The 226,587-nt window shown below is 72.8% G+C and carries 210 protein-coding genes and 3 pseudogenes (1 of these 213 only partly in view); 90 read left to right on the forward strand and 123 right to left on the reverse strand.

The window, feature by feature from the left end; all coding sequences use genetic code 11:
* Positions 1-282: 282 nt before the first annotated feature.
* Positions 283-708 (reverse strand): annotated as a pseudogene (locus tag QSK26_RS41800) (DoxX family protein); the annotation flags it as partial.
* Between QSK26_RS41800 and QSK26_RS15530 the strand changes: the two are divergent.
* The 3 genes from QSK26_RS15530 (at position 689) to QSK26_RS15540 (ending at position 2,730) form a co-directional block, all read left to right on the forward strand.
* The gene (locus QSK26_RS15530) at positions 689-1,315 is read left to right on the forward strand and encodes an ArsR/SmtB family transcription factor (RefSeq protein ID WP_285775836.1); all 627 of its coding nucleotides are present in this window, start codon (positions 689-691) and stop codon (positions 1,313-1,315) included. The pseudogene QSK26_RS41800 and the gene QSK26_RS15530 sit on opposite strands and share 20 nt — an antisense overlap.
* 1 nt (position 1,316) lies before the next feature.
* Entirely contained in the window at positions 1,317-2,054 is a 738-nt protein-coding gene (locus tag QSK26_RS15535) for an SRPBCC family protein (protein ID WP_285775837.1), read from the forward strand.
* A gap of 64 nt (positions 2,055-2,118) precedes the next feature.
* Positions 2,119-2,730 carry a dihydrofolate reductase family protein gene (locus QSK26_RS15540; protein ID WP_285775838.1) on the forward strand — a complete coding sequence of 204 codons (612 nt, stop codon included), beginning with the start codon at positions 2,119-2,121 and terminating at the stop codon, positions 2,728-2,730.
* 311 nt (positions 2,731-3,041) lie between these two features.
* Here the strand turns inward: QSK26_RS15540 and QSK26_RS15545 are convergent, their stop codons facing one another.
* Positions 3,042-3,491: a MarR family winged helix-turn-helix transcriptional regulator gene (locus tag QSK26_RS15545; RefSeq protein WP_285775839.1), complete on the reverse strand. Its 450-nt coding sequence runs from the start codon at positions 3,489-3,491 to the stop codon at positions 3,042-3,044.
* A gap of 787 nt (positions 3,492-4,278) precedes the next feature.
* Between QSK26_RS15545 and QSK26_RS15550 the strand changes: the two genes are divergently transcribed.
* The 6 genes from QSK26_RS15550 to QSK26_RS15575 are packed head-to-tail and all read left to right on the forward strand — an operon-like array spanning position 4,279 to position 9,495.
* Positions 4,279-5,694, forward strand: coding sequence for an ATP-binding protein (locus tag QSK26_RS15550; RefSeq protein WP_285775840.1), 1,416 nt, complete (start codon positions 4,279-4,281; stop codon positions 5,692-5,694).
* A 2-nt stretch (positions 5,695-5,696) separates the two neighbouring features.
* Positions 5,697-6,140 carry a roadblock/LC7 domain-containing protein gene (locus QSK26_RS15555; protein ID WP_285775841.1) on the forward strand — a complete coding sequence of 148 codons (444 nt, stop codon included), beginning with the start codon at positions 5,697-5,699 and terminating at the stop codon, positions 6,138-6,140.
* A complete protein-coding gene (locus QSK26_RS15560; RefSeq protein ID WP_285775842.1) occupies positions 6,137-6,484 on the forward strand; it encodes a DUF742 domain-containing protein in 348 nt (115 codons plus the stop codon). Before QSK26_RS15555 ends, QSK26_RS15560 begins: the two co-directional genes overlap by 4 nt.
* Positions 6,474-7,040, forward strand: a complete 567-nt coding sequence (locus tag QSK26_RS15565; RefSeq protein ID WP_285775843.1) for a GTP-binding protein — start codon at positions 6,474-6,476, stop codon at positions 7,038-7,040. Before QSK26_RS15560 ends, QSK26_RS15565 begins: the two co-directional genes overlap by 11 nt.
* On the forward strand, positions 7,037-8,290 hold the full coding sequence (locus QSK26_RS15570; RefSeq protein WP_285775844.1) for a cytochrome P450 family protein: 1,254 nt from the start codon (positions 7,037-7,039) through the stop codon (positions 8,288-8,290). Before QSK26_RS15565 ends, QSK26_RS15570 begins: the two co-directional genes overlap by 4 nt.
* Entirely contained in the window at positions 8,263-9,495 is a 1,233-nt protein-coding gene (locus QSK26_RS15575) for a cytochrome P450 family protein (protein ID WP_285775845.1), read from the forward strand. Before QSK26_RS15570 ends, QSK26_RS15575 begins: the two co-directional genes overlap by 28 nt.
* A 133-nt stretch (positions 9,496-9,628) precedes the next feature.
* Here QSK26_RS15575 and QSK26_RS15580 read toward each other — a convergent pair whose 3' ends face one another.
* The 5 genes from QSK26_RS15580 to QSK26_RS15600 all read right to left on the reverse strand — a co-directional run bounded on the left by QSK26_RS15580 (position 9,629) and on the right by QSK26_RS15600 (position 14,049).
* A complete protein-coding gene (locus tag QSK26_RS15580; RefSeq protein ID WP_285775846.1) occupies positions 9,629-10,861 on the reverse strand; it encodes a Dyp-type peroxidase in 1,233 nt (410 codons plus the stop codon).
* Positions 10,858-11,343, reverse strand: coding sequence for a copper chaperone PCu(A)C (locus QSK26_RS15585; RefSeq protein ID WP_285775847.1), 486 nt, complete (start codon positions 11,341-11,343; stop codon positions 10,858-10,860). The genes QSK26_RS15580 and QSK26_RS15585 overlap by 4 nt, the downstream gene beginning before the upstream one ends.
* On the reverse strand, positions 11,340-12,050 hold the full coding sequence (locus QSK26_RS15590; protein WP_285775848.1) for an SCO family protein: 711 nt from the start codon (positions 12,048-12,050) through the stop codon (positions 11,340-11,342). Before QSK26_RS15590 ends, QSK26_RS15585 begins: the two co-directional genes overlap by 4 nt.
* A 234-nt stretch (positions 12,051-12,284) precedes the next feature.
* The gene (locus tag QSK26_RS15595) at positions 12,285-12,932 is read right to left on the reverse strand and encodes a hypothetical protein (RefSeq protein ID WP_285775849.1); all 648 of its coding nucleotides are present in this window, start codon (positions 12,930-12,932) and stop codon (positions 12,285-12,287) included.
* A 25-nt stretch (positions 12,933-12,957) separates the two neighbouring features.
* On the reverse strand, positions 12,958-14,049 hold the full coding sequence (locus QSK26_RS15600; protein WP_352244330.1) for a GlxA family transcriptional regulator: 1,092 nt from the start codon (positions 14,047-14,049) through the stop codon (positions 12,958-12,960).
* 139 nt (positions 14,050-14,188) lie between these two features.
* Here QSK26_RS15600 and QSK26_RS15605 point away from each other — a divergent pair, with 139 nt between their 5' ends.
* The gene (locus QSK26_RS15605) at positions 14,189-15,073 is read left to right on the forward strand and encodes an NAD(P)-dependent oxidoreductase (protein ID WP_285775850.1); all 885 of its coding nucleotides are present in this window, start codon (positions 14,189-14,191) and stop codon (positions 15,071-15,073) included.
* Positions 15,070-15,720: a maleylpyruvate isomerase N-terminal domain-containing protein gene (locus QSK26_RS15610; protein ID WP_285775851.1), complete on the forward strand. Its 651-nt coding sequence runs from the start codon at positions 15,070-15,072 to the stop codon at positions 15,718-15,720. The genes QSK26_RS15605 and QSK26_RS15610 overlap by 4 nt, the downstream gene beginning before the upstream one ends.
* A 100-nt stretch (positions 15,721-15,820) precedes the next feature.
* Here the strand turns inward: QSK26_RS15610 and QSK26_RS15615 are convergent, their stop codons facing one another.
* Together QSK26_RS15615 and QSK26_RS15620 are read right to left on the reverse strand one after the other, a co-directional pair.
* Positions 15,821-16,300 carry a pyridoxamine 5'-phosphate oxidase family protein gene (locus tag QSK26_RS15615; RefSeq protein WP_285775852.1) on the reverse strand — a complete coding sequence of 160 codons (480 nt, stop codon included), beginning with the start codon at positions 16,298-16,300 and terminating at the stop codon, positions 15,821-15,823.
* A 19-nt stretch (positions 16,301-16,319) separates the two neighbouring features.
* Positions 16,320-17,762 (reverse strand): MFS transporter, encoded by a 1,443-nt coding sequence (locus QSK26_RS15620; protein WP_285775853.1) that lies wholly within the window; start codon positions 17,760-17,762, stop codon positions 16,320-16,322.
* Positions 17,763-17,844: 82 nt separating this feature from the next.
* Here QSK26_RS15620 and QSK26_RS15625 point away from each other — a divergent pair, with 82 nt between their 5' ends.
* Positions 17,845-18,339 carry a winged helix-turn-helix transcriptional regulator gene (locus QSK26_RS15625; protein ID WP_285775854.1) on the forward strand — a complete coding sequence of 165 codons (495 nt, stop codon included), beginning with the start codon at positions 17,845-17,847 and terminating at the stop codon, positions 18,337-18,339.
* 61 nt (positions 18,340-18,400) lie between these two features.
* On the opposite strand, the gene QSK26_RS15630 is transcribed toward QSK26_RS15625, so the two are convergent.
* Complete coding sequence (locus QSK26_RS15630) at positions 18,401-18,913, reverse strand: GNAT family N-acetyltransferase (RefSeq protein WP_285775855.1); 513 nt, start codon at positions 18,911-18,913, stop codon at positions 18,401-18,403.
* Between the two features lie 48 nt (positions 18,914-18,961).
* Between QSK26_RS15630 and QSK26_RS15635 the strand changes: the two genes are divergently transcribed.
* A complete protein-coding gene (locus QSK26_RS15635) occupies positions 18,962-19,540 on the forward strand; it encodes a helix-turn-helix domain-containing protein (protein WP_285775856.1) in 579 nt (192 codons plus the stop codon).
* 11 nt (positions 19,541-19,551) lie between these two features.
* Here QSK26_RS15635 and QSK26_RS15640 read toward each other — a convergent pair whose 3' ends face one another.
* Together QSK26_RS15640 and QSK26_RS15645 are read right to left on the reverse strand one after the other, a co-directional pair.
* Positions 19,552-20,787: an MFS transporter gene (locus QSK26_RS15640; protein ID WP_285775857.1), complete on the reverse strand. Its 1,236-nt coding sequence runs from the start codon at positions 20,785-20,787 to the stop codon at positions 19,552-19,554.
* A gap of 7 nt (positions 20,788-20,794) precedes the next feature.
* Entirely contained in the window at positions 20,795-21,733 is a 939-nt protein-coding gene (locus QSK26_RS15645; protein WP_285775858.1) for a DMT family transporter, read from the reverse strand.
* Positions 21,734-21,839: 106 nt separating this feature from the next.
* Here QSK26_RS15645 and QSK26_RS15650 point away from each other — a divergent pair, with 106 nt between their 5' ends.
* Both QSK26_RS15650 and QSK26_RS15655 read left to right on the forward strand, forming a co-directional pair.
* Positions 21,840-22,715, forward strand: coding sequence for a LysR family transcriptional regulator (locus tag QSK26_RS15650; RefSeq protein ID WP_285775859.1), 876 nt, complete (start codon positions 21,840-21,842; stop codon positions 22,713-22,715).
* A 9-nt stretch (positions 22,716-22,724) separates the two neighbouring features.
* Positions 22,725-23,408, forward strand: coding sequence for a GlxA family transcriptional regulator (locus tag QSK26_RS15655; protein ID WP_285776167.1), 684 nt, complete (start codon positions 22,725-22,727; stop codon positions 23,406-23,408).
* 27 nt (positions 23,409-23,435) lie between these two features.
* Here QSK26_RS15655 and QSK26_RS15660 read toward each other — a convergent pair whose 3' ends face one another.
* Entirely contained in the window at positions 23,436-23,999 is a 564-nt protein-coding gene (locus QSK26_RS15660) for a dihydrofolate reductase family protein (RefSeq protein ID WP_285775860.1), read from the reverse strand.
* Between the two features lie 210 nt (positions 24,000-24,209).
* Here QSK26_RS15660 and QSK26_RS15665 point away from each other — a divergent pair, with 210 nt between their 5' ends.
* The 7 genes from QSK26_RS15665 to QSK26_RS15695 all read left to right on the forward strand — a co-directional run bounded on the left by QSK26_RS15665 (position 24,210) and on the right by QSK26_RS15695 (position 29,618).
* Complete coding sequence (locus QSK26_RS15665) at positions 24,210-25,424, forward strand: cytochrome P450 (RefSeq protein WP_285775861.1); 1,215 nt, start codon at positions 24,210-24,212, stop codon at positions 25,422-25,424.
* Complete coding sequence (locus QSK26_RS15670) at positions 25,418-26,086, forward strand: TetR/AcrR family transcriptional regulator (protein ID WP_285775862.1); 669 nt, start codon at positions 25,418-25,420, stop codon at positions 26,084-26,086. Before QSK26_RS15665 ends, QSK26_RS15670 begins: the two co-directional genes overlap by 7 nt.
* Entirely contained in the window at positions 26,083-26,283 is a 201-nt protein-coding gene (locus tag QSK26_RS15675; RefSeq protein WP_285775863.1) for a ferredoxin, read from the forward strand. The genes QSK26_RS15670 and QSK26_RS15675 overlap by 4 nt, the downstream gene beginning before the upstream one ends.
* Positions 26,280-27,464, forward strand: a complete 1,185-nt coding sequence (locus QSK26_RS15680) for an NAD(P)/FAD-dependent oxidoreductase (RefSeq protein WP_285775864.1) — start codon at positions 26,280-26,282, stop codon at positions 27,462-27,464. The genes QSK26_RS15675 and QSK26_RS15680 overlap by 4 nt, the downstream gene beginning before the upstream one ends.
* A gap of 26 nt (positions 27,465-27,490) precedes the next feature.
* On the forward strand, positions 27,491-28,702 hold the full coding sequence (locus QSK26_RS15685) for a cytochrome P450 (RefSeq protein ID WP_285775865.1): 1,212 nt from the start codon (positions 27,491-27,493) through the stop codon (positions 28,700-28,702).
* Between the two features lie 29 nt (positions 28,703-28,731).
* A complete protein-coding gene (locus QSK26_RS15690) occupies positions 28,732-28,926 on the forward strand; it encodes a ferredoxin (protein ID WP_285775866.1) in 195 nt (64 codons plus the stop codon).
* A 62-nt stretch (positions 28,927-28,988) separates the two neighbouring features.
* Positions 28,989-29,618, forward strand: coding sequence for a DUF899 domain-containing protein (locus tag QSK26_RS15695; protein WP_285775867.1), 630 nt, complete (start codon positions 28,989-28,991; stop codon positions 29,616-29,618).
* A 102-nt stretch (positions 29,619-29,720) separates the two neighbouring features.
* Here QSK26_RS15695 and QSK26_RS15700 read toward each other — a convergent pair whose 3' ends face one another.
* On the reverse strand, positions 29,721-30,332 hold the full coding sequence (locus QSK26_RS15700; protein WP_285775868.1) for a mismatch-specific DNA-glycosylase: 612 nt from the start codon (positions 30,330-30,332) through the stop codon (positions 29,721-29,723).
* Positions 30,333-30,592: 260 nt separating this feature from the next.
* A complete protein-coding gene (locus QSK26_RS15705) occupies positions 30,593-30,751 on the reverse strand; it encodes a hypothetical protein (RefSeq protein ID WP_285775869.1) in 159 nt (52 codons plus the stop codon).
* 235 nt (positions 30,752-30,986) lie between these two features.
* Here QSK26_RS15705 and QSK26_RS15710 point away from each other — a divergent pair, with 235 nt between their 5' ends.
* Entirely contained in the window at positions 30,987-31,826 is an 840-nt protein-coding gene (locus tag QSK26_RS15710; RefSeq protein ID WP_502888708.1) for an SAM-dependent methyltransferase, read from the forward strand.
* Between the two features lie 103 nt (positions 31,827-31,929).
* Here the strand turns inward: QSK26_RS15710 and QSK26_RS15715 are convergent, their stop codons facing one another.
* The 9 genes from QSK26_RS15715 to QSK26_RS15755 form a co-directional block, all read right to left on the reverse strand.
* Entirely contained in the window at positions 31,930-33,687 is a 1,758-nt protein-coding gene (locus tag QSK26_RS15715) for a hypothetical protein (protein WP_285775870.1), read from the reverse strand.
* Between the two features lie 198 nt (positions 33,688-33,885).
* On the reverse strand, positions 33,886-35,001 hold the full coding sequence (locus tag QSK26_RS15720; RefSeq protein ID WP_285775871.1) for a PP2C family protein-serine/threonine phosphatase: 1,116 nt from the start codon (positions 34,999-35,001) through the stop codon (positions 33,886-33,888).
* Between the two features lie 262 nt (positions 35,002-35,263).
* A complete protein-coding gene (locus QSK26_RS15725; RefSeq protein ID WP_285775872.1) occupies positions 35,264-36,052 on the reverse strand; it encodes a DUF4232 domain-containing protein in 789 nt (262 codons plus the stop codon).
* A gap of 88 nt (positions 36,053-36,140) precedes the next feature.
* The gene (locus QSK26_RS15730) at positions 36,141-36,944 is read right to left on the reverse strand and encodes a phytanoyl-CoA dioxygenase family protein (RefSeq protein ID WP_285775873.1); all 804 of its coding nucleotides are present in this window, start codon (positions 36,942-36,944) and stop codon (positions 36,141-36,143) included.
* A gap of 2 nt (positions 36,945-36,946) precedes the next feature.
* The gene (locus tag QSK26_RS15735) at positions 36,947-37,657 is read right to left on the reverse strand and encodes a hypothetical protein (protein WP_285775874.1); all 711 of its coding nucleotides are present in this window, start codon (positions 37,655-37,657) and stop codon (positions 36,947-36,949) included.
* On the reverse strand, positions 37,654-38,550 hold the full coding sequence (locus QSK26_RS15740) for an ATP-grasp domain-containing protein (protein ID WP_285775875.1): 897 nt from the start codon (positions 38,548-38,550) through the stop codon (positions 37,654-37,656). The genes QSK26_RS15735 and QSK26_RS15740 overlap by 4 nt, the downstream gene beginning before the upstream one ends.
* The gene (locus QSK26_RS15745; protein WP_285775876.1) at positions 38,547-39,386 is read right to left on the reverse strand and encodes a hypothetical protein; all 840 of its coding nucleotides are present in this window, start codon (positions 39,384-39,386) and stop codon (positions 38,547-38,549) included. Before QSK26_RS15745 ends, QSK26_RS15740 begins: the two co-directional genes overlap by 4 nt.
* Complete coding sequence (locus QSK26_RS15750; protein ID WP_285775877.1) at positions 39,376-39,978, reverse strand: hypothetical protein; 603 nt, start codon at positions 39,976-39,978, stop codon at positions 39,376-39,378. Before QSK26_RS15750 ends, QSK26_RS15745 begins: the two co-directional genes overlap by 11 nt.
* Complete coding sequence (locus QSK26_RS15755; protein ID WP_285775878.1) at positions 39,978-40,877, reverse strand: LLM class flavin-dependent oxidoreductase; 900 nt, start codon at positions 40,875-40,877, stop codon at positions 39,978-39,980. The genes QSK26_RS15750 and QSK26_RS15755 overlap by 1 nt, the downstream gene beginning before the upstream one ends.
* A 308-nt stretch (positions 40,878-41,185) precedes the next feature.
* On the opposite strand from QSK26_RS15755, the gene QSK26_RS15760 reads away from it, so the two are divergent.
* Complete coding sequence (locus tag QSK26_RS15760) at positions 41,186-41,503, forward strand: hypothetical protein (RefSeq protein ID WP_285775879.1); 318 nt, start codon at positions 41,186-41,188, stop codon at positions 41,501-41,503.
* Positions 41,503-42,561 carry a hypothetical protein gene (locus QSK26_RS15765; protein ID WP_285775880.1) on the forward strand — a complete coding sequence of 353 codons (1,059 nt, stop codon included), beginning with the start codon at positions 41,503-41,505 and terminating at the stop codon, positions 42,559-42,561. The genes QSK26_RS15760 and QSK26_RS15765 overlap by 1 nt, the downstream gene beginning before the upstream one ends.
* 185 nt (positions 42,562-42,746) lie before the next feature.
* Here QSK26_RS15765 and QSK26_RS15770 read toward each other — a convergent pair whose 3' ends face one another.
* Positions 42,747-43,196, reverse strand: a complete 450-nt coding sequence (locus QSK26_RS15770; RefSeq protein WP_285775881.1) for a hypothetical protein — start codon at positions 43,194-43,196, stop codon at positions 42,747-42,749.
* A 129-nt stretch (positions 43,197-43,325) separates the two neighbouring features.
* Positions 43,326-45,317: a hypothetical protein gene (locus tag QSK26_RS15775; RefSeq protein WP_285775882.1), complete on the reverse strand. Its 1,992-nt coding sequence runs from the start codon at positions 45,315-45,317 to the stop codon at positions 43,326-43,328.
* Between the two features lie 146 nt (positions 45,318-45,463).
* On the opposite strand from QSK26_RS15775, the gene QSK26_RS15780 reads away from it, so the two are divergent.
* Positions 45,464-45,940 (forward strand): VOC family protein, encoded by a 477-nt coding sequence (locus tag QSK26_RS15780; protein ID WP_285775883.1) that lies wholly within the window; start codon positions 45,464-45,466, stop codon positions 45,938-45,940.
* On the opposite strand, the gene QSK26_RS15785 is transcribed toward QSK26_RS15780, so the two are convergent.
* Positions 45,929-47,587 carry an ATP-binding cassette domain-containing protein gene (locus QSK26_RS15785; protein ID WP_285775884.1) on the reverse strand — a complete coding sequence of 553 codons (1,659 nt, stop codon included), beginning with the start codon at positions 47,585-47,587 and terminating at the stop codon, positions 45,929-45,931. The genes QSK26_RS15780 and QSK26_RS15785 overlap by 12 nt on opposite strands.
* A gap of 393 nt (positions 47,588-47,980) precedes the next feature.
* Between QSK26_RS15785 and sfnG the strand changes: the two genes are divergently transcribed.
* Complete coding sequence (gene sfnG / locus QSK26_RS15790) at positions 47,981-49,081, forward strand: dimethylsulfone monooxygenase SfnG (protein WP_285775885.1); 1,101 nt, start codon at positions 47,981-47,983, stop codon at positions 49,079-49,081.
* A 94-nt stretch (positions 49,082-49,175) separates the two neighbouring features.
* Positions 49,176-50,396, forward strand: coding sequence for an acyl-CoA dehydrogenase family protein (locus QSK26_RS15795; protein ID WP_285775886.1), 1,221 nt, complete (start codon positions 49,176-49,178; stop codon positions 50,394-50,396).
* A 788-nt stretch (positions 50,397-51,184) separates the two neighbouring features.
* On the opposite strand, the gene QSK26_RS15800 is transcribed toward QSK26_RS15795, so the two are convergent.
* Both QSK26_RS15800 and QSK26_RS15805 read right to left on the reverse strand, forming a co-directional pair.
* On the reverse strand, positions 51,185-52,357 hold the full coding sequence (locus QSK26_RS15800; RefSeq protein WP_285775887.1) for a damage-control phosphatase ARMT1 family protein: 1,173 nt from the start codon (positions 52,355-52,357) through the stop codon (positions 51,185-51,187).
* Positions 52,358-52,518: 161 nt separating this feature from the next.
* Positions 52,519-53,634, reverse strand: coding sequence for an NAD(P)/FAD-dependent oxidoreductase (locus QSK26_RS15805; RefSeq protein WP_285775888.1), 1,116 nt, complete (start codon positions 53,632-53,634; stop codon positions 52,519-52,521).
* Between the two features lie 276 nt (positions 53,635-53,910).
* On the opposite strand from QSK26_RS15805, the gene QSK26_RS15810 reads away from it, so the two are divergent.
* Together QSK26_RS15810 and QSK26_RS15815 are read left to right on the forward strand one after the other, a co-directional pair.
* Positions 53,911-54,903 (forward strand): AraC-like ligand-binding domain-containing protein, encoded by a 993-nt coding sequence (locus tag QSK26_RS15810; RefSeq protein WP_285775889.1) that lies wholly within the window; start codon positions 53,911-53,913, stop codon positions 54,901-54,903.
* A gap of 50 nt (positions 54,904-54,953) precedes the next feature.
* Positions 54,954-55,643: a TetR/AcrR family transcriptional regulator C-terminal domain-containing protein gene (locus QSK26_RS15815; RefSeq protein WP_285775890.1), complete on the forward strand. Its 690-nt coding sequence runs from the start codon at positions 54,954-54,956 to the stop codon at positions 55,641-55,643.
* 76 nt (positions 55,644-55,719) lie between these two features.
* Here the strand turns inward: QSK26_RS15815 and argG are convergent, their stop codons facing one another.
* From argG to QSK26_RS15835, 4 genes are all read right to left on the reverse strand, one after another.
* Positions 55,720-57,168 (reverse strand): argininosuccinate synthase, encoded by a 1,449-nt coding sequence (gene argG, locus QSK26_RS15820; protein ID WP_285775891.1) that lies wholly within the window; start codon positions 57,166-57,168, stop codon positions 55,720-55,722.
* A 78-nt stretch (positions 57,169-57,246) separates the two neighbouring features.
* Entirely contained in the window at positions 57,247-58,110 is an 864-nt protein-coding gene (locus tag QSK26_RS15825) for an alpha/beta fold hydrolase (protein WP_285775892.1), read from the reverse strand.
* A 250-nt stretch (positions 58,111-58,360) separates the two neighbouring features.
* Positions 58,361-58,921, reverse strand: a complete 561-nt coding sequence (locus tag QSK26_RS15830) for a snapalysin family zinc-dependent metalloprotease (RefSeq protein ID WP_285775893.1) — start codon at positions 58,919-58,921, stop codon at positions 58,361-58,363.
* Positions 58,922-59,110: 189 nt separating this feature from the next.
* The gene (locus QSK26_RS15835; protein WP_285775894.1) at positions 59,111-60,049 is read right to left on the reverse strand and encodes an NAD(P)-dependent oxidoreductase; all 939 of its coding nucleotides are present in this window, start codon (positions 60,047-60,049) and stop codon (positions 59,111-59,113) included.
* A 102-nt stretch (positions 60,050-60,151) separates the two neighbouring features.
* On the opposite strand from QSK26_RS15835, the gene QSK26_RS15840 reads away from it, so the two are divergent.
* Complete coding sequence (locus QSK26_RS15840) at positions 60,152-60,520, forward strand: MerR family transcriptional regulator (RefSeq protein WP_285775895.1); 369 nt, start codon at positions 60,152-60,154, stop codon at positions 60,518-60,520.
* A 37-nt stretch (positions 60,521-60,557) separates the two neighbouring features.
* Here QSK26_RS15840 and QSK26_RS15845 read toward each other — a convergent pair whose 3' ends face one another.
* Positions 60,558-60,929, reverse strand: a complete 372-nt coding sequence (locus tag QSK26_RS15845; protein ID WP_285775896.1) for an MmyB family transcriptional regulator — start codon at positions 60,927-60,929, stop codon at positions 60,558-60,560.
* On the opposite strand from QSK26_RS15845, the gene QSK26_RS15850 reads away from it, so the two are divergent.
* The gene (locus QSK26_RS15850) at positions 60,928-61,710 is read left to right on the forward strand and encodes an SDR family NAD(P)-dependent oxidoreductase (protein WP_285775897.1); all 783 of its coding nucleotides are present in this window, start codon (positions 60,928-60,930) and stop codon (positions 61,708-61,710) included. The genes QSK26_RS15845 and QSK26_RS15850 overlap by 2 nt on opposite strands.
* 122 nt (positions 61,711-61,832) lie before the next feature.
* Here QSK26_RS15850 and QSK26_RS15855 read toward each other — a convergent pair whose 3' ends face one another.
* Both QSK26_RS15855 and QSK26_RS15860 read right to left on the reverse strand, forming a co-directional pair.
* A complete protein-coding gene (locus QSK26_RS15855) occupies positions 61,833-62,366 on the reverse strand; it encodes a nuclear transport factor 2 family protein (RefSeq protein ID WP_285775898.1) in 534 nt (177 codons plus the stop codon).
* Position 62,367: 1 nt separating this feature from the next.
* Positions 62,368-63,402, reverse strand: coding sequence for an aldo/keto reductase (locus tag QSK26_RS15860; RefSeq protein WP_285775899.1), 1,035 nt, complete (start codon positions 63,400-63,402; stop codon positions 62,368-62,370).
* A 147-nt stretch (positions 63,403-63,549) separates the two neighbouring features.
* Here QSK26_RS15860 and QSK26_RS15865 point away from each other — a divergent pair, with 147 nt between their 5' ends.
* Positions 63,550-64,374 (forward strand): helix-turn-helix transcriptional regulator, encoded by an 825-nt coding sequence (locus QSK26_RS15865; protein ID WP_285775900.1) that lies wholly within the window; start codon positions 63,550-63,552, stop codon positions 64,372-64,374.
* Between the two features lie 37 nt (positions 64,375-64,411).
* Here QSK26_RS15865 and QSK26_RS15870 read toward each other — a convergent pair whose 3' ends face one another.
* The 4 genes from QSK26_RS15870 to QSK26_RS15885 are packed head-to-tail and all read right to left on the reverse strand — an operon-like array spanning position 64,412 to position 68,442.
* The gene (locus QSK26_RS15870) at positions 64,412-65,743 is read right to left on the reverse strand and encodes an LLM class flavin-dependent oxidoreductase (RefSeq protein ID WP_285775901.1); all 1,332 of its coding nucleotides are present in this window, start codon (positions 65,741-65,743) and stop codon (positions 64,412-64,414) included.
* On the reverse strand, positions 65,740-66,615 hold the full coding sequence (locus QSK26_RS15875) for an ABC transporter permease (protein ID WP_285775902.1): 876 nt from the start codon (positions 66,613-66,615) through the stop codon (positions 65,740-65,742). The genes QSK26_RS15870 and QSK26_RS15875 overlap by 4 nt, the downstream gene beginning before the upstream one ends.
* Positions 66,608-67,423, reverse strand: a complete 816-nt coding sequence (locus tag QSK26_RS15880; protein WP_285775903.1) for an ABC transporter ATP-binding protein — start codon at positions 67,421-67,423, stop codon at positions 66,608-66,610. The genes QSK26_RS15875 and QSK26_RS15880 overlap by 8 nt, the downstream gene beginning before the upstream one ends.
* Entirely contained in the window at positions 67,420-68,442 is a 1,023-nt protein-coding gene (locus tag QSK26_RS15885) for an ABC transporter substrate-binding protein (protein ID WP_285775904.1), read from the reverse strand. The genes QSK26_RS15880 and QSK26_RS15885 overlap by 4 nt, the downstream gene beginning before the upstream one ends.
* A gap of 353 nt (positions 68,443-68,795) precedes the next feature.
* Here QSK26_RS15885 and QSK26_RS15890 point away from each other — a divergent pair, with 353 nt between their 5' ends.
* Positions 68,796-69,878 (forward strand): DUF418 domain-containing protein, encoded by a 1,083-nt coding sequence (locus tag QSK26_RS15890; RefSeq protein WP_285775905.1) that lies wholly within the window; start codon positions 68,796-68,798, stop codon positions 69,876-69,878.
* Here QSK26_RS15890 and QSK26_RS15895 read toward each other — a convergent pair.
* Together QSK26_RS15895 and QSK26_RS15900 are read right to left on the reverse strand one after the other, a co-directional pair.
* The gene (locus QSK26_RS15895; RefSeq protein WP_285775906.1) at positions 69,862-70,314 is read right to left on the reverse strand and encodes a hypothetical protein; all 453 of its coding nucleotides are present in this window, start codon (positions 70,312-70,314) and stop codon (positions 69,862-69,864) included. The genes QSK26_RS15890 and QSK26_RS15895 overlap by 17 nt on opposite strands.
* A 302-nt stretch (positions 70,315-70,616) precedes the next feature.
* A complete protein-coding gene (locus tag QSK26_RS15900) occupies positions 70,617-71,156 on the reverse strand; it encodes an EF-hand domain-containing protein (protein ID WP_285775907.1) in 540 nt (179 codons plus the stop codon).
* Between the two features lie 171 nt (positions 71,157-71,327).
* Here QSK26_RS15900 and QSK26_RS15905 point away from each other — a divergent pair, with 171 nt between their 5' ends.
* Complete coding sequence (locus tag QSK26_RS15905) at positions 71,328-71,831, forward strand: hypothetical protein (RefSeq protein ID WP_285775908.1); 504 nt, start codon at positions 71,328-71,330, stop codon at positions 71,829-71,831.
* A gap of 20 nt (positions 71,832-71,851) precedes the next feature.
* Here the strand turns inward: QSK26_RS15905 and QSK26_RS15910 are convergent, their stop codons facing one another.
* A complete protein-coding gene (locus QSK26_RS15910; protein ID WP_285775909.1) occupies positions 71,852-72,691 on the reverse strand; it encodes an SDR family oxidoreductase in 840 nt (279 codons plus the stop codon).
* 65 nt (positions 72,692-72,756) lie between these two features.
* Positions 72,757-73,242 carry a DUF6194 family protein gene (locus tag QSK26_RS15915; RefSeq protein ID WP_285775910.1) on the reverse strand — a complete coding sequence of 162 codons (486 nt, stop codon included), beginning with the start codon at positions 73,240-73,242 and terminating at the stop codon, positions 72,757-72,759.
* Positions 73,243-73,505: 263 nt separating this feature from the next.
* Between QSK26_RS15915 and QSK26_RS15920 the strand changes: the two genes are divergently transcribed.
* Positions 73,506-74,036, forward strand: coding sequence for a helix-turn-helix domain-containing protein (locus QSK26_RS15920; protein ID WP_285775911.1), 531 nt, complete (start codon positions 73,506-73,508; stop codon positions 74,034-74,036).
* Positions 74,037-74,403: 367 nt separating this feature from the next.
* Here QSK26_RS15920 and QSK26_RS15925 read toward each other — a convergent pair whose 3' ends face one another.
* The 6 genes from QSK26_RS15925 to QSK26_RS15950 all read right to left on the reverse strand — a co-directional run bounded on the left by QSK26_RS15925 (position 74,404) and on the right by QSK26_RS15950 (position 78,810).
* Positions 74,404-75,003 (reverse strand): nuclear transport factor 2 family protein, encoded by a 600-nt coding sequence (locus QSK26_RS15925; protein ID WP_285775912.1) that lies wholly within the window; start codon positions 75,001-75,003, stop codon positions 74,404-74,406.
* 16 nt (positions 75,004-75,019) lie between these two features.
* A complete protein-coding gene (locus QSK26_RS15930) occupies positions 75,020-75,940 on the reverse strand; it encodes an SDR family NAD(P)-dependent oxidoreductase (protein WP_285775913.1) in 921 nt (306 codons plus the stop codon).
* Positions 75,941-76,032: 92 nt separating this feature from the next.
* Positions 76,033-76,521 (reverse strand): Clp protease N-terminal domain-containing protein, encoded by a 489-nt coding sequence (locus QSK26_RS15935; protein ID WP_285775914.1) that lies wholly within the window; start codon positions 76,519-76,521, stop codon positions 76,033-76,035.
* A 1-nt stretch (position 76,522) separates the two neighbouring features.
* Positions 76,523-76,750, reverse strand: coding sequence for a hypothetical protein (locus tag QSK26_RS15940; RefSeq protein ID WP_285775915.1), 228 nt, complete (start codon positions 76,748-76,750; stop codon positions 76,523-76,525).
* 49 nt (positions 76,751-76,799) lie between these two features.
* Positions 76,800-77,663: an NAD-dependent protein deacetylase gene (locus QSK26_RS15945; RefSeq protein ID WP_285776169.1), complete on the reverse strand. Its 864-nt coding sequence runs from the start codon at positions 77,661-77,663 to the stop codon at positions 76,800-76,802.
* 100 nt (positions 77,664-77,763) lie between these two features.
* Positions 77,764-78,810 carry a sigma-70 family RNA polymerase sigma factor gene (locus QSK26_RS15950; protein WP_285775916.1) on the reverse strand — a complete coding sequence of 349 codons (1,047 nt, stop codon included), beginning with the start codon at positions 78,808-78,810 and terminating at the stop codon, positions 77,764-77,766.
* A gap of 72 nt (positions 78,811-78,882) precedes the next feature.
* Here QSK26_RS15950 and QSK26_RS15955 point away from each other — a divergent pair, with 72 nt between their 5' ends.
* Both QSK26_RS15955 and QSK26_RS15960 read left to right on the forward strand, forming a co-directional pair.
* A complete protein-coding gene (locus QSK26_RS15955; RefSeq protein WP_285775917.1) occupies positions 78,883-79,242 on the forward strand; it encodes a VOC family protein in 360 nt (119 codons plus the stop codon).
* Between the two features lie 20 nt (positions 79,243-79,262).
* Positions 79,263-79,868 (forward strand): DinB family protein, encoded by a 606-nt coding sequence (locus tag QSK26_RS15960; RefSeq protein WP_285775918.1) that lies wholly within the window; start codon positions 79,263-79,265, stop codon positions 79,866-79,868.
* 272 nt (positions 79,869-80,140) lie between these two features.
* Here the strand turns inward: QSK26_RS15960 and QSK26_RS15965 are convergent, their stop codons facing one another.
* Positions 80,141-80,497 (reverse strand): YybH family protein, encoded by a 357-nt coding sequence (locus tag QSK26_RS15965; RefSeq protein WP_285775919.1) that lies wholly within the window; start codon positions 80,495-80,497, stop codon positions 80,141-80,143.
* 259 nt (positions 80,498-80,756) lie between these two features.
* On the opposite strand from QSK26_RS15965, the gene QSK26_RS15970 reads away from it, so the two are divergent.
* Positions 80,757-80,897 carry a hypothetical protein gene (locus QSK26_RS15970; RefSeq protein ID WP_285775920.1) on the forward strand — a complete coding sequence of 47 codons (141 nt, stop codon included), beginning with the start codon at positions 80,757-80,759 and terminating at the stop codon, positions 80,895-80,897.
* A gap of 181 nt (positions 80,898-81,078) precedes the next feature.
* On the forward strand, positions 81,079-83,724 hold the full coding sequence (locus QSK26_RS15975; protein ID WP_285775921.1) for a WD40 repeat domain-containing protein: 2,646 nt from the start codon (positions 81,079-81,081) through the stop codon (positions 83,722-83,724).
* A 3-nt stretch (positions 83,725-83,727) separates the two neighbouring features.
* On the opposite strand, the gene QSK26_RS15980 is transcribed toward QSK26_RS15975, so the two are convergent.
* From QSK26_RS15980 to QSK26_RS16005, 7 genes are all read right to left on the reverse strand, one after another.
* A complete protein-coding gene (locus QSK26_RS15980; RefSeq protein WP_285775922.1) occupies positions 83,728-87,552 on the reverse strand; it encodes a WXG100-like domain-containing protein in 3,825 nt (1,274 codons plus the stop codon).
* A gap of 59 nt (positions 87,553-87,611) precedes the next feature.
* Positions 87,612-87,926, reverse strand: a complete 315-nt coding sequence (locus QSK26_RS15985; RefSeq protein ID WP_285775923.1) for a hypothetical protein — start codon at positions 87,924-87,926, stop codon at positions 87,612-87,614.
* Positions 87,923-88,297, reverse strand: coding sequence for a YbaB/EbfC family nucleoid-associated protein (locus tag QSK26_RS15990; protein ID WP_285775924.1), 375 nt, complete (start codon positions 88,295-88,297; stop codon positions 87,923-87,925). The genes QSK26_RS15985 and QSK26_RS15990 overlap by 4 nt, the downstream gene beginning before the upstream one ends.
* A gap of 101 nt (positions 88,298-88,398) precedes the next feature.
* Positions 88,399-90,348 (reverse strand): vWA domain-containing protein, encoded by a 1,950-nt coding sequence (locus tag QSK26_RS15995; protein WP_285775925.1) that lies wholly within the window; start codon positions 90,346-90,348, stop codon positions 88,399-88,401.
* Positions 90,349-90,459: 111 nt separating this feature from the next.
* A complete protein-coding gene (locus QSK26_RS16000) occupies positions 90,460-90,810 on the reverse strand; it encodes a methyltransferase (protein WP_285775926.1) in 351 nt (116 codons plus the stop codon).
* An 82-nt stretch (positions 90,811-90,892) separates the two neighbouring features.
* Complete coding sequence (locus tag QSK26_RS42115) at positions 90,893-91,054, reverse strand: methyltransferase family protein (protein ID WP_502888709.1); 162 nt, start codon at positions 91,052-91,054, stop codon at positions 90,893-90,895.
* Positions 90,985-91,146 carry a hypothetical protein gene (locus QSK26_RS16005; RefSeq protein ID WP_285775927.1) on the reverse strand — a complete coding sequence of 54 codons (162 nt, stop codon included), beginning with the start codon at positions 91,144-91,146 and terminating at the stop codon, positions 90,985-90,987. The genes QSK26_RS42115 and QSK26_RS16005 overlap by 70 nt, the downstream gene beginning before the upstream one ends.
* 448 nt (positions 91,147-91,594) lie before the next feature.
* Between QSK26_RS16005 and QSK26_RS16010 the strand changes: the two genes are divergently transcribed.
* On the forward strand, positions 91,595-93,007 hold the full coding sequence (locus QSK26_RS16010; protein ID WP_285775928.1) for a sulfatase-like hydrolase/transferase: 1,413 nt from the start codon (positions 91,595-91,597) through the stop codon (positions 93,005-93,007).
* On the opposite strand, the gene QSK26_RS16015 is transcribed toward QSK26_RS16010, so the two are convergent.
* Entirely contained in the window at positions 92,995-93,348 is a 354-nt protein-coding gene (locus QSK26_RS16015; RefSeq protein ID WP_285775929.1) for a winged helix-turn-helix transcriptional regulator, read from the reverse strand. The two genes, QSK26_RS16010 and QSK26_RS16015, sit on opposite strands and share 13 nt — an antisense overlap.
* A gap of 95 nt (positions 93,349-93,443) precedes the next feature.
* On the opposite strand from QSK26_RS16015, the gene QSK26_RS16020 reads away from it, so the two are divergent.
* Positions 93,444-94,322, forward strand: coding sequence for an NAD(P)-dependent oxidoreductase (locus QSK26_RS16020; protein ID WP_285775930.1), 879 nt, complete (start codon positions 93,444-93,446; stop codon positions 94,320-94,322).
* Here the strand turns inward: QSK26_RS16020 and QSK26_RS16025 are convergent.
* Positions 94,319-95,302 carry a helix-turn-helix transcriptional regulator gene (locus tag QSK26_RS16025; RefSeq protein WP_285775931.1) on the reverse strand — a complete coding sequence of 328 codons (984 nt, stop codon included), beginning with the start codon at positions 95,300-95,302 and terminating at the stop codon, positions 94,319-94,321. The genes QSK26_RS16020 and QSK26_RS16025 overlap by 4 nt on opposite strands.
* A 220-nt stretch (positions 95,303-95,522) precedes the next feature.
* Complete coding sequence (locus QSK26_RS16030; RefSeq protein ID WP_285775932.1) at positions 95,523-95,822, reverse strand: hypothetical protein; 300 nt, start codon at positions 95,820-95,822, stop codon at positions 95,523-95,525.
* A gap of 229 nt (positions 95,823-96,051) precedes the next feature.
* Here QSK26_RS16030 and QSK26_RS16035 point away from each other — a divergent pair, with 229 nt between their 5' ends.
* On the forward strand, positions 96,052-96,888 hold the full coding sequence (locus QSK26_RS16035) for a YybH family protein (RefSeq protein ID WP_285775933.1): 837 nt from the start codon (positions 96,052-96,054) through the stop codon (positions 96,886-96,888).
* Between the two features lie 116 nt (positions 96,889-97,004).
* Here the strand turns inward: QSK26_RS16035 and QSK26_RS16040 are convergent, their stop codons facing one another.
* From QSK26_RS16040 to QSK26_RS16050, 3 genes are all read right to left on the reverse strand, one after another.
* The gene (locus QSK26_RS16040; RefSeq protein WP_285775934.1) at positions 97,005-97,397 is read right to left on the reverse strand and encodes an ACT domain-containing protein; all 393 of its coding nucleotides are present in this window, start codon (positions 97,395-97,397) and stop codon (positions 97,005-97,007) included.
* 187 nt (positions 97,398-97,584) lie between these two features.
* Positions 97,585-99,405: a glycoside hydrolase family 99 protein gene (locus tag QSK26_RS16045; RefSeq protein WP_285775935.1), complete on the reverse strand. Its 1,821-nt coding sequence runs from the start codon at positions 99,403-99,405 to the stop codon at positions 97,585-97,587.
* 136 nt (positions 99,406-99,541) lie between these two features.
* Positions 99,542-101,605, reverse strand: coding sequence for an ROK family transcriptional regulator (locus tag QSK26_RS16050; protein WP_285775936.1), 2,064 nt, complete (start codon positions 101,603-101,605; stop codon positions 99,542-99,544).
* Positions 101,606-101,825: 220 nt separating this feature from the next.
* On the opposite strand from QSK26_RS16050, the gene QSK26_RS16055 reads away from it, so the two are divergent.
* From QSK26_RS16055 to QSK26_RS16120, 14 genes are all read left to right on the forward strand, one after another.
* Positions 101,826-102,791 (forward strand): ABC transporter permease, encoded by a 966-nt coding sequence (locus QSK26_RS16055; RefSeq protein ID WP_285775937.1) that lies wholly within the window; start codon positions 101,826-101,828, stop codon positions 102,789-102,791.
* A complete protein-coding gene (locus tag QSK26_RS16060) occupies positions 102,788-103,723 on the forward strand; it encodes a carbohydrate ABC transporter permease (RefSeq protein ID WP_285775938.1) in 936 nt (311 codons plus the stop codon). Before QSK26_RS16055 ends, QSK26_RS16060 begins: the two co-directional genes overlap by 4 nt.
* Before the next feature lie 13 nt (positions 103,724-103,736).
* On the forward strand, positions 103,737-105,356 hold the full coding sequence (locus QSK26_RS16065; protein WP_285775939.1) for an extracellular solute-binding protein: 1,620 nt from the start codon (positions 103,737-103,739) through the stop codon (positions 105,354-105,356).
* Positions 105,353-107,308 carry a DUF2264 domain-containing protein gene (locus QSK26_RS16070; protein ID WP_285775940.1) on the forward strand — a complete coding sequence of 652 codons (1,956 nt, stop codon included), beginning with the start codon at positions 105,353-105,355 and terminating at the stop codon, positions 107,306-107,308. The genes QSK26_RS16065 and QSK26_RS16070 overlap by 4 nt, the downstream gene beginning before the upstream one ends.
* Positions 107,301-110,405, forward strand: a complete 3,105-nt coding sequence (locus QSK26_RS16075; RefSeq protein WP_285775941.1) for an alpha-mannosidase — start codon at positions 107,301-107,303, stop codon at positions 110,403-110,405. The genes QSK26_RS16070 and QSK26_RS16075 overlap by 8 nt, the downstream gene beginning before the upstream one ends.
* A 110-nt stretch (positions 110,406-110,515) precedes the next feature.
* Positions 110,516-113,548: a glycoside hydrolase family 2 TIM barrel-domain containing protein gene (locus tag QSK26_RS16080; RefSeq protein WP_285775942.1), complete on the forward strand. Its 3,033-nt coding sequence runs from the start codon at positions 110,516-110,518 to the stop codon at positions 113,546-113,548.
* A gap of 365 nt (positions 113,549-113,913) precedes the next feature.
* Entirely contained in the window at positions 113,914-115,182 is a 1,269-nt protein-coding gene (locus tag QSK26_RS16085; RefSeq protein WP_285775943.1) for an ROK family transcriptional regulator, read from the forward strand.
* Positions 115,183-115,595: 413 nt separating this feature from the next.
* Positions 115,596-116,873, forward strand: coding sequence for an extracellular solute-binding protein (locus QSK26_RS16090; RefSeq protein WP_285775944.1), 1,278 nt, complete (start codon positions 115,596-115,598; stop codon positions 116,871-116,873).
* 11 nt (positions 116,874-116,884) lie between these two features.
* The gene (locus QSK26_RS16095) at positions 116,885-117,829 is read left to right on the forward strand and encodes a carbohydrate ABC transporter permease (protein WP_285775945.1); all 945 of its coding nucleotides are present in this window, start codon (positions 116,885-116,887) and stop codon (positions 117,827-117,829) included.
* Positions 117,829-118,692 (forward strand): carbohydrate ABC transporter permease, encoded by an 864-nt coding sequence (locus QSK26_RS16100; protein ID WP_285775946.1) that lies wholly within the window; start codon positions 117,829-117,831, stop codon positions 118,690-118,692. The genes QSK26_RS16095 and QSK26_RS16100 overlap by 1 nt, the downstream gene beginning before the upstream one ends.
* Positions 118,693-118,774: 82 nt before the next feature.
* Positions 118,775-119,746, forward strand: coding sequence for an aldo/keto reductase (locus tag QSK26_RS16105; protein WP_285776170.1), 972 nt, complete (start codon positions 118,775-118,777; stop codon positions 119,744-119,746).
* Entirely contained in the window at positions 119,743-120,372 is a 630-nt protein-coding gene (locus QSK26_RS16110; protein ID WP_285775947.1) for a carbohydrate-binding protein, read from the forward strand. Before QSK26_RS16105 ends, QSK26_RS16110 begins: the two co-directional genes overlap by 4 nt.
* A 46-nt stretch (positions 120,373-120,418) precedes the next feature.
* Positions 120,419-121,021: a PadR family transcriptional regulator gene (locus QSK26_RS16115; RefSeq protein ID WP_285775948.1), complete on the forward strand. Its 603-nt coding sequence runs from the start codon at positions 120,419-120,421 to the stop codon at positions 121,019-121,021.
* Positions 121,018-121,995 carry an FAD-dependent monooxygenase gene (locus tag QSK26_RS16120; RefSeq protein ID WP_285775949.1) on the forward strand — a complete coding sequence of 326 codons (978 nt, stop codon included), beginning with the start codon at positions 121,018-121,020 and terminating at the stop codon, positions 121,993-121,995. Before QSK26_RS16115 ends, QSK26_RS16120 begins: the two co-directional genes overlap by 4 nt.
* Positions 121,996-122,124: 129 nt before the next feature.
* Here QSK26_RS16120 and QSK26_RS16125 read toward each other — a convergent pair whose 3' ends face one another.
* Positions 122,125-122,679 (reverse strand): YetF domain-containing protein, encoded by a 555-nt coding sequence (locus tag QSK26_RS16125; RefSeq protein ID WP_285775950.1) that lies wholly within the window; start codon positions 122,677-122,679, stop codon positions 122,125-122,127.
* A 204-nt stretch (positions 122,680-122,883) separates the two neighbouring features.
* On the opposite strand from QSK26_RS16125, the pseudogene QSK26_RS16130 reads away from it, so the two are divergent.
* Positions 122,884-123,750, forward strand: a pseudogene (locus QSK26_RS16130) (alpha/beta fold hydrolase).
* 10 nt (positions 123,751-123,760) lie between these two features.
* On the forward strand, positions 123,761-124,102 hold the full coding sequence (locus QSK26_RS16135; RefSeq protein WP_285775951.1) for a DUF488 domain-containing protein: 342 nt from the start codon (positions 123,761-123,763) through the stop codon (positions 124,100-124,102).
* 29 nt (positions 124,103-124,131) lie between these two features.
* On the opposite strand, the gene QSK26_RS16140 is transcribed toward QSK26_RS16135, so the two are convergent.
* The gene (locus tag QSK26_RS16140; protein ID WP_285775952.1) at positions 124,132-124,863 is read right to left on the reverse strand and encodes a DUF427 domain-containing protein; all 732 of its coding nucleotides are present in this window, start codon (positions 124,861-124,863) and stop codon (positions 124,132-124,134) included.
* A gap of 147 nt (positions 124,864-125,010) precedes the next feature.
* On the opposite strand from QSK26_RS16140, the gene nhaA reads away from it, so the two are divergent.
* On the forward strand, positions 125,011-126,813 hold the full coding sequence (gene nhaA / locus QSK26_RS16145) for a Na+/H+ antiporter NhaA (protein WP_285775953.1): 1,803 nt from the start codon (positions 125,011-125,013) through the stop codon (positions 126,811-126,813).
* On the opposite strand, the gene QSK26_RS16150 is transcribed toward nhaA, so the two are convergent.
* The 3 genes from QSK26_RS16150 to QSK26_RS16160 all read right to left on the reverse strand — a co-directional run bounded on the left by QSK26_RS16150 (position 126,790) and on the right by QSK26_RS16160 (position 128,819).
* The gene (locus tag QSK26_RS16150; RefSeq protein WP_285775954.1) at positions 126,790-127,362 is read right to left on the reverse strand and encodes a GNAT family N-acetyltransferase; all 573 of its coding nucleotides are present in this window, start codon (positions 127,360-127,362) and stop codon (positions 126,790-126,792) included. The genes nhaA and QSK26_RS16150 overlap by 24 nt on opposite strands.
* Before the next feature lie 103 nt (positions 127,363-127,465).
* Positions 127,466-127,843, reverse strand: coding sequence for an STAS domain-containing protein (locus QSK26_RS16155; RefSeq protein WP_285775955.1), 378 nt, complete (start codon positions 127,841-127,843; stop codon positions 127,466-127,468).
* A gap of 10 nt (positions 127,844-127,853) precedes the next feature.
* Positions 127,854-128,819, reverse strand: a complete 966-nt coding sequence (locus tag QSK26_RS16160; protein WP_285775956.1) for a DMT family transporter — start codon at positions 128,817-128,819, stop codon at positions 127,854-127,856.
* Positions 128,820-128,939: 120 nt separating this feature from the next.
* Here QSK26_RS16160 and QSK26_RS16165 point away from each other — a divergent pair, with 120 nt between their 5' ends.
* Both QSK26_RS16165 and QSK26_RS16170 read left to right on the forward strand, forming a co-directional pair.
* Positions 128,940-129,446, forward strand: coding sequence for an XdhC family protein (locus QSK26_RS16165; protein ID WP_285775957.1), 507 nt, complete (start codon positions 128,940-128,942; stop codon positions 129,444-129,446).
* A gap of 462 nt (positions 129,447-129,908) precedes the next feature.
* Positions 129,909-131,369: a LysM peptidoglycan-binding domain-containing protein gene (locus tag QSK26_RS16170; protein WP_285775958.1), complete on the forward strand. Its 1,461-nt coding sequence runs from the start codon at positions 129,909-129,911 to the stop codon at positions 131,367-131,369.
* Positions 131,370-131,437: 68 nt separating this feature from the next.
* On the opposite strand, the gene QSK26_RS16175 is transcribed toward QSK26_RS16170, so the two are convergent.
* From QSK26_RS16175 to QSK26_RS16185, 3 genes are all read right to left on the reverse strand, one after another.
* Positions 131,438-131,875, reverse strand: a complete 438-nt coding sequence (locus tag QSK26_RS16175; protein ID WP_285775959.1) for a YbaB/EbfC family nucleoid-associated protein — start codon at positions 131,873-131,875, stop codon at positions 131,438-131,440.
* Entirely contained in the window at positions 131,853-132,149 is a 297-nt protein-coding gene (locus QSK26_RS16180) for a hypothetical protein (RefSeq protein WP_285775960.1), read from the reverse strand. Before QSK26_RS16180 ends, QSK26_RS16175 begins: the two co-directional genes overlap by 23 nt.
* 140 nt (positions 132,150-132,289) lie before the next feature.
* A complete protein-coding gene (locus QSK26_RS16185) occupies positions 132,290-133,450 on the reverse strand; it encodes a hypothetical protein (RefSeq protein WP_285775961.1) in 1,161 nt (386 codons plus the stop codon).
* Positions 133,451-133,648: 198 nt separating this feature from the next.
* Between QSK26_RS16185 and QSK26_RS16190 the strand changes: the two genes are divergently transcribed.
* Positions 133,649-135,025, forward strand: coding sequence for a ricin-type beta-trefoil lectin domain protein (locus QSK26_RS16190; protein WP_285775962.1), 1,377 nt, complete (start codon positions 133,649-133,651; stop codon positions 135,023-135,025).
* 60 nt (positions 135,026-135,085) lie between these two features.
* On the opposite strand, the gene QSK26_RS16195 is transcribed toward QSK26_RS16190, so the two are convergent.
* Entirely contained in the window at positions 135,086-135,817 is a 732-nt protein-coding gene (locus QSK26_RS16195; RefSeq protein WP_285775963.1) for a DUF2786 domain-containing protein, read from the reverse strand.
* Positions 135,818-136,417: 600 nt separating this feature from the next.
* Here QSK26_RS16195 and QSK26_RS16200 point away from each other — a divergent pair.
* Positions 136,418-136,906: an NUDIX domain-containing protein gene (locus QSK26_RS16200; protein ID WP_502888714.1), complete on the forward strand. Its 489-nt coding sequence runs from the start codon at positions 136,418-136,420 to the stop codon at positions 136,904-136,906.
* Between the two features lie 293 nt (positions 136,907-137,199).
* On the opposite strand, the gene QSK26_RS16205 is transcribed toward QSK26_RS16200, so the two are convergent.
* On the reverse strand, positions 137,200-138,345 hold the full coding sequence (locus QSK26_RS16205) for an acyl-CoA dehydrogenase family protein (RefSeq protein WP_285775965.1): 1,146 nt from the start codon (positions 138,343-138,345) through the stop codon (positions 137,200-137,202).
* A gap of 79 nt (positions 138,346-138,424) precedes the next feature.
* The gene (locus tag QSK26_RS16210) at positions 138,425-139,534 is read right to left on the reverse strand and encodes a M24 family metallopeptidase (protein ID WP_285775966.1); all 1,110 of its coding nucleotides are present in this window, start codon (positions 139,532-139,534) and stop codon (positions 138,425-138,427) included.
* Between the two features lie 217 nt (positions 139,535-139,751).
* Here QSK26_RS16210 and QSK26_RS16215 point away from each other — a divergent pair, with 217 nt between their 5' ends.
* On the forward strand, positions 139,752-141,035 hold the full coding sequence (locus QSK26_RS16215) for a PP2C family protein-serine/threonine phosphatase (RefSeq protein WP_285775967.1): 1,284 nt from the start codon (positions 139,752-139,754) through the stop codon (positions 141,033-141,035).
* Positions 141,036-141,131: 96 nt separating this feature from the next.
* Positions 141,132-142,043, forward strand: coding sequence for a 5'-3' exonuclease (locus tag QSK26_RS16220; RefSeq protein ID WP_285775968.1), 912 nt, complete (start codon positions 141,132-141,134; stop codon positions 142,041-142,043).
* 10 nt (positions 142,044-142,053) lie between these two features.
* Here QSK26_RS16220 and QSK26_RS16225 read toward each other — a convergent pair whose 3' ends face one another.
* The 7 genes and pseudogenes from QSK26_RS16225 to QSK26_RS16255 all read right to left on the reverse strand — a co-directional run bounded on the left by QSK26_RS16225 (position 142,054) and on the right by QSK26_RS16255 (position 149,235).
* On the reverse strand, positions 142,054-144,786 hold the full coding sequence (locus QSK26_RS16225) for a DEAD/DEAH box helicase (RefSeq protein WP_285775969.1): 2,733 nt from the start codon (positions 144,784-144,786) through the stop codon (positions 142,054-142,056).
* Positions 144,787-145,071: 285 nt separating this feature from the next.
* Positions 145,072-145,767 (reverse strand): annotated as a pseudogene (locus QSK26_RS16230) (diacylglycerol kinase family protein); the annotation flags it as partial.
* Between the two features lie 16 nt (positions 145,768-145,783).
* Entirely contained in the window at positions 145,784-146,584 is an 801-nt protein-coding gene (gene tatC, locus QSK26_RS16235) for a twin-arginine translocase subunit TatC (protein ID WP_285775970.1), read from the reverse strand.
* 120 nt (positions 146,585-146,704) lie between these two features.
* Positions 146,705-147,043: a Sec-independent protein translocase subunit TatA gene (gene tatA, locus QSK26_RS16240; RefSeq protein WP_285775971.1), complete on the reverse strand. Its 339-nt coding sequence runs from the start codon at positions 147,041-147,043 to the stop codon at positions 146,705-146,707.
* A 66-nt stretch (positions 147,044-147,109) separates the two neighbouring features.
* Entirely contained in the window at positions 147,110-147,298 is a 189-nt protein-coding gene (locus QSK26_RS16245; RefSeq protein WP_285775972.1) for a hypothetical protein, read from the reverse strand.
* A gap of 9 nt (positions 147,299-147,307) precedes the next feature.
* Complete coding sequence (locus QSK26_RS16250) at positions 147,308-148,282, reverse strand: helix-turn-helix transcriptional regulator (RefSeq protein ID WP_285775973.1); 975 nt, start codon at positions 148,280-148,282, stop codon at positions 147,308-147,310.
* The gene (locus QSK26_RS16255; RefSeq protein ID WP_285775974.1) at positions 148,279-149,235 is read right to left on the reverse strand and encodes a helix-turn-helix transcriptional regulator; all 957 of its coding nucleotides are present in this window, start codon (positions 149,233-149,235) and stop codon (positions 148,279-148,281) included. The genes QSK26_RS16250 and QSK26_RS16255 overlap by 4 nt, the downstream gene beginning before the upstream one ends.
* A 133-nt stretch (positions 149,236-149,368) precedes the next feature.
* Here QSK26_RS16255 and QSK26_RS16260 point away from each other — a divergent pair, with 133 nt between their 5' ends.
* On the forward strand, positions 149,369-150,454 hold the full coding sequence (locus QSK26_RS16260; protein ID WP_285775975.1) for a DUF3866 family protein: 1,086 nt from the start codon (positions 149,369-149,371) through the stop codon (positions 150,452-150,454).
* Here the strand turns inward: QSK26_RS16260 and QSK26_RS16265 are convergent.
* Complete coding sequence (locus tag QSK26_RS16265; RefSeq protein ID WP_285775976.1) at positions 150,400-150,876, reverse strand: DUF3291 domain-containing protein; 477 nt, start codon at positions 150,874-150,876, stop codon at positions 150,400-150,402. The two genes, QSK26_RS16260 and QSK26_RS16265, sit on opposite strands and share 55 nt — an antisense overlap.
* A gap of 432 nt (positions 150,877-151,308) precedes the next feature.
* Here QSK26_RS16265 and QSK26_RS16270 point away from each other — a divergent pair, with 432 nt between their 5' ends.
* Entirely contained in the window at positions 151,309-151,998 is a 690-nt protein-coding gene (locus tag QSK26_RS16270; protein ID WP_285775977.1) for an MFS transporter, read from the forward strand.
* Here QSK26_RS16270 and QSK26_RS16275 read toward each other — a convergent pair.
* Entirely contained in the window at positions 151,982-152,200 is a 219-nt protein-coding gene (locus tag QSK26_RS16275; RefSeq protein WP_285775978.1) for a hypothetical protein, read from the reverse strand. The two genes, QSK26_RS16270 and QSK26_RS16275, sit on opposite strands and share 17 nt — an antisense overlap.
* Positions 152,201-152,313: 113 nt before the next feature.
* Here QSK26_RS16275 and QSK26_RS16280 point away from each other — a divergent pair, with 113 nt between their 5' ends.
* Entirely contained in the window at positions 152,314-152,793 is a 480-nt protein-coding gene (locus tag QSK26_RS16280) for a MarR family winged helix-turn-helix transcriptional regulator (RefSeq protein ID WP_285775979.1), read from the forward strand.
* A 99-nt stretch (positions 152,794-152,892) separates the two neighbouring features.
* On the opposite strand, the gene QSK26_RS16285 is transcribed toward QSK26_RS16280, so the two are convergent.
* Complete coding sequence (locus QSK26_RS16285) at positions 152,893-154,419, reverse strand: MFS transporter (RefSeq protein WP_285775980.1); 1,527 nt, start codon at positions 154,417-154,419, stop codon at positions 152,893-152,895.
* Positions 154,420-154,508: 89 nt separating this feature from the next.
* Between QSK26_RS16285 and QSK26_RS16290 the strand changes: the two genes are divergently transcribed.
* Positions 154,509-154,904, forward strand: a complete 396-nt coding sequence (locus QSK26_RS16290; RefSeq protein WP_285775981.1) for a winged helix-turn-helix transcriptional regulator — start codon at positions 154,509-154,511, stop codon at positions 154,902-154,904.
* Here the strand turns inward: QSK26_RS16290 and QSK26_RS16295 are convergent.
* A complete protein-coding gene (locus tag QSK26_RS16295; protein WP_285775982.1) occupies positions 154,901-156,706 on the reverse strand; it encodes an SGNH/GDSL hydrolase family protein in 1,806 nt (601 codons plus the stop codon). The genes QSK26_RS16290 and QSK26_RS16295 overlap by 4 nt on opposite strands.
* A 425-nt stretch (positions 156,707-157,131) precedes the next feature.
* Between QSK26_RS16295 and QSK26_RS16300 the strand changes: the two genes are divergently transcribed.
* Both QSK26_RS16300 and QSK26_RS16305 read left to right on the forward strand, forming a co-directional pair.
* The gene (locus QSK26_RS16300) at positions 157,132-157,734 is read left to right on the forward strand and encodes an RNA polymerase sigma factor (RefSeq protein ID WP_285775983.1); all 603 of its coding nucleotides are present in this window, start codon (positions 157,132-157,134) and stop codon (positions 157,732-157,734) included.
* Positions 157,724-158,809, forward strand: a complete 1,086-nt coding sequence (locus tag QSK26_RS16305; RefSeq protein ID WP_285775984.1) for a CU044_5270 family protein — start codon at positions 157,724-157,726, stop codon at positions 158,807-158,809. The genes QSK26_RS16300 and QSK26_RS16305 overlap by 11 nt, the downstream gene beginning before the upstream one ends.
* Positions 158,810-159,078: 269 nt before the next feature.
* On the opposite strand, the gene QSK26_RS16310 is transcribed toward QSK26_RS16305, so the two are convergent.
* Complete coding sequence (locus tag QSK26_RS16310; protein ID WP_285775985.1) at positions 159,079-159,531, reverse strand: GNAT family N-acetyltransferase; 453 nt, start codon at positions 159,529-159,531, stop codon at positions 159,079-159,081.
* A 246-nt stretch (positions 159,532-159,777) separates the two neighbouring features.
* Between QSK26_RS16310 and QSK26_RS16315 the strand changes: the two genes are divergently transcribed.
* On the forward strand, positions 159,778-159,975 hold the full coding sequence (locus QSK26_RS16315) for a hypothetical protein (RefSeq protein WP_285775986.1): 198 nt from the start codon (positions 159,778-159,780) through the stop codon (positions 159,973-159,975).
* A 52-nt stretch (positions 159,976-160,027) separates the two neighbouring features.
* Entirely contained in the window at positions 160,028-163,042 is a 3,015-nt protein-coding gene (locus QSK26_RS16320; RefSeq protein ID WP_285775987.1) for an AAA family ATPase, read from the forward strand.
* A 301-nt stretch (positions 163,043-163,343) separates the two neighbouring features.
* Here the strand turns inward: QSK26_RS16320 and QSK26_RS16325 are convergent, their stop codons facing one another.
* The 3 genes from QSK26_RS16325 to QSK26_RS16335 all read right to left on the reverse strand — a co-directional run bounded on the left by QSK26_RS16325 (position 163,344) and on the right by QSK26_RS16335 (position 167,108).
* Positions 163,344-164,396 (reverse strand): hypothetical protein, encoded by a 1,053-nt coding sequence (locus QSK26_RS16325; RefSeq protein ID WP_285775988.1) that lies wholly within the window; start codon positions 164,394-164,396, stop codon positions 163,344-163,346.
* Positions 164,397-164,559: 163 nt separating this feature from the next.
* Complete coding sequence (locus QSK26_RS16330) at positions 164,560-166,194, reverse strand: FAD-binding oxidoreductase (protein ID WP_285775989.1); 1,635 nt, start codon at positions 166,192-166,194, stop codon at positions 164,560-164,562.
* A 254-nt stretch (positions 166,195-166,448) separates the two neighbouring features.
* Positions 166,449-167,108: an SDR family oxidoreductase gene (locus QSK26_RS16335; protein WP_285775990.1), complete on the reverse strand. Its 660-nt coding sequence runs from the start codon at positions 167,106-167,108 to the stop codon at positions 166,449-166,451.
* Between the two features lie 139 nt (positions 167,109-167,247).
* Here QSK26_RS16335 and QSK26_RS16340 point away from each other — a divergent pair, with 139 nt between their 5' ends.
* On the forward strand, positions 167,248-167,664 hold the full coding sequence (locus QSK26_RS16340) for an SgcJ/EcaC family oxidoreductase (RefSeq protein WP_285775991.1): 417 nt from the start codon (positions 167,248-167,250) through the stop codon (positions 167,662-167,664).
* 325 nt (positions 167,665-167,989) lie between these two features.
* Here QSK26_RS16340 and QSK26_RS16345 read toward each other — a convergent pair whose 3' ends face one another.
* Positions 167,990-169,210 (reverse strand): beta-ketoacyl-[acyl-carrier-protein] synthase family protein, encoded by a 1,221-nt coding sequence (locus QSK26_RS16345; protein WP_285775992.1) that lies wholly within the window; start codon positions 169,208-169,210, stop codon positions 167,990-167,992.
* A 145-nt stretch (positions 169,211-169,355) separates the two neighbouring features.
* Entirely contained in the window at positions 169,356-169,997 is a 642-nt protein-coding gene (locus QSK26_RS16350; protein WP_285775993.1) for a helix-turn-helix transcriptional regulator, read from the reverse strand.
* A gap of 238 nt (positions 169,998-170,235) precedes the next feature.
* Here QSK26_RS16350 and QSK26_RS16355 point away from each other — a divergent pair, with 238 nt between their 5' ends.
* Positions 170,236-170,934: an NADPH-dependent FMN reductase gene (locus QSK26_RS16355; protein ID WP_285775994.1), complete on the forward strand. Its 699-nt coding sequence runs from the start codon at positions 170,236-170,238 to the stop codon at positions 170,932-170,934.
* A 3-nt stretch (positions 170,935-170,937) separates the two neighbouring features.
* Here the strand turns inward: QSK26_RS16355 and QSK26_RS16360 are convergent, their stop codons facing one another.
* From QSK26_RS16360 to QSK26_RS16405, 10 genes are all read right to left on the reverse strand, one after another.
* Entirely contained in the window at positions 170,938-172,653 is a 1,716-nt protein-coding gene (locus tag QSK26_RS16360) for a hydantoinase B/oxoprolinase family protein (RefSeq protein WP_285775995.1), read from the reverse strand.
* Positions 172,650-174,647 carry a hydantoinase/oxoprolinase family protein gene (locus QSK26_RS16365; protein WP_285775996.1) on the reverse strand — a complete coding sequence of 666 codons (1,998 nt, stop codon included), beginning with the start codon at positions 174,645-174,647 and terminating at the stop codon, positions 172,650-172,652. Before QSK26_RS16365 ends, QSK26_RS16360 begins: the two co-directional genes overlap by 4 nt.
* 94 nt (positions 174,648-174,741) lie before the next feature.
* A complete protein-coding gene (locus QSK26_RS16370; protein ID WP_285775997.1) occupies positions 174,742-176,259 on the reverse strand; it encodes a helix-turn-helix domain-containing protein in 1,518 nt (505 codons plus the stop codon).
* Complete coding sequence (locus tag QSK26_RS16375; protein ID WP_285775998.1) at positions 176,243-177,208, reverse strand: ABC transporter ATP-binding protein; 966 nt, start codon at positions 177,206-177,208, stop codon at positions 176,243-176,245. The genes QSK26_RS16370 and QSK26_RS16375 overlap by 17 nt, the downstream gene beginning before the upstream one ends.
* Positions 177,205-178,068, reverse strand: a complete 864-nt coding sequence (locus tag QSK26_RS16380) for an ABC transporter ATP-binding protein (RefSeq protein ID WP_285775999.1) — start codon at positions 178,066-178,068, stop codon at positions 177,205-177,207. Before QSK26_RS16380 ends, QSK26_RS16375 begins: the two co-directional genes overlap by 4 nt.
* Positions 178,065-178,937, reverse strand: coding sequence for an ABC transporter permease (locus tag QSK26_RS16385; RefSeq protein ID WP_285776000.1), 873 nt, complete (start codon positions 178,935-178,937; stop codon positions 178,065-178,067). The genes QSK26_RS16380 and QSK26_RS16385 overlap by 4 nt, the downstream gene beginning before the upstream one ends.
* A complete protein-coding gene (locus QSK26_RS16390; protein WP_285776001.1) occupies positions 178,934-179,950 on the reverse strand; it encodes an ABC transporter permease in 1,017 nt (338 codons plus the stop codon). Before QSK26_RS16390 ends, QSK26_RS16385 begins: the two co-directional genes overlap by 4 nt.
* Positions 179,951-179,954: 4 nt before the next feature.
* Complete coding sequence (locus QSK26_RS16395) at positions 179,955-181,577, reverse strand: ABC transporter substrate-binding protein (RefSeq protein ID WP_285776002.1); 1,623 nt, start codon at positions 181,575-181,577, stop codon at positions 179,955-179,957.
* 13 nt (positions 181,578-181,590) lie between these two features.
* Positions 181,591-183,111, reverse strand: a complete 1,521-nt coding sequence (locus QSK26_RS16400; protein ID WP_285776003.1) for a hydantoinase/oxoprolinase N-terminal domain-containing protein — start codon at positions 183,109-183,111, stop codon at positions 181,591-181,593.
* On the reverse strand, positions 183,108-184,181 hold the full coding sequence (locus tag QSK26_RS16405; RefSeq protein ID WP_285776004.1) for an S-methyl thiohydantoin desulfurase family protein: 1,074 nt from the start codon (positions 184,179-184,181) through the stop codon (positions 183,108-183,110). The genes QSK26_RS16400 and QSK26_RS16405 overlap by 4 nt, the downstream gene beginning before the upstream one ends.
* A 283-nt stretch (positions 184,182-184,464) precedes the next feature.
* Here QSK26_RS16405 and QSK26_RS16410 point away from each other — a divergent pair, with 283 nt between their 5' ends.
* On the forward strand, positions 184,465-184,965 hold the full coding sequence (locus QSK26_RS16410) for a nuclear transport factor 2 family protein (protein WP_285776005.1): 501 nt from the start codon (positions 184,465-184,467) through the stop codon (positions 184,963-184,965).
* A gap of 289 nt (positions 184,966-185,254) precedes the next feature.
* On the opposite strand, the gene QSK26_RS16415 is transcribed toward QSK26_RS16410, so the two are convergent.
* The 4 genes from QSK26_RS16415 to prcB form a co-directional block, all read right to left on the reverse strand.
* Positions 185,255-186,244 (reverse strand): FKBP-type peptidyl-prolyl cis-trans isomerase, encoded by a 990-nt coding sequence (locus QSK26_RS16415; protein WP_285776006.1) that lies wholly within the window; start codon positions 186,242-186,244, stop codon positions 185,255-185,257.
* Between the two features lie 97 nt (positions 186,245-186,341).
* Complete coding sequence (pafA, locus tag QSK26_RS16420; RefSeq protein ID WP_285776007.1) at positions 186,342-187,700, reverse strand: Pup--protein ligase; 1,359 nt, start codon at positions 187,698-187,700, stop codon at positions 186,342-186,344.
* 135 nt (positions 187,701-187,835) lie between these two features.
* Positions 187,836-188,627 (reverse strand): proteasome subunit alpha, encoded by a 792-nt coding sequence (gene prcA / locus QSK26_RS16425; RefSeq protein WP_285776171.1) that lies wholly within the window; start codon positions 188,625-188,627, stop codon positions 187,836-187,838.
* 42 nt (positions 188,628-188,669) lie between these two features.
* Positions 188,670-189,488, reverse strand: a complete 819-nt coding sequence (gene prcB, locus QSK26_RS16430) for a proteasome subunit beta (RefSeq protein ID WP_285776172.1) — start codon at positions 189,486-189,488, stop codon at positions 188,670-188,672.
* A 318-nt stretch (positions 189,489-189,806) separates the two neighbouring features.
* Here prcB and QSK26_RS16435 point away from each other — a divergent pair, with 318 nt between their 5' ends.
* The 5 genes from QSK26_RS16435 (at position 189,807) to QSK26_RS16455 (ending at position 194,909) form a co-directional block, all read left to right on the forward strand.
* Positions 189,807-190,328: a MarR family winged helix-turn-helix transcriptional regulator gene (locus QSK26_RS16435; RefSeq protein ID WP_285776008.1), complete on the forward strand. Its 522-nt coding sequence runs from the start codon at positions 189,807-189,809 to the stop codon at positions 190,326-190,328.
* A 362-nt stretch (positions 190,329-190,690) separates the two neighbouring features.
* Positions 190,691-190,885 carry a hypothetical protein gene (locus tag QSK26_RS16440; RefSeq protein WP_352244331.1) on the forward strand — a complete coding sequence of 65 codons (195 nt, stop codon included), beginning with the start codon at positions 190,691-190,693 and terminating at the stop codon, positions 190,883-190,885.
* Positions 190,886-191,272: 387 nt separating this feature from the next.
* Positions 191,273-191,824 (forward strand): CehA/McbA family metallohydrolase domain-containing protein, encoded by a 552-nt coding sequence (locus tag QSK26_RS16445; protein ID WP_285776009.1) that lies wholly within the window; start codon positions 191,273-191,275, stop codon positions 191,822-191,824.
* A complete protein-coding gene (locus QSK26_RS16450; protein ID WP_285776010.1) occupies positions 191,821-192,186 on the forward strand; it encodes a Gfo/Idh/MocA family oxidoreductase in 366 nt (121 codons plus the stop codon). Before QSK26_RS16445 ends, QSK26_RS16450 begins: the two co-directional genes overlap by 4 nt.
* Positions 192,183-194,909, forward strand: a complete 2,727-nt coding sequence (locus tag QSK26_RS16455) for a glycoside hydrolase family 38 N-terminal domain-containing protein (RefSeq protein ID WP_285776011.1) — start codon at positions 192,183-192,185, stop codon at positions 194,907-194,909. The genes QSK26_RS16450 and QSK26_RS16455 overlap by 4 nt, the downstream gene beginning before the upstream one ends.
* 247 nt (positions 194,910-195,156) lie before the next feature.
* Here QSK26_RS16455 and QSK26_RS16460 read toward each other — a convergent pair whose 3' ends face one another.
* The gene (locus tag QSK26_RS16460) at positions 195,157-195,366 is read right to left on the reverse strand and encodes a ubiquitin-like protein Pup (protein WP_285776012.1); all 210 of its coding nucleotides are present in this window, start codon (positions 195,364-195,366) and stop codon (positions 195,157-195,159) included.
* Positions 195,367-195,781: 415 nt separating this feature from the next.
* Here QSK26_RS16460 and QSK26_RS16465 point away from each other — a divergent pair, with 415 nt between their 5' ends.
* Positions 195,782-196,654 (forward strand): serine/threonine-protein kinase, encoded by an 873-nt coding sequence (locus QSK26_RS16465; protein ID WP_285776013.1) that lies wholly within the window; start codon positions 195,782-195,784, stop codon positions 196,652-196,654.
* Positions 196,655-196,706: 52 nt separating this feature from the next.
* On the opposite strand, the gene dop is transcribed toward QSK26_RS16465, so the two are convergent.
* The 4 genes from dop to QSK26_RS16485 form a co-directional block, all read right to left on the reverse strand.
* On the reverse strand, positions 196,707-198,224 hold the full coding sequence (gene dop / locus QSK26_RS16470; RefSeq protein WP_285776014.1) for a depupylase/deamidase Dop: 1,518 nt from the start codon (positions 198,222-198,224) through the stop codon (positions 196,707-196,709).
* A 145-nt stretch (positions 198,225-198,369) separates the two neighbouring features.
* Positions 198,370-199,506: an acyltransferase family protein gene (locus QSK26_RS16475; protein WP_285776015.1), complete on the reverse strand. Its 1,137-nt coding sequence runs from the start codon at positions 199,504-199,506 to the stop codon at positions 198,370-198,372.
* Positions 199,507-199,662: 156 nt separating this feature from the next.
* Entirely contained in the window at positions 199,663-201,426 is a 1,764-nt protein-coding gene (gene arc / locus QSK26_RS16480; RefSeq protein WP_285776016.1) for a proteasome ATPase, read from the reverse strand.
* 209 nt (positions 201,427-201,635) lie between these two features.
* Entirely contained in the window at positions 201,636-202,499 is an 864-nt protein-coding gene (locus tag QSK26_RS16485) for a tRNA (adenine-N1)-methyltransferase (protein WP_285776017.1), read from the reverse strand.
* A gap of 71 nt (positions 202,500-202,570) precedes the next feature.
* Here QSK26_RS16485 and QSK26_RS16490 point away from each other — a divergent pair, with 71 nt between their 5' ends.
* Entirely contained in the window at positions 202,571-203,668 is a 1,098-nt protein-coding gene (locus QSK26_RS16490; RefSeq protein WP_285776018.1) for a GNAT family N-acetyltransferase, read from the forward strand.
* Positions 203,669-203,739: 71 nt separating this feature from the next.
* Positions 203,740-207,066 carry a LuxR C-terminal-related transcriptional regulator gene (locus tag QSK26_RS16495; protein ID WP_285776019.1) on the forward strand — a complete coding sequence of 1,109 codons (3,327 nt, stop codon included), beginning with the start codon at positions 203,740-203,742 and terminating at the stop codon, positions 207,064-207,066.
* A 319-nt stretch (positions 207,067-207,385) separates the two neighbouring features.
* Here QSK26_RS16495 and QSK26_RS16500 read toward each other — a convergent pair whose 3' ends face one another.
* Both QSK26_RS16500 and QSK26_RS16505 read right to left on the reverse strand, forming a co-directional pair.
* Positions 207,386-208,606 carry an aminotransferase class III-fold pyridoxal phosphate-dependent enzyme gene (locus QSK26_RS16500; protein WP_285776020.1) on the reverse strand — a complete coding sequence of 407 codons (1,221 nt, stop codon included), beginning with the start codon at positions 208,604-208,606 and terminating at the stop codon, positions 207,386-207,388.
* Position 208,607: 1 nt separating this feature from the next.
* Positions 208,608-209,516 (reverse strand): carbohydrate kinase family protein, encoded by a 909-nt coding sequence (locus QSK26_RS16505; protein WP_285776021.1) that lies wholly within the window; start codon positions 209,514-209,516, stop codon positions 208,608-208,610.
* Between the two features lie 171 nt (positions 209,517-209,687).
* Between QSK26_RS16505 and QSK26_RS16510 the strand changes: the two genes are divergently transcribed.
* Complete coding sequence (locus QSK26_RS16510; RefSeq protein ID WP_285776022.1) at positions 209,688-210,284, forward strand: TetR/AcrR family transcriptional regulator; 597 nt, start codon at positions 209,688-209,690, stop codon at positions 210,282-210,284.
* A 123-nt stretch (positions 210,285-210,407) separates the two neighbouring features.
* On the opposite strand, the gene QSK26_RS16515 is transcribed toward QSK26_RS16510, so the two are convergent.
* Entirely contained in the window at positions 210,408-211,196 is a 789-nt protein-coding gene (locus QSK26_RS16515) for a serine/threonine-protein kinase (RefSeq protein ID WP_285776023.1), read from the reverse strand.
* Positions 211,197-211,311: 115 nt separating this feature from the next.
* Between QSK26_RS16515 and QSK26_RS16520 the strand changes: the two genes are divergently transcribed.
* Positions 211,312-213,354 carry a cation:proton antiporter gene (locus QSK26_RS16520; RefSeq protein WP_285776024.1) on the forward strand — a complete coding sequence of 681 codons (2,043 nt, stop codon included), beginning with the start codon at positions 211,312-211,314 and terminating at the stop codon, positions 213,352-213,354.
* A 63-nt stretch (positions 213,355-213,417) separates the two neighbouring features.
* Here the strand turns inward: QSK26_RS16520 and QSK26_RS16525 are convergent, their stop codons facing one another.
* The 4 genes from QSK26_RS16525 to QSK26_RS16540 all read right to left on the reverse strand — a co-directional run bounded on the left by QSK26_RS16525 (position 213,418) and on the right by QSK26_RS16540 (position 218,149).
* Positions 213,418-214,902 (reverse strand): FHA domain-containing protein, encoded by a 1,485-nt coding sequence (locus tag QSK26_RS16525; RefSeq protein WP_285776025.1) that lies wholly within the window; start codon positions 214,900-214,902, stop codon positions 213,418-213,420.
* On the reverse strand, positions 214,899-215,339 hold the full coding sequence (locus QSK26_RS16530) for a hypothetical protein (protein WP_285776026.1): 441 nt from the start codon (positions 215,337-215,339) through the stop codon (positions 214,899-214,901). Before QSK26_RS16530 ends, QSK26_RS16525 begins: the two co-directional genes overlap by 4 nt.
* A gap of 13 nt (positions 215,340-215,352) precedes the next feature.
* Positions 215,353-216,864: a hypothetical protein gene (locus QSK26_RS16535; RefSeq protein ID WP_285776027.1), complete on the reverse strand. Its 1,512-nt coding sequence runs from the start codon at positions 216,862-216,864 to the stop codon at positions 215,353-215,355.
* 190 nt (positions 216,865-217,054) lie between these two features.
* A complete protein-coding gene (locus tag QSK26_RS16540) occupies positions 217,055-218,149 on the reverse strand; it encodes a site-2 protease family protein (protein ID WP_285776173.1) in 1,095 nt (364 codons plus the stop codon).
* 229 nt (positions 218,150-218,378) lie between these two features.
* On the opposite strand from QSK26_RS16540, the gene QSK26_RS16545 reads away from it, so the two are divergent.
* The 3 genes from QSK26_RS16545 (at position 218,379) to QSK26_RS16555 (ending at position 221,278) form a co-directional block, all read left to right on the forward strand.
* Positions 218,379-219,245, forward strand: coding sequence for a RecB family exonuclease (locus tag QSK26_RS16545; protein ID WP_285776028.1), 867 nt, complete (start codon positions 218,379-218,381; stop codon positions 219,243-219,245).
* A gap of 83 nt (positions 219,246-219,328) precedes the next feature.
* Positions 219,329-220,555, forward strand: coding sequence for a sensor histidine kinase (locus tag QSK26_RS16550; protein WP_285776029.1), 1,227 nt, complete (start codon positions 219,329-219,331; stop codon positions 220,553-220,555).
* A 3-nt stretch (positions 220,556-220,558) separates the two neighbouring features.
* Positions 220,559-221,278: a response regulator gene (locus QSK26_RS16555; RefSeq protein WP_285776030.1), complete on the forward strand. Its 720-nt coding sequence runs from the start codon at positions 220,559-220,561 to the stop codon at positions 221,276-221,278.
* 63 nt (positions 221,279-221,341) lie between these two features.
* On the opposite strand, the gene QSK26_RS16560 is transcribed toward QSK26_RS16555, so the two are convergent.
* The 5 genes from QSK26_RS16560 to QSK26_RS16580 form a co-directional block, all read right to left on the reverse strand.
* On the reverse strand, positions 221,342-222,337 hold the full coding sequence (locus tag QSK26_RS16560; RefSeq protein WP_285776174.1) for an ABC transporter ATP-binding protein: 996 nt from the start codon (positions 222,335-222,337) through the stop codon (positions 221,342-221,344).
* A gap of 86 nt (positions 222,338-222,423) precedes the next feature.
* Positions 222,424-223,473 (reverse strand): ABC transporter ATP-binding protein, encoded by a 1,050-nt coding sequence (locus tag QSK26_RS16565; protein ID WP_285776031.1) that lies wholly within the window; start codon positions 223,471-223,473, stop codon positions 222,424-222,426.
* Positions 223,470-224,483 (reverse strand): ABC transporter permease, encoded by a 1,014-nt coding sequence (locus tag QSK26_RS16570; RefSeq protein ID WP_285776032.1) that lies wholly within the window; start codon positions 224,481-224,483, stop codon positions 223,470-223,472. The genes QSK26_RS16565 and QSK26_RS16570 overlap by 4 nt, the downstream gene beginning before the upstream one ends.
* 83 nt (positions 224,484-224,566) lie before the next feature.
* On the reverse strand, positions 224,567-226,315 hold the full coding sequence (locus QSK26_RS16575; RefSeq protein ID WP_285776033.1) for an ABC transporter substrate-binding protein: 1,749 nt from the start codon (positions 226,313-226,315) through the stop codon (positions 224,567-224,569).
* A gap of 72 nt (positions 226,316-226,387) precedes the next feature.
* Positions 226,388-226,587, reverse strand: partial view of an ABC transporter permease gene (locus tag QSK26_RS16580; protein ID WP_285776034.1) — the final stretch only. 796 nt of this gene lie beyond the right edge of the window; only the last 200 of its 996 coding nucleotides appear in the window; the start codon falls outside the window, past its right edge — the gene reads right to left on this strand; the stop codon is at positions 226,388-226,390.

The following is a 226,587-nucleotide window of genomic DNA, read 5'->3' on the forward strand; positions in this document are numbered from 1 at the left end:
CGGCAACCGCCTGGTCGGCATCCTCCACGGCTGCCTCAAAACACATACCCCCTACGACCAGGCAACCGCCTGGTCACACCGGCAACACGACCTCGCCGCTTGACATTCCGGCTCCAGGGATGTCTGACCCCGGGCGCGGCGGTCACGCCCCCAGGCGGCGGCCGCCCGCCGGGGATCGCGGCGTTCACACGGCGAGGGCGAGGGACGCGCCCGCCATCGCCAGAAGGCGCCGGGAAACACGATCTTGCCGAACACCCGGGTGCGGATGTGCACGACGACGGCGCCGACGAAGAACAGGACGAGCCCGGCCGCGGCGGCGACGCCCAGCACCCGGACCCCCGCGAGCCCGAGGAGGAGCCCGGCGGCTCCGGCCGCTTTGAGTGCGCCCAGTACGGGCAGCCACGACTGCGGGACCCCCACCTGCGCCGAGTTCGCGAGGACGAACCCGGCCCGCGCGAAGTCGGCGACGGCGGCCCAGGCGTTGGCCACGATCGTGAGCACGGTGACGACCACGTAAGCGATGAACATTCCTCCGCCTTTCTTCGGCCCGGCGAGCGGTGGGTGCCGGAGCCGCCGGGCGCCCGGGAAGGGCATCAGATACGACACCTCCGGCAGGCGTATCGTGACAGAGAGACCGACAAATTTTTTTGTCTTGACAAGGCAAGTTGTCGGTCTATAGGCTTCGGGCATGTTCGAAGTGGGAGTCATCGAGGAAGCCGGGGCGGCGGAGGTGGCGCTCGACCCGATCCGGGCGCGGCTGCTGGCGCTGCTGGCCGAGCCGCACTCGGCGACGAGCCTGGCGGCGGTCGTCGGCCTGCCCCGGCAGAAGGTCAACTACCACCTCAAGACCCTTGAGTCGCACGGCCTCGTCGAGCTGGTCGAGGAGCGGCGCAAGGGCAACGTCACCGAGCGGGTGCTGCGGGCGACCGCCGCCTCGTTCGTGATCTCACCGTCCGCGCTCGCCACGGTGCAGCCCGATCCGGCCAGGTCCCCCGACCGGATGTCCGCACGCTGGCTGCTCGCCGTCGCGGCACGGATGGTCAAGGAGGTCGGCCAGCTGATCAACGGCGCCGCGCGCGCCGGGAAGCCGGTCGCCACGTTCGCGATCGAGGGCACCGTGCGGTTCGCCTCCGCGGCCGACCGGGCGGCCTTCGCCCAGGAGCTGACCTCGGCGGTCACCACGCTGGTGAGCCGCTACCACGACGAGGCCGCCCCCGGAGGCCGCGACCACCGGGTCATCGTCGCCATCCACCCGAGCATCAAGCAGCCCGAAACCGCCGCAGGCGCGGAGCCCGAAAAGACTGAGGAGTCCTGAGATGTCGCACGAATTCGAGCTGGTCCACGACGTCGAGCTCGAGGCCACCCCCGAGCAGGTCTGGGCGGCCATCGCCACCGGTCCCGGCATCGACTCGTGGTTCATGGGCCGCAACGAGGTCGAACCCCGCGAGGGCGGCGCCGCCCGCATGACGATGCCCGGCTGGTCCGCCGAGTCCACGGTCACCGTCTGGGAGCCCGGTCACCGCTTCGCCTACCGCAGCACCACCGCGGAGGACGGCTCGTTCATGGCGTTCGAGTATCTCATCGAGGGCCGGGAGGGCGCCGCCACCTCGCTGCGGCTGGTGCACAGCGGCATCCTGACCGGCGACTGGGAGACCGAGTACGACGCGCTGAAGGAGGGCAACCCGCTCTACCTGCGGAACCTCGCCCTCTACCTCAAGCACTTCCCGGGCCGCACCGCCGTACCTGTCGCCGTCTTCGGCCCGCAGCAGCCCGACCAGGACACGGTCTGGGCCGCCGTCACCCGTGCCGCCGGGCTGTCCAAGGACGTCCGGGAGGGCGACGAGGCGCACTTCACCCTCGGCGACCGCCGGATCGACGGCGTGGTCGACACGGTGCGGGAGCCGGGCTTCCTGGGCGTGCGCACCGGCGACGCGCTGCTGCGGTTCGTCGGCCGTGACGGGGTCGTCCTGACCAGCCACCACATCTTCGCCGACGTCGACCGGGCCGCCGCCGAGGAGTCCTGGGGCGCGTGGCTCGCCGACGCCCTGTCCTGACATCCGGGCCGACGCGGTTCACCCACACGACGCGGCCGGACATCCGGCCGGAAGGACACCACGGATGAGAAAGCTGATCTTGAGCGCCTTCCTGAGCCTCGACGGGGTCATGCAGGCCCCCGGCGGCCCGGGAGAGGACGGCGACGGCGGCTTCGGCCACGGCGGCTGGTCGGTGAACTACTGGGACGAGAAGATGAACGAGGTCATGGCGGCGGCGACGAGCGTGCCGTTCGACCTCGTGCTGGGCCGCAGGACCTACGACATCTTCGCCGCGCACTGGCCGCACGCCCCGGAGGAGCAGGGCTCCAAGCCGCTCAACGACGCCACCAAGTACGTCGCGTCGCGGAGCCGTCCCACGCTGGAGTGGCGCAACTCGGTCCTGATCGAGGGAGACGCGGCCGACGGCGTCGCGGCGCTCAAGAAGGAGGACGGGCCGGAGCTCCAGGTGCACGGCAGTGCCAACCTGATCCAGACGCTGTTGCGCCACAACCTGATCGACGAGTACCGCCTGTGGGTGTTCCCGCTCGTCCTCGGATCGGGCAAGCGGCTGTTCGCGGAGGGCGCCGTCCCCGCCGGGCTGAAGCTGGTCGACAGCACCGTCTCCGGCACCGGCGTCGTGATCGGCACGTACGAGCCGGCGGGCGGGATCGTCACCGGATCGTTCGAGCTGGACTGACGGCCACCTCCTGAGAAGCGCTCCCCGTGCCCGCACCGACGGATCGGCAGGTCCGATCACCGCGGGCCGCGGAGCGCTTTTCTCTCGTCGCCGCCCCGGACCCGGTTCACCTGGCCGGCGCCGCGACGACCTGCAGCGTCGCTTCCCCGGCCTCCTCTAATCCATCCTGAACGCCGCCCCGCCCGGCTCCCCCTGCCCCTCCCGCCCCGCGGCGGGTGCCGCGGGGACCTCCGCGCGTGCGCGGCGCGGTGGCGCCGGGGGCGGCGTTCACCGTCCTCGCCGGTTGTCGCGCTCCGCGCCCGGACGGCGCGTCACGGCAGGCTCCGGCCGAGTTCCGCGAGGCGGGTCAGGGCGGGGAGGGCGTGGGCGATCGCCTGCCGCTGTTCGGTGGTCAGCCGGGCGATGAGCGGGAGGAGGTGGCGGGTCCGGTCGTCGTGCCGGGACCGGCCGACCCGCAGGCCGGCCTCGGTGATGTGGACGAGGACGGCACGCCCGTCGCTCGGGTCGGGGCGTCGCTCCACCAGGCCGTCGCGCTCCAGCCGGGTCACCAGCTGGGTGATGCCGGGCTGGCTGACCTGCTCGGTCCTGGCCAGGTCGGTCAGCCGCATCGGCCCGCCGCCGGCGGCGAGGGTGTCCAGCACCGACAGCGTCGTGAACGACAGCTTCTCCAGCATCGGAAGCCGGATGTAGAAGCGGTTGAAGCTCTCGATGGCCGTGGTGAAGGCGTCCACGTCCAGGTCGTCGTCCGGGATGGCGTCCACTGCGGAAACATACCGCATGTACTTAACCTGCTTATGCTGTCTGCCCGCTCAGGGCCTCCGCGCCGCCCCTCCCCGGCAGGGCCTCGTGGCATGCCGGAAAAGCCGGAGCGAGGACCTTCTCGGCCGTCGCGGCGTCGGCGGGATAATGCCCGGCGCCAGTTCCGCATTCGGGCCGAGTGAGGCCGCTCGGCGTCAATCCCGATTCCCGGCTGACGCCCATGACGTATTCGGCCCACATATTTAACGGCGGGGAAACATCGGCGGAAAAGTCGCCCCGGGTATTCCTTCGGACTGGGCTCCTGCGGCCGCCATCCGACAGCGCTCGCCAGAGACCCTACACCCTGCCACCACGGCGGGATCATCGGTAAGAACGCCTAGAGCCGCCTTGACACAGATCATCAACTCGCTGTCACTAATGTGAATAAACGCCACTTCGATGCCTCGATGTCCGAATGGTGAGCGTTCGTCCGAGGTTTATGAGGGGGCGGAACTGTTTGACTCAGGGCGCGCGATCCCCATATTTTGGGATCTTGATTGGCCACGCCCGTATTGCCCCGAGGAAGGCCGCGCCATATGGGTGCAGCGTGCCCGCGGAAACGCCGTCTCGACCAGGCTCACGAGTTCGTCCGTCAGGCCGTTTCGGTGCGCGGTCAGGCGCTCGCGCGGCAGGGCGGCGCGCCGATCCCGCCGGATCCGGCCGCCGGCGGGCGTACGGGCGGGGACGGCGGGGCCGCGGTCTCCGCTGATCCGTCCACCGCCGGCCCTCTCGACCCTCCGAGGACTACGCATGCAGTTCAGCGCAGAGAACACGGTGACGGCTCTCGCCGTCGCCATCGGCGTCATCGTGATCTGCGCGGGCATCTGGATCGCCGCCCTCCGGGCGCGGATCCGCGACCTGCGCAGGGACCTCGTCCAGGCCCGGCAACGGCATGACGCCGGGCAGCGCGAGCTCACCGACCTGAAGAACCGGTTCGAGCAGACGGAGAACCGGCTCGGGGAGGTGGCCGCCCAGGGGCTGCGCCTGCGCGAGCGACACGAAAAGGTCATGGCGGAGACGGAGCACCTGCGTTCCGTCCGGATCCCCGCGCTGCTCACCCGGCTGCGCCACCCGCACATCGTGGTGCCGGGCCCGGCGTCGGAGGACCTCGCGGGCTCCGCGCTGGGCCGGGCGCACCAGGAGATCCTGGAGGCTATCGCGCACGGCGTGCAGGAGGAGCGCGAACTGGTGGACGGCACCGCGCAGGGCATCGTCCGCGCGGCGATGTCCCGCGTCCAGGCGCTGGCGTTGCGCGCCCAGGACCTGCTGAACGACGTCCAGCAGCGCTACGGCGACGACGCCCGCCCCGAGCTGGTCCGCGCCCTGCTGGCCCTGGACAAGCACAACGAGCTGACCATCGGCCGGGTGCAGACCACCGCCATCGCCTGCGGCGCCCCGACCGGCCTGTCCCGCGACGACACCTACCTGGTGGACCTCACGATGGGCGCCATCGCCCGGGTGGAGAACTTCGAGCACCGCATCGACAGGCCGGTGAACAACCTGCGCCGCCGGGTCGGCGTGGCGGCCCGCGCGGCCGAACCGGTCCTGTTCATCGTCGCCAACCTGCTGGCCAACGCGGTCCACTTCACCAACGCCACCATGAAGATCGCCGTCACCCTGCACGAGTCCGACACCGGCGCCCTGATCATCATCGACGACGCCGGCGTCGGCCTGAACGAGGAGCAGTACGCCCGGGCGCACCACCTGCTGGAGGGAAAGCATCCGGTGCTGCTGTCGGACCTGGGCAACCCCCCGCGCACCGGGTGGGCGGCGATCGGCAGGCTGGTCGCGGAGCACGGCGTGGGCGTGTCGGTGCAGCCGAGCCCGTTCGGCGGCGTGCGCGCGGTGCTCAACGTCCCGGCGGCGCTGCTGGTGGAGATGCCGGAGGGCAGCCGCCCGTCCGCGGTGGCGCCCGAGCCGGTCAGGTCAAGGAGCCAGACGCCGCCGCGCGCCGAACCGGCCGCCGCGATCGACGGGCTGCCGCAGCGGGTCCGCCGCGCCCCGGCCCAGCGCACCGGCAGCCCGGTGGGAGGCGCCGCCTCGATCTCACCGGAGGAGGCCAGGACGGCGTGGACGGCCTACCAGGCCGGGGCCGAGGCCGGCCGGCGCGACGCCACCCTGACCCGGCCCCCCTCCCACCCGGTCACCGACCCAGAAGGGAACTGATCATGGACCCGCATCCCGCCGCCCAGGTGAGGGGTGTTCCGCTGCGACGGGACATGTCATGGATCCTGACCCCGTTGCTGAACCTGGCCGACGTCACCAGCGGGGTGGTGCTGACCCGTGACGGGCTGGTCCTGGGCAGCTCCAGCGGCGTGCCCCGGGAGGACGCGGAGGCCACCGCCGCGATGGCGTCGTCCGCGCTGGCGGCCGGCCGGGCGCTGCGCGAGCGCCTCACCCGCAGCGAGGTGGAGATCACCGAGACCGTCATCAACGCGGCCGACGGCTTCACCTACATCGCCCCGGCCGGCGACCGGGCCGCCATCGTGGTGGCCACCGGCCCGAAGGCGAACATCGGCGCGCTGGCCTACGAGGTGCAGCTCGTGGTGCAGCAGCTGATCAAGGCGCTCGACGAGGCCAGCTCGGCGCGGACGCCGGGCCGGCCCGCGTGACGCCGGCGCGCCGGCCGCGGCGGGTGGTCCCGCACTTCATGGCCGCGGCCGGCCTGGCGGCCGATCACGTCGGCGTCCAGCGGACCACCCTCGTCCACGTGGCCGCCGAGGTGGTCGCCGACGGCCTCGATCCGCCCGCCTCGCACCTGGTGAACCTGCTGGAGCGGGGACCTCTGGCGGCGTACGAGTGCGCCGCGCATCTGCACCTGCCGTACTGCGTGGTGCGGCTGCTGGTGGCGGACCTGGTGGCCGCGGGGACGTTGCTCACGCGTGATCCGCCCGCCGCCGAAATGCCGAGACGGGAGCTTTTGGAGTTGGTGCTCAGTGGGCTCCGTGCCCTATAGCGGGAGGCCGGGCATCGACGATGTGCCGGTCAAGATCGTCATCGCCGGTCCGTTCGGTGTGGGCAAGACGACCATGGTGGGCGCCCTGTCGGAGATCCCGCCGTTGAACACCGAGGAGGTGCTGACGGAGGCGGGCGCGCTGGTCGACGATCTCAGCGGCGTGTCGGAGAAGACCACGACCACCACGGCGATCGACTTCGGCCGCCTCACCCTGCCCGGCGTGGTGCTCTACCTGTTCGGCGCCCCGGGGCAGACCCGCTACCGCCTGCTGTGGCAGGACCTCGTCCGCGGGGCGCTGGGGGTGCTGGTGCTGGCCGACACGCGCCGCATCGCCGACAGCTACGACGTGATGGACCTGGTGGAGACCGCCGGCCTGCGGTACGCGGTGGCCGTCAACGACTTCCCCGACTCCCCCGACCACCCCGGCGACGTCCTGCGCAAGGTCCTCGACCTGGATCCGGCCACCCCGCTGGTGCGCGTCGACGCCCGTGACCCCGCCTCCGCCCGTGGCGCCCTGATCGCCCTGGTGGAGCACATCGAAGAGATGCTGCCATGACACACCCCGTATCCGAGATCGGCCGCCTGTACGGCCCGGAGTTCGCCGCCGACCCCCAGGCGACCTACACCGCCCTGCGCGCGCGGTTCGGCGCGGTCGCGCCGGTGGAGGTCGTCCCCGGGATCGGCGCGCACCTGGTCATCGGCTACCAGGCCGCCCTGGACGTGCTCACCAACGCCGACTCCGTGTGGTCCAAGGACTCCCGCCCGTGGGAGCGGCGCCTGCCGGACACGCCCGCGGCGGCGGGCGTGAAAGGCATGCTCGGCTTCCGGACGAATCCGCTGTTCACCGACGGCGCGGAGCACGCCAGGTACCGGCGGGTCATCTCCGACTGCTACCGGATGATTCAGCCGCACCGGCTGCGCAACCTGGTGATCGAGGTCGCCGACTCGCTCATCGGCTCCTTCGCGCCGACCGGCGCCGCCGACCTGGTGCGGGAGTTCGGCAAACCGATCCCGCTGCGGGTCTTCAACCAGATCCTCGGCCGCCCGGACGCCGACAGCGCCACCCTGGTGGCCGCGCTGGCCGACATGATGGAGTCGGACGGGGAGGCCGCCGCACGGGGCGGCGAGGCGTTCGGCCGGTACATGGTGGAGCTGGTCAGCGCCAAGTACGAGTGCCGCGGCGACGATCTGACGTCCTGGATCATCGACCACCCCGAGCGGCTGGACTTCGCCGAGGTCCTGGAGCACCTCGTGGTCACCGTGGGCGCCTCGTTCGAGCCGATGAGCAGCCTGATCTCCAACGCGGTCTCCCGGATGGTCAGCGACGACCGCTACTACAGCTCGCTGACCAACGGCGCGCTCACCGCGTACGACGCGTTGCAGGAGGTGCTGCGCGCCGAGCCGGCCATGGCCAACTACGGACCGTATTTCGTGGTGCGGCCCATCCTGTTCCACGGCACCTGGCTGCAGCCGGGGGAACTCGTGCTCGTCTCCTACGCCGCGGCCAACACCGCGCCCATCCCGCTGGCCGACGAGCTGCGCTCCGACGGCGGCGCCTACCTGGGCTTCGGCGCCGGAGCGCACCGCTGTCCCGCGTCCGACCCGGCGACGATCATCGCGGTGACCGCGATCGAGCGGCTCATCACCCACCTGAGCGACCTGGAACTGCAGGTGCCGCGTGAGGAGCTGACCTGGCGGCCGGGCCCGTTCCACCGCTCCCTGGCCCACCTGCCGGTGCGTTTCACCCCCATCCGCCCCCACCAGCCAGGAGCATCCTCATGGCCACCCCTCCCCCCGTCCCGATAGACCCGTTCGGATCCGACCTGGTCGCCGAGGCCGCCCGGCTGCGCGCGCTCGGCACCGCGGTGATGGTGGAGATGCCGGGCGGCATCCCCGCCTGGGCGATCACCCGCCATCAGGCGTTGCGCGCGCTGCTGCTCGACTCCGCGGTGAGCAAGGACCCGCGCCTGCACTGGCGGCTGTGGCCGCAGGCCGCCGGACGGCCCGAGTGGCAGTGGATCCTCGGCTGGATCGGGGTGCGGAACATGCTCAGCGCCTACGGCGCCGACCACCGCAGGCTCCGCAAGCTCATCGCGCCGACGTTCACCGCCCGGCGCACGAAGACGCTCCAGCCGATCATCGAGCGCATCACGCTGGAACTGCTCGACGACCTCTCCGCCCGGCCCGCCGGTGCGCCGGTGGACCTGCGGGCGGCCTACGCCCAGCCGTTGCCGATGCGGGTGATCTGCGAGCTGTTCGGCGTCCCCGACGAGATGCGGCCGGAGATCGCCCGGGTCATGGACGCCTTCATGGACACCACCTCCGCCCCCGAACAGGCGGCGGCGACCTTCTCCCAGATCACCGCCCTGCTGTCGGACATCATCGAGCACAAGCGGGCGCATCCGGCCGACGATCTGACCACCGACCTGATCAACATCCGCGACGAGGACGGCGCGGGCGACCGGCTGGACGGCGACGAACTGCGTGACACGCTGCTGCTGGTCATCGGCGCCGGGCACGAGACCACCGTCAACCTGATCGGCAACGCCGTACACGCCCTGCTCACCCACCCCGGCCAGCTCGAACAGGTCCTCGGCGGGAGCGTCTCCTGGGAGGCCGTCATCGAGGAGACGCTGCGCTGGGCGCCGTCCATCGCCAACCTCCCGCTCCGTTTCGCGGTCCGCGACCTGGAGGTCGACGGCGTCACCATCCCCGCCGGCGACGCCATCCTCACCACCTTCCTCGCCGCCGGCCACGACCCCGCCCAGCACGGCCCGGACGCCGGCCGGTTCGACGCGACCCGCGACCCCGGCGAGCACCTGGCCTTCGGGGTCGGCGTCCACCACTGTGTCGGCGCCCCGCTCGCCCGGCAGGAGGCGTTCACCGCCCTGCCCGCCCTCTTCGCCCGCTTCCCCGGCCTCCGTCTCGCCGAAGACCCCGCCGGCGTGCGGCAGGTGCCCTCCTTCATCGCGCTGGGCTGGCACCGGCTCCCCGTCCTGCTCACGCCCTGAGGCACAGGCGTCGCCGGTCCACCCGCGACCGTGACAGCTTCTCCCGCGCTCGCACATCGCCGAGATCACCGGCCGGCCCGTCATCCGCCGGGGCCTGCCACGCGGACGGCCCCGGCGGCTGTCGGAGGGAGGGTCACAGGCCGTCGAGCAGGCCCTGCCCGAGGTAACCGTGCGGACCCGCCCCGGGGGGTACCGCGAACAGCGCGCTCGACTCGTGGCTGAGGAAGCGGCTGAGCTCGTCGGCGAGTGCCAGTCGTTGCTGGATCCGGGTGAAACCGTCCCGCGGATCGCGCTGGAAGGCCATGAACAGCAGGCCCGCGTCCGGGGCGCCGTCCGCCCGGTACCCGTCGAAGTAGGAGTACCCCTTGCGCAGGATCGTGGCGCCGGAGTTGCTGGCGGGCGACGCCTGCCGTACGTGCGCCCCGGGGCCGATGGCGAGGCCGCCGTCCGGGTTCTGCCGGTCCAGGTCCAGCGGGGTGAACTCGGTGCCGCCGGACAGCGGCGCCCCGGTGTCCTTGCGGCGGCCGATGACCTGCTCCTGCCGCTCCCTTGGCAGGGTGTCCCAGGTGTCGAGCAGCATGCGGATGCGCCGGAAGACCAGGTAAGACCCGCCGCGCATCCACGCGGGGTCGCCGCCGGGACCGACGAGGACGTGCGCGTCGAAACCGGGATCACCCGGCCGCGGGTTGCCCGTCCCGTCGAGCTGGCCCATCAGGTTGCGCGAGGTGCTTCCGCGTTCGGCGGTCACGCCGTCGGCGGGGTTGAAGCCCGTCATCTGCCACCGTACCGACGCCGTGCCGCGCGCCGAGCGGGTCAGGGTGCGCAGCGCGTGGGCCACCACGATCGCGTCCCCCGCGGTGAACAGGACTCCGAGGTCGCCGTCGCCGCGTCCCTCGTCCAGGTCGTCGTGCGGGAAAGGGGGGATGGGCTGGAGTTCGCCGGGCACGGGCGCGCCCAGCCTGCGCAGCAGCGAGGCGCCGAACCCCACGGTGATCGTCAGGGAGGAGGCGCCGTACCCGGTGGCCATGGCGTCGTCGCCCGGCACCGGCTCGCCCGCGGTCAGCCGCCTCGCCTCCCCTGTCCACCTGCGCAGCAGCGTCGCCACCTGGGCGCGGTCCGCGCCGGGCCGCAGGTCGAAGGCGGCGAACCAGCCGTGCGCGGCGGGCGGCGCGAGGACCCCCGCCTGGTGCGGGCCGTCGAAGGGGACGCGCCGCCGTCCGATCTCCCTGGCGCGTTCCCCGCCGAGTGCCGAGGCGGCGGCGTCGCCGCCCACGGCCCCGGCGGCGGCGACCCCGGCGAGCGAGGTCATGGCCAGCACACCGCGCCGGGTGAACCCGCCGGGCCGCCGCCGCTCGGGGGCGCTCATGGCGTCGCCGCGCCGCCGGGACGGTACCCGATCGGCATGACGGGGGCGTCGACGGTGATCCGGCCCGCCCGCTCGAAGGTGAGGGTGAGCCGCACCCTGTCGCCCTGCCGGAGGCCGCGCACGGGTGATTCGATCATGACGTGGTATCCGCCGGGGCTGAAGACGAGCTTCCCGTGCGCGGGAACGGTCAGCGACGGCACCGCCTCCATGGTGTTCGCCGTGGTCCTGTGCATCATCGTCATGCCGGACACGTCGCTGCTCACCGCTTTGAGGGTGTCGGGACGGCCGCCGGTGTTGGTCACGGTGAAGTACGCGGCGGCGACGTCCGGCGAGGCGGGCTGGGGCACGTAAGCCTGCGACACCCTCGGCTCGGCGGTGTCCGCGCCGCCCGGCCGGAGCACGGCGGTGAGGGCGGCCACGGCGACGACGGCGATCAGGACGGCGGCGGCGAACGGCGCCCGCGACCGGGTCTTCGCGGTCACGACTCCCCCTCGGCGGTGCCGTTCAGGGTGACCCGGGCGAGGAGCCTGGGCAGGTCCGCGGCGTAGTCGCTGGGCGAGGTCCCCGAGGTGAAGATCAGCCGCGCCCGGTGGGTGTCGTCGAACGCGATGACCTGCGCCCCGTGCGTCACCTCGTAGTCGCCGCTCTTCGACGCCGGCTGCTCCAGGCCGATCCCCACGGTCCTGGCGGCGGCCCTGATCTTGGCGTAGTCCCCGGTCAGCCCGATGAACGACTTGTCGAAGGACGCCAGCCAGGACCGGATGACCTCGGGGGTGTCCCGGTCCGGATCCGTGGTGACGAAGACGACGGCGATCCTCTTCCGGTCGGCCGGGGTGAGCTGCCGCAGGGCGGCGGACAGGTCCGCCATGGTGGTCGGGCAGATGTCGGGGCAGTGGGTGTAGCCGAAGTACGTCAGCGTGAGCCTGCCGGCCGTGCCGGTACGCAGGCTGAACGGCTTGCCGGAGGTGTCGGTGAGGGTCACGTCCGGCTGGGGAAGCGGCTGGTCCAGCCATACGCCGTGGAAGTCGGAGGTGGGGCCGACGATGCGGACGGGGCTGGAGGCGGCCCCGGTCGTGGTCCCGGTGGCGCATCCCGTGAGCAGGCCGAGGAGCAGGAGCCCGGCCACGCTGCCGCGCCGGCCGGTGCTCCGGGGGCGGCGGACGCCCCTGGTGGAGAGAGAAAACGTCATGGTTGATCCCCTGAGGTGGGTGGGTTCGGAAAACGCCTGATCAACGCCATGGCCCGCGGGCGGGCAGGGTGCCGGACCGGGGCGCGCGCGCCGGTGTACGGCCGGCGTCGCGGCATACCTCGGGCCGCCTTGGACGCACGGGTGCGTGGCGGCGTGGCGGCGTGGCGGACAGCCGGCACGCACGGTTACCGCGGGCGGTCGCCGCGGGCGGTTGCCGTGCGGGGGCGGATGTGATCAGACGGAGGCGATACGGATCAGGGGAGACCGCGGCGGCCCGCGCCGTACCAGGGCGTGGCGGAGGACCTCGGCCGGCGGCACGCCCTCGTCCCCGGCGGTCCGGCGGGCCGGGGCCGGACCGGCGGGGGCCGGGCTCGCCTTGAGGAGCACCGGCATCCAGCCGAGACCGGCCAGGAGCCGGGCGAACGCGCCGAGGGCGCGCCACAACGCCTGCTCGCCCTTGGCGAGCCACAGCGCCACCATCGCTCCCGCCAGGGCATGCGCGGCGAACATCGCCGGGCCGGTCATGCCCGCGTGCGCGGCCATGTCCGGCGCCTGGTGCGCGGTCGTGGCGAGGTGTGCCCCGTGGTGCAAAACGGTGACGCCGGGCAGCGGATCCGCCGGGGTGGTCCAGGCGAACCAGACGTGCAGGTACAACTGGGCCGCCTCCATGGCGGCCAGGATCCACCCGGTGGACCACTCCCGGGCGGCCAGCCGGTAACCGGTGGCCGCCACCATGCAGAAGGCCGCCACGACCGACCACGCGGGGACGGCGCGCGGAGCCATGAGGTCATGGCCGGCCTGCGACAGCCCGACGCACACCAGGGCGAACGACCCGGCGCGCACAGCTCGGAACCATCCAGGCGGGTACATGTCCTCCACCATGCTCTACGTCATGTAGAGCGTGAGCCTACAGCACGGGCCGGTTCGCCCCGGGCGGGGATCCCATGCGCACCGGTCGGGACGGGGGCACATCGCCCTCCCCGACGACCCCGGCGGAGCGGACCTCAGCCGAACCTCTCCCGGGGAAGGCCCGCCGGTAGTCGCCGGGCGACACCCCGACCTGCCGGAGGAAGTGGTGACGGAGATTGTTCGCCGTGCCGAGCCCGCTCAGCTCACCGATCTTCTCCATCGACAGGTCCGTCGATTCGAGCAGGCTCTGGGCGCGGCCCAGGCGCTGGGTGAGGAGCCACTGCAACGGGGTCGTGCCGGTGGCCGCCTGGAGCCGCCGGTAGAAGGTGCGCGGGCTCATCGCCGCCCGCCTCGCCAGGTCCTCGACCGTGAGGGGCCGGTCCAGGTGGGCGCGGGCCCAGTCCAGGACCGGGGTGAGGCCGGCGTCGTCGCTGGCGGGCACGGACAGGTCGACGAACTGCGCCTGCCCGCCCGGCCGGTGGGCGGGCACCACCATGCGGCGGGCGAGCTGGTTGGCGACGTGCGCGCCCAGGTCGCGGCGCACCAGGTGCAGGCACAGGTCGAGCCCGGCGGTGACGCCCGCGCTGGTGAGCACGTCGCCGTCGTCCACGTACAGCACCGAGTCGTCGACCCGCACCTTCGGGTAACGCTCGGCCAGTTGCGCCGTGTGCATCCAGTGGGCGGTGGCCCGGCGGCCGTCGAGCAGGCCGGCCTCGGCGAGCGCGAACGCGCCGGTGCACAGGGACACCATCCGGGCGCCCGCGTCGTAGGCCCGGCGCAGGGCCGTGATCAGTCCGCGCGGCAGCGGCCTGCCCTCGTCCACGCAGGCGTCGGGCACCGAGGGGATGATGACCGTGTCCGCGCCCACGAGGTCGTCCAGCCCGTACCGGGTGCGCAGCGCCAGCCCCGCCGCCGTCGGGTCAGCCGGCTCCTCCGCGTCCAGATGGCACAGCCGCAGGTCGTACCAGGGGTCGGCCAGGTCGGGCTGCGGCTTGCCGAAGACGGTGCACGGGATGCTCACCTCGTAGAGGTCCCACGACGGAACCTGGATGTCGGCTGGCACGACCACGGCGACGGAACCGGCACTCATCCCTCAAGGGTATGGCAGGAATTTGGTGACCGCCGTCACCGGTGCCACTGTCCGGGGCCGTCGCGCGCTGAGAACGTGGTCCCTGCCTGATCGACCGCCGCAGGTGGCGGAACAAGGCATGGACGAAGGAGCCGGAAACATGAACGCGAACCTCCCTCCCGTGAGTGTCCTCGGGCTGGGGCGGATGGGCTCGGCGCTCGCCGCCGCGCTGCTGGACCGGGGACACCCGACCACGGTGTGGAACCGTACGGCGGACCGGGCCCGGCCGCTGGTGGACCGCGGCGCCCGCCAGGCCGCGACGCCGGAGGAGGCGCTGGCGGCCGGGTCGCTGGTCATCGCCTGCCTGTTCGACTTCGACGCGATGCACGCCGTGCTCGACCCGGTGACGGGTTCGCTGGAGGGCAAGGTCCTGGTCAACCTGACCTCCGGGTCGCCGGAACAGGCCCGTGAGACCACCGCGTGGGCCGAGTCGCACGGCGCCGCGTACCTCGACGGCGCCATCATGACCACGCCGCCGGGCGTCGGCAGCCCGGAGATGATGTTCTTCTACAGCGGTTCGTCCGACGTCTTCGAGGAGCACCGGGCGAGCCTGTCGGCCCTGGGCGACCCCATTCACCTGGGCACGGACCCGGGCCTGGCCTCCCTGTACGACGCCGCCCTGCTCGGCCTGATGTGGGCGACGATGACCGGCTGGCTGCACGGCACCGCGCTGGTCGGCGCGGAGAAGACCGAGGCGACGGCCTTCACCCCGGTCGCGGTCCGCTGGCTGAACGCCGTGGCCGGTTTCATCACCACGTACGCGGCCCAGGTGGACGCGGGCCGCTACCCGGGCGACGACGCCACCGTCGACGTGCAGATCGCGACGATCGACCACCTGATCCACGCGGCGGAGGCACGGGGGATCGACAACGCGCTGCCCGAGCTGCTGAAGGCCACCATGGAACGGGCCAAGGCGGCGGGCCACGGCTCCGACAGCTACGCGAGCGTGATCGAGGTCCTGCGGAACCCGGTGGACGGCAGATGACCACCACCGCGGCCACCACCCCGGCCACCACTCCGGCCACCACTCCGGCCACCACTCCGGCCACCGCCCCCGCGGCGTGGCCGGAGCTGGTGTCGGCCGCCTCCGGCGAGTGCCTGGCCGCGCTGCTCTCGGTGGCCGGGCAGGACTGGTCCCGCCGTGCCAGGAACCTCGACTGGACCTGCCGGGAGACCCTCGACCACCTGGCCCTCGGCCTGGTCGGCTACACGGGCCTGCTCGTGTCCCGGCCCCGCGACCGGTACGTCACCCTCTTCGCCTCCCTGGACCCCGGGGCATCCGTCGCGGCCTGTCTCGACGGGGTCCGGATCGCCACCTCCCTGCTGTCCGCCACCGTCCGGGACACCGAGGCGGACGCACGCGCCTGGCACCCCTGGGGCCACTCCGACGCCGCCGGTTTCGCCGCCATGGGGATCGTCGAACTGGCCGTGCACACCTTCGACATCACCCGCGCCCTGGGCCTTTCCTGGACCCCGCCCGGCCATCTCGCCGCCGCCGTCCTGGCCCGCCTGTTCCCCGGTGCTCCAGCCGGGCACGACCCGTTCGAAACCCTGCTGTGGTGCACGGGCCGTGTCCCGCTTCCCGGGTTGCCGCGGCTCGGCTCCTGGCAGTGGGACGGAACCGTGCGCTGACCCGCCGGCCGCGCGATCGGGGGGTGTGCCTCCCTACGGGTACGCCCGGGGCCTCGACGCCCCGGGCGTACCTCGTCACCGGCCCGTCCCGGCCGGGTCGTCAGCTTCCGGCCTGCCAGATCTTGCTCTCCAGGTCCAGGCCCCTGATCACCTGCACCCGCCACGGCGTCAGCCGCAGGACGTGCAGCTTGGGGTCCGCCGGGCTCTCCCAGAAGTTGCCCAGGTCATACCCGGCCCCGCGCGGGCTGCCGGCCCGGTAGAGGTCCCACACCCGGCGCTTCACCTCCAGGTCCTCCACCCACTCGGCCACCGTGTCGACGCTCACCGCGTTCTGCCGCGGGGTCCAGTAGGAGAAGGTGGTGTGCGGGTTCTTCGCCAGGTGCGCCGCCTTGACCGGGGTCTTGTACGTGGCGAGCCAGCCGAGCGGCTCCTCCCCCGCCATCTCCCAGATCGGGATCAGCACCCGGGCCCGGGGGCGTCCCTTGGCGTCCACGGTGGTCATGGTCGCGTAGACGATCTCGCCGATGTACGCCTCGAACTGCTTCCTGACGGCGGCGAACGACGTCACCTTGGTGGCCATGGCACTCTCCGATCGGTGTTCAGGCCGCGACGTTGCCGGTCGCGGGGGCGGGCGTGGAGTTCTGCGGGACGCCGGTGCGCGAGCGCAGGCCGAACGCGGTGATCACCGCGCCGGCGACGGCGGCGGCCACCGGGACGACGAGCGCGGCGCGCAGGGCGTCCAGCGCCGCCTCGGGGGTGCCGGCCTCCCCCAGCGCCGCGACGCTCACCGCGGTCACCGCCGACAGGCCGAGCGCGGTGCCGAACTGCATCGAGGTGTACAGCAGGCCGCCCGCCAGGCCGTGCTCCCCCTCGTCGACGCCCTCGGTCGCCGCCATGGTCAGCGGCCCGTACGCCAGGGAGAACGCGACGCCGAGCAGGATCATGGTCGGCAGCATGGCGGTGTAGGCCCAGTCCAGCCCCATCGGCAGGAACAGCACGTACGCCAGGGCCGCAGCCACGAGGCCGCCGAACAGCACCGGGACGTTGCCGAAGCGGTTCACCAGGCGGGGCGTCAGCGTGGGGGCGAGGATCGTGTCCACGCCGATCACCAGCATGGCCAGGCCGGTCTGCAGGGTGCTCCAGCCGCGTACCTCCTGCAGGTAGAGGGTGGCGAGGAACTGGAACCCGGCGAACGAGCCGAGGAACAGCAGCGCCCCCAGGTTGGCCCGCAGCAGCGAACCCGAGCGCAGGATGCCCAGCCGGACCAGCGGGCTGGCGGAGCGCCGCTCGATCATCACGAAGGCGGCCAGCAGCACCAGCCCCGCCGCGAAGACGCCGACGGTGACCGGGATGCCGTCGCCGGGGTGCTCCAGCCGGACCACGCCGTACACCAGGAGCAGCATCGCGCCGGTGATGCTGAACGCGCCGGCCAGGTCGTATCCGCCCGCCGGGCGGTCGCCCTCCTCCGGCTCCCTGATCAGCGGGATCGCCGCCAGCAGGATCACCGCGGACAGCACCACCGGGGCGAAGAACACCCAGCGCCAGCCGATCGAGGCGAGCAGGCCGCCGGCGACCAGGCCGAGGGAGAAGCCGCCCGCGGCCGTCCCGGCGTACACGCCGAGCGCCCTGGTGCGCTGCGGCCCCTCCGGGAAGTTGCCGGTGACCAGGGCCAGCCCGGCGGGCGCCATGAACGCGGCCGCGACGCCGGTGACGAACCGGGCGACCAGCAGCATCCACCCCTCGGTGGCGAAGCCGCCCAGTCCGGAGAAGAGCAGGAAGACGGTCAGCCAGAACAGGAACATCCGGCGGCGGCCCAGCAGGTCGGCCGCCCGGCCGCCGAGCAGCATGAATCCGCCGTAGCCGAGCACGTAGGCGCTGACCACCCCGCTGAGCATCTCGGTGGACAGCCCCAGGTCGGCCCGGATCGACGGCAGCGCCACGTTCAGCATCGCGACGTCGATGCCCTCCAGGAAGATGGCCCCGGCGAGCACGAACAGCACGCTCCAGGCCCGCGCGTCCATCCGGTCATTCGATGTGGACAAGGGTCCACTCCTCTCACAGTTCCTCAGGTGGTTGCCGGTTCCTTCTTGTAACCAGCAGCATCGTCAGGCACCATGGGGGATCATGGAAGACGGCACTTCAAAGTCCCTCGGTTACTGCGGGGATACCGGCGGCGACTACGACGTTCTCCAGTGGGACACCCGGGAGGACTGTGAGGTCAGGCAGATCCTGGACCGCGTGGCGGACAAGTGGTCACTGCTCGTCATCGCCCTGCTGGACAAGCGCAGCCTGCGTTTCACCGAGTTGCGCCGCATGATCGAGGGGGTGAGCCAGCGCATGCTCACCCGGACCCTGCGCCATCTTGAGCGCGACGGGCTGGTGAGCCGCACGGTGTACCCGACGGTGCCGCCCCGGGTGGACTACGCGCTGACCCCGTTGGGGGCGACCCTGCACGACACCATCCGCGCCCTGGTCACCTGGACCGAGGGGCACCAGAACGAGATCGCCGCCGCCCGCGCGGCCTACGACGCCCGGACGGCGGCCGAGCAGCAGGCGGCGGCGGAAGAGGCGGCCGGGCGCGCGGCGACCGCCCGGGAGGTCCTCGCGGGCAGGCGCTGATTCCGGCCCGGCCCACGACCGGACCTCGCGCTCACCGGTGGCCGCGGCGGCGACGTCGCCGTCAGCCGCTCAGGGAGCGCTGCATGAGCAGCGTGTCGATCCAGCGGCCGTGCTTGAACCCGACGCGGGTCAGCCGGCCCGCCTCGGTGAAGCCGAAGCGGCGGTGCAGGGCCGCCGAGCGGTCGTCGCCGGAGTCGGCGATGACCGCGACCATCCGCCGCATCCCGGCCTCGGCGGACGCGGTCACCAGGGCGCCGAGCAGCGCCGTGCCCAGCCGCCGGCCGACGTGGCCGGGCGCGACGTAGATCGTGTCCTCGACGGTGTACCGGTAGGCGGGCTTGGGGCGCCAGGGGCCCGCGTAGGCGTATCCGGCGACGTCGCCGGCCAGGTCGGCGACGAGGAAGGGCAGGCCGTGCCCGCCGAGGTCGGCCAGCCATCGCCGCCAGTCCGCGAGGGTCCGCGGCGTTTCGTCGAAGGTGGCCACGGTGTGCGTGACGTAGTGGGCGTTGATCTCGGCCACCGCCGCCAGGTCGCCGGGGACCGCCGGGCGGATCACGGGCTCGGAAGTCGTCACAACGGACACCGCTTTCTCTATAGCGAAATGTGATGCTATTATAGAGGAATGGTGGACCTCGTGGCGTTGGGCCGGCGGCTCCAAGAGTTCCGGCACGGCCGGGGCCTGACCCTCCAGCAGCTGGCCGAGGCGGCCGACGTCAGCGTGAGCATGCTGTCCTCGGTGGAGCGCGGCCAGAAGGCGCCCACGATCGTCGTGCTCTCCCGCATCGCCGACGGCCTCGGCGTGCCCCTCGCCGAGCTGGTCGCCCGGCCCGAGGACGGCCGCCTCATCGTGCGCCGCGCCGCGGACCAGGACGGCGTGGACGAGCCCGGCGGGTGGCACCGGACGATCCTCACCCCCGTCGTGCCGGGGGTGAACTTCGAGTGGATCCGCACCACGCTGCCCGCGGGCTGCGACGCCGGCCGGTTCCCCGCCTACGCCCCGGGCTCGCACGAATACGTCGTCGTCGCGTCCGGGACCCTCCGGCTGACCGCCGGGGACCGGGTCGCCGACCTGTGCGAGGGGGATTCCGCCTACTTCGCCGCCGACGTCGGGCACGCCTACGCCAATCCGGGCCGCGTGCCCTGCACCTACTACGTCGCCGCGCTCATCATGCGCCCGCGCGCCGCCCAGCCGCGCGGGTAGCCGCTCCGCGCTCAGCTCGCGGTCACGTCGAGTTCGCGTCTCGTGCGGAGCGGGGAGAGGAAGACCGGCAGGAAGGCCGTCGCGAGGACGCAGGCGCCCACCCACAGCGTGACCCGCACCCCGGCCAGCTCGCCGATCAGGCCGGCCACGGCCGACCCGACCGCGAGCGCACCGGTCAGCAGGGTGCGGAAGGTGGCGTTCATCCGGCCGAGGAGGGAGTCCGGCGTCATGCGCTGCCGCAGGCTGACCCCGAGCACGTTGTCCATGCCCGTCTTGAACATCGCCAGCAGGTAACCCGCCCCGGCCAGCCACAGTCCGGCGCCGCGGTCGATGAACGGCAGGAACAGCCCGGCGGGCGCCAGGCAGAGGCCGACGACCGCCAGCGCCCGGCCGTGGCCGAGCCGCTCGGCGACGGGACGCGCGCAGCGGGCGCCGAGGAGCAGCCCGACACCGCCCACCGCCCAGAACAGGCCCAGCGCCGCCGGCGGGAAGCCGAGTTCGCGGACGAAGAGCACCGGCAGCATGGTGTTGACGATCTGGGAGCCGAAGTTGTTCAGGGTGGCGGTGAACGCCAGGGCGCGCAGTTCCGCGGCGCCCAGCACGTGCCGCACCCCCTCCGCGATCTGCGTGCGCAGCCGGGCGGGCCGGGCGGCCGGGCGCGGCGGCGGGGTGGCGGGCAGCGCGGTGAGCCGCACGGCCGAGACCAGGTACGCGGCGGCCGTGCAGGCCGTGGCCACCGGCGCGGTGAGCAACTGGACGAGGCCGCCGCCCGCCCCCCGCCCGGCCACGTTGCCGACGGCGATGAGGCTCATCATGGCCGAGTTGGCCGCGACGAGACCGTCCCTGCCCACCAGTCCCGGCAGCACGCTCTGCGAGCCGACGTCGAAGAACACGGTGGCGCAGCCGGTCAGCGCGGCGACCACGTACAGCTGTTCCAGGGTGAGCACGTCCAGCCACCACGCCACGGGCAGCGAGGCGGACAGCACCGCGCGGGTCAGATCGGCGCCGATCAGCACGTGCCGGTGGGACATCCGGTCCATCCACGCCCCGGCGGGCAGGCCGATGACCAGGAAGGCGATCGTGCTCAGCGTGGCCAGCGCCCCGACCTGGCCGGGGCTCGCGTCCAGCGCGGAGACCGCGATCAGGGGAAGGGCGACGTAGCCGATGTTGGTGCCGGCCTGGCTGAGCGTGGACGCGGTGAACAGGACGCGGAAGCCCGCGGCCTGCCAGGGGGAACTGGGGTGCATGGTCCGTTCAATCGGTGAGGGAACCGGTGTGGCCGCGGTGGTCTCGCGGACGCGCGCGGGTGTCCGGCGGGGCCGGGTGGGACGGCGATCGGCGGCTCAGCCCGACTCCGAGGAGGACGACGGCCATCCCGGCGATGACGCGGAGGGTGAGGTCCTCGCCGAGCACGAGCGCGCCCAGCGTCACCGAGACGACCGGCAGCAGGTAGCCGACGACGGCGGCGCTGGTCGCGCCCTCGTCCGCGATGAGCCGGAAGTTGAGGTAGAAGGTGAGCCCGGTGCTGAAGACGCCCAGGACGACGACGGCGACCAGGGCGGTGAGGTCGGCTTGTACCGGTACGGCGCCGCCGGCGGCCAGGGCCGGCGTGCTCAGGGCGGTGGCCGCCAGAAGCTGGGCCGCCGAGAGCGCGACGGGGTCTCCCCTGCCGGCGAGCCGGCGTCCCATGTAGGCGAAGGCCACGGCATAGCTGGCCGCGCCGCCGAGCATGGCCAGGGCGCCCCAGCCCGGCGGCCCGCCCTCCTGCCAGGGGGCGAAGATCAGCAACGTGCCCGCGAATCCGAGCAGCAGCCCGGCCAGGCGTACCGGGCGCAGTCCGCGGTCGGTACCGACGGCGATGCCGATGAGCAGCGACCACAGCGGGGTCGTCGCGTTGAGCACCCCGGCCAGGCCGGAGCTCGTGGACCCGACGCCGACCGCGAAGAGCAGGAACGGCAGGGCGTTGCAGAAGAAGGCGGCCACGACGAGCCGTCCCCAGGTCGCCCGGTCACGTGGAAGGCCGCGACCGCCCAGCCGGGCCAGGACGAGGAGCGCCGCGGCGCCGAAGGCCGAACGGGCGACGGTGACCTGCGCCGGGCTCAGCCCGTGGTCCAGGGCGATCCTGATCCACAGGAACGCCGAACCCCAGAGCAGGGCGAGCACGGCGACGCGCGTCCATGTCCTGCCGATCATCGTTCACCTCCCGTCCCGATGAACGTTGCCGCAGCCGAAAGCGACAGGACAAGTGCAAAGTTGTGTAACAACCTTTAAGCTGCCCTACATGCTTGATGCGCGGCGTATGCAGGTTCTCCACGCGGTCGTCACCAGCGGGTCGGTGACCGCCGCGGCGGCGGCACTGGGTTACACCCCGTCCGCGATCAGCCAGCAGGTCGCGGCGCTGGAGAAGCAGGCCGGCATGGCCCTGCTCGAACGGGTGGGCCGCGGCGTGCAGCCGACGACCGCGGGCCGGCTGCTCGCCGGGCACGCGGCCGTCATCGGCCAGCAGGTGGCCGAGGCGGAGGCGGCGCTGGCCGACCTGCGGGAGGGCCGCACCGGGCGGCTGTCGATCCGCTACTTCGCCACCGCGGGCGCCACTCTGGTGGCGCCGGCGCTCGCCCGTTTCCACCGGGAACGGCCGGATGTGCAGATCGTCCTGAAGATGACCGATCCCGAAGACCCGCTGCCCGAGGTGCTGCAGGGACGGGCCGACCTGGCCATCGTGGTCCGGCCGCAGGACCAGGTGCACGAGGGCGTCCGGCTGGACCACCTGCTCGACGACCCCTACCGCGCCGTGCTGCCCGCCGGCCACCGGCTGGCCTCGGCCCCCGTGCTGCGGCTGACCGACCTGGCCGACGAGCCGTGGATCTGCAGCGAGCGGCCCGGCCCCTGCCTGGACGCCATGCTGGAGGGGTGCATCGCGGTGACGGGGTCCCGCCCGGAGTTCGTCGTGGAGAGCGAGGACTACACCACGGCCCAGGCGTTCGTCGCGGCCGGGCTCGGCGTGACGCTGGTCCCGGAGATGGGGCTGGCCCGCCCCCATCCCGCCGTCGTCGTCCGCGAGCTCGACGGCCCGGAGCCGGTCAGGGCCATCCACACGGCGGTCAGGGAGACCTCCCTGGGCCAGCCCGCCCTCGACGAGTTCCTCACCGCCCTCCGCGAGCTGGCCACGCCGTAGCGGCACGCGATCTGCGCGGGGGCGTTCACCCTGGCGTCGACCGGCCTGCTCAACGGCCGCCGCGCGACGACCCACTGGCGTTACGCCGACCGGCTCGCCCAGGCGTTCCCGGCCGTGCGGGTGGAGAAGGCCGCCCTCTTCGTGCGGGACGGGAGATTCGTCACCTCGGCCGGCGTGACGGCGGGCATCGACCTGTCGATCTCGCTCATCGAAGATGATCTCGGCGCGGAGTTCGCCCGGGACGTCGCCCGCGAACTCGTCGTGTTCATGGCCCGTCCCGGCGACCAGTCGCAGTTCAGCGTCCGGCTTGAGGCGATCCAGTCGGCGCACGGCACGGTCCGGGTGGTGATGGACGAGATCACCGCCGACCCCGCGGGGAACCACACCCTGACCTCGCTGGCCCAGGTCGCCGGGGTCAGCGTCCGGCACCTGTCGCGCGTCTTCGCCGCGGAGACCGGGCAGAGCCCCCTCCACTTCCTGGACAAGATCCGGCTGGAGGCGGCCGGCAACCTGCTGCTGTCGGGGAACGACACGCTCGCGACGATCGCGCAGCGCACCGGCCTCGGCTCCGCGGAGTCGCTCCGCCGGTTGTTCGTCCGCGAACTCGGCGTCAGCCCCGGCGCCTACCGCGACCGGTTCCGCACCACGAGACCCGGCGGCCTCGACGCGGACGAACTCATCGGCTCGCTCTGACCGGCGGGGTCCGGCCCCGCCAGGGGGTCAGGAGCGCTTCGGCGCGTAGTGCAGCGCCGTGATCCCGCACTCGAACGGCTGGGCGCTGACGAGACGCAGCCGCTGGTGTGCGCCGGTGTCGGCGAACACGGGCATGCCGGCGCCGATCGCGGTCGGGTTGACGAGCAGGTGGATCTCGTCGAGCAGTTCCCGGGCGATCAGCTCCGACACGAGCGTGCCGCCGCCGTAGGCGATCATGTCGCCGCCCGGCTGGGCCTTGAGCCGGTTCACGGTCTCGGTGAGATCGCCGCCGGCGACGACGGCGTTCTCCCAGGGCGACTCGGTGAGCGAGTTCGAGATCACGACCTTGGGCGTGTCGTTCATCATGGCGATGGTCTCCTTGCTCTCACCCTCGGGCCCGGACGCCCAGGCGGGGATGAACCCCTCGGCGAGCCTGCGCCCCAGCACGATGCAGTCGACCTGCTCGGTGAGCGCGTCGAGGTACGCGTTGATGTCGTCGGTCCACGGGAACGTCATCCAGTTCATCTCGCCGTTCGGGTCGGCCATGTAGCCGTCGACGGTGGTCTGGACCTGGAGCCTGAACTTGCGCACGGCGTGCTTCCCTTCGGGTTGGGCGGCGGTCCGTCCGGCCCGCCGTTCTGCTGTGCCCACAGCTTGGCGGAGCCCGTTTACGAATTGTTTACGGCTTCCCGACGGTGATCACGCTCACCCGGTTGGGCAAGTTTAAATCAATCGCTTGACTTAAGCTAACAAGACGGATTTACTGGCCGTACAGTGACAGTCGATTCGGAGGAGGCCGTGGTGAGCCGGAGTGACGGCGAGCAGGTGCTGAGCTATCCGATTCCGAGCGAGGCGGCGCTGGAGCCGCCCGCGGAGTGGGAGCGGTTGCGGCAGGGGTGCCCCGTGGCCAGGGTGCGGCTGCCCAGCGGTGACGAGGCGACGCTGCTGACCCGATACGAAGACGTCAGGCAGGTGTTGTCCGATCCCCGGTTCACCCGGCAGCTCACCGCCGACGACGCGGCCCGCCTCTCGGAGTCCGGCGGGGTGTTCAACGGCGGCCTGGGGAATTCGATCCCGCAGGGCGGCGAGGGGCACCAGCACTGGCGGCGCATGGTCGGCAAGTGGTTCACGGCCAAGCGCATGATCGCGCTGCGGCCCTCGATCGAGGCGATGGCCGAGCGGCTCGTCGACGAGATGGTCGCCCTGGGCCGACCGGCGGACCTCAAGGCGAGCCTCGGCTTCCCGCTGCCGGTGTACGTGATCTGCGATCTGCTCGGGGTCCCCGCCGCCGACCGGGACAGGTTCTCCTACTGGTCGGACACGCTGCTCAACCTGACCAGGTACGGCCAGGCGGAGATCGACGCGGCGCAGGCCGAGTTCGTGACGTACATGGCCGCCCACGTCGCCGCCAGGCGGGCGGAGCCGGGCGACGATCTGCTCAGCGAGCTGATCAGGAGCAGCGACGCCGAGGGCGGCGGGCTGCCCGACGGGGCGCTGGTGGCCACCGGCCAGGGTCTGCTGGTGGCCGGGCACGAGACCACGGCCAACATGATCGGCAAGATGGTCGGCATGCTGCTGGCCGACCGGCGGCGGTGGGAGCGGCTGCTCGCGGACCCGTCGCTGGTGCGCCCGGCGGTGGAGGAGGCGCTGCGGTTCGACGCCAACCCCGGCTTCGGCATGCCGCGTTACCTGGGCGAGGAGGTGGAGATCAGCGGCACGCTGCTGCCGCGCGGCACGACCGTGGTGTGCAGCATGGCGTCGGCCAACCGGGACGAGAGCGTCTTCGACACCGCCGGCGACATGGACCTCGGCCGCACCCCGAACCCGCACCTGGCCTTCGGCGCCGGAGCGCACTCGTGCATCGGGCAGTCGCTGGCCCGCACCGAGCTTCAGGTCGTCCTCGAGGTGCTGCTCCGCAAGCTCCCGACCCTGGAGCTCGCCGTGCCGGTGGGGGAGCTGCACCGCCTCGACGGGCTGATCGTCGGCGGGCTGCGCGAGCTTCCGGTGCGGTGGTGACCGTGGCCGTCCGGGCCGAGCGGGCCAGCGCGACACGAGAACAGATCCTGACGGCGGCCGAGCGGCTGTTCGCCGAGCACGGGGTGTTCGCGGTGTCCAACCGGCAGGTCAGCGAGGCCGCCGGGCAGGGCAACAACGCCGCGGTCGGCTACCACTTCGGCACCAAGGCGGACCTCATCCGGGCGATCCTGCGCAAGAACGCGGATCTGATCGAGCACAACCGCCGCCGCATGCTGGCCGAGACCGAAGGCTCCACCGAGATGCGGGACTGGGTGGCCTGCCTGGTGCGCCCGTCCACCGAGCACCTGGCCGCCCTGGGAAGCCCCACCTGGTACGCCCGGTTCTGCGCCCAGGTGGTGCCCGACCCGACCCTGCGCGACATCGTGATCGACGAGGCCCTCACCTCGCCCTCCCTCGTGCGGATCGTCGAGGAGCTGCACCGCTTCCTGCCCACGTTGCCGGACGCGGTGCGCGCCGAGCGCATCGACATGACCACCCACCTGCTCGTGCACGTCTGCGCCGAGCACGAGCGCGCCCTGGCCGACGGCAGGCCGACCCCCCGCTCCAGCTGGTACGGCGTCGCGACCGGGCTGATCGACGCGATCGTCGGGCTGTGGTCGGCGCCCGTCACCCCGGACCAGCGGGAAGGAGACACCCAGTGAAGATCATTGTGGACGAGGACAGGTGCTGCGGCGCCGGGCAGTGCGTGCTGCTCGCGCCGGAGGTCTTCGACCAGCGCGAGGACGACGGCATCGTCATCCTGCTGACGGCGGAGCCGGGCGAGCACCTGCGCGCATCGGTGCGTGAGGCCGCCGCCGTCTGCCCCGCGTCCGCCATCGAGCTGGACGAGAGCGGGTGAACGTGCCTGCGAGCGTCCTGGTGGTCGGCGCCTCCGCCGCCGGGCTGGCCACCGCCGAGGCGCTGCGCCGCCAGGGCTACCAGGGCGCGCTGCGCGTCCTGGGCGCCGAGCCGCACCTGCCCTACGACCGGCCGCCGCTGTCCAAGCAGGTCCTGGCCGGCGCCTGGGATCCCGGCCGGGCGCTGCTCCGGCCCCAGGCGGCACTGGCGGCGCTGGACGCCGAGTTCCTGCTCGGCGACGCGGCCACCGGCCTGGACGCCGGCACCCGCACCGTGCACACCGCGTCCGGGCGTGCGCTGCGCGCCGACGCCGTCGTCGTGGCCACCGGGCTGCGGGCACGCCCCCTCCCCGGGCAGGACGCGCTGTCCGGGGTGCACACGCTGCGCACCCTGGACGACGCGCTGGCGCTGCGCGCGGACCTGCTGGCGGCCTCGCGGTGCGTGGTCGTCGGCGAGGGGGTGCTCGGCGCCGAGATCGCCGCCACCGCGCGAGGCATGGGACTGGACGTCACCATGGCCGGGCCGCAACCGGCGCCGCTGGCCGGCCATCTCGGACCGGTGGTCGCGGGGCAACTGGCCGGGCTGCACGCCGAGCACGGGGTCCGCCTGCGGCTCGGCACCGCGGTCGGCGGGCTCGCCGGGCACGGCGGGCGGGTCACGGGCGTGCGCCTGGAGACCGGCGAGGTGCTGCCGGCCGACGTGGTCGTGGTCGCGATGGGAGCCGCCCCGGCGACCGGCTGGCTCACCGGCAGCGGCCTGCGGCTGGACGGCGGGCTGGTGTGCGACTCCCGCTGCCGCGCGGCCGAGGGCGTCTACGCGGCCGGCGACGTGGCCCGCTGGCATCACGACACGGCCGGGGGCCTGATCCGGCTGGAGAACCGGACCAACGCCATCGAACAGGCCGGTCTCGTCGCGGCCAACATCCTCGGCGCGGACCAGCCGTACCGGCCGATCCCCTACTTCTGGACCGACCAGTTCGACGCCAGGATCCACGTGTACGGGACGCCGTCCGCCGACGCGGAGGTGACCGTCGTGGAGGGCGACCCGGCCGGCCGCCGCTTCGTCGCGCTCTACCGCCGCGACGGCAGGACCACCGCCGTCCTCGGCTGGAACATGCCCAAACAAGCCCGTCTGCGCCGCGCGGAGATCGGCGATATCGCCGGTCTGGCTCCGGCGCGGTGACGGGCCGCTTCGAAAGGAGTGAAGCGATGACCGAAACGCTGAACCCGGCCGGCATCCCGGAGTTCCCCGGCGCCAGGGCGGCGGGCTGTCCCTTCGACCCGCCGCCGGCGCTGCGCGCCCTGCAGGGACCCGGCCCGCTCGCGAAGGTCAGGCTGTGGGACGGCAGCACGCCGTGGCTGGTCACCCGGCACGCCGAGCAGCGGGCCCTGCTGGCCGACCCGAGGGTCAGCGCCGACATCTCCCGCCCCGGCTACCCGGGCCAGACCCCGTACAGAGGCGGCGGCGGCCTGAGTTTCATCATGATGGACGACCCCGAGCACGCCCGGCTGCGCCGGATGGTGACGGCGCCGTTCGCCGTGAAGCGGGTGGAGGCGATGCGCCCGGCCGTGCAGAAGATCACGGACGATCTCATCGACGACCTGCTGGCCGGGCCCAGGCCCGTCGACCTGGTCGAGGCGTTCGCCCTGCCGGTGCCCTCGCTGGTGATCTGCGAGCTGCTCGGCGTGCCGTACGCCGACCACGGTTTCTTCCAGGACAACAGCAAGATCCTCATCAGGCGCAGTTCGACGCTGGAGGAGCGGACCGCGTCCGTCGGCCGGTTGAACGAGTACCTCGACGCGCTGGTGGCGCGCAAACTCGCCGAGCCGGGCGACGACCTGCTGTCCCGGCTGGCCTACCGGGTCAAGGCCGGCGAGCTGTCCCGGCGGGAAGCCGCCCAGATGGGCGTCCTGCTGCTCGTCGCCGGGCACGAGACCACCGCGAACATGATCGCCCTCGGTACCCTCGCCCTGCTCCAGCACCCGCACCAGCTCGCCCTGCTGCGCGACGGCGACGACCCGAAGCTGGTCGCCGGGGCGGTGGAGGAGTTGCTGCGCTACCTGAACATCACCCACAGCGGACGCCGCCGCGTCGCGCTGGAGGACATCGAGATCGCCGGCCAGGTCATCCGCGCCGGCGACGGGCTGATCATGCCCAACGACATCGCCAACCGCGACGCCACGGCCTTCCCCGACCCTGACGAGCTGGACATCCGGCGCGACGCCCGCCTCCACGTGGCCTTCGGCTTCGGAGTGCACCAGTGCCTCGGCCAGCCGCTCGCCCGGATGGAGCTCCAGGTCGTCTACAGCACGCTCTACCGGCGCATCCCCACGCTGCGCCTGGCGGCCGAACTCGACCAGATCCCGTTCAAGCACGACGGGCAGGTCTACGGGGTCTACGAGCTCCCCGTGACCTGGTGATCTCCCCTATCAGTCACCAAGAGGACCAGATGAAGATAACCATCGACCAGGACAGGTGCGTCGCCTCCGGTCAGTGCGTGACGGCCGCCATGGACGTCTTCGACCAGCGCGACGAGGACGGCGTCGTGGTGCTGCTCGACCCCAGCCCGCCCGCCGGGCTGGCCGCCGACGTCCGCCAGGCCGCGGCCGTGTGCCCGGCGCTGGCCATCCACGTCGAGGAGTGACGGTACCCCCCTCACGGTCGCCGATCCGGGGTTTTGTCGGACCCCGAAGGCACAATCGAACGATGGAGAAACCGGAGATCGTCTCGGCCGCGGAGTGGCAGCACGCCCGCGACGAGCTACTCAAAGCGGAGAAGGAAGCCACCCGCGCCCTGGACGCGCTCGCCGCGCGGCGGCGACGCCTCCCGATGGTCAGGTTCGCCGGCGGTTACGCGTTCGACACCCCGACCGGGCCCAGGACCCTGCTCGACCTGTTCGAGGGCCGTGACCAGCTGGTCGTCTACCAGTTCATGGACCTCGGGCCCGGCCGCTACTGCCCGGGTTGCACCAAGTTCACCGCCAACGTCCCGGCGACCGGCCTGGCCGGCCTGGCCAAGCAGGGGGTCACCTGGGTGACGGTGTCGAACATGCCGCTCGCCCAGATCGAGGCGTACAAGGCGGAGAAGGGGTGGACGCTGCCGTTCGTGTCGTCGCACGGCACGTCGTTCGCGGACGACTGCGGCGCCGGGCGCGGCTTCATGCTCAGCGCGTTCCTGCGCGACGGCGACGACGTCTACCGGACTTACAGCACCACCTCGCGCGGCGTGGACCGGCTCGTGTTCACCCACAGCATCCTCGACCTGACCGCGTACGGCAGGCAGGAGGAGTGGGAGGACTCCCCGCCCGGCTGGCCGCAACACCCCACCTACGGATAGGCAAGCCGCACGACCCCGCGGAGCCCCGGCGGCACCACCCCCGCCCAGGCTCCGCCCGCCTGCATCACACCCGCCCGGCCTTCGTCGGCGTGGCCTGCGGCGTCACACCCGCCCGAGTTCCGTCGGCGTGCCCGGCGGGGGCGCGTCGAAGACCGGGACTCCGGCGGCGACCGCGACCTCCCGGTAGGTGGCGGCGAGGGTGTCGAGGGTGGCGTGGGCGTTCAGGCCGCTGGGGTTGGGGACGACCCAGAGCCGGGCGCCGCCCAGGTCTTCGGGCTGCCGTCCGACGACGGCTCCCGGGCGGGCGAACGCGGTGCGGTAGGCGGTGATGCCCAGGATCGCCACCACCTCCGGGCCGATGAGCGGGATCCGCCCGGCCAGAGCGCGGCCTCCCGCGGCCAGTTCCTCGGCGCCGAGCTCGTCGGCCCGCGCGGTCGCCCGGGCGACCAGGTTGGTGATGCCGATCCCCTGCGCCTTCAGGTGCGCGACGTCGTCGGCCGCGAAGCCCGCCGACGCGTCGATCGGCCGGTCCACGATCCCGGCCCGGAACAGCGCAGGGTAGAAGCGGTTGCCCCGCCGGCCGAAGTGGGCCTGCGCGGCGACCGTCCAGAGCCCGGGGTTGATGCCGACGAAGAGCAGCCGAACCCCCGGCCCCAGCAGATCGGGCAACGTGCCCCCGCGAAACGCCTCCAACTCGGCACGGGTGAACCGCACACCCACGCTCCCTTCCCCAGAACTCCGGACAAGCCCAGCATCCCACCGTCTCACCACCCCCGGCCCTGCGTCCGCCACCGTCTCACCATCCCAGGCCGTGCGCCCGCCACCGTCTCACCACCCCAGACCATGCGCCCGCCACATGCGAGGTCACCGTCAACTTCGACGCCGCGTGCCGACGCCGCGTGCCGACGTGCCCGCGCGCAGGCCGCCGAACTTGGCCGCGCCCCGCCGAGGCCGCGCCGCCGACCGCCACCGCGTCACAGACCGCCAACGAGCGTGGCCGCGCCACCTACCGTCGCCGCGCTGGCGAGCGTGGCCGCGACGGCGACCCGCATGGGCTTGATCCAGCACTCCTGCTCGGCCCAGTGGGCCTCGTGGTCGCGGACGGGCAGCCGCCTGGACATCCACCAGCTCACGTGCGCGTCGTGGCGGGACAGGCCCTGCGGTGACCGTCTCCGACGGAAAGCGCGGGCGAGGGCGCCGGAACAGGTCCGGGGCGCAGTCGTCGTGCCGCAGAACGTGGCGATCGTCTCCCACGCAATCACTTCCGGACCCCTGCCCCGGGGACCACGGCCACCCGAGCGGCCGAAGATCACCCTTTGGCCGGAACAGGCGTACCCTCCCAGCAGAGCCGACTTGAGAGGAGCCTTCGTGGCCGACGACCTATCCCCCTCGACTCCGGTGTCCGGGCCCGGCGGCGCGGGGCGCGCGGTAGTGGACATCGATTCGACCGTGCCGCACTCGGCCCGGATCTGGAACTGGCTGCTGGGCGGCAAGGACAACTACCCGGTGGACCGGGAGGCGGGCGGCAGGGTCCTCCAGGTGTTCCCCGGCATGGTGGACATCGCCCGGCACTCCCGGCACATGCTCACCCGTGCCGTACGTTTCCTGGCCCAGGACGCCGGCATCCGCCAGTTCCTCGACATCGGCACCGGCCTGCCCACGGTGAACAACACGCACGAGGTCGCCCAGGGGATGGCGCCCACGTCGCGGATCGTCTACGTGGACAACGACCCCCTGGTGCTGGTGCACGCCGAGGCGCTGCTCACCAGCACTCCCGAGGGCGCCACCGACTACATCCAGGCGGACGTGCGCGACCCCGCCCTCATCCTGCGGGAGGCCGCGAAGACGCTGGACTTCTCCCGTCCCACCGCGCTCATGCTGATGGGCATCCTGGGCCTGGTCGGCGACTACGACGAGACTCGGTCGATCGTCCGGCGGCTGACCGCGGCGCTGCCCTCCGGCAGTTACCTGGCCCTCTACGACGGCACCGACACCGACCCGGCGTACGTCACGGCCATGCACGGTCACGCGAAGAGCGGCGCGGTCCCCTACATCCCCCGCAGCCCGCAGGCCATCGCGGGCTACTTCGAGGGCCTGGAACTGCTGGACCCCGGCGTCGTGCCCGTCACGAGATGGCGGCCGGACCCCAACCCGTGGGGCGCCCCCGCCGACGTCGCCTGCTGGGGAGGCGTCGCCCGCAAGCCCTGAGCGTCGGAGCTTGCGGACGGGGGGCGCACCGGCGGCCCGTGGACGGCTCGGACGGCTCGGGCGGCTCGCGGACGGTTTCCGGCAGGCGGGTGCGTGCAGGTGGTCACGGCCGGACCGGGCGCCTGCGGGTGACCGGCCGGGACGCGGCCGGATGCGTGGGACGCAGGCCGGGGAGCGGAGCCGACAGCACCTGCCCGTTGCGGATGAACAGGCGCCGCCAGTCGGAGGGGTCGAGGGGCAGCAGCGAGTGACGCCTGCGCCGGGTGGCGTCGACGGCGTGCGCCCGCGCGGCGGTGTCGATGCCGCTCGCCGCGGTGATCTCCCGGATGCGCCGCGCGCCGAAGTTGATCGGGACCGCCTGGCTGAACTCCTGGCTGCTGACGCGCAGCCAGGCGGCGGTGTCCTCCTTGATGGCCTCGGCCAGCTCGCGGATCGCCTCGGCGGGGGTGGTTCCCGACTCGCGCGCCCGCCAGTAGCCGAGCACCCGGGCGCTGTGCCCGATCATGCCCGTCATGGCGCCGCCGCTGGTCAGGAAGTGCCCGTTGCCGAAGGAGTCACCGGCGACGACGCCGTTGGCCGCGACGAGCGCGTCGTCGCCCACCCGCTCGACCAGGCTGAACAGCTTGGGCCCGTAGAGCATCTGGACCTTCTCCAGGCTCTCCTTGGGCAGTTCGAGCACGTCCGCGCACTGTTCGAGGTAGAAGTCGTACACCAGGTGCTGGTAGGCGGCGAAGAACTCGGCGGACTCCGGGTCGGTGCCCTCGGGCACGAGTCCCGCCTCGATCGGGTCGAGGCTCTTGAAGTCGGGGATCTGGACCAGCACCCAGCCCACCTCGGGGTCGTTCTCGTGCCCGACGGCGATCTGCCGGACCCAGTACTCCTTCCCGTCCTCGTCGAACTCCGAGGAGATGCGCCGCCGCAGCCGCCCGTCGACCAGCACTTCGAGCAGGCCCGCCAGGTAGTCCGCCTGGGCCACCACCGGCCCGCGGCCGTCCCCGTGGTCGATCGCCACGTCCCGCTGCTCGAATCCGAGCCGCTTCGCGTCGCCGCTGTCGAACCCCTGGGCGATCATGAAGAGCTCGGGCACGCCGATGTCGATGACCTCGCTGCCAGGAGCCCGTACCCGGACGAACCGCCCCTTGAAGTCCAGTTCCTGGAGCGCCTCGATGCGGATCCGCCTGCGGCCGTCGGGAAGGTGGACGAACCCGTCCCCCTCCGTCGTGACCACCCGGTGCCGGGTGAAGAGCCGGACCCGCGGCTCGCGCCCGCTCTCCAGGTCCATCCGCTCGATCCGCTCCAGGTACCGCCGCAGGAGCAGCAGCACGGAGGACGCCTCGGCCTGGAACGTGGACGGGCCGTCGAGCACCTCGGCCATGTCGGAACGGATCTCCCCGGCGTCCGGGTGGTCCGGCGGGCGGGGCGGGTCGAGCACCGTGATGACGCGCTCGGGCAGGCCGTTCCGCCACCGGTCGTCGATGAACTCGACGTGCTGGATGGTCCCGACGATGTGCTGGTCCCGGTCGTACCCGTCGATGATGGTGTCCGCGATGACGTCACCGGAGACCGTGCCGACGCCGTAGAAGCAGTCCGCCAGGCGTAAGGGGCTCCCGTCGTCGCGCGCGGGCACCCCCTCCGGCCCGTACCGCTCCCACATCATCCGGTCGATCAGGCCCAGTTGGTGGTACAGGTCGACCCGGATGTTCCAGTGCACCCCGAGGAACGGGTCGCCGCGCATCTCCACGCCGACCGCCCGGTGACCGGTCGCCACCGTCCACAGCATGGACATCATGTTCGTCCCGCCGAGCCCGAGGGCCAGGAAATCGGGGTCGGCGACGCCTTTCAGGTGCTCTTGTGCCTTCACGATTTTCTCCCGAATGGTATTCCGCCTGCCGTTCCCTGCCAAAAAGGGTGATCCGGGCCTGGCGGAGTCATGTGCGTATGCCGGCATTACTCACCGGAAAACCTGAACAGGTCTGGAACTCGCTACACACATGATTGAAAGCGTGCCGGCTTGAATCAGGCTTTCAGCCCGCTTTCCGCTTGTATCCCCCGGCGCCGGTCAGGTCCGCCAGATCAGGACCAGGGCGCTGTCGTCGTCGGTGTGCGCCAGCTTCTTCACCATGGCCGGGGCCTCCTCGAAGGTGCCCTGCTTCAGCAGCATCTCGGCCGCCGTGCCCAGCAGGCGGTCCATGCCGAGGTCGGGGTCGGAGCGCCCGAGCAGGCCGTCGGTCACCAGCATCAGCGCGTCGCCCTTGCCCAGGGCGCCCTGCGCGCTGGTCCACTGCGCGTCCCTGGTGACGCCCAGCGCGATGCCGCTGGTCTCGATCGGCACCCAGGACATGCTCCCGGCCCGGTACACCGCGGGCGGCGGATGACCGGCGCTGGTGATGACGTAGTTGCCGGTGTCCAGGTCCAGGTCCAGCAGGACGGCCGTGACAAGCCGCTCGTCCCCGTCGCGCACCAGGACGCTGTTGCACGTGGCCAGGAACTCGCCGGTGGGCAGCTCGCCGAGCAGCCCGCCGATCGTGCCGGCCAGCATGAGCGCCTCCGACGCGGCCTCGTCCCCCTTGCCTGACACGTCGACCAGGGCGACCTTCAGCCTGGTCCCGTCGAGCACCGAGGCCACGAAGTCACCGCCGAAGGACGCCCCGCCGGCCGGGCGGCTGGCCGCGATGCGATGCCAGCCGCGCGGCAGCGAAGGCAACTGGGACAGCTTCCGCAGCCGGGCCCGCAGCTCGATCAGGGCGTGCGTGCCGCGCAGGCCGTGTATGCCGACGCCGCTGCGCGTCTGGGACAGCCTGACGGCCAGGAAAGCGACGATCGCCGCGACGAGAAGCTGAACCGGGTGCACCGACTCGGCCAGGGAGCACAACGCGGAGACCGCCGAGGCGGTGATGACGACGCTCAGCGCGGCGGGCCGCAGATAGAGACCGCCGGCGAGCAGCACCGGGGCGAGCAGGATCGGCGGCGCCCAGAACCCGCCCAGCGTGAGGTTGAGCGGCCCGATGGCGATGGCGGCCAGCACGAGCAGGGTGAGCCTGAGCCGGTGCCGGGCCACCCCGGGCGAACGCAGGGTGATCATGCCGGATCGAGGAGCCTGCCCCTCGCCCGTCGCCGAAGAGAACGCCTGGTCGCCGGGGGACCAGACACTGCGCATGGTTTCCAGTGCGGACATCAGTCGCCTAGCGGGTCGGTCGGCAGAGGTGTCCGAGTGTAACCGCGCTCACCTGCTCCGACTCGCAGAAGCCCCCGGAGCCACGCGGGGATCATCGGATCCGGCGGCCGGTTCGAGGGGGACACGGCCGCGCCCGCCTCGGGCGCCACGTACCCCGCCCGGTTGCGATGCCGCGCGTGCCGCGGCCGGGCGGCCACGGCACCTCCTCTCCCGGCCCGATCCGGGTGGTCCGGGAACGGCGGACCGTGCTGCGGGCGGAGCCTCAGGGGCCTTCGCCGGGCTGGAAGGGGGTGAGGCGGATGCGGGAGGAGCGGACGGCGGGGACCTGGCCGCCCGTCCAGGGGGTCGTGAGCTGGGTGGTCTCGTCGGGGGGCGTGACGAGGAGCGTCTCGGGGGTGACGGCTCGGGCTTCGGAGATGTCCGGGTTGGTGAAGCTCAGGCCCGCCCAGGCGGTGTCGCCCGGTTCGAGGGTCACGGTACGCGGCCGGCCGGGTACGCGTTCCGGATCGGGGGTCAGCGACCGGCCCGCGGCGTCGACGAAGCCGGTGCCCGGGTAGCCGTAGACGGTGCAGGTACGGCTGGAGGTGTTGGTCAGGACGATCGGGTAGTTCCGCTGGCCTGCTCCCGGATCGTTCGGGCCGATCGACAACGCCAGCTCGGGGGTGTGGCAGCGGCGGCCGGCCGGGGTCACCGTGGCGGTCGGGGCCGGCCGCGCGCCGGACCCCTTGGAGCCCGTGTAGCCGCTGGACCGGGTGGACCCGCCCTCCTGCGCACCGCCCGCGATGCTCCCGTCGGAAGCGGGATCCGGCGCGGAGGCGGGATCCGATGTGGCAGCGGGATCCGATGCGGGAGCGGTGGCCGGGGGCGACGTGGTCGCGGGGGCGCCGGAGCAGGCCGTCAGCAGCGTGAGGAGGGCGGCGCCGTACGCGAGCAGCGCCAGGCCGCCTCGCGCGGGGGCCGCCGGGCGGGCGGCGCCGTGGCGGAGTGGCACGCGTCCGCCCTGCGCGGCGGCGCGCCCTTCTCGGGCGGGGGTGACCCGTCGGTCCGCCATGTCTCCGCCACCTTCCGGTCGAGGCGATGTCGACGACTGACTGTAGGGCCTGCCGGGGGTCCTCCGCCCGGGCGGGTGGGCGGCGCGTTCAGAAGCGGCAGCGCATCGGATGCCGGAAGGACGGGGGCGGGCCGTCGAGCGCCGCCCGGATCGAGCGTTCCAGCACCGACGCCGAACCGTCCGTCCGGTCCAGGCGCAGCGGTTCCAGCAGGCCCGCCTCGGTGTTGCTGATGAACCGGGGCGGGCCCGTGTGCTTGAACCCCCGGGTGTGGAACAGGAAGGGATGGGCCAGCACGACGTCCCCGGCGGAACCGGTCAGCTCGGTGAAGTTCCCGATCGGCTCGGACAGCACCGCGTCGAACAGTTCCAGATGCGTCATGCCCTCCGGGTGGCGGGCGAGCACCCGGGCGGTACGCCGGTGGGAGCCCTCGGCGACCGTCGTCCCGCCCCCGTTGGGTGCGACGTCGGAGAACAGGCCGATGAGCAGCAGGCCCTGCCGGGGCGAGTCGACCGTGTGCCGGAACCAGTTGCCGTCGACGTGCCACCCCTCGGCGGGCACCGCCCCGTGCGGCCGGTCCGCGCCGAAGGAGAAGTTCACCGGCCAGAAGCCCCACGTCCGCTCGCCCCGCCAGCGTCCCGGCCCGACCAGCTCGGTGATCGCCGCGACGAGCCGGTCGGTGAAGCAGCCGGTCACCTCGGGCACCGCCAGCCGCTCCTCGATGTCGTACGCCGGCGGCCAGGTGGCCGGGTCGTCGCGCCGGATGCCCGCCTTCTCCGCCATCCGCCGCCACACGGCCTCGCGGGCGGCCCGCGCGGCGGCGGCGTCGAAGGCGCCTTCCAGCACGCAGTATCCGCGCCCGATGAAGCTTTCCACCTCATCGGCGCCGAGCACGCTCACCAGTACAGGAGCCAGCGGTCGTCGCACCAGACGCCGTGACCCTGCAGGGTGAGACGTTCGTCGCCGGGCTCGACCCGGCTGCTCGGGGCGACCTGGTGCAGGATGTGCCCGGAGTGCAGGAACAGGTGCCCCGGCGTGTACGGCACGTAGTGCAGGGGGTGGAAGCGTTGCAGGTCGGCCGCGCCCTCGATCCAGCCGCGCGACATGGCCCGCTGGAAGTCCTCGTAGGTGGCGTTCCACAGGTTGAGGCCGCCGCCCGCGGCGGGGAGGCGCAGCGGAAGGGTGAAGGACAGCAGCCGGTCGGTGTCGGTGCCGGGCGGCCAGTCGAACGCCTGGTACTGGAGGTCGAAGTGCACCGGCGCCCTGGGTTTGACGAAGATCGCGGCGTCGAGCCAGATGTGGAAGCCCGGCAGCGCGAGATGCCCCGGGTACTCGACCGGCGCCCCCAGGTGTTTCTCCAGCGTGCCGCCGACGAGCGCGTACAGCCCGGCGAACCGTTCCCGCAGCAGTTCCCTGGCGGCGATCCCGCGGTCCCGGTACAGGTCGGTCTCCGGATGCTCGGCCACGTCGAGGTAGCTGGGGGTGCCCAGGGTGAAGAAGGAGGCGGGCTCGGGGCCGCGGGGGATCCAGTGCTCGCGCAGGCCGTACACCTGGTCGCGGATCTCGGCGATGCCTTCGGCGTCCAGCACGGGCAGTTGCTCGATCACGCCGCCTCCCCGGTGAGCAGGCCGAGCAGCGCGGCGCTCACCGCGCCGTCCAGCCTGCGGTCGTACCAGTCGTATCCCGGCATCGGGTTGACCTCCAGGCACCAGTGCCGCCGGTCGGCGTCCACCTTCAGGTCCCAGCCGGCGAAGGCCAGGCCGAGCCGGCGGGTGCGGTCCACCAGCCGGTCGGCGAGCTCCGCGGGCAGGTCGCACGGCTCGTACCGGGCCTGGCCGGCCGGGGCGGTGCGGTAGTCCACCGCCGCGGAGACGATCTCCTCGGCGTACACGTCCGGCCCGCAGACGTGCGCCCGGATGTCGCTGCCCCGCACGTAGCGCTGGAGGTGCACCGGGCCCTGCGCGGGGACGAAGTCGTCGAAGTCCGCCGGGCCGACGAGCCTGCTGTCGGCCCGGACGCCGGACAGCGCCTTGACGATGGTGGGGCCCGCCGCGGCGAAGGCGCGCAGCCGGTCCCGGTCGGAGCTGGTCACGCTCTCGGGCACGTCGAAGCCGAGGCTGTGCAGGTTCATCTCGTGCAGCGGCTTGGAGCCGTTGTCGGATCCGGCGCCGGGCCGGTTCACCACGGTGCCGGGCACGTGGTCCAGCCACGCGGACAGGGCGACGACGAGGCTCTGCCAGCGCAGGGCGTGCCCGGGGTCGGGCTCCAGCGACGACAGGTCGATGAGGCGGCAGTAGTAGGCGGCATCGGCGTCGAGGTCGTAGCGCTGGCCGGCGGTCGCGAGCCAGCTCTGGCCGTCGTCGGGCACGGCCAGCCGCCAGTCGCCGCCGGACAGCACGTCGTGCAGGTCGATCAGGGTGACCGGGACGGATCGCCTGGCCGCCTCGGCGGTGAAGTGCGCGATGGTGCCGTCGGAGGCGAGCCCGAGCGCGTAGATCATGGGAACAGTACCTCCAGCAGCCGGGGACCGAAGCCGAGCCAGACCATGCGGAGCTGCTCCAGGCCGGGAAACGGTTCGACGTTCACCAGCCGGGCCCGGCCGGCGTCCTCGGTCACCCGCCACACGATCGCCGCGAGGTCCAGGTCCAGCGCCGCCGCGACGGCCACGCTGCGTTCTTCGAGGCCGAGATGGCCGAGGTCGGCGGTGGTGCACCGCCAGGCCCGCCCGCTCAGCACGACGACCATCTCGAAGGCGGGGTCGGCGTCGGACCAGCGCGCCCGGTACGGGCCGGCCCCGGCGGGACGTTCCGGCCACGGCGAGGTGCGCAGCGTGCCGAGGTCCTCCACCCAGAGCCGCTCGCCCTCGGGCGTGCCCGGCACGGGATACTTCGAAGTGAAGACCTCCACCCCGCCCTGCTCCTCGTCCGCGCGCAGTTCGGTGAGCGCGGCCGACGGCGACGTGCGCCCGCCCGCCGGGTAGGCCGACGGGCGGTTGACCACCGGTGAGGTCATCAGGGCGGCGGCGGCCCACAGCTGGGCCAGGCACTCGTTGTACTGGAACTCCGCGTCGAAGCTGATCCGCGGGCTGGGCGGCGAGGGCAGCCGGAGGAGGAGCGGCCGGTCCGGTTCGACCTCGGCGACGCCGTCGCGCACCGAGACGGTGAAGAGCTGGGCCGCGTCGAAGACGTCCACGACCAGCGCGGTCCGCCCGTGCTCCCCGACGTACCCGGCCACCTCCGCCGCGACCTCGTCGGCGGGGTCGGCGACGATGAGCAGGTCGGCGGCGCCCGCCTCGGCGACCGGGCCGGGGGCGGAGACGCCCGGTTCAGATGACAAGGCCGCGCTCCCGCAGGAACCGGCTCGCCCGGGAGGCGCGCAGGACGTTCAGGATGTCGCCGGCCTCTTCCGGCGCGAGCCCCATGGACTCCGGCGCGAGCCGCATGGACTCCGGCGTGGGCCGCGTGGACTCCGGTGTGGGCCACATCGGCTCCGGCGTGGCCGGGCGGTCGGCGCCGGGGATGGCGCGCAGCGGTACGGCGGGCCAGTCGGAGCTGTCCTTGCCGTCTTTCCAGTCCTTGCTGTCCTTACTATCCTTGCTGTCCTTGTAATCCTTCAGGTCTTTGGAGTCCTTATAGTCTTTTGAGTCCTTGTAGTCTTTGTAATCCTTGAGGTCTTTGTTGTCCTTACTGTCTTTATTGTCCTTACTGTCCTTGCTGTCCTTGTAATCTTTGCTGTCCTTGCTGTCCTTGCTGTCTTTGAAGTCCTTGAACTTGCCGTCCGCGGACGGCTTCTCGTCCGACGGCGCGACCGCGGGCTCCTCAAGCCGCCGGGCGCCGAGAGGGAGCCGCCACAGGGCCCGGGTCACGTCCCGCCGCTCGCCCGCCGTGAGGAAGGGCATCACCCGGGACTCGTCGATCCTCCATGCCATCAGACGCCTCTCTCCCTGATCGGTTCGTACTCGGCGCGGTAGAGGCTCAGCGCCTCGGCCAGGTCCCGCTGGGCCTGCGCGTGGTGCGGGTTGAGATTGCAGACGAGGTGGCCGACGCCGAGCGCCAGGTAGCCGGCGAAGCCTTTCGCGATCTCCGCCGGGGATCCGGACAGCGCGGGGCCGGGAGGCCGCGTGCCGGGAGCGCCGGGGACGACGTTGACGCCGAGGGTGACGCCCAGTGAGGCGGGGTCGCGGCCGGCCTCGGCGCACGCCCGCGCGACCCGGTCCAGGGTGTCGCCCAGGCTGGACGGCTCGCCGTACCAGCAGCCGTTCCACAGGTCGGCGTGCTCTGCGGCGAGCCGGAGCATCCTGCGCCGGAAGCCGCCCACCAGGATGGGCGGGCCGCCGGCGCGCACGCCGCGGGGCCGCAGTTCGCCGCCGCGGACGGTGTGGTGCTCGCCCTCGAAGTCGAGCGTGCCCTCGCGCAACAGGGTGGAGATCACCCGCAGGGCCTCCTCGAAACGCGAGACCCGCCGGTCGAAGGGGATGCCGAAGGCGTCGAACTCCGGCCGGTGCCAGCCCGCGCCGAGGCCGAGGATCAGCCGTCCGTTGCTGACGGCGTCGAGTGTCACCGCCATCTTCGCCAGCACCGCGGGATTGCGGAACGCCGTGCACAGGACCAGCGTCCCCAGCTCCGCCCGCGAGGTGGCCTCGGCCAGCGCGGAGAGCGTCGTCCAGGACTCCCAGATGCCCTCGGACGGCTGCCCGGGCTCCCGGAACAGCAGATGGTCGAAGACCCAGAGCGAATCGAAGCCCGCCGCCTCGGCCTGCAGCGCCAAGGCCCTGATCTCGTCGTAGCCGGGTTGCCTGCGCGGATATTCCGCGAGCGGAAGCGTCACACCGATCTTCAAGTTACCTCGCAGCCACGAGCAACCCGAAACCGATCTACCACACGTTTAGCCATCACACGGTAACAAGACGCAAGCATGATCGCCATGCTCAGGTGACGGGACAATGCGGGTGATGCGTCCGGGAAATCTTCGGCCCGGCCGAAACCCTGGGATGCGGTTGCGAGTCAAACGATAGCTCGCTATCTTCCGGTTAAATGATCATTTAACCCGTATGAACGATCCAGGGGCGGTACGCGTAGTTCGAGAGGTCCTGGCCGATCACCTCGGAACACCGCGCCGGACAGGGAGCCGACACCATGCCGGATGTCGAACTGTGGCATGACAGCGCGGGGCGCGAGAACGCCGGGCGCGCCTACCAGAGCCTGGCGGACGAGCACGTGACCCACACCTCCGCGATCCGCGACCAGATGAGCGGCGACCTGCCGATCCCCCACGAGGACGCCGGCCGCCCCTACGCCGAGCTGCTGACCCGGCTGTTGGAACGGTCCGAGGACGTCGGGCGGCAGCTCGGCTTCAGCGGCGCCGGCCAGGTGCTGATGGCCCGCGGCAACGAGCAGGCCGAGCAGGCCGTCACGTACGCCGTCGGCCGCGTCCCGGCGGGGACGGAGGGCTGATGGACGACCAGTCTTCCGCCTCCGGCCTGGCGCTGGTCGGCGCCAGGCCGATGCCGGGGCTCTCCCCCTCCCTGGACCGGCACGTCACCACGCTGGACGGCAGCGCCGGATACTACAAACGGCTCATCCAGGACGGCGGGCGCCTGCTGCACGGCGACGCCGAACGCGGGCCGGCCGCCGACGCCGCCCGCGCGTACACCGCCGCCGAGCCCGTCGAGCAGGCGGGCGCGATGGCCTCGGTGACTTCGATCGCCGGTGCCGTCGTGGGCGCGTTCAAGGACTTCTACAACTGGGTCAAGAGCAACTGGGAGGCGCTCGGCATCGGGGCGCTCGCCGGGCAGGCGTTCCTCCTGACGCCCGCCGGTCGCCCGTACCTGCTCCGCATCCGCGGCATGCTGGCCCGCATCAAGGGCTACCTCGACGCCGGCTCCCGGAGTTTCGGGAAGCTCTTCCAGAGCCTCTCCGACAAGCTCGCCGCGGACAGTCCCGCCAGGGCCGCCGTGACCCGGGACTTCGGCGAGGCCGTGCGCCTGGCCGACGCGGGCAGAAAGGCCCTGCCCGTGAGGGAGAGACTCCTCGCCTCCGTCGAAGGCGACATCCGGGTTTACGGAAAGGTCGCCGACAACGCGGCGCGGGAAACCGGGTTCGACGATTTCTACCGCAGGTTCGGCCTGCGCGACCACCCGCTGCTGACCGACACGCAGAGGGCCCACATGGAGAGACATGCGAGGGCCCTCGACGAGCTGCGGCCACTGAGGGACGTGGACGGCGACCTCTACCGCGCCGACCAGCTCGCCCGGTACGCGCAGAAGACCGCGACCGAGAATCGCCTGAGATCTGGCTACATCGACGACTTCCGGAGCGGACTCGACAGTCCCGGTACGAAACAGACCGAACTCGACGAGCGGCTGATCGACGCCCGGCGAAGACTGAACGGGAATCCGACCTACTACGAGTTCCCGGACGGAACCTGGGCCATGATCAGCCATCCCGGCGACGCGCGGAGGTTCGGGCGGTTGCCCACCGCGCCGGAGGGTAGCGTCAACCCCTATCGCTAGCCCCTCCAGCCCGGTTCGCCGGTGCGGTCTCGCCCCAGTTCAGACCGCGTTCCAGGCGATGGCCGGCGTGGTGGGTCGCGGGCGCCCACGGCGGGAGACCGGTCCGGTACCTTGCGCGGCGGGCCGGCCACCAACGCCCGCCCCCGGCCGTACCCCGAGGGCCGCGCAGGAGTCCGGCGGCCCGCCTAGCGGCGGGTGAACTCCATGATCCAGTTGCTCACCCAGGTGGTGCCGCCGTCCACGGAGAACGCCTGCTCCCAGCGGACGGAGCCGGCCGTGATGTCGGACCAGACGAAGCGGGCCCGGATGTCCTTGCCGTCGTGCGTGTCGTCCCCGTGGAACTCGCCCCTGCCGTCGTGGAAGCGGCCGACGACCGGCGGGTACAGCAGGCCGGTGCGGGTGCTGGACCAGTACAGCGACCACTCCTCGCGCTCGACGTCGAACAGCCGCAGGGTGAGCCCGGAGAAGCCCTTCGTGGGGAAGTCGATCTCGTCGAAGCTCGCTCCGCCGCCGAAGTGCCGGGTGGCCCGGCTGACCCCGGGGAACTCCTTGCAGGCGCTGGTCTCGTCGAGGAAGTCGGTGCGCCAGCGGTTGGCGACGTCCCAGGTGCCGGCGAGAAAGTCGAAGTCGTTCATGAGCGTCTCCTGTGGTGGGTGCCGGCACGAGTCGCGCACCGGGACATTCCAGAACCATAGGGATGTTCCACTGACATCCTCTGTCAGTGGAACCGCCGCCGGTCGCACATCCTGTCCAGAGCGTGCGGGCTATGGACGGGATCTGCCCACGGTCGCCCGGAGGGTGGCTCTGATCTCCAGGTCGTCGTGGATGGCGGCCCAGCCGCCGTCCCAGCTGTGGCGGCGGTCGTCCTCGAGCACCTCCTCCATCGTGACGAGGTGTCCGGGCAGGAGGTCCTCGATCCCGGCCAGGTGGCGGACGCAGGTGCGCACGACGGGCCTCGCCGTGCCGTCCAGCAGATCCCGCACCGGACGTATCAGGACGTGCGTCCCTTCCGCGGCGTCGCCGGTGATCCGGACGAGGGCGTGCGCCGCCTCCACGGCCGTCCACGGGTCGAGCGCGCCCGCCAGCAGCCGGAGGACCGGCACATGCCGGGACGCGTGCGCGCCGAGATCCGCCAGGCGGCGGCTGACCGCGTGCTCCTCGCCGAGGCGGGGGCCGAAGGCCCGCAGCGCGGGTTCGGGATCGCCGGTCACCCGCCACCAGGCCCACGGGACCGCGACGGCCGCCCTGCGCCGGGCCCATGGGGCGAGACCCGCTCCCGGGTCCTCCAGCAGGTCACGCAACGCCGGTCCGGCGGACGCCGCGGCCGGGCCGATCGCCCCCAGCGTCTCGGCCGCCTGATGCCGCAACTCCCCGCCGAGCAGTCCGGCGACCCGGGAGGCCGCCGGAGCCGCGGCGGGCCCCCAGGCTTCGAGGGTGCGCAGCAGCGCGCCGCCCAGGTCCGGCCGCACGCCGGGGTGCAGGCGCGGCAGGATCACAGGGAGCAGTTCCCCGGCCCACGCCGAGCACGGCGCGAGGATGCCGGCAAGCGACGGGAGCCAGGTCGGATACGTGTGCTTGCCGCCGTGCGCCGACACCAGGGGCGTGCCTGCCCGCTCCCCGCCTATCCATCCGGCGAGCCCCGGCAGAGCCCGCCCGTCCCCGGACCACGCGAGCCCCCACACGGCCACGTCGGCGGCCACCGGCGCCGCCCGCACCTCGGCCCGGTCGTCCAGCCGCCCGGCGAACAGATCGGCGTCCCGCCCGTCGGCCGGGATCCCCGCGGGCTCGCCGTGGAGGGTGTGGGCGGCGAGGAGGTGGAGGGCGTAGACGCGGGTCTCCGGGTCGGGGTCGGCGGTGGCCTCGCGCAGGGCGGGGAGGAGGCGGCGGGGGCGCCGTGAGACGGAGAGCAGGTCGGCGGCGGCGCGTACGGCGCCCTGACGATGGCCCGGGACCGGATGCGCGAGCAGCGTGAGGCAGACCTCCTCCCTGGCGTCCACGTCGTCGCCCAGCCGGTCGATCGCCCACCAGACCGTCCCCCTCGGGGTGCCCGAGGCGTGTTCGCTGCCGGACCAGGCCGTCACGTCCCCGGAAAGGGCCGTGACGACCGGTTCGAGCGCGACGGGACGGCCGGGCAGGGCCTCCGCCAGGGCCAGGGTGGCCGCGAGCCGCACCTGCTCGTCCGGATCGCGGGTGAGGTCGCGCAGCCAGGCGAGGGTCTCCGGGAGCACCGCGGCGGTCAGGGAGCCGGCCAGCGAGCCCGCCACGAGCACCAGGTCCAGCCGGGTGACCCGGTCCTGTGCCGCCCACCCGCCGCGCAGCGCGCCGACGACCTCGTCTGCCTGGGCGACCGCCTCCGCCAGCGTCAGGGCCGCCGCGCGGCGCACCCGGGGGTCGTCGTCGTCCAGCAGCGCCAGCAGCCGGGGCACGGCCGCCGTCCACGCCTCCGTCCAGCCGTGGGCGACCCCGCGCGGACCGACCTCGCGAGCCGTCAGCGCCAGCCTGCCGACGATCTCCAGGACCTCGCACCGGCAGCCGGCCAGGGGCGACTCCGCGGCCTCCAGCAGGTACGGCATCGCGGCCACCGCGGCCGAGCACACGAACCCGCCCTGGTGGTAGAGCTCGTTCAGCAACTCGTCGGCCGCGTCGAACGCCTCCTCCTCCACCAGCAGGGCGCGGAACAGGGACGGCATGTCGGCCTTGCCGGAATGGGCGTAGCCGAGCCCGGCCCACGGCACATGATCGAGACCTTCGAACATGCCGGGAAGGCTATCCGAGGCCGGTCGCCGCCGGTGGCACGCCTCCCGCGCCCGGCCGCCGTCTCCGCGGCGCGCCCGGGAACGACCGGGCCCCTTCTGCGGTTGTCCTCGACGACAGTTCGAGCCACGAGGACAGGAGTCTTCCCATGACCGCCACCCAGGGCAGCAGCCCGTCGCCCGTCCGCCAGCTCCGCCTGGTCGTCGAGGCCGAGGACTACGAGGCGGCGCTCTCGTTCTACCGCGACGTGCTCGGGCTCCCCGAACAGGCGGCGTTCTCCAACGACGGGGACGCCCGGGTGGTGATCCTGGACGCGGGCCGTGCCACCCTGGAGATCGCGAACCCGGCGCAGAAGGAGTTCATCGACGAGGTGGAGGTGGGCCGGCAGGTCGCGCCGAAGATCCGGATCGCGTTCGAGGTGGACGACGCCAGGGCCACCACGGACCGGCTGGTCTCCGCCGGCGCCGAGGAGGTCGCGCCGCCCACCCTGACGCCGTGGCAGTCCCTGAACGCGCGGCTCGACGCGCCCGCCGGGCTGCACATCACCGTGTTCCAGGAGACCCTCAGCCTGGAGGAGCGCCGGTCGATCGACGGCTTCGGAACCGAGTCGTCCTCATCCTCCTGACGCCTCCAGCAGGTCGCGGACCTCGTCCGCGGTGGTCTCCCTGAGCTCCTCCCCGAGGAGCAGCCAGCGGGTGATGCCGGCCGATTCGAGGAACGGCAGGTCGTGACCGGCGATCAGGAGCGCGCCCCGGTAGGAGTCGAGCGCGCCGATCAGTTGCCGGACGCCGGCCAGGTCGAGGTTGTTGGTCGGCTCGTCCAGCATCAGCAGTTGCGGAGCCGGTGCGGCGAGCATCGTCGCGGCGAGGGCGGCCCGGAAGCGTTCCCCGCCCGACAGGGTGCCCGCCGGCTGCGCGGCGCGCGCCCCCCGGAACAGGAACCGCGCGAGCTGGGCCCGGATGTGGTTGTCGGTGACCCCGGGGGCCGTCCTGGCGACGTTCTCGGCGACGCTCAGCTCGTCGTCCAGCACGTCCAGCCGCTGCGGCAGGAACCGCAGCGGCACGAACGTCCGCGCCTCACCGGACAGCGGCGCGAGCTCTCCGGTGAGGGTCCGCAGCAGCGTGGTCTTTCCTGCCCCGTTGCGCCCGACCAGCGCGATGCGTTCGGGGCCGTGCACGGTCAGGTCGCCCTCGCGCAGCCTGCCGTACCGGGGGCGCAGCTCGCGCAGGGTGAGGACGGTGCGGCCCGCGGGCACGGCGGTGTGCGGCAGGCTGATCCGGATCTCGGCGTCGTCGCGGATCGCGTCCGCGGCCTCCTCGCGCCGCTCGCGCGCCTCGTGGAGCCGGTCCTCCTGGAGTCCGCGGAGTTTGCCCGCCGACTCCTGCGCGGCCCGCTTGCGCGCACCGGCGAGGATCTTCGGGATTCCTCCCTGGGCCTCCAGCTTCCTGCCCTGCCGTTCGCGGCGGGCCAGCTTGATCTGGGTCTCCTCCAGTTCGCGCCGCTGGCGGCGCACGTCCGCGTCGGCGGCCCGCAGCATGCGCTCGGCCGCTTCCTGCTGGGTGGCGACGGCCTCCTCGTAGGCGGACCAGCCGCCGCCGTACCAACTGACGGTTCCCGACCGCAGCTCGGCGATGCGGTCCACCCGTTCCAGCAGGTCGCGGTCGTGGCTGACCACGACCAGCACACCGGAACGCCACGCGTCGACGGCTTCGTAGAGCCGGCGGCGCGCGAACAGGTCGAGGTTGTTGGTCGGCTCGTCGAGCAGCAGGACGTCGGGACGCTCCAGCAGCAGCGCGGCCAGGCGCAGCAGGACGGTCTCGCCGCCGGACAGCTGTCCCACGGTCCGGTCCAGCCCGACGCCGCCGAGCCCGAGCGAGCCCAGGGTGGCGAGGGCCCGCTCTTCGACGTCCCAGTCGTCGCCGACCGTCTCGAAGTGCTCCTCGCGCACGTCCCCGGCCTCGATGGCGCTCAGCGCGGCGCGCCGTCCGGCGATGCCGAGGGCCTGGTCGACGCGCAGTTCCGTGTCCAGGGTGATGTTCTGCGGCAGGTAGGCGAGGCTGCCGCCGACGGTCACCGATCCCCCGGAGGGCCGCAGCCGTCCGGCCAGCAGCCGCAGGAGGGTGGATTTGCCGGTGCCGTTGGCGCCGACGAGGCCGCTACGGCCCCGGCCGACGCTGAGGGAGAGCCCGTCGAAGACGACCGTGCCGTCCGGCCAGTGGAAGGACACGCCGGAGCAGGTCAGGGAGGCGCCGGGGGTGCTGGGGTTGGTCATGGTGATTCTCGCAGTCGCATACGTGGCGGATAACGGGCTTCGTATGCGAGCACCACGCGGCGAGAGAAGGTGCGGCCCTTCGAGGGGTGACGCACTGAGGTCGCATCCACGCGGGGTCACGGGCGGCGGAAGGCCGGCTACGGCGTGACGGGCGTACGGCGGATGCCGTACCGCGTGGTGGTCGCGGACCTCAGACGTACAACGTCCACCTCTATCGGAGACGACAGGACGTTGAGACTGTACCCCAACCGCGCGCGTCGACGCCCGGCATTTCCCCTAAAAACCAGTAGGGAATATTGACAACTGTGAGGGAGCGTGTTTGCCTGATGACGTGCGCGCACCGTGCGGGCCGCGCGCCGGGTCGAGACCTGACCGAACCCCTGGAGTGACGCCATGTCCGAACATCGGCCACCCGACGCCCTGAAATTCGCCTACTGGGTGCCCAACGTCAGCGGCGGGCTCGTCGTCAGCACCATCGAGCAGCGAACCGACTGGAGCTACGACTACAACCGCAGGCTGGCCGTCCTCGCGGAGCACAACGGGTTCGACTACGCGCTGAGCCAGGTGCGCTACATGGCGAGCTACGGCGCCGACAAACAGCACGAGTCGACCAGCTTCAGCCTCGCGCTGCTGCTCGCCACGGAGAGGCTGAAGGTCATCGCGGCCGTCCACCCCGGCCTGTGGCATCCGGGCGTGCTGGCCAAGCTCGGCGCGACCGCCGACCACCTGTCGGCCGGCCGGTTCGCGGTGAACGTGGTCAGCGGCTGGTTCAAGGGAGAGTTCACCGCCCTCGGCGAACCGTGGCTGGAACACGACGAGCGTTACCGGCGCTCGGAGGAGTTCATCCGGGCGCTCAAGGAGATCTGGACCACCGACGGCGCCGAACTCGCGGGCGACTTCTACCGGATCCGCGACTTCACACTCAAGCCGAAGCCGGTCCAGAGCCCGCACCCGGAGATCTTCCAGGGCGGGAACTCCACCGCCGCGCGGCAGATGGCCGGACGGGTGTCGGACTGGTACTTCATGAACGGCAACTCCTTCGACGGCGTCCGCGAGCAGGTCGCCGAGGTGTCCGCCGTCGCCGCGGCGCACCGGCGCAGGGTCCGGTTCGGCCTGAACGGCTTCGTCGTCGCCCGCGACACCGAGGCCGAGGCGCACGACGTGCTACGGGAGATCATCGACAAGGCGGACCGGGAGGCCGTCGAAGGCTTCGGCGCCGCAGTCAGGCAGGCCGGGCAGTCCGCCGCCGACCGCAAGGGCATGTGGCAGGACTCCGACTTCTCCGACCTCGTTCAGTACAACGACGGGTTCCGCACCGGCCTCGTCGGCACCCCCGAGCAGGTCGCCCGGCGCATCGTCGAGTACCGCAGGCACGGCGTGGACCTGATGCTGCTCGGATTCCTGCACTACCTGGAGGACGTGGAGTACTTCGGCACCCGCGTGCTGCCCATCGTCCGCGAGCTGGAGGCCGGCCTGCTCACGGCCGCCCACTGACCGCCGGACCCGTACCGGACCCTACCGGGCGCGAGCACCGGACCCACACCGGGCGCGAGCACCGGGCGCGAGGTTTTCGACAGGAGGAAAAACCGTGACGACCACCGAGATCCAGCACGACTGGGCCGACAGGAAGAGCCCGGGTAACTCCGCCGAGTGGATCGAGCGAGCCGCGGAGGCGGCGGCCGTCCTCGCGATCGACGCCGCGAAACGCGACCGCGAGGCGCGGACCCCGCACACCGAGGTGCGGTTGCTGAAGGACGCGGGCCTGGTGACCCTGCTCGGCCCCGCCGAGCACGGCGGCGGCGGGCAGAACTGGCCGACCGCCTACCGGGTGGTCCGCGAGATCGCCAAGGCGGACGGCTCCATCGGCCAGCTCCTCGGCTACCACTACCTGTGGAACTGGGCCGCCCGTCTCGTCGGCACCCGGGAACAGTGGGAACGCGTCGAGGCCCAGGCGGCGCGCGAGGGCTGGTTCTTCGGCGGGGCCGTCAACCCGCGCGACGACGACATCGTGGTCCGCGACGAGGGCGACACGCTCACCTTCGACGGCCACAAGTCCTTCTCCACCGGCAGCAAGGTCTCCGACGTCACCGTCCTGGAAGGCGTGCTGGAGGGCACGGAGAAACACGTCTTCGCGATCGTCCCCTCCGGCTCCCCCGGGCTGACCTTCAACTCCGACTGGGACAACATCGGCCAGCGGCTCACCGAGAGCGGCAGCGTCACGCTCTCCGGGGTGCGGGCCCCGTGGTCGGACGCGCTCGGGTACGTGGGCAGGGAGTTCCAGCCCAGGGTGTACACGACGCTCAACGTGCCGGTCATCCAGCTCGTGTTCGTCAACTTCTACCTGGGGATCGCGCGCGGCGCGCTGGAGACCGCCCTGGCGTACACCCGCGACCGCTCCCGCCCGTGGCTGCACGGAGGCCACGAGCGGGCGGTCGACGAGCCCTACGTCATCGACACCTACGGCGACCTCAACGCCAAGCTGTGGGCGGCCGAGGCGCTCGCCGACCGGATCGCCGAAGAGGGCCTGTGGTTCCACGAGAACCCCGGCGAGGTCACCGAGCGGGCGCGGGGCGAGCACGAGGTACGGGTGGCCGCCGCCAAGGTACGGGCGACGGACGTGGCGCTGGAGGTGACCAGCCGCATCTTCGAGGTGACCGGCGCCAGGGCGACCACGTCGAAGGAGGGGCTCGACCGCTTCTGGCGCAACATCCGCACGCACACCCTGCACGACCCGGTCGCCTACAAGCGCCGCGAGGTCGGCGTCTACCTGCTCCGCGACGAGCTCCCCCAGCCCACCTGGTACTCATAGCGAGCGGCCACGGCGGCGCGCCGTCTCCCGTCACCCGGCCGCGGCTCCGTGTGGGACTTGAACTTGACGTAAACGGCAACTTCTAACGTCGACGTGGTCGTACCCGCGCGGGCATCCCCCGCGCGGTGTCCCGTCTGCCGAGGAGCCGCCATGACCGCCGCCGTGCCCGCGACCCACCGGGAAGTGCGCCTGACCGCCCGCCTGCGCTGAGCCTTCACCCCCGGCCATCTCCGGGTCGTGCGGGTCCCGGTCCCCGAGCCGGGCCCCGGCCAGGTGCTCGTGCGCAACACGCTCATGAGCGTCACCGCCGTGATGCGCACCCTGATGGAGAACGACGCCGGGCTGCCCATGCCACCTCTCGCAGGGCCGACCGCCTGGTTCGGGATCGTGCGGGGAGCCGAGGTACGGCCCGGCGACACGGTGTTCGTCACCGGGGCGGCGGGCGGGGTCGGCACCATGGCCGGGCAGATCGCCCGGCCCCGCGGGGCCACCCGGGTGATCGGCAGCACCGGTTCCGCGCGACGTCCAGGCCCTCGTCCCCGTCCTGGACCTGACGTTCCCGCCGGACGGCGCCGGTGCCGGGCCTCTGCCGGAGGAGCTGGACGGCTGCCCGGTCGCCCAGGTCACCGTCCGGCGGCTGGCCGACCTCGACGCGCGCATCGAACGGCTGACCGCGCTGCGCGACCGGCTCGGCGCGGCGCTCGCCGGCCAGTTCGGCGGCCTGTTCCCCGAGCCCGCCTCCGCGCCCGGCCGGGCGGGGAGGCGGGCTCGGCCCACCGGGGCGGCGCTCACGGGCGGAACTGGAGGAGCCCGTGGCCGCCGTCCACCCGCCAGGACGAGGATGCGGCGTCGAGAGCGGCAAGCGTCGCCGGGGCGATCCCCACGACGACGTCGGACTTGAGGGTGCGCAACGCCGCGACGGTGCCGGGGAAGTAGGCGGTCGCCGCGGCGAAGGGCGTGCCGGGCGGCCAGGCCCGGTCGCCGACGAGCCGCCGGTAGTTGAGGTCGCCCTTCATGACGGTGACCGACGCGGCGCGGAACCGGGCGGCGAGGTCGTCCGGCAGCCGCCGGTAGGACCAGGGCGAGCAGGAGAAGTCGTGGGCCTCCGGGGTGAACGCGCCCGTGTCCGCCGCCCGGCCGAGCCGCCGGGCGACCTCCCGGGCCTCGCCGCCGGCTCCGGCCAGCCGGTCCAGGCAGGCGTCGAGGTCGTGCGCGGTCGCGTCGGACACGTAGTAGGGGTGCGGCTTGAGGTGCAGGGTCACCGACGCGGCGAGGTCGTGCGCGAGGAGGTGGTCGATGAGGACCAGGTCGGCGACCAGCTCGCGCCCGGCGTTGTCGGCGACCACGACGACGTCGGCAGCCGGCCCGAACGCGGCCCACAGCGGGTCGCCGTCGTCGGCCACCAGCCGCTCCTCCAGGCTCGCCGCGTGCCCGAGCCGGAAGCTGAGGTCGGCCCGGTTGCCCCACAGCGCCGCGAGCAGCTTGGCCCGGCCGCTCTCGGCGGCGGGCAGCCGCCGCAGCTCCTCCAGCGCGGCCAGGTCGCGGGCCATCTCCCCGCTCGTCAGCTCGGCGGCCTTGAGGTGCCCGAACGGGTCCGCGCCGGCGGCCGGACCGGACTCGAAGAAGCCGACGGCGTCGAGGATCCGCCGGTAGAAGTAGGACTCCGACCACAGGAACGGGGCGTCCATCCACGGTTTGCCGAAGTGGGCGGCCCCCCAGGACGCCCAGAGGTCCCGGTCGTGCGCGTGCGGGCCGAGCGGCTCCATCACCCCGGAGAAGATCTCCGTCAGCAGGCCGTCCAGCGCCGCGCTCCCGGGACCTGCGGGGTGGGCGTCCTTGAGCCGTTCGATCAGCCTGGGCGTCCGCTCGTGCCAGACCTGCCAGGCGAAGCCGTCCGGGTCGCCGTTCAGCAGTTCCGGCGGCAGGTTGTTCTCCGGCACGGACACTTCGCTCCTCCTCATCGGCGGGCATGGGACTCCGCCACCGTACCGCCGTCCCGCACGCCGGGCCCCGCGCGGGCCACCGTCCCGCGCGTGCCCGGCCCCGCGCGGGCCGCCGTACCCGCCGGCCCGTGCGCCCGGCCCCGCGGCGCGGGCGGCGCGCTCGCCGGACCGGCAGCCGGTCAGCGGACGCCGGTGCCCGGGGTGCCGGCCGCCTCCAGGATCAGCTTCGCGTCGTCGACCGGCGGGTGAATGAGGCCCAGGATCCGGTCCTTGACCTCCTTCGCCTCCACCCCGGTCAGCCGGATCCGGCGGTCCCAGCCGGTGGTGGTGACGGCGCCGGCCGCGCCGAGGTCGAGGCAGGTGACGTACGGATCGGGGGCGAAGTCCGTCAGCGGCAGGCCGAGCAGGTCGGCGGCGGCGTTGTGCCCGGCCACCTTTCCCATCGGGATGGCGTGCTGGCAGCACTGGAGGACGCGACGGCCGGCGTCGGCCTCGGCCGCGGCGACGTCTCCGGCGGCGAAGACGTTCCCGCTCACGCGCAGCCGCCGGTCCACCTCCAGGCGGCCGAGTTCGTCCCGGGCGGCCGGGATCTGGGCCGTGAGCGCGCTGGCCCGCACCCCGGCCGTCCACACGACCACGTCGGCCGGCACCCTGCCGCCGTCGGTGAGCACCGCCTCCCGGTCGTCCACCGCGCTCAGGCCGACGCCGAGCCGCACCTTCACCCCCAGCTCGGCGAGCGCCGACTCGATCGCGGGCCGCGGCTCGGGCCCCAGCTCCGGGCCGACGACACCGGCGCGTTCCACCAGGACCACGTCACCACGGCCGGCCAGCTCGGTGGCCACCTCCAGGCCGGTGAACCCCGCGCCGACGACCACGGCGGTGAACCTGCCGAGCCCCGCCAGCCGGGCCGCCAGCCGGGCCGTCCCCTCCGCGGTGTCGACGTCGAAAAGGCGCTCGGCGCCGGGCAGCCCGGGCCGGACCAGGCGGCTGCCCGAGGCGAGCACGAGCCGGTCGTAACCGACCGCGCGCCCGCCGGCGACGACCCGGCTCCGCTCCGGGTCGATCTCGGTGACCTTCGCCCGCAGATGCTCGACCCCGACCGGCGCGAGGACCCGCCTCAACGGCACCCGGGACGCCTGCGGGTCCAGCCGGTGCAACCTGGGCCGCAGCACGAGATCCTCGTCCGGCGTGACGACGGTGATCCGGAGCGCGGCCCCGTCACCGCGCACCCGCGCCGCCGCGGCGGCACTCCACACGCCCGCGAATCCCCCGCCGACGATCACAATATGAGACATCGTGGCCTTCCCCTCTCGCTTGCCGCAACAAGGACGGGACAGGTGACTCCGATGTGACACAGAAGGGGCGCTTGTTCGCTGAAAGCAATAGGGATAGGCCGTGCGACCGCAGGTCTCCTATCGTGTACCCGTACAGCTGTTCGACGATCGGCGGCGGCTTTCGCAGGCTTTTCCTATGGTCGCGGGCCGTGACGCGGTCCCGCCGCGGGGGCGTGACCGGGCAGGCGAATTCCTTTTCCTTGGGGAGCGGATATGGGGTCAACCGCAGTTGTACGAGTGGACGAAGTGGCGCCCGCCGACCGGTTCGACTACTGGTGGGAGGCCGTGTCGCAGTCGGTGATCTCGGTCGACGCGGCCAGCGAGCGCGCCGACGACTTCTGGGGCGAAATGCGGATGATGAATTTCGGCGTGGTGCAGCTCGGCCGGGTGCGCTGCAATTCGTTCGAAGCGCGGCGCACCCCGCGCCGGATCCGCCAGTCCGATCCCGGCTATTACCAGATGACCGTCACCCTCAGCGGCGCGTCCGGCATACGGCAGATGGACCGGGAGGCCACGATGCGCCCAGGGGAATTCGTGTTGTACGACACTTCCCGGACCTTCAACGCCTGGACGACCGCGGATTTCTCCCCGGAGACCGCCGACAACCCCGTCGAGGGGCGCGGCGGGCTGGTGCTCGGTTTCTCCCGTGACGTCCTGCCGATCGGCGAGGCCGAGATCCGGCGGCTCCTGGCGGTCCGGCTCTCCGGGCGGGAGGACGTCGGCGCCCTGCTCGTCAACGTGCTGCACCGGCTGACCAAGGAGGGCGAGCGTTACGCGCCGGAGGACGCGGTGCGGGTCTCCCACATCCTGCTCGACCTGCTCGCCGCCACGCTGACCAAGGCGCTCGGCGAGAAGTCCACCGCGTCGCTGAGCGACCCCCGGCAGGTGCTGCTCATGCAGGTGATGGCGTTCATCGAGCGGCACCTCGACGACGGCGGGCTGAGCCCGGCGACGATCGCGGCGGCGCACAGCATCTCGGTCCGGCATCTGCACCGGCTCTTCGAGTCGCAGGACGTCGGCGTCGCCGGCTGGATCCGGCGGCGCAGGCTGGAGAGGTGCCGCGCCGAGCTGGCCGACCCGTCGAGGCGCCGGGTCACGGTGCGCGCCATCGCCCGGCGCTGGGGCTTCCACAACGAGGCCCACTTCAGCCGGACCTTCAGCGCCGCGTTCGGTCTCTCCCCCACGGCCTACCGGCGGCAGGCCGGCCAGGCGGGGCACCCGGAGCGATGACACCCGTCCCGCCTCGTCGAAGTTCGTGCGGTCGCCGGTAGGTTGATGCCATGCCGCGCGACACGCTGACCCGGGAACAGATCGTCCGGGCGGCCATCGAGGTGCTGGACGCCGAGGGCGTGGCCGGGCTGAACATGCGGCGGCTCGGCGCCCAGCTCGGTGCGGCGGCCACCGCGATGTACTACCACGTGAAGAGCAAGGACGAACTCGTGGTGCTCGCCGCCGACCACGTCTGGGGCGAGATCGAGCTGCCGGACCCGGACGAGGTCGGGTGGCGGGAGGCCACGGCGGCGCTGGCCCACGGCGCGCACGCGATGATCAGCCGGCACTACTGGCTGCTGCCGGCCATGAGCACGCACCTCGTCTACGGTTCCGGCAAGGCCCGCTACGACGACCACTGCCTGGCCGTCTACGAAGCCGCCGGTTTCACCGGCCCGGAGGCCGACCAGGCCGCCGCGACGGTCCTGATGTTCGTGATCGGCGCCGCGCAGGGCGAGGCCGCCGAGTCGGCCTGGCGGGCTCAGCTGCGCCGCACCGGGGCCGACGAGGAGCAGCGGCTGCGGGACACGCTGGCGCGCATCACCGAGATCGCACGGCGGTTTCCCCGGCTGCGCGCGCGCACCACGCCCTCGGTGGACGCCGCCCCCGCCCTGCCGGACGAGGACAGCTTCGAGTTCGGCCTGCGCACCATCGTCGACGGCCTCGCGGCCCGGCTCTCCACCCACCGGCCGCGCCTTTAGAGCCGCGACCGGCACCTGACCGGCGGATCGGCAGCTCGGCCCAGAGGGCCGATGCCGGTGTCGGTGCCGGTGCCGGTCAGTCGGTGCCGGCCTCCATCGCGGCGTGATCGAGCAGCTCGTCGTCCTCCGGGACCTCGCCGCGGGAGGCGATCGCCTCGGCGCCGCCCTCGGGCATGGCACCGATCAGCCCGGTCGAGGCCGCCTGCGCGGCACCGATCAGCGTCGGGTGCGGGCTGCCGACCATGCCGAGCCGGGCATACTGCTCAAGCTTGGAGCGGGAGTCGGCGATGTCGAGGTTGCGCATGGTCAGCTGGCCGATGCGGTCCACCGGGCCGAAGGCGGAGTCCTCGGTGCGCTCCATGGAGAGCTTGTCCGGGTGGTAGCTGAACGCCGGTCCGGACGTGTCCAGGATGGAGTAGTCCTCGCCGCGCCGCAGCCGCAGGGTCACCTCACCGGTGACCGCGGTGCCGACCCAGCGCTGGAGCGACTCGCGCAGCATCAGCGCCTGCGGGTCCAGCCAGCGGCCTTCGTAGAGCAGCCTGCCCAGCCGCCGGCCCTCGTTGTGGTAGCTGGCGAGGGTGTCCTCGTTGTGGATCGCGTTGACCAGCCGCTCGTAGGCCGCGTGCAGCAGCGCCATACCGGGCGCCTCGTAGATGCCGCGGCTCTTGGCCTCGATCACGCGATTCTCGATCTGGTCGGACATGCCCATGCCGTGCCGGCCGCCGACCGCGTTGGCCTCCAGCACGAGATCGACGGCGGAGGCGAACTCCTTGCCGTTGATCGTCACCGGGCGGCCCTGTTCGAAGCCGATCGTGACGTCTTCGGCGGCTATCTCGACGGCGGGGTCCCAGAACCGCACGCCCATGATCGGATCGACGATCTCGATGCCCTCGTCGAGGTGCTCCAGCGCCTTGGCCTCGTGGGTCGCGCCCCAGATGTTGGCGTCGGTGGAGTATGCCTTCTCGGTGCTGTCCCGGTAGGGCAGGTCACGGGCGAGCAGCCACTCGGACATCTCCTTGCGCCCGCCGAGCTCGCTGACGAAGTCGGCGTCCAGCCACGGCTTGTAGATCCGCAGGGAGGGGTTGGCGAGCAGGCCGTAGCGGTAGAACCGCTCGATGTCGTTGCCCTTGAAGGTGGAGCCGTCGCCCCAGATCTGCACGTCGTCGTCGAGCATCGCGCGCACCAGCAGGGTGCCGGTGACGGCCCGCCCGAGCGGGGTGGTGTTGAAGTAGGTGCGGCCACCGGAGCGGATGTGGAAGGCACCGCAGGCCAGGGCCGCAAGCCCTTCTTCCACGAGGGCCGCCCGGCAGTCGACCAGCCGGCCGACCTCCGCGCCGTACGCCGTGGCACGGCCGGGCACCGAGGCGATGTCGGGCTCGTCGTACTGGCCGATATCAGCGGTATAGGTGCACGGCACTGCACCCTTCTCGCGCATCCACGCGACCGCTACGGAGGTGTCGAGGCCGCCGGAGAAGGCGATCCCGACTCGTTCGCCGACAGGCAGGGAGGTGAGGACCTTGGACACGAGTAGAAGTATATACACACCACTGCATGACCATGCAAAGTTGGCCGCGCGGACGCGTGCCCGGCCGCCGCGGAACGGTCAGGACGGGCTCAGAAGGGCGCGCACCTCCCGCACGATGACCCCGGGCGCCTCCACCGGCACCATGTGCCCGCTCCCCTCGGCCCACACATGCCTGCCCTGGGGATGCGACCGGGCCAGCCGCTGGTGACTGGCGGCGATCTGGGCCTGCATGCCGCCGGAGCGCTTCTTGCCGGCGGCCGCGGAGATGAGCGTGACGGGGACGTCGGGCAGCGGCCTGCCCTCGCTCACCTGCCGCAGCGCGCGGAAGCCCGCCGCCAGGTGCCGCGCCTCGGCCCGGTGGGCGCGCAGGGCCGCCGTGGTGAACTCCTCGCCGCGTGACTCCGCGACCATGTCGGGCGGGAACCGCCGGTACAGGCGGCGTCCGGCCAGGGCTCCCATGATGCCGAGCCCGGCCAGGGGGACGGTGAGGAGGTGGGTCACGGCGCCGAGCGCGGCGAGCGCCCTACCGGAGTAGAAGTCACAGTCCTCGGCGGCCTGGTCCACGAGGACCAGGCCGACCACGAGCTCGGGACGGCGGTAGGCGAGCAGGCGGCAGATCGGCCCGCCGAGACTGTGCCCGACCAGGACGAAGGGCCCGCCGCCGACGGAGCCGAGCAGGTCTTCCAGGTCGTCGGCGATCCGCTCCAGCGTCCGGGGGGCGGCGTCCGGTTCGCTGCGGCCGAATCCCGCGCGGTCATAGGAGAGCGTCCCGGCGCTCCGCGCCACCTCCCCCTGCACCAGGCCCCAGATCGTCCGGGAACCGCTCCCCCCGGCCTCGAACACGACCGGCGGGCCGCCGTCGCCCGCCGTGACGTAATGCAGCCTGCGGCCGTCGCGGGTGGTGGCGTATCCCGGTCTTCCGAAAGCGCTGGCCTCGATCATGATCAGGACTCCCTGGCTGCCGGGTGTGATCACCCTAGCCGCCGCGAGACGAGGGAAGCGGCGGAGAGGGCCAGGGGCTCCTCTCCGCCGCTGATGGGCCCGGGGCTACGGACCCGGGGCTACGGGGCCGGAGTCAGGTCGGCTGCACGGTCACGGGCCCGGGGCTACGGGGCCGGAGTCAGGTCGGGCGCACGGTCACGGCCGGGGCTACGGGGCCGGGGTCAGGTCGGCCGCGCGGTCACGGCCGGGGCTACGGGGCCGGGGTCAGGTCGGCCGCGCGGTCGACGTGCAGTTCGTTGAACTCGACGAGCGGGGTCGCGCCGGCGAAGTTGCTGTCCACCTCGGCTCGCTCGGCCGCGCTCGGGGTGGCGTTGGCGCAGCTCACCGGGGCGCTGGAGCCGGACATCAGGTCGGAGCAGCGGCCGGTGCGCCGGTCGGGCAGGCCGAGGATGTGGCCGATCTCGTGGGTGGCGATGCGCAGGTGGTTGTACCCCTGGGCGGTCGCCTCCCTGCCGATCCAGATGGTGCCCCGGCCCAGGCTGGTGGGCAGCGCCCGGGGCCAGCCGTTGTCGGCGTACACCACGAAGTCGGCGGGGGTGCCCGCCACCAGCCTGACGTTGGAGACGTTGGAGTTCCACAGCCGCGCCGCCTGGTCGACGACGCCGCGGAACTCGGCGGCTCGGCTGGCGTCGTACCTGAGCACCCGGGCCGCGGCGGCGCCCTCCTGCGCGGACGCGGCGGGGGCGGGCGACAGGGTGACGAGGAAGGTGAATCCTAAGAGGACGGCGACGGTGCGGAGGATTCTGGACACGTTGATCGGGTCTCCTCGGGCGGCGGGGTGGTCGGCTTGCGCGAGGGTCACGGTTCACTGTCGCGGTGGCGCCGGTGGCCGTGGAGTCCTCAAGGTGGGTCGCCGTCAACGTACGCTCGGAGCGTCCCGTACGGGATGCGTCAGTTGTCCCCTATCACGGTGTTATGGCAGCCGCAGGACGGGGACGGTTCAGGCGGCGCCGGACCGGGCGGGCGGCTGTCCCGCGGCGGCGCCGCGGCTGAGGAACTCGGCGAGGCGGACCGGGGCGTCCCCTCCGTGGCCGGCCGCCACCGCGGCGTCGACGACCTCCTTGGCGGCCCTGGTGACGGCCGAGGGGACCTCGGTCTCGTCGAGTGCGTGGACGATGTGCTCCAGGCTCGCGGCGACCGAGGTCAACGCCGCTGATCCCTCCCCGGAGAAGCTGCCGCCGTCGATCTCGGCCGCGAGCGCGGGGAGGAGGTCGGCCATCAGTTGCGCCATCTGCTGGGCGTGGGGAGCCAGCGCGGTGGCCGGCACCTCCTGGCGTGCCGCGAGCGCGAAGGAGTGCATCAATCCGGTGATCGAGGTCCAGAACAGGTTGAGCAGGGCGACGTCGAAGGTCGCCGCCCTCCCAGGGTCGGCGCCGAGGTGGACGGCCGCGCCGCCCAATGCCGCCAGGGTCGGCCGGTGGCGGTCGAGGAGGGCGGCCGGTCCGCTGTAGAGGATGCGGGTCGTCTCGGTGCCGATGACCGCCGCCGGGGTCATGATCGCGCCGTCGAGGTAGGCCATGCCGAGGCCGTCCACCCGGAGCGCGAGCTCCCGGGTGCGCCGCGGCGCCTCGGAGGTCAGGTTCACCAGGGTGGTGGCCGGAAGTCTCCGGTGGTCCGATTCGGCGAGGGCGCGGTCGAGGACGGCTTCGACGGCGTCGGCGTCGACGACGCACACGACGGTCAGCTCGCTCGCCTGGAGCGCGGCCTGCGGGCCGTCGGCCCACGTGGCGCCCCGGGTGAGAAGGTCGCCGGCCTTGTCCGCGGTGCGATTCCATACCGTGGTGGGGTGACCGGCGGCCAGGAAGGCGCCGGCGATCGCGCGCCCCATCGGTCCCAGGCCGATCACCGTCACCGGCGGTGAGGTGGTCGTGTGGCCCATCTCGGTGTTCTCCCGTCCTCCAGGAGGCGTGATCGCCTCACGTGTGCCGTTAGGCTAGAGCTTCACGTTGACGTGAAGGTCAAGCGCGGAAGGCGGCCAGGCTTGAGAATCGGTGCGCTCGCGGAACGCGTCGGGGTGAGCACGCGCGCATTGCGCTACTACGAGGAGAAGGGTCTGCTGATCCCCGGGCGGACACCCGCCGGATACCGCGTCTACACCGACGAGCACGCCGCGACGGTCCGCCGGATCCGGATCCTTCTCGCGGCGGGTCTGAACACCGACCTGGTCAGGGAGATCCTGCCGTGCATGGTGGACGACGGGGAGTTCCTCGCGCCCGGCTGCGTCGACCTCGTCGCCGAGTTCGAACGGGAACGCCGGCGCATCGACGACCGGATCGCCGAGCTCCACGACGTCCGCTCCGCGCTGACGGGCATCATCGAAGCCGGCCTCGCCACCTCGGCGGGCCGTTGACCCCAGGCCCGGGTCCACGCCGCGGGCGGCGGCCTGGTCAGGGATGGGGCGCGGCGTTCCAACCGGCCAGGATCGGCAGGACGCGTGCGGTGGGTGAGCCGGGCTCGGTCGTGTAGACGACGAGCCGCTGCTCCGGCTCGTGCGGCGCGCGGACGATCTCGATGTCGAAGGACATGGGGCCGGAGGCGGGATGCTGGACGCGCTTGGCCACCGACGCGTAGTCGCGGACGGCGTGGTCGTCCCACCACCGGGCGACGTCGCCGTCGCTCGCGCGCAACTCGTCCACGAGCGCCGCGAGCCGGTTGTCGTACGGGCGGCGGGCGATCTCCCGGCGCATCGTGGCGACGGTGGCCGAGGCGAAGTCCGCCCAGTTCACGATCCGCTCGCGGGCGACCGGGTCCTGGAACATGAAGCGGACGAACGACGTCCCCGGCTCCCGGCTGGCCGGCCGCACCGCCGTGGTCACCGGCTCGACCAGCGGGATCGGCGCGGCGATCGCCCGCGTACTGGCCGGCGAGGGCGCACACGTCGTCGTCAGCGGCCGGCAGGCAACCCGCGGCGAGCGGGTCGTCGAGGAGATCGGGCGGGCCGGCGGGCGCGCCGACTTCGTCCCGGCGGACCTCGCAGGCAGCTGCGAGCAGCTGCGCGCCTTCGCCGCACAGGCCACCGACGTGCTCGGCGGACGCGTCGACATCCTGGTCAACAACGCGGGCATCTACCCGGCGACGCCGACCGAGGACCTGCCGGACGCGGACCTCGACGCCATGCTCGCGGTCAACGTCCGCGCCCCCCACGTCCTGGTCGCCGCGATGGCGCCGGCCATGGCCGAGCGGGGCAGCGGCGTCATCGTCACCATCGGCTCCTGGATGGCCCGGGTCGGCAGCCCCTTCGCGGCGATGTACACCGCGACCAAGGCGGCTGACGAGCAGCTCACCCGCAGCTGGGCCGCGGAGTGCGGGCCACGGGGCGTGCGGGTCAACACCGTGGCGCCCGGAGCGACCCTCACGCCGGGCAACGAGGCGGCCCGCGCGCAACTCGACGCGATGACCGCCACCACCCCGGCGGGCGTCGTCGTCCGGCCGGACGACATCGCCAAGGGCGTCCTGTACGTCGCCGGCGACGACGCGGCCATGGTCCACGGCATCACGCTCTACGTGGACGGCGGCATCTCCGCCACCCGCCCGGCCTGACCCCCCTACGGTGCCGGAGGGCCGGTGTCCGCTCGTCCGAGGTGAGCATCCCGGTCAGGAGGCCGACGGCGGTCGCGGCGGAGCAGGCCGCGAACCGCCCCCGGCACCCCTCGGAGCAGGCGTCAGCCGGTGCCGAACGCCTTCAGGAAGGCGGCCGTGTCGAAGTACTCCGTGAAGTCGGCGATCCGGTCACCGTCCATGTGGAAGATCGCCACACCCCGGTTGCGGTAGGTGCCGCCCGCGACCAGCTCGATGTCGAGCGTCCAGGTGGCCATCACCCGGCGGGGGTCGAGCATCGGCTCGGCCCTCCAGGTGAACCTGGTCTCGCCGAACAGCCGGAAGAAGTCGCCGATGCCCGACACGATCGCGTCGCGTCCCACCGTCGCGCCGGGTACGCCCTGTGGCGTGACGGGCACGCGATAGACGGCGTCCCTGGTCCACAGGGTCGCGAACCGGTCGATGTCCTTGGCCTGCAGGGCCCGGTAGAACGCGTCCACCGTCCGGAGGCTGCGAGCGCGCTGGGCGGCGGCGGGCGCGGGCGTCTCGGCCGCCTGGGCGGAGACGGCGTGCGGCCGGGCCGCCGCGGGCGCGGGTGCGGCGACGCCCAGGGCCGCCACCACGGCTAACGAGACGGCCATGGCCGAGGAGACACGCATGTCAGGTCCTTTCCCGAACGCCCGAGGAGGCGGAGGTGTCGATGTTGCGCAGGTAGGCCGCGTCGCCCTGCGCGCCCGCTGCCACGCCGGGCGGGACCAGCCCGGCGAGCCGCTCGAACACCTGCCGGTCCAGGGACAGGTCGGCGGCGGCGGCGTTGGCGCGGGCGTTCGCGGCCCGGCCGGTGCCGGGGATCGGGACGACCTCCTGGTGGATCAGCCAGGCCAGGGCGAGCTGGGCCGTCGTCACCCCGCACTCGGCGGCCAGGCGGCCCACCTCGTCTGACAGCGACAGGTTGCGGCCGAGGTTGTCCCCCTGGAAGCGCGGGTTGCCCCTGCGCCAGTCCCGCTCGGCGAGGTCGGCCGTGCCGCGGAGCGCGCCGCCGAGCAGGCCGCGGCCGAGCGGGCTGTAGGCGACGAAACCGATGCCCAGCTCGGCGCAGACGGGCAGGATCGCCTCCTCCGGCTCCCGCTGGAACAGCGAGTACTCGGTCTGCACGGCGGTGATGGGATGCACCGCGTGCCCGCGGCGGATCGTCTCCGCGGACACCTCCGACAGCCCGACATACCGGATCTTCCCCTCGCGGACCAGTTCGGCGAGCGCCCCGACGGTGTCCTCGATCGGGGTCTCCGGATCCAGCCTGTGCAGGTAGTAGAGATCGACATGGTCGGTCGCCAGGCGGCTCAGGCTGGCCTCCAGCGCGCCCCTGATGTAGGCGGGCCTGCCCATGCCGGTCAGCAGGACGCCGTCCGCGCCGTGGTTCCCGCCGAACTTCGTGGCCAGCACGATCTCGTCGCGCCGGTGGCGGAGCCGGCGGCCGATCAGCCGCTCGCTGTGGCCGTCCCCGTAGATGTCGGCCGTGTCGACGAAGGTGATGCCCGCGTCGACGGCCGCGTCCAGGGTGGCGGCCGCCTCGCGCTCGTCCACGTCGGCGTAGATGCCGGGCGCGAGCGTCATGGCGCCGAACCCGACCGTGGAGACCTGTGGCCCTTGATATCCGAGCCTTCGAAAACGCACGTGACCCCTCTTTCCGATCATCCGGTCGCCTCGATCGTGCCCGCCCGGCCGCGGAGGCACCAGGATCCGCCGATGACCAGCAGGCCCGGGGCGCGCATCGGCGAAGCTAGGAAGGAGAGGGCTAGGACGCGCGGTACGGCATGCCGTACGGTCGGGCAGACTGGCGGCATGGCCGCTCGTGACCTTGCGCACTTCCTGCGCACCCGCCGTGCCCGGATCGAGCCCGCGGACGCGGGCCTGCCCGCCTCCGGGCGACGCCGCGCGCCCGGCCTGCGCCGGGCGGAGGTGGCCCTGCTCGCCGGGATCAGCCCGGACTACTACATGCGCCTGGAACAGGGGCGTGACATCCGGCCGTCGTCGTCGGTCCTCGACGCGCTGGCCCGCGCCCTGCGGTTCGACGACGACGAGCGGGACCACCTGTACCGGCTGGCCCGCGCCGAGCCCGCCCCGCCGATCCACGCGGAGCCGCCGCCGATCGGCGCGAGCGTCCGCCGGCTCCTCGACGTCATCGACCCGGTGCCCGCCTACGTCCTCAACGGCCGGCTCGACGTGCTGGCCTGGAACGCGATGGCCGCCGCGCTGGTGATCGACTTCGGCGAGCTGCCGCCGGCCCGCCGCAACCTGGCCTGGTTCGCGTTCTGCGATCCGCGCGCGCGGACCTTCTACGTCGACTGGGGCACCATCGCCCGGCACGCCATCGCCCAGCTCCGCACCGCCACCGGCATGGTCCCCGACGACCCGGCGACGAGGACGCTGATCGGCGAGCTGGCCGAGCGCAGTGAGGAGTTCCGCGCCTGGTGGACCCGGCACGACGTGAAGGGGCCGAGCATCGGGCGCAAGGAGTTCGACCATCCGGTGGTCGGGCGGCTCGGCCTCGACTACGTCTGCGCGCTGCTGCCGGGCACGCTCGACCACCAGATCGTCACCTACACCGCCCCGCCGGGCAGCCCCGCCCAGGCCGCCCTCGACCGCCTCGCCGCGGCCCGCGGGTGACCGGGGGCCGGGCGGCGCGGCGGCCGGGCGCCATGGGTCACCCGGCCGCGTGGGCGGGGGCGGGGGCGTAACCGGAGCGGGGGCGGGCCAGGCCGAAGTTCTCGCGCAGCGTCCTGCCTTCGTAGCCGGTCCTGAACAGGCCCCTGATCTGCAGCTCCGGCACCACGTGGTCGACGAAGTCCTCCAGCCCGCCGGGGAGCAGCGGCGGCATGATGTTGAACCCGTCGGCCGCCCCGAGGGTGAACCACTCCTGGATCTGGTCGGCGATCTGCTCCGGGGTGCCCGCCACCACCAGGTGCCCCCGGCCGCCGGCCAGCCTGCCCAGCAGCCGGCGCACGGTGAGGTTCTCCCGCCGGGCGAGGTCGAGGACGAGCTTGCGGCGGCTCTGGTGCCCCTCGGTGGAGTCGGGCACCTCGGGCAGCGGCTCGTCCAGCGGATGGCCGGACAGGTCGAAGCCGAGGATCGTGGAGAGCTGGCCCAGGCCGTACGCCGGGATGGTCAGGTCTTCCAGTTCCTTCTCCAGGGCCAGCGCCTCGCGTTCGGTGGAGCCGATGATCGGGGAGATGCCGGGCAGGACGAGCAGTTCGTCCGGGGTTCTGCCGTGCCTGCCGAGGCGGGACTTGAGGTCGGCGTAGAACTCCTGGCCCTCGGCCAGCGTCTGCTGGGCGGTGAAGACGGCCTCGGCGTACCGCGCCGCGAACTCCTTGCCGTCCTCCGACGAGCCCGCCTGGACGAGCAGCGGACGGCCCTGCGGGGAGCGAGAGGTGTTCAGCGGGCCGCGCACCCGGAAGTGCGGCCCGGCGTGCTCGATGCGGTGGATCTTGGTGGTGTCGGCGTAGACGCCGCCGGCGCGGTCGCCGACGATGGCGTCGTCCTCCCAGCTGTCCCACAGTTTGCTGACGACTTCGAGGAACTCGTCGGCGCGGGCGTAGCGGTCGGCGTGCGCGGGGCGTTCGATGCCGAAGTTGTGCGCCTCTGCCTCGCCCGCGGAGGTGACGATGTTCCATCCGGCGCGCCCGCCGCTGATGTGGTCCAGCGAGGCGAACAGCCGGGCCAGGTGGAAGGGCTGGTGGTAGGTGGTGGAGGCGGTGGCGATCAGGCCGACGTGCTCGGTGACCGCGGCCAGCGCGGACAGCAGGGTGAGCGGTTCGAGGCCGCCGAGCGCGTTGTGCCGGACGCTGCCCCACAGGGCCAGGCCGTCGGCGAGGAAGACGGAGTCCAGTTTCCCCCGCTCGGCCACCTGCGCGAGGTGCTGGTAGTGCCGCACGTCGCTGAGGCGGGCCGGCTCGGTCCGCGGGTGCCGCCAGGCCGCCTCGTGGTGGCCCACCCCTCTGAGGAAGGCGTTGAGGCGCAGCTTTCTTTCCGTCATGTCGTCCTCCAGGTAGAGAAGTGCCGCTCCAGCCGGAGGAGGAGCAGGTTGAAGAGCAGGCCGAGCACGGAGATGGTGAGGATCCCGGCGTACATGTCGGGGATCCGGAAGTTGAACTGCGCGTAGTTGATCAGGTAGCCCAGCCCGGCCTTGGCGCCGACCATCTCCGCGGCGACCAGGACGAGGATGGAGTACGCCCCGGCGAGCCGGATGCCGGTGAAGACGGTGGGCACCGCGGCGGGCAGGATGACCTTCTGGAACAACCGCAGCGGGGTCAGCCCCATCGACCTGGCCGACTTGACGAGCAGCGGGTCCACGCCCCGGACGCCGGCGATCGTGTTCAGCAGGATGGGCCAGGCGCAGGCGTAGAGGATGATGGCGATCTTGGACGTCTCCCCCAGGCCGAGGATCAGCACGAACACCGGGAGCAGCGCGAGCGCGGCGGTGTTGCGGAAGAGTTCGAGCACCGGGCCGAGGAAGTCCGCGACCGGCCGGTACCAGCCGATCAGCAGGCCGAGCGGGATGGCTCCGGCGATGGCCAGGCCGAACCCGGCGAGCGAGCGGAGCAGCGACGCCTGCACGTGGTCGAGCAGTTCACCGCCGGCCACCAGGCCGCCCCAGGCCACCACCACCTCGCTGAACGGTGTCAGGAAGACCGGGTCCACCACGCCGATCCTGGGCAGGACCTCCCAGACGGCCAGCAGCAACACGATCGCGGCCGATTTGCGGGCGACGCCGGACACCGCCCGCACCGCCGCCGGCACGGCCCGCCGCACGCGGACTCCGGGCCCCTTGTCCGGGCGCTCGCGCACCGGGTACGCGCCCGGCCGCTCCGGTACGGCGACCGTGCCGCCGCGTGACCGGTCAGCCATGGGATCCCACCACCTTCCGCTCGTCGGCCTGCGCGGCGGCGACCTCGTCGCGGAGCAGGGTCCAGATGTGGTGCCGGTACTCCCCGAACCGGGGCCCGGCGCGCAGGTCGCCCTCGCGGGACGCGAAGTCCACGGTCACGATCTCCTTCACCCGGCCGGGCCGGGAGGTCATCACGGCGACCCGCCGGCCGAGGTAGACCGCCTCGTCGATGCCGTGCGTGATGAAGACGATCGTCTTGTTCGTCTGCTCCCAGATGCGCAGCAGTTCCTCCTGGAGCGACTCGCGGGTCTGCGCGTCCAGCGCGGCGAACGGCTCGTCCATGAGCAGCACGTCCGGGTCGAAGGCCAGGCTGCGCGCGATCGCGACCCGCTGCCGCATCCCGCCGGACAACTCGTGCGGGTAACGGCCGCCGAAGCCGTTCAGCCCGACCAGGTCCAGGTACCGCCGGGCCGCTTCGGCGCGTTCCCGGCGTGGCACGCCCTTGGCCTCCAGCCCGAACTCGATGTTGGCCAGCGCCGTGCGCCATGGGAAGAGGGCGTACTGCTGGAAGACGATCCCGCGGTCCAGGCCGGGGCCGGTGATCGGGGCGCCGTCGAGCAGGATCTCGCCGGCGGTGGCCGTGGTCAGGCCCGCGATCAGGTCGAGCAGCGTCGACTTGCCGCACCCGCTCGGCCCGACCAGGGTGAGGAACTCCCCCTCGCGCACGTCCAGGTCGACGCCGTGGATCGCGGTGAACGGCTCCCCCTCGCCGCGCACGTCGAAGACCTTGCTCACGCCGCGAAGGGCGATCTTGGGTTGCCCGCTCACGAGGCGCCTCCCGGGGTGGCGTACGGGTTGAACTCGTTGGTGTAGAGGTCGGTGGCCTTGACCTTGCCGGGCGGGATCTCGCCCTCGCGCTCCAGCCAGTCGATCCAGGTCTGGAACTCCTGCGGGTCGATCACGCCGCCCTCGCCCACGACGCCGCTGCTCTTCCAGAAGCCGACCGCCGAGGAGTCCTCGCTGCGCCCGCGCTTGGCGATGATCGCCTTGTACCTGGCGACCACCTCTTCTCGGGTGTGGGTCTGCGTCCAGTGCACGGCCTTCGCGAAGGCCGTCACGAACGTGCGGGTCGTGCCCGGGTTCTCGGCGACGAACCGGTCGGTCATCACGACGGAGCCCGCGGTGAACGGGCCGAACAGGTCGATGTCCTTGAAGAGCGGGCGGATGCCGCCGCGTTCCAGCGCCTTGTCCCGCAGGATGCCGCTGAGCGCCGCGACGTCGATCTGGCCCTGCCTGAGCGCCTGTTCGGTGTTGACCGGCGGTACGACGACGAGTTCCACCTGCTTGATCTCCTCGGGAGTCAGGCCGCCGCGCTTGAGGTACTCCTTGAGGACCGCCTCCAGGTGGGCGCCGAGGGTGTTGACGCCGATCTTCTTGCCGATCAGGTCGCGTGGCCCCCTGATCGGGGCGTCCTGTGCGACGTAGTAGCCGATGTAGCTCCCTTCGTCGCTGCCGTAGTAGCCGATCATCGACGTGATGGGCGCGCCGGCGGCGACCAGTTTGACGATGGCGCCGTTGAAGGCGCCGCCGAAGTCGGTCTGACCGGTGGCGGCGGCCTGGATGTCCTGCGGGCCGCTGATGGTGTTGCCGATCCACCTGAGCTTGATCGGTCCCAGGTAGCCGAGGTCCTCGGCGAGTTCGGGGAAGGTGACGGCGCCGACGCTGCCCTGGTAGCGCAGTTCCAGGACTTCGGGGCCGCCGGGGGCGGCCCCTTCGGCCGATCCGCAGGCCGTCGCGGTGGCGGCGGCCAGCGCCACGGCCACCAGCAGACGTGCTGACTTGATCACGAGAAACGGTCCTCCAGCGGGAGGGCATGCGCGATCGCATGCGGGGGGGTCATGGCAGAGGCGGTGCGGACATCACCGGCCGCACCGAAAGCGCGCGGAACCGAGCCGCGCGGAGTTCACCGGTTCGCGATCAGCGACACTGGGCGCTCGCCACGTGACCGAATTCAACGTGCACCCGCCGCACCAGATACCAGCCTCGGCTCATGACCTGAACGTACGACTCCACCGGGGTAATGTCAATATTACCTACCTGTTTTACATGAAACTCCGCCCGGCCGAAAGTACGGGGCGAACGGCGGGAACCCCGCTTTCGGCCAATGCCGGCGCACGGAGCCGGTCCCCAGAATGAGCCCATGTCACCTGAAACCGGCGCGGAAAGCCGGAAAGACGATCTGGTGTCCCGCCCGGAGGACGCCTGGACGGCCTCCTCCCGCCGGCCGCGCATCGTGGCGCTCGACGTGGTGCGCGGGTTCGCCCTGTGCGGGATCCTGCTGGTCAACGTCCAGCCGATAGCCAACGCCGGCGCCGTCGTCCTGGCGCCGGAGGGCTCGGCGGGCGGAGGGCTGGGACTCTTCACCACGCAGCGCTTCTTCCCGATCTTCTCCCTGCTGTTCGGCGTCGGGTTCTCGCTGCTGCTGGAGTCGGCCGCGGACCGCGCCGATCGCCCGCGGGTGATCCTGCTGCGCCGGCTCCTGGTGCTGCTGGCAGCCGGCCTGGCGCACCACGTGCTGCTGTGGCAGGGCGACATCCTGACCGCCTACGCCGTCGTCGGCCTGCTGGTGCTGCTGCCCTCGACCTGGCTGCCGCGGTGGGCCGTGGCCGGTCTCGCCGCCGTGGCCGTGGCGGCGTCGCTGATCACCGGGGGCGGCCAGCTGACCCTGATCCCGGGGCTGTTCCTGCTGGGCTCGGCGCTGACCAGGTACGGGGTGATCGACCGGATCGGGCGGTCCGCCAGGGGGCCGGCCGTACTGGGCCTGGTCCTCGCCGCGGGCGCGGCGCCCGCCCTGTGGTGGCAGGCCGGGCTCCGGCTCGGGGACCGGGAGTTCCCTCTCGCGCTGGCCACAGCGGGGCTGCTCGTCGCGGGGGTGTACGTGTGCGCCCTGCTGCTCCTGCTCAGGACACCGGTACGGCGGGCGCTCCAGGCGGTCTTCGCGCCGCTCGGCCGGATGGCGCTGACGAACTACCTGACCGCGACGGTCCTCGTGCTGCTGGTCGCGCCCCTGCCCGGCGGGCCGCCACACGCCTGGTCGCCGGCGACGGTGTTCTCGATCGCCGGCGCCGTCCTGGCCCTTCAGTGGGCGTGGTCGGCCCTGTGGCTGCGCCGGTTCCGGCAGGGGCCGCTCGAATGGCTCTGGCGCTGGGCCACCTGGGCGCGCCGCCCGCCCCTGCGCCGTCCCCGGGCTCCCCTGCCGTCCGGGTTCACCACCACTGCCTGAGCACGGCGGAGAGAAGGCCAGCGTTGTCCGTGCGGGCGGGGTCGTTCACCAGGAACTCGACGGCGACCGGGCCGTTCTCGTAGATCCGCAGGCATCCGCTGTAGGAGCCCGCGACGTACCAGCGGTTCGGCGTCATGATGCCGCCGAGCGTCCGGCCGTCGGGCACGCTGCCGTTGGTCTCCAGCCGCACCTGCCCCTGCCGGACGCGCATCAGCAGGGCGTACTGCCGCAGTCCGGGCGCGGGCCAGCCGCCCGCCGCGGGCGCGTTCACCGGATCGCCGTCCGGCCCCTTCGACACTCCCGGTTGCACCTGCACCGTCCCCGTGGTCCGGAAGCTGAGCAGGTCGTCGTGCAGGTATCCCGCCGGGCTCGAGTACGGCAGGAGCCCGGTGGACGGCACGACGAAGGAATCCTGGTACGAGGTGAGTTCGTACACGCATCTGTCCAGCGGGTTCACCGCATGAGCCGGTGAGGCCGGCACGACGGCCGGCGACAAGGCGGTGGCCAGGGTCAACGCCGCGGCGGTCATCGACCGGCGGCGGCCACGTAAGGGCGCAACCATACGCTCATATACCTCACAGCGGAACCGGGAAGTCAATGCGCCGTGTCTCGGCTCTCTGGGCGGCCGGGGACATGGAGACGCCCCGCCTTCCCTGGCCGGGAGACGGGGCGTCCGGCCCTCGGACGCCGCCGGCGGCGTCCGAGGGGACGTGTCACAGGTGGAGCCGGGCGGGACCGTCAGACGAGCCCGAAGATCGTGCCCCCCGGCGCGTTCGCGTCGCCGGCGAGGAGGAACTCCCGCGCCGCCCGGACGTACTCCTGGCGGCTGACCATGCCGTCGCCGTCGGTGTCCATCGCGCTGAACTTCTCCATGGCGTCCGGCATGGCGCTGCCCGAAAGCTTCACGTACTTGGCGAACTCCTCCTTGCCGATCTCGTTGGCGCCGTCCGCGTCCATGAGATCGAAGATCGCGTGGACGAGGCCCTCGATCATGGTGAACCGGGAGGGGTCCGTGGTGGCCTGCCGGTACGCGGCGACGAACGCCTTCTTGTCCAGGCGCTGGCTGCCGTTGGCCGATCGGGTCAGCTCCTGCCAGTGCGTCAGGTACGCCGCCTTGAGCGCCTGCGCCCTGCGGTCGCTGCCGGTGAGCTTGTAGCCCGCCGTGTACCGGTCGATGATGCGCTGGTAGTCGGCGTATTCGACGTAGTTGTCGTGGTTCGTGTCCACGGCGTCGAAGAGCTTGCCGAAGATGAGATCGGCCGGGTTGGTCGTAGCCATGTGGTGGTCCTTCCGGAAGCATCTAACGTGACAAACCGGTGCATACCCCCTTATGTCACTTAAAAGAGTCATATCGTCACAATGAGTATTCGAGATCCTTTTGTGCTGCCGGATGGTCGAGCGGCGGCGACCGGGGTGGGGAGCGGCGCCCTTCGGGTGGAGAATGGCGCCATGCCACGGCCCGAGGTTCACGAGGTGTCCCCGCGGCTGCTGCGGCGGACGAGCGCGTTGTCGGTGTGCATCACGGCGCTGCTGTGCATGTGGCTCTTCGGGAACCTCTACGAGGCGATCGTCTGGAACCCGCAGCTGATCGCCGACCCTCGCCCGGGGAGCCTCGTCGGCGAGTTCGCCGCCGGCAGTCCCGTCTACTACTACCTGCCCTGGACTCCGGTGAGCCTGGTCCTGGCGGTCGTGCTGCGCGCGCGGTTCGGCCGCGACGCGCCGCCGCGGGTGCGCCGCGCCTGGAACGCCGCCCTCGGATGCCTCGCCCTGGGGGTGTTCACGAAGGTGGCGCTGATCACGCGGGTGAATCCCACGTTCCGTGACGCCGCGGTGCCCGCGGAGGTGGTCCGCGGGCAGGCGGTGCTGTGGGCGTTCGGCAACGGGCTGGTCATCGCGGTCGTGACGGTCGCCGTCGTCCTGCTCACCGCGTGGCGTCGTCCCTCTGGACCGTGAGATCGCCTTTACAGTGTAGATCAGCCGGCTGCGAAGGCGGCGCCGTTCTCCGCGGCCCACTCCTGGAAGGACCTGCCCGGGGAGCCGGTGAGCCGCCGCACCGTGTCGCGCACCTTCAGCAGCTCGTCGTTGACGTCCCCGCCCATCAGGTCGAGCACCGCGCGGGCGGTCTCGTCCCCCAGGAAGGCCGCCATCTCCCGGTGCGCCTCCCGCGGGTCGACCTCGACCAGGGACACCGCCCGCCCCGCGGCCGCCGCGATGGCCTCGACCTGCCGCCGGGGGGTGATCCGTTCCGGTCCGGTCAGCGCGTACGTCCGCCCGTGGTGGCCCGGTTCGGTCAGGGCGACCTTGGCCACCGCCGCGATGTCCGCGGGATGGACGGCGGGCAGGCCGACATCCGGGTAGGGCACCCGGACCGCCCCGTGGTCGCGGATCTCCTGAGCCCACCACAGCGCGTTGGAGGCGAACTGCGTGGGCCGCAGGATCGTCCAGGCCATGCCGCTGTCCTGAAGCGACCGCTCGGCGGCCAGGTTCTCGCCGGCGGCCGCCAGGTGCGGATGGGTCTGGACCGTGATGGACGACACGAGCACCACGTGCTCCACGCCCGCCTTCCCGGCGGCCGCGAGGACGTCGGCCTCCGCGCCCATGCCGTGCAGCAGGAACAGCGAACGCACTCCGTCCAGCGCGGCCCCCAGCGAGTCCGGCCGGGCGAGGTCGCCCTCGACGGCCTCGACGCCCGCGGGGAACGAGGCGCGCGCCGCGTCACGGGTCAGCCCCCGCAGCGGCGCGCACCCGGCCGCGTGCAGTTGTCCCAGCAGGGCGCTGCCGATGTTCCCGGTCGCGCCGGTCACGAGGATCATGGGTCGTACTTCTCCTGCCGTCAGTGGTGATCGTGCGCCCACCACGGTAGGACCTCAACAAGACTTCAGGTCAACGGCCGCTCCTGGGGACGGTGGCGCCGGGCGGCGTGCGTGTGCGCCTGGCCGAGCAGGGCGTGCACCTGGGGGCCGGTGACCTCGCCCGGGTTCAGGACGCAGATCCACGACTGGGTGGCGTACAACGGGTGCGGGAGGATCCGGTCCAGGACCGTGTAGTCGATGCCGGGCCGGTGGTCCTCGTGCGCCGCGGGCGGGAAGCCGACCAGTTCCTGGAACCTGGCACGCCCGACGGCGATGTTCAGCCGGAAGACGCCGGGCCGGTTCAGGTCGGAGGCGGAGTCGAATCCCTCGTAGTCCTTGGTGACGATCGTGGCGTACGGCAACTGGCCCTGGGGCACGCCGTCGCCGCCGGGGTTGTAGAAGAAGAACGAGTCTCCCCACGCCATCTCCGGGGAGCCGTCGCCCTCGGCCGCCGTGGTGGCGACCGTCCCCGGCAGGCCGGACACGTACTCGATGATCTCGTCCTCGGTCATGACAGGATGAACCCCTTTCGATATCGGGCACTGGCTCTGCCTTCAATTTTCTCATTCAACTTCCTTTTGGCACTTTCGCCGGAAAGCGGCGTACAAGTCCCTGGACACGGGCGCCCAACCCTCAAATCGGGGATGAACGACCGCCCGCCACGTCCCCCGCCCGGGGGCAGCTCACTCCGGCGGCCACGATCCGCCGGCCCGGGAGCGATCTTCCGTCGTGGAACACTGGGATCCTGTCCACGCCGCCTGTGCAGGGAGGACCCATGGAAGTGGCCGAGCAGGTGGGCCGCCGGATACGGGAGATCCGCACCGAGCGCGGCCTGTCGCTGTCCGAGCTGGCCCGGCGCTCGCGGATCGGCAAGGGCACGCTGTCGGAGCTGGAAACCGGCCGGCGCAACCCCACCCTGGAGACCCTCTACGCGCTCACCACCGCGCTCGGCACCCCTCTCAGCGCGGTGCTCCCGCCCGCGGTGGCACGGGCCGGGATCTCGGGCGACGCCGTGCACGCCGTCCTCGTCGAACGGTACGAGGACGCCGCCGCCGTCACCGAGGTCTTCCGGATCCTCATCCGCGCCGGGACGCTCCAGGAGTCGCCCGCCCATCCGCCCGGCGCCGAGGAGCACATCATCGTCCTGGGCGGCACCGCGCGCGTCGGCGAGGTCACGTCCCCGCTCGTGGTCGGCCCGGGCGGGCACGGCCGCTGGGCGGCCGACGTCCCGCACCTGTACGACGCCCCGGACGGCGACGTCGAAGCCGTCGTGACCGTGCGCTACCCGACCCCGCCCCCACCCTGACCGCCCGCCGCCCCATCGCCCGCGACGTCGAGCAGCGCCCGGGCCAGGATGGGTTCGGTCGTGCGGTGCGTGGCGACATGGGCGTAAAACACCGCGACCGTGTCGATCTCGACGGCCGGGACGGGGGTGGCGCCGTTCGCGAGGACGCCGGCCGCCGGTTGATCTCCCGGCTGGACAGATTGAGGAAGGAGATCGGCTGACGGCGGTAGGGCCGTCGGCCGCGATCGGTGCCGGGCACCGGGGCGCCAGGGCTGGGCTGTCGCTGCTGAGCTGTCCGAACATCTCGCTCCCCTTCCGGGGTGAAACCGGCGAACCGCCGCGGCCTGCCGGACCCGACGTTGACGGGCCCGGCGTTGACGGGCCCGGTTCAGCCGACGTAGCGGCCGACGCAGTCGGTGAACGCGGAGGTGGGCTCGGAGGCGGACACGGCGCAGTCGTAGGTGAAGTGTTCCCTGCCCCCGGTCCCGGTGGCGAAGTCGTACTCCGCGATCACCCTGCCCCGTTCCCCCGGTGTGAGGGTGAGCAGCGTGTACCGGCCGCCGGCGTCGATCACCTCGGGGACCAGGAACCTGTCCATGATCTCCTCGCGGCCGTCGTAGATCCGGCCGACGCTGTCGAAGCGGGCGTCCGGCGCGAAGGTCGCGCCCACCTCGGCGGCGGCGCCGCGGTTGATCGCGTCGACAAAGCGGCCGACCAGGTCCCGGTGGGCCGCGGGAACCGCCGCCGCGGCCGGACTCGCGCCGTCCGACGGCGCCCCGGCCCCGGACGGCGGCGCGACACCCGACGACGGCGCCGCGTCCGATGGTGGCGCATCCGATGGTGGCGCGGAACCCGACGACGGCGCGGCCTCCGAGGGCGGCGCGGCGGCGGGCGGTGCTTCCGCCGCGCAGGCGGAGAGCAGCGGCGTGGCGAGCAGGAGCGTGGAGAGCAGAGCGGCGGGCAGGGCCGCGGTGGCGGGGGATCGCATGGCGTCCAGTCCTCCTTCAGCCGGTGAGGTAGCCACCGGACGCGTCGATGTCGGTGCCGACCACGGCGCTCGCGTCGTCGGAGGCGAGCCACATGACCACGCGCGCCATCTCCTCCGGCCGCACGATCCGCTTGATCGGGTAGTCCTGGGCGATCTCCTCGTAGGTCGTGCCGAAGGCCCTGGCCGCCCGCTGGAGCATCGGGGTGTCGACGGCGCCGGGGGCGAGCGCGTTGACCCGGATGTTCTTGTCCGCGTACTCCAGGGCGGCGACCTTGGTCAGCGAGGCGACCCCGTGCTTGCTGGCGTTGTAGGGCGCGATCGTCGCGAAGCCGACCTCCGCGGAGATGGACGCGGTGTTGACGATGACCCCGCCGCCCTGCCGGAGCATGTGCGGGATCTCGTACTTCATCGCGGCGAAGACGCCGGCGGTGTTGATCCGCCAGACCCTCTCAAGGTCCTCCAGCGTCTGCTCGTGCAGCGGCGCGGCCCGCGGGCTCTCCACGCCGGCGTTGTTGAAGGCGACGTCGAGCCGCCCGTACCGCCGGACGCACTCGGCGACGAAGGCACGCACCTCCGGCTCCCTCGACACGTCGGCCCGCATGTACGCGGCCTCGCCGCCGAACGCCCGGATCGCCTGCTCGTGACGCCGGCCGAGCTCCTCCCGCCGCCCGCAGAAGAACACCCGGGCGCCCTCCCTGGCCATCTCGTACGCGGTGGCCTGGCCGATGCCGGACGTGGCCCCGGTGATCAGGACGACCTTCCCGGCGAACCGGCCGCGGGGATCGGCCCGGTCTGGGCTCCGGTCAGGACTCCGGTCGGGACTCCGGTCAGGGCTCGTGGCGGCGGCCGGCGCGGCGCCGAGCGCCCCGGCGGCCAGCGTCACCGCGCCGGCGGTCCCGCCCGCGAGAATCCTGCGCCTGGACGGCTCCTGGGTCATTCCTGCTCCTTGTGGAATCCGGTTGCCCGCACAGCCGCCATTGTGCGGACACCCGGATCACCGGGTCCAAGACCTCTCGCCATAACCAGGGGTTATGAGGCTCGGTCCTCGCCGGTGAGCGCGGCCCGGACACGCGTGGTCAGGCCGTCCCGGTCGACGCCCGCCAGGGCGAGCGCGCGCGGCACGGTGCCGGCCTGGGCCTGGAGGATGCCGAGCAGCAGGTGCGCCGGGCGCAGGTCCTTCTTCCTGGCGGCGGTCGCGAAGCCGCGTTCGAGCGCGAGCCTGGCCGAGGCTCCGAGCTGGCCCGGCCGGTCGGGCCCCCTGCTCGGCCGGGGCAGGCCGAAGGCGGCCGAGGACACCCCGGCCGCGGCCAGGCTGTGCTCGAACTCGCGGTCCAGCGCCGCACGGATCGACCGGCGGTCCAGCCCGGCCGAGGTGAGCACCTGGCGGGCGCCGCCCTCCGGGTGCGCGGCGATGGCCAGCAGGAGATGGTGCGCCTCGATCGCCGCCGACCCGTCCGCCAGGGCCTCGTCCGCACCCCGCTCGATGATCGCCTGGATCATTCTGTCGACCGCGCTCACGTCAGCGTCTCCTCAGCTCGACCCCGGCGGCGATGAGCCGCTTGGCGTGCTTCTTGTGCACCGCTTGGCGGGTGACCCCGAGCGCCTCGGCGACCTGCGGCCAGCTCCACCCCGTCCGCATCGCCTGCTCGACGGCGGCGTCCTCGATCTGGTCGGCCAGGCGTCTCAGCGCCGCCACGGCCGCCAGCGCGTCGGCGGGATCCGGCGGGACGGGGTTCTCCACGGACATACTAGCAACCTTAGTTGACTATGAATGATCGATCAACGCGGGCCGCCCGTCAGCGCGCCCGGCCGAGGTCGGCGAGCAGGGCGGTGAGGGTCACGCCGAGCGCGGCGTCCAGGGTCACCACGGCGTGGTCGTCGCCCCTGGTCGGGCCCCGGTTGACGATCACCACGGGGACGGCGGACTTCGTGGCGTGCCGTACGAAGCGGAAGCCGGACATGACGGTCAGCGAGGAGCCGAGGACGAGGAGGGTGCGGGCGCGCTCGGTCAGGTCGAAGCAGTCCTGGACGCGGGGGCGCGGCACGTTCTCCCCGAAGAAGATCACGTCGGGCTTGAGCAGGCCGCCGCAGTCGAGGCAGTCCACGATCCGGAAGGACTCGACCTGGTCGTCCGGCAGGACCGCGTCGCCGTCCGGGTTGATCCGGGTGACCTGGGCGTGCCAGCCGGGGTTGGCCGCGCGCAGGCGCCGGTCGAGCTCCTCGCGCGAGGTGCGGCGCGCGCAGCCGAGGCACATGACCCGGTCGAGGCTGCCGTGCAGCTCGATCACCTCGCGGGCACCGGCGGCCTGGTGCAGGCCGTCGACGTTCTGGGTGATGATGCCGTCGATCAGGCCGCGGTCCTGGAGCTCGGCGACCGCGCGGTGGCCGGCGTTCGGCGCCGCGCGGGCGACGTGCCGCCAGCCCAGGTGGCTGCGCGCCCAGTAACGCCTGCGGGCCGCGGCGCCGCCGACGAACGCCTGGTAGGTCATCGGCTCGGCCCGCCGCGCACGCCCGGTCTCGCCACGGTAGTCGGGAATGCCGGACTCCGTCGACAGGCCGGCCCCGCTGAGCACCACCACGCCGCCGTCCGCGACCAGCTCGCTGAGCCGCCTGAACGCCCGGCCGGGCGACGCTCCCGAAGTCTCGTCTTCCTCCACCACCTGAGTCACATCACCCATGGTGCCCGACGCCCGCCGATGCCTCGGCCGGCACCCCTCACAGGCGAACCCCGGTGAGACCGGACGAGACCGGGTGCGACCGTCAGGGCAGTGAGGCGGGCAGTCCGAAGGTCGTGAAGTGGTCGCCGCCGATGAACGAGGTCAGCCCGGCGATGTGCTCCCCGCGCAGGGTCAGCACGTTGATCGACCAGCCGAGGTGCGCGCCGGCGTCGTCGTTCCACAGGTAGCAGGCGACGGCGGGCTGGCCGTTCGCGCCGGTGGGCAGGTGCCGCCACGAGCCGCACGTGGTGAGCGGCACCCGCACGGCGAAGTCGGTCACCGCCTCGATGCCGCGGTACCAGTGCGGCATCGGCGGCATCGACCAGGTGACGTCCTCGGTGAGCAGGGCGACCAGGGCGTCGGCGTCACCGCGTTCCAGCGCGGCGGAGTAATACGCGACGATCTCCCGCAGCCGCGCGTCGTCGATGTCGCGCAACGTCCGCTGCTGGGTGGGCGAGGGAATCTTCTCGGCGACGATCCTGCGGGCGCGGGCCAGCGCGGAGTTCACCGACGTGGTCGAGGTGTTCATCGTCTCGGCGATCTCGGCCGCGGAGAAGCCGAGGACCTCGAAGAGCAGCAACGCCGCCCGCTGGTTGCCCGGCAGGTGCTGCAGGGCGGCGACGAAGGCGAGCTCGACGGCCTCGCGCTGTTCGTAGCGGGCGTCCGGCGTGGCCGGGCCGGACCCGAGGCCCGCGTCGGGATAGGGGCCGAGCCAGGCGACGTCGGTCAGCGGGGTGTCGCCGACCACGGCGCGGTCGCTGGCCGGGCCGAGGTCCATCGGGAGGGCCCGCCGGCCGCGGTTGTGCACGATGTCCAGGCAGGTGCGGGTGGCCACCGTGTACAGCCACGAACGCAGCGTGCTGCGGCCCTCGAAGCGCCCGAGTCCCCGCCATGCCCGCAGCAGGGCGTCCTGCAGGGCGTCGTCGGCGTCATGCGTGGAGCCGAGCATGCGGTAGCAGTGCGCGTGCAGCTCCCGGCGCAGCGGCTCCACGAGGCGGGTGAACGCGCCGCCGTCCCCGTCGCGCGCCCGGGCCAGATCGGCGCTCTCGGTCGCCGTGTCCACGGCCGACGCGGAAAAAACTTCGCTCACGAACGACGATTCTGCCCCACGTCGCAAGTCCTCCCTCCGACCGGACCCGACCACTTCCACCAGGAGGACCCCATGACAACCGGACCCCGCCACGCGCCCGCGTGGTTCGACATCTCCTCTCCCGACGCCGCCCGGGCCCGCCGCTTCTACCAGGAGATGTTCGGCTGGCCGGTGAACGTCCTCGACGAGTCCTACGCGCTGGTGGGCGCGCAGGACGGACCTCCGACCGGCGGCATCGGCCAGGCCGATGCGACCGCCCCCTACACCGGGATCGTCGTCTACTTCCGGGTGGAGGACGTCGACTCGGCGCTCGCCCGGGCGGAGGAACTCGGCGGCGGCCGGACGCTGGATCCGCAGACCCTGCCCGGGCTGGGGCGGATGGCGGTGTTCACCGACCCCGACGGCAACGCGGTCGGCCTGCTGGGCCCGTGACAGCCGGAAGGCGGGACACGATGATCGAGGCGGATCTCAAAGCCGATCTGCACCGCTACCTGCGAGACGCCCGCACCGCCCTGCTGTGGAAGCTGGACGGGCTGCCGGAACGCGACATCCGCCGGCCGCTGACGCCGACCGGCACCAACCTGCTCGGCCTGGTCAAGCACCTGACCGGCGTCGAGCTGCTGTACCTGGGTCACGTGTACGGCAGGCACTTCGAGGAACACGTCCCCTGGTTCCGTCCCGACCTGGCACCGGACGCCTTCGCCCCGAACACGGACATGTGGGCCACCGCCGAGGAGTCCCGCGAGCACGTCGTCGGCCTGTACCGGCGGGCGTGGGAGCACGCGGACGCCACCGTGCAGGCGCTGGGGCTGGACGCCGTGTGCCACGTGCCGTGGTGGCCCGCGGAGTACGGCCGGGCCACGCTGCACCGGATCCTGGTCCACATGATCGCCGAGACCGGCCGGCACGCCGGGCACGCCGACATCGTCCGGGAACTGATCGACGGGGCCGCCGGGATGCACGCCGGCGACGACCCCGCGGCCGTCGCCGGCCAGGCGTGGTGGGCGGACTACCGGAGCGAGCTCGAACGCGTCGCCCAGAGCTTCGGCCCACGCTGACCGCCGCCCCTGACATGTCCCTGCCTCGGGAGATGTCAGGGGCGGCGGCCGGGGCCTGCCCGGGGCCGCGCGAGGGCGCGTCGGCAGGCGGCGGGCGGCGGGCGGCGGGCGATCCTCGACGCCGTCTTCACCGCCTTGCCCGCCGGGGCTACTCGCCGGCGTGCGTGCGGGAGATCGTCGTGGCGGCCGGCGACGGTGTCCAGCCACCTCGATGACGAGGAGAACCCGTTCCGGCACCGAGCCCCTCGGCCCGCCTTGACGGAGGGCCGGGGCTAGCGCTGCTGGTGTTCGTAGTAGGCGTTGACGCGGGCGGCGTGGCCGTGCGTGTCGAGTTCGACGACGTCGAGGACCCGGTTGCCGTTCTCCCGCCGGTAGAGCAGGGCGTAGCCGCCGGGGCGGGTCAGCAGCGCCTCCTCGGTGAAGGTCAGGTCCGGCGCGAGTTCCAGCCCGAGCTCGAAGTGCCTGCGCAGCTCGGCCTTGCCGTGCAACCGGCCGTCGGCGCGACCCCACCGGCGTACCACGGTGGAGGAGACGAAATCGACGTTCTCCGCGTAACAGGCCATGATCGCGTCAAGGTCACGCGCCTGCCACGCGGCCAGCCAGGCGTCGGCATGAGCTCGGAAGTCCATGGCCGTAGTATTCCGCCCCCCGCCGGAGGCGCCGCATGCCAGGCCGCCGCACGGGCGGGGCGACCGGAGTGCTCGTGCCATGGGAGATCCTTTGGGCGACTTCAGCGTGAAGCCCATGGCCCCGGCGACCCGCCGCCGAGCGGAGGACGGCATGGCAGGGCAGCCCAGGGGTTCAACTTCTGGATCGACCCGCCCGCCGCCCGCAGGGTGCTCAGGTCCGCCCTCGTCCATCTGGTCCCCCTGGGACGCGACCAGGGACGTGCCGATCACCCGCGCGTTCGCCGACCGGCTGCGCGACGACCGGCGTACCCCCGCCGCCGGGGCGGCGTCGCCGCCTACGGTCGCGCCCTGGGGCGTACCGTGCCCCCGGCGGCTGACCGTGCTCGGGCCCGACGGCTGACCGTGCTCAGGCTTGGCGGCTAAGCGGGCCCCGGGTCGGCGGCTGAGCGGGCCCCGGGTCGGCGGCTGAGCGGGCTCGGGGTCGGCGGCTGATCGTGCCCGGGGCCGGGCTGACCGTGCTCGGGCCCGGCGGCTGAGCGGGCGGCCATCCGTGCGGGATCGGGCGGAGTAAGGTGCCTCGGGTGCCCCTTCGCTATCGTCTCGGGAGTGAGCTCACGCCGCCGGTGCTGCTCACGGTGTGGCCGGAGGGCCGCGCCCGGCTGGACCGGATGGGCGGCGGCGGGGTCGAGACCTGGTCCGCCGAGCTGGATCCCGTGGTGTGGCCGCGGCTGGTGGACGGGCTGAGGGCGGCCGGGTTCCCCGATATCGGGCCGCCGCGCGTCCCCGCCGGTTCGACGCTGCGCGAACTCGAGGTCGCCGACGCGGAGCCGTCCGGGACGATGGCGATGGCCTGGGACGACGCCGGCGCGCTCGGGCTGGGGCCGGTCTTCCGGATCCTGGACGCCCTCGTGGTGCAGGTGGGGTCCGGCGCGGAGCGTTCGGCGCCGGACGGGCTGCCGCGACTCGCACACCGGACGGAGAGGATCACACCGGACACGGCGCCCGGCCGGCCGGGCGCCGCCGCCTTCGGCGCCGGCCTGCTCCTCGCCGTCGCACACCCCGACCACACGCTGAGCCTGCACACCCCGGGACCCATCGCAGGGGTGCCGCATTCGCCGCGCGGGGGGCGCGGGGTGCCGCTGGCGGAGGCGGGCGGGGCGGTCAGGGTCGTGGCGGTGGGCCGGGTCGCGGGGGCCGACCTGGTGGCCGCAGGCGGTGACGATCACGTGATCAGGGTGTGGGACGCGGGCACGCGGCAGCGACTGCACGGGCGGCTCGGGCACGGCGGGCCGGTCTGGGGGCTGGCGGGCGACGGGGATCTCGTCTATTCAGCCGGTCACGGGGGCGTACTGGCCTGGCCGGTGGACCCCGCGACCAGACAGCCGAGGAACGACCGGGCTCCCCAAGACAACCAGGCTTCCCGAGACGATCGCGCCCCCCAAAACGACCAGAGTTCCGGAAATGACCGCGATCTCCGAAACGGCCAGGGTCCCGAGGACGACCACGACCACCGGAACGACCACGACCACCGGAACGACCACGACCACCGGAGCGACCAGGATCACTGGGACGACCACGACCACCAGGACAACCAGAGTCCCCAAAACGACCGCGATCACCGGAACGACCACGACCACCGGAGCGATCAGGGTCATCGGGACGGTCCGGCTCCCCCATACGCCCGGGCTCGCCGGGTCGGCCGCCTGCCGTTCCCGACGGCGGCCAACGCGGTGGCGCACTTCTCGCAGGGCGGGCGGGCCCTGGTCGTCACCGGCGGAGACGACGGCGTGGTGCGGGTGCACGACGCGGCCGGGGGTTACCTGGTGCACGCCTTCGACGGCGACTCGGGCTGGGTGAACGCCGTCGCCGCCGGGCACGGGATGATCGCCGCCGCGGGGCGCGACCAGGTGGTCCGGATCTGGGACGCGGACTCCGGCCGTGAACTGTGGACCCTGACCGGACACGAGGCGAGTGTGACCGGGCTGGCGTTCTTCGGCCCTGCCGGGACGCCGACGCTGGCTTCGTGCTCGTTCGACGGCACCATCCGGACCTGGGAGGCGTTCACCGGGGAGCCGGTGGCGTCGTGGCCCGCGGGCGACGACTGGCCCGCCGCCCTGGCGACGGGAACCGCCGGGGGAAAGCCGCTGATCGTCGTCGCCGGCGACACGGTACGCATCTGGGACGCACACGGCTCCGAACCACACACCCACGCCGGAGCCCCGTCCACCCCACCCGCCCCCGCCCCGGCCACCACCACGCCGAACGCACCGGGACCGGGCTCCACCACAACACCCACCACCGGGCGCGCGCCGGGACCAGGCGCCACCACAACGCCCACCGCCCACCCAACCACCGCCGGACCGGGCGGCGGCGAGTCGCGGGCTGTCGGGACGGTGGCTGTAGGGGTGGGTGTGGGTGGGGGCGACGGGATGGTGGCGGTGGGGTTTCGGGATGGGGGGGTTCGGGTGTTTCGGGTGGCGGATGGAGGGGTGGAGGGGGAGGCGGTGTGGCCGGATGGGGCGGTCACCTCGCTGGCCTTCGTGGCGGACGGCACGGGGGCCCGGCGTCTGGTGTGCGGCACGGATGGCGGTGCCGTACGGGTTCACCGGCTGCCCGACCTGGGCGTGCTCGCCGTACTCACCCCGCACACCGGGCAGGTGCTCGCGCTGGCCTTCGACGGGGACGTGCTCGTGTCCGGGAGCGCCGACCGGTCGGTGCGCACGTGGGACGCGCGGTCCGGCGCGCCGCGGCGGCGGCTGCTCGGGCACGACGGCGGCGTGACCGCGGTCGCGACCGGCGGCGGCCGGATCGTCTCCGGCGGGTATGACCGGATGGTCCGCACCTGGGACGCCGCGACCTGCCGCCCCCTGCTGACCCTGCGCGGGCACGCGCGACCGGTGTACGCGCTGGCCTGCGGGACGCTCGGCGACCGGCAGGTGATCGCCTCCGGGAGCCACGACGGCCTGGTCCTGGTCTGGGACGCGGAGACCGGCGCGCGGGTCGCGGTGCTGCGCGGCAACCCGGGCGCGGTCCGTTCGCTTCGCTTCGACGGCGACGTGCTGGCCGTCGGCTGCGAGGACGGCGCGGTACGCCGGTGGCTGCTGCCCGGCGGCGTCCTGGTCGGCGAGGCGAAGCTGCCCGGCGTCCCGCTGGCGCTGACCGGCGGATCCGGCGGCCTCTACGCGGGCGGCTTCGACGGCGTCACCCGGGTGGATCCCCTCATGTGAAGGTCAGGGAGGTGTGGAGGTCTCCTGGCCGTGGTTGGCGGAGGAGGACCCGGCTGACTCGCGGGCCGTGGCCTCCTTTTCGATCGCGGAGACGACGTCCCAGAAGACCAGCGGGTCGTTATTGGCGATGTGGTCCTTAATGACATCGGCGAGACGCGCGTCCGCGGCGGCGTAGTCCACCATGCCGCGTCCTTCGGCCATGCGGCTCGACTGTTCGGCGGCGTCGGAGAAGAGGTGCGCGGCCTGGAGCAGCGCCTTCGCTCCCTGCGGCTGGTTCGTGAGGTCCGCCGCCAGCCGGTCGAGCGGCATGAATCCGGTGTCGCCCGGTTGCCTGCGGCCGGTCTCGGTGACCCATTCCGCCATTCTGGCCAGCCCTTCGACGACACGCGGCTCCACCGCCTGGACTCCCAGCTCATCCTGGAGCCGGGAGATGACGAAGCCGGGAGCCGGCAGGTCGCCGCCCGGCGCGGCGCCCAGCATCTCCGCGAGGTCGTGCAGCCGGGCGAGGTCGTTGCCCAGCAGCATGTTCCGCTGGGGCCCGTAGAAGTGCTCGGCCGTGTCGGTGAGCGCGCGGCCGTAGTGCATGTAGTCGCTGTTCAGCATGGACTCGCGGACCCGGTCCCCGAAGATCGCTTCAGCCCGGTCGATGATCTGGACGACGTCCAGGCTCCCGGCGTCGAAGTCCCGCATCAGCGACCTGAGAGGGCCGGGCGCGATCAACCGTCCGGTCACCAGATCCAGCCTCCCCCGGTGGGCGGCGCCGCCGGGTGCCGTCGGAGGCGCGGACCCCGGGGTGAACTCCGGCAGTTCCGGCAGGAACCGGCTGATGTTATCCAGGTTGCCGTCGGTGAACCCGACGATGTCGTACACGACGTTCCCAAGGTGATCCATGACCATGTCGCCACTGGACCACCGCTGCTCTAAGGGGCCGGACATGATGGACCGCTCGCTGCGGACTCCGGACGCGGTCATCGTCTGGTGGTCCGCCAGGTTGTAGACGCGGTACTCGTCCGGCAGGCCCAGCAGGTGGCCGATCTCGTGGGCGGCGACGATGGAAGGGTCCACGTGGACGACGGCGGCGGGATCGAACTTCAGGTACCAGTGGCCGGAGTCCGCCTGCCCCAAGCCGTCCGACATCAGCACGTACGCGCTTCGCGGCGCATGGGGTGGGGCTTCCTCGAAGCTGAGGCGCACGTGGAACTGGGACCCGTCGGCGAGCCGGTGCTGGAAGTTGTAGTGCAGGTCGACCCCGTCCATGGCGTCGGACATCATCTTGGTCAGATGCTGGGGCCACACCCCCTCGTCGGCCCGGTACCGCACGGTCACCGCGAACTCGGTCACCTTGTGCCGCACGCCGTCGGCGCCCTCGACGAGCATCTGCCGCCTCTCCACGTACACGCGGCCGGTGCGGTCGGGATCGCCGTTCGCCCGCGTGGGGCTCTCGCTTCGCTGTGCCTCCCACTGGGCGGGTCGCAACGCCGTGTCGGGATGGATCGTGTTCGCCAGGTCGCCGCGCAGCAGGGCGAGTTCCGCCGGGGTGTGCACGGGCAGCAGCGGCTCGCGGGTGGCCGGGTCGAGGTCGACGCTGCGCGGCGCGGGTATGTCGGCGGCGTCCGGGCGGGCGCCCTGGGGCGGCGGGTCGACGGTGCTGTCGACGGCGGTGCGGCGGTCGGCGACGGGCGGCACGATGGCGTCGCCGGGCAGGTCGAAGATCGAGACCTTCCCCTTGGCGTGCTTCTCGATGTGGTCGAGCATGGTCATGGCGTTGTCGAACCAGTCGCCCCGCCCGGCGACGCGCATCTCGCGTTCGAACGCGGAGATCCTGGAGCGGACCAGGTCCACGTCGCCCCTGGTGAGCGGGTTGTCGACGAACCTGTCGCCGTCGAAGAAGCTGCGCACGAACGGGTTGTTCTGGTCTGGCAGGAGTGCGCGGAACGCCATGTCGCTGTCGAAGGTCCTGACCACGCCTTCGTCGCCGATCCTGATGTGGGACGGTTTGCCGTCGTGGTCGAGGGTGAGGGCGTAGCCGAGGCCGGCGAGCACTCCGCTCGCCGTCCGCTCGTGGCGTCCGGCATACCAGGGGTGCTGGCCGTCCCATGGAAGGCGCGGCTCCCGGCCGTCGATCAGGCGGACGTACACGCCGCGCTCGCCGTGCGGCACCACGGGCGGGACATCGGCGCCCGCGGCACGTTTGAGCTTCGCCCCGAAGTACTCCGCGTCCCGGGCCTCCGTGTTGACCAGATCCTTGTACACGGCGTCCGTGCCGTCCTTGAACCCGATCAACTGGACCTTCGGGTGGGCCTCCGGCACGGCCCTGTGGTCGGACGGGAGCGTGATCCGGTGCGTGATCCCGCTGTCCACGCTGGCGGAGAGCAGGCGCGTCTCGTGGAGGCCGGGGGGCATCTGGTAGGCCGTGCGCGGGTCCGGCACGAAGGTCCGTACGTCGTTGTGCCGGCCGGGAACGGCGTCCGGGGTGCCGTTGATGTGCGCGTCGATGCGGTTGCCCTGCCGGGACGCGTCGGCAGGCACCGGGTCCCGGCCGGTGGACGGGTCGAGGGTCTGCCGGCCGCCGGCCGGATCGGCGTCGGCGAGGCGGGGGTTCACGTGCTGGACGCCGGATGGCGTGGTCCCGGCGGTGTCGCGTGGTGTGACGCGGTCCCCGCGCGGGTCACGCGTGGTGCCGAGGTCGACGTGCCCGCGGACGCCGGACGGGTTCTCCGGGTCGGACCGGGTGAAGGGCGCGCGCCCGTCACCGGCGTGCGGATCGCGGCCGGGCGGGACGTTCGCGTCCGGGGCTACGCCGTGCACGTCCGCGGCCGGGGCGACGCGGGCGAGGCTCGCGGCGGAGTCGCCGCCGGGGACACCGGGGACATTGGCGGGGCCGCCTGGATCGCCGCCGGGGGCTTCGGGGGCGCGGCCGGGGCCGTGCGGAGGTGTCGCTCCGCCGGTGTGCGGGCCGGTCAGGTGAGGGGTGACCAGGTGCTGGCCGTCGGCGCCGAACATCGCGGCGGTGCCGCCCTTGAGGATCAGGTCCCAGTCCAGCGGGCGGCCGTCGATCGTCAGGCTGAGCGCGGTGGTGGCCGCGCCGGCGACGCCGTACTGCAGCATCTGGCCGGGGGCGGTGCCGGTCAGGAAGGCCAGCACCTTCTCGCCGAAGGCGGCCTCGGTACGGGCGACGCCGGCGCGTAGCGCGGGCGTCGCCAGCCGGCCCAGGCCGCCGGCCAGCAGCCCGGTCAGCAGCCCGTTGATCGCGCCGTCGCGTAAGCCGATCCTCACCTGCTCCCAGTCGTAGGCGTCGCGCCGCCCGCCGCCGCCCGGTGCGATCTGCGAGCGCTGGGTGAGGTACTCCAGGCCGCCGCCGACCCCGGCGAACACCGCCATCAGGATCAGCGTGTTGATCATAATGCGCTCTGCGCTCAGCCGTGCGACCTGCAGGAAGTTCCGGAGCAGCCACGGCGCGTGCAAGATCACCAGCGGGAGCGTGGTCAGCAGGAAGAGGACGGTGATGGTGATCAGGCGTTCGGCGTGCTGGATCGTCACCCCGATGCCGTTGAGGCTGATCGCGGCGTCGATCAGCCGCCTGACCAGCTCCGCCCGGCGCCCGCCGAGCGTCTGCTGGACGTGCTGGACGAATGCCTCCTGGGCCGCGCCGTTCCAGCGCTCACCGACCAGCCCGGCCGTGCCGGGATCCGCCGCGACGGTACCGGCCACGACCTGGTGCGCGGCGGTCACGCACGCGTCGGCCATCCGGAAGCAGCCCTGCGGGTCCCCCTTCGGCCAGGCCGTCCCGGTGACCCAGTCGATGTACGGCCGGAGCGCCTCCGGCACGACGCATCCGTCGAACGCCACCGGCGGCCGTCACCGCCGGGGGAGAGGATCAGTTCCGATCACTCTCCCACCTGGTTGTACCGCTCCGCCGTCTCGTAGTTGATCGCGTTCATGCCCAGGCCGGCGCCCGTGCCGTCGAGTTCGCCGAGATAGGCGTCGAACGCGTCGAAGATCCCTTGCTCGATGCCGGGCAGGCGCCTGGACAGCTCGGCGCCGTACTGGTCGTCGCCGAGTGCGGCCCGGTCGCGGTCGAGGGCCGCGCGAAGCGCGTCCCGCACCGCCGCCGCCCCGTCCCTGGCCTCCCGCATGACGGAACTCTCCCTGCGCAGGTCCGCCCACCCGGCGGTGTAACCCTGCTCGCCCGTCTCGCTCACAGCGCCCTCGGCCGGGGTAGGAAGGCGTCGATGTCCATGTCGTCGCCGAGGATCTTCTCGTACGGCACGCCGTCGGGCAGCAGGGGCGCCATCAGGTCGCGCGTCCGGTCCGCCACGCACGCGGCGGCCCGGTCGATCTGCTCCATGATCGTTTGAGCCAGCTCGGACGGCGCCAGCCTGCGGTAGACCCGGGGGTTCAGCTCGATGCTCAGCACCTTCCCCCGCGGCCCGACCTTCACGGTGACCATCTCGTCGGCCGACCGCGCGGTGGCCTCCAGTTCCCCGAGCCGGCCGTACGCCTCCCTGACCCGGCGCGCCTGCTCCTCGTACTCCTGGGAGAGCTCGTCGAACGTCGCACGGAACTCGTCCACCCGGTATCACTCCTCAGTGCTGTGCGAGCACAATCCTAAGGCACTCAGGTGACGGGAGAGGAGGAGGTGACGGACGGTCGCCTCCGTGGTGAGCATCCGGATCAGCGGCGGCGGCGCCGTACGAGCAGCACCGTGAGCAGGACGGCGACGGCCAGCGCCGTGGGGACGCCCGCCCAGACGGCGGGGCCCGCCCCGGAGACGAGGGACAGCGGGCCGGCGGCGGCGTCGGCCGGCGGGGGCGGGGGCGCCGGCTCACGGGAGGCCGGGCCGCCTGAGGCGGGTTCGCGCCCGGACGGCGGGGCGGACGCGCCGGGCGACGCGGGCGGGGAAGCGCCCGGCGACGCCGGTGGGGAGGCCGGGGCGGAGCCCAGGATGTCCGCGGGGACCGCGGCGTAGCGGGGGCCGGGTTCCGGGTCGCCCGCCACCGACACCTCAAGGCGCATCTCGGCCGAGCCGGCGTCCTCGCGGTCGCGTTCCTGCCCGTTGCCGACGGCTATGTAGTACCACCCGGGCAGCCGGTACGGGTCGCGCACGAAGGATCGGCGGTTGTCGTAGTGGACGGGGTAGGTGATGATCGCGTCGCTGCCCCGGGGCAGCTTGACCGGGCTCTCCCCGTAGACCTCGTGGTCCCAGCGGAGTTCGTCGCGCAACGGGTTGTAGGTCGTGGCGCGGACGATGGTCGCCGCGCGTCCCGGGCTGTCGGGGAACCGGACCCGGTAGGCGAGCCCCTGCCCCCACCCCACCCACACCCGATAGAACACGATCTCGCCGTACTGGACGGTGTCGGTGTAGACGCCGGAGCCGTCGAGGGTCGCCGCGGCGCCGAAGGAGCCGCCGCCGAGGACGCGCCGCGGCTGACCGGCGGGCTCGGTGAAGGTCACCGGCGGGGTGGACGGGGCGGGGGGCGCCGGACTGGGCCGGTCGAGCAGCGGCGGCTCCAGGCCGAACAGCAACTCCAGCGGCCCCTCCTCGACCGCGGTCGTGCCGAGCCGTTCCACCCTCAGCACCTGCCTGCCCGGCCGCTCGCACACCGGGGCGCCCGCCGGGTCCCGCCGGACCGGCCAGGACATCACCGCCGAGCCGACGAACCCCGCCGCGTGCTTGACCTCCTGGCTCCAGACGCACTCCGTCCCCTCCGCGGCGTAGCGGGTGATGCGCAGGAGTTCGCTCCTGCGCAACGGCAGGATCAACGACGCGGTCGCGTACGCCGTGTAGCCGGCCGGGACCTCCACGCTGTAGTACTTCGCCTGGCCGGGGCCCAGGCGATCGAGGTGGGCGCCGGGCCGGAGCGGAGTGGCGGTCGCCGGGTCCGCGCCGCCCTCGACCGGGGTGCCCGCCGGGTCGTAGTCGCGCAGCGCCCGCGCGCCGGCCTGGCCCAGCGCGGCGCTCAGGTCCGCCGCGTCCGGGGCGTCGGTGTAGGTGCCGCCGGTGGCCCGGGCGACGCAGGTGAGCTGCCGCCGGGTGGCGGCGTCCACGTCGAAGCCGACCGTGTGCACACGCAGGTCCACCCCCTGCCCGGCGAGCTCTTCGGCCACCTCGCACGGCTCCGGCGGCGCGCAGGTGTCCTCCCCGTCCGACACCAGCACGATCGAGCGCGGCCCCTCCGCCGGGAGCGCCGCCGCCGCGACCCGCAACGCCTGGCCGATCGGCGTGTAGCCGGACGGCCGGATGTCCCGCACCGCCCTGCCGATCGCCCGCGGGTCGGTCCCGACCGGCCGGACCACCCGGACGTCCTCGCATCCCCGCGCCTTCTCGGCGGGGGCGCTGCCGGTGCCCGTGCCGTACACGGTCAGGCCGAGCCTGGCGCCTTCCGGCGCGCGTGACACCAGGGCGTCCACCGCGTCTTTGGCCGCGGCCATCTTGCTTCGCCCACCCGCCTCCGCCCGCATCGACCCGGACGCGTCCAGCACAATCATCACCGGCACCGGCACCGGCACCGGCACCGGCTCAGGCGCGGCGACCGCCACGGCTGCCGCGGGCGCGGCCCATCCCGCCGTCACGGACACGGAGACCGCCACCAAGGCCCGCAGAACGGTCGGACTGGGTTTCATCCATCGCTCCTGACGACCATAGGGAGCCCACATGATCCTCAGCCCGGTCCCGGAGCCGCAAAGTCCCTTCTGGTCTGGCGGCATACCCGTGAGGTATCTCCGCCGGTCAGGTCATGCGGCGACCGCCTCCACGACGGACAGCGTGGACGGGGTGGGCACGATGGCGGTCACCCGCAGGCCGGCCGCGGCGAGCAGCCGGCGGAAGTCGTCCTCGCCGCGTTCCCGGCCGTTCAGCGAGGCCATCATCAGCACGTCGAGCGTCTTGCCCGGGTGCGGCGCGTTGCCCGGCGGGATGACCGAGTCGATCGCGAGCACGCGTCCCCCGGCGGGCATGGCGGCGCGGCAGTTGCCGAGGATGCGCAGGCAGTCCTCGTCGCTCCAGTCGTGCAGGATCCGCTTGGCAGGTAGACATCTCCGCCGGGCGGCACCGCGGTGAAGAAGTCCCCGTGCTCGGCCCGCCACCGTCCGGCCGGCTCGGCGGCGGGCGGGCGGTGGTCGCGCAGGGAGGCCGGCCCGGTGGAGCGCAGCGCCTCGGCGTCGGGGGTCATCCGGAAGGCGCCCGAGTCCTCCTCGTGGAACACGCCCGGGTGGCGAGCGGGCGCAGGACCCGTCGCAGGTGGGCCGCGTTCACGCCGGTCAGGGCGGCGAGTTCCTCGGCGGTGCGCGGGCCTTCCGCGAGGTGGTCCGCCACGCCGAGGCGGGCCACAGCGCCGCGGAGTGGATGTAGGCCAGCGCGTGCTCGGTGAGCCGCACCGCGAGCGACTCGCCGTCGTGCCGGGGGCCGTGCGGGGTTTCCATGGAACCGTCACCTTCCGCCTGGTCTGGGGACGCGGGGCACGGCCGGTCACCGGGGTGGCCGGCCGTACGGCGGCCGCCATCCGCCGTCCCGCCGGAGGACGCTCGCACGTGATCCCACTCAAGCGCACGGGCGGCCGGGGGTCCAGGGACGATCAGTTCCCCGCGGACGCCTCCGCGATCCGGTCGCACAGGGCCGTCATCACCTGCCGGCCCTCGTCGAGCACCCACCGCACGCCCGCCGGCGACCAGCCCTCGCGACCAGCCCTCGCGTCCGGCGAGGACGACCGCGTCGGGCGACCACGTGCCCAGGGGCGGCTTGTGACCGGACCGGAAGCGACTGAGCGGGTCTCCCGGGCCGTGGCGGGCTTCACGGCCGGAGAAGAGGCCATTGCCATGATCCTTACTATTTCCTACTATTCCTACGGGTTTAGCATGTCTAGGAGGGCGTATGGACGGCGAGGGTCAGGGCATCAGCAGGCGCAGGATCGCCGCGACCGTGGGCACGGTGGCCGCCGCGGCGGCGGCGGGCGCGGTGCTGCCGGCCCGCGCGGCGGGCGCGGAGGCCGCCGAGCGGGAGTTCCGGGCCGACACCGGCGCGGGCCGCCCGGCCCGGCCCAACGTGCTGGTCATCCTGGGCGACGACCTGGGCTGGGGCGACCTGAGCAGCTACGGCTCCCCCGGGATCCGCACCCCCCACCTGGACCGGCTGGCCGCCCAGGGGCTCCGTTTCACCAACGGCTACTCGGCGGCGGCGGTCTGCTCCCCCACCAGGTTCGCCCTCTACACCGGAAGGTATCCGGGACGGCTGCGCGGCGGCCTGGAGGAGCCGATCAGCCGGCCCGACGAGCAGGTCGGCATCCCGCCCGGCCATCCCACGCTCGCCTCCCTGCTCAAGGCCGGCGGCTACGCGACGGCGATGTTCGGCAAGTGGCACTGCGGCTTCCTGCCGTGGTACAGCCCCCTCAAGTCGGGCTGGGACGTCTTCTTCGGGAACCTGTCCGGAGCCGTCGACTACTACTCCAAGATCTCCGCCAACGGCGTCGACCTCTACGAGGGCGAGGTGCCGGTCGAGTCCCTGGGCTACTACACCGACACGCTCGCCGACCGGGCCACCGAGTACGTCCGGCGCGACCACGGCAGGCCGTGGCTGCTCAACCTCAACTTCACCACACCGCACTGGCCCTGGGAGGCGCCCGGCGACCGGAAGGTCAGCGCCGAGATCACCGCGCGGATGCGGGCGGGTGAGACGGGCGCGCTCAGCCACCGGGACGGCGGCTCGCTGGAGACCTACCGGAAGATGGTGGAGAGCCTCGACGCGGCGGTCGGGCGGGTGCTGGCCGCGCTGCGCGCCTCCGGCCGGGAGCGCGACACGATCGTGCTGTTCAGCAGCGACAACGGCGGCGAGCGGTGGTCCTACCAGTGGCCGCTGAGCGGCGCGAAGGGCGGGCTCAACGAGGGCGGCATCCGGGTGCCGAACATCCTGCGCTGGCCGGCCGCGATCCGCCCCGGCCAGGTCAGCCACGTGCCGGTCGTCACCCACGACTGGACCGCGACCATCCTGGAGGCCGCCGGAGTGAGGCCGCCCGCCGGCCACCCGCTCGACGGCCACAGCCTCCTCCCCTACCTGCTCACGGGGGCACGTCCGCCGAAGCGGGACCTGTTCTGGCGGACCAGGGCGGCGCGGGCGCTGCGCCGCGGCGACTGGAAGTACCTGCGCACAGCCGCCGGCGAAGCGCTCTACGACCTGGCCGGCGACCAGCGGGAGCAGGCCGACCTCGCGCGGCGTGAGCCGGAACTGCTGGCCACGCTGCGCGCCCGGTGGGAGGAGATCGACGGGACGCTGCTGCCCTATCCCGCCTGACGGGCGTGCGCCACGCCGCCGAGGATGTGCTCCGTGCCCCACGCGCCGAGCGGGGCCAGCGCCTGGTTGAGCGAGTAACCGCGGGAGGTCAGCGAGTATTCGACCCGGGGCGGCACCTCGTCGAACACCTCGCGGTGCACGAGGCCGTCCGCCTCCAGCTCGCGCAGGTGCGAGGCGAGGACCTTCTCCGTCACGCCGGGCACCAGCCTGCGCAACTCGCCGAAGCGGCACGCGCGCTCGTTGAGCGCCCAGAGGATCAGGACCTTCCACTTGCCGCCGATGAGGTCCATCGCCGCGTCGATCCCGCACACGAACGCGCCCGGCCGCCCCACGGTCGCCATGACCACCCCTCCCGCCCGCTCACTCACCCCGGGGTAACCACCCACTCCAAAGTGCGTACTTGATCACCTCGGGGCCTGTGACCAGCATAATAGGCATGACCGACAACACTTCCGGTACGTCTCTCACCCTGCTCGGACTCGGCGCCATGGGCACCGCGCTCGCCCGTACGTGGCTCGCCGCCGGGCATTCGCTCACCGTGTGGAACCGCACTCCCGGCCGGGCCGGGCCGCTGGCCGCGGAGGGGGCGGAGGTCGCCGCGACGGCCGCCGAGGCGGTGGCCGCGAGCCCTCTCGTGGTCGTCTGCCTGCTCGACGACGCCTCGGTCGGCGAGGCCCTGACCGGGGCCGACCTCGCGGGCAAGGACCTGGTGAACCTCACCACCGGCACGCCCGCCCAGGCCCGCGCCCGCGCCCGGTGGGCCGCCGAGCGGGGCGCCCGCTTCCTGGACGGCGGGATCATGGCCGTCCCGCCGATGATCGGCGTCCCGGAGTCCGGCGGCTACGTCTTCTACAGCGGATCCCGCGCCCTCTTCGACGCGCACGGCGACACGCTGGCCGTACCGGCCGGCACCAGGTACGTCGGCGAGGACGCCGGCTTCGCCGCCCTGTACGACGTGGCGCTGCTGAGCGCGATGACCGGGATGTTCGCCGGCGTCTCGCACGCCTTCGCCCTGATCCGCAAGGAGGACATCGAGCCGACCGCGTTCGCCCCGCTGCTCGTCGGCTGGCTCAACGCCATGGCCGGCTACGCGTACGGCATCGCCGGCCACCTGGAGAGCGGCGACTACACCACGGGCGTGGCCTCCAACCTGGCCATGATGACGGAGGGCAACACGACGCTGCTGCGCACGGCGCAGGAGCAGGGGGTCAGCGCCGAGCTGCTGACCCCGTTCATGAAGCTGATGGAGCGCCGTGTCGCCGACGGGCACGGCGACGAGGACACCACCGGCGTGGTGGACCTGCTCACCCGCTAGGAATCCCGGTCCCGGTCGTAGTACCGGGACATCGCGGCCAGCGTCTCGGCCATCCGGGCGCGGAGCCCGGCCGGGGCGAGGACCTCGGCGTCCGGCCCCAGCCGCAGCAGGTCGCGGACCGCCTGCTCGGGGGACTCCACCGGCACGGTCACCCGGGTCCAGCCGTCCGGGTCCCGCTCCGCCGTCTCCCGCGCCGCGCGCGCGACCGCCGGTTCGGCCAGGTCGGGCAGCCGGCGCAGGCCGCCGGGTGACAGGCGCAGCACGGCCCGGTCCCGGTGCCTGCGGGTGTCGAAGTCGTCGAGGTAGGCCCGCCAGTAGCCGGTCAGGTCGAAGCCCTCGGCCCGGTCGAAGGTCTCCTCCAGGGGTTCCAGTTCGCGGATCCGCGACACCCGGTAGGTGCGGAACCCCTCCGCCCGGCGTGCCACGAGGTACCACCTCCCGGCCTTCAGCACCACGCCGTGCGGTTCGACCGTCCGGGTCACTTCGTGCGGGGCCTCCCACCGGCGGTAGCTCAGGCGGAGGCGGCGCTGGTGCCACACCGCGTCGGCGACCGCCGGAAGGTGCGGCGTGGGGTCGGGGTCGTGGTACCAGGAGGGGGTGTCGAGATGGAACCGCTCCCGCAGCCGCCCGGCGCGCTCGCGCAGCTCGGCGGGGAGCGCGGCCATCAGCTTCAGCTGCGCCTCGGCGACCGCCTCGCCCAGCCCGAGATCGTCGGCGGCGCCGGGCAGCCCGGTGAGGAAGAGCGACTCGGCCTCGGCCGTGGTCAACCCGGTCAGCCGGGTGCGGTAACCCTCGACCAGGCGGTATCCGCCCTCGTGCCCGGCCTCGCCGTACACCGGGACGCCCGCCGCGCTGAGCGACTGGACGTCGCGGTAGATGGTCCGCTCGGAGACCTCCAGCCGGGCGGCCAGCTCCTGTGCGGTCATCCGCTCCCGGGTCTGCAACAGGAGCAGGATCGACACCAGACGGCTCGCGCGCATACCGAGAAGTCTGCCGCCCTCCGCCGGGGACCCGAACCGGCGGAGGGCCCTCCGGCGTCTTCGCCATGGTCACGATTTCGCTTTCTGACGTGACCGGGGCCGGCGGAGGTGAACCTTCTCCCGCGCTCAGACGTCTTGTGATCAAGAAGTCGCCCCGCCCTCGCTTCCCCCGAGGGCGGGGCGTGTCTTCGTCACGTTTTTCCGGGAAGCGCTTTTCCCGTCATCTCTGGACGTACAGATCCCAGTAAAACGCCGGGGCGAGGATCGGATGCGGCGCCGCCCGGCACACGTAGGCGACCCACCGGCCCTCGGACCTGCCCTGCTCGCCCCGCGCGGAACAGGCCGGCGAGCCGACGACCCGGCTTTCGAAGACATACCCCGCCGGCACGGGCAGCGGGGGCACGGTGCCCGGCGGGTAAGGGTCGGCCAGCGCCGGAGCGGCCCCCAGGAGGGCGGAGGCCCCGGCGAACGCGACCACGGCCAGAAGCCTGCGTACGGCTGACAAAATATCTTCTCCCATCGCGAAATTCGATTTCCTCATCCCCATCAAAGAATGCAAGGGGAAATGCGAATGGGGCAACGTTTTCCGGCGGCCGGAGAATGCCATTCAGGGCCGGTTGCGGCCAGGCGCCCGTGAAGCGGGACGGAGGGCACGCGACACGCGGGAGAGTCCTGCGCGGACCGGCGATGAGTTCCGTGGGCGCCGCGGGTTGTCATCGGGACAGCGCACGGAACACACAGGAGGCGACATGTCCGACGACCGGGAACAGATCCGGGACCTGATCGAGCGATGGGCCGCGGCGGTGCGGCGCGCGGACCTGGACGGTGTCCTCGCCGACCGCTCGGCGGACATCGTGATGTTCGACGTCCCGCCGCCGGCTGACGGGGTCCGCGGGATCGACGCCTACCGGGACGCCTGGCCGCCCTTCCTCGCATGGCAGGCGGGCGGGGCGGTGTTCGAGATCGTGTCGCTGGACGTCACCGCCGGCGAGGATGCGGCGTTCGCGCACGCCCTGCTGCGCTGCGGCACGCCGGACGATCTCGCCCGCGATCCCGGCGCCCGGCTGCGGCTCACCTTCGGCCTGCGCAGACAGGACGGCCGCTGGTTCGTCACGCACGAGCACCACTCCTTCCCGATCACCTCCGGGCCACGGGACACCGCCGCCGAGGAGGGCGCGGTCCGCGCCGTGCACGAGGTGTGGTCGGACCGCACCGCCGCGAAGGACCTCGAAGGGCTGCTGCGCGACATCGCGCCCGACGTGGTCTCCTACGAACACGAGACGCCCCTCGCCTACGTCGGCCGGGACGAGGTGCGCGAGGTCTGCCGGCGCGGCCTCGAATCGACCGGCGGCGCCGTCCACCTGGACGTCCCCGACCTGTCGGTCCGCGTCGGCGGGGACATCGCGGTCGCCTGGGGGATCAACCACGTCCGGGCCGAGGGACCGGACGGCGAGACGGTCGAAACCCGGTCGCGCGGCACCCGGGTGTTCCAGAAGCGGGACGGCGCCTGGCTGATGATCCACCAGCACCTGTCGTTCCCCCTGGACCCCATGACCGGGAAGGCGGCCACCGACCTGCGTCCGTAGAGGCGTACGCGGAAGGACGTGCGATCCGCCGGCGGCCCGGCGGCGGTTCCGCGGTCCGGCGGCGGCTCAGCGGTCCGGTGGCGGCTCAGCGGTGCGGCGGCGGTTCCGCGGTGCGGTCAGTGGCGGCGTGCGTTCCAGGCGGCTGAGACGGCGGCGCCGGCCTCGTGGTCGTCCACGACGAGGACGAGGCGGTTGGCGTGGTCGCTGTACATGACCTCGATGCCGACGCCGGCGTCCGCCATCATGCGGGCGATCATGCCGAGCTGGCCGGGCGTCTCCTGGTCGAGCCGCTGGATCAGCGGGACCCGGCACTCGCCCACGGCGATCCCGGCCGCCTCCAGCGCGGCCCGGGCGGCGGCGCCGTCCGCGAAGAGGAAGTGCGCGACGGCTTCGCCCCGCACGGCGAACACGCCGCCGCCCTCGATGCTCACGCCGGCCGCGCCGAGCGCCTCGCCCGTCGCGGCCAGCGCGCCGGGCCGGTGGTCGAGGTGGATGGTGAGGTCGTCCATGGCAGGGTTCTCCCGGTTCGGCGATGACGGTCACGGCCGCCGGCGGACGCCACGGTGACGCGGAACCGCGGCCCCTGGCATGCCCTCCGGCCGGACCAACGTAGAAGCCGGACGCTTGCGCCCGCGCCGAAGCATCCCGCCGGGAGAACGCCCGGGGTACGGCGGCGCCGCACCCCGGGCGGGGCGGTCAGGAGTTGGTGATGGTGAGGTCGTCGAGGTAGGCGGTGAAGGGTCCGGACGTGCCGGTGCGGTCGTAGCCGACGAGGATCCTGTCGATCCGCTTGCCGTTCAGCGCGGGGCCGAAATCGCTCTGGATCCGCGTCCAGGCGCCCACCTGGCCCTTGGCCGCGCCGGGATGCATGTCCACGCCGGTGGTCGTGGTGGCGGCGCTGTCGCGCAGGGTGGAGCCGTCGGTCATCACGAAGTCCACCGACACGTTGCGCCCACCGGCGTCCTTGGGCAGGAAGGAGTACGACAGCTTCGTCGCCGCGGTCACCGGGATGTCGACGTCGAACGCCTGGAAGTAGGCGTGGGAGTGGGCCGTCGTGGCCGCGGCGCCCCGGATGCGCAAGGCCGTGCTGCCGAGCTGGTTGTCCTCGCCGGTGGCGGCGGCGAGGGACGGCGTGCCGGTGCCGCCGGGGCCGGTGACGTTGGACGTGCCGCCGGGGCCGGGGGTGTCGGTCCAGGTGAGCTGGGCGTCGGTGTCCTTCTCCACGCTGGTGCGGAAGAACACCGGGCCGCTCGCGAGCGGGATGGGCACCTGGGCGACGAGCGGGTCCTGACCGGTGATCATACGGGTGGCCCGGCCGGCGAGCCGCAGGTAGAAGTCGGAGGAGACGTACTTGCCGTCGGTGCCGGTGGTCTGGAAATACTGATTCGTGGGGATCTGCGAGGAGTCCTCGGCGGCCGGCGCGATGGCGGTGGCCTCGTCGTACTCGTCGAACATCGCGATGAACGCCTGCGGGACCCCGGCCCTGCGCACGTTGGCCGCCTGCTGCCAGAGGAAGTCGCCGTTGCGGCGCGGGATCTCGTTACGCGGCCCGCCCTTCCAGTTGGACCAGGCGAAACCCGGATAGATCACCGGCTGGTACGCCTGGCCGGTGGCGTTGAGCGCGTCTCGGTCGGCGGCGAGTTGGGCGGCGTTGTCCCCGCTGCTGCCGACCATCCACGGCGAGAGCATGTCGAACGCCCGGTAGACCGGAGCGAAGCCGGGCTTGGCGTCCGCGTCCGTCCGCCAGCCGCGCGGCACGCCGCCGATGACGTACAACCCCTGGCTCTTGAACCAGCGCACCACCCGCTCGGCCTGCGCGGCGGTGCCGGGCCGGTTGGTGAAGCCGAAGCCCCAGATCTCGACGACGGGCTTGCCGCCCTCCCTGGCGTAGGCGGGGGACTCGGTCAGGCGGAGCTGCCCGGTGATGACGTTCGTCCAGTCGGTCTGCAGCACCTGTTCCACGTTGGCGTCGGTCAGGCCGCTGACGTCGTACTCGATGTAGAAGCCGCGGCCGTACTTCTCGGCCGCGTCCCTGGCCTTGGTGGTGACGGAGTTGCGGACGAGCGCGCGGGGCGCGGCCGGGTCGGAGATGTCGCTGCCGAACCGCTGGATCGCGGCCCCGTCGATGCCGTAGTCGCTCATCCAGCGGAAGTGCTGGTCGACGACGGCGGCCGGATAGGACGAGAAGAGCGTGGCGGGCTGGCCGTTGCCGAGGGCGGCGTACCCGGTCGGGTATCTCGCGGAGGCGGGGTACCTGCTCATGTCGGGGTACAGCTCGAAGGTCTGGTTGCCGGGCGACGGCTGTGACCCGGCCCAGTGCCGCCAGTTGTTGATCGGCGACCCGTCACCGGGGGCGTTGAACCAGCCCTGGTATCCGGCGTAGACCTTGTTCTTCACGGTGGGGGCGGCGGCGGCCTGCGCGCCGAGGGCCGGGGCGGCCGACGACCAGCCCAGGGCCGTGGTCAGGAGGGAGAAGACGAGAGTCAGTCCCAGGAGGGGTTTGCGGCGTTGGTCCACGATTCGCCTTCGGGTGGGGGGTGAGGGTAAGGCGCCGGGCCACCTGCTCGGGGCGCGGCGGGTTACGGATATGTAAATCCAATGGATTGACTATGTCAATGCTCGGCGGATCTCCGGGAAGGGGCGGACCCCTCGGTCACACGTAGCCGGGAGCGCGCCGGGCCATCCGCGTCCGGGCGCCCAGGCTGGGCGTGAACGCCTCGTGGAACACGCTGGACGCGGCGCCCACCGCGGCCGCGGCCTGGTTGAGCCGGGACTGCGCGACGTGCACCTCGCGCACGTGCCTGGCCAGCGGGAACCGGTTGACCGCGGCGGCGATCTCCCTGCGGTAGATGCCGGCCACCGAGGGCAGCACGGCCGGTCCGCCGATGATCAGCAGCTCGACGTCGAGGAGGTCGACGAGCCCGACGGCGCCGAGGGCCAGCACCCTGGCGACCTCCTCGAACACCCCGATCGCCCGCCGGTCGCCGCGCGCCGCCGCCGCGCACACCCACTCGTAGCCGCCGTCGCCCTGCGGGACCATCATCCCGGCGGCCCTGGCCCGGTCCACGACCGCCGACATGGGGGCGCACTCGGGCACCCGGGCGGGCCCGCCCTCCTCGGTGAACCGCCCCGCCTCGATCGCGCAGAGCTTGCCCACCTCGCCCGCGTTGCCCGTGGTGCCGCGGTAGACGTCGCCGTTGAGGAACGCCCCGCTGCCCGCGCCGGCCCCGAGGTAGAGGTAGACGAAGTCGCCCGCGCGGTCGGCCGCGCCCAGCCAGCGCTCGCCGATCGCCGCCGCCGTGGAGTCCTTCTCCACGATCACCGGGGTGTCCAGCCGCTCGGCCAGCTCGGCCTTGAGCGCCACGTGCTTCCAGCTCCGGAACAGCGGCGGGTCGAGGAGCAGCCCGGCACGGGTGTCCAGCGGGCCCGGCACGGCCACGCCGACGCCGAGCAACGCCTCGGAGTCGGCGGCCCGCGCGGATTCGAGCGCCAGGCGGGCCATCTGCTCGACGCACCACCGCGGGTCGGGCCGCTCGCCCAGCGGGAGCTGCCGCTGGTCCAGCAGGTCGCCGCACAGGTCGACGGCCACCACTGTGATCATCTCGGGGTCGAGGTGGATGCCGATGGCGGACGCGGCGTCGGGGCGCAGCCGCAGCGGCGCCCGCGGCTTGCCCGCGCCGGCGGGCTGGCGGGCGTCCTCGGCCAGCAGGCCCGAGGTCAGCAGGTTGCGGGTGATCCGCGACACCGCCTGGGGGGTCAGCCCGGTCTGCTCGGCGATCTCCACCCGGCTGAGCGTCACGGCCTGCCGGATGCTCTCGATCACCAGCTTCTCGTTGTAGGAGCCGAGCGCGAGCTGGTTGAAGGCACGCGGGCTCGGGTGCGCCTGGGCCTGCTGCTCGGCGGGCTCCCGCCGCCGCCAGGCGAAGGCGCCGCGCGGCGCGTCCGCGTACACCCGCGCGGCCTCGGTGAACGCGCGCAGCACCGGCCTGACCCGGCCGGGGAACTGGTCGAGCTCGGCCAGGACGATCGCGCACGCGGTGCCGGTCCAGCTCATCGACCGGCCCGCGCGGTGCCAGGAGCGGGCCGGGCCGCCGCCTGGGGTGCCGGAACCGCCGCCCCAGGCGATGACGTGCAGGTCGCTGTCCGGGTGGTGCTCGGCGACGGAGGCGACCAGGGCGGCGGGGCCGTCCTGGTCCGCCGCCTTCCGCGCGGCCCCTCGCGTGGCCCCTCGCGTGGCCCCTCGCGTGGCCCCTCGCGTGGCCTCCGCCGTGCCCGCGGCCAGGGCGTCGCGCACGCGGCCGAGCTGGGCGGCGAGGGCCGTGTGGATGGAACGCCGCTCCTCGTTGTCGGCGGCGCGGCCCCGCTGCCCCCGCGGGCGGGCGCTCTCGCCGAGGACCACCAGGGCCGTGTCGCCGTCGGCCCAGACGCCGAGCAGCTCGCCGCGCGAGGAGGGGTAGGGCGGGTCGGCCGGCACCATCGTCAGGCCGCCGTCGCCGTGGCCGATCTCCCAGCGGCGCCACACCCCGGCGACGGCCTTGGCGGAGACGCCGAGCTGGTCGGCGAGGTCGCGGGCCGACCAGGTGCGGGCGGGGGCCGGCGGGCCCGCCAGGGTCGCGGCCACGACGCCGGCCTCGTCGAGCTGGGCAGGGTCGAGCGGGGCAGGGTCGGTCGGCACCTGCCTGCTCCCTCCGTCCACGTCGGGCATGCGGTCGTCCACCACCCCAAAAGTACTACGCCACCGGCGTCGCGGCCTCCCGGCGGCGGAGCGGGCGGACGGCATCCGTCCCGTTTTAGGGCCTTGACGTAAATCAATCCAATGGATTTACATGTTCGTCACATCGCCCGAGTGCACCGGGTCACCCGTCCCGCCCCTTCCCTCCGCCTCGCACCACGCGATCCGGGAACGGGAACCGGCTCACCGTCCCGAAGGGCACGCCATGTCCCTCCTCACCCGCCAGAAGCCCCGGCGCCGCTCCGGCGCCTCCGCCGTGGACCCTCCGCGCGGCGGCGCCCGCCGTGACCGGGCGCTGTTCTGGTTCACGGTGCCCGGCCTCGCCGTCGTGCTGCTGTTCCACTACGTCCCGCTGCTCGGGCATGTCATCGCCTTCCAGGACTACCAGCCGTTCATCGGCATCTGGCACAGCCCCTGGGTCGGCTTCGCCAACTTCTCCGTCCTGTTCAACGGCGAAGAGAAGCTCGTGATCGCCCTGGTCAACACCCTGCAACTGCTGCTGATCCAGGTGGTGTTCGTCTTCCCCGCGCCGATCCTGCTGGCGCTGGCGCTCAACAGCCTGCTCGGCGAGCGGCTCAAGCGGGTCGTGCAGAACGTCCTGTACCTGCCGCACTTCCTGTCCTGGGTGGTCGTCGTCGCGATCTTCCAGCAGATGCTGAGCGACGGCGGCCTGGTCAACGTGTTCCTCCGGGCGCAGGAACTCGGCACGTTCAACATCATCGGCAACCCTGAGCTGTTCAAGGCCCTGCTCACCTCCCAGGTGATCTGGAAGGACACCGGCTGGGGGACCATCCTGTTCCTCGCCGCGCTGTCCCGCGTGGACACGAACCTGTACGAGGCGGCGGCGGCCGACGGCGCGGGCCGCTGGCGGCAGACCTGGCACGTCACCCTGCCCGCGCTGCGCGGCCTGGTGATCCTGCTGCTCATCCTGCGCCTGGGCGACGCGCTCAGCGTCGGCTTCGAGCAGATCATCCTGCAACAGCAGAGCGGCGTCGGGATCCAGGCCGGCGAGGTGCTGGACACCTACGTGTACAACAACGGCCTCGTGGCCGGTCAGTGGGGCGAGTCGGCGGCGATCGGCCTGGTCAAGGGCATCGTCGGCGTGGCCCTCGTGCTGGGTGCCAACCGGGTCGCCCACCTCTTCGGCGAGGAAGGGATCTACCGCAGATGAGCGCCGCGCAGACCTACCGCAGCACCGCCGCGCGGTCCCGGGCGCGGGCGGCCGTGCCGGGGCGCACCCCCGCCTCGCCGCCGTGGCGGGCCGCCAAGGGCGTCCTGCTGCTGATCTGCTGCCTGCTGGTGATCGTGCCGTTCCTCTCGATCGTCGCGACGTCGCTGGCGGACAACGAGCAGGTCACCGAGGCCGGCGGCTTCGTGCTGTGGCCGGAGCGCCCGTCGTTCGCCGCCTACTCGGCCGTCCTCGCCGGCGGGGTGGTCACCCGGGCCCTCGCGGTGAGCGTCGGCGTCACCGTGGCCGGCACCGCGCTGGCCCTGCTGTCCAGCATCACCCTGGCGTACGGGCTGAGCAGGCCGGGCACCTTCGGGCACCGGCCGGTGCTGATGATCCTGCTGTTCTCGCTGCTCTTCACCCCCGGGGTGATCCCGAGCTACCTGCTCATCAAGCAACTGGGCCTGATCAACAGCTACTGGTCGCTGATCCTGCCCACGATGGTCAACGCCTTCAACGTCATCGTGCTGCGCGCGTTCTTCATGGGCCTGCCCAGGGAGCTGCTCGACGCGGCCAGGATCGACGGGGCGAACGCGCTGCAGATCCTGCGCCGCATCGTGGTCCCGCTGTCCAGGGCGGCCATCGCCGTGGTCGGCCTGTTCTACGCCGTGTCGTTCTGGAACGCCTTCTTCAACGCGATGCTCTACATGAACGAGTCGGAGAGCTGGCCCATGCAACTGGTGCTGCGCACCTACGTCGTGAACAACGCGGCCATCGGCGCCGGCGAGGTCTCCGTGGCGGGCGCCGCGCTGCCGCCCTCGTACGCGCTCCAGGCGGCGATCCTCGTGCTGTCCATCGTGCCCATCGTCGTCGTCTACCCCTTCCTGCAACGCCATCTGAGGAAGGGCGTGATGATCGGTGCCGTCAAGGGCTGAGGAGATGTCCGGGATGAACAACCACGTCACACGCAGGACGGTGCTGCGCGGTTCGCTCGGCGCCGTCGCGGGGCTGGCCCTCGCGGGATGCGGCGGCGGCGTCCCCGCCGTACCGCTCGCCGACAACTCGAAGGTGCGGATGCCGGACCACGTCCCCTACGCGGGGGTGCGGCCCGCCTTCCCGGGCACCGAGGAGGGCGTGCTCAACGGCTACCTGCACTACCCGGGCGACCCGGTCGTCGCGTTCCCCGGCGGGCCGCCCGCCAAGGGGGAGCCGATCTCGGTGATGACGCTGATCTACAACCCGGTGCCGCCGCCGGCGAGCCGCAACGGCTACTGGCAGGCGCTCAACCGCAGCCTGGGCACGGAGCTGCGGCTGGAGATCGTGCCGATCGCGGACTATCCCACCAAGGTCCCGGTCGTCATCGCGGGCGGCGACCTGCCCGACGCCATGTGCATCAGGCCCGAGATCTCCCAGCGTCCCGCCCTGCTGCACGCGCTGTTCCAGGACCTGTCCGAGCACCTGTCCGGCCCGGCGATCCGGGAGTACCCCTATCTGGCCAACATCCCGCCGCAGTGCTGGCGCTCGACCGTCTACAACGGCGGGATCTACGGCCTGCCGATGCCCCGGGCGAACGTCGGATCCGTGATGTTCTACCGGGCCGACCGGATGCGGGAGAGGTCGCTCGACCCGCGCCCGGCGGACTTCGCCGAGTTCAGGCGGCTGTGCGCCGACCTCGCCGACCCCCGGCGCAGCCGTTACGCCCTGGGCGACCCGCTGACCACGGTCTACTTCCTGATGGAGATGCTCGGCGGGCCCAACTTCTGGCGGGAGGACGGCGGGCGTTTCACGTACTGGCTGGAGACCGAGGAGATCAGGCAGGCGCTCGACGCGGCGCGGCAGCTCGCCAGGGCCGGGCTGTTCCACCCGGACGCGTTCACGGTGCTGAACAAGTTCAAGGACTGGTTCGGCAGCGGGCAGATCGCCCTGCACTACGACGGCAACTCCGGCTGGAACGACTTCTACCGGCTCTACGCGCAGAACACCCCGGGCTTCGCGATCGACGGCATGCTCGCCCCCGGGTTCGACGGCGGGCCGGGCACCCACTGGTCGGGGGTGTCCAGCTTCGCGTTCCTGTCGCTCAAGAAGGCGCCGCGCGAGCGCATCCGGCAGATCCTGCGCGCCTGCGACGCCCTGGCCGCGCCGTTCGGCACCGACGCCTACAAGCTGCGCAAGTACGGCGTGCAGGGCGTGGACCACACGCTCCAGGGTTCCGACCCGCTGCTCACGCCCACCGGCAAGGTGCAGACCACCGTGCCGACGATCTTCGTCACCGACGCCCCGCAGTCCCTGTACTTCCCGGAGAACCCCGCCGTCGTCCCCCTCCAGCACGCCTTCCAGAAACGCGCCCTGGACGTGCTGGTGACCAATCCCGCCGAGGGGATGTACTCCGAGACCGACGTCACGACCGGCCCGACGCTGCTGCTGCGGATGAACGACGAGCTGAAGGGCGTCGTGCAGGGCCGCGTGCCGCTCTCGTCGTGGGACGCCACGGTCCGGACGTGGCGGCGCGAGGGCGGCGACCGGATGCGGGCCGAGTACGAGCGGTACTGGGAGAGCAGCCGCTCATGACGCCGCCGCGCACGAGGGAGGACTGGGAACGGCTCGCCGACCGGCTGCTGGCGGCGGTCCGCCCGCACGCCTCGCCCGGCCGCGCCCTGATCCACCTGCCGGGCCCGGCGAGCGTGAACGGCCGCTGGAGCGACGGCCTGGAGGGCTTCGCCCGCACGTTCCTGCTCGCGGCGTTCCGGCTGGCGGGCGCGGGCGGCGAGGACCCGCACGACCTGGCCGGATGGTACGCGGGCGGCCTCGCGGCGGGCGTCGACCCGGCCGCCGCGGACCGCTGGCCGGCGTTCTCCGAGTGCAACCAGGCCAAGGTGGAGGCGGCGTCCATCGCGCTGGCGCTGCACGAGACCAGGCCGTGGATCTGGGACCGGCTGCCCGGACGCACCCGGGACCGGCTGCTGCGCTGGCTCGGCGGCATGGTCGGCGACGCGATGCCCGGCAACAACTGGATCTGGTTCCAGGCCGTCACCGAGGCGTTCGCGCGCACGGCGGGCGGCGCCTGGAGCGCGGCCGACCTGGCCGGGGCCGTGGACCTCACCGACGAGTGGTACGCCGGCGGCGGCTGGTATTCCGACGGGCTGTCCGGCGGCCGGCACCGCAACTTCGACCACTACAACGGCTGGGCCATGCACCTCTACCCGCTCTGGTTCTGCCGCATCCTCGGCGACCTGGCCCCGGCCGGCCTGCTGGACCGGTACCGGGAACGGCTGCGGCGCTTCCTCGGCGACTTCCGTCATCTCGTCGGCGGCAACGGGTCCCCGCTCATCCAGGGCAGGTCGCTGACCTACCGCTTCGCCGCCCTGGCACCGGTGTGGACCGGCGCGCTGTTCGACGCCACCCCGCTGCCGCCCGGTGAGACCCGCCGGCTGGCGAACCTCATGCTCGGCCACTTCACCGGCAACGGCTCGATCGGCGCGGACGGGCTGCTCACGCTCGGCTGGCACCGGCCCTTCCGCCCGGTGTTGCAGGTGTACTCCGGGCCGGCGTCGCCGTACTGGGCGAGCAAGGGGTTCGCCGGGCTGCTGCTGCCCGCCGGGCATCCGGTGTGGACCGCCGCCGAGAGCCCGCTGGCGGTCGAGTCGGCCGACTTCGCCCGCACGCTGGAGGCGCCCGGCTGGCTGGTGTCCGGGACCCGCGCGGACGGCGTCGTGCGGGTCGTCAACCACGGCGGCGACCACGCCGACCCGGCCCGGCCGCACTCCGACGACCCGCTGTACGCGCGCCTCGGCTACTCGACGCACGTGGCGCCGGAGACGCCGCCCGATCCGCGCGGCGGCCCGGTGGACTCCTGCGTCACGCTGGTGGACGCCGGCGGCCGGGCCTGTCACCGGCGGCCCCTGGAGCGGATCGCGGTGGCGGCCCGGACCGGCGTCTCGCGCTGGCGCGCGCACTGGCCGGACGACGAGCGGTGGGACTGCTTCGGCGGTCCTCGCACCCGCTACCGGCTCGGCCCGTGGCTCACCGTCGCGTCCGTGCTGCGCGGCGCGCTGGAGGTCCGCGTCGTCCGCGTCGATCCCGCAGCCGCCTGCGACGACGCCCATCCCGGCCCGTGGCGGCTGCGCCTGGGCGGCTGGGCCCTGCCCTGCGACTCCCCGGGGGACGCGTCCCGCGCGGCGGGCGACGTCGCCGTCGTCCAGGGTGGCGGCCTGTACAGCGCCGTCGCGGGGCTGTCCGGGTTCGGCCGCGCGGAGCGCCGTCTGCGCCGCGACGGCAACGCGCTGGGCGAGCTCTCCGCCACGCCCACGCTCTCCACCCGCGACGAGGTGGAGTTCGGGCGCCCGTACGCCGCCGCCGTGCACCTCGCGGGGGCTCCGCCGGCCACCGACCGGCTGCCGGGCGTCCGGTTCCGCGCCGCGGGCGCCGGCGCCGTCGAGGCCGAGGTCCGCTGGCCCGGCGGCGAGAACGACACCGTCCTGCTTCCCGCACCCGACGAGAGGGACTCACCGCACGATGCATGACGACCGCCGGCTCACCGAGAACCGCATCCCCAAGTTCGTGGACGAGCGCCTGCGGCCCGCCCTGTACGGCCCGCCGATCCCGCTGGAGCTGTCCGCCTGGCGCGTCCCCGACGAGCCCGTCCCGGTGGCCGAGGCGCTGACCGCCGAGTACACGCCGTTCCAGGTGGGCGAGGGGTGGGGGGCGCCGTGGGCGACCACCTGGCTGCGCGCCCGCGGCCACGTCCCGGCGGGCTGGGCGGGCCGGCGCGTGGAGGCGGTCTTCGACCTGGACTTCGACCTGACCGCAGGACCGGGCGGGCAGGCCGAGGGCCTGGTGCACGACGCCGAGGGGCGGCCCGTCCAGGGCCTGCACCCCTACAACAGGTCGGTGCTGGTCGCCGCGGAGGCGGCCGGCGGCGAGCGGGTGGACCTGCTGGTCGAGCTGGCCGCCAACCCGCCCATCGTCGGCAGCCGCGGCATCGGCACGCACTACGGGGCGAAGGACACCGCCGGATCCGCCGACCTCTACCGGCTCAGGGCGGCCCACCTCGCCGTGCGCGAGGAGGACGTGTGGCACCTGCTGCTCGACGTGGAGGTGCTGGACGAGCTGATGCGGGAGCTGCCGACCGGTTCGCCGCGCCGCCACGAGATCCTGCGCGCGCTGGAACGCGCCATGGACGCCGTCACCCCCTGGGACGTGGCCGCGACCGCCCCGGCCGGCCGTGCGGCGCTCGCCGGCGTGCTGGCCAGGCCCGCGAACGCGTCCGCGCACACGATCACGGCGGTCGGCCACGCGCACATCGACTCGGCGTGGCTGTGGCCGCTGCGCGAGACCGTCCGCAAGTGCGCCAGGACCTTCACCAACGTCACCACGCTCGCCGGGGAGTACCCCGAGCTGGTCTTCGCGTGCTCGTCGGCGCAGCAGTACGCGTGGATGAAGGAGCACCGGCCGGAGATCTTCGACCGGATCAGGAAGGCCGTCGGCGAGGGCACGTTCGTCCCGGTCGGCGGCATGTGGGTGGAGGCCGACGGCAACCTGCCCGGCGGCGAGGCGCTGGCCCGCCAGCTCGTGTACGGCAGGCGGTTCTTCGCGGCGGAGTTCGGCGTCGAGCAGGACGGGGTGTGGCTGCCCGACTCCTTCGGCTACACGGCCGCCTACCCCCAGCTCGCCCGGCTGGCCGGGGCCCGGTGGTTCCTCACCCAGAAGCTCTCCTGGAACGCGACGAACCGGTTGCCGCACCACACCTTCGACTGGGAGGGCATCGACGGCACCCGGATCCTCACCCACTTCCCGCCGGTCGACACCTACAACGCGGAGCTGACCGGGCGCGAGCTCGCGCACGCCGAGCGCAACTTCGCCGACAAGGGGGCGGCCACCCGCTCGCTGGCGCCGTTCGGCCACGGCGACGGCGGCGGCGGCCCGACCCGGGAGATGCTGGAGAAGGCCCGCAGGCTGCGTGACCTCGAAGGGTCCCCGAAGGTGGAGATCGCCCGCCCGGCGGAGTTCTTCGAGGCGGCCCGCGCGGAGTACCCCCGGCGGCCGGTGTGGCGCGGCGAGCTGTACCTGGAGACGCATCGCGGCACCTACACCAGCCAGGCCCGCACCAAGCGCGGCAACCGGCGGGCCGAGCGGCTGCTGCGGGAGGCCGAGCTGTGGGCCGCGACGGCCGCCGTGCACACCGGCGCCCGCTACCCCTACGAGGAGCTGGAGGAGCTGTGGCGGCAGGTGCTGCTGCACCAGTTCCACGACATCCTGCCCGGCACCTCCATCGCCTGGGTGCACCGGCAGGCCGAGGAGACCTACCGGCGGATCCACGGCGAGCTGGAACGGATCGTCGAGGGCGCCCTGTCGGCCCTGATAACCGGGGAGGACGGGCACGCGGTGTTCAACGCGGGCCCGGCGGCACGGCGGGAGGTCGCGGTCCTGCCACCCGGCGTCCCGGCGCCCGCGGGCGCGCAGCCGCTGTCCGGCGGAGGGCACGCGGTCGCCGTGTCCGCCCCCGCGCTCGGCGCCGGCGCGCCCGCCGGCGAGGCGCCCGCGCCGGTGGCCGTCGCCGTAGAGGGCGACGGGTTCGTCCTGGACAACGGGCTGCTGCGGGTCAGGATCGACGGCGACGGGCTCGTCCAGTCGGTGTTCGACCTGGCGGCCGGCCGGGAGACGCTCGCCCCCGGCCAGGCGGGCAACCTGCTGCAACTGCACCACGACGACCCCACCCTGTGGAGCGCGTGGGACCTCGACCACCACTACCGCAACACGGTGCGCGACCTGACCGGCGCCGTCTCGGTGACGGTCGCGGAACGCGGGCCGCTGCTGTGCTCGGTGCGCGTCGTGCGGGCCGCCGGCGAGTCGCGGATCACCCAGGACCTCGAACTCGCGGCGGGCTCTCGCCGGCTGATGGTCCGCAGCGACGTCGACTGGCAGGAACGCGACACGGTGCTCAAGGCCGCCTGGCCGCTGGACGTGCACGCCGAGCACGAGAGCGCGGAGATCCAGTTCGGGCACGTGCGCCGGCCCACGCACGAGAACACGAGCTGGGACGCCGCCCGGTTCGAGGTGTGGCACCACCGCTGGGTGCACGTCGGCGAGCACGGCTTCGGCGCGGCCGTGCTGAACGACTCCACCTACGGCCACGACGTGCGCCGGCACACCCGCGAGGACGGCGGCACGACCACCACCCTGCGGCTGAGCCTGCTGCGGTCGCCGCACAGCCCCGACCCGCAGGCCGACCGGGGCCGGCACACGTTCGTGTACGCGCTGGAGGCGGGCGCCGACGTCGGGGCGGCCATCGCCGGCGGCTACGCGGTCAACCTGCCGCCGCGTGTCCTGCCCGGCCGGGCCGGCTTCGAGCCGCTGGTCGCCGTGGACAACCCGGCCGTGGTGGTGGAGGCCGTCAAGCTCGCCGACGACCGCTCGGGCGACGTGGTGGTGCGGCTGTACGAGTCACGCGGGGGCGCCGCGTCCACGACGCTCACCTGCGCCGCCGAGCCGGCCGGCGCCTGGGTGGCCGACCTGCTGGAACGGCCGGAGACGGAACTCGACGTGTCCGCCGGCGGCATCCGGCTGTCCCTGCGCGCCTTCCAGATCCTCACCCTGCGCCTGCGCCTGCGCCGTCGCTGACCCGCCACCTCCATCGCCCCGCCCCCGGCCGGACCGCCGGGGGCGTCCGCTCCGGCGCGAGCCGCCCCGATCCCCGCCACCCCAGCCGACACACCAAGGACGGCCCGCCCATGCCCGCGCCCTTCCCCGCACTCCCCCGGCACCTCGACCCGGCTCCTCCGCACAACGCGCTCCCCCGGCACCTCGACCCGGCTCCGTCGCACGGCGCGCTGCCGCCGCGGGCCGCGTTCGCCGACGACGCGCCCCGGCTGAGCCTCAACGGCGGCTGGCGCTTCCGGCTGGTACCCGGCCCCGCGTACGCCGGCGACGGGTTCTGGACCGCGGACTTCGACGACTCGGCGTGGGACGAGCTGCCGGTGCCCGCGCACTGGCAGTTGCACGGGTACGGCAGGCCCGCCTACACCAACATCCGCTACCCGTTCCCGGTGGACCCGCCGTACGTGCCGGACGAGAATCCGACGGGCTGCTACCGGCGCGCCTTCCGCCTGCCGGCGGGGTGGCCCGGCGGCCCGGCCGTGCTGCGCTTCGAGGGCGTGGACTCGTTCTTCACGGTGTGGCTCAACGGCGTCGAGCTCGGGTCGGCGGGCGGCAGCCGGCTGCCGTCGGAGTTCGCGGCCGGCCGGCTGCTGCGGGACGGGTACAACGTTGTCGCCGTCCGCGTCCACCAGTGGTCGGCCGGGTCATATCTGGAGGACCAGGACACCTGGTGGCTGTCGGGGATCTTCCGTGACGTGCTGCTGCTGTCCCGGCCGCCCGGTTCGGTCTCCGACCTGTTCGTGCACGCGGCCTACGACCACGGGTCGGGAGGCGGCACGCTGCGCGTCGACGTCGACGGGGCCGCCCGGGACGCGCGGGTGCGGCTGCCCGAGCTCGGCCTCGACGTGCCGGCGGGACGGACCGTCCCGCTCCCCCGGGTCGAGCCGTGGAGCGCCGAACGGCCCCGCCTCTACACCGGGACGGTGACCGCGGGCGGCGTCACCGTCCCGCTCCGCGCCGGCTTCCGCACCGTCGCGATCGACGGCCACGTGTTCACCGTGAACGGCAGGCCGGTGAAGCTGCACGGCGTCAACCGGCACGAGTTCCACCCCGGCCGGGGCCGCGCCCTGACCGGGCAGGACATGCTGGACGACGTCGTGCTGATGAAACGGCACAACGTCAACGCCGTCCGCACCAGCCACTACCCGCCGCACCCGCGGTTCCTGGAACTCTGCGACGAGTACGGGCTGTACGTCATCGACGAGTGCGACCTGGAGACGCACGGCTTCATCCTGTCGCCCGGCTGGCGCGGCAACCCGAGTGGCGACCCGCGCTGGGAGGCCGCCTACCTCGACCGCGCCCGCCGGATGGTGGAACGGGACAAGAACCATCCGAGCGTCATCCTCTGGTCCCTGGGCAACGAGGCGGGCAAAGGGCCCAACCTGCACGCGATGCGTACCTGGATCGCCGGGCGGGACCCCTCCCGGCCGGTGCACTACGCGGGCGACCCGGAGTGCAGCGACGTCTACTCCCAGACCTACCGGGAGCACGCGGGCGTGGAACGCGTCGGCCGTGGCGAGGAGCATCCCGGCAAGCCGTACCTGATGTGCGAGTACGCGCACGCGATGGGCAACGGGCCGGGCGGGCTCGCCGACTACCAGCGGCTGTTCGAGACGTACGACCGGTTGATGGGCGGCCTGGTGTGGGAGTGGATCGACCAGGGGCTGCGCACCAGGGACCCGGTGACCGGCCGGGAGTACCACGGGTACGGCGGGGACTTCGGGGAGGAGGTGCACGACGGCAACTTCGTCGCCGACGGGCTGCTGCTGCCGGACCGCACGCCGACGCCGGGGCTGGTCGAGTTCAAGAAGGTCGTCCAGCCGTTGCGGATCACCGTCGGAGCGGGCGGCGTCACCGTGCGCAGCCTGCTGCGTTTCGCCGACACCTCCGCCCTGCGCTTCGAGTACGAGGTGACCGGGCCCTCGGGCGGCGTCGCCTCCGGCCCGCTGGACGTCCCGGTGCTCGCGCCGGGAGCGCGCGTGACGTGCCCGCTCCCCCGTCTCGCCCTCCCAGACGGCGAGACGTGGCTGACCGTCCGGGCCGTCCTCGCCCGGGACACCGCCTGGGCGCCCGCCGGCCACGAGGTCGCCTGGGAACAGTCCCGGCTCGGCGACCTCCCCGCCGCCCCCGCGGGCGGAGCCCCTGTCGCCCCCGCGGGCGGAGACCCGGCCGCCGCCGCGGGCGGGGCTCCGCGTCCCGGTGTCAGGGTGGCTTCCGGCACGGACGCGTCCGCGCGGTCCGCCGAGCGCCCGGGGGTGTCCGCGGGTGAGGGGGGTCTCGTGCTGGGGGCCGGGGTGTTCGACGCCGTCACCGGGCGGCTCACGACGCTCGGCGGGCGGCGGGTGGACGGGCCGCTGCTGGACGTGTTTCGGGCGATGACCGACAACGACCGGGAGCCGGGCGCGGAGTTCCGCGGCTCGGAGGCGGGGCGCACCTGGCGGCGGCGCGGGCTGCACCGGATGCGGCACCGCGTCGACACGGTGTCCGCCGAGGGCCCGTCGCTCGTCGTGCACGCCAGGCTCGCGCCGGCGGGCGAGCCGTTCGGGCTGCGCGCCGCCTACCACTGGAGCGCCGTCCCCGGCGGCCTGGCGCTGCGCCTGGCGGTGACCCCGGACGGCCCGTGGCCGGCCGACACACCGCTGCCCCGCCTGGGGGTACGGCTGGCCGTGCCCGCCACGTGGGATCACACCGAGTGGTTCGGCCTCGGTCCCGGCGAGTCCTATCCCGACTCCCGCCAGGCCGTACGCGTCGGCCGATGGGCCCACACGGTGGACGATCTCCAGTTTCCCTACACGTTCCCGCAGGAGAACGGCCACCGCAGCGAGGTCCGCTGGGCGGAGCTCACCGGACCGGGCGGGACCGGCATCCGCTTCGACGGCCTGCCGCACTTCGGGTTCACCGCGCGGCGCTGGACCAGCGAGGACCTCGACGCCGCGCGGCACCCGCACGACCTCGTCCCCCGCGACCGGGTGTACGTCAACCTCGACCTCGCCCAGCACGGCATCGGCTCGGCCTCCTGCGGCCCGGACACCCTGCCCGCGCACCGCCTGACCGCGGCCCCGGCCGAGTTCACCGTGATCCTTCGCCCGCTCGGCACCCGGGTGTGACGGCACTCCCGCCGGACGGCGGATCTCAGACCGCGCCGGAAGGAGGAGTGCGCCTGCCCCGGCCGAGTTCGGCGGACAAACTCGACGGCGAGATGCCGGTCCGCCTCGCCCGCGACGGCGGCTGACCGGGGGCGAGGCGGTGTGCGCGATCGGGGGCCGACCCGGGGCCGCTTCTCTCATATGCCGGACATGTAATACTCTCATCCGGCGAAGCCCCTGGCCGGGGCGTGCTTCCACCGGCCACTGATCAGCGTCTCCCCGTCCCCCGCGGGAGGCACCACCCGTGGTGGGCCGTTTGGTACCTTGATCGCGTGCGCCCACGCACTCACAGCCCTGCAGGCAGGCCGGAGCGAGGAGGGAGAACGGTGTCGAGGCGCACGAGCACCCCGTCGGCGGCTCAGATCCGCTGGATGAACGCCGCCGCGGTCTACGAGGCCATGCGCGCGCGCGAGTCCAGCACCGCCAGGGACCTCATGTCGCTGACCGGCCTCTCCCGCCCGACCGTGCACACCACGTGCGACTGGCTCATCGCCCAGGGCCTCGTGGTGGAGGTGGACAGCGATCCGGTGCAGGACGCGCAGCCCGGCCGTCCCGCCCGCCGCTACCGGACCAACCCCCGCGCCGGGTTCGTGGTCGCGCTCGACATCCGGGAGGGCCGGGTCACGGCCGCCGTCGCCGACCTGACCGGCGGGGTCTGCGGCGAGCTGTCCCGCGAGATCGCCGCGGACCCGACTCTCCGGTCCCAGGTCACCGTGCACGGGCCGGCCATCGCGCACGACGTCGTCGCGCTCGCCGGGATCGACCCCACCGCGGTGTGGCAGGCGTGCGTGAGCATCCCCGCCCCCGTGCAGTCCCGCGCGTACGCCCCCTCGACCGCCGCGCAGTACCGGGCGGGCACCCGGGACGTGATCGCCGAGCTGGACGAGACGTTGCCGTGGCCGGTGGTCGCCGAGAACGACGCCAACCTGGCGATGATCGGGGAGCAGTGGCAGGGCGCCGCCCGCGACCACGACAACGTGGTGCTCCTCGACGTGTGCGAGAACGGCTTCGGGGCCGGGCTCATCGTCAACGGCCGCCTGGTGCGGGGCAGCAGCGGCCTCGCCGGTGAGATGACCTCCGTCGGGCTGCTGTCCGAGATGGGCCCGGTGGGCGGCGTGACCAGCAAGGCGGCCCAGCTCGGCGCCGAGGCGGTGCGCGACGCCGGCACCGGTCCCGCCGGGTCCCTCGCCGGCCTCGCGGGCGGCGATCCCGGGCGGGTGACGGCGGGCATGGTGTTCGCCGCGCTGGAGGCCGGTGATCCGGCCGCCGAGCGGGTCGCCGGCCAGGTGGGCGCGATCGTGGCGCGTCCGATCGCGATGCTGGCCACGCTGCTGGACCCCGAGCTGGTCGTGGTGTGCGGGCTTCCCGCGGACATCGCCGACCCGCTCATGGCCAGGATCGAGGACCAGACCCTGGAGCTGTACCGCCGGCTCGCCGCGCCGCCCCCGCGGCTGGCGCTCTCCGCGCTCGGCGGCCGGGCGACCGTGCTCGGCGGGATCCGCCGCGCGCTGAACGAGGTCGAGGGCCGGCTGTTCGGCTCTCCGCACAGCGACCGCTGGCCGGCCGCCGCCCTGCGCACCGCCGACGCCCGCTAGCCAGGCACCCCTTCCGGCCGATCCACCCGGCCACCCGCCGCTCCCTACCCGGCCACCCGCCGCTCCGTGCCCGGCCGCCCGCCGTCTACTCCGCCCTGCCCGGCAGCGCGCCGCCGTACGGTGACGTGCTGTTTTCGGCTGTCCGCCCGGAGGTGTACCGGTGCGCCGAATTGATGGTTGACGCCCGATCTTCGCGTGGCTAAGGTATCGAAAAACCTTTAATAAATACCCCTTCGTAACGTCGCGGTAATGCCGCGACCATCACCGAGCAATCGACACCGGGACCCACGGGCAGACGGGGATGCTCCGCGGCACCCAGGACGTCACCTATGAGACGCCCGTTCGTCGGCGCTCCTCCAACCCCCCTCGGCGCGCTCGCGCCGGGGACGATCGCCATGATCACAAGGACTCCCGTGAGAAACACCAACCTCAAGATCGCCGTAGCCCTGTTGTCCCTGGTGTCGCTGGCCGCCTGCGGCCGGGACGGCGGCGCCGGAGCGGAACCGGCCACCGGCGCGCAGGGCCAGAACGCCACGGCGCCCGCCAACGCCAAGCTCGTCGTGTGGGCCATGGGCTCGGACGGCGACAACCTGCCCAAGCTGCTCAAGAAGTTCGAGGCCGAGAACCCCGGCTACAGCGTCGACGTGACCTCGATCCCGTGGCAGGACGCGGCCAGCAAGCTGCGCACCGCCGACGCGGGCGGCGTCACCCCCGACATCGCCCAGGTCGGCACCACCCTGATGGGCGGCATCACCGACGCCTTCCAGCCGGTGCCGGGCGACACCGACACCAGCGTGTACTTCCAGGGCCCGCTCAAGTCGGCCCAGGCGGGCGGCCAGACGGTCGGCGTCCCGTGGGTCGTCGACACGCGGGTGCTGTTCTACCGCACCGACCTGGCCAGGAAGGCGGGCTTCGACGGCCCGCCGAAGACCTGGGACGAGCTGAAGGCGATGGCCAAGGGGATGCAGGCCCAGGGCGGCGCCAAGTGGGGCATCCGGATGGCGACCACGCCCGACCAGGACGTGCAGAACTCCTTCGCCTTCCCCTGGTCCAACGGCGCCCAGATCATCAGCCAGGACGGCTCCAAGTGGACCTTCGACACCCCGGAGACGGTCGACGCGTACCGGTACTACCAGAGCTTCTACAAGGAGAAGATCGCCGACCCGAACCCGGCGACCGGCGCGGGCGCGGCGGAGTCGGCCTTCGTGAACGGCCAGCTCGGCATCCTGGTGGCCGGCGCCGGCGAGTCCGAGCTTCTCGACCAGGCCGGCGGCCCGGGGTTCAAGGACAAGTACGCGCTCGCGACGTTCCCCAGGCAGAAGTCGGGCACGTCCTTCGCGGGCGGCTCCGACCTGGTCGTCTTCAAGCAGAGCAAGAACAGCGCCGCCGCGTGGAAGCTCGTCCGGTGGCTGTCCCAGCCCGACGTCCAGGTGGAGTGGTACCAGATCGACGGCGCGCTGCCGGCCGTGCAGAGCGCGTGGCAGAACCCGGCCCTCGCCGACGACAAGCGGCTGTCGGTCTTCGGTGAGCAGCTCAAGGACACCAACGCGCCGCCGCCGAACGCCACCTGGCTCCAGGTCTCCGACGTCTTCGGCCAGCAGGTCGAGCAGATGGTGAAGAACGGCAAGGACCCGGCCCAGGCCATGAAGGACGCCCAGACCGCGGCCGACGGCATCGGCACCGGTAGCTGAGGATGGCCGTCATGTCGGGACGGCGCACCGCCCGCCCCGCCGGAGACGGCGGGCGGGCGGCCGCCTCGGGCGCGCGGCGGAGCCTGCGGCGCCGGCAGAGCGTGATCGCGTGGACGTTCGCGCTGCCGTTCGTCGTGCTCTTCGCCTGGTTCACGCTGATCCCGCTGCTCTCGTCGTTCGCGATGTCGTTCACCGACTTCCGCAGCGCGGACGTGCAGAGCCCGTTCGCGGTGGACTTCGTCGGGCTCGACCAGTACGTGAAGCTGTTCCAGAGCACGCAGTTCCTGCGGTCGCTGCGCACCACGGGCTACTTCGTGGTCGTCGGGATCCCCCTGACGATGGGCATCGCGCTCATCCTGGCCGTGGCGCTCAACAGCGGGATCACCCGGTTCCGGGTGGCGTTCCGCACCGGTTTCTACACGCCCGTCGTGACGAGCATCGTCGCGGTGGCCGTGGTGTGGCGGTTCATCCTCCAGCAGGACGGGCCGCTCAACGCGATCCTCGGCGGGCTCGGCATCAGCGCCCCCGACTGGCTCAACAGCACGACCTGGGCGATGCCCGCGATGATCGGACTGGGCGCCTGGCGGAACATGGGAACGCTCATGGTCATCTTCCTGGCCGGGTTGCAGACGATCCCGGCCGAGCTCACCGAGGCGGCGCTCACCGACGGCGCCGGGCCGGTCAGGCGGTTCACCCGGATCACGCTGCCCCTGATGCGGCCGACGCTGCTGTTCGGAGCCGTGCTGCTCTCGGTGTGGTACCTGCAGTTCTTCGAGGAGCCGTACGTCATGACCCAGGGCGGCCCGCTCGACGCGACGCTGTCGGTCAGCTATTTCGCGTTCAAACAGTTCGGATTCGGCAACTACGCCTACGCGTCGGCCGCCAGCTATGTCCTGTTCGTGGCGATCGCGCTGCTGAGCATGGTGATGTTCAGGGGCCTGAGGGCGAGGACCTGATGGAGACGACGACGACCGGCCGCGGCCGGAGCCTGTGGGACCACGTGGTGGCACGGCGGCGGCTGCTGATCTACCTCGCCCTGCTCGTCGCGGTGGTGGTCACCCTGCTGCCGTTCATGTGGATGCTGCTCGGGTCGTTCAAGACCCAGGGCGAGATCCTGCGCGACCCCGCGGGGTTCCTCCCCCAGCACCCGACCACGGAGAACTACGGGACGTGGTTCACCAGGCTGCACCTCGGCCGGTTCTTCCTCAACAGCCTCGTCGTCGCGGTGGTCACCGTCGTCGGCAACCTGCTGTTCTGCTCGATGGTCGGCTACGCGCTGGCGAAGTTCGACTTCGCGGGCAAGCGGCTGGTGTTCGCGCTGGTGATGATCACTTTGATGGTGCCGGGCGTCGTGACGTTCGTCCCGCTGTTCGTGCTCGTCGCCAAGCTCGGCCTCACCAACACCTACGCGGCGCTCATCCTGCCCTTCCTCACCTCGCCCCTGGGCGTCTTCATGATGCGGCAGTTCATCGGGGGCATCCCCGACGCGCTGCTGGAGGCGGCCCGCATCGACGGGGCGGGTGAGCTGCGCATCTGGGCGCGGATCGTCATGCCGCTGTGCGGGCCGCCGCTGGCCACCCTCGGCATCCTCACCTTCCTCGGTTCGTGGAACAACTTCCTGTGGCCGCTCGTCGCGGCGCAGACCGAGGACATGTACACCCTGCCGGTCGCGTTGTCCCTCTACTCGACCGGCCAGATCGCGACGCAGTACGGCCTGCTGCTGGCCGGTTCCGTGCTCGTCATCGCGCCCATCGTGCTCGTGTTCGTCTTCCTCCAGCGGTACTTCACCCAGGGCATCGCGACCGTGGGCGTCAGGTAGTCCCCCGCCCCACGCGAAGAAAGGTCACATCCCCGTGCAGTCAAGCAGCACCTTCGTCCCCGACGGCAGCCGATACGACGACATGAGGTATCGGAGGCTCGGGACGTCCGGCTTGCTTCTCCCCGAGATCTCCCTCGGCCTGTGGCAGAACTTCGGCGACGACGGCCCGGTGGACCGGCATCGGGCGATCATCACCCACGCGTTCGACCGCGGCGTCACGCACTTCGACCTCGCCAACAACTACGGCGTCCCCGCCGGTTCCGCCGAGTCGAACTTCGGCGCGGTACTCCGCGGCGACCTGCGGCACCACCGCGACGAGCTGATCATCTCGTCCAAGGCCGGCTACCGCATGTGGCCGGGGCCGTACGGCGAATGGGGGTCCCGCAAGTACCTGACGGCGAGCCTGGACCAGTCGCTGAAGCGGCTCGGCGTGGACTACGTGGACATCTTCTACTCCCACCGCCCGGACCCGGACACCCCGCTGGAGGAGACGGTCGGCGCGCTCGCCGACATCGTGGCCCGCGGCAAGGCGCTGTACGTCGGCGTCTCCAACTACGACGCGCGGCGGACCGAGGAGGCGATCAAGCTCCTGCGGGATCTGCGGGTGCCGCTCGCCGTCCACCAGCCGCGTTACTCGATGCTGGACCGCGGGCCGGAGGAGGGCCTGCTCGACGTGCTGGGCGCCAACGGCGTGGGCTGCGTGGGCTTCTCGCCGCTGGCCCAGGGGCTGCTCACCAGCCGGTACCTCGACGGCACGCCGAGCGGTTCCCGGATGGCACGCGGGGAGACCCTCAAGCCAGGCGTCATGAACGACACGCTGCTCGAAACCCTGCGCGGGCTCGACGCCGTGGCCCGCGAGCGGGGTCAGACGCTCGCGCAGACGGCGCTGTCCTGGGCGCTCCGCGACCGCCGGGTCACGTCGCTGATCGTCGGCGCGAGCAGCGTCGAGCAGTTCGACGACAGCCTCGCCGCGCTGCGCGGGCCGTCCTTCACCGCCGAGGAACTCGCCCGGGTCGACGGCCTGCTGTCGCGGGTCGCCGGGATGAACCTGTGACGGCGGGCGCCGCCTTCCCGGACGCCTACCGCGGCCGGCCGTTCCACGACGGCGTCCGGGCCACCGGCGTGCAGCGCGTCCCGGGCCGGTTGATGTGCGCCTTCTACGACACCGGCGGCGAGGGCGTCGCCTACCACGACGCCGCGGACCGCAACCAGGGCAGCGGCGGGCTCAACCCGCTGGACGGCGGCTATCTCAACGGGTTCCGCGCGGACGAGGCGGTCGGCGTCAGCTACACGAAGGGCGACGGCATCGACGACCACCCGTACAACGACCACCTCCCCGAGCCCGGCCTGCTCTATGTCGGGTGGACCTCGCCGGGCAACTGGCTGCGCTACACCGTCGAGGTGACCGGGCCCGGGCCGTTCGCCGCCACCCTGCTCTACACCGCGGCCCACGACGGCGCCGTGGCGCTGACCGTGGACGACGCCCCCGTGGAGGAGGTCGTCGAGGTCCCCTGTACGGCGGGCGGCGACGACGTCGAGTGGCGGCGGTACCACCACTGGGCGCTGCTGCCGCCGTTCCGCGTCCCGGCGCTGACCCCGGGAAGGCACGTGCTCACCCTGCACACCGTGCGCACCGGCCAGATGAACTACGCCTGGCTGGACTTCCACCCCACCGGCTGAGCTATATTCGGATCCGAGTAATCGGATCCGAATATACGAGGTGGCGATGTCGGGCAGACGCAAGGTCTCCAATCCGCTCGCGCTGGCCGTGATGGGGCTGCTGCAGGAGAAGCCGATGCATCCCTACGAGATGGCCTCGACGCTGCGTGAGCGCGAGATGGAGAGCGTGTTCAAACTCAGCACCGGGACGCTGTACGACACGGTGGAGTCGCTCGCCCGGCACGGCTGGATCGAGCCGCATTCCACGGTGCGCGAGGGCAACCGCCCGCAGCGGACCGTCTACGCGCACACCGGGCACGGCCGGCAGGAGTTCGTCGGCTGGCTCGACGAGATCATCCGCACTCCGGACCCGGAGTTCCCGAGGTTCCTCTCCGCCGTCACCTACCTCGGGGCGCTGGGACCGGAGCGGGCCGAGGAGGCGCTGGCCGAGCGCACCCGGCGGCTCCAGGAGCAGATCGACCGGACCGCCTCCGCGCTGGAGCAGGTGACCCGGGCGCACGGGCTGCCCAGGCTCTTCATGATCGAGATGGAGTACGCCCTGCACATGGCCAGGGCCGAGCTCGCCTGGGCGCACGCCACCGCGCAGGAGATCCGCACCGGCACCCTCGCCTGGCCGGTCCCCGCCGACGACGAGGAGGCCCGGTCGTGACGACCCTCGACACCGACGTCCTCATCACGGGAGCCGGTCCCGCCGGGCTCACCCTGGCCGGCGAGCTGCGCCTCGCGGGAATCCGGACAACCGTCGTCGAACGCCACCCGGCCCGGCCGGGCCACAACCGGGGGTTCACCCTCAACGCCCGCAGCCTGGACCTCCTCGCCCGGCGCGGCCCGGCCGGCCCCGTGCGCAAACTGGCCGGGATCGCCTTCCCCGGCACCGCCGCCACGGCCTATCAGCTGCTCGGCGACGTGGTGCTCGCCGATCCCGGGGCGCTGTCCGTCGGCGTGAACACCGGCCCCGGCGGCTCGGTGCTGGTGATCCGGCGTCCCGGCTACGTGCGCGTGGTCACCGAGGACCCGGCCCCGCCCGCGGACCGGGACGTCCCGGTCACCCTCGGCGAGTTGCAGGCGGCGGTGGACGCGGCGGTGGGCCGCCACGTCGAGCTGAGAGATCCGCTGTGGCTGAGCCGCTTCGGCGACGCCGCGCGGCAGGCCGCCCGGTACCGTGCGGGACGCGTCCTGCTGGCCGGCGACGCCGCGCACGTCCATCCCCCGGCCGGGGCGATCGGGGTCAGCGCCGCCGTGGACGACGCGGTCAACCTGGGCTGGAAGCTGGCCGCCGCCGTACGCGGGACCGCCCCCGCCGGCCTCCTCGACAGCTACCACGCCGAACGGCACGCGGCGGGCGCCGCCCTGCTGGCCAACACCATGGCCCAGGCGCTGCTCAGCGGGACCGGCCCCGAGCTCGACCCGTTGAAGGACCTGCTGGCCCGCCTGGCCGCCCGCCCGGACGCGAACCGCGCGCTCGCCGAGACCCTCACCTTCCTGGACACCGCCTACGACATGCACGCGGCCGAACCTGGCGTGCACCCGTGGCTCGGCCGCCTCGTCCCCGACCTGCGGCTGAACACCCGGGACGGCGCCGCCCGGCTGTCCGGCCTGCAGACCATGAATCGCAGGCCGTGACGCGGACCGCCGCCCGACCGGCCGTTGCGTGGCCGGGCGGACGGTGCCGACCGGCCCGCCACCAGCCCTCCGACCACGACCGCTGCCGGCCGGCCCGCCACCAGCCCTCCGACCACGGCCGGTGGCGGGTCAGGGGGGTGGTTCGGCCTGGGGCCGGGGGAGGACGGAGATCACGCCTCTGGACTCGAAGATCGCGAGGTGGATGCCCGCCGGGCCGTGGTGGCCGTGCCGGCGGAGCACTGCGGCGAGGTCGGCCTCGGTGAGGCCGCAGTACCGCAGGTTGCGCAGGTCCACCCGGCCGTCGCGGATCAGGACCCGCAGCGGCGGGTCGACCAGCCGGCCGAGGAACGGCGTGAACCGCAGCCGGGTGATCGCGGCGTGCGCGGCGAGCAGGGACAGCAGCGCCGCGGAGCCGGTCAGCCAGGAGGCGTCGGTCGCGGTGGCGGTCCGCCCGACGATGGCGCCGACCGCGACGGCGGCGACCCAGTCGAACGGGGCGAACTCCCCCATCGTCCGGCGCTCGGCCAGCCGGAACGCGACCGCGGCGGTGAGGAACAGCGCGACCGCCTTGACCGCGGCGTGCGCGGCCCGGTGCCAGTCGCCGATCAGGGCGGCGCCGAACCCGTCCAGCACCCCGGCCGCCGTCAACGGACCCCGGCCGCACCGGGCGCCCGCCGCCCGCACGCGCCCGCTCCCGGGCCGCCCACCTGCTGTGACACCTTCACATGACCTAGTGTGGTAATCGGGGCGCGTCACGGCGACGGTCCGGCCGCCGGCCGTACCCGGTGTTTTCCAGAGCTTGGGCCATGACCGCCGAACGGATCGCGCGGCCCGGCCTTCGCACGGCGTCCCGGCAAGCGTCCCGACGACCGCTCAGGGGGTCCGGACATGGTTCCCGTACATCACCGCACCGCGATCGTGGACGGCCTGACCGTCTTCTACCGGGAGGCCGGTCACGACGGCGCCCCGGTGCTCCTGCTGCTGCACGGCTTCCCCGCCAGTTCGCACATGTTCCGCCACCTCGTGCCCGCGCTGGCCGACCGGTACCACGTGTTCGCGCCGGACCTCGTCGGCTTCGGCATGAGCGCGATGCCCACCGTGGACGAGTTCGGCTACTCCTTCGACTCCCTGACCGACGTCACCGGCGGCCTCCTCGAACGGCTCGGCGTAGGCGAGTTCGCCATGTAAGTGCACGACTACGGTGCGCCGATCGGCTGGCGGCTGGCCCTGCGGACACCGGGACGGGTCACCGCGATCGTCAGCCAGAACGGCAACGGCTACAGCGAGGGATTCGTCTCCTCCTTCTGGGAGGGGCTGTTCGCCTACGCCGCGATGCCCGGCCCGGACACGGAGCCCGCCGTGCGGGCGGCGCTGACCGAGGACGGCGTCCGCTGGCAGTATCTCCACGGGGCGGCGGACCCGACCCTGGTCAGCCCGGACACCTGGCTGCACGACCTGGCCCTGCTGAACCGGCCGGGCAACGACGAGATCCAGCTGAAACTCTTCCGCGACTACCCGTCGAACGTGGACCTGTATCCCAAGGTCCAGGAGTACTTCCGCGCCTCGCAGGTGCCGCTGCTCGCGGTCTGGGGGGCCGGCGACGGGATCTTCGGCCCGGACGGCGCCCGCGCGTTCCGCCGCGACCTGCGCGAGGCCGAGGTCCACCTGCTCCCGGCGGGGCACTTCGCGCTGGAGACCCATCTCGACGCCGTCACCGGGTACGTCCGCGGCTTCCTGGGCCGGGTCCTGGAGTGAGGATGACGCCATGCCCTGTCATGTCAAGCGGATCTACGACGACGCGGAGCCCGGCGACGGATACCGGGTCCTCGTCGACCGGCTCTGGCCCCGGGGGGTGTCCAAGGACCGGGCCCAGCTGGACCTGTGGCTGAAGGAGGTCGCGCCCAGCCCGGAGCTGCGCACCTGGTTCGGCCACCGCGCCGACCGCTTCGCCGAGTTCACCGAGCGGTACACCGCCGAGCTCGACGCCAACCCGGCGACCGGCACCCTCCGGGAGATCGTCAGGACGCATCCCACGGTGACGCTGCTCCACGCCGCCCGGACCCCGGAGGTCAACCACGCCGTCGTGCTGGCCCGTCTCCTGAGCTAGCGGATCAGGAGAACAGCTGAGCTAGCGGATCAGGAGAACAGCGACTTCGGCCGCTCCTGGAGGACCTCGTCCACGTAGACGTCGACCTTCTCGTTGTAGAAGGAGATCAGGCCGGCGACCTTGCGGCTCTCGTCCAGCGGCGTCGGGTAGGACCAGGCGAGATCGGCCTGCCCGTTGACGCTCCAGTACTCCGCCGTGCCCTTGTACGGGCAGTGCGTCACGGTGCCGGTGTGCTCCAGGAGGTCGAGGCGGACGTCGGTCTTCGGCAGGTAATAGCGCGTGGGCAGGCCGGTCTCGAAGAGGATGCGGGCGCCGCGGGAGTCGGCCACCGTCACCCCGCCGACCTCCACCCGGATCCGCCGGGAGCTCGCGAGGATGTCCACCCGGGTGTAGGGGTCGCGGGCGTGCACGAAGACCTCTTCGTCCTCCTCGAACCACGCCTCCAGCGCGTCCCAGGTGAAGCGGACCCTGCCGCGCAGCTCCTCGATCGGGGAGTCGGGGTAGACCAGGGCGGCGTCCTGCCGGTCGCCCAGCGCGTACACCTGGCCGTCGCCCCGGCTGGGCGAGTGCTCGATCTCGCCGGTGGGCTTCAGCAGCCCCGGCTCGACGTCTTCCAGCGGGAAGTAGTACGTGGGGTAGTAGGGCTTCTCCCACACCAGCAGGGCCCGGGTTGTGTCGGCGACCGGACGCCCGCCGAAGTAGGCGCGAACTCTCTTGGCCGTGGGCTCAAGCCGCACCCGGCCGCGTTTTGTCGGCTCCATGGGCTGTGCAACCCCGCGCCCACCCCCCTTGTTCCCCTATATCTGGGCAAAGGTCACCCACCCCAGGTAACGGACATAACATCCGAAACCCGTCGCAATCTGCCATAACCTGGGACCTGCGCCGACCGACCGGGGGGAATCGTTGTCATGCGCGCGTTCTTCAGGACGGAGGTGGGCGGCACCAGCGTGCTGCTCGCCGCCACCATGCTCGGCCTGCTGTGGGCCAACTCGCCGTGGGCCGGCACCTACGAGACCTTCTGGCACACCGCCCTGGGCATCTCCTTCGGCGGCGAGTCCTTCACCCTCGACCTGCGGCACTGGGTGAACGACGGCCTGATGACGGTGTTCTTCTTCGTCATCGGCCTGGAGTTCTCCCGCGAGGTGACCGTCGGCCGGCTCCGCGACCGGCGGCTGATCGCCGTGCCCGCGGTCGCCGCGTTCGGCGGCATGCTGGTACCCGCCGGGATCTACCTGGCGCTCAACGCGGGCGGCCCGGGCGCGGGCGGCTGGGGCGTGCCGATCGCCACCGACACCGCCTTCGTGCTCGGCGTGCTCGCCGTCGTCGGCGCGCGCTGCCCCGAGCCGCTGCGCGCCTTCCTGCTCACGCTGGCGATCGTCGACGACGTGCTGGCCATCCTGGTCATCGCGATCTTCTACACCGACGCCCTGTCCGTGACCGCGCTGCTGTGGGCGCTCGTCCTCCTGGCGTCGATCCTCACCCTGCGCCGGCTGCGCTTCTGGCGCCCGCCCGCCTACGTCGCGCTCGGCTTCGCGCTGTGGGTGGCGACGCTGAAGAGCGGCGTGCATCCCACGCTGGTGGGCATCGCGCTCGGCGCGCTGGTGCTGGTCTACGCGCCGCAGGAGCACAAGGTCATGCTCGCCGGCGAAGCCGTACAGGAGTTCGCCAGCGCCCCGGACGCCCGGCTGGCCGTCCAGGCGGCCCGGACCGTACGGCGGGCGGTGTCGGTCAACGAGCGCCTCCAGCTCCTGCTGCACCCGTGGAGCAGCTACGTCATCGTGCCGATCTTCGCGCTCGCCAACGCCGGGGTGCGGCTGGACGCCGAGGCCCTGCGGCACGCCGCCGCCTCCCCCGTCACCTGGGGGATCGCGCTCGGCCTCGTGCTGGGCAAGCTCGCCGGCATCACCCTCGGCACCTGGCTCCCGCTACGGCTCGACTGGGGCGTCCTGCCCGGCAACCTGGTCTGGGGGCAGTTGCTCGGCGGCGCGGCGGTCTCCGGGATCGGGTTCACGGTCGCGCTGTTCATCGTGGACCTCGCCTTCGCCGATCCGGTCGTCCGCGGCGACGCCAAGATCGGGATCATCGCCGGGTCGCTGGTCGCCGCGCTGCTGGGCTGGCTGATCTTCCGGCTGGCCTGGGACCAGGGAGGCGTCTGCGCGCCGCCGGAGGCCGGACCGGAGGAGGATCTGCCCGAGACGCTCGCCGTGCCGGTGCACGAGGGGGACCACGTCCGGGGTCCCGCGGACGCGGCGGTGACGCTGGTGGAGTACGGCGACTTCGAGTGCCCCTACTGCGGGCGGCTGCACCGCGTCCTGGAACGGCTCCGCGAACGGCACCCCGGCCTGCGGGTCGTGTTCCGGCACCTCCCCATGCGCGAACTGCACCCGCACGCCGCGGCAGCCGCCCTGGTCGCGGAGGACGCCGCCGACCACGGCAGGTTCTGGGAGATGCATGACACGCTCTTCGCCCACCAGCGCCACCTGACCGACCTGGAACTCGCGGAATACGCCCACGGGCTGGGCTTCGAGCCCTGGCAGCGGATCAGGGAACACCAGGACCGCATCGCCGCCGACCAGGACTCCGCCCGCCGCAGCGGCGCCCGCGGCACCCCGACGATCTTCCTCAACGGCACGAGGTACCACGGCCGCCACGACCTGGAGTCCCTCTCCCGGGCGATCGCCGCCCTGTCAGCCGGACACCGGACGCCGTGACCCGGACGCCGTGACCGGCGCCGAGGTCGTGCGCGGATACGGCCGCGGTCGTCGCACCATGTGGACGTCGATCGGGTCCTGGGCCTCCACGGTGAACCCGTGGCGCTCGTACAGCCGCCGGGCGGCGCTGCCCTGCAGGACGATCAGGCGGACGAGCACGCCGTCGGCGTCGATCCGTTCCAGCAGTACCCGCAGGACGGCCGATCCGAGCCCCCTGCCCTGCAGGCCAGGAACGAGATAGAAGTGCTCCAGCCAGCGTCCGTCCTCGGTCGGGCGCACGGTGACGGAGCCCGCGAAGGCGCCGCCGGCCACGATGACCAACGTGTGCAGCGCGGAGAAGGAGTCCCGCAGCCGCTGGCGGACCCGATGCTCGTCGAACCGTCCCAGCCGTTCCAGGTCCGGCCGCATCACCGTCGCCCGCAGCTCGGCGATCGCCTCGACGTCGGCCGGCTCCGCGGCGCGCAGCGCCCATTCCACGGGACGGCCCGGCTCGTTCCCCGGCGCCGCCTGGCGCGGCCGTGTCCCGTCTGCCCCTGCACTCGTCTCCATGGCCGGATTATCCTAATAGCCCGCTTCGACCACATGAGTCACCGGCCGGGCGTGCCACAGCCCCCCCTGACTCACCGCCGCCGCGTTCGCCGGATCGGTCGGGTCAATGCCAGCGGGTGAAGCGCAGGAAACGGGCGATGTCGGGCAGGCGCCTGCCGTCCGCGCGGTCGGGCCGGATGGTGAAGGCGCGGGCCAGCTTGGTGATTTCCAGGACGCGCCGCAGGACACCGTGCACATGGGTGAGCTCCATGGTGCCGTCGGCGCGGACGACCTTCTGCTGAGCCTTGACGAGGGTGTCCAGCCCGTGGGAGTCGCAGAACGTCAGTCCCCCGGCGTCCACCACCAGACGCCGGCGACCGCTCGCCAGCACCTCGTCGACCGCCGACAGCAGGGAGGAGGTCGATGTCATGTCCAGCTCACCGTTCAGGGCCAGGACGCTGTAATCGTCATGGTGGGTCGTGCGCACGGACAGAGTGGTCATGGGATACCGGCTATGCAGGAGTGTCGGCTCTTTCCCTCACCCTACGCCGCCGTCCGGGCCGCGTCCGGGCACCCCGTCGGCGCCGCGCCCCAGAGCCGTGCAGGCCGATGACGATTCCCGCGACGACCAGCGCCGCGCCCGCCAGGTCCGGGCCGGACGGCGTGCCGACGCCCAGCACCACGCCGGTCGTGATCGCGCCCACCGGGATCAGCCCGGCGAACAGCCCGGCCACGTCCGCGCCGAGCCTGGGCAGCGCGCTGTACCACAGGAAGAACGCGATCGTGGTGACCACCACCGACAGGTATCCCAGTCCCAGGGCCTCGGGAAGCGTCGGCGCCCGGAGCATGCCCGTGCCCTCGGCGAACCCGCCGATCACCAGCAGCAGCGGCACGGCCAGCGCGGTCGTGTAGGCCGACACCCGGACCGCGCCCAGTCTGGGCAGCAGCGGGACGGCCAGCAGCGAGAAGGACATCTCGCAGGCCAGCGCGCCCAGCGACCACAGCAGCGCGGGCAGGTCGCCGCTGCCCAGGCCGGTCGCGACCGCGGCGCCGGCGGCCACCACCGCCGCGCCCGCGACGACGCGCGGCGCGGGCCGGCGCCCGCCCAGCAGCGCCAGAGCCAGCGGCACCGTGGCGAGCACCGTGCCGACCAGCGCCGGCCCCGCGTGCCGGGTCGCCTCGATCACGCACACGTTGAACAGCACCAGCCCGGTCAGCGAGAGCGCGGTCAGCAGCAGCGTCTCGCGCCGGGTGGGCCGCACGAACGGCAGGCGCAGCAGCCGCGCGGCGGCCAGCAGCAACGCGGCGGCCACGGCGTAGCGGACCGCCTGGCCGCCGTAGATCGGGTAGTCGGCGATCAGTCCTGACACGGCGGCCAGGGTGCCCACCAGGAACATCGCCCCGGCGGCCCGCGCCACCGCGTCATCCCGGACCGGGCCGGCGGCGGAGGCGTCCGGCGTGGGAGTTCGTCCTGTCACACCGGTGAATCTAGGAACCGATTGGTCCGGCGTCCAAGGCCATTCGGCCGGGGAGATTGTGGACCAATCGCTGTAGCCTTTACAAAGTAGATCGGGATACCGTGTCGTAGGGTGGGTCTCGTGACCCACGTACACGATCCGGCATGCGAGGTGGCGCTCGGCCACGACGCGGCGGCCGGCAGCGAGACGCGGACCCTCGTCGCGGTGTTCTCCTCGCCGGTCGCCGAGCTGCTGCTGAGGTTCGGCGCCGAGCTCGGCTACCGCACGCTGCTGCTGGAGCCGGATCCGGCCCGCGCGCCCGCCGGGGCGCTGGCCGCCGCCGGGCCGGAGCTGGACGGCACGGCCGACGTGGTGGTCACCGACCACCATCGCGCCGAGGTGGGGCCGATCCTGCGCGACGTCCTCGCCCGGCCGGTCCGCTGGGTGGGCATCATGGGCAGCCCACGGCACGAGGGCCCGCACGTCACGGCGCTCGCCGAGCTGGGCGTGCCCGCCGGGGAGATCGCCCGGGTGCACCGCCCGATCGGCCTCAACATCGGCTCCCGCACCCCGGCCGAGATCGCCCTGGCCACCCTCGCCGGTCTCGTCGCCGACCGTAACGGCCGGCCGGGCGGCTTCCACTTCTGATCGGCGGCGGCGACCGTACGCGAGCGTCTCACCACCCGCTGCGGTCGCACACTTTCCGGCCGCCTCAGAAGTGAAAAGTTCCGCGACTACCCATAAAGGACATCGAACCCACCTACCCCACAACACCCCAGGTCAACACATGTCCTCCTAGCCTCGTGAACACCCGAGCTCCTCACAGGGCCTCACCTGCCCGAAAGCTGGGGCTGGCAGAGGATCGTTCGGCATGCTTAGATGCCCCTAGCGCCACATGATCGACGCTGGAGTTAACGCCGTCGAACGTTCGCGTTAAATCGCTCATCTCGGGCGGGGGGGACATGGATATCGCATCGGCTACGGTGTGTGACCGCGTCCGGCCCGCCCGCCCCGCCCGTCCGCACGGTCTCCGCGCGGGGGCGCGGGTGAGTGATTCGTCTGACTCAGACCCGGCGGGCCTCCGCCGGCCGGCGCCATGGGGGAGCGTCCGTGGTTGACTCGCTGTCGGATCTCGTCACCACTCTGATCAACGCGATCAAGGCACTCGGCAGCGACCGGGACGAGCGGCAACTGAACAAGATGGCCGCGGCGTGCACGAAGCTCGCCGCGGACCTCGGCGCCGTGGGCAAGCAGATCGACCCGGTGATCCTCGCAGGTCATGGCACCTGGACCGGCGCGGCGGCGACGCGCTACCAGCAGATGGCCACCACCTACTTCAGCCAGTCGGAACGCGCCGACGTGGTCAAGAACCTCGGCCACGTGACCGAGGTCCTCGGCATGGCCAAGCAGGCGAGCCACGAGACCAAGCGGGCGCTGGTCGAACTGCTCAAGTCCATCGGCGAGGCGATCGCGGCCAGCGCGGTCATCTCGGTGGCCTTCGGAGCGATGGGCAAGTACGCCGCCTGGGCCGCCCGCGAGCAGATGGCCGCGAAGGCCGGCACCTACGCCGTGTCCATCATGACGCGGCTGGTGTGGAACCTGCAGAAGCTCGCGAAGCCCATACAGCTGATCGCCAGGTTCCTGGGCAAGGGCAGGACGTCCACGACCCTGGCCTCCCGGCCGGCGCTGGCCCTCAAGCGGAACAACCTTCGCGACCTGCTGGTCAACATGGGCAACGGCCGGCTCGTCAAAGGAATGACGCTGGCAGGGTCGGAGGGCATGTCGTTCGGCGCGACGAGCCTCGCGGCCATGAAGAACTTCTGGAAAGTCTTCGGCATGTCCTACACGGGCAACTACGTGACCACCGGCCTCGGCCGGATGATGAACGGCCAGTCGTTCATCACGCCGTTCGGCCTCGGTTACGCCCAGATGAACAAGGCCTCCTGGGTCGCGGGCGCCCTGCCGTTCAGCTCCACGGTCTGGACCGGTCTGGCGGCCAGGCACCCCGTGCGGATGAACTTCATGGCCGGTTTCACAGCCGGCTCGATCCCCTCGATCATGAACGACCGACTGGAGGGCAAGCCCTGGAGCGAGGTCGCCCAGAACTACGCCAAGTTCGGCCTGGTGTCCGGCGTTTTCAATGCCTCCATGGGCGGGTTGTTCGGCAAGGTCGGCATCAGGGACCCCAAGATGGTCATGGGACTCGGCTCGTTCTTCGGCCTCATCCCCGGCACCGCGCTGCGCGGTCTCCCCGAGCCGATCGGCACCCCGCTCGCCCCGGTCCCCGAGCCGCTGCGGATCAACGAGGATGCCAGAACGCTCCGCAATGCCGGCTCGATCCCCGACGACGCCCTCGCGCCCAAGCGCGCCGAGCCGCCGGCCCAGCCGGCGCCGACCCAGCCGGCGCCGGTCCAGCGTCGGGCGGGCGAGAACTCGCTGTGGGACATCGCGGAGCAGGTGTACGGCGACGGCACCCGCTGGCGGGACATCTACGAGGCCAACCGCCAGCTCATCGGACCGGATCCGACGAAGATCCAGCCCGACATGACCTTCACGATCCCCCGGAAGTAGACCACGCGCCCCCGTCACGTGACGACCCCGCGGCCGGAGGTCCGGCCACGGGGTCGTCGTACGCTCTCCTACCGTTCGCCCATGTCCCTGAGGATCAGGTCGAGGCGGGCCTCCTGCTCGTCCATGGCGCGATTGAAACGGTGGGCGATCTCGCCGAGTTGCTCGACGATCTCCTCGGGCGTGCGCGGCGACTGCCCGGCGGCCTCGCGCATCACCTGCTCGCGCCGCAGCGCGCTGTCGTCCTGGGCGCGCCGTACGGCCAGCGTGATCTCTTCGCCGAGGTCTCTGCTGCCCAGTTCCATGGCGCCGGGGGCGACCACGACCTCGAGGATCCGCCCCTCGGCGTCGCTGCGCGCCCGGATCCTGCCGTTCGCGCTCTCCCCCTCGCCGTTGATCCCCTCGAACTCGCTGCGCATGACCTCCAGGCGGAGCCGTGCCTGCTCCGCCTGCTCCACGACCCGATCCAGGTCACCCAGCCGGAAGTCACCGGAACCGGCGGCGAACATGATTCTCCTCCACCACGGACTCGCCGGGGTTGTCGGCCGCATCATAGTTGATCTTGCTCTGTCCCAGGGTCAGCCCCGCGTTGGCCACGTTCGTCCGCAGGTTGCTCACCCATGCGCTGGTGGAGGCGTAGAACTCCTGGTACTGCTTCGCCAGTTCGTCCGACCCCTGCGGCACCAGCCCGAAGCACGACGGCGTGGGCCCGGCGTCCATCATGAACGCCTCCAGCGGGGCAGCCAGCAGATCGCTCGACTCCGCGGCCGTCTTCGCTCCCACGCTCAACTCGCCAGAGGCATATTCGTAACCGATCTCACCAGCCACAACAACCCCCTTGTTAACACCCGTTTACGCCGATCATACGAAATATTCGCACCTATGTCATCGATGGTCCGCGGGCACAAACCGGGACGATGTTCCTATTCGGGGCGCTCGTGCCTGATGACCTCGACGAGCCTGCGTCTGCGCGGATCGACCAGCAGCCGGACCGAGTCGCCGGTCGTGACCCGCCGGTGGAAGTCCTCCCCCACCTGGTAGGACACGGCCGCCTCGACGCCGTCCTCGTCCACCGCGGCGTAGTACTCGGTGACCGTTCTGTGCTCACCCGCGTGCCGGTCGTGCGTCCACAGCGACACGACCCGCCCGGCCACCTCGGCACGGCGGGGCAGGACGCGGTTGCGGCGCAGGCCGCGCACCGTTTCCGCGGCGCCGAGGAGGCCGGCCAGCAGGAACAGCGCCCCGATCACCCTGGCCCCCCAGTGGTCGAGCCACTGGACCCCGGCGCCCACTCCCAGGGCGACGACCGCGCCCAGCCCGGCGGCCCAGGGCGAGTCGGGCGACGGCGTCCTGTCGACCTCGACCCGGCGCCACCGCCCGTTCCGCGCCGACCACGTCTCCGCCTCACGCGCCCGGCCGAGCTCCGCCGCCGCCTCCGCCGTGCGCCGGTCCCCCACCGGCTCCACCGCGTCCGACGCGGCGAGGGCGCGCCCGGCCGGGGTGATCCGGTACCGGGGGATCCCCCTGCCGATCCCCCACGAGGCGGCCAGCAACGCCACGAACCCGCCCACTTCGAAGATCCCCCAGTCCACCAGGCCGAGCGACAGGGACCCGGGCACGAGCAACGTCACGGCCAGCAGCACGGGCACGGCTCTCGTACGCCATCGCGGCCCGGCGAGGCCGAGTTCCCCGGCGCTTCGCCGGACGAGCCCGGTGAACTCGCGCCGCAGGTCCGCGGCCCCCGGCACGACCGCCCCGAGCGGCGCGTCACCGGCGCCGGCCATCCTCGCCGCCACCTGGCGCAGCACGTACCGCTCGTGCTCCCACAGGCTCTCCGCCGGCGGCTCCCCCGGCAGGGCCACCCGGGCCCGGTCCACGTCGAGCCATCCGCGCCCGCCCAGGTCGAGCACGGTCGCGACGTACTGCGCGCGGGCCGGCCGCCCCCTGACCAGCCCGAGCACCGCCGCGGGCACCGGAACCCCGGACACCCGCACCGGCGGGACCCACCGCCCGCTCACCGCGAACGCCACCCGACAGGCGGCGAACCACACGCCCCAGGCTCCTGCCACCCAGACCAGATCCACCCTGTGGTGATAACACGCCCGCCCGGCCCCTGCCCACCCTCACCGCCTCGGATCCGGCCTTGACTCCGGGTGTTACCGATAGTTGAATGTCTCTAATTTAAAGGAAACCTTCCTAATAGATCCTTCGGTCGAGGAGGTGTTCACCCCGTCCCACCTCGTACGACACGCATCACCCCCTCGCAGAAAGCGACACCCCCCATGAAGCGTGAAGTCTCCCGGCGTTCCCGGCTCTGGACGGCCCTGGGCGCCCTTGTGATGGCGGTGCCGTTCGCCGTGATGGGCGGCTCCCCCGCCCACGCGGCCACCGGTCAGATCACCGGCTACGGCGGCAAGTGCGTCGACGTCGCCGCCGCGAACAGCGCCAACGGCACCCAGGTGCAGCTCTACACCTGCAACGGCTCCTCCGCCCAGCAGTGGACGACCGGCGCCGACGGCACCATCCGCGCGCTCGGCAAGTGCCTCGACGTGGCCGCGGCGAGCAACGCCAACGGCACGAAGGTGCAGATCTACGACTGCAACGGCAGCGCCGCGCAGACCTGGACCGCCGCCCCCGACGGCACCCTGCGCGCCCTCGGCAAGTGCCTGGACGCCACCGGCCCGAGTTCCGCGGACGGCACCCCGCTCCAGCTGTGGGACTGCTTCGCGGGCGCCAACCAGCGGTGGACCCTGCCGACCGGCGGAGGCGGCAACCCGCCCGCCCCCGGGAAGATGGCCGGCGCGCCGTACCTCTACATGGGCTGGGGCAGCCCGCCCAGCGCCACCTCGGTGATGAGCGCCACCGGTGTGCGGTCGTTCACCATGGCGTTCATCCTGTCCGGCGGCGGCTGCACGCCGAGGTGGGACGGCTCCAGGCCGCTGACCGGCGGCACCGACGCGCAGACGATCTCCGCGATCAAGGCGGCGGGCGGCAGCGTCCAGGTGTCCTTCGGCGGCTGGTCGGGCAACAAGCTCGGCCCCAACTGCGCCACCCCGGCCGCCTACGCCGCGGCGGTCCAGCAGGTCATCAACGCGGTCGGCCCGGCGGTGGTCGACTTCGACATCGAGAACAGCGACGAGTTCACCAACTACACGGTCCAGGACCGCATCCTCAACGGTTTGAAGATCGTCAAGCAGAACAACCCCGGCGTCAAGGTGGTCGTCACCTTCGGCACCGGGATCAACGGTCCCGACGCCGCGGGCATCCGGCTCATCAACCGGTCGCGTGAACTCGCCGTCCCGATCGACAACTACACGATCATGCCGTTCAACTTCGGCGGCTCCAACATCTACCAGAACACCGTCAGCGCCGCCGAGGGCCTGAAGAACGCCCTGAAGTCCGCCTTCGGGTGGAACGACGCCACGGCCTACGCCCATATGGGCATCTCCGGCATGAACGGCCTGTCCGACCAGCGCGAGACGACCACCACCGCGGCCTGGACCCAGATCCGCGACTGGGCCAGGGCCAGGGGCCTCACCCGCCTCGCCTTCTGGTCCGTCAACCGTGACCGCCCCTGCCCCGGCGGCACCCTCCAGGACACCTGCAGCGGCGTCCCCCAGAACAACTGGGACTTCACCCGCATCACCGCGGGCTTCTGACCGCAAGCGGCCTGCCCCGGCGCGGTCTTCCGCGGCCGGGGCAGGCAGGTGCGCCGGTGGTCAGCGGCCCAGTGGGCGGTGCGGGCCGGGGCCGAGGCCCGTCCCGCCGAGGTCCGCCCGGCGTCCCGCGGCGGCGCCGTCCTGGTAACCGGTCCCGCTCGACCGTGGCCTGGACATCCGCACCTTGGGGTACTCCCGGCGGAACGCCTCCGTGACCAGTCCCTCCCGGCGCGCCAGGACCAGCTCCGTGCCCCTCTCGCCCGAAGGCGTGACCTTCGCCTCGGCTTCCGCGTGCCGCTCGGCGGTCTGCACGCGCTCGGCCGCCGCGCTGACGAACCCGAGCAGCCACGACCTGCGCCAGGCGCGAGGGGACGTCGTTCCAGGTGGCACGACGGCGCGGGCGAGACCGGTGGCCATCTGCAGCAGCAGGGAGGTGTAGAGCAGTTCGGCGCGTTCCAGGTCGGCGGCGAAGCCGAAGAGATGCACGCCCCGCTCGTTGTTCTTCTTGCCCACGAGGACGCACTTGCAGCGCAGGGCTTCGGCTGTGAGGTAGACGAGCCCGGCCTTCTCGTCCGCCCACGGGCCCGGGACGTAGACCAGGCGTGTTCCCGGCCCGGCGCCGGGCTGGGCGTCGCCGAGCATGGCCTGTTCGATGCCGTACCTGGCCATGAGCGAGGTCGCCGCGGCGAGAAAGGTGTCGCGCTCGTGCTCGTTGTCGGTGCCCTCAGCCTTGGCGAGCAGCTTGCGCACCCGGCCGAGGACTCTCCCGCCGTGGTCGTCCGAGGTGGTCATAGTGCCTCAGAGGATAGAGGCGCCCGGTGCCCGGTGGGCGGAAGCCACCTCCAGGTCCGCGCGGGAGAAGCGCACGGTTCGCCGCGGAAACGCGATCAGCTCATCCGCACTCAGCCTCTGCCCGGCCAAGCAATTAACGATATTGCCGGGCGATTTCCGCAAATCCAGCGTTACGGCCGAGGATTTGATCAATCTTGCAGTTTTCTTCCGCCCTCAGAACAGCCGCTCAGCAGGGACGCGACGCCCCAGGTGGTCACTCATGATCGGCGGTGTCTGCACGCCGAGGTGCCGCGCGGCCGGTATGCGCTGGGGGGAGCTCTTCGGTCGCGCGGCAGGGTTTCCCTCGCCATCCGCGGGCCTAGTCCGCAGTTGCTTAAATGTAACCAGTAACACCTCGGACGACATCGGCGAATATGCCTATCATGCGGATGCATTCGCCTTCGCCCCGCCGTACGGAATGGCGGCGACGAATCCCGCGGGCGATGATCGGCATTACCGGCCGTCCGGCGAGGGCGCGAGGACGGCGGGAGGCCGGCCGGAGCGCGGATCGGCGATGAGCACAGAAGAAGCAGGGACGGACAGGAGGGGGCGTTGGGCGAGGTGCTCGCCGTGGACGAGTCGGGCGACGCGCTGGTGGCGTTCCACCCGGTCGCGGAGGAGACGCGGTTCGAGGACGCCCCGCTGCCGCTCGCGCTGGTGGCGTTGTGGCACGGCGATCGGCTGCTCCTCGTCCTCAACCGCTACCGCGCGTGCTGGGAGCTGCCGGGGGGCATGATCGACCCCGGTGAGACCCCTCGCCAGGCGGCTGTCCGGGAGCTCCGTGAGGAGACCGGGCACACGGTGGGGCACCTCGCGTTCGCGGGGTACGCGCGGTTCGCGCTGGGAGCCGAGCGGCGGGCGGAGTACGCGGCCCTCTACACCGCCGAGGCCACGCCGCAGGACGGCTTCACGCCGGACCACGAGATCGGCGCCATCTGCTGGTGGGACGGCGTGCGACCGCTCGGCGACCGCGTCCAGGTCCTGGACGTCTTCCTGGGCCGGTTGGCCCGAAGGGCAGGGCCGGGCCCCGGGCGGCGACTCGAACTGTGAAGTGAGCGGCCCCGGGGCCAAGATGTCGATCACACGATATCGCGAGGAGATCGACATGCCGGACGTCATCGTGATGGGAGCCGGGTTCACCGGCCTGACCACGGCCCTGCTGCCGGCCCGGCGAACGGCGACCTGTTGCGCGCCATGGCCGACCTCGGCGGCATGCTGGCCGGCCCCAGGGAGGGCTTCGCCAGGCCGGGCCTGCCGGAGAGGCTCACCGCGATCAGCGGCGGCCTCCCCCGCTTCCCCGCCCCCGGCCCGGACCGCGCCGGACTCCGGTCGGCGGGTGACCGTCACTCCTTGGTGATCGCCCGGCCGATGACGAGCCGCTGGATCTGGTTCGTCCCCTCGACGATCTGCAGCACCTTGGCCTCGCGCATGTACCGCTCGGCCGGGAAGTCCTCCACGTAGCCGTACCCGCCGAGGACCTGCACGGCGTCGGTGGTGACCTTCATGCACACGTCGGTGGCGAACAGCTTGGCCATCGCCGCCTTCGTCGCGTACGGCCGGCCGGCGTCGCGCAGCCGGGCGGCCTCCAGGTAGAGGGCCCGCGCGGCGGCGACCTGGGTCGCCATGTCGGCCAGCATGAAGGACAGCCCCTGGAAGTCGGCGATCCGGGAACCGAACTGGCGGCGCTCTCTCGCGTACCCGACGGCGGTGTCGAGCGCGGCCTGGGCGACGCCGACCGCGCACGCGGCGATGCCGAGCCGGCCGCCGTCCAGTGAGGCCATGGCGATGCGGAAGCCCTCCCCCTCGGCGCCGATCAGCGCGTCGTGCGGGAGCCGTACGCCGTCGAGGCGGACCTGGGCGGTCGGCGAGGAGCGCATGCCCATCTTGCGCTCGGCGGCGCCGAAGGACAGGCCGTCGAGGCCGGCGGGCACGTGCAGGCAGGAGATGCCCCGCGGGCCGTCCTCTCCGGTCCTGGCCATCAGGGTGTAGAAGTCGGCCACGCCGCCGTGGGTGATCCACGCCTTCACGCCGTCCACGGCGTAGCCGTCGCCGTCGCGGACGGCGCGGGTGCGCAGCGCCGCGGCGTCCGAGCCGGACTGCGGCTCCGACAGGCAGTAGGCGCCGAGCAGCTCCCCGCCGAGCATCGCCGGCAGCAGCGACTCACGCTGCGCGGCCGTGCCGAACGCGGCGACCGGGAAGCAGGACAGCGTGTGCACCGACAGCCCGAGCCCGACCGCCAGCCAGCTCGCCGCGAGCTCCTCCACGACGTGCAGGTAGACCTCGTAGAGCTGACCGGCTCCGCCGTGCTCCTCCGGGTAGGGCAGGCCGAGCAGCCCGGCGGCGCCGAGCGTGCGGAAGACCTCACGCGGGAACTCCCCCGCCGCCTCCTGAGCCGCCGCCCTCGGCGCGACCTCCTTCCCGGCCAGTTCCCTGACGAGGTCCAGCAGGTCGTGCGCCTCCTGCGTGGGCAGGGCACGCTCAACGGTCATCTCCGCACACTCCAGATCGCAGCAGCCTTCACCCGCATTCTTACAGCCCGTGCCGCGCCCCTGATCGCGAGGTCGGCGGTCAGACGACGACGAGCTCGCGGGGCCGGTGGTTGACCCGCTCGCCGCCGGTCTCCGTGCAGATCACGATGTCCTCGATGCGCGCGCCGTGCGCGCCCGCGAGGTAGATGCCGGGCTCGACGGAGAAGGCGAAGCCGGGGGCCAGCGGCTCGGCGTTGCCCGCGACGATGTAGGGGTCCTCGTGCGTCTCCAGGCCGATGCCGTGGCCGGTGCGGTGGAAGAAGCGCTCGCCGTGACCGGCCTCCGCGATCACCTCGCGGGCGGCGGCGTCGATCGACTCGCAGGTCGCGCCCGGCCGTACGGCGGCGCACGCGGCCTCCTGGGCCCGCCGGAGCACGTCGTAGTAGGCGGCGAACTCGGCCGGCGGCTCGCCCACGGAGTAGACGCGGGTGGAGTCGGAACAGTAACCGCTGGGCATGCGGCCGCCGATGTCGACGACGACCGGCTCGCCGGCCTGGATGACACGGTCGGACAGCTCGTGGTGCGGGCTCGCGCCGTTGGGCCCCGAGCCGACGATGACGAAGTCGACGGTCTCGTGACCGGCCGCGATGATGGCGTCGGCGATGTCCCTGCCCACCTCGCGCTCGGTGCGCCCGGCCCGCAGGAACCCGGGGACCTGCGCGTGCACCGCGTCGATCGCCGCGCCGGCCTCGCGCAGCGCCGCCGCCTCGGCGGGACTCTTGCGCATGCGCAGGTCACGCAGCACCGACCCGGCGAGCACCTGCTCGGTCCCGGGCAGCGCGTCGCGGAAGCGCAGCGAGGTCATCGCCCACATCCGGTCGGCCAGGCCCACCTTGGCCACCGGCCCGAGACGCCTGGCCACCTGCGCGTAGGGGTCGTCGGTCTCCTGCCACGGCACGAATTCCACGCCCAGCCGCGAGGCGGGCGAGTGCTCGGCGGCGGCCAGCTCCAGCCGGGGGACCATGAGGAAGGCGTCGCCCTCGGCGGGCACCACCAGGCAGGTCAGCCGCTCCAGCACGTGCGCCTCGTAGCCGGTGACGTAACGCAGGTCGGGCCCTGGGGTGAGGAGCAGGGCGCCGATGCCGGCGCGGGCGGTGGCCTCGCGCACGGCGGCCAGGCGGGTCACGGGGTACAGGTCGTCAGAACTCACCGGACCAATCTACGGCCCCGCCGCCGATCATCGCTCCCCCCGGGCGCGCGACCGCTCCCGTGGCACGGCAGGATCTACGACGCGAGCCCGAAAATCCGCGAAAACCTTTCGCAGCCGAGGCGGGGTATCGCTACACTCCGTTCAAAGCTAATCACGTTTTGTTGGGCAAATACCCCAATCCATCCGATAACCGAGAGCGAGTCCTATGGTCGGCGTCGTGGGAGGCTACCAGCCGTCCCTCCCCCCACTGAACGACCGCACCGCCGTCCCCCCGCCCCCCATGACCGCGGCGGAGATGGTGCAGCGCCTGACCCAGGGCCCCGACCGGCGACATCCCGCCGGCCGGGCCTCCGAGCTGCTCGCCCACGCGCAGCGGCTCGGCAACATGGGCTGGGCGGAGTGGGACCTGCGCACCGGCGACGCCTTCTGGTCCGACCACCTCTACGTCATCTTCGGCCGTTCCCTCCCCCAGGGCCCGATCCGGCTCACCGACCTGCCGGCCTACGTCGAGCCCGCCGACCTGCCGATCCTGGAGCGGCTGCTGTGGGACGTGCACGAGGGGCGGGACCCGGTGCACGCCGAGTTCCGGATCCGGCGCGCCGGGGAGGGCGCCGGAGCGCCGGTGAGCGAGGTCCGGTACCTGCTGGCGGTGCTGGAGCCGGTGCCGGGCGAGAGCGGGCCCGCCGCCGTGCACGGCCTGATCCAGGACATCACCGACCGGCGCGCGGCCGAGCAGATCGCGTCGGAGTCCCGGCGGCAGCTGCTGGAGGTGCGCGAGCAGGCCGCGGTGGACCGGCACGTGACGCTCGCCCTGCGCGACGCGATCCTGCCCGCCCCCGGCGCGTCGATCGAGCTGCCGCGCACCCGGGTCGCCGTGCGTTACGTGCCCGCCGAGAAGGCCGCGAGCCTGGGCGGCGACTGGTACGAGGCGGCGCCGCTGCCCGACGGGCGGGTGCTCCTCGCGATCGGCGACGTCGCCGGCCACGGCCTGCCCGCGGTCGCCCAGATGGCCCAGCTCCGGCACGCGCTGCTCGGCCTGTCCATGACCGGCCTGTCCGCCGACCGCCTGCTCGCCTGGCTCAACGACCTGGCGCGGCACCGCCTCGACGACACCACCGCCACCGCCGTGGTGGGCCACCTCGACCCGGCCACCGGCGAGTTCACCTGGGCCCAGGCCGGCCACCTGTCGCCGATCCTCATCAGGGACGGGGTCGCCGGGCAGCTGCCCGCTCCCGAGGGCGTGGTGCTCGGCGCCGGTGAGTGGCCGTACGAGCTGGCCCGGGTCACGCTGCGCGAGGACGACGTGCTGCTGCTGTTCACCGACGGGCTGGTCGAGCGGCGCCGGCGGGACCTCGGCGAGGGGCTGGCGCTGACCCTGGCGGCCACCGGCGGCCTGCGCGCCGACGACGTCGAGCGCGGCCTCGACCGCCTCCTGGAGTCGGTGGGCGGCCCCAACCCCGAAGACGACGCCTGCCTCCTCGCCGTCACCCTGCGCCACTGACCCCAGGCCACTGACCCCAGGCCACCGACCCCAGGCCACCGGCCCCGGGCTCGGCGGGTGCCGCACGGCACCGCGCGGATCTGCGAGGATGGCGGAATGCCAGGGCTGATGCTTCTCGACACCCCTTCGCTCTACTTCCGCGCCTACTACGGCGTGCCTGAGTCGATCACGGCGCCCGACGGCATGCCGGTCAACGCCGTCCGCGGCCTGATCGACATGATCGCCACGCTGGTCCGCGCCCACTCCCCCGGCGAGCTCGTCGCCTGTATGGACGCCGACTGGCGGCCCGCCTTCCGGGTCGCGGCGCTGCCGTCCTACAAGGCGCACCGGGTGGCCACCGGCGACGAGGAGGAGGTGCCCGACACCCTCGCGCCGCAGGTGCCGGTCATCGAGCAGGTGCTCGACGCGCTGGGCATCGCCCGGATCGGCGTGCCCGGCTACGAGGCCGACGACGTCATCGGCACCTGTACGGCACGCGCCGCCGGCAGGGTGGACATCGTCACCGGCGACCGCGACCTCTTCCAGCTCGTCGACGACAGCCGCCCGGTCCGCGTCCTTTACACAGTAAGGGGGATCCGGAACCTGCAGATCTTCGACGAGGCCGCGATCACCGCGAAGTACGGCATCCCGGGCCGCGCCTACGCCGACTACGCCACGCTGCGCGGCGACCCGAGCGACGGGCTGCCCGGCGTGGCCGGGATCGGCGACAAGACGGCCGCCGCGCTGGTCACCAGGTTCGGCTCGCTGGAGGCGATCCTCGCCGCGCTGGCGTCGGGCGACGCCGCGGGGTTCCCGGCGAGCGCCCGCACCAAGCTGTCGGCCGCCCTGGACTACCTGGCGGTCGCGCCCACGGTGGTCCGGGTCGCCCCCGACGCGCCGGTGCCCGGCATCGACCTCGCCCTGCCCGGCAAGCCGCGCGACCCGGAGGCCCTGGTCGCGCTCGCCGACCGCTACGGCCTGGACGGCCCGCTCAACCGCCTGCTGGACGTGCTCGCCGCGGGCCGCTGACCGGCGGCGGTCAGGTGACCGAGGTGTAGGCGACGACGCCGCGGCGGATCGCGTCCATCGCCTTGGCGGCGTTGCCCTTGACGGGGCTGCCGGGCGGGGCCGCGTCGCCGATCTGGCCGAGCAGGTCGAGCAGCTGCTTGGCCCACCGGACGAAGTCGCCCGCGGCCAGCTCCGCGCCGTTGACCCCGTCGTTCAGCACCGCGTCCAGGCTGTGGCCCTTGGTCCAGCGGAAGGCCGCCCAGGCGAAGCCGAAGTCGGGCTCCCGGACGAAGGACAGGCCGTGCTCCTCCTCGACGGCCTCCAGATCACCCCACACCCGCACCATCGCGGTGAGCGTCTGGGCGGCGGCGCCGGCCGGGATCTTCGGGCGGCGGGCCTCGTCGGCCTGCCGTGACTCGAAGACCAGCGCGGAGACGCAGGCGGCGAGCTCCGCGGGGTCCAGGGCGTCCCACAGCCCGGCCCGCAGGCATTCGGCGGTGAGCAGGTCGAGCTCGGTGTACAGCTTGGACAGCCGCCTGCCCTGCGCGGTGACGGTCTCCCCGTCGAGATAGCCGAGCTGGTCGAGCACGCCGCACACCTTGTCGAAGGTGCGGGCGATCACGTGCGAGCGGGAGTCCACCCGGCGGCGCAGGCCCTCGGTCTCGCGCAGCAGCTTGTAGTAGCGCTCGGCCCACCGGGCGTGGTCCTCGCGCTCGTCGCAGCCGTGGCAGGGGTGCCTGCGCAGCTGCCGTCGCAGCTCGTTGATCTCCTCGTCCTCCACCGCGTGGTCGCGGACCCGCGGCGGCTTGCCGAGGTCGCGGTCGCCCATCTTGGCGTGCAGCGTGGACACCAGGTTGGCCCGCTCCTTGGGCGAGCGGGAGTTGAAGTGCTTCGGCAGGCGAAGCCGTTCCACCGGCTCCACCGGCACCGGGAAGTCCGCCGCGGACAGCCGCTTGACCTGCTTGCCGATGGTGAGCACCAGCGGCGCGGGCCCGTCGCCGCCCTTGACGTTGAGCCCGGGGTCGAGCACGATCGCGATCCCCGCCCTGCGCCCGCCCGGGATCCGGATCACGTCGCCCGGCTTGAGCGCCTCCAGAGACCGCAGGGCCTGCGCCCGGCGTGCCGCGCCGCGCTGCCGGGCCAGGTCGGACTCCCGGTCCGACAGCCGCCTGCGCAGGGCGGCGTACTCGGGGAAGTCGCCCAGGTGGCAGGTCATCGCGTCCTTGTAGCCGTCCAGGGCCTCTTCGGCGCGGCGCACCTGGCGGGCGATGCCGACGACCGCCCGGTCGGCCTGGAACTGCGCGAAGGACGCCTCCAGCAGGGTCCTGGCGCGCCCCCTGCCCACCTGCCCGACCAGGTTGACCGCCATGTTGTACGACGGCCGGAAGCTGGAGCGCAGCGGGTAGGTGCGGGTGCTGGCCAGCCCGGCCACCGAGGCCGGGTCCATGCCGGGCTGCCAGATGACCACCGCGTGGCCTTCGACGTCGATGCCGCGCCGCCCGGCCCGGCCGGTGAGCTGGGTGTACTCGCCGGGGGTGAGGTCGGCGTGGGTCTCGCCGTTCCACTTGTCGAGCTTCTCGATCACCACCGACCTGGCCGGCATGTTGATGCCCAGGGCGAGCGTCTCGGTGGCGAACACCGCCTTGACCAGGCCCTGGGTGAACAGCTCCTCGACGACCTCCTTGAAGGTCGGCAGCATGCCCGCGTGGTGGGCGGCCAGGCCGCGCTCCAGGCAGTCGCGCCACTCCAGGTAGCCGAGCACGGCGAGGTCGTCGTCGGGCAGGTGGGCGGTGCGCTCGTCGACGATCTGGCGGATCTCGTGCCGTTCGCGCTCGGTGGTGAGCCGGATGCCCGCGTACAGGCACTGCATCACGGCGGCGTCGCAGCCCGCCCGGGAGAAGATGAAGGTGATCGCGGGGAGCAGTCCGGCGGTGTCGAGCCGCTCGATCACGACGGCGCGGTTGGGCGGGCGGAAGCCGCGCGGGCGGCTGTAACCGCGCCTGCCGCGGGTGGCCGACAGCCGGCCCTCGTCGCGAGCGATGCGCAGCAGGTTGGGGTTGACCCGCGGCCGGTCGCCGTCGTCGTCGGTGACGAAGAGGTCGTAGAGCCGGTTGCCGACCATCATGTGCTGCCACAGCGGCACCGGCCGGACCTCGTCGACGATGACGGTGGTGTCGCCGCGGACGTCGCCCAGCCACTCGCCGAACTCCTCGGCGTTGCTGACCGTGGCGGACAGCGCCACGAGCCGCACCGACTCGGGGAGGTGGATGATGACCTCCTCCCAGACCGCGCCGCGGAACCGGTCGGCGAGGTAGTGCACCTCGTCCATCACCACGAAGCCCAGCCCGGCGAGGGTGCCGGACCCGGCGTACAGCATGTTGCGCAGCACCTCGGTGGTCATCACCACGATCGGCGCCTCGCCGTTGACGCTGTTGTCGCCGGTGAGCAGGCCGACGTTCTTGGCGCCGTAGCGTTTGACCAGGTCGTTGTACTTCTGGTTGGACAACGCCTTGATGGGCGTGGTGTAGAAGCACTTCTGGCCCTGCTCCAGGGCCAGGTGCACGGCGAACTCCCCGACCACGGTCTTGCCCGACCCGGTCGGCGCGGCCACCAGCACGCCGTCGCCGGCCTCCAGGGCGCGGCAGGCGTCGATCTGGAACTCGTCGAGGGAGAAGTCGTAGAGCTCCCGGAACGACCTGATCGCGGGCCCGTCGTCGGTGAGGTTCTGACGGAAGGCCGCATAGCGTTCCGCTGGCGTCGTCATGATGTTCAGCCTACCGATATCGGGATTCCGGTCTGTCCGCCGTTCGCGTACGAGTTCCCGGGCGGAGTGTATGTTCCCCCGATCGGGGCTCAGGGCACCAGCACGCGCAGGGCGCCCGGCCGTACGGCGCAGCCGAGCGGGAGGGCGGCCATCCGCTCGCCGTCGGCGTAGGCGACCACGCCGGGGGCGGCGATCGTGACAGCCGTGGCGCGGCGGACGGCGACCGACGGGTGGGTCACGTGCGTGCCCCCGGTAGACGCGCGGGAAGGCGCGCAGGAACGCGCCGGTGGGCATGGCGCCGAGGACCGTGACGTCCAGCAGGCCGTCGCTCGGGTCGGCGCCGGGGCAGATCCGCATCCCGGCGCCGTAGCTGCCGGTGTTGGCGACGGCGACGAGCGTCGCCTCCCGCTCGATCACCTCCCGGCCGCCGGGCGCGTCGAGCGTGATCGTGAAGGGGATCGGCCGGAACGCGCGCAGTTCGCCGGCCACCGCCACCGCGTAGCGGGCCGTGCCGCGCGGCCAGGTGCGGTTGTTGGCCCGCTCGTTCACCCGGGAGTCGAAGCCGCAGGCGAGCACCCCGGCGAACCACTCCCCTCCGTCGACCTGCCCGGCGTCGAAGGCGCGGGCCCGGCCCGCCAGCACGATGTCGGCGGCGGCGCGCGGGTCGCCCGCCGGGATGCCGAAGGCGCGGGCGATGTCGTTGCCGGTGCCGCCCGGGATGAGGCCGAGCGGCACGCCGGTGCCCGCGACGGCCTGCACGGCGAGGTGGACGAGCCCGTCGCCGCCGAAGGCGACCAGGGCGCGCGGCCGATCGGCCACCGCCTCGCGGGCGCGGGCCAGCGCCTCGGCCGCCGAGCGGGCGGCGAGGACGGCCACCCGCCCGCCGGCCTGTGCCAGCCGGAGCAGGGCGGGGGCGAGCAGGCGAAGCGAGCGGCCCGAGCGGGCCGCCGGGTTCACGAGTACGGCCAGCTCACCGGGCACACCCGGAACCTCCCGCCTAACTGCGCGGCGCGTCGGAATCGGTCGCGCCGAGGTCGAGCGGGGACGCCTCCTCGTCGCTCAGCGAGGAGTAGTCCTCCCCGGCAGGCAGCCGCTTCTCCCGCAGGTACATGAACAGCTCGGCCAAGGCGAAGAGGATCACCATCGGGGCGGCCAGCATGACCATGGTGAACGGGTCGGTGCCCGGGGTGGCCACGCCGGCGAAGACGAACATCACGAAGATGACCATGCGCCGGTGCTTCTTCACCGTCGCGTGCTTGAGCACGCCGATGACGTTGAGGAAGACCATGAGGAGCGGCAGTTCGAAGGAGATGCCGAACACCAGCAGCATGATCAGCACGTAGTTCACGAATTCGGTGATCGTGATGATGAGCACCGAGTCGGGCGGGGCGAATCCCAGCAGGATGGTCAGGCCGGTGTCCATCACGATGTAGGACAGCGCGGCGCCGGCCAGGAACAGCGGGATCGCCAGGGCCAGGAACGTCATGCTGTAGCGCCGCTCGTTCCGGTACAGACCGGGGGTGACGAACGACCAGAGCTGGTAGAGCCACACCGGCGACGAGACCACGATGCCGAACAGTGCCGCGATCTTGAGGTTGATCAGGAAAGCGTCGAAGACGCCCTGCACCGCCAGGGAGCACTGGCCCGGCCGCAGCATGTGATCCTGCGGCAGGCCGCAGTAGGGCCTGGTGATGAAGGTGTAGATCTGATCGAAGAAGAGGAACCCGATGATCGTGCCCGCGACCAGCGCGAGCAGCGACTTGACCAGGCGGTTGCGCAGCTCACGGAGATGCTCCATGAGCGGCATGCGACCCTCTGTGTCAGAAGTTGCCGACCCGTCGGCGGCCGACTTGGGCCGTTTGAGCAGCGCCATTCGGTAGTCCTGGTCTCAGCGGGGCGGATGGGGTGGGGGGCGGGGTCAGTTGAGCTTGTCCCGCTGGACGCCCGGCTGCGCCGTGGCCGCCTGAGCGCGCAGGCGGGCGGCCTGCTCCTCGAGCTGCCTGGCCTGCTCCTCGGCCGTGATCGGCTGGACCGGCGGGATGGCGGCGGGGGCGGCCTGTGCCGCCGGCTGCGGGGTGGCCGCGTACTGCGCAGAGGCGGCGCCGTCGTCGTCCTCGCGCAGCTTGGCGGTCTCCGACTTGAAGATGCGCATGGAGCGGCCGATCGACCGAGCCGCGTCGGGCAGCTTCTTCGCGCCGAACAAGAGCACCAGGATCACCGCGATGATGATCAGCTCCGTGGGTCCCAGGTTAGGCATGACACTTCCTTAAACCGAGCGACGTGCAATCTCTTCGTTCGATCGTACGCTGCCAGGAGTGCGGTCTCACCCCTGACGTCCCACTCTGACCCCGTTCTTTTGTTCGGAATTCTGGTATTCGGCGGCCAGGCGAGCTCTGGTCTTCGCGAGTTCACCGGCCAGACCTCGCGCGGCCACCAAAACCCTGACCGAAAAGACCGCGATCACGACCAGCCCGGCGGCGGCCAGGGCGACCGCGGCGAGGATCCAGCTCATATGTGCACCCTAGCCAACATCTGCGCCATTCTCGTAGCGTGCCAGCGCCGCACACGCGCGTTCTTTGACCGCGTCGGCGAGCGAGGCGGGGGCCACGACCCTGCCGGTGTCGCCCAGCCGCAGCGCCAGCCGTACCAGCCAGCCCTGGTCCCTGGCCCTGAGCGTGACCCGCAGCCGGCCGTCGCCGAGCTCGGTGACCTCTTCGCACGGGTAGTACTCGGCGACCCAGCGCCCGGCCGGGGTGACCTCCAGCTCCACCAGCTCGTCGGTGGCCGAGGGGCGGAAGACGCCCCGGGCGACGTCGAGCGGTTCGGCCTCGGCGGGCGGGTCGGCCGCCTCGGGCAGGATCCGCACCTCCAGCATGCGGTCGAGCCGGAAGAGCCGCACCGCGTCGGCGCGGTAGCACCAGCCCTCCAGGTAGGAGCGGCCGTCGGCGACCACCAGGCGCATCGGGTCGACCTCGCGCGGGGTGACCTCGTCGCGGCCGGGCACGTAATAGCTCAGCGACAGCCGCCGCCCGGCGCGCAGCCCCTCGTTGACCGCCGCCAGGGCGTCGGGGGCCGCGTCCATCTCCACCGCGACCAGGCTGCTGACCGCCGCCGCGCCCTCGCCCGCCGCGCGCTCCAGCTTGGCGATCACCCTGGCCAGCGCGTCGTGGTCGCCGACCTCGGCGAACTGCGGGAACTCCAGCAGCATGCGCAGCGCGACCAGCAGCGCGCTCGCCTCGTCCACGGCCAGCCGCAGCGGCCTGGCGATGGTGTCGGCGTTGTCGATGAGGATCTCGCCGCCGTCCCAGGAGACGTCGATGAGGTCGCCCGGCGTGTGACCGGGCAGGCCGCACATCCACACGAGTTGCAGGTCGTCGATGAGCTGCTTCTCGGTCAGCCCGAAGACCTTGGCGACCTCGGGCACCTGGGCGCCGGGATGGGACATCAGGTAGGGCACCAGCGCCAGCAGCCGCGGCAGCCGATCGGTCGAGCTCATGCCAGCGCTCCCTTGAGGCGGCGGATCACGGCGTCACGGGCGTCCGGCGGCCCGCTCACCTCGACGTCGTCGCCGAGGCTGGCGATCCAGCCGGCCAGCCGCTCGGGATCGCTGAAGGAGACGTCCACCTCGTCCCACCCGTCTGCTCCCCCGCCGGGCCGTACGGCCTGGGCGAGCTGGCGCAGCCCCTGGCAGGTGCCCGGCCGCACCCTCAGCAGCGCCACCCGCTCGGGCAACGCGAGGTCGTCCCGCCAGCCCACCATCTCGCGCAGGTCGATCCCGGGCGGGACCTTGACCTCGCCGGGGCGGCCGATCGGCGTCACCGGCCCGGTGATCCTGCTCAGCCGGAACACCCGGTGCTCGCCGCGCCCGCGGTCGTGCCCCACCACATACCACCGGCCGCGCCGGCTGACCACGCCCCACGGCTCGAGGGTGCGGGTCGCGGCGGTGCCGCTGCCGGCCGTGCGGTAGTCGAAGCGGACCGCGCGGCGGTCGCGCACCGCCTCCCACAGCGCGGGGAAGGCCGGGTCGCGGGTGTCGACCCGCAGCTCCAGCGAGCCGACCGCGCTCTCGTCGGTCTCCACGCCGCCGGCGCGCAGCTTGAGCAGCGCGCCGCCGGCGGCCTCGGCCAGGCTGGCCCGCTGCCACACCTGGGCGGCGAGACCGAGCACGGCCGCCTCGTCGGGCTCCAGCGTGATCTCGGGCAGCTCGTAGGCCTGGCGGACGATCCGGTAGCCGGGATCCTCCTCCCAGGGGTCCTTGTGGACCTCGATGGGGATGCCGATCTCGCGCAGCTCGTTCTTGTCGCGCTCGAACATGCGCTGGAAGGCCTCGTCGCCCTCCCGGTCGTAGCCGGGCACCGCGTGACGGATCTGCTCGGCCGACAGCGGCCGCCGCGTGGCCAGCAGGCAGATGACGAGATTGAGCAGCCGCTCGGTCTTGCGCCGTGACATCGGGCCTCCCTCCCCTGTGACCGTACCGCTCCCCGAAGGCATCAGTGTGCCGCATCCGCGGCCTGTTGATCGGCGGAACGCCTTCCCCGGTGAACCGCCCCGGGGAAGGGTTCGCGTCCATTAGCCTTCCGGCGTGATCAGATGGCGTAAGGGCGAGGTGGAGCGGGTCCGGCGCGCGTGGGCCGGCGCGGTCGAGCTGGAGGCCCGGCTGGAGGACGGATCGCAGGTGCGGGCGCTGGCCTATCCGGAGCTGGTGGGCAGTCCCGAGCCCGGTGACGCCGTGCTGCTCAACACGACCGCGCTGGCGATGGGGCTGGGCACCGGCGGCTACGCGATGGTGGTCGCGGTGCCGGACCGGCTGCCCGCCGACCCGCAGGGCCCCGGCCATCTGGTCAAGGCGCGCTACACGCCGTTGCAGGCGACCGTGCAGGGCGCCGACGAGCAGGACTCGCCGCACCACGAGCTGCTGCGCGAGGCCGACTCGGTGGACGGCATGCCGGTCGTGGTGGCCGACCTGCACTCGGCGCTGCCGGCCGTGCTGTGCGGCCTGTTCGAGGAGTACGGCTCGCGCCCGCCGGACGCGCCGCGGGTGGCCTACGTGATGCTGGACGGCGGGGCGCTGCCCGCCTGGTTCTCCATGTCCGCCGCCCGGCTGCGGGAGATCGGCTGGCTGTGCGGGACGGTGACGGCCGGGCAGGCGTTCGGCGGGGACGTGGAGACCGTGACGACGCACACCGCGCTGCTCGCCGCCCGGCACGTGCTCGGAGCGGATGTCGCGGTCGTCGCGCAGGGCCCGGGCAACCTGGGCACCGGCACCCGGTGGGGGTTCTCCGGGGTGTCGGCGGGCGAGGCGGTGAACGCGGCGGCGGTGCTGGGCGGCCGTCCGGTGGCGGCGCTGCGGGTCAGCGAGGGCGACAGGCGCGCGCGGCACATCGGGGTCTCCCACCACTCGCTGACCGCCTACGGCCGGGTGGCGCTCGCCCGTGCCCGGGTGGCGGTCCCCGAGCTTCCGGGCGAGTTCGGGGAGCGGGTGGCCGCCCAGGCGCGCGAGCTCGGTGACCGGCACGACCTGGTCGGCGTGCCGGTCACCGGTCTGCGAGAGGCGCTGGAGGCGTCGCCGGTGCGGCTGTCCACGATGGGCCGGCCGCTCGAGGACGACCTCGCCTACTTCCTCGCCTCCGCCGCGGCGGGCAGGCTGGCCGCCTCGCTGCTGTCGTAGAAGTCACGGAACGTGAAGGCCGCCGGGCCGGGCCCGGAGGCCTTCAGCCGTTCCAGCCGCTCCATGCCCTCGGCCAGCGTCGGCGTGCTCCCCTCCGGAATCCACCACAGCACCGTGTACGGCTCCGCGATCCGGTGGAACCACTCCTTGCGCCGTTGCAGCACGGGCAGGTGCGGGCTGCGGTAGACGAAGTTCCACAACGTGTCGCGGTCTTCCCACACCGACATGTTGATCAGCAGGTGGTCGCCGAACTCGTGGGCCGTGACGGCGTCGGGCTCGGGGCCGCCCTTCATCCGCCAGACGAATCCCGGCGCGACGTCGGCGATGGCGTTGATCGGTTCGAGCAGGTCGATGAAGTCCTTCAGCTGCTCAGACTCCGTGGGGGCGCGCAGGTGGGCGATGTTGAGCTGGGCTAGGTGCATGCGGATCAGCAGACCACGCCGCCCTCTTCTATGTCAACATCTATTGTTTTTAGAGGCGTGTCCGCCGGGGCGGTGTGACGTTGTCCACACGCGGAGTGCGTTGCGGGCGGAACGGGCGCGGGCATGGTGACCTGCGATGGAGGGGCCGTTCAGACGGCCGGGCCGGCTTCCCGCCGGGCCCGTGGGGTGCGCCGGAGTCCGGGCGCGCCGGCTCCACGAGATCGCCGGACGTGGACCAGTCCGGCCTTGACCGGCGGCGCGTGACCGAGGGCGCGCGCCCGCACGTTTCCCGCTTCACCGCGGATGGAGATCCGACGATGAGAACAGACATCCGTTCCACGCCGAACGTCCGCCGGCTCGCCGGCCGGGCGGCTCCCCGAGGATCACGCCGGCCGGGCGACCGCCGCACCGGCCACTGACGGGCCGACCGCGATGCTGGCCCTCGTCGTACGGGCCGCGTCACGTGCCCGCCGCGCGGCACCCGCCCGTACACCCGTCCTTGCGCGGGGGCGGGGCGCGCCGCGGCCGGGGCGGGGGCCGTGGCGGCATCCGGGGGCCTGGCTGGTCGCCTGTTACCTGGGGTTGCAGTCGCTGAGCTACTACTCCGCCATCACCTGGCTGCCCACCGTCCTGACCGACTCGGGCATGCGGGAGGACGCGGCCGGCTGGATGCTGTCCTTCTTCGAACTGCTGGGGATCGCCGGGTCGTTGCTCGTCACGGTACTGGCGGAGCGGGGGGTGCCCCTGGGCGCGCTGGCGGCGGCGGGCGCGGTCCTGTCGGCGCTCGGTTTCGCGGGCCTGCTCACCGTCCCGGCCGCGGAGCCCTACCCGTGGATGGCGCTGCTCGGGGTCGGGCAGGGCGCGGCGATCAGCCTGGCCACGATCTTCGTCGTGCTGCACTCCGCCGGTGCCGGGCACGCGGGCCGGCTGTCCGGCATGGCGCACTGCGCCGGCTACACCCTCGCCGCGACCGGCCCGCTCGCGTTCGGCGCCGTCCACCAGGTGACCGGCGGGTGGGCCGTGCCGCTGCTCCTCATGGCGGCCCTGGCGCTCCCGCAGGCCGCCGTCGGGGCCGGCGCCGCCGGGAGACGCCACAGGGAAGCCGTCACTGAAGATCCATGATCATGAGGACGACGAGCCCGACGAGGTGGAGCAACACGACGAACCCGATGAGGAAGACGAAGACGAACTTCGCGGGGCCGTGCTCGAAGTGCTTCCCCTCGTCCAGCGGCGGCAGTTTCGCCTGTCGTTCGGCGATCCGCTCCTCCAGGGTCTTTCTCTTCCGGCGGGGCATGACGGTCTCCGGCATCGTCTGATCACCCATCTTCTCGCCCCGCGTCGCGGGGGCCCGGGACGCGTGTCCGTCAAACGATTAGTACACTAATCATTAGTACACTACTTGTTATAGCATGAGTCCCGCCGTTACGGAGGTGTCCCGTGAGTGACCTTGACGACATCGGCGACCCGCTCGCCCTGGAGAGCCAGGTGTGCTTCGCCCTGGCGGTCGCCTCCCGCAGCGTGATCGCGCTCTACCGGCCGCTGCTGGAGCCGATGGGGCTCACCCATCCTCAGTACCTGGTGATGCTCGCGCTGTGGCAGCGCGCCCCGTTGTCGGTCAAGGAGCTCGGCAGGCTGCTCCAGCTCGAACCCGCCACGCTGTCCCCCCTCCTCAAGCGCCTCGAAGCCGGCGGATACGTGCATCGTCCGCGTGCCGACCAGGACGCCCGCTCCCTCGCCGTCACCCTGACCCCGGCCGGGCGGGCGCTGCGCGGCCAGGCCGAGAAGATCCCGGCGGCGATCGTCGGGCGGCTGGGGATGGAGCTGTCCGAGCTGCGGCACGTCCACGAGGTGCTCACCCGGATGATCGCCCACGCCAACGACGCCCACCGGACCCTCCGGGACCGGGCGGCCCTGTAGGGCGTCCTCAACGCACAACGGGATCCCTGCCGCTCCGCGCGCGGAAGGTCCGCCTCCGAGGCGGGCGGCGGACCGGCTGCCGTCCGCCGGGAGCGCCGGTCAGGTCTCCCCGCGCGGCGCGCCGCGGAGCGCGATCGCCGACAGCGCCGCCGTCACCGCGAGGACCGCCGCGGCGATGCCCATGACCACGGTGAACCCCTCGTCGAAGGCGGTCCTCGCGGCCCGGAGCAGGGCGGCGGCGGTCGTCTGGTCCAGCCGGGCCGCGACCGCGGTGGCCGCGCCGAGCGACTCGCGCGCGACGACGCCCTCGTCCGGACGGAGCCCCGGTACGGCGGGCAGCGCGGTCCGGTAGGCGGCGGCGAGGACGGTGCCGAGGACGGCGACGCCCAGCCCGGCGCCCAGCTCGAACGACGTCTCCTGGATCGCCGCGGCCTCCCCGGCCCGTTCCGGCCGTGCCGCCGCCATGATGATGTCCGCGCCGAGGGTCATCACCACCCCGGCTCCCGCGCCCGCCGAGATCAGCACCGCGATCGGCGCGCCCGTGCCCCACAGGGCCGCCGCGGCGAGCGCGGCGGCGAAGACGGCCAGCGACGCGCTCACCGCCGTCCGGTGCCCGGCCCGGCGGGCCAGCCAGGGCGCCGCCGCCGCCCCGGCCGCGTTGGCCGCGGCGAGCGGCGCGAGCACCAGCCCGGCCTCCACCGGCGAGTACCCGGCGACCAGCTGGAACCGCTGGGTGAGGAAGAACAGCAGCGCCGTGTAGCAGCCGAAGCAGCACAGCACGGCGACGGCGGCGGCGCGGAAGCGGCGGTCGGCGAACAGCGACAGGTCGAGCAGCGGGTGGGCGGCCCGCCGCTGCCGGACGACGAACACCGCCAGCAGAACGACCGCCGCCGCGCCCAGGGCGGCCGGCACGGCGACCCCCTCGCCGCCCAGGCCCTTCAGCGCGTAGACGCCCAGCGCCAGACCGGCCGCGGACAGGATCGCGCCCTGCGCGTCCCACCGGCGCGGCGCCGGGTCCCTGGACTCGGGGATCAGCCGCCGGCCCGCCACCAGGACGACCGCCACCACCGGCACGTTGACCAGGAAGACCGCGCCCCACCACCATCGCTCCACCAGGAGGCCGCCGACGAGCGGGCCGATCGTGGCGCCGGCGCTGTGGGCCGCCGTCCACAGCCCGATGGCGACCGCGCGTTCGCGGGCGTCGGGGAACACCGACCTGATGACCGCCACGGTGGACGCCATGATCATCGCCGCGCCCACGCCGAGCAGCATCCGGGCGCCGATGAGCTGCGCCGCCGTACCGGAGAACGCGGCGGCGGCCGAGGCGGCCCCGAACACGGCGAAGCCCGCCGACAGCGTACGCCTGCGTCCCAGGCGGTCCCCCAGCGTGCCGAAGGTGACCAGCAACGTCGCCACGGTCAGCGAGTAGACGTCCACGATCCACAGCAGCCCGGCGGCGTCCGGCAGCAGGTCCTGGCTGATGGCGGGCACGGCCACGTGCAGCACGGTCAGGTCCACGCCGACCATCAGCAGGCTCGTGCACAGCACGGCCAGTACCGCCCACCTGCGCGGATGCCCGGCCGGGCGGGCGGCGGCGCGGGCGCCCGCCGTGTCGTCGAGAGTCATGCCGCCAGCCTCGTGACACAGGGGCTGAGGCGGCAAGTACGGTTATTCCTGTGCCATAGTGCCGTTTCGTATACCCATGGAGGTCAGAGATGCGTGGGGACCTCGACGAGATGCCGGACCACTGCATGGTCGAGGTGGCCATGGAGGTGCTCGGCGGGCGGTGGAAGCTGGCGATCCTGCGCAAGCTCCTGGACCGGACGCACCGCTTCGGCGAGCTGATGCGCGCGATGCACGGCGTCACCCAGCGGATGCTGACCCGGCAGCTCCGCGAGCTGGAGGCCGACGGGCTGGTCGTGCGGACGGTCTACCGCGAGGTGCCGCCCAAGGTCGAGTACTCGCTGACCGAGGCGGGGCGAAGCCTGGAGAAGATCGTCCTGCTGCTCGACGACTGGGGCCGCTGGTACCTCGGCGCCCGCCCGCCCGCCGGCGAGCGGCGGCCCGGCCTCCCGCCGCCCGCGGGCGAGGGAGGCCGGGAGACCCATTAGTAGAAGTGTTCGAAGTCGCGGTGCGGCGGGCAGGGTTCGCCACGGCCGTCACAGGGGGCGGTGCCGCCACCGCCCTCGCCGGGAAGCGGGATCCAGATGTCGATGACGTTGTCGATCCCGCCGCCCGAGGGACTGCCGCTGGGTTCGACGCCCGAGGGGGGCGGTTCGAGCACGTCGCCGGCCGGCGGCGGGTCCTGCGGCTCGGGGTAGACGGGGATCGGGGTGTAGTCGTAGCAGCTTCCGGGGAGCTGGGTGTAGCGGTAGGCGTTCAGGTCGCCGCCCCACTCGACGAGCCAGCAGCCGCCGGAGCCGTCGGGCATCCGCCTGGCCGACCGGCCGCAGCAGGACAGCGGGTCGTGCCTGCCGGGAGTGCTGGCGTCGCCGAGACCGGAGCTGATCGGGTCGCTGCTGCCCGTCGGGGAGTTGGCCGCGATCCACACGCCGAACCACAGGTCCCAGATCGCGCTGCCGGGTGAGGGGTAGTAGCCGTCGGGCACGGGCGTCCCCGCGCTGCCCGGCTCCGCGGAGACGCAGTGCCGGGACTGCCGGGCGCTCAGGCAGAACCGCGCCATGTTCGGCAGGACGCCGTCCTGGAGCTCCCGCTCGGTGGGCACGGCCTGTCCGGGCTGCGCCCTGGTGATCACCTGGCTGAGCTGCGGCGCCTTCGCCCACAGGCCCGGGCAGCGCGCCTGGAGCCAGCGCGCCAGCGACTGGCCGATGGCCAGGTGCCCCGCCCTGTTGGGCATGAAGCTCTCCTGGAAGGCGTGCACGTTGTTCCCCGCGCGCAGCTCGGCGGCGTTCAGGGTCCAGGCGTGGAAGTACGGCGCGGCCGTACCGACCTCGTGACCCGCCACGGCGGGGGCCGGGTCGAAGACCTCCACGGCGGGCTTGGCCGGGTCGGCGGCGTTGAAGGCGGTCACGGCGGTCCGCAGCCGGGCGTTCAGTGCGGAGACGTAGCCGTGCAGGGCGTCCAGCGTCTGGGCGCCCATGAACGTCAGCCACGGGTTGCCGGTCGCCTTCACCGGGGACGGGTAGAGGTTCAGCACGATCAAGGCGTTGGGCGCGGCCCTGCGGGCGGCCGTGAGCGCCGCGGTGACCTGCGTCTGGACCTCGGCCAGGTTGTTCTGCTCGCGGGTCAGCACGGCTTGGAAGTTGCGGAGCTGGTCGTTCCGCCAGCCCGGGGCGGGCAGGACGCCGCGCAGCAGCGCCGCGGTGGCCCTGCTGATGTAGGTGCCGAGGGCGTTCTGCAGGACGTCGGTGTAGTGTGCGTCGCCGGCGCCGAAGCCGAGGAGCACCACGTTGGACTCGGGCCGGATGATGTTGCCCTGCGGGATGTTGCGGCCGGTGCCGGCGTCGACGTCGACCTGGTCGATCATCATGTGCTTGCCCTGGGCCCCGGAGGAGGCGGCGAGGGCGAGCCGGTCGATGTCGATCGAGGTCCGGATCGAGCCCTCGCTCAGTGCGACGGGCAGGGTGGTCCGGTTGCTCGCGGACAGGTAGGCGAAGGCCAGCGCGCCCGGGGCGTACGGGGACTGGTGGCGCCAGAAGGTGGAGTGGCCGTTGCCGGGCGTGTAGCCGCCGGCGCCCTCGCCGGAGCTGAAGCCGTCACCGGCCACGGACACCACCCGGGGGACCGAGGCCGGCACGGGGGTCGCCGCCGCGCCCCCGCACCCGGGCACGTTCGGCCCCGCCGAAGCCGCCGTGCCCCCTCCCACCAGCATCCCGGCCGCCATGACCGCGACCAGCGCGGCCCTCGCGCAGCGAACCCGCCAGGGCGGGCGTAAAGCATGAGCATGTCTCATGTTGCCAGTGAACAGCGGGCGTTGCGCGCTAGCATCCGGTGAATCACGTACCAGACGGGTCCTCGGACGGCCACGAAGACGTGGACGCCGACGGCCTTCGCGCCGGACCGGAGAAGCACGCCGACAGCGGCGGCGGAAGGCTTGCCGTGGCCGCGCTCGCCGCGCAGACGCCCGTGACGCACCGCGCTGCCACGAAAGGCCGTGGGAGCGCGGCATACCTTCGTCGCCAGGCCCGCGTGTCGCGTTCGTCGTGAAAAGCCCGACGGGCGCGACGAGAGGACGAACGGAAAGGCCGGCCCGCGACCGGCAGCGGCCGCCCTTCGCCGGGTCCGACGAGGGTTTCCGTGAAAACAGTGGAACCGGGTGGTGCGCCGCGGCCAAGTACCGGGTGAAAGCAACGACTACGCGGAGAGGACCACACACCCGTGGTAAGTGCTCACGCACAACCCGACGGCCCGTCCGTCCCGGACGCCGCGCTCATCCGGGAGTCGCTGGTGGAGCCGGAGCTCTTCGCGACGCTGTTCGACCGGCACGCCGACGAGATCTTCCGCTACGCCGCCAGACGGCTCGGCCACGAGGAGGCCGAGGACGTGACCGCGGAGGTGTTCCTCGCCGCCTTCCGCGTCCGGGCGCGTTATGACCCGGCCCAGCCGGACGCCCGGCCCTGGTTGTACGGCGTGGCGACCAGAGTGATCTCCCAGCATCGGCGGTCGGAGCGAAGACGGACCAAAGCCCTCGCCCGCCTCGCGCCCGACCCGCCCGGCTCGTTCGACGAACGCAGCGTGAACCGCGTCACCGCCGGGCAACTCCAGCCACGGCTGGCCCAGATGCTGGCCCGCCTCAGCGCGGCCGAACGTGACCTGCTGTTACTCGTCGCCTGGGCCGACCTGAGCTACGAAGAGGCGGCCGTGGCGCTGGGCGTCCCCGTCGGCACCGTCCGGTCCCGGCTGCACCGCACCCGCGCCAAGCTCCGCCGCGCGCTCGGCGGGAAAGACCCCCTGATCCTGGAGCACGCACATGAACGATGAGTTCGACACCTTCGCCCGCCTCCGCCCGGCCGCTCCGCCGTACCCGCCGCGGGCGCGGGCGGAGGCGCGGCGGCGGCTGCTCGACGCGGCACGGAGGGATTCCGGCGGTCGCCGGCCCGCCTGGCTCGCCCGGTTCCGGCCGGTGACGCCCCGGGGCGCCTGGCAGGCGGCGGGCGCCTTCGCGCTGACGGCGGCCATGGTCGGAGGGGTCACCGTCGCACTGTCCGGCGGGACCGGCGAGGTACGGGGACCGGCGGTGAGCCGGGCCGTGGCGAGCGATCCGCCTCCCGCCCCGGAGACCTTCCCCGGCGAGCCGAATCCGCAGCCCGGGAAGTTCATCCGCATCGACTCCGAGATGATGTTCACGTCGGAGGGCGATGGAGGCAAATGGCTCTACCGCAGCAAGCGGGCGTTCTACCGCGCGGTGGACGGCCGGAGCGATGGCCTGTTGTGGTCCGAGAGCCTGGCGCCGAAGGCGTTCCCCGGCCTGCCGCTGCCGGAGCAGGCGAAACGAACGCCATCCGGCGGGGGCTGGAACGAGGTCGACGGTCTCTGCCCCGGCCGGCCCCAGGACAACCGCAGGGACTACGTCCACCTGGCCGGCCTGCCCGCCGACGAGCAGGCGATGCTGAACCTCCTCTACCGGCACGTCGATCGCGAGTTCGCCGACCGCGAGGCGTTCCACACGGCGACCGACATGCTCAGGGAGACCTACATGCCCCGGGCACAGCGCCAGGCGCTCCTGAAGGCGATCGCCATGATCCCGGGAGTCGAGCCGGCCCAGGACGTCGCGGACTCCGCAGGGCGCAAGGGGGCCGCCCTGGGAATGACGCAGGACGGCGTACTGACGCAGTTGATCTACGATCCGCTGACGTCCATGTTCCTGGGGGAACGCGGCACGATCGTGGACGAGAAGACCGGTGGCGGCCCGGTCGGCGGCGTGGTCGCGCTGACCGCGCAGACCTCGGTGACCGTGGTCGACAAACTGCCCGAGGCGCCGGACGCGGCGAAGGACAGCACCTGCGAGATGGCCGCGGAGAACTCGGCACCGGGTGAGGCCACACCCGCCCGGTGACGGGCGCGGCAGGACAGCGGAGCTGCCGTCGCGGCTGTGACGGGCGAAGGCCACCAGGGCCGCGAGAACCTCGCAGAGGGTGGCCGTGCGCCTCCTGAGCGCGCAAGAGGCGCCCGCTCAGGCCCGGGGATCTGTTTGCCGGATCTTCGCCAAGGCGTTGAGGGCGGGTCGCCCGGGGTGTGATTCCCCAGGCGACCCGGCCTGAATGGGCGTCTCCGAGCGCAGTAACCCGATCTTGAGAGTGAGGCGCGCTCCCGCTTGATTACCGGTCAGGCGGTGGTGAAGGAGATCCACACGTCCGGGGGAACGTCTTCGGGCTCCTCCGTCCACGCGTCACCGGCGATCTCGGTGGCGACGCGCCGCCAGAACGCGACGGCCGCCGTGTTCGAATCCTGGAAGGCGATCTTCCAGGGGCCAGGGTGCCGGGAGATCACCTCCCGCACGACCTCCATCCCGATCCCGGACCGGCGCGCGCCGCGCACCACGAAGAAGCTGTTCAGCACGCGCGCCGGGCCGGACAGTCCGCGCACGAACGAGAAACCGACCGGCCGGTCCCCGCTGGTGAACAGGTAGGCCGCCCAGTCGCCGTCCTCGAACACCGGGCGTAGCCGATCGCGGTGATAGGTGGCGTCCGGGCCGGGCAGTCCGCCCTGGAACTCGGCCATGTCGTGGCGGAACATGAGCCAGAGCCGTTCGATGGTGGGACGGTCCGCGGCGCTCACGGGCCGCACGGTTGCTTGAAAAGTGTCCATACAAGCACGTTCCGGCCGGAAGCAACATCCGGCCGGAATGGGTGAAACTAGCACATCCCGATCACCGCGGTATCCTTCTCGGCCGCCAGGCGTTCGCCGTGGGCCGGCAGCTCGCTGATCCGCATCGTCAACTCCCGGACGCCGGCCGTTTCCAACGCCGCCCCCAGGCCCCGCTGGACGGCGGCCTTGAGCGTGTCCCGCCCGGCTCGCAGTTCCTTGATCTGCGCCCGGGCCGGCTCCAAGTCGCACTCGGCCGCACCGACCTCACCCCCGCTCCTCGCCACTCCCCCGCTGCTCGCGCCCCTGCTCACCACCTCTCCGCTGCTCACCACTCCCGCGATGCTCGCCGCTCGCGCGCTGCTCGCATTCCGCCTGGAGGACTACCTCGAGGTGCTCTTCAAGCGTTACGGCTGACCGGCGTCCGTGGGCCGGGAGCCCGGCCGGGGATCCGGGTAAGATCACCGCCGTGCGGAGTCCACTCATCGGCAGGGACGCGGAGCTCGCCGCACTGGGGTCACTGCTGGCGGATCCCGCGCCGTCGTTCGTCCTGGTGACCGGCGAGCCCGGGATCGGGAAGACCCGCCTGCTGGCCGCGTTCGCCGCGCTCGCCTCGGGCGCGGGAGTGCCGGCGATGACCGGGCGGGGACTCCAGTTCCAGGACAGCGTGCCCTTCGGGATGTGGCTGGACGCCGCGACCGGAGGCGAGCAGGACACACGCCTGGCAGAACCCTCGGGCCGGCTGCTGAGCGTCCTGAGCATCGAACCGGCGGGCGGTCAGATCGCGGACGGCGTGGAGCGGCACCGGCTGCACCGCCAGGTCCGCGCCCTCCTCGCGGACGCCGCGGAACCCGGTGGCCTGGTGCTGCTGTTCGACGACGTGCACTGGGCGGACGACGCCTCGGTGGAAGTACTCGACTTCCTGGCCAGGCGTCCGTGCACGACCCCGGTCGTCGTCGTGCTCGCCTGCCGTACCGGGCGGGTGCCCACGGTCCTGGAGCGGTCGTTCGCCGCCGCGGCGGACCCGCCGCTGCGCATGGCGCTGGGGCCGCTGGCGGCGGCCGACGTCGACACGTGGCTGTCCGCCGAACCGTCGCGATGGCGCAGGGAGCGCCTACGCCGGGCGAGCGGCGGCAACCCGCTCTTCCTGGAGATCCTCAGCGACCTCCCGGACACGGTGGCGGCCGAGATCGCCGACGGCCCCGACGGAGACGCACTCGCCACCACCGCACCAAGCCCACCCACCGCCAGCGAACCGAGTACGCACGCCAACGGCGGGCCGGCCGTACATGCGGACACCGGACCGAATACGCACGTCAACGGCGGATCGGGCATAAACGCGAACAGCGGACCAAATACACACGCGGACAGCGGGCCGGGCATACACGCCGACAGCGGACCGAGTACGCACGCCGACGGTGGATCGGGCATACACACGGACGGTGGGCCGGGGGTGCGTGCGGCGCTGGGGCGGCTCATCTTTGCTCAGCTTGGGGAGTTGGACGCCGGGCAGCGGCTGATCGCGCAGGCCGCCGCGGTGGCCGGGGACGGGCACGACGCCCGGCTGGTCGCCGCGGTGTCCGAGGCCGATGCCGGCATGGTGGAGCGGGCGCTGGACGACCTGGTCGGGCTGGACGTCCTGCGGCCCGGGGACGGGGGGTTGGCGTTCCGGCATCCGCTGGTCAGGGCCGCCGCCTACCGGCTCGCGGGACCCGCCTGGCGGGCCGGCGCCCACCGGCGCGCCGCCGCGTACCTGAGGAGCAGGGGCGCCCCGCTCGTCCGGTGCGCCGCGCACATGGAGCACGCCGTCGAGGTGGGCGATCTCGACGGCGCCGAACTGCTGGCCGCGGCGGGGCACGCCACGCTGGCCACCGCCCCCACGACCGCGGCCCGCTGGCTGCGCGCGGCGCTCGCGGCGCTGCCCGCCCTGCCCGGCCTCGAAGCGTTCCGGACCGGTCTGAGGCTGGCCCTCGCCAAGGCGCTCGGCGTGTCCGGACGCCTGGCGGAGAGCCGGGAACTGCTGCACGAGATGCTGAGGTCGGACGGCCCGCACCGCAGCACGGTGGCGGAACTGCTCGCCACGATGAACCGGTCCCTGGGCCTGCTGGCCGAGGCCAGGGCCGTGATCGTCGCCGAGCTGGCCGCCGGGCCCGCGTCCCGGGCGGAGCTCCTTCTTGAGCTGGCCGTGACCGACCTGCTGGACGGCCGCTGGCACGAGGGCGAGGGGCACGCCGTCCAGGCTCTCGCGTCCACCGGCGGGCGGCCCGGGCTCTCCGCGGCGGCGTTCACCCTGCGGGCCGTCAGCAGGATCCACCAGTGCGCGTTCGCGGACGGCGTCCGGCTCCTCGACCGGGCCGCGCTGCTCACCGACGCGCTGACCGACCGGGAGCTGTGCGAGGATCTCACGCTGATCGCGCCGCTGGCCTGGGCGGAGTTCCTCCTCGACCGGCATCCGGCCGCGCTGGGCCACCTGGAACGCGGGCTGCGGATCGCCCGGCGGCACGGGCGGCACAACGACGTCCCCCTCATGTACGCGGTGCGGACGGCGGTCAACGTGCGCACCGGCAAGGTGGCGGACGCCCTGGCCGACAGCGCGGACGCCGAGGAGATGGCGCGGCACCTGGGCAGCCTGGAGCTCCTCGCCTTCGTCCGCGCCGTCGGGGCCCGGCCGCTGCTGTGGGCCGCCGGGCCGGACCCGGCGATGCCGTCCGTCGAGGAGGCCCTCGCCGGTGACGGGCTGCGGTCGGCGTGGTGGCGCATCGTCGTGAACCACGACGTGGCCGAGGTGCTGCTGTCGGTGGACCGCGGGGCCGACTGCCGCGAACTGCTGGCGTCCCGGGTGCCCGCCGACCCGGCCGGGCTCGGCCCGTACGCCGTGTCCACCTACGCCATGCGCTCGCAGATCGAAGTGTCCCACGGCGACCTGCGAGCCGCGGCGGAGTGGTACGAACGCGCGGCCGGGTTGGCGGCGCACGCCCCGCCCGCGCAGTACGGCTGCGTCGCGCGCGCCGCGGCGCTCATCGCGCGGGCCGAGGGCGATCATCCGGCCGCGGCGCACCGGGCACGGGAGGCGGTCGACGTCTTCCGTACCGTCGGCCTGGCCGTCGGCGAGGGTTTCGCCCGGATGCTGCTGGCCGAGATCGAGTCCACGCTCGGGGACGCCCGGGGCGCGCGCCGAGAACTGGGCCTGGCCAGGGAGCTGTTCACCGGATGCGGCGCCCCGTGGCTGGCCGGCCTGGTCGCCCGGGAGCAACGCCGTACCGGAGCCCGCCAAATCCGCCGGCGCCCCGCGGCCGAGCCGCTGTCCGGGCGGGAACGTGAGATCGCCGAACTGGTCGCCCAGGGCATGACCAACCGCCAGATCGCCGACCGCCTCTACCTGAGCCCGCGCACCGTGGAGACCCACCTGGCCCGCGCCTACCAACGGCTCGGCGTGCACACCCGCGCCGCCCTCGCCCGCCTGCTCAGCGAGGGCCCGCGATAACGCCGGACGGCCGACGGCCCGGGACCAAGAGGCCCCGGGCCGTCGATCCATCCACCCGCGAGACCGGGAACGCAGCCCCCGGCCCCAGGGTTCACCCACTCGCGGCACCGGGGACGCAGCCCCCGGTGCCACGGTTCACCCACTCGCAGCCCCGGGGACGCACAGCCCCCGGCCTACGGCCGATCCGCTCGGACGGCCCGGAACGAGGTGTCCCCGGCCGCCGCCGGTCCGGAACGAGGTGTCCCGGGCCGCCGCCGTCTGGAACGAGGTGTCCGGGGCCGTCGCCGGTCCGGCCGTACGGCTAGCGCACGACCCGCACGTGGTCCCGTGCGCTGGTGGAGCCGCGAGTCTCCCCGTCGCCGGCGAAGACCGCGCGCCACTCGCCGGAGCGCCAGGCGGTGGCCTTGGTGGTGAAGTCACCGTCACGGCCGGTCCACACCGTCTTCACGGACTGCCAGGACGACGAGCCGTCGGCCTTGAAGAACAGTCGCACCGGGGCGCGGTGCCCGTCCCAGCCGAACCGCTCGGCCGCCTCCAGCGTGCCCTTGAAGAACAGGTCACGACCGCGCTTCGCCGGCTCCCGCAAGGCGTCGAACTTGACGATCCTGCTCGCCGCCTTCTGCGGCGGGGCGATGACCCTGACGCGCTCGCCGTCGCTTTCGCTGCCCTTCGCGGCGAAGCCGCCGTCGTACTCGGCCTTCCACCAGCCCGACGACTTCGCCGGCACGGTGGCCCGGAAGCCGCCGAAACCGTCGGTGCGGTCGGTGGTGACCCGCTCCCAGCGGCGCGAGTCGTCGGCCTTGAACAGAATGTTCACCCTCTGGCCGCGGTGACCCTCCCAGCGCGAGCCGTCCTGGATCTGCAGCCGGCCGGCCACCGACAGGTCCGCTCCCTTACGGACCGTCTGCGGCGCCACGCGGAACCCGGCGATCCGGGTGTCGCGCGACTGGACGACCTTGAACTCGCCGTTCTTCGAGTTCTCGCCGTCCTTGTTGCTCGCGACGGCGAGGAGGGTCCAGGTGCCGGCCGGGCTGCCGGTGTCGAAGCTCTTGCTGCCCCACCAGGCGGTCCTGCCGCCGCCGAGGCTGCGGGAGTCCAGCTTCACCTGGCTGCCCACCCCGATGCCGGGCGCCCTCACCTGCAGCGTGACGTTCTCCGCCGAACCGGTGGTGGTGAAACTGAACCTGGCGGTGGCCGGAAACCGGCCCACCACGACGGCGCCCGGACTCACCCGCACGTCGGAGACGGTGGGAGCCGCCAGGGCCTCCGCCGACGCCGGCACGGCCTGGGCGAACGTCAGAGCGCCCGCCCCGGTCGCCACCGCGATGGCGAGGGCACTGATGCGTCGTACCACGATTGTTCGTCCTTCCCCGTAGACAAGACGCGGCCCCAGATGCACCGCGTCTTCTCATGTAGACGTTTGGCGAGGGCAAAAAGTTGGTAGAAGTGACGAACTGTCATGAAGATCGGTCAGATAGGACCGTTTCGCAGCATCTGTCGGCCAGTGGAGATGATCGTCACGAACCTCCGGCCGGAGGGCGGATCGACAGGGCGTGCCGGAACACGTTGCGCGGATCCCAGCGGGCCTTCACCCGCTGGAGGCGGGGGTAGTTGTCCGCGTAGTAGATCGTCGACCAGGGCACTCCCGACGTGTTCCACGCGGGGTCGGCGTGGTCGATGTCGGGGTAGTTGATGTAGGCGCCGCCGCAGTTGCCGCCGGGGACCGGCACGCCTCCGGTGCCTGCGAAGGTGCGGCTGTGGAACCCGCGCACCCATTCGAGGTGCGCCGTGCCGTCCTGGGTCTCGTCCCACGTCGCCAGGTGGATGACCTTGAGGATCGACCGGCGCTCGACGGTGGCGGTGGCGGTGGGGGCGACCGAGTTGACCCGCCCGCCGTAGGACAGCAGCCACAGCATGCCGCCGGCGGCCGCGCCTCCGGCGGTGAGGTGGTCGAAGGCGATGCCGGCCTGCTCGTCGGTGAAGCGGCTGCGCAGGTAGGCAGACTTGCCCTTGTAACGCCCGGACTCCGCGTCCTCGCCGAGTGACAGGGTGCGCGCCGCGTAGAACCACGGGTCGCGCTGCAGCGGCGGGACGATCGCCTGCGGGGTGACGCCCTCACCGACCGCGGCGAAGTAGTCGGTCAGGAGTTTCTCGGCGCCGGGCACGCTCGCGTCGATCTGGGTGGGGAGGATCATCCCGCCGGGATCCGCGCCCTCCTGCCGCCCCGGGATCAGCAGCGAGCCCCACAACGAGGCGTGCGGGGATCCCGGGCCGCTGTGCCGCTCGTGCCACTCGCCGTGGTTGCGCAGCAGCCTGCCGAAGGACTCTCTGGTCATGCCGTCCCACGACCAGATGGCCAGGCCGGACAGCACGGTCGCCGGGGGTCTGGGCAGCAGTTTCGCCGGGTCGTCGCCCCTGGCGGCCGGGTCGCGCATCCAGTAGCGGGTCACGACGCCGAAGTTTCCGCCGCCGCCGCCGGTGTGCGCCCACCACAGATCGTGGTTGGGGTCGGCCGGATCCCTGGTGGCCACCACCGCGCGGGCCCGGCCTGCCCGGTCGACCACCACGACCTCGACCGCGTGCAGGTAGTCGACCGTCAGGCCGTCACGCCGGGACAGCGGGCCGTACCCTCCACCGGCGATGTGCCCCCCGGCGGCCACGCCCCCGCACTGGCCGCCGGGGATGGTGACACCCCACCCGAGATAGAGCTTGCGGTAGGTCTGCATCAAGGTGGCGCCGGCCTCGATGGCGAACGCCCCGCGCTCCTCGTCGAAGTAGACCTCCGACATCTCACACATGTCGATCACGACCTGCGCGCCGTCTCCGACGAAGTTCTCATAGCAGTGGCCGCCGCTGCGCACGGTGACGCGGCGGCCGGCGCGGACCGCGTCGCCGACCGCCTTGACGACCTGGTCGGTGGAGCCGACCACGTGGAAGTATTCCGGCTCGGGCCGGAAGCGCTGGTTGGTCCTGCGGACCACCAGGTCCTCGTAACGCGGGTCGCCCGGGCGCACGACGACCGGTCCTAACGGCGGCGGGCCTTCCGCCTGTGCCGCGGCCAAGGCGGGGGCCGCCGGGAGGAGACCCGCCGCCACCCCGCCTCCCAGCGCCGCGCTGCCGCCCATGAACCCTCGGCGGGTGACCTCGCTCATGATCGCAACCCCCAGGTGCGTGTCGGGAAGTTCTGCTCTCCGACGTTAAAAGCCCGCCCGGGGTGACGGAATGCGCCCAAGCGCACAACCGGGGTGGAGGTAGCCCCACCCCCACGGGGGTCGCAGCCGCACCCGGGCTCGGGGGCGGGGTCGCGGCCGGGGGTGGGGTCGCGGTCGCCGTCGCGGTCGGGGGTGGGCGAGGGTGGTCGGGGGTGGGCGAGGTGGTTGCCTACGGCGACGAGGGGTGTCGCGGATCAATCGTGAAACGCGTGCACGGCCTCGGAGATCGGGGTGGCGCCCTCGGTCAGTTCCAGGGTGAGGTGCCGTACGGCCGGCGTGTCCAGAAGGCCGGTGATGACCGCGGCGACGTCGTCCCGGGTGACCCGGCCGCGAGGCAGCCGTTCCTCCGAGAGGGTGACCAGGCCGGTGCCCGGGTCGTCGGTCAGGCCGCCGGGGCGCAGGATCAGCCAGTCGAGGGGCCGGGTGCGCAGGTCCTCCTCGGCCCGGGTCTTGGCGTCGATGTAGGCGGCCCACACGTCGTCCGTCCCCGCTCTGGGCGGCTGCCCGGCGCCCATCGAGGAGATCTGGACGAAACGCGCGACCCCGGCCCGTTCGGCCGCGTCGGCCAGCAGGACGGAGGCGGCCCGGTCGACGGTGTCCTTGCGCGCCGCGCCGCTGCCCGGCCCCGCCCCCGCGGCGAACACCACCGCGTCAGCGCCTTCCACGTGTGCGGCGACCTCCGGCACCGTGGCCTTTTCCAGATCGCACAGCACGGGCCTGCCGCCCGCCGCCACGACATCCGCTTCGTGGGCCGGGTTGCGGATCAGGCTCGCCACCTCGTCGCCGCGCCCGCCCAGCCGCCGTGCCAGCAGCAGGCCGATCTTCCCGTGCCCGCCCGCGATCACGATACGCATGCCCGCCTCCGATAAAGATCCTGTGAGCAGTCGGCACCATCTCATCAGGTGGCCCGGCGGGCCTGCGGGCACCCCCTGCGGATCCCCCCGGTCAGCGGCAGTTGACCTCAAGGAAGGTTGAGGTGCCAGGCTGGCCCGCATGAGTATGACGAACGTCGACCAGCGGGTCGATATCCAGGCGATCGAGCAGGTGGTCGCCGTGGTCGAGCACACCCAGAACAACGAGTTGCCCGACGAGTTCGTCGGCCTGTTCCGGCACGACGCGATCTGGACGACGGGCGGCGGCAGGCGACTGATCGGCCGCGACGAGATCTCGGCGTTCACCCACCAGGTGCTCCCCGGCGGGATGCAGGGCCTGACCGCCAGGTACGAGGTGGTGCACGTGCTGTTCATCCGGCCCGACGTGGCCGCCGTCAAGGTGCGCCAGCGGTATCTGAAGCCCGACGGCGCGCCGGACCCGGAACTCGGCGAGGGCACCCCGCTGTACGTGATGGCCAAGGAGGACGGACGCTGGCTCCTGACCGCCTGCCAGAACACGGCGGTGGTGGACTCCTGACCGCCTGCCGGAAGAGGGCGGTGGTGGACCCGTGACCGCCGCGTTCCACGGTGGTCACGGGTCCACCCAGGGCGCCGGTCACAGGTAAGCGGAGAACTTCCTGACGTCCTCGGCCGCGAAAGCGGTCGGCACGGTGCCCAGGCGCCGGGGTCGCGGGCCCGTCTCGCAGGAGAGGTTGGCCCGCGACCCCGACGGTGCCGCTGGAACAGCAGAGGCCGACGTCGGTCAGCAGGTCGCCCCGGCCGACCGGGGGGCCGGTCCGCTCCCTGGACTTCCCCGCGATGCAGGCGAGCGGTGGGACCGCATGAGGTCCCCCGTGCGCGGCCTATCGGGTGAAGACGAGGGACGCGTTGTGGCCGCCGAAGCCGAAGGAGTTGGTCATCGCCGCCGTCCACCGGCCCCGGCGCGGGCCTCCGGTGACGACGTCGAGCGGCACCGCGGGATCGGGGTCGTCCAGGTTGCGGGTGGCCGGGATCACGCCGTCGCGGAGCGCGAGGATCGTCGCGAACGCGCCCAGGGCGCCCGAGGCTCCGCACATGTGCCCGGTCATCGACTTGACGGCGGTGACGGCGGGATGCGTGCCCAGCGCCTCCGCGATCGACCGGGTCTCGGTCAGGTCGCCGGCCGGGGTGGCGGTGGCGTGCGCGTTGACGTGGCCGACGTCGAGCGCGTCCACGCCGGCCGAGGCCAGGGCCAGCCGCATCGCGCGGGCCTGCCCGCCGGCGTCGGCGCCGGTGATGTGGAAGGCGTCGGAGGTGGTGGCGGCGCCGGCCAGTGTGGCATGCGCGCGGGCGCCGCGGGCCGCGGCGAAACCCTCCCGTTCCAGGACCACCAGGGCGGCTCCCTCGGCGAGGACGAAGCCGTCGCGCCCCGCGTCGAACGGCCGGGAGGCCGCCGGCGGCGCGTCGTTGCGCGTGGACAGCGCCCTGGCCTGGGCGAACCCGGCCAGGGTGAGCGGGTGGACGCACGCCTCGGCGCCTCCGGCGATCACCACGTCGGCGCGGCCGAGCCGGATGAGGTCCAGCCCCACGGCGATCGCCTCGGCGCCGGAGGCGCAGGCGCTCACCGGCGTGTGCGCGCCGCCCCGCGCCCCGAACTCCATGCTGACCACCGCCGCCGCCGCGTTCGGCATCAGCATCGGAACCGTGCACGGCGAGACCTTCCGCGCCCCGGACGCCTCCAGGACGTCGTCCTGGGCGAGCGTGGTGAGCACCCCGCCGACCCCGGTGCCGACGACCACGGCCAGCCGTCCGGGCTCGACGCCGGGAGCCCCCGCGTCCGCCCACGCCTCCCTGGCGGCGACGAGGGCGGCCTGCTGGGTGCGGTCCAGCCGCCGGGCCGGCACCCGGCCGAGCACCCCGGCGGGGTCCACCCGCATCCGCCCGGCGATCCGCACGGGCAGGTCCGCGGCCCACTCCTCGTCGAGCACGGTGATCCCGGACCGCCCCGCCAGCATGCCCGCCCAGGTGTCGGGCACATCGCCGCCGAGCGGCGTGGTGGCCCCGAGCCCGGTGACCGATACGCCCGCCTTCAACGCGTCTTCCACTGATCCCGCCTTCGTCCCCGGCCCCCGGCGGGGGCGCTCGTGGCACAACGCTGCCAGGGCGCACCCCGGCAGACAGTTGGCCTTACCAACGAAAAAGCGGCGCGAGTTCTGTCGCGATCAGGAAGAAGTGCCGATCCGCAGAAGCTCAGCCGTCTTCGGGTGACGAGGCGACGAAGGCGACGCAGCATCGGCCGGGCGCGGCGTCGGAGACCGCGGTCACCCCGCGCTCCCCGAGGCCGTCCAGGAGGCCCTGGCACAGGGCGAGGTTCATCGAGCACACCAGGAGCGGGTGCTCCTCGGAGAGCACGTGGAAGGGGCAGTTGCGCAGCCGGACCCGGTCGCCGTCATGGTAGGGCTCGTAGCCCCGCGCGCGCAGGACGTCCTCCAGGGGGGCGGGCGGGCGGGCCATCCGGGCGCCGGCCTCGCGGGCCGCCTCCTCCGCCCGCTCCTCGGCGCCGAGCAGGTGGACGACGTCGGCGAGCACCAGGGCGGGCGTGCGGTAGTCGCGCGGGGGCAGGCTGACCGACCGTTCCGCCGAGGCCCGCCGGTAGACCTTGGCCGGCCGGCCGCTGCCCGGTCCCGAACGCTCGCCCAGCCGCTTGAACCGGGCGTCCAGCAGCCCGGCCTCGACCAGCTTGTCCAGGTGGAAGGCGGCGAGGGTGCGCTGCACGCCGGCCGCCTCGGCCGCCTCGTTGCGCCCGACATCCCTGCCCTGGGCGGCCACGAAGTCGTACAGCGCCCGCCGTACGGGGTCCTGAAGTGCCGCGACGGCCTGGAGATCGTCCACGTCCGGAGTCTAAGTCCGCGGGCGGGGAGGCTCCAACGCGGTGCCGCCGGCCACCCCACCGAGGGTCGATTTCTGGGTATATACGCAGATCAGGGGATATTTCGGTTTCGGGGTGGTCTGGGCGGGCACGGGGGCGCGGGCGGTCGGCGGGGCGCGACCGCGTTCCCAAGGCGGTGACGGGAGAGCCCGAGCCGCCGGCCGCCCGGCCTTACCGCGTCGTGTCTTTGGGGGTAAACGCATGAGCATCGTGGGAATCGCCGCAAGCTTCCGTACCGGGTCCTACGTCCACCGGCTGGCCCAGGCGGCCCGCTTCGAGGCGGCGGGCGAGGAGTACACGACCTGGGACGGGCTGGCGGAGGTACCCCCCTACGCCGCAGGGCCGCTGCCGCGGCCCGCCAGGGAACTGCTGGGCGCGCTGGCCGGGGCCGACGGCCTGCTGCTCGTCACGCCCGGGCACAGCCTGCTGCCCGCCGAGCTGCGGAACGCGCTGAGCTGGCTGGCCCGCGAGCCGTTCGCCGAGGTCCTGGAGGGCAGGCCGGTCGCGGTGGTGAGCGCCGCGCCGGAGCCGTGGAACGCCATGTGGGCGCACGCCGAGCTGCGCACCCTGCTGGCCGGCTACGGCGGGCAGATGTGCGGCGCCGAGCTGGTGGTGACCGCCGATCCACCCCTGTTCGACGCCACCGGCCGGCTGGCACCGGGCGAGACCCGCGACCGTTTCGTCGAGGTGTTCAAGGAACTGCGCGCGGCGGCGCACGCCAGGGTCACCGCCACCCTGCCGGGCATCGCGGTGACGGGCTACCCGGCGACCGGCGAGCGTCTCGGGCTCAAGACGCTCGCCTCGCCGTTCGCAGCGGAACCGGCCCCGGCGGAACGCGGTGCCGCGCCGGCCGCCGGCCTGTTCAGCGGCGACGACGGGATGCTGGCCGCGGCGAAGTGAAGCTCACGCGGGGAACGCGTGCGGGTGATGCCTGCGCGCGTACTCCTCGCTGACGTACCCCTCGCGCAGGTCGGCGCGGACCGCCTCCGGGTCGCGCCCGGCCGGTGGGCCGTATCCGCCGCCCGACCCGGTGCGCAGGTGCACCACGGCGTCCTTGGACAGCGGGATCCTGGTCTTCAGCGCGTAGTCGCCGGTGGTGCCGTCGGGATAGTCGACGGTGAGCCGGTTCGGGCGGCCGGGCAGCCCGCCGGACCGGCCCCACGGGGCCAGCTCGGTCCTGGCCAGGGCCGCGGTGAGGTACTGGTCCTCCAGGCAGCGGAAGGACAGGTCGAGGCCGAGACCGCCGCGGAACCTGCCCGCCCCGCCCGAGTCCGCGGCCAGCGCCAGGCGTTCGATCCGCCAGGGATTCCTGGCCTCCCACACCTCGGCCGGGGTGAACCGGGTGGCCGACTCGGAGATGTACATCAGCGCGCTCGCGCCGTCCCCCCGCGGCGAGGCGCCCTGGCCGACCGGATGCGGCGCGCCGTCGGCCCACGGCGCGCCGGACCCCTCCCGGTTCCCCCACCACACCAGCGCGTTGATGTCCCCGCCGCTGGCGGCCGGCACACCGGGCACGGCGTCCCCGAGCGCCCTGATGATCAGCTCGATGGCGTGGTCGGCGGGGATGCCGTACATGAAGCACGGGGCCGGGCGCACCGGGTGGAACAACGAGCCCTCGCGGGTGACGAGCTCCAGCGCCCGGAAGTGCCCCTCGTTGGGCTGCTCCCCCGCGCCCGCCAGGAACGCCACCGCCAGCCGGGCCGCGGCGACCGTCGAGGGCAGCGGGCAGTTGATCGGCCCGGGGACCTGGTCGGGGCAGTCGGTGAGATCCACCTCCACCCGGGACCCTTCGACGCTCACCACGACCCCGAACGGCACCGGCACGCCGCTCACCCCGTCGGAGTCGATCACGCTGGAGGCGGTGTAGACGCCGTCCGGCAGCGCCGCGAACCAGCTGCGCACCAGCGCCTCGCCGTGGTCGTACATCCGCGCGACGCATCGCCGGAAGACGTCCGCGCCGTGCCGGGTCACGATGGCCGACAGCGCCTCCGCGCCCGCCCTGGCCCCGGCGACCATGGCGTTGATGTCGCCGATCACCATGTCCGCCATCCGGCTGTTGGCGAGGATCATCCGGTAGACGTCGGTGACCAGCCGCCCGGCGTCGTAGAGCTTGACGCCCGGGAAGATCGTGCCCTCCTGGTAGACGTCCAGGGTGTCGGTGCAGTAGGGATCCTTGCCGCCGATGTCCAGCCAATGGGCCTTGATCGCGGCGTAGGCGACGAGCTCGTCCGCGTGGAAGACGGGCACGACCATGGCGGCGTCCTGCGGGTGGGAGCCGGTGCCGTACGGGTCGTTGTAGAGGATCACGTCGCCGGGGGCGAGGGCGTCGCGCCCGCCGACGCCCTCCACCGCCTCGCGCACGCAGAACCCGAGCGTGCCCATGAACGCGGGCAGCGTCGGCGCCTGGGCCAGCATGCACAGGTCGGCGTCGTAGAAGGCGACCGCGAAGTCCAGCGCCTCGTAGATGATCGGCGAGAACGCGGTGCGGATCAGCGAGCGCTTCATGTGGTCGGCGGCGGCGTTGAGCCCCTGCCTGACGATCTCGGTGGTGACCGGGTCGGCTCCCTCCCCGCGTCCAGGCTGGGGATCGGTGAAGACCGTGCGCACGACGCCCATCATGACTCCTTCCGGCTGATCAGCAGGCAGCCCCCGGTGGACTCCTCCACGGTGAAACCCTCGTCCACGTAGGTGGTCGCGGTCGGTTCCACGATCACCAGCGGGCCCGCGAGGGGCGCCGTCAGCGCCCTGCGCGGCACGGCGGGCGCGTCGGCGAACGCGCGGCGGCGGAAGGACCACAGCCGGATCCGGCCGGCCTCGCCGTCCGCGCCGGGCGGCGCGGGGACCAGGGTGCCCGCCCCGGTGAGCGGGACCCTGCTGGTCGCCCGGACGGTCACCACCTCCAGCGGGTCGGCGAGTTCGTGCCCGTAGGAACGGTGGTAGGCGGCGGAGAACCGCTCGCGGACCGCCGTCGCGTCCTCGCCGGGGTGCACCCGGACGGTCAGCGTGTGTTCCTGGCCGCGGTAGCGCAGGTCCAGGTCGAGCTCCCGTACGGCTCCCGCCGGGTCGCCGAGCCTGCCGAACAGCTCGTCGGCGACCGTGCCCGCCTCGGCGAGCGCGGCGTCGCCGAGCGGGCGCACCAGGGTCCGGGCCGCGCCGCGCACGATGTCGGCCTGCATGAGCCCGACCGCGGAGAAGTTGCCCGCGTTGGGCGGCACGACGACGCAGGCCGCGTCGAGTTCGTCGGCGAGCAGGCAGCCGAACAGCGGCCCGGCGCCGCCGAAGGCGACCACGGCCGCGCCGCGCGGGTCCACGCCGTGCTCGACGGTGACCCCGCGGACGGCCTGCGCCATGTGCGCGGCCGCGATGCGCAGCACCCCCTCGGCGACCGCGTCCGCGTCCGGCAGGCCGGACGGCGCGGCCAGCGGCGCGAGCGCCGCCCCGGCCAGTTCCGCGGACAGGTCGATGCCGCCCGAGATGCGGCCGGGGACGATCATGCCGAGGTGCAGGGCGGCGTCGGTGACGGTCGGCTCGGTCCCGCCGCGCCGGTAGGAGGCCGGGCCGGGCACCGCGCCGGAGCTGCGCGGCCCGACCCGCAGCAGCCCGCCCGCGTCCACGTAGGCGACGGAGCCGCCGCCCGCGCCGACGGACCGCACGTCCACCCAGGGGCTCTGCAACGGCAGCCCCTGCACCTCGCCCTGGTAGAGCAGCGGCAGCCGGGCGTCCTGGATGAGCGCGGTGTCGAAGCTGGTGCCGCCGACGTCCGCGGCGACGGCGAGCGGCAGGCCGAGGACCTCGACCAGCCGGGCGGTGGCGGCGGCGCCGGCGACCGGCCCGGACAGGATCGTCTCGAACGGCCGCGCGGTCGCCTCCTCCAGCTCCAGCGCGCCGCCCCCGGACCGGGTGACCAGCAGCCGCCCGGCGAAGCCCCGCTCGCGCAGCGCCCGGTCCAGGTTGCCCAGGTAGGGGCCCATCCGGTGGCGGACGAACGCGTCCACGACCGTGGTGGTGGTCCGCTCGTACTCGCGGTACTCGCCGGACACCTCGTGCGACAGCGACACCTCCCCGGCGAACCCGGCGGCGCGCAGCAGGTCGCGCACCTCGTTCTCGTGCCCCGGGTTGGCATAGGCGTTGATCAGGACGATGGCCACGGCGTCGACGCCCTCGGCCGCGAAGACGTCGGCGGCCCGGCGTACGCCGTCCGGGTCCAGCGGGCGGACCACCGTGCCGTCGGCGGCCACCCGTCCGGCGACCTCCAGCCGCAGCCGGCGCGGCACGAGCGGCGGCGGGGGCGTCCAGAACAGGTCGTAGGGGTCGTCCCGGTCGCCCCGCCTGATCTCCAGCACGTCCCGGAAGCCCTCGGTGGTGATCAGGCCGACGGTGGCGCCGCGACGCTCAAGCAGCGCGTTGAGCCCGACGGTGGTGCCGTGCACGAAGTACGCGCAGCGCCGCAGCGTCTCGCGGTCGGCGACCGCGTCCACCACCGCCAGCACGCCGAGCTCGGGCGCGGCCGGCGTGGTCGGCTGCTTGCCGACCTTGATCTCCCCGGTGACGGAGTCGTGCAGGACGAGGTCGGTGAAGGTTCCCCCGACGTCCACCCCGATGCGCGTGCTCATTGCCCTCACTTCCTCGGCCGGGCGATACGCCCCGGCGGCTCACGGGTAACGCTCTGGACGCTACGACCGGCTTCCGGCCTGCGTCGATGTGTCGTCACAACGACGGTTCGCCGGTCGTTGTCCTCTCGCCACACTCCTGGCGGCCCGCCTCGGACAGCACGTGACAGGCAAGGTGGAGGGCGAAACGGGTCTGCGGGTCGGCCAGGTCGAGGCCGAGCGCCTCGGTGATGCGCCGGACCCGGTGGGCGACCGCGTTGGGGTGCAGGTTGAGGATCTCCGCCGCCTTCGTCCGCGATCCCCAGGTGTCGAGGTAGGCGCGCAAGGTGGGCAGCGCGGACGGGGCCAGGGCGCCCAGCCCGTCGAGGGGGGCGAGCATGTCCCTGGCGGTCATCACGGCGCTGTCGCTGGCCGCGAGCTCGGCGAGCACGGCGTGCACGCCGAGCCGGTCGAAGGGCTCCACCGTCCCGGGACCCGCGCGGACCGCGGCGGCGCGCGCCTGGACGGCGGCGCGGCGCAGCCCCTCCGGCCCGAACTGGCAGGTGCCGAGGCCCGCCGACGTCCCGGGCGGCAGCAGTTCGGCGACCCGTCCGGGGTCCAGCGGGTCCCGGCCGGGCCGCGCGTCGGTGGTGCGCACCAGCAGCAGCCCCTCCTGCCACGCCGTCGCCAGCACCGGCCCGCCGAGATCGTCCCGCGCGAGCGCCGCCGCGTACCGCGCCAGCCCCTGCCCGCCCTCTCCCCCGTCCCGCGAGCCGGGGACCGCGCCGGATACCGCGGCGGGGACCGTGCCGGGGACCGTGCCGGAAACTGTGCCGGAGACCGTGCCGGGGACGCGGAGGAAGACGGTGACGTGCCAGCCGTCGACGGGGACGCCGGCGAGCCTGGCCCGGCGGGCGGCGGCGAGGAGGTCGGAGGCCGAGGCGCGGAGGAGCTCGCGGACCGCCTGGGAGCGTTCGGCCTCGGCCGCCCGCGCGGCGGCGCGGACCCGGCCGAGCGTGGTGGCGACCACGCCGGCGACGATGGCGGCGGCCGGGTCGTCGTCCACCCAGCACACGTAGCCGTCGGCGCGGCCGTCCACCCTGATCACCACCGACGTGGCGGGGGACTCCGCGAGCGCGGCGACGCCGTAGGCGACCCCCACCGCGTCGGAGGCGGCGCGCAGGATGTCGTCCTCCCCGGCCCCCTCGATCGCGCCGAGCCGCTCGATCGCCTCCCTGGTACGGCGCAGCAGCAGCCCCGGCTCGGAGCGGACCGCCTCCCGCAGGCCGAACACGGTCTGCGACAGCGTCTGCCCCGAGGCCCCGGCCAGCAGGGCGACCCGGACCTTCCTGGCCAGTGCCACGATCTCCGGCGACGCGCCCGACGGGCCGGGCAGCACGAGCCCGGCGAGCCGCCTGCGCCCGGCGACGCGCAGCGTCTCGACCACGGCGGGCCCGGATCCGGCCTTGGTGGCGTTGCGGGACAGCACGGCCACCGAGCCGGGCGGCGCCGACTCCAGCTCCTCCGGTTCGTCGACCAGCAGGACGCCGGTGACCTCGACGGCGTCCCACGGCCCGCCGACGAGGGTCAGCCGCCGCCCGACCGGCGTGCGCAGCAGGTCACTGACGTAGAGCACCGGACAGGACCTCCTCGGCCCGGTGGCAGGCCACTCGTCTGCCGCCGCCGGCGTCGCGCAGGACGGGCGGCTCGGCGTGGCAGCGGTCCACCGCCAGCGGGCACCGGTGCCGGAAGGGGCAGCCCCGATCCGCGACGGCGGGCGCGCCGGTCCCGGCGGGACGGGCGGTGACGGCTGCGGGGACGGCTGTGGGGACGCCGATGCGGGGCACGGCGTCGCGCAGGGCGAGGGTGTAGGGGTGGGCCGGGCGGGTGAGCAGGTCGCGGGTGGCGCCCGTCTCGACGACCCGCCCGGCATAGAGCACGTGGGAGGTACGGCACAGCCGGTCCACCACGGCCAGGTTGTGCGTGATCAGCAGGTAGCCCAGGCCGTGTTCCTCGCGCAGGCGTTGCAGCAGGTCGAGGATCCTGGCCTGGACGGTGACGTCGAGGGCGCTGGTCGGCTCGTCCAGCACCAGCACCTCGGGGCGGACCGCGAGGGCGCGGGCGATGACGGCTCGCTGGCGCTGGCCGCCGGACAGCTGGTGCGGCCTGCGCGCGGCGAGGGCCGGGTCCAGGCCCACGTCGGCGAGCAGTTCGGCGATCCTGGCCTCGCGGGCCGCCCGGTCCATGCGGTGGTGGGCGGTCAGGGCCTCGGCGACGGAGGCGCCGATCCTCATCCGCGGGTCGAGGGCCTCGCTGCCGTCCTGGAAGACGGGCTGCACGGCGCCGCGGAAGCGGGCCCGCTCGCCCCTGCCCATGGCGGGCAGTTCGCGCGAGCCGTACACGATCCGGCCGGAGCGGGGTTTGAGCAGGCCGAGCAGGGCGCGGGCGAGGGTGGTCTTGCCGGAGCCGCTCTCGCCGATCAGCCCGACGCCGCCCTCGTCCACCGACAGGCTCACGCCGTGCACGACGGTGGTGTGGCCGTAGGCGAGGGTCACGTCCTCGGCGCGCAGCGTCGCCCGGCTCATGGGGCACCTCCGGTCCGGGGTGGAGAAGCAGGCGGGGAAGCAGATGGGGAAGCAGGCGGGGAAGCGGGTGGAGAGGCAGGCGGGGAGGCGGGGTCGTACGGCGGCGGGAGTTCGGGGACGGCGGCGACCAGTTCCCGGGTGTAGGGGTCGGCGGGGGCGGCGAAGATGGCGGCCGCGGGGCCGCTCTCCACCACCCTGCCGTCCTTCATGACGATCACCCGGTCGGCGATCGACGACACCAGGGCGAGGTCGTGCGAGACGATCAGCACGGCGAGGCCGCGTTCCTCGCGCAGCCGGCGCAGTACGGCGACGACCTCGGCCTGCACCGTGACGTCCAGGGCGCTGGTCGGCTCGTCGGCGACGACGACCTCGGCGCCCAGGGCGATGGCGAGCGCGATGGCGAAACGCTGGGCCTGCCCGCCGGAGACCTGGTGCGGGTAGCGGCGCAGCACGCCCTCGTCGAGCAGCACGGCGGCGACCGCGTCGGCGGCCCTGGCCTTCGCGGCCGGCCCCTTGACGCCGTGCCGGGCCAGGGCGCGGCGCATCAGCGTGCCGAGGCGCATGGCCGGGTTGAGCGCCGCCTGCGGGCTCTGCATCACCAGGGCGATGCGGGCGCCGCGAATCGCGCGAAGGCGGCGCGGGCCGGCGGTGAGCACGTCGGTGTCGCACACGGTGACCGCGCCGGAGACCCGCGCCCCCTCGACCAGGCCGAGCGTGGCGAGCAGCGCCGTCGTCTTGCCCGAGCCGCTCTCCCCCACGATCGCGACGCACTCGCCGGGCCCGAGGTCCAGGCTGGGCACGCTGGAGATCGTCCGGCCGCCGATGCGGACCTCCAGGTCGCGCACCCTCATCAGCGTCATCGCGCCCTCCTGTGCGGGTCCAGCCCGGCCCGCAGTCCCTCGCCCAGCACGTTGAACGCGAACGCGGTCACCAGGATCGCCAGTCCCGGAAAGGTGACCACCCACCAGTCGGTGGTGAACAGCGTCTGCCCCTGTTCCACCATCAGCCCCCACTCCGCGGCCGGTTCCTGGGCGCCGAGTCCCAGATAGGACAGGGCGGAGGCGGTGAGGATGACGCCTCCCGCGTCCAGCGAGAGCTGCACGAGCACCGGGGTGAGCGAGTTCGGCAGCACGTGCCGGAAGACGATCTTCGGGGCGGGCACGCCCAGGCAGCGGGCGGCGTCAATGAAGCCGCGCCCGGCGACCGACTGGGCCACCGAGGCGGTGAGCCTGGCGTACCACGGCCACCAGGTGACGGCGATGGCGACGATCACGGTGGTCACGCTGGGCTGGAGCACGACGGCCAGGGCCAGCGAGAGCAGCAGTGCGGGGAAGGCCAGGAAGACGTCGGTGATCCGCATGATCACGTCCCGCACGACGCCGCCGGCGTACCCGGCGACGACGCCGAGCGTGACGCCGGCGACGGCGGCCAGGCCGAGCACGGCCACCGCGATGAACAGCGAGGTCCTGGCGCCGAACAGGATGCGGGTGAACACGTCGCGGCCGACCTGGTCGGTGCCGAACCAGTGGTCCGCCCCGGGCGGCAGCAGCGCCTCGGCGGGATGGGTGGCCGAGCCGCCGTCGGCGGGGTACGGCGCGAGCCACGGCGCCAGCAGCGCGGCCAGCACGATGACGGCCAGGATGACCGCGCCCACGGTCGCCAGCACGTCGGCGCGGGCGAGGTTCCCGACCCTGCGCAGCGGCGTCCCGCGCAGCTCCACCGTGGTCATCGGGTCCTCACCCTCGGGTCGATCAGGCTCTGCAGCAGGTCCACGACGAGGTTGGCGACGACGTAGAGCAGCGCCACCAGAAGCGTCACCCCGGCGATGGCCGGGGTGTCGAGCGAGCGGATGGAGTCGGCAGCGTACCGGCCCAGGCCGGGCCAGTTGAACACCGCCTCGACCAGGAAGCCGTTGACGATCGCGTAGGCGAAGACCAGCGCGATCAGGGAGAGTACCGGGGCCGCGGCGGGCCGCAGCGCGAAGCGGGTGAGCAGCGCGGTCTCGCCGAAGCCGAGCGCGCGTTCCATCCGGGTGTGGTCCCTGCCGGTCTCCTCGATGAGCGCCGCCCGGGTCATCTGGGCGATCAGGCCCGCCGGATAGGCGGCGACGACCAGCGCGGGCAGCACCAGGTGGGCGAGCGTGCTGGTCAGGATCGGCCAGTTGCCGGTGAGCAGCGCGTCCACCGCGGTGATGTTGGTGTAGACGTGCAGCGGGCTGGTCACGTCCAGCCGGGTGTCGTACTCGCCGGCGACCGGGAACCAGCCGAGGGTGCTGGCGAACAGCGTCTGTACGGCGAGCGCCAGCCAGAACACCGGCACCGAGACCGCCAGCATCGACGACAACCGAACCGACAAGTCCGGAAATTTCGTGTGATAGCGGGCGGCCAGGATGCCGAGCGGCACTCCGGCGAGCACCGCGACGATCAGCGCGGCGCCCACCAGCTCCAGCGACGCGGGGAACGCCGTCGCCAGGTCGTGCGCGACCGGCTGCCGGGTGTGCAGGCTGGTCCCCCAGTCGCCGGAGAACAGGTCCCGCACGTAGTTCCACAGTTGCGTCCACACCGGATCGTCCAGCCCGAACCGCGCCCGCGCCTGCGCCAGCTCCGCCGGGCCGGCCTTGGGGCCGGCGTAGGCGACCGCGGGGTCGCCCGGCACCAGCCTCATGATCACGAAGGTGAGGGCGATCACCCCGGCCACGACCAGGACCGCCTGGCCGAGCCGGCGGATCAGGTACCGCGGCACCCGGTCACGCGCCGGGCGTCAGGTCGTGGACGAACACGACGTTCGGGTAGGCGGGGTTGTCGGTGTACCCCTGCACTCCCTTGGCGTAGGCGCGCTGGTAGTTCTGGGTGTAGGCGACCGCCACCGCCGCCTGCCTGCCGATGATCTCCGACTGGAGGCCGGCGTAGACGCTCTGCGCGGCGGTCCGGTCGGTCGCGGTGAGCTGCGGCAGCTCCTCGATCTTCGAGTCCACGGCGTCGTCCTTCAGGTAGCTGAGGTTGAAGGACGGCTTGGGCGAGGAGTGGAAGACGTTGACGAACCAGGAGTAGGCGTCGGCGTAGTCCGGGTACCAGTACATGACGAAGATGTCCTGGCGCTTGGCCGGGTCCTCCGACTTGCCCTGGTCCCACTGGGTGTTCCACTGCAACGGCTTGGCGGTCAGGTTGACGTTGAGCCCCTTGAGCGCCGAGGTGAGCAGGGTCGCCAGGATCTGCTGGTCGTCGTCGCCCTGGGCGTAGGTCATGGTCAGGTCGAGCGGCTTGCCGCCGGGGCCGTACCCCGCCTGCTTGAGCAGCTCCGCCGCGCCCGCGAGGTCCTGCTTGGGCGCCTGCCCCTCCACGTGCCCGAGCAGGCCCTCCGGCACCAGGCCGCTGGCCGCCACCCCGGCGCCCTTGAGCGCGCTGACCAGGCCGTCGTAGTCGATTGCCTTCTGCACCGCCTGGCGCAGCCGGACGTCACGCAGCGGTCCGCTCGCCGTGTTGAACAGCGCCAGCAGGTTCTGGAACGACGGGGTCTGCGAGGTCTGCATGCCCTGGTCGCGGGCCTGGGCGAACAGCTGCGGGTTGAGCCGTTGCACGAAGGTGACCTCGCCGCGCTGGAGCAGCTGCCAGGCGGTGGTCAGCTCGGGCGTGACGCGGAAGGCGATGTTCCTGTAGTGCGCGCCGGACCAGCCGCCCCAGTAGCCGTCGAACGCCTTGAGCGTCAGCTCGGTCTCCTTGCCCTTCTGCCACGACGCCACCGTGTACGGCCCCGAGCCCGCGTCCTTCCCCTGGCCGAACCAGTCCTTCAGGTCCCCGGAGCCGGCCGCCCGGGTGTCGTAGACGTAGGCGCCGTAGTCGGAGGAGGCGATCAGGTCGAGCGGCGCGGCGTACTTCAGGTCGAAGGTCAGCGTGTGCGGGTCGGTCGCCTCGATGGACGCCACCGAGTCCCAGATGTAGGCGGGGCCGCCCGCCTCCTTGATGGTGCGCTCGATCGACTCCTTGGCCGCCTGCGCGTCCACCGCCCTGCCGGTGTGGAACTTCGCCCCCTCGCGCAGCTTGAAGGTCCAGGTCCTGCCGTCCTTGGAGGAGGTCCACGAGGTGGCGAGGCGCGGCACCGGCTTCTGGCTCTGCGGGTCGTACTTGGTCAGCGACTCGTAGATGTTCTGCATCGCGGTGATCTCGTTGGAGTACGACGTCGCCGGGTCCCAGTCGGTCACCACGTCCAGGTTGGGCACGTAGACGAAGGTCGCGTCCGAGCCCGCCGCGGCGGGAGAGGAACCCGCCCCCTCGGCCCCGCCCGCACCCCTGACCTGACCGCCGCCGCAGGCGGCGGTGAGAGCCACGACGGCCGCGGCTCCGGCGACGAGCAGACGCTTCTGCCAGCCCATGTGGGGTCCTTTCTTACTGCTGCAGTGGCCCTGCGGCCTTGACGTGCACCCGTACGGCCGGCTCGGGCAGGTAGCTGAGCGGGACCTCGGCGAGCTCGACGATCTCCACCTTGACCGGGTCCGCTCCGGCGGCGACCGCGCGGGCCGCGGCCTCCTCCTTGGCGCGTTCGATCGCGGCGGACCGGCCGGCGCCCGCCGGGGCGATCGTGTCGAACCGGCCGCTGGCCAGCGCGATCGCCGCGCCCACCGCGTTGGCCACGTCCGCGTGGCCGGGACGGACGACCTCGCTCGCCCCGGGGACGCGTGCCGGCAGCAGGAAGGCGCCGCCGCCGACCGCGATCAGCGGCCGGTCGGCCTTTCCCAGCGCCACCCGGTCCACCGCGTCGGACACCATCTCGTCGGCGATCCGCACCGCCCGGGCCAGCGCCTCGCTCGCGGCGACCGGATGGGTGCCCACCCGGCCGCGGCCGGCGGCGACGGCCGCGTCGGTCATGGTGGGCGTGCGCCCGCCGAAGGCCAGCGCCTCGGCGGTGATCCGGTAGCCGACCGAGCGCGGTCCCACGCCGTCGCCGACGACGGTGCCGCCGCCCAGCGCGATGGCCAGGATGTCGGGCATCCGGAAGTTGGTGGTGACCCCGCCGATCTCGACCGCGGCGGCCGACTCCCGGGGGAAGCCGCCGACCAGGACGCCCAGGTCGGTGGAGGTGCCGCCGACGTCGGCCACGATCGCGTCGGAGACGCCGGACAGGAAGGCCGCGCCGCGCAGCGAGTTGGCCGGTCCCGACCCGATCGTCAGCACCGGGTAGCGGGCCGCGTAGTCCACCGCCATCAGGGTGCCGTCGTTCTGGGCGAAGAACGGCTCCACGTCCAGGCCGCGTTCGGCGAGCACCTGGCGCAGGGCCGCGGTGACGTCGCGGGCGACGCCGTACAGGGCGGCGTTGAGCACCGTGGCGTTCTCCCGCTCGACCAGGCCCAGGGAGCCGATCTCGTGGCTGAGGGAGACGGTGACCGTGTCGCCGAGCTCCTCCTTGACGATCTCGGCGACGCGCTTCTCCTGCTCGTCGCCGGCGGGGCTGAAGACGCCGGTGACCGCGACGGCGTCGGCGGGCGTCCCGTGCAGGAAGCGGCGGATCGCGTCGGTGTCCAGCGGGGCGATGGCCCGGCCGTCGACGAAGTTGCCGCCGCGCACCAGCGCGGTCCCGGCGGCGACGGCGTTCCGCAGGTCGGCGGGCCAGCCGGTGAGCGGCGGGATGGAGGTGGTGGCGGGGGCGCCGAGCCGGATGGCGGCGACCCGGCCGAGCGCGCGGCGTTCCAGGATCGCGTTGGTGGCGTGGGTGGTGCCGAGCATGACCCGGCGGACCTCGCCGGCCCGCTCGCCCAGTTCGTCGAGCACGGCGGTCAGCGCCTGCCGCAGCCCTTCGGTCACATCCGGGCTGGTGGGCCGCTTGGCCCTGGCGACGATCCGGTCGCCGTCGTCGAGGACCACCGCGTCGGTGTTGGTCCCGCCTACGTCGATGCCGATGCGGCTTGTCATGAAAGGTCCTCGACGGGGATGTAGTCCAGGTCGTAGCCGAAGGCCCGGGGGCCCGCGGTGGCGAGTCCGGCGGGGGTGCGCCACAGGGGGTCGCAGGGCCAGGCGAGCACGGTCACCCGCTGGCCGTACCTGAGCCCCTCGGTCTGCACGGCGGTGGCGGCCTGGGTGTCCACCACCGTGATGAGGTCGGGCACCATGGCCCGCACCAGGCCGTCCTCCAGGGCGACGAGGTTCTCGTTCTGGATCTCCAGGCTCAGGGTGCGGCCCCTGTCCGCGCCCACGCCCTCCACGGTGACGGTGCCGCGGACGAAGCCGCCGGTGGTGCGACGGTCCACGTCGGTGATCTTCCCGCCGATCAGCCGGGTCGCCGCCAGCTCGGCAACGAGCGCGCCGAGCGGGTCGGCGGCGTCCTCGGTGGCCCGGCCGATCGCCATCGCCCTGCTCACCGTGCCCTCGATCACCGCGCCGCGCGCCTGCTCCGCCGTGAGCACGTAGTCGGCCATGAGCGCGCTGGACCCGGCGGCGACGCAGACCGCGCGGGCGATCTGCTCGGCCCACAGGCCGTCCACCGGGCGGATGGTGGTGACGTTGCCCACGACATCGGTCATGATGAGCAGCCCGGCGGGCAGCCCGGCGACGTACATCGAGACCATCTGCACCTCGGGGAAGGCGCGGCCCATGCCGTCGGCGTCGAGCAGCGGCAGCCCGAGCGAGGCGGCCCAGGTGACCGGGGCCACGCCGTTGCCGCCGCCGATCTCGCTGGACATGATCGCGGTGGGCGGCCTGCCGAAGATCCGTTCGATCTCCTCCGCGATGCGCCCGGGTTCCTCGGCCGCGTGGATCATCTCGTGGCTGACGGTGGGGGCGCCGATCCCGGACAGCGGTACGACCAGGGCGTCCGGTTGCAGATCGGACAACGTGACGAGGGGCACCTCGCCGTGCTCGCCGATCGCCCGCCCCGCGGCCAGCGCCCCGGAGCGCACGTCACCCCCGCCACCGGTACCGAGCACCGCGCAGCCGCGCGCCAGCGGCGCGATGTCGTCCAAGGTAATGAACCGGCTCGCCTGCATGAACAGAGCATCAACCAATCAGGACATCAGCCTCAATGTCCGCAAAGAACACGACAAACCTCTTCATTGTTACCAGACGACAACCGCGGTCCGCGACACCCGTCCGGCCCGCGTCACCCTGCCTCCGATCAGCGGATTCGCCCCCAGGAGGCCGCTCGCGGCAGTGCTGTCCTCGTGGCAGGTGAGAGCGCGGGCTCGCGGTAGTGCTGTCCTCATGGCAGGTAGAGAACGCGGCGTCCGATTCCTGCCGGAACGGAACACGCGTGCCCGTGATGCTGGAACCATGACCACCACAGCCGCGACGAGCGGGCAGAAGAACGAATCACCCTCGGACCGACCGGCACGGGACGACGCCTGGGCGGTGCTGGAGAGGTTCTACGCGGCCGAGGCCGCGTACGTCGCGGCGGGCGGGTTCGGCAGGGCCGGGTACGACGAGGTCGCCGCCTGCCTGGATCCCGAGGTCGTCCTGTACCAGGCCCCGGGGTTGCCGTTCACCGGATCGGGGACGTGGCGCGGCCATGACGGCATGGAGCGGTTCCTGGCCGCGTTCGGCGAGGTGTGGGAGTCGATGGAGTTCCTGGAGCAGGAGCACTGGGGCGACGACGACACCGTCGTGGTGCGCAACCGGCTGCGGTTCCGGGCCCGTGCCACCGGCCGGGAGGTCGACACGGAGATCGTCCAGGTGATCAGGGTACGGGGCGGGCGGATGCTCGAATGCCGCCCGTTCTACTGGGATCCGGCTGCCGTCGTCGGCGCGTGCACGCCTCAGCCGGGCGATCGCTGATCCAGGACCGGCGGATTCCCGGCCCCCGCAGCGCCCTTCGCGGCGCGCTCGCGCGGACGGGACGCCCGCCGGTTCGCCGGGGCCGGTGAGGTGGGCGGCCGGGAGCGGCAGGCGGGCCACCGGCGCGTCCACCCGGTGACCGAGCAGCGCCGCCACCTGAACCTGCCGGTGGAAGGCATCTCCCGCGAAGAGGCGGGCGGCTGTCTCGGCGACGGCTCGAAGCCCTGACAGGTGTCGCGGGTGAGAGCCCGGTCACACCCATGACCGGGCTTCGGGCCCTCGCGTCCGGTCAGAAGGCGCCGAGGACGTCGACGGCGAAGACGAGGGTGTCGGTGCCCTTGATCTTGTCGCCCTGGCCGGCCGAGCCGTACCCGAGGTCCGGCGGGATGGTCAGGAGCACCCGGCTGCCGACCGGGATGCCCACCAGGCCCTCGTCCCAGCCCTTGATGACCTTGCCGGCGCCGATCTGGAAGAGCACCGGCACGCCGCCCCGGCTCCAGCTGCTGTCGAACTCGCTGTCGGTGCCCCAGATCTTCCCGACATACTGCACCATGATGAACTCGCCGGACTTGACCTCCGGGCCGGTGCCCTTGATCACGGTCTCCGCGACCAGCTTCGTGGAGGCCTTGTCGGAGGTCTTCGTGGTCAGCTTGGGCGCCTGGCCCTCGCCCGGGTTCTCCAGCTGCACGCCCTTGACGGTGGCGCCGGTGTCCTTCCCGCTGGCGGTCTTGGCCTGGGTGGCGCCGAGCACGTCCACCACGAAGACCTGGGCGACAGAGGTGTCCGCGCCCTGCTTCTTGGCCTCGTCGAGCTGTTCCTTGGTGTAGTTGTCGGCGGCGACCACGGCGTAGAACCTGCCGCCCGGCTTGGTGGCGACGAAGCCGTCACGCACCACCTTGGGCAGCTGGTCGGTGAGCGGGACCACCTCGGGCGCGCCGTTGTCGTAGGTGGAGCCGCCGGTGGCGTTGGTCTTGCCGTCCCAGGTGTAGACCGTCATGTTGGCGACGACGTTGTCGCCCATCTTGACGGCGCCGCCCTTGCCCTCGTCCAGGACCTTGCTGGTGGAGGTGTTGGCGGGGCGGCCGGCGGTGAACGTCACGGTCGGCTTGGCGCCCGTCTTGCCGGCGACCGTCAGGCTGCCCGGAGCGCCGTTGGCGGCGGCGGATGCGGATGAGGCCGCAGGAGACGCTGCCGTCCCGCTGCCGTCACCCCCAGAGCTGCCGCACGCGGCGGCGAACAGCAGTGGCACGGCGGCGAGAACGGCCAGGCGGCGTCGCATAGGGAATCCCTCTTACAGGTGTCAGGTCCTGCGAACCCTACCCGACGACGTCATATAGACGAGATAAGCGAGGGATGATCTTTGGCAAGGTCGGCACCTACATACCCGCGATCAGTTTGTCCACCCTCTCGTCCACCGCGCGGAACGGGTCCTTGCACAGGACGGTCCGCTGCGCCTGGTCGTTGAGCTTGAGGTGCACCCAGTCGACGGTGAAGTCGCGGCGCTTCTCCTGGGCCTTGCGGATGAACTCCCCGCGCAGCCGCGCCCTGGTCGTCTGCGGCGGCACCGACTTGGCCTCGAAGATCTTCAGGTCGGACGCCACCCGCTCCACCGAGCCCTTGCGCTGGAGCAGGTAGTAGAGCCCGCGCCGCCGGTGCACGTCGTGGTAGGCGAGGTCGAGCTGGGCCACCCTGGGCGAGGAGAGCGGCAGGTCGTACTTGTGCCGGTAGCGCTCGATGAGCTGGTATTTGGTCACCCAGTCGATCTCCCGGGAGACGAGGTCGAGGTCGCCGGTGTCCACGGCGCGCAGTGTGCGCTCCCACAGCTCCAGCACCCTGTTCGCGATCTCGTCGCCGCCGCGCCGGTCGACGAAGTCCTTGGCCTTGGACAGGTATTCCTGCTGGATCTCCAGCGAGGACGCCTCCCGGCCGTTGGCCAGCCGGACCCGGCGGCGGCCGGTGATGTCGTGGGAGACCTCGCGGATGGCCCGGATCGGGTTCTCCAGCGACAGGTCGCGCATCACGGTGCCCGCCTCGATCATGCGCAGCACCAGGTCGGTGGCGCCGACCTTGAGCAGCATCGTGGTCTCGCTCATGTTGGAGTCGCCGACGATGACGTGCAGCCGGCGGAACCGCTCGGCGTCGGCGTGCGGCTCGTCGCGGGTGTTGATGATCGGCCTGCTCCGCGTAGTGGCGCTGGAGACGCCCTCCCAGATGTGCTCGGCCCGCTGGGAGACGCAGTAGACGGCGCCCCTCGGCGTCTGCAGCACCTTGCCGGCACCGCAGATGATCTGCCTGGTCACCAGGAACGGGATCAGCACGTCGGCCAGCCGGCCGAACTCCCCGTGCCTGCCCACCAGGTAGTTCTCATGGCATCCGTAGGAGTTGCCCGCGGAGTCGGTGTTGTTCTTGAAGAGGTAGATGTCGCCGGCGATGCCCTCCTCGCGGAGCCGCTTCTCCGCGTCTACGAGGAGGCCCTCCAGGATTCGCTCGCCCGCCTTGTCGTGGGTGACGAGCTCCACGACGTTGTCACACTCGGGTGTGGCGTATTCGGGGTGGCTGCCGACGTCGAGGTAGAGTCGTGCGCCGTTGCGCAGGAACACGTTGCTCGACCGGCCCCAGGACACGACCCGCCGGAACAGATAGCGTGCCACCTCGTCCGGCGACAGCCGACGCTGCCCCCTGAACGTGCAGGTGACACCGTATTCGTTCTCCAGGCCGAAGATGCGACGATCCATCACCTCACACTATGCCTCTCGCTCGCGCGGTGGGAGAGATCTTGGCCGCCTTTTCGGTCAACGCCGTCCGCGGGCCCGGGGTGAACCGGGCGGATCGGAGGCCGCTCCACCCGGTTCACCCGCTTATGGAGCACGTCAGTCGCCGGACCCGGTGTCGATGTCGCCGTCCGGGGCCGTCGGCGCGTCGGGACCGGAATTCTTGGGCTCCTCGGCGGCGGGCGGCTCGGGCTCCGCCGCCTTGGGCGCCGTGTCGCCGAGCAGGCGCTCCAGCCGGGCGCCGGTCAGGCGGAGGAACTTGCGGTGCGGCCGGTTGCGGTCGAGCACGGCCACCTCCATCTGGGAGGTGGGCGGGCGCTCGCCGTCCGGCTCGGTCAGCGCGGCCACCCCGGCCTGCAGCGCCTCGGGCAGCGTCATGCCGTCGTGGTAGCGCTCCTTCAGCCGCCCGGCGACCGCCTCGGCCTGCCCGCCGATCGCGACCATGCCGTGCTCGTCGGTCACCGAGCCGTCGAAGGTGAGCTTGTAGATCTCGTCCTCCTCGGCCGACCGGCCGACCTCGGCGACGACGATCTCCACCTCGTAGGGCTTGATCGACTCGGTGAAGATCATGCCCAGGCTCTGCGCGTAGAGGTTGGCCAGGCCGCGGGCGGTGACGTCGCCGCGGTCGTAGGTGTAGCCGTTGACGTCGGCGTAGCGGATGCCGCCGAGCCTCAGCGCCTCGAACTCGTTGTAACGGCCGACCGCGGCGAAGCCGATGCGGTCGTAGATCTCGCTGATCTTGTGCAGCGCCCGGGAGGCGTTGTGCGCGACGAACAGGATCCCGTGCTCGTACTGCAGCACGACGGAGCTGCGGCCGCGCGCGATGCCCTTACGCGCGTAGTCGGCCTTGTCCCGCATCTGCTGTTCAGCGGGAACATATCCAAACGGCATCGACACCGGTGGCTTTCCTCTCCTTGAAATGTGCCGGTAGGGCTAGCGCAGCGGGGCGATCGGGCCGTCCGGCCGGTTCATCCGGCCGTCGAGCATCGTGCGCACGAGGCCGGCCACCTCCTCGTCCGGCAGCCGGTTGAAACCCTCCTCGGTGATCACCGCGACGATCGGCCAGATGCTGCGCGTCACGTCGGGGCCACCGGTCGCCGAGTCCTCGTCGGCCGCGTCATAGAGCGCCTGCAGGCAGGCGAGCACGGCCTCCTGCGGCTCGGCGTCCTCCCGGTAGAGCTTCTTCAGCGAACCCCTGGCGAAGATCGAACCGGAGCCGATCATGTGGTAGTTACGCTGCTCGTAAGGCCCGCCGGCGACGTCGTAGCTGAAGATCCGGCCCTTGCCCTCCTCCGGGTCGTAGGCCGCGAACAGCGGCACCACCACCAGGCCCTGCATCGCCATGGGGAGGTTGCCGCGGATCATGGTGGCCAGCCGGTTGGCCTTGCCCTCCACGGAGAGGGTGCGGCCCTCCCGCTTCTCATAATGCTCCAGCTCCACCTTGTACAGCCGGGCCATCTCGATGCCGCTGCTCGCCGTGCCGGCGATGCCCATGCACGAGAAGTCGTCGGTGCGCCAGACCTTCTCGACGTCACGCTGCGAGATCATGTTTCCGGAGGTCGCCCGCCGGTCGCCGGCCATCACGACGCCCCCGGCGCACGTGGCCGCCACGATGGTGGTCGCGTGCGGCAGGTCGGCGCCGGCCGGTGTGGCAAGGGCGTCCCGCCGTCCCGGCAGCAGATCCGGCGCGTAGTTCCCGAGAAACTCGGTGAACGACGGGCTCCCGGTGTCCAGGAAAAGGTTGCTCAACATGCCGGTGGGCAGGTCCCTGTGCGTTGCCACGCGACTCCCTCCCAATCATACGATCCGATAGGGCGACCCTACTCATCTTGGTCTGTCGCTTGCACTTCCCACGATCAGCTCAGCGCGAACCGTTCCTGTTTGTGCCACGTTGAGCGACGAAAACTTTACGCACGGATACCCGCATGCGATTGTCGGTATGTCCGCACGTCCTGACCGTCCGCGCCGTCGCCTCTCCCGGGCTGCGCAGTGGGCGGTGCCGGAGTCGCTGTTGCCGGCGCCGAAGCGGGCGGGGCGGCGGATCATGCGCCGGGCCGCTCGCGTGGAGGGTTGACCACCAAGGTGCATCCGGCCCGCGAGCAGGGTCGGAAGCCGCTGTCGTTACAGGGTCTAGAGCAGTTTCGGGTCCGCGAGGAGGCGCTGGGTGTCGTTCCAGAGCCGGGCCTGATCGAGGCAGGTGGCGGTGACACCGCTGCCGGCCAGACGGCGGGCGAGCTCCATCGTGAACATGATGTCAAGGAGCTTGCTCTTGCCGTAGTGCTCGGAGGAGCCCCGCGCCGTGAAGGACGCAGTCTCGGTGTCGTCGCCGAAGCCGTCGGCATGGACCGCAGTTCGACCAGCACCCTGATCGGAAGGATGCGCTCGCTGGGCCTTCTGGACAGTTGCCCCGCCCCCGACGACCGGCGCGGCACCATCGTCCACCTGAGCCCGCGAGGCCGCGAACGCGTCGCGGCGACCCTGAAGGAGCGTGGCGAAGAGTTCTACGCACGCACCCGGGACCGGCGCGACGAGGATCTCGCCCTCCTCGTCGCTCTTCTCGCCCGCCTCGTCGGCGACCGCCCGACCGCCTGACGAGGCACCCGCCCAGTCGGCGTGGCGCGGTCGGGTGCCACGGACCCACGACCTGGACCGTCCGTCCAAGCCCCACTACCAGACACCGATGCCGGACGTCCGGGAGAACCGGACCCGCCTGCGGGTGCCTTCAACGGCAACCTCCAGTCATGGTGGTTGCCCACATCACGAACGGCGGTGGTGGGGCAGGCCGGGCTCGGCTTCGCGACCGCCTGACTGCTGCGCGGCCGTCGCGGACCGGCGCGCAGGCTCGTGGAGGGCCTGGTGCTGCGCTCCCGGATCCTGCCCGGCTCAGTGGGGGCTCCGCGCCGGAACGGGCGCGACGCCGTACCCGTGGAAGCGCCCGCGCGCGGCGGTGCGGCGTGAGCGGGCCGCCTCCCGGGTACGTGCGGCACGTGCTCGGCCTCACCACCGTCTTCGTCACCCACGACCAGGGTGAGGCGCTCGCCGACCGGGTCGCCGTCATGTCCGGCGGCAGGACCAGGCAGATCGGCACCCCGGCCGAGATCTTCCACCGCCCGGCCGGCACCTTCGTCGGCTCCGCGGCGGCCACATGAGCGGCCCGATCCGGCTGCGCGGCAGGGCCACCCCGCACGACCGTCTCACCGAGGTCGTCCGGGAGGCCGTCTTCGAGCCGCCGCCGGGCACCGAGGCGCTCACCGTGCGGCTCTCCCACGACCGGGCGGCGGGCGTCCTCGACCTCGGCTGCGAGGGGCCGTGCGGGTTCCGCGGCTGGTCGGGGGGCGCCAGGGAGGAGTTCACCCTCGCGCCCGGCTGGGCCACGCCCGGCTCCCTGCCCGGCGGGATCGACCCCGGCCCCTGGCGGGTGCTGCTCGGCCTGTACCGGATACCGCCCGGCGGCCTGCCGTACGAGATCGAGGTGACCTTTCACAGGAAGCCGCCCGCCCGACGCGTGGGCGCGGGCGGCGGAGGACGGCGGGGGCGTGCTGTCGATCAACCATCCGGTCGCGGCCGACTGCGCCTGGCGGCATCCGATGCGGCGCCGGCCGCGGGCAGCCGAGGTGTGGCACCGGAGCTGGTGGGACCGCACCTGGGGGGCGCCGCTCGCCTGGGCGCAGGCGTGGTCCGCGGGCACCGTCATGCTCGGCGGCAGCGACTTCCACCGGCCTGGCGAGGGCGGCCCGCCCGGCGAGCCCGCCACCTGGGTGCTCGCCGAGGACCCCCGCTCCGCCACGGCGGTCGTCGGTGCCGTCCAGGCCGGCCGCACCGCCGTCTCGGCCGGGCCGGACGGGCCGCTGCTGCTGCGGCACGGCGGCGGATTTCTCGTCCGGGGCGGCGAGGGGCTGATCCTTTGGGGTCCCGGGCGGCGAGGGGCTGATCCTTTGGGGTCCCCGGTGGCGGGCCGTCGTCCGCTCGGCCAGGGCGGTGCTGCCCGCGACGCCGGGACCGCACCGGCTGGAGACGGATCGCAACGAGGTGATGGCCCTGTGCACCTGACTTCCGCGCGCCCGACCGGCCATGATGGAGGATCATGACAGTCACCGTGGCGGTCGCCGGGCTCGGCGTGGCCGCCCACGCGATCTACCTGCCGCTGCCGGCCAGGCGGGCGGACCTGTTCGAGGTGACCGCGGTGAGCGATCTCGACCCGGAGCACGCCGCCGAGGTCGGCGGCGGGCTCGGGCTCGCCCCGGCCCGCTGCTTCGCGGACACCCGCGCCATGCCGGCGGCGGACGGCTTCGGCGCGCTCATCGTGCTCACCTCCGGCACGCACGGCCCGCTCGTCGCCGAGGCGCTGCGCCGCGGCGTCGACGTGCTCTGCGAGAAACCGCTCGCCTACACACGTCGTCCGGATCCTCGCGGGCGCGTCCGGGCTTCCCATCGGAGGCGAGGCACGTGAACCCTGACGAGGCTCCCGAGATCGTCGTCGTCCCGCACACCCACTGGGACCGGGAGTGGTACCTGCCCTTCCAGCGGTTCCGCCTCGGCCTGGTGCGGATGCTCGACGCGGTCCTCGACGCCATGACCGCCGACCCCGGATACCGTTTCACGATGGACGGCCAGGTCGCCGCGCTGGAGGACTACCTGGAGATCAGGCCGGAGCGCCGTGACCTGCTCACCGCCCTGGTCGCCGAGGGGCGTCTCGCCGCCGGGCCGTGGCTCATCCTGGCCGACGAGTTCCTCTGCTCGGGCGAGACCCTCGTGCGCAACCTGGAGTACGGCATGCGGGGCGCGGCCGGGCTGGGCGGCGTCATGCGGGTGGGTTATCTGCCCGACCAGTTCGGGCACTGCGCCCAGATGCCGCAGATCCTCGCCGGCGCCGGGCTGGCGCACGCCTGCCTGTGGCGCGGCGTGCCCGCCGCCGTCGACCGGGACGCCTTCGCCTGGACCGGCGCCGACGGCACCGTCATCCGCACGCTCTACCTGGCCGGCGGCTACGGCAACGCGGCCGGCGTGTTCGGCGGCCCCGCCGGCGGCCTGCCCGACCGGCTCGGCGCCTTCACCCGGGCCATGCGCCCCTGGCGCCCGCACGGCCCTCTGCTCGCCATGTACGGCTCGGACCACAGCAGCCCCGGCACGAGCGCCGGCGGCCCGGGGCTGCGCCTGGCCACCCTGGCCGAATACGTCGCAGCCGAGCCGTCCGGCGTCGAGGGACTACCCGTCGTGCACGGGGAGCTGCGCTCGCACGCGCGGGCCGACATCCTGCCCGGGGTGCTCTCGGCCAGGATCCCCGCCAAGCGCGCCATGGCCCGCGCCGAGCGCGTCGTCACCCGCTACGCCGAGCCGCTGGCCGCGCTGTGGCCGGCCGACCGCACGGTGGGCGCCCGGCTGCTCGACATGGCCTGGCGGCGGCTGATCGCGTGCAGCGGCCACGACTCCATCACCGGCTGCGGCTCCGACGAGACCGCGCAGCAGGTGGCGGCGCGCATCGCCGAGGCGGAACAGATCGGCCAGGCGGTAATGGACATGGTCAGCGCCTCCCTGGCCGCCGGGACGGCCCGCGGCGACCTCGTGGTGGTCAACCCCTCGCCGCATCCGCGTACCGGGCTGGTCCTCGCCGACCTGCCGGAGGACCGGCCCAGGCTGGTCTCCGCGGACGGCACGCCGGTTCCCGTGCAACGCCTGGAGCTCGCCCCCACCCTCCTCGACGAGACCGTCATGGACGACCTCACCGCGCTTCTCGGCCGGGTGCACGAGAGCGAGCTGTTCGGCTTCGGGATCGTGTCGTGGTCGGCGCGGGACGGCGTGTTCACCGTCGTGGTGGGACGGCACGCCTCCGCCGGGTACGAGTACGCCGACCTGCGCGCGGACGTGCTCGCGGCGGCCGGTGCGCGTCCCGGGCCGTGGACCGTGCGCACGCTGGCCGAGCCGGTGGTCACCGTCGCCGCCCGGGTCACCGTGCCGCCGCTCGGCCGGGCCACCTTCACCGCCGTGCCGTGGACGCCCGGCGACTCCCGGGGGCACACCGGGACGCAGGCGATGTCCGGCGCGGTCTCCGGCGAGCTGGACAACGGGCTGCTGACCGTCTCCGTGGCCGCGGACGGGACGCTCTCGGTGCGCACGGCCGCCGGGCGGGAGCTGCGCGGGGTGGGCAGGATCGTGGACGGCGGCGACGCCGGGGACACCTACAACCACGCCCCGCCCGCCGCCGACCGCCTGGTGGACACCCCGGTGTGGGTGCAGGTCGAGGAGATCTGCTCGGGGCCGCTGGTCTCGGCGCTGGAGATCACCCGTGGCTACGCGTGGCCGGTCCGCGGCGCGGACGGGGGCAGGTCGGCGGAGACCGCGGCCGTGACCGTCGTCACCCGGGCCGAGCTGCGCGCCGGTGAGCCGTTCCTGCGCCTGGAGACCGCGTTCGACAACCGGTGCGCGGACCACCGGGTCCGCTGGCACTGCCCGCTCCCCGGAACGGTCGCCGAGTCCTTCGCCGAGGGGCAGTTCGCCGTCGTGCGGCGCGGCCTGTCCGCCGAGGGCGGCGGCGGTGAACGGCCGATCCCGACGTTCCCCGCCGAGGGGTTCGTCTCGGCGGGCGGGGTCGCCGTCCTGCTCGACCAGACCACCGAGTACGAGGTCCTCGCCCCCGCGGGCGCCGGATCGGAACTCGCGCTCACCCTGGTCCGGTCGGTGGGCTACCTGTCACGCAACCGGAACGCCTACCGCGACGAACCGGCCGGACCGCAGGTGGCGACGCCGGAGGCGCAGTGTCCCGGCATGATCACCACCCGCTTCGCCGTGTGCCCGCACGGGGGGGCCTGGCACGAGGCGGGGCTGCCCCGGCTGGCCGAGGAGTTCCGGCACGACCTGCTCGCCGTGCCCGGCTCCGGGCCGGCCGGGCCGCCCGCCCCGGAGCCGGCCGGGCCGGTGGCGCTGAGCGGCGAGGGCGTGGTGATGGCGGCGCTGCGGGAGCGTGACGGCGCCCTGGAGGTGCGGCTGGTGGCCGAGCATCCGGTGGCCACCGAGGCGGTGCTGCGCGGCGCGTTCACAGCCGCGTACCGCGCGGATCTGCTGGGCGTGCGGGGTGCGCGCCTGCCGGTCGCGAACGGCCCGGAGGCGGCGCTGCTGCTCCCCCTGCGCCCCTTCGAGATCGCGACGGTTCACCTGGTCTCCGGCGACCCGGGGTGACGGGTCCTCCCCCTCGTCGTCCGCCTCGGCCGCCGTGCGGGCCGGGCGGAGGTCATGACGCACCGCGCCGGTACGGTGGTCATGATCCACATATGCCGCTCATGGCGGGCTCGCGCCGGAAGCACCCCTCAGGGCCGCCCGCCCGTCCGTCGGGCGCGCACCCGCGTCCCCGGCCGCGGAGACCTCCCGCGGACCGGGCTCCTTGCGAGCCTCCGGCGATCCCACCTCTCTATGACCGCCCTCGCGCTTACTCTCCGCCCTTTTGCACGTAGCTGCGCACGAACTCCTCGGCGTTCTCCTCGAGAACCTCGTCGATCTCGTCCAGGATGGAGTCGACGTCGTCGGTGAGCTTGTCCTGACGCTCCTGGACATCGGTGGACGCCTGGACGTCGGTCTCCTCGGTCTCGCCCTCGCGGCGGGTCGTCTGCTTCTGGCCGCCGGTGTCCTTGGTTGCCATGTCCTACCTCCAGTCGGGGGACCTCTCTGATTCCTATCTTCCCCGAACCGGCGGACATTTCGCGCGGACGGACCCGCGATCTTCCCGAGATTGACGGCCCGCGGAGGCCCTCACCAGCCCCAACAACCCCGCCCATCCCTCCCCCGCACCCGTAACCGAACGCTTTTCGATCACGTTCTCCCTGGTCAGAGCCCGGATGCCCGTGCTGGGCGGGCCTTCGGCGATGCGTGCCACGCCCGCGCCGGTACGCTGCTGTAGGGCGTGGGATCGGTGAGAGTCCTCCCAGCCGATCGTTGAGACTTCTTACGGAGTGTGTCCCGCGCGAGGAGACAAGTGCACGCAATCGTGAACCGTTCCAGCCAAAATAGGACTGTGATGGCTGTGGGGCCCGGTTTCAGAGTGAAACGGGTGGTTCATGTATGAGGATGATGCACAACTGCTCGGAGGGCGCTACCGCCTGCTGTCCCCCATCAGACGGGGCGGGACGGGGATCATGTGGCGGGCGCACGACGGGCGGTTGCGGCGTGACGTGGCGATCAAGGAGGTCCAGCCGCAGTTCCGGGCGAGCGGGTTCGACCTGTCCAGTGCCCGCCGCCGCGCGCTGCGCGAGGCGCGGGCGGCGGCGAGGCTGAGCCATCCGGCGATCATCACGGTCCACGACCTGCTGGAGGAGAAGAGCCGGCTCTGGATCGTGATGGAGCTCCTGGAGGCGCTGACGCTCAAGGAGACCGTCAAGCACGTGGGGTCCCTCCCGGTCCACTGGGCGGCCTGGATCGGCTTCCAGCTGCTCTCCGGGCTGCGGCACGCGCACGGGGAGGGCGTGCTGCACCGGGACATCAACCCGGCGAACATCCTGCTGACCGGCGACCGGGTGGTGCTGGCGGACTTCGGCATCGCCGCGCTCAACGGCGACCACAGCTCCACCCGGACCCCGCTGGACTGCTACACGGCGCCGGAGCGGCTGCGCGGCGGGCCGGTGTCGCCCTCCGCGGACCTGTGGTCCTTCGCGGCGTGCCTGTACTTCGCGGTGGAGGGCAGACCGCCCTTCGCCGGCGAGTCCGCCTCGGCGGTGCTCTCGGCGGCGCTGAAGGGCGAATGGCAGCCGCCGGTGAAGGCGGGCCCGCTGGCCGCCGTCATCGACGGCCTGCTGCCGAGCGACCCCGCCAACCGCATCTCGGCGGGACAGGCCGGCCAGTTGCTGACGGAGATCCTGAAGCAGGAGGGCATCCCGATGGCGCCCTACCGGCTGCCCGCCGTCGAGCTGCCGCCCGACGCCTTTACCATGTAGATCAAAGGCGTCGGGCGACGCCGTACGCGTCGTGGCCCGATCCGGGGACCGCTCAGGTGTCGCCGGTGAGGGCCGCGACGAGGTCCGCGGCCGTCCGGCAGCGGTCAAAAAGCTCCCCCACGTGCGCCTTGGTGCCGCGCAGCGGCTCCAGGGTGGGCACCCGTTGCAGGGAGTCGCGGCCCGGGATGTCGAAGATCACCGAGTCCCAGGAGGCGGCGGCGACCGCCTCGCTGTACTGCCGCAGGCAGCGGCCCCGGAAATAGGCCCGGGTGTCGGTGGGCGGCTGCTCGATGGCCCGGTCGATCTCCTCCTCCGAGACCAGGCGCTGCATCCGCCCGCGGGCGACCAGCCGGTTGTAGAGCCCGCGCTCGGGACGGATGTCGGAGTACTGGAGGTCGACGAGCTGGAGGCGGGGATGGGACCAGGCGAGCCCGTCCCGGCTGCGGTAGCCCTCCAGCAGCTCCAGCTTGGCCACCCAGTCCAGCTCCCTGGACAACTGCATCGGGTCCTCGGCCAGCCGGGTGAGCACCGACTCCCAGCGGTCCAGCACGTCCTTGGTGACCTCTTCGACGCCGCCGCCGCTGCGCTCCTCCACGTATTTACGGGCCTGCTCCAGATACTCCATCTGGAGCTGGATCGCGGTCAGCTTGCGCCCGTCGCGCAGCTGGATCTCGTACTTGCAGGACGGGTCGTGGGAGACCGCCCGCAGAGCGGCCACCGGGTTCTCGACCGCGAAGTCGCGGGTGAGGAAGCCGTCCTCGATCATGGCGAGCACCAGCGCCGTGGAGCCCAGCTTCAGGTAAGTGGAGATCTCCGACATGTTTGCGTCACCGATGATGACGTGCAGCCTGCGGTACTTCTCCGGGTCGGCGTGCGGCTCGTCCCTGGTGTTGATGATCGGCCGCTTCAGCGTGGTCTCCAGCCCGACCTCGACCTCGAAGAAGTCGGCGCGCTGGCTGATCTGGAAACCCTCGCCGCGCGAGTCCTGGCCGATGCCGACCCGGCCGGCGCCGGTGACGACCTGCCGGGACACGAAGAACGGGGTCAGGTGCCTGACGATGTCGGCGAACGGCGTCGCCCGCCGCATCAGGTAGTTCTCATGGCAGCCGTAGGAGGCGCCCTTGTTGTCGGTGTTGTTCTTGTACAGCTGGATGGGCGCGTTGGACGGGACCGCCGAGGCGCGGACGGCCGCGTCGTGCATCACCCGCTCCCCCGCCTTGTCCCAGATGACCGCGGCCCGCGGGTTGGTGCACTCGGGCGTCGAGTACTCAGGGTGGGCGTGGTCCACATAGAGCCTGGCGCCGTTGGTCAGGATGACGTTGGCCAGCCCGAGATCCTCGTCCGTGAGCTGGCTGGGATCGGCGACTTCGCGGGCAAGATCGAAGCCGCGGGCGTCGCGCAGGGGGTTTTCCTCCTCGAAGTCCCACCGTGCCCGGCGTGCCCGTGCCGCGGAGGCGGCGAGGTAGGCGTTGACGACCTGGGAAGAGGTCACCATCGCGTTCGCCCCCGGCTGACCGGGCACGGAGATTCCGTATTCGGTCTCGATGCCCATCACCCGCCGTACCGTCATGCGCACCCTCTGTTCGTCTGGGGCTTGTCGTTCCGCCTTATATATCCCCGAGCCTAGACCCTTCACCATGAGGTGCGGCCAGACAGTTATGCCACAGATGCTTTTGCCCCCGTAGGCCCGGATCAAGCGGCGTCGCCGGGAGGTATTACGGCACGGGGGTCCGCTCGCCGGTCCTGGCGGACGGCCGCGACTCCGCGCGCCGGGTCCCCGCGCGCCGCGGCCGGGGCCGGAAGAGGCGCTGCACCGGGTGTTCCACGAGCCGGTAGACGGCGTAGGACAGCAGGCCGGCGGCCAGCACGGTGACGGCGGCCACCGCCCACGGCGGCAGCGAGTCGCGCAGCGCGGGGATGAGCAGGACGGCCACCGGCGAGTGGAACAGGTACAGCGGATAGGTGACGCCGCCCAGCCCGGTCAGCCGGAACCTGCGCAGGCCGGAGAGCCCGCCGAGCGCGGCCACCGTCATGACCGCGAAGATGGCCGTGATGGCCGCCACGACCATCCAGTCCTCCACCGGCATGGCCGCCTTCCCGGCGAGCTCCACCCGCCCGGCGACCCGCTCGACGGCGGAGCGCACGGCCAGGGCGTAACCGGCGGCGAGGAAGGCCCACAGCGGCCAGGAGGGGCGGAACCGGTGCATCAGGTAGAGCGCCATGCCGGCGATGAAGTAGGGCGCGTAACCCGGCATGAACACCATCTCGGTCACCGGGTCGCCCAGGTATCCGGCGAGGAGGGCGCCGGCCAGCCAGATGCCCATGAAGGCCAGGCAGCGCCCCAGGGTCACGCCGGCGAGGACGAGGAGCGCGATCAGGAGGTAGAACCTCAGCTCCACCCACAGCGACCAGTAGACGCCGTTCGCGTCGCCCACCTCGAAGGCGCGCTGCAGCATGGTGAGGTTGACCGCGTACTCGCCCGGGGTGAGCTTGGGGTCCAGCGCGGCCGCCCCGGTCAGGCCGTACAGCGCGGCGACGGCCAGCACGCTCAGCCAGTAAGCCGGGTAGAGCCGCACCAGCCGGGACCGGGCGAAGGCGCCGAGCCCGCGGCCCCAGACGGTCATCAGGATGACGAAGCCGCTGATCATGAAGAACAGCTCCACGCCCAGGATGCCGAGCCCGGCGAGCGGCGCCACGGCGGGGAAGAGCGTGCTGGGGCGCTGCCCCCAGATGGAGGCGAAGGCGACCAGGTAGTGGAAGGCCACCACGGCGAGGGCGGCGGCGAACCTCAGCAGGTCGAGCTCGGCGAGGCGGCCCTGGCCCGTGGCCTGCCGAGCCGGGGCGGCGGTCACCCGGCGGCCGGGAGAAGGTGTTCGAGCACGCCCCTTTGACGATCAGTCTCGGCCGGCGGGTTCCACAAATTTCACATCTGTCACACCTGTCGCGAAAAACACAGTGGCGCGGCCCTCCGGAGAGGACCGCGCCACGCGCGTCGATCTAGCGAGACATCACAGGTATTGACCGGTGTTGGCCACCGTGTCGATGGACCGGCCGGCCTCGGTGCCCTGCTTGCCGGAGACCAGCGTGCGGATGTAGACGATCCGCTCGCCCTTCTTGCCGGAGATGCGGGCCCAGTCGTCCGGGTTGGTGGTGTTGGGCAGGTCTTCGTTCTCGGAGAACTCGTCCACGCAGGCCGCGAGCAGGTGTGCCACCCGCAGGCCCTTGCGGCCGGTCTCCAGGAACTCCTTGATCGCCATCTTCTTGCCGCGGTCCACGATGTTCTGGATCATGGCGCCGGAGTTGAAGTCCTTGAAGTAGAGGACTTCCTTGTCACCGTTGGCGTAGGTCACCTCGAGGAAGCGGTTCTCCTCGCTCTCGGTGTACATCCGCTCGACGACCCGCTGGATCATCGCCTGGACGGTGGCCTCGCGCGAGGAGCCGTGCTCGGTCAGGTCGTCCTGGCCCAGGGGGAGGGTGGAGGTGATGTACTTCGAGAAGATGTCCTTGGCCGCCTCGGCGTCTGGCCGCTCGATCTTGATCTTGACGTCCAGCCGGCCGGGCCGCAGGATCGCCGGGTCGATCATGTCCTCGCGGTTGGAGGCGCCGATGACGATGACGTTCTCCAGGCCCTCGACGCCGTCGATCTCGGAGAGGAGCTGGGGGACGATCGTGTTCTCGACGTCGGAGGAGACGCCCGAGCCACGGGTCCGGAAGATCGAGTCCATCTCGTCGAAGAACACGATCACCGGGGTGCCCTCGGAGGCCTTCTCCCTGGCCCGCTGGAAGACCAGGCGGATGTGCCGCTCGGTCTCGCCGACGTACTTGTTGAGAAGCTCCGGGCCCTTGATGTTGAGGAAGAAGCTCTTGCCGGACTGGCCGGTCTTCTCCGCGACCTGCTTGGCCAGGGAGTTGGCGACGGCCTTGGCGATGAGCGTCTTGCCGCACCCGGGCGGGCCGTAGAGCAGCACGCCCTTCGGCGGGCGCAGCTCGTGCTCCCGGAACAGGTCGGCGTGCAGGTAGGGGAGCTCGATGGCGTCCCTGATCTGCTCGATCTGCCGGGAGAGACCACCGATTTCCTGGTAGGAGATGTCCGGGACCTCTTCGAGCACCAGCTCTTCGACCTCGGACTTGGGAATGCGCTCGTACACGTAGCCCGAACGTGGCTCCATCAGCAGCGAGTCGCCGGCACGGACCGGCTGGTCGAGCAGCGAGTCGGCCAGCCGGACCACCCGCTCCTCGTCCGCGTGCGAGATCACCAGTGCCCGCTGGCCGTCCTCCAGCAGTTCTTTGAGCATCACGATCTCGCCCACGGTCTCGTAGCCGAGCGCCTCGACGACGTTGAGAGCCTCGTTGAGCATGACCTCCTGGCCACGCTTGAGGGACTCCAGATCGACCGCAGGGCTGACGTTGACGCGCAGTTTACGGCCGCCGGTGAAGACCTCCACCGTGCCGTCGTCTCGTGCCTCAAGGAAGACGCCGAAGCCGGACGGCGGTTGCGCCAGCCGGTCGACCTCCTCCTTCAGGGCGACAATCTGGTCCCTGGCCTCCTTGAGAGTGGCCACAAGGCGTTCATTCTGGCCGGTCACCGCCGTCAGGTTCGCCTGTGCCTCATGGAGACGCTCTTCCAGGACCCTGGCCTGACGGGGAGACTCCGCCACCTTCCGACGCAGCGCGGTGATCTCCTCCTGGAGGAAGGAGACCTGTGTTGTGAGATCGGCGACCTCCCGTTCGCGCTGCGCGGCTCGAGCCTCAGCGTCATCGCGAGCTGCCACGCCCCGTCACCTCCTTCCCAGTCAAGAGCGACTACTAATGACCCTACCTATCTCGGGGCTATCCGTAACCTGGCCGGGCAGTGTTCGTCTAGTTACAACCGGTGTTCGGCGATTAATCCCCAATAGTGCGTTTAGTACTGGCAGCATATGAACACGCCGGTCTGTTCCCGTGTCGAGGCTGTTTCACCGTTGTGGCTGAATCGTCACCTTCACGGAGTGCTGGATTCCTCGCCATAAGACCCCTTCGCCGGACGTCTACGGCGGGGAGGTGGCGTCACCCCGTCCGCCATGCGACGGGCGGTGACGACGAACCCGGTGTGCCCGACCATCCGGTGGTCGGGGCGAACCGCGAGCCCTTCGACATGCCAGTCGCGGATCAGGGTCTCCCACGAATGAGGCTCGGTGAAACTCCCGTGATCCCTGAGGGTTTCGACAGTACGCGACAGCTGGGTGGTCGTGGCGACGTAACAGCAGATCACGCCGCCGGGGGTCAGCGCCTTCGCCGCGGCGTCGACGCACTCCCAGGGGGCCAGCATGTCCAGCAGCACCCGGTCCACGTCCGCCTCGTCGAGCGCGGCGACGAAGTCGCCCACCACCAGGCGCCACTGGTCCATCGGGCCGCCGTAGAACTTCTCCACGTTCTTCTTCGCGACCTCGGCGAAGTCCTCACGGCGCTCGTAGGAGGTGACCCGGCCGCTCTCGCCCACCGCCCGCAGCAGGTAACAGGTCAGCGCGCCGGACCCCACGCCGGCCTCCACCACGCGGGCGCCGGGGAAGACGTCGGCCATCCCGACGATCATCGCGGCGTCCTTGGGATAGACGACCGCGGCCCCGCGCGGCATCGACACGGCGTAGTCCTTCAGCAGGTGGCGGAAGGCGAGGTAGGCGGTGCCGCCCGAAGAGCGCACCACGGACCCCTCGGGGCGGCCGATCAGGTCGTCGTGCGGGATGGACCCCTTGTGCGTGTGGAACACTCCGCCCTCACGCAGCGTCACCGTGTGCCGCTTGTCCTTGGGGTCGGTGAGCTGAACCTGATCTCCGGGCTGGAAGGGCCCGTGCCTGCGAAAACCCATGCCGACAGGTTAGTGGCGTTCGGGCGCGGAAATGATTCGCGCACACCGGGCCATCCTGGTAGCAATGGGGAGTGTTCACCCCAGAGGTCATTTCCACCGGGCCGGTCCGGCTCCGCCTGCCGCGCGAGGATGACGCCGACGCGATCACCCGTGCGTTCACCGACCCGCTCATCACCCGTTTCATCGCCGGCGCCCCCGTGCCGTACGTCCGGGACGACGCGCTGGCCTTCGTCAAGACGGCCGCGCAGTCCTGGGACCTCGGCGGCGCGCAGTTCGCCGTCGCCGACCCGGAGACCGACGAGTGGCTGGGCGGCGCCGGGCTCAAGCCGGTCGACGGCCAGGGCACCTACTCGATCGGCTACCTGGTGGCGCCCTGGGCGCGTGGCAGGGGCGTGGCCTCCGCGGCCGCCCGCGCCCTCACCGAGTGGGCGTTCGAGCACGGCGCGGCCCGCATGGAGCTGCTCGCCGACATCGAGAACGTGGCGAGCCAGCGGGTCGCGCACGCGGCCGGGTTCCAGCGCGAGGGCGTGCGCCGCGGCTGGGAGCCGCGCCGCGACGGCCTTCGGCACGACATGGCGGCCTTCGCCAGGCTGTCCGGCGACGCCGGCCATCCGATCCGGCCCTACCTGCCCTTCCTGCCCGGCGGCTCGCTCACCGACGGCGTCGTACGGCTGACGCCCATCACCGTGGCCGACGCCACCGGCTTCCACGAGATGCTGTCCGACCCCGACGTGCAGAAGTACCACGTGCCGCCGGAGGCGCCGCCGTTCGACGACCTGGTGGCGCGCTGCCGCAAGACCGGCATGTGGTGGCTGGCGGGCGAGAGGGCCGAGATGGCCGTCCTCGACGCCGGGACCGGCGAGTTCGCCGGCCACATCCAGCTCGCCCAGGTGCTGCCCGGGCTGGGTCAGGCCATGCTGGGCTACTCGCTGCTCGCCGCCTTCCGCGGCAGGGGTTTCGCCACCCGGGCGGTGAACCTGCTGATCCGGTGGACCTTCGAGCACACGGAACTGGCCAGGGTCATCGCCGGCACCGACCCCGGCAACGCCGCCTCCCACCGGGTGCTGGAGCGCACCGGATTCGCCCGGGAGGCGCTGCTGCGCGACTTCCTCCCCGGGCCGGGCGGTGTCCGCAAGGACGACCTCCAGTGGGTCCACCTGCGCCCGTGACCGCCCGTTGACCCGGGAGACGCGCCGCCCGGACCTTCCGTGACTACACTCCGTGTTCATATGATAACGACATGGCAACGCTTTGGCCGTTCGTTGGACGGGAGGAAGATCGCGAGCGGATCGCCGGGATCATCGGGTCCGGCCGGCGTGGCGGGGTCATGGTGGCCGGACCCGCCGGGATCGGCAAGAGCAGGCTGGCGGCGGAGGCGGTCGCCGGGCTGAGCCCCCGGCGGTTCCACGTCGTCACCGTGCGTGCGACCCGGGCGGCCTCCGCCATCCCGTACGGCGCGCTGGCCCACCTGCTGCCCGCCGACCTGCCGCCCACCGGCAACCCGCTGCGCCGGGCGGCCGACGCCGTCGCCGCGCGGGCGGGCGGCCTGCGTCCCGTCCTCGACGTCGACGACGCCCACTTGCTGGACCCCTCTTCGGCGGCGGTCGTGCACAATCTGCTCTTCCGGTCCAGGGCCGTCCTGGTGGCGACCGTCCGCACCCCCGGGCCCGTGCCCGACCCGGTGACGGCGCTGTGGAAGGAGGGCCTGGTCACCCGGCTGGACCTCGCGCCGCTGCCGCCGGAGCGCGCTCACGAGCTGCTGGCGGACGTCCTCGGCGGCCCGGTCGAGCCGGAGACCGCCGCCAGGCTGTGGCGCGCCGCCGACGGCAGCATGCTGTTCCTGCGCGAGCTGGTCTTGGCCGGGCTGCGGCAGGGGGCGTTCCGGCCGGAGCGGTCGGGGTGGCGGCTCCGCGGCGGCCTGCCGATGTCGCCCCGGCTGGCCGAGCTGATCGGGCTGCGCCTCGGCGGGCTCGGCGAGGCGACCGCCAGGGTGCTGGAGCTGACCGCGTTCGGCGAGCCGCTCGGCCTGGCGGTGCTGCTGCGGCTCTGCCCGCGGGAGGCCGTGGAGGAGGCCGAGACCCGGCGGCTGATCCGGGTCCGCGGCGAGCCCGGCGACCAGCGCGCCACCCTGGCCCACCCCCTGTACGGCGAGGCCGTCCGCACCGGCTGCCCCGCCACCCGCGCCGCCCGCCGCCACCGCGAACTCGCCGAAGCCACCGCCCCCACCACCCCGACCACGGCCACCAGCGCCGGTGCCGGTGGTGCCGGTACCGGTGCCGCCGGTACCGGAGCGGGGACCTGCTCCACCGCCGCCGGAACCGGTACGGGAACCACCAGTGCAGGAAGCGAGCCCCGGGTCGTCGGCACCGGCCCCGGTAGCGGAACGGCCGGCACCGGGACCTGGGCCGCCGACGCCGGAACCGGTACCGGAACGGCCGGAGTGGGAAGCGGGAGCTGTGCCGCCGGTGCGGGAGCCGGTACCGGAGTCGCGGATAGCGCGGGGGCCGGGGGCGTTGGTGCCGGTGGAGCGGGGGCGGGCCCTCTGGTGGGGCCGTACCGGCTGGTGTTGTGGCGGCTGGAGGGCGGGATCGCGCAGGAGCCGGCGACGCTGCTGGAGGCCGCGCGGCTGGCCTGGGCCGCGCACGACCACGCCGTGGCCGAGCGCCTCGGCAGGGCCGCCGTCGCCACCGGCGGCGGACCGGCCGCGGGACTGCTCCTCGCCGCGATGCTCGGCTACGCGGGCGAGCCGCAGGAGGCGGAATCCGTGCTCGCGTCGATCGCCCGCCCGCCCCGCGACGACGCCGGACGGGCCCTGCTCGCCATCTCCCGCGCCCACAACCTCGACTGGGGCCTCGGCCACCACGACGAAGCCATCCGACTGGCCGAGGAGACCCTGACGACGCTCCACGACCCCGCCGCCCGCCAGGAGATCCTCGCCTACCGGGCAAGCCAGTCCTTCTGGACCACCGGCCCCGCCCAAGCCTCCACCCTCGCCACCGAAGCCCTCACCCCCACCACCCCACCCCCCACACTCGACACACCCCGCACCCGCACAAAGCCCCAGACCGGGACACCCCCCACCCCCACAAAGCCCTTGACCGAGGCATCCCCCACCTCAGGCCCCTCGGCCGAGCCGTCTTCCACCCGCAGGGAGCCCTTGACCGAGGCACCCCCCGGGGAACACCGGACCGGGAGAGCCCCCGCCCTTGCGGCGTCCCTGATGGAGGCGTCCTCCGCCCCGGCTTCTGCGCCTGGCCCTGCTGGAGCGCGGAGCGAGGTACCGGCCGCCCCTCCCCGGGTGGCGGCCGACGGGACGCCGGTCCCTTCGGGTTGGGCCGGGTCGCCGCGCGGGCCGGTGCCTGGCGGGGTGTCGGGGCGGGGGGTGGCCAGGGCGCGGGCGGTCCGGGTGCTGGCGGACGGGCATGCGGGGCGGTGTGCCGCCGCGGTGGAGATCGGGTTTCCGCTGCTGGCCGAGGGGTCGTCCTGGGGGGAGGAGATCCAGGACGTGCAGCCCGCGATCATGCCCGCGATCCGGCTGGGGACGACCTTCGCCTGCGTCTTCGCCGGTGACCTGGGGCGGGCGGGGCGGGCGGCGGCGGCGCGGGTGCGGGCGGCGGTGGAGGAGCCGTTGTGGCATCTGGACGAGATGGCGTCCTGCGCGCTGGCCGCGCTGGTGGCCAGGCTGTCCGGGCGGGTCGGCGAGGCGGTGCGCCGGGGCCGGGAGGCAGCGGGACACGCGCGGGGCGAGGCCGCGGCGCTGGGGCCGCCGGCGTACGGCGAGCTGGCGCACGCCCAGGTGCTGGCGGGCGACCTGGAGGGGGCGCGCCGGTCGCTGGACCACGCCGCGCTGCTGACGCTGCCCGGGACGACGGTCCTGGCCTGCTGGGCCGGCCTGGCGCGGCCGTGGCTGGCCGCCGCCTGCGGCGACACCCCGCGGGCGATGGAGCTGTCCCGGGCGTCCTGCTCGGAGGCGCGCCGCCTCGGGCTGCTCGGGCTGGAGATGCTCGCCCTGCACGACGCCGTACGGCTGGGCGCGGGTTCGTGGGCGGCCGAGCGGCTGGCGGAGATCGCCAAGGCCCACGACGGCCGCCTGGCGCCCGTCTGCGCGGCGCACGCGCGGGCGGCGGTACAGCGGTCGGGGCGGGACCTCGAGGCGGTCTCGCGCGACCTGGAGGCCCTCGGGCAGCCGCTCGCCGCCGCGGACGCAGCCGCGCAGGCCGCGAGGGCCTACCTGGGCGCCGGCCGGGCCACCGCCGCGCGGACGGCCTCGGCCCGCGCGTGGGCGCTGTCCGAACGCGCGGACGGCGCCAGGACCCCGGCCCTGGCCGATCTGCGGGCCCCGGGGCTGACCCGCCGTGAGCGGGAGATCTCCCAGTTGGCCGTCGAGATGACGAGCGCGGCCATCGCCCGGCGGCTCAGCCTCTCGGTCCGTACCGTGGACAACCATCTGAGCAACATCTTCACCAAGCTCGGCATCGGCTCCCGCGCCGAACTCGCCCGCGTCCTCGGCACCGGCCCCCACACACCGCCCGCGAACGGCACGCCCCCCTGGCCCCGACAGCCTTGAACCGGCCGTCACCGCCGAGCAGCCCAGCCCTCGCCGCTCCCGCCGTCACCGCCAGGCAGCCCAGCCCTCGCCCCTCCCGCCGTCACCGCCAGGCAGCCCAGCCCTCGCCCCTCCCGCCGTCACCACCGGGCGGACCACGCCCCTCCCGCCGTCACGCCCGGCGGCGGAGGACAGCACCGTCCCCCCTGCCACCACAGGACGGCCGGGGGACGCCGCCATCACGACACCCGGCGAAGGTCGCCACCGTCGCGGTCCGAGACGCCGTGGCCCTCCCCCGCCGTCGCGGGCAGGCGGCGGAGGGCGGCAGGCGGGGCGGGGGTCAGTCGGTGCCGAACTTGGTGCGCAGGCGGGCGAAGGCGGTGTCGGTGGCCTGGAGGGCGCGGTCGATGTCGGCGTCGGTGTGGGCGGCCGAGAGGAACCAGTTGTGCCAGGGATGCAGGTAGACGCCCTCCTCCAGGCAGGCGGCGGACCAGTACATCGCCTTCTCCAGGGTGGCGTCGCCCTCGAAGGACAGCCAGGGGATCTGCACCGGACCGGTCTGGTTGACGGTGAAACCGTGGGCGGCGGCCTGGGCGGCGAGCCCGGCACGCAGGCGGGCGCCGGAGCGCTCCATCACGGCGGGGCCGTCGATCTCGCGGAGGGTCTCGATCGTGGCCTTGGCGGCGGCCATGGCGACGGCGGAGAACCAGAAGGAGCCGGTCGAGTAGAGCGTCTGGGCGGCGGAGCGCAGCGCGTCGGTGCCGGTCACCGCGGCGATCGGGTAGCCGTTGGCCATCGCCTTGCTCCAGGCGGTGAGGTCCGGCCGCACCCCGAGCGACTCCCAGCTGCCCCGCAGGTCCAGCCGGAAGCCGGCCCGCACGTCGTCGATGACCAGCGCGGCCCCGATCCGGTCGGCCAGTTCGCGCGCCCCGCGGGCGAAGGACGCGTCGACGAGCTCCTGGTCTTCGAAGGAGTCGTGTTTGAAGGGGGTGGCGATGACGGCCGCCACGTCGCCGTCCACGGTCGCGGCGGCGGCCTGGAGGCCCGCCAGGTCGTTGTAGGGGTACTCGACGATGTCGGCCCGGTCGCTGGGGGTGGTGCCGGCGAGGCTGGGCGTGCACCAGGGGTCGGCGCCGTGGTAGGCGCCGTGCGCGACGAGCACCTTGGCGCGTCCCGTGGCGGCGCGGGCCACCATGAGCGCCTGGGTGGTGGCGTCGGTGCCGTTCTTGGAGAACATCGCCCAGTCGGCCGAGGGGATCAGGTCCACCAGGAGCTCGGCGAGCTCGACCATGACCGGTCCCGGGCCGTTGAGGCAGTCTCCCGACGCGTGCTGGGCCGCGGCGGCCGCCTCCACCCGGGGGTGGCGGTGGCCCAGGATGACCGGCCCCCAGCTGCACATCAGGTCGACGTACTCCCTGCCGTCGGCGTCCCACTGGCGGCAGCCGTCGCCGCGGACGAAGAACTGCGGGAATCCGGGGCCGAAGATGGCGGCGTTGAGGTGCCCGTACATCCCGCCGGGGATGACCTTGGCGGCTCGTTCGCGAAGCTCGGCGTCGGTCATGTCAGATCCCTTCCAGGGTGAGGTCGTCGAGCCCGGCGTCGGAGCCGAGCCCCTGCGCGACGCGGGCCGCCACCGCCGTGCCGGTCTCCGCGGCGCTCACCGGATCCCGTCCGGCGAGCAGGCCGGCGATGAACCCGGCGCAGTAGGCGTCGCCGCAACCGGTGGTGTCCACCACCGGCACGTCGAGGGCGGGCACCCGGACGGCGCCCCCGCCCGTCACCACGAGGCTCCCCGCGGCGCCCTGGGTGACCAGCACCCCCGACGGGCCGGCGGCGAGCAGCTCGGCGGCGGCCGTCTCCGCGTCGCCGGCGCCGGTCATCATGAGCGCCTGCTCCTCGTTGGGCAGCAGATAGTCGACGTAGGGGAGGAAGTCCCTCGCCGCGCGCACCAGGTCCGGCATGTTGGACAGCAGGTCCATGGTGACGACGGCGCCGTTCTCCCGCGCCCTGCCCAGCAGCGCGAAGAAGTCCGGGTCGTACAGCCCGAAGGTCGCGTCCATGCCGCCGAGGTGCAGCACCCGTGCGGCGGCGACCCGTCCCGGGTCGAGGTCGGCGAGGCTCAGCCCGAGGTTGGCGCCGGGCGCGTGGAAGGACGGGCGGCCGCCGTCCGGCCTGATGGGGAGGATGGAGGCAGCGGTCTGCTCGCCGGGTTTGCGTACGACGCCCGAGACGTCCACGCCGCGCCGTTCCATGATCATGAGGAGGAAGTCGCCGAGTTCGTCGCCGCCGACGGCGCCGAGCGAGGCGACCGGCACGCCGAGCCTGGCCAGCGCGACCGCGGTGCCGGCCGCGGCGCCCGCGGCGGTGATCCGGACCTGTTCGACCAGGTGAGTGTCCTGACCGGCGGGGATCGACTCCACCGGCCGGGCGAGGACGTCGACGATGTGCACCCCGAGGGTGACGACGGCCATGGCGCTCCCTCCGCTTGCCTCCCGCACGGGACCGGCGCGGCCCCGGTACGGCTCGCACGGGCCCAGGGCGGCCCCGTACGGCTTCCGCACGGCCCTGAGGCGTCCCGCGCGGACGTTGATGGGATAATAGACGGGCGCCCGATTACCAAGTCAACGGCCACGGGGGAACCGATGCCGAAGAACGTGAACCATGACGAACGCCGCGAGGAGGTCGTCGACGCCGCCCGCCGGATCATCCTGCGCGACGGACTGGAGGCGGCCACCACCAGGGCGATCGCCAGGGAGGCGGGATACTCCAACGGCGTGCTGGCGCACTACTTCGCCGACAAGGACGACATCCTGCTCTCCGCGTTGCGCTCGTCGCACCGGCGGATCGTGCACCGGCTGCGCCGCAAGCTGGCCGGGCGTACCGGGCTGGCCGCCCTGCGCGAGCTGCTCCTGGACAACCTGCCGCTCGACGAGGAGCGGGCCGCGGAGACCGGCCTGGAGATGGGGTTCTGGAGCCGCAGCCTGAGCAGTCCCGCCCTGCTCGCGGTGCAGCGGCAGGAGGCGGCGGAGCTGCGCCACCTCGTGCGGAGCCTGCTCGGGGCCGCCGCGAGCAGCGGGGAGATCGCCACCGGGGACGACCTCGACGACGTCACCGAGCGGCTGCTCGCGCTGGTCGACGGGCTGAGCGTGCACCGGCTGCTGTATCCGGACCGGGCCGGCGCGGACCGGCTGGAGCGGCTGCTCGACGCCGAGCTGAACCGCCTGCGCCCCGGCGCCTGAGCGCCGCCCCGCGCCGGTCGCGACGCCGCGACCGGCTGGGTGGCCCCGACTCAGCAGACAGGCTCAGCAGACGGGTTCAGCAGGCAGGTTCAGCAGACGGGTTCAGCAGGCAGGGGCGGGGCCTCAGGGCACCATGGCCTGGAGGCGGTCGGCGAGGTTCGCGGCGGTGGGCCGCTTGGCCAGGTCGCCGATGCAGGCGTGCACCACCTCGGCGACCTCGGGGTCGAGGTCGGGGTTCACCATCGGCGGGGTGCTGTAGACCTTGCGCAGGGTCAGCAGCGTGTCGTGGGTGGGCAGCTCGCCGTACAGGCCGGTGCCGGTGACCGACCAGTGCAGCGTGGCGCCGAGCGACCACACGTCGCCCGCGGCGGTGGGCTTGTCGCCCTGGAGCAGCGCGGGGTCGGTGAACTCGACCGAGCCGATGCCCCCCATCCCGGTCACGGTCGCCCCCGGCGTCAGCACCTGGGACAGCCCGAGGTCGGACAGCTTCCCGCCCTCCCCGGCGAGCAGCACGTTGCCCGGCGTGATGTCGCGGTGCACGATGCCCGCGTCGTGCAGCGCCTGCGCCGCCCTGGCCGCGCAGGCGATCGCGCGGACCGCGACCTCGCGCGACGGCGGCTCCGACGGCCTGGCCAGCGACCCGTCGGGGAGGTACTCCATCGAGTAGTAGAACACCCCCGCCTGCTGACCGGCGTCGTACAGCGTGACGAGGAAGGGCGAGCGCACGGCCGCGAACGCCTTGAGCTCCCTCGTCGCCCGCCGGAACGCCTCCTGCCCGGTCCCCCCCACCACCTTGACCGCGACGTACTCCGCGTCCACCGGCAACCGGCCCGGCCGCTTGGCCAGGAAGAACTCCCCGTGGTTGCCCGCCCCCAGCGAGCGGACGAACTCGTAGTCGGCGATTCCTTCCACTGACGCCTCCCTCCCCTGCCCGCATCCGTTGTTCTGTCGCGGCGGGCGTCCCCCACACGGTAACGTCACCATGGTCATTCTTGGGGAATTCTTTGCCTTTACGGGAAGTGTAGCGATGCTCAAAGTCGACGTGTTGCTGCTCGATCTCGTCATCGTGCTCACGGCCGCGAGACTTTTCGGCGCGCTCGCGAAGAGGCTGGGCCAGCCGCCGGTCATCGGCGAGATCGTGGCCGGCATCATACTCGGCCCCACCCTTTTGGGACCCTGGCTGGGGGATGAGCTTTTCGGCCCCGATATGCGCCCGCCGCTTCAGGCGCTGGCCAATGTCGGCCTGGTGCTCTTCATGTTCGTGGTCGGCCTGGAACTCGACCAGAAACTGGTCCGCGGCAAGGGCCGGCTGGCCGCGACGGTGGCGGCGGGGTCCACGTTGCTGCCGTTCGTGCTCGGGCTGGTCCTGGCGCTCGCCCTGGCCGAGGACCACGCGAACGGGCGCACGCTGCCGTTCGTGCTGTTCATGGGCGCGGCGATGGCCGCGACCGCCTTCCCCGTGCTGGCCAGGATCCTCACCGACCGGGGGATGCACCGCACCACGCTCGGCGGCCTGTCGCTCGCCTCCGCCGCGGTCATCGACGTGCTCGCCTGGACCGTGCTGGCCGTGGTGGTGGCCATCGCGGGCGCCGGCGAGGCCGAGGGCCAGTGGATGGTGCTGCTCGCGGTGCCGTACGCGCTGGTGATGTTCTTCGTGGTGCGGCCGCTGCTGGCCCGGCTGGTGCCGGCGTTCGAGCGGGCGGGGCGGCTGACCCCCGGCCTGCTGTCGATCGTGCTGATCGGCCTCCTCGCGTCCTCGTGGCTCACCGAGTGGATGCACGTGCACTTCATCTTCGGGGCGTTCCTCTTCGGGGCGATGATGCCGCGGGAGGCGGCCGAGCGGCTCAACCACGAGATCCTGGAGCGGCTGGAGCACCTCGCCGTGCTCCTGCTGCTGCCGATGTTCTTCGTCGTCGCCGGGCTCAACGTCAACCTGCGCGAGCTCGACGTCTCCAGTGTCGGCACGCTGGCCGCGATCCTCGCGGTGGCCATCGGCGGCAAGCTCATCGGCTCCTACGCGGCGGCGCGGACGCAGCGGCTGCCCAACCGGCAGTCCTGGGCGCTCGCCACCCTGCTCAACACGCGCGGCCTGACCGAGATCGTGATCCTCACGGTCGGGCTGCAACGCGGGGTGCTCGACGAGGAGCTCTACTCCCTCATGGTGGTGATGGCGCTGGTGACCACCGCGATGACCGGGCCGCTGCTGCGGCGCGTCTACCCCGACCGGCGGGTGGCCCGCGAGATCGCCGAGGCCGAGCGCGCGGCGCTCGGCGTCACCGCCGCGCACCGGGTGCTGACCGTGGTGCCCGCCCAGCCCAGCGAGGGCACGCCCATCGTCGACCTCGCCGCCGGCCTGGCCAGGGCGAAGGCCCCGGCCGAGGTGATCATCGGTCATCTGCACGCCTACCCGGCCGGGCGGCTGGAGGTCGGCACCGGCCTGTCCTTCGAGCTCGCCGAGATGGCGGAGAGCATGCAGGATCTGGAGCACCTCGCCGCCCTGGCCAGGGCCACCGGCGCCGAGGTGCGCGTGGTGAGCCGGTTCTCCTCCGACACCGCCGCCGAGATGCCCACGCTGGTCGCCTCCGCCCAGCCCGACCTGCTGCTGCTCCCGGCGGACGCGCCCGGCTACGAGACCATCAGGGCCGACGCCGTAGGCCGGGTCGTCACCGTGCTGCCCGGCGCCTTCGGGACGGCGGCCCAGGTGGAGGCCGCGTCCGCGGAGGCCACGGGCGTTCCGGGGCCGCTGCTGCCCGGGGCGGACACGCCGATCGCGGTCCGGCACGGCTCGGCGGACGCGCCCGCGCACGTGGCGCTGACCCTCGCCCTCACCGAGCGGCGCCCGCTGGTCGTGGTGGGCGGCAAGGCCGCCGCCGGCCTCGCCCAGCGGCTGGCCCGGCTGGGCGTCGAGGCCACGGCCGCCGCCGAGCCGCCGTACGGCGCGGCGGTGGTGGCGCTGGACGCCCCGGGCGCCGCCCACGGCGACGCCCACCTGCTGGTCCGCCCGGAGCAGGACGCCGACCCGGTGGACTGGACCGCCGCCGTCGCCGCCCTGCAGCCCTCCCCCGCCTGAGCCGGTCCGCCGCATGGAAACGCCCTCGGCCATGGTCGGCCGAGGGCGTTCGGGTGCCGCGGGTCAGCGGTTGCGGTGGGACTCGTAGCGCATGGTGCGGGACACGCCGATCCGGACCGTGGTGCCGGGGGCGATGGAAACCGGCTCGTTCGGCGGGATGTCGTAGAAGTTCGGGTCGCCGGGCGGCTGGATCTGCGTGCCGTTCACCGAGCCGAGGTCGACGAGGTTGACGTCCCAGCCGTCCAGGGCCACCCGGAGGTGGCGGCGGGAGACCGAGCCGTCGGGGCTGGTGACCTTGGCCGGTCTGGCGGAGCCGGAGGCGACCTCGGCGGCCCGCTCCGGGTCGCGCCCGAGCAGGTAGTCGGTGTCCAGGCGCAGGGTCATGCCGTCGTCGAGCAGCAGGACGCCGAGCGGCGGCCGGGGGCCCTTGTACGGCACCAGCGTGCGCTGGACGAGGGCGATGCCGCAGACGGCGCAGAACGGCACGCGCGGGTCGTTGAAGTGGTCGTTCTTGCAGTCGACGCCGTAGACGAGGGGCCGCGCCTCGGGCTCGGCGGCCTCGGCGGGCGCCTCGGGCTCCGGCTCCTCCGCCTGGTCGGGCAGCAGCAGGTAGGACTCGAAGTTCTCCGGCGCTCCGTTGGGCGCCTGCTCGGCGTCGGGCACGTGCGCGGGCTCGGCGTGTCCCTGCGGCGGCAGCAGCTCGCCGGTGACCGGGGGCGCCACGGGGAAGGGGTCCGACGGCGGCGGGCCGTACCCGGGTCCGGGCTGCGGCGGGGACGCGTGGTCGGGGCCCAGCGGGTACGGCGGCGGGGACACCGATGGAGACACCGATGGGGACACCGATGGGGACACCGGCGGGGACGCCTGCCTGGCCCGCTCGGGCTCCGGCGCCTGCCCGTGCACCGCGCCGGCCAGGCGGTCGGGGGCGGGCTCCGGCGCGGGCCCGGCCGCCTGGCCGGACCCGGAGCCCGGGGTGGAGCCGGGGGTGGAGCCGGACATCGAGCCCGGCAGGGCTTCGGACATGGCGTCCGGGACGTGCGCGGCCCGCTCGGCGGGGGCCATCCCGGAGTCGCCGGCTTCGGAGAGGTCGCAGATCACGCCGCCGCCGACGACCACGCCGCCGTCGAGCCTGACCTGCGGGTGCACCTGGCCGGCGCCGGGCAGGCGCAGCTCGACGCGGTCGACGGGGCCGGGCACGAGCCGGTCGGTCCAGGTGAGCGCGTCGCGGCCGGCGAGGCTCACCTCCCCGCCGGAGGCCGTGACCGTGGCGGACGCCTCGCCGCTGACGAGCACGGCGACCCCTCCCCCGGTGGGCCCGGCGATCGCGCACGACGCGGGCTCCGCCGTCATCCCGCGGGCGAGCACCTGGGCGGTACGGCGGGCCAGGACCCTGCCGTCACCGCCCGCCGCCGCGGTCTCCCTGACCGCCGCCAGCAGCTCCGACACGACGGCCTCGGCCGCGTCGCATACCAGGAGCAGGCCACCCACATGGGCGACCAGCCCGTTGCCCGGAAGCGGACGCACCACTCCGAAGCCCTGGTCGGTCACAGAACTCTCCCTCCCCGGAAACGCCACCTGATGAACGGCACCCGCATCGGTCCGTTGGCCGTCAGCCAGACGCAGATCCAGACCACCACGAAGTGGGTCCAGAACTGGCCGGCCGTCGGCACCGGGTCGATGAAGCTCGCCACACCGGACCGTAGCAAAAAGAACAGCAGCAGACCTTCAGGGATAAGGGTGAGCAGACCGAACGACGTCGGCCAGTCCTTCTCCCACCGGAACTGCATGAGGAAGTGGTAGAGGAACTCCCAGAGAACTCCCAGGATCGCGACGGACGCCAGCACCAGGAACCCGCTGACGTAGCGCGGGCCGATCGGGCCCGAGGCGCCAGGGAGCACGGGCACGATGAGGAGCGTGATGATCACGCCCACGGTGGCGAGGAGGAACAGACGTGTCTGGATACGTCCGAACAGGGTGGGAACCACGGCTGCTACTCCCTCACACCGTCGAGTTGAAGGCCCACTTGAACCACTGCGAGGTCGAGCGCAGCGGTCCCATCTTCCGGCAGAAGCCGCGTCTCGCCAGGTCGTCGGCGATCTCCTGGGCCGCGATCTGCAACCCGAGGAAGGTGTCCACGCCGGGGAAGTAACCGCCGAGCGTGGCCGAGCCCGACGCGTAGAGCGCGCCGTCGCCGTTCCTGGTGCCCTTCACCTCGAAGTGCCGCTCCACCTCCAGCCGCCCGACCGGGTTGCGGTAGGCGCCGCTGTACTGCAGCAGGTCGGCGAAGACCCGGTGCTCGGCGATGTCGGCCTCAAGACCGGTGCAGTCGATGATGTAGTCGGCGACCGGCTGCCGGATCGTGCCGTCCTTGCTGCGCACATGGCTGATCAGGCGGCCGTCCTGGGCCGGCTCCACCTTCTCCACGGTGCCCTGCACTGCGTGGTAGTAGCCGCCGTTGCGCCCGGCCCGCATCTGCTCCTGCCAGCGCCGCCGCTTGGGCGTGTTGGTGCCGCCCATGTCCTTGTACTTCTGGGCGCGGGCGGGGCCTTCGAGCTTGCGCATCTCGGCCTTGAGCTGGCCGCCCCACACCGACTTGGGATAGTTGAACCCCTGGTAGGCCCAGCCGTCGCCGCCCCTGCGGCGCATCCAGATGTGCGGCCCGTGGGAGCCGGAGACGAAGGTGCGGAAGATGTGCACGATCTGCGTCTGCAGGTTGAGCTTCTCCCGGTCGTCGAACAGCCGCTGGAGCACCCGGGAGGCGACGATGCCGCCGCCGCGGATGACCACCGTGCCGGGACGGGTCTTGAGGAACTCGTAGACCTGCTCGTGCGGCTCGTAGGCGTTCACGACATGCTGGTAATCGCCATATTTCTGGCGAAACTCCTGCAAATCGGGCAGGAACTTCAGGCCGGGATAGCCGACGGCGATGTGCACGAAACGGGAGCGGAAGATGATGCGCTTGGTGGGCGCCGCGCCCTCAGGCGGGGTGACCACGGTGAAATAGCCGCCGCCGACCCTTTTACGCACCATCCGGACCTGGCCCTTGACCAGCATGTCCCAGTAGCTGATGCGCTTGGCCTCGCGCTCCAGGTTGGCGAACACCGTGCCGGCCCTCGGCGTCCAGTAGTCGTTGAGGATCGGCTCGGTGAGGATCTGCCACAGGAAGGCGGGATTCTTCTCCTTCCACGCCTCCTCCAGCGCGTAGGAGGGGAAACCCCACAGGTTGTCCGGCCGGGAGGAGGAGTCCGAGCGGATGCGCTCGGGCCGGGGGATCTGCGAGCAGCGGGTGAGGAACTCGTAGGTCTGCCAGGGGTAGTCGATGTTGGAGACCACGCGCATCTGCGACGTGGGCACCCCGTAGATGCGCAGGTAGTCGAGGGTCACGAAGGAGCCGATGCCGCCCCCTGCGGTGAGGAAGGGGATGTCGTGCATGGGTATGCCGGCGGCGGCCACCATTTGGTCGGTCCACTCAGGCGTACCGAGCAGCTCTGGTGTGAGGTCACCGGTCATGGCCGGTCTCTGGGGGGTAGCCAATGGTCAGTCCCTAAGGTACATGGCCAACCTTCGCGGTTGGTCAAAACATTAGTCCCGGTGCGCTGGGAAAACGAGTAGGACAAAAGGGTGCGATTTTCCCCCCGCACCCCGGGCCCGTGTCCCTGGCACTACCGATCAGACGTCTCAAGAAGGGTAATGGTTCGCGTCACACCCCGCTGAAGACGCGATTGACGTCCGCGGTGACGAGGACGCCGTAGACCTCCCCGCCGCGCTCGACGAGAAGGTACTCACCCGCGGGGGTCTCCCGCATCGCGTCGATCAGCGCCTCGCCGGACAGCTCCGCCCCGAGCACCAGGGAGGGCTCCAGGGTGCGGGCCAGCGAACCCACCGTGACCCACGGTCTGCGCTGCTCCGGGGTCGCCTCCACGGCCGCCTCGTTGACGATCGCGATCGGCCGGCCGTCGTGGTCGACGACCACGATCGCGCCCGCCTGCGCCTCCGCCGCGCGGCGCAGCGCCTCGGCGAGCGGCACCTCGGAGGTGACCGGGATGGCGCGGCGCGCCAGGGTGCGCGCGTTCACCTGCGGGATGCGGGCGCGGACCCGCGCGGTGCGCAGCGACTGGGTGGCGCCGAACCAGATGAACCCGGCCAGCAGCACCGACCAGATCACGAAGAACATGCCGGGCGCCTGGCCGCTGGTCAGCGACAGCGCGAAGGGCGCGATGACCAGCACGACCGCGAGGCCCCTGCCCACCCAGGCGGCGGCGATCGTGCCCGCCCCGGAGTCGCGGGTCGCCTTCCACACCCCGGCGCGCAGCATCCGCCCGCCGTCCAGCGGCAGGCCCGGCAGCAGGTTGAACACGCCGACGATCAGGTTGGCCACCCAAAGCTGCCAGGTGAGCACGCCCAGGATGCCGTCGTCGGGGACGACGAACACGTCGAGCAGGAACCCGGCCGCGGCGAGCCCCAGGGACAGCAGGGGGCCCGCGAAGGCGACCATGAACTCCTTGCCCGGCGAGTCGGGCTCGCGCTCGATCTCCGACACGCCGCCGAGCAGGTAGAGCGTGATCCTGCGGACCGGCAGGCCGTACGCCTTGGCGACCACGCAGTGGGCCAGCTCGTGCAGCAGCACCGACACGTAGAGCAGCACGGCGAAGGCGAAGGCCACGGCGTAGCTGGCCACCTCGCCGAGGCCGGGCAGGCTGCTCTGCACGCTGTCCTTGTAGGTGACCGTGATGATCGCCGCGACGATGAACCAGGTCGGCGAGACGTAGACGGGGATGCCGAAGGGCCGGCCCATCCGCAGGCCGGGGGAATCCTGACGTGGGCTCTCGCTGCTCACTTGCCTCGCTCCGCCTTCTGCCGCGTCCGCTCTCCTGACCTTGATGCTACGCGCCCGCGGCCCCGCCCACCGCCGCCGCGCCACGCGAAGTGTCGGCCGGGTGGCCTACAGTTCCTTGCATGGCGAAGCGAACCGGGCAGGGCGGGCGGCGGACCGGGCGGGCTGGGCAGGGCGCGGGCGGCGGCCGGTGAGCGCGGTGGCCGAGCCCGCGATCATCGGGGCGCTGTCCCCCTCCCGGGCGGGCGACTTCATGACCTGTCCCCTGCTCTACCGCTTCCGGGTGATCGACCAGCTTCCCGAGCGGCCCGCCCCCGCCGCCGTGCGCGGCACGGTCGTGCACTCGGTGCTGGAGCGGCTCTACGACCTGCCCGCCGCCGAGCGCACCGTGCAGGCGGCGCTGGGCCTGCTGGAGCCGCAGTGGCACCGGCTGCTCGACGCCGAGCCCGACTACGCGGGCATGTTCGCCGACGACGACGAGCAGGCCCGCTGGCTCGACCAGGCGCGCACGATGCTGGAGCGCTACTTCGCGCTGGAGGACCCGCGCCGCCTGGAGCCCGCCGAGCGCGAGCTCTACGTCGAGGCCGTGCTGGACAGCGGGCTGATGCTGCGCGGCTACATCGACCGGCTCGACGTCGCGCCCACCGGCGACGTCCGCGTGGTGGACTACAAGACCGGCAGCGCGCCCGGCCCCGACTTCGAGGGCAAGGCGCTGTTCCAGATGAAGTTCTACGCGCTGGTGCTGTGGCGGCTGCGCGGCGCGGTGCCGCGCCTGCTCCAGCTCATGTACCTCGGCAACGGCGAGGTGCTGCGCTACGCGCCGGACGAGGCCGACCTGCTGGCCACCGAGCGCAAGGTGTGGGCCCTGTGGCAGGCGATCGAGCGCTCCCTGACCACCGGCGAGTGGCGGGCCAGGCGCAGCCGCCTGTGCGACTGGTGCGACCACCAGGCGCACTGCCCGGAGTTCGGCGGCACTCCCCCGCCGCTCCCCGCCCGGCGCCCGGGTGACACGACGGCGGGCGGCAGGCGGCGCAGGGCGGCCACCGACGAGCTGTGACCGGCGCGCCTCATCCGTGAGGAGGAGGCGCGCATCCACCTTGAGCAGGGTGGCCTTCCGAGGCGACCGCCTACATTGAAGGCGTGCGCACCACCCACGGCGGCCCCGCCTCCTGGCTCCGCGGCCACCCGCTGATCCCCGACTCGCTCGTCGCGGGGATCCTGGCCGTCGTCGCCGTCCCGCTGGCCTTCACCGGGTTCCCGTGGTCGTTCGTCGAGCTGCCCGGCCACACGGTGCTCCCCGGGCCGCCGAGCCCGCTCGCCCTGGCGCTGATCGCGCTGGCCTGCCTGTCCCTCGCCCTGCGCCGCCGCCGGCCGTTCACGATGCTGTGCGTCACCGAGGCCGCGCACACCGCCCTGGTGGCCCTGCACCAGACCACCTCGCTGGCCGGGGTCGCCCTGCTCGTCATGGTCTACACGGTGGCCGCGCACCGGGGCCTCGCGCTCAGCCTGGCGGCACTGGCCGTCCACGTGCCGGCCTCCCTGCTGGCGCTGCTGCTGGGCGCGCCGGTGGCCGGTCTCACCCTCCAGGTGCTCACCGCCGTCGTCACGGTGACCGTCTGGGTCGCCGGCCGCAGCGTACGGCTGCGCCACGCCTACCTCGGGGAGCTGCGGGACCGGGCGGCCCGGCTGGAGCGGGCCAGGGAGGCCGACACCCGCGCGGCCCGCGCCGAGGAGCGTTCCCGGATCGCCCGCGAGCTGCACGACGTCGTGGCCCACCACGTGAGCGTGATGACGGTGCAGGCCGCGGCGGCGCGGCGGATCCTGACCAGCAACCCGGCGGGGGCGCAGGAGGCTCTGTCGGCGATCGAGGAGACCGGGCGCACCGCGATGTCGGAGATGAGGCACCTCGTCGGCGTGCTGCGTACCGAGGACCGGGCGGGCCCGGCCGAGCGCGGACCTCAGCCGGGCGTGCGCGACCTGCCCGCCCTGGTGGACCAGATGCGCGAGGCCGGGCTGGTGGCCCAGTTGTGGATCGAGGGTGAGCGGGCCGTCCTGCCGCCGGGGATCGACCTGGCCGCCTACCGGCTCGTGCAGGAGGCGCTGACGAACACGCTGCGGCACGCGGGGCCCGCCGCGCGGGCCTGGGTGACCCTGCGCCACGAGCCCGGCGAGCTGACCGTGCACATAGAGGACGACGGGCGCGGGGCCGGCGCCCCGGAGCCGGCGTCCGAGCCGGGGCGCGAGCGCAGAGGGCACGGTCTGATGGGGATCCGCGAGCGCGTGGCACTCTATGGTGGAGTCCTCAGGATCGGCCCGCGGCCCGGGGGCGGGTTCGAGGTGAAGGCCCGCTTCCCCCTCAAGGACTGACACATGACGATCAGGGTGCTGCTGGTGGACGACCAGCCTCTGCTGCGTACCGGTTTCCGGCTCATCCTGGAGGCGGAGCCGGACGTGACGGTGGTGGGCGAGGCCGGGGACGGGCAGGCCGCCCAGGAGCAGTCCAGGGCGTTGCTGCCCGACGTGGTGCTGATGGACGTCCGGATGCCGGGGGTCGACGGCATCGAGGCGACCCGCAGGATCGTGCGGGACGCCGCGTTCGGCGCGCACGTGCCCAGGGTGCTGGTGCTCACCACGTTCGACCTCGACGAGTACATCGTGGAGGCGCTGCGCGCCGGGGCGAGCGGCTTCCTGCTGAAGGACGTGCCGCCGGAGGAGCTGGTGCAGGCGATCAAGGTGGTCGCGGCCGGGGACGCGATCGTCGCGCCGAGCGTCACCCGCCGGCTGCTGGACAGGTTCGCCGCCCACCTGCCCCCGGCGCACGAGCAGGCGCCGCCGGCCCGGCTGGACCGGCTCACCGAGCGCGAGCTGGAGGTGCTGCGGCTGATCGCGCGCGGCATGTCGAACGCGGAGATCGCCGCCCAGCTCGTGGTGAGCGAGACGACGGTGAAGACGCACGTGGGCAACGTGCTGACCAAGCTGACGCTGCGGGACCGGGTGCAGGCCGTGGTGCTGGCCTACGAGACGGGCCTGATCACGCCGGGCGCCACGCCCGACCGCCGCTCGCCGGGCGACCGGGGCGCCGCCCGCTGACCTCGTGGTCCCGCGGGCGGCGGCCGTCGCCGGGCGGCCTCGCGGCCTGGGCCGGGGCGGGCGTCAGACGGCGGCGTCCGCCTTCTGCGCCGGGGCGTTCTCCGGGAAGTGGCAGGCCACCTTGTGCCCGGTGGCCAGCTCGACCAGCGGCGGCTCCTGCTGCTTGCACACCTCCTGCGCCTTCCAGCACCGGGTGTGGAAACGGCAGGCGGGCGGCGGGTTCAGCGGGCTGGGCACGTCGCCGGTGAGCCGGATCCGATCCCGTCCCGCGCGGCCCTTCGGGTCGGGGATGGGCACGGCCGACAGCAGCGCGTTGGTGTACGGGTGCATCGGCGCGCCGTACAGGCTCTTGCGGTCGGCGATCTCCACCACCTTGCCGAGGTACATCACGGCGACCCGGTCGGAGATGTGCCGCACCACGGACAGGTCGTGCGCGATGACGACGTAGGTGAGGTTCAGCTCGTTCTGCAGGTCTTCCAGCAGGTTGACGACCTGCGCCTGGATCGAGACGTCGAGCGCGGACACCGGCTCGTCGGCGATGATCAGCTTCGGCTTGAGCGCGAGGGTGCGCGCGATGCCGATGCGCTGCCGCTGGCCGCCGGAGAACTCGTGCGGGTAGCGGTTGTAGTGCTCCGGGTTGAGGCCGACCAGCGCGAGGATCTCCTGGACGGCCTTCTTCACGCCGTGCTCGGTCTCGATGCCCTGGATCCGGAACGGCGCCCCCACGATCGTGCCCACCGTGTGCCGGGGGTTCAGCGACGAGTAGGGGTCCTGGAAGATCATCTGCATGTCCCTGCGCAGGGGACGCAGATGGCCCTGCGACATGTGCGTGATGTCCCGGCCCTCGAAGGCCACCGAGCCGCCCGTGGGTTCGAGCAGCCGGGTGATCAGGCGGCCGGTCGTCGTCTTGCCGCAGCCGGACTCGCCGACCAGGCCGAGCGTCTCACCGGGGTAGACGTCGAAGGTGACGCCGTCGACCGCCTTGACCGCTCCGACCTGGCGCTGGAGCAGCCCTTTGGTCACCGGGAAGTGTTTCTGCAGGTCCCGTACCGACAGCAGCGGCTCACCCTGCCGCGCCGCGCCCTCCCCCGGCGCGGCTGCGGACCCGGGCGCGTCGCTGACCGGCGCGGTGTCCTTGGGCGTGGTCACGTGGTCTCCAGCATCGGTTTGACGTCGTTCTCCCAGATGGCCCGCCGCTCCTCGCGCGGCAGGTGACAGCGGACGAGATGCCCGCCCTCGGTCTCCAGCAGCCCCGGCACCTCGGTGCTCGCCCTGCCCTCGGTGCGCTCCTCGTAGGGGCAGCGGGGGTGGAAGGCGCAGCCGGGCGGGACGTTGATCAGCGACGGCGGGCTGCCCTTGATCGGCAGCAGCCGCTCGGTCGGCGCTCGGTCCAGCCGGGGCATGGATCCCAGCAGGCCCCAGGTGTAGGGGTGCTCGGGACGGTAGAAGACGTCGTCGGCCGTGCCGTACTCGATGCACTTGCCGCCGTACATCACGAGGATGTCGTCGGACAGCTCGGCGACCACGCCGAGGTCGTGCGTGATGATGATCAGCGCGGAGTCGAACTCGCGCTGCAGGTCGCGCATGAGGTCCAGGATCTGCGCCTGGACGGTCACGTCCAGCGCCGTGGTGGGCTCGTCGGCGATCAGCAGCTCCGGGTCGCAGGAGAGCGCCATGGCGATCATCGCGCGCTGCCGCATGCCGCCGGAGAACTCGTGCGGGTAGTTGTCCACCCGCTGGGCCGGCTCGGGGATGCCCACCCGGCCGAGCATGTCGATCGCGTGCCGGCGGGCCGCCGCCTTGCTCACCTGGTTGTGGATCCGGTAGGCCTCCACGATCTGGTGGCCCACGGTGTAGTACGGGTGCATCGCCGACAGCGGGTCCTGGAAGATCATCGCCATCTTCTTGCCGCGCAGCTTGCGCACGGCGTCGGCGGACGCCGAGACGAGCTCCTCCCCGTCCAGCCAGATCTCCCCGGAGATCCTGGCGTGGCCGCCCTTGTGCAGGCCGAGGATGCCGAGGCTGGTCACGCTCTTGCCCGAGCCCGACTCGCCCACGATGCCCAGGGTCTTGCCCCGCTCCAGGGTGAAGGAGAGCCCGTCGACCGCCCGGACCAGGCCGTCGTCGGTCGGGAAGTGGATGGACAGGTCCCGTACGGCGAGGTGTCCCGCCGAGCCTCCGTTGCCGACGCTCACGAAAGCCTCACCCTCGGGTCCACGACCGCGTACAGCAGGTCCACGATCAGGTTGGCCACGACGACGAAGACCGCGGCCAGCAGGGTGACTCCCATCACCTTGGGCAGGTCGTTGTTGGTGATCGCGTCGATGGCGTACTTGCCGAGGCCGTTCAGCGAGAACGTGCTCTCGGTCAGCACGGCCCCGCCCAGGAGCAGGCCGAAGTCGAGGCCGAAGATGGTGACGATCGGCGTCAGGGCGCCGCGCAGGCCGTGTTTGACCACGACGGTGCGTTCGGGCAGGCCCTTCGCGCGCGCGGTGCGGACGTAGTCCTCGTTCATCGTCTCCAGCATGCCCGCGCGGGTGAGCCGCGCGTAGCCCGCGGCGAACAGGAACGCCAGCGTGATCCACGGCAGGATCAGGCTGTAGGCCCACTGCGCCGGATTGACGGTGAAGTCGACGTAGGTGCCTCCGGGCGCCGTCAGGCCCAGGCTGTAACTGAAGAAGACCAGCGAGATCATGCCGGTGAAGAAGACCGGCAGCGAGACGCCGGCCAGGGCGATGCCCATGGCCGCCCGGTCGAAGAAGCTGCCGCGTCTCAGCGCCGACACGACGCCGGCGGCGACTCCGGCGAACACCCAGATCGCCGCCGCGCCCACCGCCAGGGAGAGCGTCACCCTCGACCGGTCCACCAGGTCGGGCCAGACCGGCTGCTGGGTGATGTAGGAATATCCGAAACAGGGCGCCGGGCACTGTTCGATGCTCGCGCCCGTGTCGAACTCCGACCCCGCCACCAGGCCCTTGACGAAGCGGCCGTACTGGACGACGAGCGGGTCGTTGAAGCCCAGACGATCGGCTATCAGCTTCTGGGTCTCCGCCGTCGCCGTACGGCCGGCGTAACGGCTGGCCAGGCTCTCCGGGGTGGCCCCGGCGAGTCTCGGCACCAGGAAGAAGATCGCGAACGTGACCATGCTCACGATGAGCAGCATGATCACCGCGCCGATCAGGCGCCTGATGATGTATGTGGTCACAGTGCCCGGCCCAGGTGGCCGCCACGGGGTTCGCCCGTGACGGCCACCGCCGCCTTCACCTGCCTATCTGTTGAATCTCGGCTTTACTGGACGCCGAGGCCGACGTAGTCGTACATCTGCTGGGAGTCGCTGACGAACACGTTCGTCAGGCCCTTGCCCCGCATCAGCAGCGACCGAGCGTACACACCGGGCATGGTCACGGCCTCTTCCATGACCCGCTGGTCGACCTGGGACCACAGCTCGGTCCGCTTGGCCGCGTCCGCCTCGCCCTTGATCTGGTCGATCAGCTGGTCGACCTCGGGGATCTTGACGCTCAGGTTGTAGTTACCGGCGTCACGGATCGTCCGGCTGTCCACGATGGCCTGCATGAAGCCGTAGGTCTCGGGATAGTCCGAACCCCAGCCGTTGACGGCCAGGCCGATGTTGTTCTCCTGCACGTAGGCGGGCTTGCCGGCGTAGAGGGAGAAGTAGTCGCCCTGCGGGAAGGGCTTGAGGGTCAGCTTGATGCCGACCTTCGCGAGGGACTGCTGCAGCGCCTCGGCGTACGCCTTCTCCTTGGGCCGCTCGGCGCGGTAGGAGATGTTGGTCTCGAAGCCGTTCGGCTGGCCGCAGGCCTGCAGCGCCGCCTTGGCCTTGGTGACGTCACCCTTGCCCTCGGGGGTGTCGTACAGCGCGATCTGCTTGTAGCCGTCCATGCTCGGCGGGATCATGCCGGTGGCGATGTCACCGCCGGCCAGGGGCCCGCCCCAGGCACGCTGCACCGAGGTGCGGTCGACCGCGAACTGCACGGCCTTGCGGCACTCGATGTTGTCGAACGGCTTGACCTCCGGCGGGATGGAGACGTACCACAGCCGCTGGAGCTGCGGGTTGTCGGTCCGCTCCTTGAGCGCCGGGTCGTTCAGCACGCGGGTGAGCGCGGCCTGGCCCATGCCGACGCCGGAGACCTCGACCTGGAGGTCACCCGAGATGAGCCGGTTGTCGATGTCGTCGGCGTTGACGTTCAGCGCGACCTCGTACCGGTCCGGCAGGGCGGGCCGGTTCGGGTCCGTGGCCGGGTCCCAGTTCGGGTTGCGCTTGAGGCTGAAGGACTTACCGATCTCGTTCGTGTCGAACATGTACGGACCGGTGGACATGACGTGCTCCTGGTACTTCGTACCAGTGTCCTTGTCCTTCGGGACCGGCATCGTCATCGGCATCTGCACGATGTAGTCGAAGGAGCCGAAAGGCTGCTTCAGGTGGAAGACGATGGTCTGGTCGTCGGGCGTCTCGATCGCCGAGCTGATGTCGCGGTCGGGCTCCTTGAAGGCGCCCTTGTAGTCCTTGGGCCAGTTGAGCAGCTCGTTGAGGTAGCTCGGGCCGTGCGGCAGGACTTCCTTGTCGAAGGCGCGCGAGACCGCGTAGGCGACGTCCTTGGACGTCACCGGGGTGCCGTCCTCGTACTTGACGCCCGTCCGCAGCTTGTACGTCCAGGTCTTGTTGTCGTCGCTGGCCTGGCCGAGGCTCTCCGCCAGGTCGGGGACCAGCGTGTTGCCGTCCTTGCCCGGGGCCGACTTGAACATCAGCAGCGCCCGGCCGTACAGCCGGATGAAGTTGAAGGAGTAACCGTAGTAGGTGTCTCCCGGGTCAAGGCTGTCCCACGTGCCGGGGTTGGCCATCTTGACGGTCCCCCCCTTCTTCGTGGAGGGGTTCCAGACCGAGGTCAGCGAGGCGTTGAACGCGTCCTTCGCCCCAGCCGCCGCGGTACCACCACCGGTTCCCGCGGGAGTGCCCCCGCCGCCGCCACAGGCCGTGAGGCCCAAGGCGATGACGGTGCCGATGGCCGTTAAGGCCATTGCCGATCTTCTACTCATTAGTTCGCACCCCTTTGTTGGGATATGAGCCGGGGGTTCATCGTGGACAGAGGGTCAGCGACTACGCGGGTCGAAGGCGTCCCGGAGTCCATCGCCGAACAGGTTGAACGCCAGTACGGTGATGAAGATCGCCATACCGGGGAAGATCGTGAAGTGCGGGATCGTGTAGTACCGCACCGCGTCCGCGAGCATTCCACCCCAGGTGGGGGTGGGCGGCCGTACGCCGACCCCGAGGAAGGACAGCGCCGCCTCGA

This window comes from Microtetraspora sp. NBRC 13810, assembly GCF_030268685.1.
Lineage (GTDB): Bacteria > Actinomycetota > Actinomycetes > Streptosporangiales > Streptosporangiaceae > BSRQ01.

Excerpts from the sequence above, each read along its gene's own strand:
- QSK26_RS15530 (WP_285775836.1), top strand. The coding sequence starts at position 689 with ATGTTCGAAGTGGGAGTCATCGAGGAAGCCGGGGCGGCGGAGGTGGCG.
- QSK26_RS15535 (WP_285775837.1), top strand. The coding sequence starts at position 1,317 with ATGTCGCACGAATTCGAGCTGGTCCACGACGTCGAGCTCGAGGCCACC.
- QSK26_RS15540 (WP_285775838.1), top strand. The coding sequence starts at position 2,119 with ATGAGAAAGCTGATCTTGAGCGCCTTCCTGAGCCTCGACGGGGTCATG.
- QSK26_RS15550 (WP_285775840.1), top strand. The coding sequence starts at position 4,279 with ATGCAGTTCAGCGCAGAGAACACGGTGACGGCTCTCGCCGTCGCCATC.
- QSK26_RS15555 (WP_285775841.1), top strand. The coding sequence starts at position 5,697 with ATGGACCCGCATCCCGCCGCCCAGGTGAGGGGTGTTCCGCTGCGACGG.
- QSK26_RS15570 (WP_285775844.1), top strand. The coding sequence starts at position 7,037 with ATGACACACCCCGTATCCGAGATCGGCCGCCTGTACGGCCCGGAGTTC.
- QSK26_RS15575 (WP_285775845.1), top strand. The coding sequence starts at position 8,263 with ATGGCCACCCCTCCCCCCGTCCCGATAGACCCGTTCGGATCCGACCTG.
- QSK26_RS15580 (WP_285775846.1), bottom strand. The coding sequence starts at position 10,861 with ATGAGCGCCCCCGAGCGGCGGCGGCCCGGCGGGTTCACCCGGCGCGGT.
- QSK26_RS15590 (WP_285775848.1), bottom strand. The coding sequence starts at position 12,050 with ATGACGTTTTCTCTCTCCACCAGGGGCGTCCGCCGCCCCCGGAGCACC.
- QSK26_RS15595 (WP_285775849.1), bottom strand. The coding sequence starts at position 12,932 with ATGGTGGAGGACATGTACCCGCCTGGATGGTTCCGAGCTGTGCGCGCC.
- QSK26_RS15600 (WP_352244330.1), bottom strand. The coding sequence starts at position 14,049 with ATGAGTGCCGGTTCCGTCGCCGTGGTCGTGCCAGCCGACATCCAGGTT.
- QSK26_RS15605 (WP_285775850.1), top strand. The coding sequence starts at position 14,189 with ATGAACGCGAACCTCCCTCCCGTGAGTGTCCTCGGGCTGGGGCGGATG.
- QSK26_RS15610 (WP_285775851.1), top strand. The coding sequence starts at position 15,070 with ATGACCACCACCGCGGCCACCACCCCGGCCACCACTCCGGCCACCACT.
- QSK26_RS15615 (WP_285775852.1), bottom strand. The coding sequence starts at position 16,300 with ATGGCCACCAAGGTGACGTCGTTCGCCGCCGTCAGGAAGCAGTTCGAG.
- QSK26_RS15625 (WP_285775854.1), top strand. The coding sequence starts at position 17,845 with ATGGAAGACGGCACTTCAAAGTCCCTCGGTTACTGCGGGGATACCGGC.
- QSK26_RS15635 (WP_285775856.1), top strand. The coding sequence starts at position 18,962 with ATGGTGGACCTCGTGGCGTTGGGCCGGCGGCTCCAAGAGTTCCGGCAC.
- QSK26_RS15640 (WP_285775857.1), bottom strand. The coding sequence starts at position 20,787 with ATGCACCCCAGTTCCCCCTGGCAGGCCGCGGGCTTCCGCGTCCTGTTC.
- QSK26_RS15645 (WP_285775858.1), bottom strand. The coding sequence starts at position 21,733 with ATGATCGGCAGGACATGGACGCGCGTCGCCGTGCTCGCCCTGCTCTGG.
- QSK26_RS15650 (WP_285775859.1), top strand. The coding sequence starts at position 21,840 with ATGCAGGTTCTCCACGCGGTCGTCACCAGCGGGTCGGTGACCGCCGCG.
- QSK26_RS15685 (WP_285775865.1), top strand. The coding sequence starts at position 27,491 with ATGACCGAAACGCTGAACCCGGCCGGCATCCCGGAGTTCCCCGGCGCC.
- QSK26_RS15690 (WP_285775866.1), top strand. The coding sequence starts at position 28,732 with ATGAAGATAACCATCGACCAGGACAGGTGCGTCGCCTCCGGTCAGTGC.
- QSK26_RS15695 (WP_285775867.1), top strand. The coding sequence starts at position 28,989 with ATGGAGAAACCGGAGATCGTCTCGGCCGCGGAGTGGCAGCACGCCCGC.
- QSK26_RS15720 (WP_285775871.1), bottom strand. The coding sequence starts at position 35,001 with ATGTCCGCACTGGAAACCATGCGCAGTGTCTGGTCCCCCGGCGACCAG.
- QSK26_RS15725 (WP_285775872.1), bottom strand. The coding sequence starts at position 36,052 with ATGGCGGACCGACGGGTCACCCCCGCCCGAGAAGGGCGCGCCGCCGCG.
- QSK26_RS15740 (WP_285775875.1), bottom strand. The coding sequence starts at position 38,550 with ATGATCTACGCGCTCGGGCTCGCCTCCGACGGCACCATCGCGCACTTC.
- QSK26_RS15750 (WP_285775877.1), bottom strand. The coding sequence starts at position 39,978 with ATGGCATGGAGGATCGACGAGTCCCGGGTGATGCCCTTCCTCACGGCG.
- QSK26_RS15760 (WP_285775879.1), top strand. The coding sequence starts at position 41,186 with ATGCCGGATGTCGAACTGTGGCATGACAGCGCGGGGCGCGAGAACGCC.
- QSK26_RS15765 (WP_285775880.1), top strand. The coding sequence starts at position 41,503 with ATGGACGACCAGTCTTCCGCCTCCGGCCTGGCGCTGGTCGGCGCCAGG.
- QSK26_RS15770 (WP_285775881.1), bottom strand. The coding sequence starts at position 43,196 with ATGAACGACTTCGACTTTCTCGCCGGCACCTGGGACGTCGCCAACCGC.
- QSK26_RS15775 (WP_285775882.1), bottom strand. The coding sequence starts at position 45,317 with ATGTTCGAAGGTCTCGATCATGTGCCGTGGGCCGGGCTCGGCTACGCC.
- QSK26_RS15780 (WP_285775883.1), top strand. The coding sequence starts at position 45,464 with ATGACCGCCACCCAGGGCAGCAGCCCGTCGCCCGTCCGCCAGCTCCGC.
- QSK26_RS15785 (WP_285775884.1), bottom strand. The coding sequence starts at position 47,587 with ATGACCAACCCCAGCACCCCCGGCGCCTCCCTGACCTGCTCCGGCGTG.
- sfnG (WP_285775885.1), top strand. The coding sequence starts at position 47,981 with ATGTCCGAACATCGGCCACCCGACGCCCTGAAATTCGCCTACTGGGTG.
- QSK26_RS15800 (WP_285775887.1), bottom strand. The coding sequence starts at position 52,357 with ATGAGGAGGAGCGAAGTGTCCGTGCCGGAGAACAACCTGCCGCCGGAA.
- QSK26_RS15805 (WP_285775888.1), bottom strand. The coding sequence starts at position 53,634 with ATGTCTCATATTGTGATCGTCGGCGGGGGATTCGCGGGCGTGTGGAGT.
- QSK26_RS15815 (WP_285775890.1), top strand. The coding sequence starts at position 54,954 with ATGCCGCGCGACACGCTGACCCGGGAACAGATCGTCCGGGCGGCCATC.
- QSK26_RS15825 (WP_285775892.1), bottom strand. The coding sequence starts at position 58,110 with ATGATCGAGGCCAGCGCTTTCGGAAGACCGGGATACGCCACCACCCGC.
- QSK26_RS15835 (WP_285775894.1), bottom strand. The coding sequence starts at position 60,049 with ATGGGCCACACGACCACCTCACCGCCGGTGACGGTGATCGGCCTGGGA.
- QSK26_RS15850 (WP_285775897.1), top strand. The coding sequence starts at position 60,928 with ATGAAGCGGACGAACGACGTCCCCGGCTCCCGGCTGGCCGGCCGCACC.
- QSK26_RS15845 (WP_285775896.1), bottom strand. The coding sequence starts at position 60,929 with ATGTTCCAGGACCCGGTCGCCCGCGAGCGGATCGTGAACTGGGCGGAC.
- QSK26_RS15855 (WP_285775898.1), bottom strand. The coding sequence starts at position 62,366 with ATGCGTGTCTCCTCGGCCATGGCCGTCTCGTTAGCCGTGGTGGCGGCC.
- QSK26_RS15860 (WP_285775899.1), bottom strand. The coding sequence starts at position 63,402 with ATGATCGGAAAGAGGGGTCACGTGCGTTTTCGAAGGCTCGGATATCAA.
- QSK26_RS15865 (WP_285775900.1), top strand. The coding sequence starts at position 63,550 with ATGGCCGCTCGTGACCTTGCGCACTTCCTGCGCACCCGCCGTGCCCGG.
- QSK26_RS15870 (WP_285775901.1), bottom strand. The coding sequence starts at position 65,743 with ATGACGGAAAGAAAGCTGCGCCTCAACGCCTTCCTCAGAGGGGTGGGC.
- QSK26_RS15875 (WP_285775902.1), bottom strand. The coding sequence starts at position 66,615 with ATGGCTGACCGGTCACGCGGCGGCACGGTCGCCGTACCGGAGCGGCCG.
- QSK26_RS15890 (WP_285775905.1), top strand. The coding sequence starts at position 68,796 with ATGTCACCTGAAACCGGCGCGGAAAGCCGGAAAGACGATCTGGTGTCC.
- QSK26_RS15900 (WP_285775907.1), bottom strand. The coding sequence starts at position 71,156 with ATGGCTACGACCAACCCGGCCGATCTCATCTTCGGCAAGCTCTTCGAC.
- QSK26_RS15905 (WP_285775908.1), top strand. The coding sequence starts at position 71,328 with ATGCCACGGCCCGAGGTTCACGAGGTGTCCCCGCGGCTGCTGCGGCGG.
- QSK26_RS15910 (WP_285775909.1), bottom strand. The coding sequence starts at position 72,691 with ATGATCCTCGTGACCGGCGCGACCGGGAACATCGGCAGCGCCCTGCTG.
- QSK26_RS15915 (WP_285775910.1), bottom strand. The coding sequence starts at position 73,242 with ATGACCGAGGACGAGATCATCGAGTACGTGTCCGGCCTGCCGGGGACG.
- QSK26_RS15920 (WP_285775911.1), top strand. The coding sequence starts at position 73,506 with ATGGAAGTGGCCGAGCAGGTGGGCCGCCGGATACGGGAGATCCGCACC.
- QSK26_RS15925 (WP_285775912.1), bottom strand. The coding sequence starts at position 75,003 with ATGCGATCCCCCGCCACCGCGGCCCTGCCCGCCGCTCTGCTCTCCACG.
- QSK26_RS15930 (WP_285775913.1), bottom strand. The coding sequence starts at position 75,940 with ATGACCCAGGAGCCGTCCAGGCGCAGGATTCTCGCGGGCGGGACCGCC.
- QSK26_RS15940 (WP_285775915.1), bottom strand. The coding sequence starts at position 76,750 with ATGTCCGTGGAGAACCCCGTCCCGCCGGATCCCGCCGACGCGCTGGCG.
- QSK26_RS15955 (WP_285775917.1), top strand. The coding sequence starts at position 78,883 with ATGACAACCGGACCCCGCCACGCGCCCGCGTGGTTCGACATCTCCTCT.
- QSK26_RS15960 (WP_285775918.1), top strand. The coding sequence starts at position 79,263 with ATGATCGAGGCGGATCTCAAAGCCGATCTGCACCGCTACCTGCGAGAC.
- QSK26_RS15965 (WP_285775919.1), bottom strand. The coding sequence starts at position 80,497 with ATGGACTTCCGAGCTCATGCCGACGCCTGGCTGGCCGCGTGGCAGGCG.
- QSK26_RS15995 (WP_285775925.1), bottom strand. The coding sequence starts at position 90,348 with ATGAAACCCAGTCCGACCGTTCTGCGGGCCTTGGTGGCGGTCTCCGTG.
- QSK26_RS16005 (WP_285775927.1), bottom strand. The coding sequence starts at position 91,146 with ATGGAAACCCCGCACGGCCCCCGGCACGACGGCGAGTCGCTCGCGGTG.
- QSK26_RS16010 (WP_285775928.1), top strand. The coding sequence starts at position 91,595 with ATGGACGGCGAGGGTCAGGGCATCAGCAGGCGCAGGATCGCCGCGACC.
- QSK26_RS16015 (WP_285775929.1), bottom strand. The coding sequence starts at position 93,348 with ATGGCGACCGTGGGGCGGCCGGGCGCGTTCGTGTGCGGGATCGACGCG.
- QSK26_RS16020 (WP_285775930.1), top strand. The coding sequence starts at position 93,444 with ATGACCGACAACACTTCCGGTACGTCTCTCACCCTGCTCGGACTCGGC.
- QSK26_RS16025 (WP_285775931.1), bottom strand. The coding sequence starts at position 95,302 with ATGCGCGCGAGCCGTCTGGTGTCGATCCTGCTCCTGTTGCAGACCCGG.
- QSK26_RS16030 (WP_285775932.1), bottom strand. The coding sequence starts at position 95,822 with ATGGGAGAAGATATTTTGTCAGCCGTACGCAGGCTTCTGGCCGTGGTC.
- QSK26_RS16035 (WP_285775933.1), top strand. The coding sequence starts at position 96,052 with ATGTCCGACGACCGGGAACAGATCCGGGACCTGATCGAGCGATGGGCC.
- QSK26_RS16040 (WP_285775934.1), bottom strand. The coding sequence starts at position 97,397 with ATGGACGACCTCACCATCCACCTCGACCACCGGCCCGGCGCGCTGGCC.
- QSK26_RS16055 (WP_285775937.1), top strand. The coding sequence starts at position 101,826 with ATGTCCCTCCTCACCCGCCAGAAGCCCCGGCGCCGCTCCGGCGCCTCC.
- QSK26_RS16060 (WP_285775938.1), top strand. The coding sequence starts at position 102,788 with ATGAGCGCCGCGCAGACCTACCGCAGCACCGCCGCGCGGTCCCGGGCG.
- QSK26_RS16065 (WP_285775939.1), top strand. The coding sequence starts at position 103,737 with ATGAACAACCACGTCACACGCAGGACGGTGCTGCGCGGTTCGCTCGGC.
- QSK26_RS16070 (WP_285775940.1), top strand. The coding sequence starts at position 105,353 with ATGACGCCGCCGCGCACGAGGGAGGACTGGGAACGGCTCGCCGACCGG.
- QSK26_RS16075 (WP_285775941.1), top strand. The coding sequence starts at position 107,301 with ATGCATGACGACCGCCGGCTCACCGAGAACCGCATCCCCAAGTTCGTG.
- QSK26_RS16080 (WP_285775942.1), top strand. The coding sequence starts at position 110,516 with ATGCCCGCGCCCTTCCCCGCACTCCCCCGGCACCTCGACCCGGCTCCT.
- QSK26_RS16095 (WP_285775945.1), top strand. The coding sequence starts at position 116,885 with ATGTCGGGACGGCGCACCGCCCGCCCCGCCGGAGACGGCGGGCGGGCG.
- QSK26_RS16100 (WP_285775946.1), top strand. The coding sequence starts at position 117,829 with ATGGAGACGACGACGACCGGCCGCGGCCGGAGCCTGTGGGACCACGTG.
- QSK26_RS16105 (WP_285776170.1), top strand. The coding sequence starts at position 118,775 with ATGAGGTATCGGAGGCTCGGGACGTCCGGCTTGCTTCTCCCCGAGATC.
- QSK26_RS16115 (WP_285775948.1), top strand. The coding sequence starts at position 120,419 with ATGTCGGGCAGACGCAAGGTCTCCAATCCGCTCGCGCTGGCCGTGATG.
- QSK26_RS16135 (WP_285775951.1), top strand. The coding sequence starts at position 123,761 with ATGCCCTGTCATGTCAAGCGGATCTACGACGACGCGGAGCCCGGCGAC.
- QSK26_RS16140 (WP_285775952.1), bottom strand. The coding sequence starts at position 124,863 with ATGGAGCCGACAAAACGCGGCCGGGTGCGGCTTGAGCCCACGGCCAAG.
- nhaA (WP_285775953.1), top strand. The coding sequence starts at position 125,011 with ATGCGCGCGTTCTTCAGGACGGAGGTGGGCGGCACCAGCGTGCTGCTC.
- QSK26_RS16150 (WP_285775954.1), bottom strand. The coding sequence starts at position 127,362 with ATGGAGACGAGTGCAGGGGCAGACGGGACACGGCCGCGCCAGGCGGCG.
- QSK26_RS16155 (WP_285775955.1), bottom strand. The coding sequence starts at position 127,843 with ATGACCACTCTGTCCGTGCGCACGACCCACCATGACGATTACAGCGTC.
- QSK26_RS16175 (WP_285775959.1), bottom strand. The coding sequence starts at position 131,875 with ATGTTCGCCGCCGGTTCCGGTGACTTCCGGCTGGGTGACCTGGATCGG.
- QSK26_RS16190 (WP_285775962.1), top strand. The coding sequence starts at position 133,649 with ATGAAGCGTGAAGTCTCCCGGCGTTCCCGGCTCTGGACGGCCCTGGGC.
- QSK26_RS16195 (WP_285775963.1), bottom strand. The coding sequence starts at position 135,817 with ATGACCACCTCGGACGACCACGGCGGGAGAGTCCTCGGCCGGGTGCGC.
- QSK26_RS16205 (WP_285775965.1), bottom strand. The coding sequence starts at position 138,345 with ATGACCGTTGAGCGTGCCCTGCCCACGCAGGAGGCGCACGACCTGCTG.
- QSK26_RS16220 (WP_285775968.1), top strand. The coding sequence starts at position 141,132 with ATGCCAGGGCTGATGCTTCTCGACACCCCTTCGCTCTACTTCCGCGCC.
- QSK26_RS16225 (WP_285775969.1), bottom strand. The coding sequence starts at position 144,786 with ATGACGACGCCAGCGGAACGCTATGCGGCCTTCCGTCAGAACCTCACC.
- tatC (WP_285775970.1), bottom strand. The coding sequence starts at position 146,584 with ATGGAGCATCTCCGTGAGCTGCGCAACCGCCTGGTCAAGTCGCTGCTC.
- tatA (WP_285775971.1), bottom strand. The coding sequence starts at position 147,043 with ATGCCTAACCTGGGACCCACGGAGCTGATCATCATCGCGGTGATCCTG.
- QSK26_RS16245 (WP_285775972.1), bottom strand. The coding sequence starts at position 147,298 with ATGAGCTGGATCCTCGCCGCGGTCGCCCTGGCCGCCGCCGGGCTGGTC.
- QSK26_RS16250 (WP_285775973.1), bottom strand. The coding sequence starts at position 148,282 with ATGAGCTCGACCGATCGGCTGCCGCGGCTGCTGGCGCTGGTGCCCTAC.
- QSK26_RS16255 (WP_285775974.1), bottom strand. The coding sequence starts at position 149,235 with ATGTCACGGCGCAAGACCGAGCGGCTGCTCAATCTCGTCATCTGCCTG.
- QSK26_RS16265 (WP_285775976.1), bottom strand. The coding sequence starts at position 150,876 with ATGCACCTAGCCCAGCTCAACATCGCCCACCTGCGCGCCCCCACGGAG.
- QSK26_RS16270 (WP_285775977.1), top strand. The coding sequence starts at position 151,309 with ATGCTGGCCCTCGTCGTACGGGCCGCGTCACGTGCCCGCCGCGCGGCA.
- QSK26_RS16275 (WP_285775978.1), bottom strand. The coding sequence starts at position 152,200 with ATGGGTGATCAGACGATGCCGGAGACCGTCATGCCCCGCCGGAAGAGA.
- QSK26_RS16285 (WP_285775980.1), bottom strand. The coding sequence starts at position 154,419 with ATGACTCTCGACGACACGGCGGGCGCCCGCGCCGCCGCCCGCCCGGCC.
- QSK26_RS16290 (WP_285775981.1), top strand. The coding sequence starts at position 154,509 with ATGCGTGGGGACCTCGACGAGATGCCGGACCACTGCATGGTCGAGGTG.
- QSK26_RS16295 (WP_285775982.1), bottom strand. The coding sequence starts at position 156,706 with ATGAGACATGCTCATGCTTTACGCCCGCCCTGGCGGGTTCGCTGCGCG.
- QSK26_RS16305 (WP_285775984.1), top strand. The coding sequence starts at position 157,724 with ATGAACGATGAGTTCGACACCTTCGCCCGCCTCCGCCCGGCCGCTCCG.
- QSK26_RS16330 (WP_285775989.1), bottom strand. The coding sequence starts at position 166,194 with ATGAGCGAGGTCACCCGCCGAGGGTTCATGGGCGGCAGCGCGGCGCTG.
- QSK26_RS16335 (WP_285775990.1), bottom strand. The coding sequence starts at position 167,108 with ATGCGTATCGTGATCGCGGGCGGGCACGGGAAGATCGGCCTGCTGCTG.
- QSK26_RS16340 (WP_285775991.1), top strand. The coding sequence starts at position 167,248 with ATGAGTATGACGAACGTCGACCAGCGGGTCGATATCCAGGCGATCGAG.
- QSK26_RS16355 (WP_285775994.1), top strand. The coding sequence starts at position 170,236 with ATGAGCATCGTGGGAATCGCCGCAAGCTTCCGTACCGGGTCCTACGTC.
- QSK26_RS16360 (WP_285775995.1), bottom strand. The coding sequence starts at position 172,653 with ATGATGGGCGTCGTGCGCACGGTCTTCACCGATCCCCAGCCTGGACGC.
- QSK26_RS16365 (WP_285775996.1), bottom strand. The coding sequence starts at position 174,647 with ATGAGCACGCGCATCGGGGTGGACGTCGGGGGAACCTTCACCGACCTC.
- QSK26_RS16375 (WP_285775998.1), bottom strand. The coding sequence starts at position 177,208 with ATGAGCCGGGCGACGCTGCGCGCCGAGGACGTGACCCTCGCCTACGGC.
- QSK26_RS16380 (WP_285775999.1), bottom strand. The coding sequence starts at position 178,068 with ATGACGCTGATGAGGGTGCGCGACCTGGAGGTCCGCATCGGCGGCCGG.
- QSK26_RS16385 (WP_285776000.1), bottom strand. The coding sequence starts at position 178,937 with ATGACCACGGTGGAGCTGCGCGGGACGCCGCTGCGCAGGGTCGGGAAC.
- QSK26_RS16395 (WP_285776002.1), bottom strand. The coding sequence starts at position 181,577 with ATGGGCTGGCAGAAGCGTCTGCTCGTCGCCGGAGCCGCGGCCGTCGTG.
- QSK26_RS16400 (WP_285776003.1), bottom strand. The coding sequence starts at position 183,111 with ATGACAAGCCGCATCGGCATCGACGTAGGCGGGACCAACACCGACGCG.
- QSK26_RS16405 (WP_285776004.1), bottom strand. The coding sequence starts at position 184,181 with ATGCAGGCGAGCCGGTTCATTACCTTGGACGACATCGCGCCGCTGGCG.
- QSK26_RS16410 (WP_285776005.1), top strand. The coding sequence starts at position 184,465 with ATGACCACCACAGCCGCGACGAGCGGGCAGAAGAACGAATCACCCTCG.
- QSK26_RS16415 (WP_285776006.1), bottom strand. The coding sequence starts at position 186,244 with ATGCGACGCCGCCTGGCCGTTCTCGCCGCCGTGCCACTGCTGTTCGCC.
- pafA (WP_285776007.1), bottom strand. The coding sequence starts at position 187,700 with ATGGATCGTCGCATCTTCGGCCTGGAGAACGAATACGGTGTCACCTGC.
- prcA (WP_285776171.1), bottom strand. The coding sequence starts at position 188,627 with ATGCCGTTTGGATATGTTCCCGCTGAACAGCAGATGCGGGACAAGGCC.
- prcB (WP_285776172.1), bottom strand. The coding sequence starts at position 189,488 with ATGTTGAGCAACCTTTTCCTGGACACCGGGAGCCCGTCGTTCACCGAG.
- QSK26_RS16450 (WP_285776010.1), top strand. The coding sequence starts at position 191,821 with ATGACAGTCACCGTGGCGGTCGCCGGGCTCGGCGTGGCCGCCCACGCG.
- QSK26_RS16460 (WP_285776012.1), bottom strand. The coding sequence starts at position 195,366 with ATGGCAACCAAGGACACCGGCGGCCAGAAGCAGACGACCCGCCGCGAG.
- QSK26_RS16465 (WP_285776013.1), top strand. The coding sequence starts at position 195,782 with ATGTATGAGGATGATGCACAACTGCTCGGAGGGCGCTACCGCCTGCTG.
- dop (WP_285776014.1), bottom strand. The coding sequence starts at position 198,224 with ATGACGGTACGGCGGGTGATGGGCATCGAGACCGAATACGGAATCTCC.
- QSK26_RS16485 (WP_285776017.1), bottom strand. The coding sequence starts at position 202,499 with ATGGGTTTTCGCAGGCACGGGCCCTTCCAGCCCGGAGATCAGGTTCAG.
- QSK26_RS16495 (WP_285776019.1), top strand. The coding sequence starts at position 203,740 with ATGGCAACGCTTTGGCCGTTCGTTGGACGGGAGGAAGATCGCGAGCGG.
- QSK26_RS16500 (WP_285776020.1), bottom strand. The coding sequence starts at position 208,606 with ATGACCGACGCCGAGCTTCGCGAACGAGCCGCCAAGGTCATCCCCGGC.
- QSK26_RS16505 (WP_285776021.1), bottom strand. The coding sequence starts at position 209,516 with ATGGCCGTCGTCACCCTCGGGGTGCACATCGTCGACGTCCTCGCCCGG.
- QSK26_RS16510 (WP_285776022.1), top strand. The coding sequence starts at position 209,688 with ATGCCGAAGAACGTGAACCATGACGAACGCCGCGAGGAGGTCGTCGAC.
- QSK26_RS16520 (WP_285776024.1), top strand. The coding sequence starts at position 211,312 with ATGCTCAAAGTCGACGTGTTGCTGCTCGATCTCGTCATCGTGCTCACG.
- QSK26_RS16535 (WP_285776027.1), bottom strand. The coding sequence starts at position 216,864 with ATGACCGGTGACCTCACACCAGAGCTGCTCGGTACGCCTGAGTGGACC.
- QSK26_RS16540 (WP_285776173.1), bottom strand. The coding sequence starts at position 218,149 with ATGGGCCGGCCCTTCGGCATCCCCGTCTACGTCTCGCCGACCTGGTTC.
- QSK26_RS16555 (WP_285776030.1), top strand. The coding sequence starts at position 220,559 with ATGACGATCAGGGTGCTGCTGGTGGACGACCAGCCTCTGCTGCGTACC.
- QSK26_RS16575 (WP_285776033.1), bottom strand. The coding sequence starts at position 226,315 with ATGGCCTTAACGGCCATCGGCACCGTCATCGCCTTGGGCCTCACGGCC.